This is a genomic window from Rothia nasimurium (assembly GCF_049068285.1).
Classification (GTDB): Bacteria; Actinomycetota; Actinomycetes; order Actinomycetales; family Micrococcaceae; genus Rothia; species Rothia nasimurium_I.
Genome location: NZ_JBLKPV010000006.1, coordinates 1 through 186,376 on the forward strand (window position 1 = coordinate 1; position 186,376 = coordinate 186,376).

A 186,376-nucleotide genomic window follows, 5' to 3' on the forward strand; every position below is an offset into this window, starting at 1 on the left:
GGTTGGTGTTTTTGGCTGCGGGTGGGACTTTTGAATAAGCCTCTATGTTTAAGAAAGTAACCACCTCATTGATGATAATCGGTTGCTTGTGCCTGGTTGCTTGTGGAAACACGGGCAACCAGGCTTCACAAGAACCCGAGTCTAGCAACCTAGCTTCTACTCTAGATATCCCAGAGGTAGATAGAAACGCCTATCAAAATATTCACGCCATATTTGATGAGCAGAAACAAATTGTAGAAACTCCCCTCAACCGTTATGTTCATTCTGAGGACGAATTTACAATGATTGTCACTGCAAACTTTTTCCCTTTTAAACAATGCGTGAATAATGCTGGGTATGAAACCAGCCGTCACACCTACCAAACTGAGTACAGGCCACATATTCCCTTTGCTGTCTGGTCATATCCCTTTGCTGAAAAATATGGATATGAAATCAACCCGGTACAAGGCAAGGTTTACCTTGACCAGGGTGAAACTGATGAAAATCCTGATCGAGATAAAGTGCAAACAGATTGCCTAGAAAAGCCCCAAGGAAATGAAATCCCCGTTATCATGGGTGGCGTTTCTGCAAGGCCAGTCGGAGACATGGTTATTTTGAGCGAGGTAGGTAGCCAGGTCCAGACCCTGATATCTCAAGACCAGGATGTACAAGCTGCAATCCAGGAGTGGATTCAGTGCCTAGAGGGACAGGGCATCTCAATGGATACCAACTATGAGCAGCCCATACCGGTTATTCCAGAAGAAAAGGAAGCGAACATCAAGCAGGCCCTGGTTGATGTCCAGTGCAAAAAAGACGTGCGGCTCATGGAACGCTACTATGACGCTCAAGCCCAGTACGAGCAGGCCCTCATTGAAAAGAACCAGGCAGCCTTTAACACCCTCGCCGAGCGCAAGGAAGAATATATTACTCAGGCCAAGCAAGTTCTCCTTCAGAACGGAATCACCCCGTGAACCCAACCCGCAGGGTGGCTAACCCCCGCCTTGTCCTCGGCTTTGTGCTCGCCTGCCTGCTGGTAGCAGTTACCAGCTTTATCATCGCCACTCCTGGATGCAGCACCCTGCCGGCGTTGAAATGATCGACGGACGCCCCGTCATGACCGATGTCCTCGCCGTGCTCACCAACAACACCTCCCTGGGTCAGGGGTTGGGTTCTGGGAACGGGGGAGTGAACCACCTCTATGGCGGTTCCTTCTGATGGTTCCTACGACATCGTTCAGGGGCAGGAACCTGGGGGCTTTGCCCACCAGCGCATTGAACGCTCAGTTTTTGAGTTAGCAGAAGAACGCCAGGCCGTGGCAAGCCTTGGCCTGTTAGGTAAGCGATAGGGAAAAAAGTTCTTGACATGAGGGGCCTGGAAAGCCTAGTGTGATTTATATCAACCTTTGTTGATTTCCCCCGGGAGAACAAAAAGCCTCCCCTCACAGAAAGGAGAAGGCAATGAAGCCTTCGAAGATTACTGCTCTACTTGCGAGTTTTGCAATTGGATCATGTCTATTGGTTCCTGCCACTGCGGCTGAGGCGCTGGGGGATTCTTCTTGCCCGAATAATCGGGTTTGCGTGTGGGATTATCGCAATTTTGAAACCAGCTATCTGGGTGTTTTTAGCCAGAAGGGAATTCATCATTATAGGACCCCATATGTTGGGCCCCGCTTGAATGATAAGATCTCGTCATATTCCATTGGGCATTCGACTGGGCCTTATAAGTATGTAATGTTCTATGAACATGCCTATAATCCTGCGGCTAAGACCGGGACGGGGAACGCATTCTATGATAAAAATGGGAACAGGTATGCAGAGATGCATCGCTTGTCGCATCCTGATGGGCATAGGAACGGATGGGAGGATAAGGTTTCATCTTTTGATGAAGCTAACTGAGTTTCATGTCTAATAAAGCAGCGCCCGTCTTTCTTGTTGTTGCTTGTCTAACTTTGGCCGCCTGTGGAAACATGGGCGGCCAAGGGGTGGCAGTTGATTCTGAAGGTGAGCCAGGCAATACATCTGTAGCGGCACCCACTGTTGATAGGGATTCCTACTCTAACGTTCATGCAGTCCTTAATCCTGAAAAACAAACAATAGATACCCCTCTGAATAAGTATGTTCATGACGCAGATGAACACATGACTATTGCTAGGGCTAATTATATTAATCTCAAGAAATGTGCTACAGGCAAAGGCTACGAATTACCTCATCATTTTTACCAGACTGAATATCGGATAGAAGCCCCTTTTGGCGTTTGGTCCACTAGCTTTGCAGAAAAATATGGTTATGAAATAAATCATACCCTAGGTAAGGTTTATGTGGATGAGGGGTATAAGGGAGAGGATGTTCCTTCTGAAATACAGCAGACCTTTGAAACTTGTTTGGCTGAAATAGCTGACCAGGAGATACCTTACTTCATCAAAGGAGTAGCTGTGTCTGCCACAGCAGAAACAGCAGTGCTGAGCGAAGTGAGTGGCCAGGTTACCTATCTGGTGGAAGAAGATTCTGATGTGAAAGCAGCTATTCAAGAATGGATCCAGTGCCTGAATGACCAGGGGATACAAATAGACCCCCAGTATGAAGAGCCATTCCCGATCATTCCAGAAGAAAAGGAAGCCAACATCAAGCAGGCCCTGGTTGATGTCCAGTGCAAGCAAGAAGTGCGGCTCATGGAACGCTACTATGACGCCCAAGCCCAATACGAACAGGCCCTCATCGAAAAGAACCAGGCCGCCTTCAATACCCTAGCTGAACGCAAAGAAGCCTACCTGAACCAAGCTAAGGAAGTCCTCCAGCAGAACGGAATCACCCCGTGAACCCAACCCGCAGAGTGGCTAACCCCCGCCTCGTCCTCGGCTTCGTGCTAGCCTGCCTGCTGGTAGCAGTTACCAGCTTCATCATCGGCAAAAACAGCTCCAGCAGCCAGGACGAGGCGCTCGCCTCCGCCCAAACAACTCTCGCCGTCCACGCCCCTGCAGAACGCCGCACCCTGGGCACCACCGCCACCTACCAGGGCAGCGTCCAAGTACCCCCGTCCCAAGACATCACCTATAAGGGCACCGGAATCGTCACCACTGTCGCCGTCAAACCCGGCGACACCGTACGCCCCGGAACCCTCGTCGCCACCGTAGACAGCAACCCCGTCATCGCAGTCACCGTTTCCAACAAACCCATCTACCGCGACGTCCACCCAGGGGACGCAGGCTACGATATCGAAGCAATCCAAGAAATCCTCAACCAACTCGGCTACCCGCTCACCATCACTGGAAAATTCGACGAACCCACAGAAAAAGCCGCAGAAAGACTCTTCGCCAACATCGGCTACACCAGCCCCTGCGGCGAAAAAATCTGCTTCCACACCGGCACCTTCCTCCCTATCCCCGCAGACCTACCCCCGGTCAGTACCGTCACCACACCCGGCACCAACACCGCAGAAAACGCCGTACTCTTCCAAACCAACAGCGGCACCCGCAACATCACCGCCCGCATAGGCGTCGCCCAAAAAACTGACTTCGACGAACAGCCCGAAGTCACCGTCACCGGCCCCAACGGCGAAATCACCCGCACCACCGACTACAGCTTCAGCGACTTCAAAGAAGGCGCCGACAGCCTCCTACCCGGCTACGACCTCACCGTCAACCTTCCCCCAGACCTGCCAACAATCCCCGACAACAAAACCATCGTCACCCTCAGCCTCAACGCCTCCACCAAAGAATACCTAGCCGTACCCGCCGTCGCTATCCGCCAAGAAGGAACCACCACCTACGTCCTCACCGAAGACGGCACCCGCATCAACGTCACCGTCCTCACCCAGGTACAAGGCTGGGCCGGAATCGAAGAAACAGACGGCCTCACCGAAGGCACCAGCGTCCGCGTTTCCTAGGAGTAACCCCGTGCAACCACTCATCACACTCCGAGGAATCACCAAGGAATACAAGAACCAAGACATTCCCGCGCTGTCCTCCATAGACCTCGACATACACGCCGGAGAGTTCATCGCCATCACCGGGCTGTCCGGCTCCGGCAAATCCACCCTCCTCAACGTCCTCGGCCTACTCACCAGCGCAGACAGCGGCACCTACACCATCGACGGCGAAAACCTCAAGGACGTCAGCGCCCGCGAACGCGACACCCTCCGCTCCCACTACTTCGGTTTCATCTTCCAAGCCTCCCACGTGCTCGGCTACGAAACCGTCACCAAAAATGCCATGCTTGGGCTCCGCACCCAAAACCGGCCTCTCTCCGACCGCGCGACGGGAGCCGCCACCTGGATCAACAAAACAGGGCTCAACCACCGCACCAACGCCAAAGGCAACGAACTCTCCGGCGGCGAACGCCAACGCCTGGCGATAGCCCGCGCCATGGCAACCCAACCCAGCGTCCTCCTCGCCGACGAACCCACCGGCAATCTAGACTCCAAAAATGCCCAGCTCGTCTTCAACCACCTCAAAGACATCAACGCCACCGGCACCACCGTCATACTCATCACCCACGACCCCACCCTCGCCAGCCAGGTACCCCGCCAAATCACCCTCCACGACGGAAAAATCATCAAAGACACCGGGGCCACCCACCCCAGACCCGGCACCACCGCACCCAGAACACCAACCCCCAACACCACATCAGAAGGCAACACCCGCCCCTGGGTAGACGACGCCCTCGATGCCCTCAACTACATCTCCATCACCCCCATCAAAGCCCTCACCCTCATCTTCGCCTTCATGCTCGGAGTCGGCGGACTCATAGCCGCCCAAGGACTCTCCGCCACTGCCTCCCAACAAGTCTCCCAAACCCTTGCCACCGCAGCCCTCGACGACGTCAAAGCCACTATCACACCGTCCGACGCCACTACCGCCTACGACGGCAAAACCATCAACACCCTCACCCAAGACATCGCCAGCTACCCCGGCGCGAAAACCGTCACAGCTTCCCGTTACCTCCCAACCCGTGACCTCGCGCCCAGCGCCCTCCCCAACCTTCCCAGCGGATTCAGCGGCACCGCTTACGCCGTAGACTCACAGCACTTCACCTACCTCGACGCAACCGTCAGCCACCCCCACGCCCTCTGGCAACTCGACGGAAGCCACCCTGTAGCCTTCGTCGGAACCAAAGCCGCCGAAGAACTCGGCATAGGCAACCCCAACAGCGGCAACGGAATCATCTGGCTTGCCGGCAAACCTGTCACCGTCCTCGGACTGGTAAAAGATAGCCCCAGGGACGTAACTGCTAGCTCCAACATCTACACCAACTTCAGCTACGGCCTGTCTCCTGAACAGGCAAGCAAGGTGGTAGAAAGCGAGCTCTTCATACGCACAGAACCGGGCTACCCGGCTCCCCTCGCCGAAGCCCTGCCTCTCATCATCAACCCCGTAGCCCCCGAAACCATCAGCGTCAGTACCGTAGCCGACCTGCGCAATATCCAACGCGGTGTATCCTCCAACCTCGCCACCCTCGTCACCGGAATCTCCTGGCTCCTCATTTTCCTCGCCAGCCTCACCAGCGCCACCACCCTCTACACCTCAGTGCAATCCAGACGCACCGAAATAGCTCTGCGCCGCGCCATCGGAGCAAGCAAAGCCTCAATCCTCAGAATCTTCCTGCTCGAAGGAACCTTCGTCGGTCTAGCGGGCGGAATCGCAGGAGCCAGCCTCGGCACCCTCGGCATAGTTATTACCAGCCTCAACCTGGGCTGGACCCCAGTCATGTCTACCGGCTGGATTTGGATCGGCCTCGCCATCGGCGCCCTCACCGGTATGCTCTCCGCCGCCTACCCCGCCTACCTAGCAGCCCAGGCCCAACCTGCTGAAGCGATGAGGGCCTAGATAGGTATCTGCCCTCATTACCCTGGGTAGTATTCGCTTGCCAGATAGGGTTAGTCCACCCATTGGATATGAGATTATTCACGGTCAGGAACACGCCGATTTTGCCCAAGAGCGAATCACCGTCTCCGTCGCCGAACTGGCAGACGAGCGGCAAGCCGTAGCTGGCCTCAGCCTACTGGGCCCCAGAAACCTGCTCTGACAAGACACAGTGTCGCTAAAAGCCTCCCGCCCACCCCGGGCGGCCCAGGCCCCACCTGCCCCACCATGCAGCAGGTGGGGCCTTAGCGTTTAAATGACCCAAAGATAAAGGTCAAATCAGGCCCCTATTAGGTCAAAGGCACCCTAAGAAGCCTCCCATTATCCGGCGCTATCCTGGTACGGAACACCCGCGCGTGGAACCACACACCTGCTCTCAGCACCCAACGCGCTACGGAAAACACTCACACGATCCCAAGGACAGCAATGGATCCTCTCGAACTAGCACGGTGGCAATTCGGCATCACCACCGTCTACCACTTCATGATGGTGCCCCTCACCCTCGGCCTCGGCGCCGTCGTGACCGGCTTCTACATCGCCTACGTCCGCACCAACAAACACGAATACAAGCGCCTCACCAAATTCTGGGGCAAGCTCTACCTCATCAACTTCATCATGGGCGTGGCCACCGGCCTCGTCCAGGAATTCCAGTTCGGCATGGCCTGGAGCGAATACTCCCGCTTCGTCGGCGACGTCTTCGGCGCCCCCCTGGCCATGGAAGGTCTGCTCGCCTTCTTCGTCGAATCAACCTTCCTCGGCCTCTTCATCTTCGGCTGGGACAAACTCAAGCCCAAGGTCCACGCAGCCTGCCTCTTCCTCGCAGTTGCCGCTTCCTGGCTCTCTGCCTACTTCATCATCGTCGCCAACTCCTGGATGCAGCACCCCGTCGGCGTTGAAATGATTGACGGCCGCCCCGTCATGACCGACGTCCTCGCCGTCCTCACCAACAACACCGCCCTGGTCGCCTACCCCCACGCCATCTTTGGTGCCCTGCAGGTTGCCGGTGGCTTCCTCGTCGGTATCGCCTGGTACAAGCTCTGGAAGCGCCGCCGCGACGGAATCGACACCATTGGCGACAACGGCAAGGTCATCGTCGGCGAAACCACCGAAGGTGCCCGCGACAAGACCGACTTCACCGTCTGGTTTAAGTCCCTCCGCATTGGCGCTATCGTCGGCCTGCTGGCTTTCGTTGGCACCGCCTTCACCGGCCACCACCAGGCCCAGCTCATGATCGAGCAGCAGCCCATGAAGATGGCTGCCGCAGAAGCAGCCTGCCACGACGGCACCGGCTTCTCTGTCCTTTCTCTCTCATCACCTGGCGCCCAGAACTGTGACGAGGTTCAGGCAGTGATTGAAATTCCCGGCCTGCTCTCCTTCCTGGCCTACAACAACTTCACCACCGACGTCCCCGGCATCACCACCCTGCTGCCCCAGTACGAAGAAACCTACGGCAGCACCATCCCGAATAACCCTGAGCTCTACGGTGAACGTTCCGGTACCGAAGTCAACTACCTGCCCCTCATGGAAGTCACCTACTACGGCTTCCGCGGCATGATCACCTTCGGCGGCATCAGCGCCCTCTCCTTCCTCTACGTCCTGTGGGTAACCCGCAAGAAGGGGGAGGGGACCGTCCCCGAAGCCAAGTGGATCTCCAACCTGGCGATTCTCGGCATCCTGGCCCCCTTCGGCGCCAACGCCACCGGCTGGATCTTCACCGAAATGGGCCGCCAGCCCTTCGTCGTAGCCCCCAACCCCGACGGCAACCCCGCCATCATGATGTTCACCGCCGCCGCCGTCTCACCCGGCGTCTCCGGCTACGAAATCCTCTTCTCCCTCGTATCCCTGGGCCTGGTCTACGGCGTGCTCATGATCGTTGAGGTCTACCTGCTGGCCAAGTACGTCAAGGCCGGTGTAGCAGCAGCCATGCCCGAACTGGTTGAAGACCCCCACTCAGACAACTCCGACAACGACCGCGACGTCCTCGCGTTCGCCTACTAAAGAAGGGATTGAACCGTGTTTGACCTTTTCGCAGATCAGCCCCTTCTGCCCACCCTCTGGTTCGCCGTCATCGGCTTCTTCTGGGTTGGCTACATCATTCTGGACGGCTTCGACCTCGGCGTAGGCATGCTCATGAGCCGCTTCTTCGCCAAGAACGAGAAAGAACGCCGCCTCCTACTCAACACCATCGGCCCGGTCTGGGACGGCAATGAGGTATGGGTTGTGACCGGCGGTGCTGCTACGTTCGCAGCCTTCCCCCTCTGGTACGCCTCCCTCTTCTCAGCCCTCTACATCCCGCTGACCCTGGCCCTGCTGGCCCTCATCTTCCGCGCGGTTGCTATCGAGTACCGCGGGAAGAAAGACTCCGAACGCTGGATCGCTGGCTGGACTCTGGCTATCTCCCTGGGCTCCTTCCTGATCGCCTTCCTCGTCGGTGCCCTGCTGGCCCTGACCTCCACCGGCCTGCCCATCAACGCTAACGGCGACCGCGTCGGTGGTGCCTTTGCCTGGCTGACCCCCGCCGTCTTCATGGGCGGCCTGTCCATGGTGGGCCTGGCCCTGCTCATGGGCCTGACCTTCGTGGCCCTCAAGACCGACGGCGACGTCCGCCACCGCGCCTCAGACGCCCTGGTTAAGTTCACCCCCCTGTTGGTGCTCCCCGCCGTCATCTGGGTGCTCTACATGCAGATCACCACCGGTAACGGTATCTCCTACGCCCTGACCGTCCTGGCCGTTATCGCCCTGGCCATTGCCTGGGTCTTTGCCCGTCAGCGCAGCGAGGGTAAGGCCTTCGCCGGGTACGCAGTCTTTATCGCCTTCGGCGTGCTGGCCATCTTCCTGGCCCTCTACCCCAACGTGCTGCCCTCAACCCTCGACGAAGCCTACAACCTGACCATCAGCAACACCTCAAGCTCTGAGTACACCCTGAAGGTCATGAGCTGGGTCGCCCTCTTCGGCGTCCCGATCCTGCTGGTCTACCAGGGCTGGACCTACTGGGTCTTCCGCAAGCGCCTCCACGTTGACCACATCCCGGCCGCCCACGACGCAGCCGACCTGGCCACTCTGCCCACCCGCGCAAAAGCCCACAACGCCTAAGCGCCAGCCCCCGGTGCCGCCCGGCACCCACCCACGCAAGGACGCAGGGAACTCACGTTCCCTGCGTCCTTTCACCACCAGGAGCCCCCGGCTCCAAAAACTGTGCTGATACCCACCAGCAATCCTCAAGTAGGAGCCCACAGCTCCCTGACTAACCCACTAGAATGGTGAACAAACTGTTCGCGGCCTCAAGGACGATTCACTCACATCATGGCAACCGTTGAAAGCAAACGGCCCCCGCTTGGGCCTAACGCCAAACGAAACCTCGCTATTTTCGCAGTGCTAACGGCGATCAAAACCCTTGCACTGATCGTCTTTGCTGCCGTACTGGGAACCGCAATCACCCTGCTGGCCCGCATGACCTACGCCGTCATGTACGAAGGCAAAAGCTACGAAAGCGCCCACGCAGAACAGCTCGCAGTCTTCGCCGGGAATGGTCAGGCCCAGCTGGACGGTATCTTCTTCGCCGCCCCCTTCATGGACCTGTCCCTACTCTCGCTCACCGTCACCGGCGTCATTGCGCTCATGATCCGGGCCGCAGCCGACTGGTCCCTTGCCTTCTACGCCCAAAAAGCTGCAACCGGCGCTAAGACCACCATCCGCCGCCAGCTCATTCGACGGGTCCTTGCCACCGGCGGAATTGACACCCCCGACGGCACCGGGGCCACCGCCGTCCTACTCTCCCGTGGCCTAGGAGCCCTGGACGATTACTACACCAAGACCCTCACCGCCTTCGTCTCCACAGCGGTGATTCCCACCCTGCTCCTCATCTTTATTGCCTTCTACGACTGGGTATCGGCACTCATCATTGTGCTCACCCTGCCCCTGATCCCCCTCTTCATGGTGCTGATTGGACGGACCACAGCAGAAGATACAGCCCGCGCCCAGCGCAACCTGCTGCGCCTCTCAGACCACATCGTTGAACTGGTCAAGGGCCTGCCTGTGCTGGTCGGCCTAGGCCGCGCCCGCGCCCAGTCCAAGGCCCTCGGCGACCTCGGGGAACGCTACCGCAAGGCAACCATGTACACCCTGCGGTCAGCCTTCCTGTCCTCCCTGGCCCTGGAACTCATCACCACCATCTCCGTTGCCCTGGTAGCCGTCTTCATCGGCCTGCGTCTAGTTGACGGGGAACTCGGCCTCGACGTCGCCCTCTTCGCCCTGCTTCTAGCCCCCGAATGCTACCAGCCCCTGCGCGACGTCGGCACCGCCTACCACCAGTCAGAAGACGGGGTTGCCGCCCTACGCCGGGCCCAGGCCATCATCGACCAGCCCATCCCGCACCCCACCGTCGCCCCCGGCGGCGACCGCATTTCCGTGCGCCAGCTCTCCGTATCCTACCCTGGCCGGGATCGTACCCTCATTGGGGTCAGCTTCACCCTGCGTCACGGCACCACCACCGCCATCACCGGCCCCTCCGGCTGCGGAAAAACCACCCTGCTCTCCGTCCTGGGCGGTGCCCTCCGCAACGACCTAGTACCGACAGGAACCAGCGCCCCCATACACGTCTCCGGCCTCGTCTCCGGCACCGGAGAAACCGTCTGGATCAGCCAGTCCCCAACCTTCATCGCCCCCACCGCCCTGGCAGAAGTCGCCCTCTACGCCACCGTCACCAAGGGCGAAGGCGCCCTGGACGGCATCACCTACGCCTCCGGCCTACTCGAAACCACCCCGCGTTTCATCAGCGAAGACCGCGAATACTTCGGGCAGTTCCTCACCGCAGTTGGCCTTGGCGAACTAGCAGACCTTCCCCCCGAATCCCTCTCCGCCGGCCAGATGCGCCGCCTGGCCATCGCCCGCGCCCTGGCTAGGGTCGCAACCCTCCAAGCCCAGGCAGACCACGTCACCGTCCTCATCGACGAACCGACCGCCCACCTAGACCCCATCTCAGCGGCCAAGGTTAACGTCGCCCTCGCTGCCCTCCAGGAAACCGGCGCCACCCTCATCATCGTCACCCACGACACCAAACTAGCCGCCGCCACCAACAACGTGCTGACGGCAGTCCCGAAACCACACGGCATCGACTGGGAGCTCACCAGCCAGAACACAGTCGGCCTGGGCGCCTATGCCCTGGGCACCCTGTCCGACGCCGTAGCAACCGGCGAAATGGAAGACAGCCGCCCCGTCGCCGCCCAGGATCAGCAGCCCACCCGACGAACCCGCACCCGCCACCGCAGTATTTTTGCCACACTCCGCAATACGGGCATGCTCACCGGCATTCGACTGCGCGACGCAGTCCTGCCCGTGATGCTCTCCGTTTTGACTGTCTGCTTTGCCGTGAGCCTCACCGCCCTCTCCGGCTGGCTGATTGTGCGAGCTGCCGAGCAACCAGCCATGATGTACCTACTCGTTGCCGTGACTGGCGTCCGCTTCTTTGGGCTGGGCCGGGCCACTGCCCGGTACGCTGAGCGCCTCCGCACCCACGACGTCGTCCTCCGCGCTGCAAATACTTTACGTATTAGGGCCTGGGACGCTGCCGGACGCACTGTTCTGTCAGTCCGCTCCCTCCTGCGCGGTGACAAAATCCTCGACCGTCTCATTGGCGACATTGACGAACTTCGCGACGCAATTCCCCGCGTCATCCTGCCGGTAGCCTCCCACCTCATTGTTATGCTCCTGGTCCTGGTCGTCACCGCCGTCGCAACCCCCACAGCACTCCTACCGGTGAGTGCCGCTGTACTCGTTGCAACTGTTCTTATTCCCGCCCTAGTGCGAGTATCAGACCGACGGGCAGACGCCATCGCCCGGTACGAAACGGCAGCCATGCTGCGCCTGGGCGTTTCAGCCCTGGACTCAGCAACTGACCTTCACAACAACGGGCTAGACCAGACCGTAGCCCTTGCTATTTCCCGTCAGGACGGCGCCGCCAGCAAGTCCAAGCTGCGCAGCTCCCGGGCCATCGGCATCGGCCAGGCGCTGATGATTCTTACCTGGTGGGGGGCCGCCCTCGGCGTTATTGCAGCCGTCTGGCCTTCCGTCCAGGCCGGTGACATTTCTGCCCCCACCGCAGCCATCGTCGTACTGATGCTCACTGGCCTCTTTGAGACCACCGCAGCCCACGTTGAAGCAGTACGGGGCTGGCCTGCCTTCGCAGCCCTAGTTGAGCGCACCCGCGACCACCTGGACACCTTTGACCGGGAAGGACGCGAAACTGAGGGAGAAGTTGAAGAAGGAATCCGGGATATCCTGGGTGACCCCGGCATCGGCAGCAAGAAACGGGCCGCGCACAACTCGATTACCCTGGAACTAGAGTCCCTGGCTGCCCGTTGGCCCGACATGAACGAACACGTCTTTACAGGGCTGTCGGCCTCAGTTTCTTCGGGCCAGTGGCTGGGTATCACCGGCCCTTCTGGCTCCGGTAAGACCACGGCCCTGGCAACCCTGCTGGGCTTCCTGCCTGCTGAACGCGGTAATATCCGGGTCAACGGGAAGGTCTTTGATGCCAATAGCCTGCGCGGTTACGCCGCCTGGTGCCCCCAGTCTGCCTACATTTTTGAGTCCACGATTGCCAACAACCTGGCCATCGCCCGCCCGGCGGACGAACGCCCCAGCGAGGAGGAAATGTTTGAGGTTCTCGACCGGGTAGGCCTCGGTGATTTCGTGCGCTCCCTGCCGCTGGGCCTCAACACCCTGGTGGGGGCGGGTGGCTCCTATGTATCTGGCGGGCAGCGTCAGCGTATCGCTATTGCCCGAACTCTCCTGGTTGATTCGCCCCTGCTGCTCATGGATGAGCCAACCGCCCACCTGGACGCCCCTGCAGCAATCGCCCTCATCAGTGAGGTTGCCCGGGGCACCAAGCGGGGGGCCAGTGAGGCCTCTGACGGCAAGACCAAACTGCCCGCCGTCGTCCTGGTTTCCCACCGTGCCGAAGACATTGCCGCCTGCGATACCGTGGTGAAACTTCGATAGGCTTCACACAAAGACCCGCCCAGGGCGCTTCTGATAGGAAGGTGCTGGGCGGGTTCTTTGTATCGTGTCAACAGGTCTAGGTCAGGGGCTTTGCTCCATGTGTAGCTTTTCGGTCTTCGTCAAGGGTAAAACCATGGCGGTCTATTTCTTGCTGATCAAGGTCATCGCGGATTTTTTGACCGTGGACTGAGCCCAGAGTGACACAGACCCCGCCTACCAGGGCAGCTCCCAGGTGCCAGAGTTCTAGCGTGGCCCACCCGAAGAAGAGGGAAAGTGCAGCTGAAACTCCCAAAAGGGCGAGAGCAGTAAGGAGCGAATAGATAATAAACTCAGATCTGTTCTCAGGGGTCAGTTTGCGTTCGGTACGGGCCCAGGCTTTATGACCCTCCGCCTTTCGGCTGGCTTTCTCGGCAGGGAACGAAAAATCTTGCTTCGGCATGGGGGACCTCCTTGTCTTGTCTGGAATTTTACCACGGGGGGGTAAAGTGTGTTCTAGATAATATCTTCCTGAAATCTCATCAAGACACATCAGTAAGGACACCCATGCCTACCCACCATGAGCACAGCTACCTTTCGCCCCTGACCAAGAACTTCAAGTTCTTCCTCTGCGGGGTCATAGTTTTTGTACTGCTGAGCGTCACCCTGCCCATCATGATTTTTGGCCCCGTTGACAAGGACGGCAGCAGCCAGGGGCTTCTTATTTCAGTGTTTGTGGGGGCTGCCGTAGCCCTGATCATTATTCCGATCATCTTCAGCAGTACCCGCATTGACCTGCTCAAAACCTCCATCAAAATCACCACCATGAAGTTCTTCTCGAAAGAACTACCCTACAGCGAGATCGAGCAGGCGGAGGTGGGGCCAGTGACCGGGCTTGTGATGGGTGCTGGCCTGCGAATCATGGGCGGGGGCCACACCGGCTACCTAACCGGCGGCCCCTCCGTCACCTTCACCCTGACCAACGGCAGCCGGGTGACGGCGTCCGCCACCAACCCCGAGCAGGTTGTTGCTGAGGTGAACTCCCGGCTACGTTCAGCAGCGTAGCGGAAGGCAGCGTAGAGGAAGAAAGTAGCGGGTGTTCCCGTAACCGACTGGCTAGGGCTGGCATGAACTGAGCGTGAGCTCTAGCGAACCCGCAAGAAGGTTAGTCGGTTAGGGTGCGCCCGCTACTTTAGTATTTTCAGGTCAGGGTCGGCAGGCACACCAACGCTCCCGACCCCTGTTGCTATTTAGGCAAAGGTTCGCCCGTTACTTTCTCATGATTAGAAAAGAGCGTCTTCTTCTACTTCTACCGGCGCTTCAGCTTCAACCTGAACTTCAGCCTGGTCGGCGGGTTCTTCTGTCACCGCTGATACAGGGGCGGGGGATGTCAGCGCCTGGTAGTTGGGGCCGATAGCGTCGATGCCCTGGGCAAGCAGGACGCCGGAGCCGTCGCGGGGGCCGAACTCGGTGGGTAGGGTGCGGGCGACACCGGCTGATGAGACAGCCTTGGCTGGGCCGACACCCACCCAGGCCAGGGCGAGGGCGGTTTCGCCCTTGAGGAAGCGGTGGGCTCGGACGCCACCGGTGGCCCGACCCTTTTGGGGGAACTCGGTGAGTTCGGTGACCTTGGCCGTGGCCCCTTCCTCTCCGCCGTCGGTAATGGTGACGACTTGGGCGTCCGCGCCGGGGGCGGTGACGCCGAAGGCAAGAAGTTTATCGTCGTCTGCTACCTTCATACCGGCCATGCCACCACCGGTACGGCCCTGGGGACGCACCTTGGCGGCGTCAAAGGTGAGGAGTTTTGCTTGTTCGGTGACAAAGGTCAGCAACAGATCATCGGTGGGGCACACAGCAACAGCAACCACAGCGTCCTTGGGCTTGAGCTTCATAATCTCAAACTCGGTGGCGTTCAGCGGGTAGTCGGGATTGACGCGCTTGACGACACCCCGCTCTGTTGCCAGAGCCAAAATAGAGTTCAGCGGAACCAAACCCACCAGCTTTTCACCGCGAGCTAGGGCGATAGCGTCGGCAGCCTTGACCCCGCTGGCCAGCTGGGGGGTACCTGATGCTTCATCTAGGACCGGGATATCAATCACCGGAACCCGCACCAGGCGACCTGCTGAAGTAACAGCCCCAATTTCACCTCGGGCAGTAGTGGGCACAATGGAGAGGTAGGCGTCGTGCTTGATGCGCTTGCCCGGATCAATCAGGGTAGGCCGCTGCCCCCTGACCCCCTTGGTGCGTCCAAACTGGCCGCTAGTGGATAGCAGAACCCAGCAGGGGTCGTCCGCAATTTCCAGGGACAGCCCGGCTTCTTTCTTAGCCTTGGAGGCGGACGCCGACAGGGCAGCAACAGCGTCTGCCAGCTCGTCCTTGGTCACGATCTTGGTGCGGCGGTCGGTGCCGTACTCGTCGGCAACCTGCTGCAGTTCTTCGGAGACCAGGGCGCGGAGCTTCATATCGGAACCCAGAATTTCTTCCAGGGAAGCAATTTCTGCTAGCAGGTCGTCGCGTTCGGCCTCAAGCTCAATGCGGGAGTACTTGGTCAGCTGGCGCAGGCGCAGCTCCAGAATGTGGTTGGCCTGCACCTCGCTCAGATCGTAAATCTGCATGAGGCGTTCGCGGGCCTGGGCAGTTTCGTCTGAAGAACGAATAATCTGAATGACCTCGTCAATATCGACAATGGCCACCAGCAGACCCTCAACCAGGTGCAGGCGGTCGCGGCGCTTGCCCAGGCGGTGGTTAGTGCGGCGGCGTACGACGTCCAGGCGGTGGTCAACGTAGACATGGAGCAGGTCGAGCAGGCCTAGGGTCTGGGGCTGGCCGTCCACCAGGGCGACGTTGTTGATACCGAAGGAATCTTCCAGCGGGGTGTGCTTGTAGAGGGCAGCGAGCACCGCCTTCGGGTTGAAGCCGTTCTTGATTTCAATGACCATGCGCAGGCCGTTTTTGCGGTCGGTCAGATCAACAACGTCAGAGATGCCCTGGAGCTTCTTGGAGTTGACGCCGTCCTTGATTTTTTCGATGACCTTTTCGGGCCCAACCAGGTAGGGCAGTTCGGTAACCACTATGCCCTGCTTGCGGGCGGTGACCTGCTCGATAGACACCTTGGCGCGGGTCTTGAAGATACCGCGGCCCTTTTCATAGGCGTCCTTAATGCCGGCGGTGCCCACGATCGTGCCACCGGAGGGCAGGTCGGGGCCGGGCACGAACTTCATGATGTCTTTGAGGGTGGCCTCGGGGTGATCGAGCAGGTGGCGGGCTGCGGCAATGACCTCGCGCAGGTTGTGGGGGGCCATGTTGGTGGCCATGCCGACCGCGATGCCGGCTGAGCCGTTAACCAGCAGGTTGGGGTAGGCGGCGGGCAGGACGGCCGGCTGCATGAACTGGTTATCGTAGTTGGGTACGAAGTCCACGACGTCTTCGTCCAGGTTGGCGGTCATGGCCAGGGCTGCCGGGGCCATGCGGACTTCGGTGTAGCGGGAGGCTGCCGGGCCGTCATCCAGGGAGCCAAAGTTACCGTGGCCATCGACCACGGGCAGGCGCATGGAGAAGGGCTGGGCCAGGCGCACCATAGCGTCGTAAATTGCGCCGTCGCCGTGGGGGTGCAGCTTACCCATGACTTCACCGATCACACGGGCGCTCTTGACGTGCCCCTTGTCGGGGCGCAGACCCATTTGCTGCATCATGTAGAGGATGCGGCGCTGGACGGGCTTGAGGCCGTCGCGGGCGTCGGGCAGGGCACGGGAGTAGATGACCGAGTAGGAGTATTCCAGGAAGCTGGTTTCCATCTCGCTGGTCACGTCGATATCGACGATATTTTCGACGACGTCGGTGGGGTAGTCATCGTGCGCGGTGGTGCGGCGAGCCATCGAGACCTCTTCCTGGGGATTCGAACATAGGTTCGTTTATTCTACCGCGAAAGGGACCCGCTGGCAGGTTGGCTACTGGCGCTAACGGGCGCGGGCGGGCACAAAGAGCCCGTAGACGCCCAGGACGCCGAGGGCTAGGACGGCCACGCCGAATGGAATAGCTGTGGGGGAGCGGTCAGCACCGCTGGTCATAAAGGTATCAGCCAGTCCCATACCCATATGCCAGCCCCACCCCAAATAGAGTAGGAAGGACGCGGCTGCTACCACCAGGGCGCAGAAGCCCACAGCCCGCAGGGGAGTATAGGAGGGTATGACACTCAACCACTCATGCACCCAGGGGAGGGCAAGGAGTGGCAGGGCAACGGTAAGCCCCCACCCCACCACTGTGACGAGGCTAAATTCTCCGGCTTCAGCCAGTTGGCCATACACCTCCGTGAGAGTATAGCCCGGGGCCACAGCCAGCGGGTTCCACCAAAAAACATGCAGACCGTAGTAGATAGCCAGCAGAAAACCAAGCCCACTCAACGCAAGGGGCAAGCGGACGCCCGGTGCCCGCCTACCCTGCCCGGACGGGGCCTGACGGGTTGGCGTGGACGGTGCCAGCACAATTGCGGTTACCCCAATACCCACCAGGGCAAGGAGGGCAGTAAGAAAGGACAGGCCAGCTACCCAGACCACGGCAGATAGAAGAGGAAGAGGAGCCGTGGACGGCAGGAGATGATTAACGGAAGTAGCCAGCGCAAAAACCGTGGCACACCCAATGAGTAACCAGCGAAAAGCCACGTTGAGGGAAGCGGCTACCTGGTTGGTCTGCGCCTTTACAGGAGAAGAAAAAGAAGCTGTCATGACCCTATTCTGGCAGGGGACGCAATATATTAACGGCACATTTTCCTTGCCAAAGCCGAAAAGTCGCGCCTGGGGAGGTGGAATCGTCCCCACCTGTGGGCCGAAGGATGAAACATTTACTTACGGGTCGTCTTCAAAATATGTGAACAAAGTGATACCGGGTACACTATGTACCAGTGGCCCCATGCCCACCAGCTCTCCATGAGAGCGTCACACACCCACCGCACAGTAGCAGTGGCCCAGGTGAGGCCAAGGCCAATCACATGACAGTGTCGAGAGGAGTCCCACACATATGAGCACTGTGGACAGCTTCGGTTCAAAGGGCGTTCTCAACGTCAACGGAACCGACTACGAAATTTACCGACTCAAGGCAGTCGAAGGCTCACAGAAGCTGCCTTACTCACTCAAGGTCCTGCTTGAGAACCTGTTGCGCACCGAAGACGGCGCCAACATCACTGAAGGTCACATTAAGGCCCTCGCCAACTGGGATCCCACCGCAGAGCCCGATACCGAAATCCAGTTCACCCCCGCCCGCGTCATCATGCAGGACTTCACCGGCGTCCCCTGCGTCGTCGACCTTGCCACCATGCGCGAGGCCGTGAAGGAACTGGGCGGCGACCCCTCCAAGATCAACCCCCTGGCACCAGCCGAACTGGTCATCGACCACTCCGTTCAGATTGATACCTTCGGCACCGCCGACGCTATCACCCGCAACATGGACATCGAATACCAGCGCAACGGCGAACGCTACAAGTTCCTGCGCTGGGGCCAGACCGCCTTCGACGACTTCAAGGTCGTACCCCCCGGCATGGGCATCGTCCACCAGGTCAACATCGAATACCTGGCCCGCACCATCATGGCCCGCGAAGTCGACGGCGTCCTCCGCGCCTACCCCGACACCGTCGTAGGTACCGACTCCCACACCACCATGGTCAACGGCCTGGGCGTCCTCGGCTGGGGCGTCGGCGGTATCGAAGCTGAAGCAGCAATGCTCGGCCAGCCCGTCTCCATGCTGATCCCCCGCGTCGTCGGCTTCAAGCTCACCGGCTCCATCCCCTCCGGCGCCACCGCAACCGACGTCGTTCTGACCATCACCGAAATGCTGCGCGAACACGGCGTCGTCGGCAAGTTCGTTGAATTCTACGGCGAAGGCGTAGGCCAGGTGCCCCTGGCCAACCGTGCAACCATCGGCAACATGAGCCCCGAGTTCGGATCCACCGCCGCCATGTTCCCCATCGACGAGAAGACCCTCGAATACCTGCGCCTGACCGGTCGCAGCGAAGAGCAGGTCGCCCTGGTCGAGGCCTACACCAAGGAACAGGGCCTCTGGCACGATCCTTCCGTCGACGTCGAATACTCCGAGTACCTGGAACTGGACCTCTCCACCGTGGTCCCCTCCATCGCAGGCCCCAAGCGTCCCCAGGACCGCATCCTGCTCTCAGAGTCCAAGAGCCAGTTTGCCTCCGACATCAAGAACTACGCCAAGGACGGCGAAACCGACAAGTCCGCCAAGGTCTCCATGGCAGACGGCCGCGAGTTCGAGCTCAAGAACGGTGCAGTGTCCATCGCCTCGATTACCTCCTGCACCAACACCTCAAACCCCTCGGTCATGATGGCTGCAGGCGTGTTGGCCCGCAACGCCGCCGCCAAGGGCCTGACCGCCAAGCCCTGGGTCAAGACCTCCATCGCCCCCGGCTCAAAGGTCGTCACCGACTACTACGAGAAGGCAGGTCTGCTGCCTGACCTCGAGAAGCTCGGCTTCTACGTCGTTGGCTACGGTTGCGCCACCTGTATCGGTAACTCCGGCCCCCTGGAGCCCGAAATCTCAGAGGCCATCCAGAGCGAAGACCTCTCCGTCACCGCCGTCCTCTCAGGTAACCGTAACTTCGAAGGCCGTATCTCACCGGACGTCAAGATGAACTACCTGGCCTCCCCGCCGCTGGTCATCGCCTACGCCCTGGCCGGTACCATGGACTTCGACTTCGAGAAGGACTCCCTGGGCACCGACGCCGACGGCAACGAGGTCTACCTCAAGGACATCTGGCCCGACCCCGAAGAAGTCCAGAAGATCATCGACGAGTCACTCGACACCGAGATGTACAACAAGGAATACGGCACCATCTTCGACGGTGACGAGCGTTGGCAGTCCCTGGAGACCCCCACCGGCTCCACCTTCGAGTGGGACGACAAGTCCACCTATGTGCGTAAGCCCCCGTACTTCGAGGGTATGACCATGGAAACCAGCCCCGTTGAGGACATCAAGGGCGCCCGCGTCCTGCTCAAGCTGGGCGACTCTGTCACCACCGACCACATCTCACCTGCAGGTTCCTTCAAGGCTGACACCCCCGCAGGTAAGTACCTGATCGAAAACGGTGTAGAGCGCAAGGACTTCAACTCCTACGGCTCCCGCCGTGGTAACCACGAGGTCATGATTCGCGGTACCTTCGCCAACATCCGTATCAAGAACCAGCTTCTGGACGGCGTTGAAGGCGGCTTCACCCGCGACTTCACCAAGGACGGCGAACAGTCCACCGTCTACGAGGCCTCCATGAACTACCAGGCTGCCGGCATCCCGCTGGTTGTTCTGGGCGGTAAGGAATACGGCACCGGTTCATCCCGTGACTGGGCTGCTAAGGGCACCACCCTGCTGGGCGTCAAGGCAGTTATCGCTGAGTCCTTCGAGCGTATCCACCGTTCAAACCTGATTGGTATGGGCGTTGTACCCCTGCAGTTCCCTGCCGGTGAATCCCACGAATCACTCGGCCTGACCGGTACCGAAACCTTCGATATCACCGGCCTGACCGAACTGAACGAGGGCACCACCCCCAAGACCCTCAAGGTCACCGCCACCGCTGAAGACGGCAAGGTCACCGAGTTCGACGCTGTAGTTCGCATCGACACCCCCGGTGAAGCCGACTACTACCGCAACGGCGGCATCCTGCAGTACGTTCTGCGTAACCTGGTTCGTGGCTCCTAAATAGTCCTGACCAGCGGTTCGTAAAGCCTGTGGCCCTTGCTCCCCAGGGAGTAAGGGCCACAGGCTTTTTTGATGTCCCAAAGTTGCGGGGATTTTCTCTGGAATCAGCCAGGGATCGGATAGGGGGGGGAACTGACTCCAAACTGGCCTTAGCTTCAGGCCCCTGCGTCCAACCCGTACTTGACCTCGCTGCTTCGCCGGGAGGGCCACAGGGAGCCCTGGGAGGGGTAGGGGGATAGGACGCAACAAGAAGCTCCCCCTCACCGAGGCTGGGCTGGTGAGGGGGAGCTGAGATAAATTACCGGGGTAGTTCTACTTTGTGTCGACAGCTGGGATTGCGCCGGTCTTCACGTCGTAGTAAGTCTCCCAGAAATCTGCATTCTTGATACCGAGGGGGCGGGGATCGAACATGGGATCAAGACCCTGCTTCTTCTGCTGCTCGTAGTCCTTGAGAACCTGCAGGGCGGGCTTCTGGATAACCAGAATACCTACAATGTTCAGCCAGGCCATCAGGCCTACACCGATGTCGCCGAGGGTCCAGGCGTCGCCTGCAGTGGAGACACAACCAACAACCGTAGCAACCAGAATCAGAAGCTGGAGCAGGCGCAGCAGGACGTTTGAGGCCAGCTCGCTCTTGAAGTTGCGGGTCAGGTAGCGCAGGTTGGTTTCAGCCATGTAGTAGTAGGCCACGATGGTGGTGAAGGCGAAGAAGCCCAGGGAGACGGCGATGAAGATGGGGCCAGCGCCGGGGATGAAAGTATCAAAGGCTGACTGGGCGAAAGCCGGGCCCACCGTGACAGACTCGGCCAGGCCTCCGTGACCCTCGGAGAGGACGGGGGTGTCGGCAGTGCCGCCCTCGTAGACCCGGTACATGCCGGTGGACAGAATCAGGAAGGCGGTGGCGGAGCAGACGAAGAGGGTGTCGATGTAGACAGCCATAGCCTGGACGAAGCCCTGGGCAGCGGGGTGCTTGACCTCAGCGGCCGCAGCTGCGTGGGGGCCGGTGCCCTGGCCAGCCTCGTTGGAGTAGATGCCGCGCTTGACGCCCCACTCAACAGCAGAACCGATGATCGCGCCGAAGGTGGCGTGCAGGCCAAAGGCGGAGGAGAAGATCAGGTTGATGACATCGCCCAGCATGTTGATGTTGATGAAGGCAACGACCATGGCCAGAACAATGTAGATGATTGCCATGAAGGGCACTACAACGGAGGCGAAGGTTGCGATACGCTTGACGCCGCCGACGACGATGAAGGCCAGCAGGATGGTGATACCGGTGGCGGTCATCCAGGGGTGGACCTCTGGGAAGGCTCCCTGCATGGAGGAGGCAATACCGTTAGCCTGAACGCCGGGCAGGAAGAAGCCACAGGCAAGGACGGTAGCGAAAGCAAAAATGGAGGCATAGACCTTGAAAAGGCCGGAGTACTGGGTGTGGCGGTAGGCCTTCTCGAAGTAGTAGGCCGGGCCACCACGGTATTCACCGGTAACCTTGTCGCGCTCCTTGTAAATCTGGCCCAGGGTGGACTCAATAAAGGAGGTCGAAGAACCCAAGAAAGCGACAGTCCACATCCAGAACACGGCACCGGGACCACCGAAAGCAATAGCGGTTGCAACACCTGCGATGTTACCGGTACCCACGCGACCTGCAAGTGACATTGCAAGAGCCTGGAAGGACGAGACGCCGTCCTTGGAAGACTCGCCCTTGAAGGTTGCGCGAATCATGGTGGGAATCTGGCGGATCTGTAGCATGCGGGTGCGGATGGTGAAGTACACACCAACAGCCAGGCAGAGGTACACCAGAACAGGGGACCAAATAATATTGTTGACCCAGTTGATGACTTCGGACATTTCAACATTCCATTCGTGTGTGAGCTGGCGGGGGAGGCCAGCAGCGTGATGAATGAGCTTCGCTGTGAACCAGATCTATGTCCTGGTGCACAGTGTGAGCTGTTGAACAAAGATAATAAACTCCCCTGTAGGTGTTTCGAATCAGCCACGCCCACGTTTACATGTAAGAAACACAGAAACCGTCCCGCCCTCTCACACTGTGAATCGTCAAACTCCTACCCGACCGGGTAAAGTAGCTTAATTGCAGGACATCTCACCTGCAGTGCAACTCGATCCGCACCGGGAAACCCAAGGCCCTACGTCCGCAGATATTAGGGTGGGGGAGCGGCCCGGCAACAAGGGAGAAACCGTGGGACTGCTTGAAACGATCCAAGAACCGGGCGACCTCAAAGCCCTGAGCGACGCTCAGCTGGCAGAACTTGCCCAGGAGATCCGCACCTTCCTCGTCAGCAACGTCTCCCGCACCGGCGGCCACCTGGGCCCCAACCTGGGCGTCGTTGAACTAACCCTGGGAATCCACCGCGTCTTTAACTCACCCACCGACTCCATTATCTTCGATACCGGCCACCAGTCCTACGTCCATAAGCTGGTTACCGGCCGCCAGGATTTTGCGACCCTACGCCAGAAGGGCGGAATCGCCGGCTACCCAGAACGCGCCGAATCAGAGCACGATATCGTTGAGTCCTCCCACGCCTCCTCCTCAATTTCCTGGGCGGACGGTATCTCCCGCGCCTACAAACTCACCGGCCAGACGGACCGCTACACCATTGCCGTCATTGGCGACGGCGCCCTCACTGGCGGCATGGCCTGGGAGGCAGTCAACAACATCGCAGCAGACCGGGACCGCAAGGTCATCATCGTGGTCAACGACAACGGCCGCTCCTACGCCCCCACCGTCGGAGGCTTCGCCAACCACCTAGCCGCCCTCAAACACGAGGTGCAAAACAAGCTCGACCAGGTACGGCTAGACTCCCGCTATGAACGGGCTCTCGACTTCGGCCGAACCAAACTCCAAAAGGGTGGCCCGGTTGGCCAAATGATTTACCGGGGCCTGCACGGCATGAAAGCCGGCATTAAGGACGTTATGGTCCCCGGCGGTATCTTCGAAGACCTGGGTATGAAGTACGTCGGCCCCATTGACGGCCACGACCAAGAGGCCGTCGAAACCGCCCTCCTGCAGGCCAAAAACTTCGGCGGGCCCGTCATCGTCCACGCAATCACCGAAAAAGGCCACGGCTACGCCCCGGCAGTCAGCGACCAGGACGACATGTTCCACGCCGTTGGCGTCATCGACCCCGATACCGGCGAAGCGCTCGCTAAGTCGTCTGGAAAATCCTGGACCAGCGTATTTGCCCAGGAAATCAAAGACATTGCCGACGAACGCGACGATATTGTGGGCGTCACCGGCGCTATGCTGATCCCTGTTGGCCTCAAGCCCATGGCTGCTGCCCACCCCGACCGCGTCATAGACGTGGGTATTGCTGAACAGCACGCTATCGCCATGAGCGCCGGGTTAGCCTACGGCGGCCAGCACCCGGTTGTTGCCCTCTACGCCACCTTCCTCAACCGGGGCTTTGACCAGCTCCTCATGGACGTTGCCCTGCACCAGGCAGGTGTCACCATCGTCCTGGACCGCTCAGGTGTTACCGGGCCGGACGGGGCCTCCCACCACGGCATGTGGGACCTTGCCCTGCTGCAGTTCATCCCCGGCCTGCATATGGCTGCCCCCCGCGATGCTGTGACCCTGCGCGAAGAGCTCCGCGAGGCTGTTGCCATCAACAATGCCCCCACTGTGGTGCGCTACCCCAAGGGCTCTGTCGGGGCTGATATTCCTGCCCTTGAACGCCTTGCTGACGGGGTGGACGTCCTGGCCCGCACAGGTGAGCCAAACCCCGAATCTGGCCAGCGGGACGTCCTCTTGATCGGCGTGGGTGCCTTTGCCCGCCTGGCTTTAGATACCGCTGCCCTGCTTGAAACCCAGGGGGTTTCTGTGACCGTCATTGATCCCCGCTGGGTCATGCCCGTTCCCGGCTCAGTTCTTGACCTAGCCGGCGACCACCGCATTGTGGTCTCCCTTGAGGACGGCGTGCGGGCTGGGGGCGTTGGCTCCCGCATCCGCCAGGAAATGCGGGCAGCTGGCATTGACACGGCCCTCAACGAACTGGGCCTGCCCGCCGAGTTCATCAAGCACGCAGAACGCCACGAGATCCTTGAAGAGGTTGGCCTGACCCCTGAGAAAATCTCAGCTGATATCCTGGCACAGCTAGCCGGTGACATGGTGCCCTACGCCCGCACCGCAGGAGAAAAGCCCAAGCACACCCACTAGGGGAGAGAACCCTCCCCACCAGGTTGAGTCTGCACCCAGAAAAAATCGCCCTGACCTGCAAACCAGGTCAGGGCGATTTTTCGTGGTCAAAGCTAGGAGACCCAGATACGGCCGTCCTTGACCTCAACCGTGAACTCGGGCAGGGGAAGTTCTGCCGGGCCGCCCTGGACAGCACCGGTGGTCAGATCAAAGACCGAGGCGTGGCAGGGGCAGCTCATGGATTTATCTTTGAGGGCGTTCAGCTGGCAGCCCTGGTGGGTGCAGACCGAAGAGAAGGCGTGGAACTCGCCCTCAGCAGGCTGGCTAATCATGGCCGAGAAACCACCTGCGGTAGCCTTGATGACGCCACCAACAGGGACGTCTGCCGCAGCGGCCATATCAGTGGCCTGGGTGGGGCGGCCGTCCTCGGCGGTCAGGGGCTCGGAAGACCCAGATGAGCTACAGGCAGAGAGGGCAAGAGCCCCAGCGCCAGCAGCCAGGGTTCCGGCAACAGCCCGGCGACGGGTCAGGCCTGCTGCCTGCTGGTCGGTTTGGTCTTTGGTTTGCTCCTGGCAACCGCAGGAAGTGCACATGAACTTCACCTTTCAATCATTGAGAAAAACTTAGGAACTGGCCTGGGCAAAAATACCCGCTAGGGGGGCGGCGACAAGTTCAATCTGCCAGGGCCGGGCCTCAAGAGCGGCCAGGGCAGAGGAAATGGTCTCAACCGTCGGCTTAGCTGGCGGATCCCAGCAGAGGCGGCGCAGGACGTCCGGAGTCAGCAGGTTCTCCTGCGGCATAGCCAGATCCTCAGCAATCTCAAGAATGAGTGGCTTAGCCAGAGCAATGAGTTCTGCTGATGCGGGCCGCTTGACCTCCCAGGCCTTCAGCGGCGGCGGGCCAGAAGCTGGAAGGGTGAAGGGAACCAGGTCGTCCGTATTTTTAGCCTCGGCAATAGCCTTGAGCCAGCGGGGGGCCTCGCGTTTGAGGGCCCGGGTCTGGAAGCCGGGAATCTGTAGAATCGCCGGGACGGTTCTGGGCATGAGTCGGGCTGCAGAAATCAGGGCCGAATCCGGGAGCAGGCGTTTAGGGGCGACGTCCTTAGCCTGGGCCAGGTGCTCCCGCTGGTACCAGAGGTTGCGAAGGGCAGTGAGCTGGCGGCGGGTTTTGACGTCCCGAATCCCCTTGGTTTTGCGCCAGGGATCAGGCTTGACTTCACCCAGGGGGTGGTCAATGACGTAGCGGAACTCCTCGTGGGCGTAGGCCAGTTTGTTCTGGGCCCTTAGCTCTTCTTCTACAGCGTCGCGCAGATCAAGCAGGATATCGACGTCCAGGGCAGCATAGTTGAGCCAGGCCGCGGGCAGGGGGCGGTGGGACCAGTCCACAGCCGAATGTTCTTTAGCCAGCTTGTAGCCCAGCAGGTGCTCGACCATGTAACCCAGCCCGACCCGTTCAAAACCAGCCAGGCGGCCACCGAGTTCGGTATCAAAGAGGGCGTCAGGGTACATGCCTAAGTCGGCAAGGCAGGGGAGGTCTTGGGTGGCAGCGTGCAGGACCCACTCAACACCGGCCAGGGCCTCGTTGATGGGGGAGAGGTCATCGAAACACTCAGGATCAATGAGGATAACACCAGAATCGCCGCGCTTGAGCTGCACCAGAAAGGCCCTCTGGCCGTAACGGATACCCGAGGCACGTTCTGTATCGACGGCCACGGGGCCGCTTTGGCTAGCCAGCAACTCAGCTACCCGGTGGAGGCCACGTTCGGTATTGATGACGGACGGGGTGCCGCCCTCAGGCTCATCCAGGGGAACCAAATCAGGGATACTCAGACCCTCCGGCAGATCCCAGCCTGCACCGGACCGGTCACAGCTGGGTTTTTCAGTGGACTGCCCCACAGCAAGACTCCCCCTTCAGATCAACATTCATACCTATTATGCCAGGTAGGGTAAGGACGCGGTGGGGTGGCGCATATCGCAACAACGCCCCAGGACGCCCCCGCCCCGGCCTTGGACCTACCTAGCTGGGCGGGAACGTCCTGCCCCCAAAAAATAAGGGCGAACTGCCTAGCTGAGGGGCTTTTCTTCAAGCGTCAGACACACAGAATTAATGCAATAGCGCAGGTCAGTGGGGGTATCGTAGCCTTCACCCTCAAAGACATGGCCAAGGTGGGAATCACAGGCAGCGCACCGCACCTCAACACGAACCATGCCCAGGGACCGGTCTTCGATATAGCGAACCCTGTCCGCAGCTAGCGGCTCGAAGAAAGACGGCCAGCCACAGTGACTATCAAACTTCTCACTGGAGCGGAACAACTCCGTGCCACAGGCCCGGCAAGAATAAACACCCTCCGTGGTGGTATTCCAATACTCACCGGTGAAAGGGCGTTCAGTACCGCCCTGCCGCAACACCTGGTACTCCAAAGGATTGAGAACAGACTTCCAATCCTTCACAACCTGACCCACACCGGGCAGATGCTCACTCATGCTTCCAACCTTTCAACAACTCACCTGACCAAGGCCAGGTCCTTACTCCTACCAACCCTACCGGCCCCTGAATTATTCCGGCACCTACCGTACACTTAACCCCATGGCCCCAGAGAATCCCTCCATCCACTCCACGACCCCACCTCGCGCAATCACCCTGGCAACCGTCGCAGGGTTCGCCGGGGCAACAGCCGCTGCCGCCGGCCTCGTCACCGGCCTGGGATCAGCGGGCCTAGCCACCTACTTCGCCCGAAAAATCTTGATACCCCCCAAGGCGCCGACGGAGGACGTCCAGGTTCTCTCCCTGGGATACAGCACCACAGACGTCCAAGGGCAAACCCCCACCACCATCCGCCTAGAAGCCACCGAAAAAACCCTGGCCAAGGGTACATACGGCTTCTATTTCTCCGGCGGGGCTGGCTTTGCAGTCCTAGGCGACGTATTGAGCTACTCCCCGGACGACAAGTCAGTAGTTAGGCCCATCGAATCTATAGAACGGGGTGACATCACCGGCATTAAACGAGGCCGAATCAGCGGCGTCGTCGCTACCGACCCCGGCATGGCTGGCTACCGCTACCGCGATATTGAACTGAACCTACCTGTCGGCCCCGCCCCCGCCTGGCTCGTCCACCCGGAAGCCTCCCTTGCCACCGAAGAACCTGCCCACCAGGACGGCACCGGGGCAGCCCCCAGCACCACCTGGGCCATCATGGTTCACGGCATGGGGGCAACCCGGGCAGAAACCCTCAGAGCCCTCGAAACAACCCAGGCCCTCGGCCTCACCAGCTTGCACATGAGCTACCGCAACGACCGCGAAGCCCCCTCCAGCGAAGACGGCCGCTACGGACTCGGATTCACCGAATGGCACGACGTCGACGTCGCCATCGACTACGCCCTAGCCCACGGGGCCCAGGATGTCGTGCTCTTTGGCTGGTCCATGGGTGGGGCTATCAGCCTCCAAACCGTCGACCAAGCCCGCAACCGCCACGCTATCAAAGCCCTCGTCCTCGACGGCCCCGCCATTGACTGGATCGAACTCATCCAGTACCACACCCACATCAACAAACTGCCCCTCACCATCGGCCAGCTGGGCCTCAAAATCATGAGCCACCCGGCCCTCACCGCCGTCACCGGCCTCAAAGAACCCATCAAATTCGACCGACTCTCCTGGCCCACCCGGGCCAACGACCTCACCTGCCCCACCCTCATCATCCACTCCGTCGACGACCTCTACGTTCCCTACCAGCCTTCAGAAGCGCTCGCCCGCCTATCCCCCCACGTTGACTTCGTCCCCTTCCACGGAGCCCCCCACACCCGCGAATGGAACGTCGACCCAGAGCTCTGGGCCACCACCGTCACCACCTGGTTACAGCCCAAGCTCTAAACCCGCGCCTCACCAACACAAAAGGACGCACCCGCCCCGGGCGGATGCGTCCTTTCGGCTCAACAAAAAATTAAGGCGCCGCGATGTCGGCGTAAGAGCCCGAGGTCAATTTAACGAGATCATCAGCAGCCAACTCAATATCCAAACCCCGGCGGCCACCAGAAACAAGCACAGTATCAAAGAGCTGGGCAGTCTCATCCACCAGCGTGGGGTGGGCAGTCTTCTGGCCTAGCGGTGAAATACCACCCACCACATAGCCAGTGCGTTTCTCAGCCACATCGGGAGCCGCCAGCTTGGCCGACTTCCAGCCCAGGGCAGCCGCAGCAGCCTTCACATTGAGCTTGCCACCCACCGGCACCACGCAGACCGCAAAATCTTTTTCGTGCGTAATCATCAGGGTCTTAAAGACCTGCTCAGGGGAGCGGCCTAGCTTCTCAGCAGCCTCCAGGCCAAAGTTAGTCTCTCCCTCAACATGCTCATACTCCCGCATTTCAAAGGAAGTACCGGTTTCAAGCAAGAGGGCAATCGCAGCAGTAGCAGCAGAGGCCTTCTTCTTAGCCTTAGCCATAACAACACCTTTCACAGTCGAACACTACCTACCAGCCTAGAAGAAAAGAAGCCGCCCACCAGCGTCCATACCCACAACCGGCCCGAAGTGTGAAAAAACCAACCCACTTCAGGTCAAGCCCGCCCAAACCGCAACATTCGGTAACGGCGCCCCCACCAACTACACTGGGAATGTAAGGAACCGCCGCGCACCGAAGCGCCCGAAGAAAGACCGCCTTGGCCACCTATACCCAGCTCACCGACCGCACCCCCCAGGTATCAGCAGACGAACTCCTAGCTGGTTTCAGACCCTCAGAACGATTCGGCGAAGTCTCCTTCGACACCTACCGACCCGACCCCAACCAGCCCTCCCAACAGGCAGCCGTCGACGCCCTACGCGCCTTCGGAGAAAGCATCAACCGCGGCGGTTCAACCAGCGGGGGCGGCTTCTTCGGCCGCCTCTTCGGCGGCGGCAAAAAGAAGGACGCCACCAAAGCCGGCCTCTACCTCGACGGCGGCTTCGGCGTCGGCAAAACCCACCTGCTGGCCTCCCTTTGGCACTCAGTCGACGGCCCCAAGGCCTTCGGTACCTTCGTCGAATACACCAACCTGGTCGGCGCCCTTACCTTCCGCAAAACCGTCGAAGCCCTCTCCAGCTACAAGCTAGTCTGCATCGACGAATTCGAACTCGACGACCCCGGCGACACCGTCCTCATGTCCCGCCTCATGCGCGAACTAGCAGAAGCCGGCGTCAAACTCGTCGCCACCTCCAACACCCTCCCCGGCGCCCTCGGTGAAGGTCGCTTCGCCGCCGCCGACTTCAAACGCGAAATCCAAGTACTCGCCGACCAGTTCGACGTCCTGCGCGTCGACGGTGAAGACTTCCGCCACCGCGGCCTACCCGCCGCCCCCGCGCCCGTAGCAGACACTGAATTCGACGCCCTGGTTGAAAACCGCTTCGGTGGGCTCGAAACCATCGCCATCGACGACTTCGAAACCCTCATCGACCACCTCTCCCGCGTCCACCCCTCCCGCTACCGCCAATTCATCGACGGCCTCGACGCCATCGCCTGGCGCAACGTCACCACCATCACCCAACAGGCCGTCGCCCTCCGCTTCGTCGTCCTCGCCGACCGCCTCTACGACAAAGACCTCCCCATCATCGTCTCCGGCGTCCCCTTCGACCGGGTCTTCACCGAAGAAATGATGACCGGCGGCTACCAGAAAAAGTACTTCCGTGCGGTTTCACGCCTGACCGCATTAGCACGTGAGGGTATGTTGGACGAAACGGAGGTGTGAAACCACTCCGTCTCGCCTGACCGCCCTAGCGCGTGAGGGTATGTTGGACGAAACGGAGGCGTGAACCCAGGACGCCGGGGCGCACCTACCTGCCTGCAGCAGATAAGTGCGCCCCGGCGTCCTTGCGTAAAAACCGCCCTAGCCGGGGAAGCCCAACTCGGCCCAACGCTCTCGCGTCAGCTCAGCGGCGCGCATATCAAGCAGGGGAGTGGAGCCGTCCTCAAGCGGACGACCCGGCTCGCTATTCGCCAACGTACGGAAATTGGTAAACCCAACCCGGCGGGCCACCCGCTCCGATGCCACATTGTCAGCCAACGCCTTCCACGTCACCAGATCAAGGCCAAGTCCCTGGGGGTCCAGGGCAAAACCCACCATCATGCCCAGGGCTTCTGTCAGAAAGCCCTGCCCCCGGCAAACTGGGGATAACCAGTAGCCGACCTCAGCCGAAGAATCTGTGATGTTAAAGAGACTCACCACACCGGCAAACACACCACTGGCGTCAATACCCCACACCATTTCATGCCCGCTTTCGCCTGCCTGATGGGTGTAGGCAATGAAATCACGGGCAACATCCGGCGTATAGTTCAGAGGAACCGAAAGGCAAAAACGAATAATATCCGGGTCTTGGCAGGCTTGAGCCATCGCCTCCGCATCGGTAACGCGCAGCGGGCGAAGAGTAAAACGCTCGGCCAGAAGTTGGGGGTGCATGCAAACTCCTTATGTCAAGGGTCAGTTCGTAACCAGTCTACGCACCCAAAGATGTGGCGGAAGGCATAAAAGAAAAATTTTGGGTCTAGCACGGGGGATAGGGTGAAAACCGCGAAAAGACGCGGTAAAAAAGGGTTTGCGGGAAGGTGCGTATCGATTTGGCATGAAGCAGAAAAGTGTGTAAAGTATTTACTCGTTGGTTCGGTTCCCTCAAGGAATTGAAACACAATGCGGTTGTAGCTCAGTTGGTAGAGCACCACCTTGCCAAGGTGGATGTCGCGAGTTCAAGTCTCGTCAACCGCTCGCAGCACTCCTTGCGAGTGTCTAGCGCGATTGGCGCAGCGGTAGCGCACTTCCTTGACATGGAAGGGGTCACTGGTTCGATCCCAGTATCGCGCACAAGACTATAAGGTCTATGCGGTTGTAGCTCAGTTGGTAGAGCACCACCTTGCCAAGGTGGATGTCGCGAGTTCAAGTCTCGTCAACCGCTCCAGGTAAGCCCCGGTTCAATGAACCGGGGCTTTTGCATCGTTATCTACCACTTGATAGAGTGTTCACCATGTATTTCGCAGCAGCTATCGCTAAGCCCTGGACCCGCCGCTAAAGGCGGCTTACACCTAGGGTTCAATCTCTTCAGCCGCCGTTCCATCACCCCAGATGAACGGGTACATAGTCGTACCCTCAACGGACTAGAGAGAATATGCGAAACAACAAACGTCACCCCGAAGAACCTCAAACATTAGGCTTCGTTACTCACCAGAGCGGAACATCCGCCACCGCACACATCAAGGCAGAAAATATCTCCGCCACTAGAGGCGGAAAATTACTGTTCTCTGATTTAAACCTGACAATATCGGCACACACCAAGATAGCGGTCGTTGGAGAGAACGGTACAGGGAAAAGTACCCTGCTCAAAATACTGTCAGGCCTAGAAAACCCTGACCTGGGTGAAGTGGCTTCTCAGGGGGCAATCGCTTTTGTTGGGCAGGATATGGCATTGAGCGACCATCAAACTGTAGGTGACCTCATCAAACTATCCACTCAGCATGCACACACAGCACTTGCAGACCTCGACAGAGCATCAGAATTACTCGCGCTTGGACATGAGGGTGCAGAGGCTGCCTACGCTAAAGCGCTAGAAAAAGCTAGTGCACTGGAAGCATGGGATATTGACAGAAAAATCGATCAAGCGCTCCACGGACTAAAAGCGTGTACAGACCGATCCCGAAACCTTAGCACCCTGTCGGTGGGCCAGAGGTACAGGGTGAGGCTTGCTGTGCTTCTCGGCGCAGGGGCAGATGTACTTCTACTCGATGAACCAACCAATCATTTAGATAGAGAGTCGATTGAATTCCTGACTCAGTCCCTACAGGAGCTAAAGAGCGGATTTGCGGTAGTCAGCCATGATCGGCAACTCCTGATTGACGTTGCGCAGACTTTCTGCGATCTTGACCCGTCATTACAAGGGGTGCCCCAGGTCTACTCTGGTGGCTACAAAGGGTGGCAGAAGGGAAAGCGAAAAGACCGTATTGCGTGGGAGAAAACCTACCAAGACCACGTCAACCGCACAGAAGAACTGAAACAGGCGGTTGAAGAGGCAGGGGCTAGGTTGCACACAGGGTGGCGGCCGCCCAAGGGGACGGGGAAGCATCAGCGAGCTACACGAGCTGCTAGCCATGTCAAAGCGTTCAAGCAACGTCTCAACGAGCTGGAAAGCTATCGCATTGAAGTTCCTGAACCCCCGAGTATTCTGCAGTACCCAGAGGTGCGAATTGAGAAAGAAAAGCTATTGCTTGAAGCTAGCGATATCGCATATCTGGGGCGCAGTGTCCATGGCGTTAGCTTATCGCTAAGGACCGGGCAAAAAATCGTGGTGACCGGAGGAAACGGGACCGGTAAATCAACCTTGATTTCCATGCTGGCAGGGGAGCTAATCCCCACAAGCGGAAGTGTGACCGTAGCTCCTGAGATGAAGATAGCCCAGTTGTCGCAAGAGGTACCCCGGTGGAACCCAGAGCTAACCCCAGAAGATGTGTATCGGCAGAGCCTCATTCAAACAGGTACCTACGCGGAGTATCCGGACACACCGACTCTAGAAAGCCTGGGTTTACTGGCCACCGAAGCGCGTACCACCCGTGTTGGGCAGCTTTCCGCTGGCCAGCAAAGGAGACTCCACTTGGCAGTCACTATAGCTCAACGTCCTCACGTCCTGCTGCTCGATGAGCCGACCAACCACCTATCAATGACCCTGCTCGACCAACTTATACCCCATCTCAGGGGAACCCCGTCGAGTGTTGTTGTCGCAACTCATGACCGGTACCTTCTTTCCAAGTTAAGTGACTGGCAAGAAGTGCATCTGCAATAGTTTCGTCAGGTTGAAAGACCACCTACACTTGTGTATAGTTATTCGAGTTGCGGTTGTAGCTCAGTTGGTAGAGCACCACCTTGCCAAGGTGGATGTCGCGAGTTCAAGTCTCGTCAACCGCTCTCTCGAAAACACAGTTTTCGCAACTCAGGCCACGGTCTGAGCGTGTGGTGGGGTGGTCGAGTGGTTAGGCAACGGTCTGCAAAACCGTGTACGCGGGTTCGAATCCCGTCCTCACCTCCACGCGCGATTGGCGCAGCGGTAGCGCACTTCCTTGACATGGAAGGGGTCACTGGTTCGATCCCAGTATCGCGCACAGAAAAAAGGCTCCCTAGCTTCGGCTAGGGGCCTTTTGTTTTCAGGAGACACCATTTGCCCCTGGCCCGTTATTTGCCTCGGGCTGGCCCGTTGGCTGCCTCGGCCTGGACTGTTGCCTGCCACTGTTTGGCCCGTTACCTGCTCCGTCTCACCCCGTTGCCATCCTCGGCCTGGCCCGTTACCTGCCTCGTCCCGGCTACCAGCCTCACCTACTCTTCGCTCAGCCGCCCCCCGGATATTGGACCAGTAACTACTCAGCTTTCACATGTTTGGACCATTTTCGGGCCAAAATTCAACGATTATTTGCCCTTTTTTGACTTTGAGGTGGTCCAAATATAGGTTTGCTGACTTTTTTATGGTCCAAACATGGGCAGGACGGGTTTGGGCTGGGCTTGGGCTGGTCCAATGGTAGGATCCGGTGGGCTTGGGACGGTCCATATGTGGGCAAGATGCACCCGGGCTGGTCCAAACACTGGCAGGACGGGCTTGGGGTGGACTTGGGCTGGTCCAACTGTGGGCAGGAAGCGCCCGGGTTGGTCCGAAGGTAGGAGAAGCTGGGCTTGGGCTGGTCCAAAGGTGGGCAGGAGGCGCCTGAGATGGTCCAAAGGCGGTCAGAAGCGCCTGAGATGGTCCAAAGGTGGGGGATGGGGTGTGTAACACTAGAACCATGCACCTTACCGTCACCCACTTCGGATTTAGCCCCCTCAAAGGCGCCCGCCACCAGGTCCAAGAATACGCCGACATCACGCCGTCCGGAATAACTACCAACCGCCGCTGGGCCCTCACCCAACCCAGCAACAAGACTGTCCTCCGCACCGTCGCCCACCCTCAGCTCATGGCAGTTACCACCCGCCTCACCCAGGACGGGCCCACCACCCACCTCACCCTCAACATTCCCGGCCACGGGACCCACACCGTCCCCGCCCTCGAAGAAACGCCCACCAGCAGCTACACCTCCTGGGGAAGCCCCAAAGAACTCGCCCCCTACACCCACGAGGTCAACGACGCCCTCAGCACCTACCTGGGCACAGAAGTTCAGCTAGCCTACGCCCCGAAAACCAGCCTCATCTACTCCGGTGCCCTGTCCCTCATCGGTACCGCGACCCTGGCCGACATCGCCCACCGGGCCCAAGCCGCCGGCCAAAACTTCACCCCAGACCAGGCAGCTAGGTTCCGTTGCAACCTCATCGTCGAAACCGACACCCCCTACATCGAAGAGAGCTGGCAGGGCAGAACTGTCACCCTCCACCCCGGGCAAGAAACCCCAGACCAGCTCAAAGGCCTCACCCTCGCCCTGGGCAAGGGAATAGGCCGCTGCGCCGTCATTGACGCCCACCCTACCACCGGCCAGAGGGACACTAAGTTGCTGAAGCTGCTCTCTACCTACCGGCCCCGCAACCACCGGGGCGAACCTATCGCTGGTATCTACGCCGAACCTCTCACCTCCTCGACCCGCCCCTGAACAAGGCAAAAACCCCTACACCCTGTTGGTTCAAGGCCTCATTTGGCGGATAATAAAGGCAACAACCCTCAAGGAAGAAGGTTCTGGCATGTTAATTAACCGGTCGTCCCTAGCAGGTATTTTCGCGGTATCCGCACTGGCCCTAGCCGCCTGCGGCAACCCCAACGTACCCCAGGCACAGAATACAGGCACAACAACCATCGAACAGATGGTGGCCGTACAGGCCCCTACAGGCAAACCGGCTGTTGAGTTTGAATGGGCGGACGGCCCCACAGCCGCTGAAGACCGCCCGATAGCGCCCATAGAGTGGGCCAAGGACGACAAAATTATCATGGCCCACCTTGACCTTGGGAACGTAAGCGTCGGCGACTTTAGCCTGCCTGTCCGGGGAACCCTGGCCTCCCCAAACGATCAGTCAGGCCCTAAACCCCTGATCATCGTGAGCCACCTCCGCGCACCAGGCTGTACCGGTGAAAACTATGCCTACCCCTGCCCGGGCGGAACCGAAGAAATCCGGTACGACCGGGGCATGAATTACCTGGCAGCTGATCTAGCCGCCCAGGGGTACTCCGTCCTGATTCCTGATCTGGCCCCGGCTTTTATCGGGGTGGACGCCACCACCCCCTACAGCCAGGCCGAGGCCTGGACCAAGGTCGTGCAGACCCTACTAGAATCAGACAGCACAGCCAGCCACCTGCCCCAAATTGATTCCGACCAGGTCGGCTTGCTACTGCACTCACGATCGGCCGGTTTGATAACAGCGGCCTCCGAACTCCTCGGTGACAAGCTCAAAGGAGTCATGGCGTTTGGCCCCTACTTCACCACCGAAACAGCTGACGAATTTGCCCAGCCCCTACCCGATGTGCCCTACCTGGCCCTCACCGGTGAACTCGATAGCGACGTCAAGAGCGCAGGAAACCGATACCTGACCCGCTACCTGGGCCAGGAACGGACCGCCCCCGCCTATGAGGGACGTGTTGAAGGGCTGGGGCACATGTACATCAACAGGACCATGTCGGTTGCCGGCACGGACGACCGCATTGGCTGTGATGTGCTGGATTGCCGGGACGCCGCCACCCACGAGCAAGCCCTCACCGAGACCGCCCTCGGATGGTTCGGCCAGATCATGCCAACTGCAGGAACCCAGGCTCGCACCAAGAGCTCCAACGACGTCTCAACCTTGGTGACGGAGAGCTCCGCAACCCCACCGATACTTTTCCCCGAACAGGTCGCTGGCTTGGACGTCCGCTGGTTGGCTGCTACGCCAGGTTTCTCGGTGACCCGCCTAGCGGCAACAGATCTTGAGGCAACCGGCGGGCAGGTGTGCGTCCTGGCCGAAAACGTGGTGGCAACAAAAGCCGAAACCTGCACCGAACCTGACATCGGGGTTGCCGAATCAACCGTGCCTGTCCTGGCATTCACAGAAACGAGCATCAGCGGCACCTGGCCAGCTACGGACGGGCTGGCCCTCCACATCCTGCCCCACGGTACGCCACCCACGGAGCAAGGACTCACCGTCACCCTGGCCACCGACCGAGGGGACCATACCACCACCATCAGCGGGACGCACCCAGCCCTAAAAAGCCACCAGGACGCCTATACCGATGGCATCTACATGCCCTCAACCGTCCGTCTGGCCCTGCCCCAGAACATGCGTGGGGCAACCCTCACCGGCATCACCCTGCAGGGTGAAGACACCACCTTTGCCCTAGCCGGCGTGGATATCTGGTAATAAACTGTGTTCCCGGTTACGAAGCGGTAAGCTAGGGGCAATTGTTGTTCCGTCGAAAGAGGACCTGTGTCGCGTAAGCTCCTTTCCCTCCTTGCCCTGTCTACCCTGGCCCTGACCGCTTGCGGCCAGGGGGCTTCTGAATCCCAGGACGTCGCAGCCTCGGCTTCTAGCTCCACGGCAGCGGGGGAGACGGCAAACCAGGCTGAAACCAGTGGCCAGGCAGGGCAACTGACTGCTTCAGCCGCTGGCGGTGCCTGCGGTGAGGGCGGCGACTGCGTTTCTCTACTTTTTGCCGGTGACTTCCTCATGCACAATATGCTCTGGGCCCAGGCCGAAGCTGATGCTATCTCCCTGGGGAAGACTGGCCTAGATTTCGGCCCCCTCATCGAGGAACAGAAACCCTACCTGGACCGGGCTGACCTGGGCGTCTGCCAGATGGAAACCGCCGTCGCTGACCCAGCTGGCCCCTACCAGGGCTACCCCAACTTCAACGTCCCCCCGCAGATTCTGGACGCCGCAGCGGCAACCGGCTGGGACGTCTGCATGACGGCTTCAAACCACTCCATCGACCACAAAACAGCCGGGCTGGAACGGACCTACCGGGCTGTTCAAGCAGCTGGCATGGGGGTCACCGGCACTAACCTAACCGAAGAAGAAGCAACCCAGCCCGACCTGTTCACCACTGCCAACGGGGCCACCGTAGCGATTATCACCGGCACCTACGGTCTCAACGGCAACGTCCCAGAATACCCCTGGCAGGTGGATATGCTGGATGCCGAAGCCATGATCGCCAAAGCCAAGGCAGCCCGAGAACAAGGGGCTGACCTGGTCGTTGCCAACATGCATGCTGGTGACGAGTACGTCCACGAACCCAACGCCCAGCAGGTTGAGACCGCCCATGCCCTCGTCGACTCTGGCGAATTCGATCTGATCGTCGGCCAGCACGCCCACGCCGTCCAGCCCATCGAAAAATATAAGGACACCTGGATCGTCTACGGGATGGGCAACAACCTCACCGAACTCTCACCCACCTACGTTGCCAACAATGAAAGCATTATGGTGAACCCGATTTTCAAGAAGGGGGAGGACGGCAGCTGGGCAGTCCATGATTTGCGGTGGGTTTCGTCCACCATGGTCGATAGTCCGGGCTACAAGTTCTGCATTACTTCACCCAGCCGCCCTGCCTCTGACTGCCTCGATGAAGCCTATGCGGCTGAGTCTAATGCCCGGGTCAAGGAGATTGTGGAATCTATGGGGGCTGCTGAGGCTGGCGCCCGCGAGTGGAGCTAAGGTAGCAGACCTAACCCACCTGCCCCCTCGTCCTGGTGGGGGCAGGCGCGTATAATCGATAGGGCGCCCCCAGCGAAAGGGGCGCCCGATTTCTTACCCCCGCCCCACCACGCTAGGACCTTCCCCTGTGACTACTCCCATGCTCGCGCAGGCCACCGACTTTGGCCGCATGTACGCGCGTACCGTGGGTGGGGAGCTCCTTGTCCCCTCCATCACCACCGTGATTGGCCAGCAGGCCCATGATCTTTCGGGCTGGCATGGCTACATGGCCGCCAAGGCCGCCCTCGAAGACCAGCGCTCCTACCGGGCCACCAGTTCCCCGGGCCTCAAATTTGCGGTGATTCGGGACGCCGCAGCCGCCTCGGAACGCTACCGGGACGCCGCCGCTGCCCGGGGGGATCGCGTCCACAACTACGCAGAACAGGTGGCCCTGCGGGCCATGGGCCTACCCCACGAGGTAGAGGGCTACCGGGAGAACCTCATAGCCCACGGGGAACAGGCCTACGCAGACCGCTTTGACGAATGGTGGGAGCTCTACCGGCCTCAGCCCCTGGCCACCGAGGTGACTATCTGGAACGAAACTGTCGGCTACGCCGGCACCCTCGATCTCGTGGCAGAAATAGCCGGGCATACCTGCATCATCGACTATAAGACCAAGGGCACAGACCGCAAGGGACGGGTCAAACCCCTGGACGACAAGGTCGTGATGCAACTGGTAGCCGGGGTCAAGGCAGAAGAAGCCCTCATCGATGCTGAAAACGGGGAATGGGAGCCCTGGCAGCACGGGGGAGCCGGCATCCTCATGGGCGTAGCTCTCGGGGAAACCCAGGTTGTACCCCAGCAAGCCAACCCCCAGGTGTTAGAGAGAAACTGGTACAAATTCTGCGCCCTCAAACGGGTCTGGGACCTCAACCGCCAGCTCACCGAAACCCCAGAAGACGCCCTCATGCCGGTGGTACCCCCACCCCCACCCGGAATGACCAGCCTGGCTCCTGAAGCCGGGGCGGCAGCGTCCTAACCCTCAGTTTTACCCCCAAGCCCAAGCCACAGAAGTGAGAGACTATGACCATTTTGACTATTAGAACCGTGGGCGATCCCGTCCTGCGCACCGAGTGCGACCCCATCACTGTTTTCGACGCTGAACTAGAAAAACTGGTAGCTGACATGCTCGAAACCATGTATGAGGTTGAGGGCGTCGGCCTGGCTGGCCCGCAGGTAGGAATCTCCAAACAGATTTTCACTTTTGGCAACATTGAGGGCTTCGACGAAGGCCACATCATCAACCCCGTTCTTGAAGTGGGCGACGAACCCCAGGAAGGCGGCGAAGGCTGCCTGTCTGTTCCGGGCCTGTCAGCGGCTACCCCGCGCAAGAACTGGGCTCGCGTGACCGGCGTGAACTGCAAGGGCGAACCGGTGGTGTACGAGGGTGAAGGCCTCTTTGCCCGGATGCTCCAGCACGAAACCGACCACCTGCACGGCACTATGTATATCGACCGGGTTGAGGGTGAAGATAAGAAGAACATTTGGCGGGCTATCCGGCAGGCCAACTACAACCAGGTTGCTGCCGCTGTGCAGGGGGATCGGGCCGCTGCAACCTCATCAAGTTTTGGTGCCCTGGGTGGTTCTTTTGGCGCAGGCACAGCAACTGGCCAGAAACCCGGCAGCTTCGGATTCTAGAGGAGAAAGACAATGAAGTTACTCTATGCTGGTACACCCGAGGTTGCCGTAGCCCCTCTCAACGGCCTGCTGGAGGCAGGGTACGAGGTGGTGGGGGTTCTCACCCGCGAGGACGCCCCCGTCGGCCGGAAGAAGATTCTCACCCCCTCGCCGGTAGCTGCCAGAGCTGAAGAATTGGGGTTGCCCATTATTAAGGCCAACCGCTGGTCCGATGAGGTTGCGGACGCCGTCGCGCAGCTGGGTGCCGAGGCAGCGGCTGTGGTGGCCTTTGGCGTCCTGCTGCCGCAAAGCGCCCTGGACCTGCTTCCCCAAGGTTGGATCAACCTGCACTTCTCGCAATTGCCTGCCTGGCGCGGGGCTGCCCCCGTGCAGCGGGCCCTGATGGCCGGGGAGACAGAAATTCATTCCTCAACCTTCCGCATTGATGCAGGGTTGGATACCGGAAATGTCTTCCGTACTGAATCAACCCGGGTGGAAGAGATGGATACAGCCGGGGATATTCTGAACCGCCTGGCTTCAACCGGCGGGGCCCTGCTGGCTGCTACCTTTGACGATATTGCCGCCGGAGCCACCGGCACCCCGCAGGCCGGGGAGGCCACCCACGCCGCCAAGCTCACGATCGCCGACGGTAAGGTAGATTTTTCCCGTTCTTGCGCTGACATTATTGCCCAGCTGCGCGGGGTAACCCCCGAACCCGGGGCCTGGGCAGAACTCGACGGGGCCCGCTTCAAACTCGGCATGGCCAAGACCAGCCAGGCCCAGCCCGTGGGGGAGCCCGGCACCCTCTTCTGGGCCGGTAAAAAGGTGGCCGTCACCTGCGCCGACGGCGCCCTGGAACTGACCCAGGTGCAACCTGCAGGCAAGAAAATGATGAACGCCTCCGACTGGGCGCGTGGGCAGGGCTCGGCCCTGGCAGAAGGAAAGGTTGTGCTGGTATGAGCATGAATGCAGGCGGACACTCTCACGGCGGTAAGGGCCGGGCGGGGGCTAACCGTTCCGGTGCTAACCGGGCTGGCCAGGGCCGAAGCGGGGCCCGCAAGCGCGACGACCGCACCCAGCAGGGCCAAGCCGGCGGCACCCCCAACCCCCGAGGTACTCGCGGCAACCGCTCCAGCGGGGCCGGTGCGTCCTCCCACCAGAACAAGCAAGGCTCACAAGCCCCCCGGGGCCAGAGGTTCCGGGGCGAAGAGCCTCAGACCAAACAGGGCGGTGGGGGAGAAACCCGCCGGAATGCCAAGGGCCATGAGCGTAACCGCAAGGCGGTCAAAGACCGGGCTTTCTCGGCTTCTGCCCCCTCCCAGCGCAGCCGGACGGCTGATTCCTCCCGGGCTGTAGCCCTGCAGGTGCTTTCAGCTGTTGCCCTGGAAGACTCCTACGCTAACCTGGTGCTGCCCAAGGCTATTCGGGCTGCCCGCCTGGATGCCCGGGACGCTGGCTTTGCCACCGAACTGACCTACGGGACCCTGCGCAACCAGGGCACCTATGACGCGGTTCTGGCCCACTGCGTTGACCGCCCGGTGGAGAAAATCGGCACCAAGATCCTGCTGGTGCTGCGCCTGGGCGTCCACCAGCTCCTGGCCATGCGGGTGCCCGACCACGCCGCCCTCAACCAGACGGTTGCCCTGGCCCGCGCCGAGATTGGCAGCGGCCCGGCTAACTTCGTCAATGCTGTGCTGCGCCGCGTCTCTGAGCGCACCCCGGAGGACTGGTACGCCCTGATTGCCGAAGAAGCCCCCGATGAGCTGACCCGGCTGGCCCTGGAAAAGTCCCATCCGGCCTGGGTTGTGCGGTCCTTCCGTCAGGCGCTTGCAGTCCACGGCCGGAAGCCTGATGAGGTAGAGGCCCTGCTGGATGCTGATAACGCCTCACCCGTGGTCAACCTGGTGGCCCTGCCCGGCCTGGGAGATTTGGACGAGGCTCGCGCAGCAGGTGCTGAAGAGGGCCCCCTGGTGGAGGGCTCGGCCCTCTATTCTGCCGGCGACCTGGCCCGGCTTGAATCGGTGCGGGAGGGCGTCGTCCGTGCCCAGGACGCCGGTTCCCAGCTGGTAGCCCGGGCCCTAGCTGATGCCCCGCTTGAGGGCAACGACAGCAACTGGCTTGATCTTTGCGCTGGCCCCGGCGGTAAGGCCGCCCTCCTGGGTGCTCTTGCCGCCCAGCGGGGTGCCCGCCTCCTGGCCAATGAAGCTGCCGACCACCGGGCTGAATTGGTGCGCCGCTCCCTGGCCCCGCTGCCGTCCGGAACCTACTCGGTGGTAGCCGGGGACGGCCGTCAGATTGCCCGCACAGTCACTGAAGGTAAGAACCTGCCTGCGGGCATGCCTGCCGGTGTGCTCTTTGACCGCGTCATGGTCGATGTGCCCTGCTCCGGTCTGGGCGCCCTGCGCCGCCGCCCCGAAGCCCGCTGGCGTAAGAGCCCGCGCGACATTGCTGACCTGCTGCCCCTGCAGCTCGAACTGTTTACCGCAGCTGCCTCAGTGACCCGCCCCGGCGGCCTGATCGCCTATGTGACCTGCTCACCCCACACGGCTGAAACCCAGAGTATCGTGCACGATATTCTGCGCAAGGTCGATGTGACCCTGCTGGATTCCGGAGCGGCCCTTCGCGCCGTTGCCCGGACGGACGAGGGGGGCAACTCCGTCCTGGCCGGTGAACTTGACCCGGCCTTCACCCCTCAGGCACCCAAGGGAGCAACCCTAGCAGAAGGGGCCACCACCGCCCAGCTCTGGCCGCACATCCACGGCACCGACGCCATGTTCTTCGCCCTCTTCCGCAAGAACTAGCCCCCTGATCTCTGCTGCCCCGATAGAACCGAGGGGATGAGAGAAGCAACAAAGGACCGCATACTTCCACGTGAAGTATGCGGTCCTTTGGCGTTACTGGGTTTCCCCGTGAGGCGTTAGAGCACCATCGCAGCTACCCAGCCTGCAACCAGCAGGGGAATGTTGTAGTGGATGAAGGTGGGAATGACCGAGTCGCGGATGTGGTCGTGCTGGCCGTCCGCGTTCAGACCGGCGGTGGGGCCTAGCGTGGAGTCTGAGGCCGGGGAACCCGCGTCGCCCAGGGCACCTGCGGTACCGATCAGGGCCACGGTTGCCAGGGGAGAGAAGCCCAGGGCCAGGCAGAGGGGCACATAGATGGTGGTGATAATGGGCAGGGTGGAGAAGGACGAGCCGATACCCATGGTCACAATCAGACCAACTACCAGCATAGCGAAGGCGGCAGCGGCCTGGTTCCCGGCGAACATATCAGCAACGACGGTAACCAGTGGATCGACATCACCGGTGGCGTCCATGACAGCAGCAAAACCCTGGGCTGAAATCATGATGAAGCCAATCAAGGCCATCATGCGCATACCAGCGGTGAAGACGTCGTCCGCTTCCTTCCATTTAACTGCACCGGTGACCATGAAGATGGTCAGACCCACCAAGGCACCCACCAGCAGGGAGTTAGCCTCGGTACCTAGGGACTGCATGACGACCTGCACAGCGAAGGTTGCAATAATCGCGATAATGGCAACGACCACGTTGAACTTCTTGATCTCGGTGGTACCAGTTTCAGTAGGTGCCAGCTCAACAGTCTGGTAGGTACGGGGCTTGCGGTAGCTAACGAAAATCGCAACGAGCAGGCCAACCACCATGCCCAGGGCCGGGATAGCCATGGCGTTCATGACATTGATGCCGCTGGTATCCATACCGGCCAACTCGATGTTGCCCAGCAGAATATCGTTGAGGAAGATAGCGCCGAAGCCAACGGGCACATACATGTAGGTGGTGACTAGGCCGAAGGTGAGCACACAGGCCAGAAGGCGGCGGTCGAGCTTCAGACGGTTAAAGACGGCCAGCAGGGGCGGAATAATCAGCGGAATGAAGGCAATATGGACGGGAATCAGGTTCTGCGACATGACGGACATGGCCAGAATACCGGCCAGCAGCAGCCACTTGACGGTGAACTCCACCCGGTTTTTGCCGTCGGCGCTTTCAACCCCGACCTTGGCAATAATGCCGTTGGCCAGCAGCTGGGGCAGGCCCGAGCTGGAGACAGCCATGGCGAAGGCGCCGAGTAGGGCGTAGGAGAGGGCGAGCATGGCGCCGCCGGAGAGGCCCTCCTGGTAGGCGACCATGGTGCCGTCCAGCCCCAGACCACCGGTGAGACCGCCCACGAGGGCGCCGATGAAGAGGGCCAGGACGACGTGGACGCGGGCAGCTGACAGGGCCAGCATGACCAGGACCGCGAGCAGAACTGAGTTCATGAGATCCAAAACCTTTGAATAAGTATGTAAAAGACTGTATAAAGTGTAGTCTTTGGCGGTGTGCCATTAGTCCTTGAAACCACTAGATGGACTGTGATGGGTCTTGCTTTTCGCCACCGGTAGCTGGTCGGCACTACGATGGGTACAAAGCCCCTGATGAAAGGACGCCCATGACCTGCCTGATTAACCCCTCTATTTTGAGTGCTGATTTCTCCCGGCTGGGGGAGGAGCTCGCCGCTATTTCGACCGCCGACGCCGCCCACATTGACGTCATGGATGGCCACTTTGTTCCCAACCTGACATGGGGGCTGCCCGTGGTGAAGCGCCTCAAGGAGGTCTCGCCCATTCCTTTTGATGTTCACCTGATGATTGAGGACGCCGACCGGTGGGCCCCTGCCTACGCTGAGGTGGGGTGCGAGTCGGTGACCTTCCACGCTGAGGCCGCTATTGCTCCCATCAAGCTGGCCCGTACCCTGCGTGAGGGCGGGGCTAGGGCGGGCATGGCCCTGCGCCCGGCCACCGGCGTCGAGCCCTACCTGGATATGCTCAGCGAACTCGACATGCTCCTGATTATGACCGTTGAACCGGGCTTCGGCGGCCAGGCCTTTCTGGACGTCACCCTCCCTAAAATCAAGCGGGCGGCTGCTGCCATTGAAGGCTCAGGGGCTGAGGTGATCCTGCAGGTGGACGGCGGTATCACCGAAGAAACAATCGTTCGTGCCGCAGAGGCCGGGGCCACCTGCTTTGTTGCCGGGTCCTCCGTCTATGGGGCGGACGACCTGGAAGCCGCTATTGCGGGCCTGCGCCGGGCTGCCGCGTCCGCCCACACCCACTAGGATGCCATGACCCAGAACCTAACTCCCCTTGAAGAAGCTGACCGTGAGCTGGCCCGTGCCCAGGAGCTCATTGCTGCCGGGCAACTCCCAGATGCCCTACCTGCCCTGCAGGCCGCCGCCGGTGGTTTTGAGAGCGCTGGTGAAGTCTTTGGGCAGATTCTTGCCTTGAAAATTTTGAGCGAGGTCAACCGCGACCTGGGGAATCTCACGCTAGCTCTTACCGAAGTTACACGCGCCCATGCCCTGCTGGCTGAGGTCAAACCTGATGCCGAGCAGCTGCCCGATTTTGCCACCGAGGTTGGTTCCTTGCACGCTGAGCTGGGCGATTTTGAGCGCTCCAAGACCTGGTATAACCAGGGTTTGCGTGGCTATGAGGCCCAGGGGAATGCGGAGGGTCAGGCCCACAATCTGGTGGCTCTGGCGGGGCTTGCCCGGCAGGACCAGGACGAGACCCGGGCCCAGAGTTATCTGGCCCAGGCTTATGAGTTGTATGCGGCGGGCAAGCACAGGGTTCAGCTGATGCATGTGCGTAACGCCCAGGCTCAGGGGCTGTTGGCGGTGGGGGATACGGACGCTGCCCGCCCCCTGCTTTCTGAGGCGCTTGACCTCGCCCTGGAACTTGATGATCATGCTTTTCTTGCAGAGACCTACCAGTTGCTGGCCTTGGTCACAGCTCAGGGAGGGGATGCGGACACCGCCCAGGGCTACCTGGTGAGCTCAGCGCAGCACTATGCTGCCGCTGGGGATGCCGATAACGAGGCCTTTGTGAAAGAGCTACTAACTAGCCTCACTAGAAGAGGCTAAGAGCTGGGGGCAGGGGAGCCACCTGGGCCGTGAGAGGCTCCCTCCCCTGTCGGTTTCTCACCATGCAAAAAGTTGAGTGACTCCTATCACCAATGCGGGAATGTGGTGTATATATTTATACCGAACCGTATAAATACATTGGATAGGGATAGGACATGTCTCGTCATACATCGGCAGCCAGGCTAGTCAACCTAAAACGGCAACTACCTGCCCCCGACGTGCTCAAAGATTTACTAAAATTTCAAGCACCAGCAATAGACCGCCGCAAGGCTCGCCTCGACGCAGCAAAAGATCTATGGGACCTCAGAACAATAGCCAAACGCAGGACCCCCAAAGGCCCCTTCGACTACGTAGATGGTGCAGCAGAAAAAGAACTCTCACTCCAAAGAGCTCGTGAAGCCTACGATAATCTCGCCTTCAACCCCCAGGTACTCAAAAATGTGCGCGATGTAGATTTGTCTACCCAACTTGCCGGAGCGCCGTCAGCTTACCCTCTCGCAATCGCTCCCACAGGCTTCACCCGCATGATGCATGCAGAAGGGGAGCTGGGCGGTATTGCGGCCGCCCACCGTTTCAACATCCCTTTCACCCTATCCACAATGGGTACAGAAACCATCGAGGACGTCGCCGCTGCAGGGCCTGACGGACGCAAATGGTTCCAGCTCTACCTCTGGCAGAAGAACCGTTCTAAAGCCTCTGAGCTCATTGAACGAGCCGCCCAGGCTGGGTATGACACCCTGATGGTTACCGTCGATACCCCGGTTGCAGGCGCTCGCCACAGGGACGCCCGTAACGGCATGACCTTCCCGCCCAAGCTGACCCCCTCAACCGTCCTTAACGCCAGCTACAGGCCGGAGTGGTGGTTTAACTTTCTGACTACCCGGCCACTGGGGTTTACGAACTTCGGTGAAGGCACACAGAGTATCCAGCAGATTGGGTCTATGTTTGACCCAACACTCACCTATGAGGACTTGAGTTGGTTGAGGGCGCAGTGGCCGGGTCAGCTTCTGGTCAAGGGTGTGCAAACAGCTCAGGATGCTCTGCTCTCAGTTGAAGCCGGTGCGGACGGCGTGGTGCTGTCGAACCACGGAGGACGGCAGCTTGATCGGGCCCCTGTACCTCTGTACACCCTTCCTGCAGTGCGGGAAGCTATCGGCAATGAACCCACGGTTCTCATTGATACCGGAATTATGTCTGGTGCTGATGTGATTGCAGCGGTAGCTCTCGGTGCGGACGGCGCGATGATTGGGCGAGCCTACCTGTACGGTCTCATGGCAGGCGGTGCAGAGGGCGTGGTGCGGGCACTAGAAATCTTTACCCAGGAAATGACGCGCACCGCGCAGCTACTTGGCGTCAGCAAACTCTCAGATCTAAATTCACAGCATGTTTCTCTTGATTGGAGGGTTCAATGAGTGCAATCTCAACGATTCGTGGGGATCTGAAACCGGGGGCATCGCGAGCTTTGCTAGCAGCAATGCTAGGCACCTTGGTGGAATGGTACGACTACGCGCTCTATGGTGCTGCGGCCAGCCTTATCATTGGCCCCTTGTTCTTCTCCCAGATGGACAGTGGCGCAACTATTGCTGCTTTCGCGACCTTTGCGGTGGGTTTTGTGGCCAGGCCCCTGGGTGGTTTGCTGATTGCCTGGCTGGGTGATAAGCGCGGTCGTAAGCCGGCCATGATGCTGACGATTATCATCATGGGTGTTTCAACAGTGGGTATCGGCCTCTTGCCTACTGCTGAATTCTTAGGTGCCTGGGCTGTTTTCTTGCTGGTCTTCCTGCGTCTTTTGCAGGGCCTGGGAGCTGGTGCGGAGCTGACGGGTGCCCTCACCCTGGTTGCGGAATATACACCTGTGCAGCGTCGTGGGTTCTGGACCTCCCTTGTACTGTCTATGCCTCCTGCAGGTTCTTTGCTCGCAACCCTTTCATTTATGCTGGTGTCGACCCTACCTGAGGAAACCTTTATGGGTATCGGTTGGCGTATTCCCTTCTTGGCTTCTGTTGTTCTGTTTGCCGTTGCAATTTTCATTCGGAATAAGCTCGAAGAGTCACCTGAGTATCAGGCTGCCATGGCTTCCCGTGATGAGAAGCAGCAGAAGTCTTCTGTTCCGCTTGCTCAGGTAGTCCGTGAGAACTTCAAACAGGTTGTGATCGGGTTTATGGCCGTTACCGGTCATAATGCCAATAACTACATCATTTCGATTGTGTCGATTACGGTGATGACTACCTACGGTAACCTTGACCGCACCACAGCTCTGACTGCCGTGATGCTGGCGACGCTTTTCGGTATCGTGCTCTCACCGGTGGGCGGTGCCCTGGGCGACAAGATTGGTGCGGGTAAGACCATGATGATCGGTGCAACCATCGGCCTTCTCTTTGCTTTCCCCCTGTTTATGTCTCTGACCTCGGGGAGCTTCCTCATGAGCTTTGCAGCCCTGGCTATCTCATTTGGTGTAGTGCTGTCTACAACCTCTGGCCCTCAGGGAGCCTTCCTGGTTAACCTGTTCCCCATTAAGACCCGATTTACCGGTGTTGCTTTGGCCCGTGAAACGAACGGTGTCATCATCGCTGGCTTTACGCCCATGATTGTGGCTTGGCTCTTTACAGCGGGCGAGGGGAGCATTGTGCTCCCGGCAGCCTACATGATGCTGTGTTTTGCCGTTACCATCATTGCAACTGTGTGGGCTAAGGAGAGCGGTAATAACTCAGCCGCCCAGGTTGTGTAAGTAGGTAAACCAGGCTCTTGAGTGCTGGTCTCACGAAAAATAAGAAGGCGATGGATGCTCTCCATCGCCTTCTTCTTGTATGTAGGTTAGGCCAGGTTCTGCTCGGCCCGCTGGGCGGCCTGCTCGTTGCCCATGGCCCGGTGGATGGTGGCCAGCATGGTGTAGTAGGCGGTGGCGTCCTCAGACCCGGCAACCAGGACGGGCTTGGCTAGGGTCAGGACGTTCAGGGCCTGCTTGCCCTGGCCCTCGTCCAGCACCTTTTGTGCCCCCTTGATAGCGCGGGCAACAGCCTGGTCGGGCTTGCGCTTGACCAGGTGAGATACCGCCCCGTGTTCCTGCTTGAAGGTGGTGTCGCGTTTTTGGACGTTTGCGGGCTTGGCTTCGCTCATGGTTTCCTCTCGTGGCCGGTGGGTAAAACTCCTGCTTACCTATCTTAGGCCAGCTGCCGGTTTTTCGTTTCGGGCAGTAGGAGGGTGGCGAGTGAGGCAATAGTGAAGGCGACGGCGAAGACGATGAAGAGGCCGGTGACTCCAACGATGCCGAGCAGGAGGGGGACGAGGAGCGGGGCTGCAATGGAGGCCAGCCGTCCGAACCCTGCGGCGGCTCCGGTGCCCCGGCCCCTGAGGTGGACGGGGTAGAGTTCTGGGCCGACGGCGTAGAGGGCACCCCAGGCTCCGAGGTTGAAGAAGGAGAGTAGGCAGCCGAAGGTGATGATCCAGGGGATGTCGGTTGCTGAGCCGTAGCCGATGGCTGAGGCTGCTGAGCCGAGGAGGAAGGTGGCGAGGGTGGCGCGTCGTCCCCAGACTTCAATGAGCCAGGCGCTGACGGCGTAGCCGGGCAGCTGGGCGAGGGTCATGATGAGGGTGAAGGTGAAGGAGGTGACGAGGCTGAATCCCTGCTGGACGAGGAGGGAGGGGATCCAGATGAAGGCCCCGTAGTAGGCCAGGTTGACGCAGAACCAGACGACCCAGAGGGCGGCGGTGCGGCGGCGGAGTTCTTGCCCCCAGATTCCTCTGGCGGTGGCGGCCTGGTCGGTGCCCTTGGCTTGTTTGGGGGCGGGGTGGCTCGGGGTGTCGGTCTGCGGGGTTGTCCGTTTGAAGAGGCGGGGGGATTCTTCAAGTTCCCGCACAATGTTTTCTGCTGTGTGGTGGTCGCCGCGGGCGAGCAGGTAGCGGACGGATTCGGGTAGGCCCAGGCGGACGATGATGGCGTACAGGGCTGGGATGCAACCGAGGGCCAGGCCCCAGCGCCAGCCGTCGGGGGAGCTGGCGACGATGAAGGTGCCGATGACGGCGGCGAGGATCCAGCCGATGGCCCAGAAGGCTTCGAGGATGACCACCATGCGGCCGCGGAGGCGCTGGGGGGAGAATTCTGAGATGTAGGTGGAGGCGACGGGTAGTTCTGCGCCGAGGCCGAGTCCGACGATGAAACGGAGGGCCAGCAGGACGGTGAAGGTGGTGGCGAGGGCGGAGAGGCCGGTGGCTGCCCCGTAGATCAGGAGGGTGAGGGCGAAGAGGGCGCGGCGGCCGAAGCGGTCAGCCAGGCGGCCGCCGGCGATGGCGCCAAGGGCCATGCCGAGAAAGCCGATGGACCCCAAGAGGGAGGCCTGGCCTGGGGTGATGCCCCAGTGGGCGATCAGGGCAGCCATGACGAAGGAGATGAGGCCGATGTCCATGGCGTCCAGGGCCCAGCCGATTCCGGTGATGCCGAGGATTTTTCCGTGGCGGCGGGTTAGGGGCAGGGCGTCGAGTCGGTGGTCGAGGCCGGACGCGGACGCTTGCGGCTGCGGGGGAGCAGTCTGGATGGTGGGTGGGGCGGTGGTTTTCATGGGGAATAACTTCACAGTATTAGGGTCAAAGTGACTTTATCAACTGTAGGGGCAAACCCATCCGAAAGGAAGGAGGCCGTCTCAAAAAGACACAATATGACGCACAGAAACCCCAGGTGTGCTATACCTTGAAGTGCAAATATAAATCGTGCTCCGGGACCTGGTGAAAATCCGAACCTGCGGTGACAGCCCGCTAATTGACGGCACAAGTCATGTGCCTGATACCTGCAAGGTGAAATTCCTTGGCAGACAGTACAGTCTGGATGGAAGGTAGCACGAGCAAACCGTTGAGTACCCCACACCCGGGGTACCTGCCCCACCCGCCTACCCGGCCCACCGGCGTCCTGACCGACGCCCCATGGCTGGCACACGCGGGTGCCCTTCGATTTGTTCTCCCGGAGCCACTAGCTTTGGGAGTTTTTTATGGATCTCTTGCGGTGGCTCTTCGACGCTCAGATTGCGATTGGTGATAACCAGTCCCTGCTAGTGCGCGAAGTCCTCGGTAATGTTTTTGGCCTGCTTTCAGCCTTCGGCGGTATGCGCCGTAAGGTCTGGGCCTGGCCTGTCGGCATTCTTGGCAATCTGCTTCTGCTCACCGTTTTCTTGGGCACCGTGTTTGGTTCAACCTACGGTACCGCTAACCTGCTCGGCCAGGCAGGCCGTCAGGTCATGTTCATTGCTGTGTCCGTGTGGGGCTGGTACCGCTGGAACCAGACCCGCAAGACCGGCGAGGCCGGCCAGGCTGCGGTGGTTCCCCAGTGGGCCAGCTGGAAGGAACGCGCTTTCATGATCGCTTTCATGCTGATCGGCACCGGCGTGCTGACCCCGATTTTCCGCGCCCTGGGCTCCTATGAGCCGGTCTGGTCTGACGCCTGGATCTTCACCGGCTCCCTGCTGGCCACCTTTGGTATGGCTAAGGGCTGGGTGGAGTTCTGGCTGGTCTGGGTTGCTGTGGACGTCGTCGGCGTGCCCCTGCTCTGGTCAGCAGGCTACTACGCCAGCGCCTTCATGTACCTCTTCTACGGGGGCTTCACCCTGGTTGGTTTCTTCGTCTGGTGGCGCACCCGCAACCAGGAGGCCGCCAAGGTTGAGGTCGAAACCGCCTTCCCCGACCCCACCGTGGACGTGCGCTAGGCGGTAGCGTCCGTTAGTGACAGTGGCCCCTGGGCGGCTGAAGATGAACCTTCAGCTGCTCATGGGCCCTTTTGTGTCTAGGAACTGACTGTCGATTGTCATAGACAGGTAATTTTTAGCAGACAGGCATGTTTTTTCCTAAGCTTGATTGAGTCTTCTACGACCACAAATCATGCAGTTCAATGGAGAAAAAGCATATGCCCCAAAGACTCTTCCGTGCCCTGGGCACAGCCCTGCTAGCCACCTTGGCCCTTACCTCCTGCGGGGGCGGGGACACCGCTACCGTTAAGAGGGTTATCGACGGCGATACTATTGAGGTTGAATACCAGGGTAAGGACGCCACCGTGCGCCTACTCAACATCGACACCCCAGAAACTAAACATCCCAATCAGAATGTAGAATGCCTAGGGCCTGAAGCAAGCCAATTTCTGACCAACATGTTGCCCGAGGGAACACAAGTCACCCTTGAGTTTGATAAAGAAAAAACTGATAAATACGACCGTCTGCTCGCTGGAGTGTATAAAGAAGACGGAACCTTCGTCAACGAAACAATAGCCAAAAACGGTTTTGCCTTAGCCATCAAAATCGCACCAAACGAGAAGTTCTACCCCCAAATCCTCAAAGCACAAGAAGAAGCCTTGGAATACAATCGGGGAATTTTCGATCCCGCTAGTTCATGTGCACTGCCAGGAATGCTCAGAGAAGCTACCCAGGCTGTAGAAGAAGCTACAAGTCCTGAAGACCTCATAACAGCTGTTGAAGCAGCACTAAAAATACTTACAACGCTTGAAGAAATCAGTGCTGATGGATCGGAAGAGTATCTGAAGAACCTCCTCCAGACCGAAACCGTGTCTTCTCTTATTGGCTCACTCAAGTCTGCACTTGAATCAAGGAACCGTGACTATCTGAGGGCTGTGCAAACTGTTGAAAGTGAAGCGGCTGAGAAGGAAGAAGCCCAGCGCCAGGCAGCTGAAGCAGAACGTAAGGCTGAAGAAGAACGCAAGGCTGCAGAAGCTGCTGAAGCTCAGAGGCTAGAAGCTGAACGAGCTGCTCAAGCTGAAGCTGAGCGAATCGCTGCTGAACAGGCAGCTGCAGCTCAGGCTGAAGCAGACCGGATTGCTGCTGAACAGGCAGCTGAGGCTGAACGTCAACGTCAAGCCCAGCTAAACCAGCCGCCTGCACCTGCCCCAGCTCCTGTACCTGCCCCTGCGCCCGTCCCTAATCCGGCACCTGGCCAGAACCAGCCTGCCCCACCGCCTGCTCCGGCCCCTGCGCCTGCACCTGAGCCGGAACCCAACCCCTACCCTGGTTACACTGGACCCCGGTGTTACGCTCCCGGTGGGAAGAGCTGGACTCCCTGCCCTAACCGATAAGTAGCACCTCGGCAGAAAACCGACGCCCGCCCTCCTGCCCTGGCTTGGGGCAGGAGGGCTATTCTTTGTCTTCACCTATGCAATAGAACATATTTGTAGTACTCTGGTGGTATGCAAGGGTGGACGGTTGAAGTAAGTTTAGTTCAAGACTGGCTCATGGAACTGCCTAGCCAGGAATATCTTCATGTGCTTGCAGCTCTTGAATATCTTGGGACTGTAGGGCCTCATGGTGGCAGGCCCTTTATTGATCGCATTACCGGTTCGTCTCTACACAACCTCAAAGAATTGAGGCCCCGAGGACATGCAAAAAATATTAGAATTCTATTTATCTTTGACCCAGAACAACAAGCAATTCTGTTGGTAGCTGGTGACAAAACCAGCCAATGGACCAAATGGTACAAACAGAACATCCCCCTTGCTGAGAAACGTTACGAAGAATACCTAAGGAAGCGCCGTGACAACGCTTGAAGAACTGAAACAAATGCGACCGGTAGATTCTCAAGAATTACAAGGCCTGGTTGATGACATGCATGCTGAAGCCCATGTATACCAACTGCAAAAACTGCGTAAAGATCTAGGAATGACGCAGACCGATCTGGCTGAAAAAATCGGTGTCTCCCAAAAAAGAATTTCCCAAATGGAAAAGGGAGACATTGGGAGCGTGAGTCTCAAAACCCTCCATAAATACATCACAGCACTCGGAGCAGAACTTACTGTTTCGGCTAGTTTTCCGGTGGGTACGAGCCACACAATCTACAGCGCCCGGTAAGTAGGCCCCGACGCCCGCCCTCCTGCCCTGGCTTGGGGTAGGAGGGCGGGCGCGTCCTTACCGGGAAATGCAGGGCACATGACCGAAAGATGAAATCTCCACCTGCCCGGTAACGCCGCAGCTTCAAAGAGCGGTACTCTAGAAACCGTGAAGAACTTTGAAACCCTATTCGCAGAACTGGCCGAAAAGGCCGAAACCCGCCCCGAGGGCTCCGGAACCGTCGCTGAACTCGACAAGGGCGTCCACTTCATCGGCAAAAAAATCGTCGAAGAAGCAGCCGAAGTGTGGATGGCCGCCGAATTCCAGTCAGATGCCGAATTCGCAGAAGAGGCTTCACAACTGATTTACCATTTGCAGTGCATGATGATCGCCAAGGGACTGACTCCCGAAGATATCTACAAGTACCTCTAAACCCCACTGCAAAGGAAAAATACTTATGCTGCGTGTTGCAGTCCCCAATAAGGGCATGCTGTCTCAGGCTGCCGTCACCATGCTCACCGAAGCAGGTTACCTCCAGCGCCGCGACTCCCGCGAACTTGTGCTCGTCGACCAGGAAAACGAGGTGGAGTTCTTCTACCTGCGCCCGCGTGATATTGCCGTCTACGTCGGCGAAGGAACCCTGGACGTCGGTATCACCGGCCGGGACCTGTTGCTAGACGCTGGAACCCACGCCGAAGAAGCTCTTTCCCTTGATTTTGCCCGCTCCACCTTCCGTCTGGCTGGCCCGGCGGGTGTCTTCACTGACCCGTCCGAGCTTGAAGGTAAGCGTATTGCTACCAGCTACAAGCGCCTGTTGACCGACTACCTGGAACGCTCCGGTATTAAGGCTTCGGTAGTGCGCCTGGATGGGGCGATTGAGTCCTCCATTCGCCTGGGCGTTGCCGACGCTATTGCCGACGTGGTAGAAACCGGCAACACGATGCGCGCTGCTGGTCTGGAACCCTTTGGCGACCCGATTATGCGCTCTGAGGCCCTGCTCATTAAGCGCCCCGGCGTTGAGGACCACGCCGGTCTTGAGCGCCTGCAGCGCCGCCTGCAGGGTGTGCTGATTGCCCGCCAGTACGTCATGATTGATTACAACATTGCCGAAGCTAACCTGGACGCGGCTAAGGAACTGACCCCCGGCCTGGAGGCCCCCACCATTTCACCGCTCTCGCGCGAGGGCTGGGTGGCTGTGCGTTCTATGGTGCCGCGTAAGGCTGCTAATAAGGTCATGGATTCCCTCTATGACATTGGGGGTCGCGGTATTCTTGTGACCGCAATTCAGGCTGCCCGCCTGTAGTCTTGCCCGGCGGCGTCCTTGCCCCTGATATGGGAGGACGCCGCCGCTTTAGTTTTTGATTCAAGGAAAGGGGGAGCGCCCGTGGGTGTTGCCATTCGTGTTATTCCGTGTCTTGATGTGGATGCCGGCCGCGTGGTCAAGGGCGTCAAGTTTGAGGGCCTGCGCGACGCCGGGGATCCGGTGGAACTGGCTAAGCGCTACAACGCTGAGGGCGCTGACGAGCTGACTTTTCTTGACGTGACGGCTTCGTCCTCTGACCGCCAGACTACTTTTGATGTTGTCTCTTCCACCGCCGAGCAGGTCTTTATTCCGCTGACCGTGGGCGGGGGAGTGCGCAACCCTGAGGACGTTGACCGTCTGCTGCGCACCGGGGCTGATAAGGCTTCAATCAACACTGCCGCGATTGCCCGGCCTGAGGTCATCAACGAGATTACCGAGCGCTTTGGATCCCAGGTTTTGGTGCTCTCTGCCGACGCCAAGAAGTCGGATGCTACTCCTTCAGGCTATGAGGTGACCACCCACGGCGGGCGCAAATCCACCGGCCTTGACCTGCTGGAATGGGTCGCTGAAGCCCAGGAGCGCGGGGTGGGCGAGATCCTGCTTAACTCCATTGACGCCGACGGCACCAAGGCCGGTTTTGACCTGCCCATGATTCGGGCGGTGCGCTCGGTTGTCTCTGTGCCCCTGATTGCTTCGGGTGGCGCGGGCGCTGCCGAGCACTTCCCGCCCGCCATCGAAGCAGGCGCGGACGCCGTGCTGGCAGCTTCTATCTTCCACTTCGGCGAGGTCAGCATTGGGGAGGTCAAGGACGCAATCCGGGCGGCTGGGTACGAGGTGCGGTAGGAAAGCATCTTGATGATGACTAATGAGGTGAACTAGTTAATCCACCCAGCACTTTTAACAACTTGTACATTCGATGTACAAAATTTTGTACATCGAATGTACAATTTGACCTATGACCTTATATCCCAGATTCCTTGAGCCCAAGATACTTGACTTAATTGCTGTTGCGCCTGTCGTGATTATCGAAGGCGCTCGTGCAGTGGGGAAGACAAGCTTGGTGAACAAGCTGGCTCATGAGGGGCATCTGAAGGCTGTTTATTCGATGGCTGATGCCGGTCTGCGAGCAGTGGTTGAGGCTGATACAGTGGGTTGGCTCCGTGGTTTAGAGTGGCCCTGCGCAATCGACGAAGCTCAGCTGGTTCCTGAGCTGCCGGTTGCTGTGAAACAGGTTCTAGATGAGAGCCAGGACTCAATCCGTCTGGTTCTTACCGGGTCTTCAAGCATCGGGCAAAGTGGCTTTGGTGGCACTGACCCTCTGGCACGCAGGGCTTTACGAGTGTCATTAGAGCCTTTGAGTGAGGCAGAAATCAGCTCTCCCCATCAGCAGCCGTGGTCTGTAATAGATGCTCTATTTGATGCACATCCGGTGACAGGTGAACACGCACAACCTCTGGATATTGAATCTGATGCGATTGTTCTAGGAGGTATGCCCCAGTATCGTCGGTTTGCTGGTTATTCAGTGACCTCTACTTTATGGCTGGCTATTGACGAGGGTATAAGAAGCATCTTAACTCAGCGGGTAAAGCCAGGTGAGTCGTTTGATCAGGTGCGTGCACACGAGATTTTGGCATATGTTTTAAGGCACCCTGCTTCAGAGCTAAATATCTCTGAAATGGGCAGAGAACTCTCAATGGACCGTCGAACAGTTGATTCTTATCTTGACGCTCTCGAAAAACGTTTCTTAATCTATGAGGTTCCTAACCTACATCGGGCTTCAAAGAGGTCTCTGCGGTCTTCAGCTAAGTTTTTCCCCGCAGATGTGGCTTTATCCACCCGGTCTTTGGTAAGTACGAGTGATGCACAGTTAGTTGATGCAGATGTACGAGGGCACTTGGTTGAGGCGCTGGTCATGCAGCAGGTACGCGCTCATGCTGGATGGGCTGAGCGTAGTGTGGAGATATTCCATTGGCGGCAGCGGATTAAGAACAAGGACGTTGAGGTCGATGTTGTCTTGCGTGATTCTGCTGGTTCTCTCGTTGCTGTGGAAGTTAAAGCTTCTGCGCGTGTAAAACCTGAATTCTTGAAGGGGCTAAAGGCTTTTAAAGAATTGTATGGTGCCAGGGTAGCTCGGGGTGTCGTCGTTTGTAATGTGGCTCAGCCTGTGCCTTTAGGTGAGAACATATGGGCACTTCCATTGGCCGCCTTGTGGGATGCTAGTTTGTGGCAGGGGCTGATGAACAGAGGGCCCGCAACTGCGATTGATCCACGGGCAGAGCTTGAGCTCTCTAAGAACACTGGCGATGTTGACTTGCGTATCATTGCTAGTTTCGCTGCGGCTGATAGGGGCTCTGCGTTAGCAGGGAATATTCGTGGCTTTGCTGAAGATGTTGCTGATGCCGTTGAGGGCCTGTCTGGATTGAATGTTGACCTCATCTTTGATGATGATTTGACAGGTCTGGCCGATACCTTTGGGGCGGACGCTGACGAGCAGCTTCCTCACGTTGGCTTGGCTTTGGTGACGCCTCGCTGGGTAAAGCAAGTAAGTGACTTGTCTGTGTTAGACAGCAAGAATGTTGTGCCGGTTCTGTGGATTGCTAACTCTAGGATTCCAGAGGAACAGAGTAGGGCTGCCCTTGATTTAACAGATGTGCGTCGTGTAGATCGTGATTCCGCACAGTACCGCCTGGGCGTGGAGCAGGTGGCGGAGAGCTTGCTCTCTAAGATGTCCCACACAATCTAGTGGCTCAGCTCCTCCACCTTCTCGCCCCGCAGCAGCTCGTACAAACCCATCTCTAGCATGAACTCCACGAACTTCGCCGGGGGTAGTTTTTGCGCACATGGTCAATGAGGTCAGCCGTGTCTGAGCTGTAGTCCCAGAGCTTATTGGCCAGGCCGAGGCGCACGTTCTTCGAACGGTAGAAGTCCACCTTGGTGTTGGCCATGGCGCTTTGTTTGAGCCCGGCGTCCTTATCAGCTTCTATCTTCCACTTCGTCGAAGTGAGCATTGGGGATATGAAGGACGCAATCCGGGCGGCTGGGTACGAGGTGCGGTAGGGACTGCTAAATCTGGCCCGAAAAAGGTACCTGATAAATGAAGGTCTGGATTTCTTCGCGGCTTGTAGTTACAGACCCAGCCAAGCTGAACCCAAATGCATGGAGTGCAGATATTGATGCTTTATTACGGGAATCAACCTCACAGTAGAACCTAATGGCGTTGTTGTTCTGCGACACTATGTCTGAGAAATAGGTACTCTGAACTGCACTTCCACAAGCATCGAGCAAATGCTGTGATAAACCGTATCCTTGGTGGTCGATACGAACTGACAAGTAGGCAATATGAAACGCCTTACGGGAAGAACTGTAATCAATGTAGGCAACTGCAAGAAGCTGACCTTCAGTAACTAGCCCAACGAGTATTTCATGAGGAGTTCTAGCTACCTTTGAAATACGGGTAGTCCTGATGAGGGACTGTACTGCCAGCTCCCAAGGTGCGGGATGGAATCTGCCTCTGCCCGGCATATAAGCCTGTTTTTCTGGCTGGGTGCAGACCCATTCTTCTATCTGCTGCTGATAGCTAGAAGGCAGAGGGAACTCTACCGTAGTCATAGCTTCCCTCACTGAGATAGACGGGCGAAAGCTTTTTCTAGGTCTTCTGCAGGCAGACTATTGTGGATTGATTTTGCCCGTTGGGCATAGACAGCACGCTCATCGTCTGTCAGACCATCTGTGCCACGCATAGGCTCAGCAGATAGGCGACGAGCTATAGTCTTACCACTGGTTTTTGATACCCTTCTACCAGTCTTTATTGATTGAAGCCTTACAAAGCTAGCGGTGCTAGTGGTCATTTCCTATCCTCCCATCCTAGGCATGACGTAACTGTTCTCTGATGTACAGCCTATCGCTCCTATTCTTTTCTGTGAAGAGGAAGGGGAGAACACCACAGCCGTTAGCCTTATTCTGTCTTCCTAGAAAATACGAATCTAGTGGCTCAGCTCCTCCACCTTCTCGCCCCGCAGCAGTTCGTAGAGGCCCATTTCTAGCATGAACTCCACGAACTTCTCCGGGGGTAGTTTGCGCACGTGGTCAATGAGGTCAGCTGTGTCTGAGCTGTAGTCCCAGAGCTTATTGGCCAGGCCAACGCGCACATTCTTTGAGTGGTAGAAGTCCACCTTGGTGTTGGCCATGGCGCTTTGCTTGGGCCCTGCGTCCTTGGCCGCCTCAGCCACAAAGGTGGTCGCAAAGCCCACCTGGTGCTCGTCACTCAGATCAAGGCCGTGAAAGTACTGATTAATTTTCTCAATGGTAGAAGAGGCAAAGGAATAAGCACTTTGCTTCGCCAAATTCTTGGCGAGCCCCAGTCCGAATTATCCTTTACGCTTAGGACGGTGAATTAGTTATGAACTGTGTTGCGGTGCCCTCAAAAGTTTATTATTTCTTTGAGGGCAGCAAAATAGTCATACTCGTCATATTTTTTTTGAACTTTTACCTTGGTATCTGGTCCCAGGCAGTAAAGATAATTATGGATGAAATGAATAACCCCCACAGCAGAAAAGGAAGAAAAGCGGCAGCTAGGATGACTTTGAAAGATCGATAGAAAATGAGAATCTTCCTTGATTTTACTGGAGCTTCTCCCTCTGTGCTTTCCCATAAAGATAAGCAAAACATTACCACCGCTATTGCCCAGAAGCTCAATCCGTATATCTGAAGGTAGAAAAAACGAGCGGCCTCCAGGCTTGTTCCCTCGTAAGCAAAAATGACAGGTACTGGGAGCCATGCAAAAAGTTTGTAGAAGGCATCTTGGTAGAAAAATCCAAAAACGGCAGGTGACAACAGGAAAGTTCCTATCCACCAGATGACCTGACGAATCCAGTACCCCGTTATCTTTCTAGACGCTGTCAAATTATCCTCTTCGAACTGGCCGTTTCTTCCATCTTACCCAACAATCACGGGAGAGAACCATGGCTAAAGATGGTACCAATCGAGGAAGTCGACGCGTCCGTGCCGGTAGAAACAAGACCCCCTCAATGAAAAACTCGCATAAGGTCGCCGAGCCACTAGACTCAACCCACTACAACCAGTAGACCTAGATTTTTACGACTTCACCAGCGATTACATCGGCGACGGCGTATAACTCACCGGTACAGTCATGTCACCATCCTCGGACTACCTCTCGTCAGAGCAGTGCGACGGAAAACTTTGTCTACAAGTTGTCCAGATTGAAAAGGCCGCTCACCAACTTGAGAACTTGATTGCTCGAAATGCTCGCGTGGCACAGGGCCAGGATGAGTACCAGCGTGCTTTTGATGTTGCGCATCAAAATCATCAGAGTCTGCTGGAGAGTCATGGCGTCTTGCACGTGCAGATTCAGGATAAGAAGCATCGGCTTGCTGCTTACAGTTATTTCAAGCAGAGTTAGAAGACCTTGACGGAGCGCCGTTGGAATTTACTCCCTAATCTACGGGGTGCCATGCTTGAAACTGGAAAGGTGGCTACCGGAGGGGAGACCATGTTCGGATTTAGGGACGGTAGTTCTACTGAAGTACTGTTTCAGACCCTGATGTTAGCCATTAGAAGTTAGGTATCCTGCAATCTTCACAATATCGTTCATTGGATCTTGAGCACCAGCATGAACAAATAATTCAAAATAGCGTTGATGCTCAATATCTAAAGGTTGCAGAGGGTGTTCACGGATTCGAACCACTGTGAATCCTTCGTTCAATAGGTCAAGGCTCTTTTCGCGATCAACATGGCTTTTATCCCGGTGCCAATAAGCCCCGTCGTATTCGATGACTACGTCTTGTCCTGAAGGTAGGGTAGCTAGAATGTCAGCTGTCCATGAGGCATGATTCTTGAAATTTGCCGATTGGATACGGTGCCCTGAATTTACATTCTTCCATTGAACTTTAGCGGCAGCTAAATATTCGAGCTCAATAAGAGATTTCCCAGTAACCCTGCAGTTGGGGCACTGGCCGCCATGCACCCGAGAACTAGGCATTGCTTTCCAGACATGCGTCGGATCATTTTTGCACTCCCACAGAGGAGGCTCCGCCAACAACGTAGTGTTGGGACGAATCGACCAAGGGGAAATTTGATTCTTACCTGACCACTCCTGTGCTATTTCGGGGTAGTGGTATGCCAACGAATCAAGTACTGTCTGGCACACGGGGCAACGCCAACGTTCGTATTTATCTCGTTCCCTTGGCGTAGCTTGAAATTCATGACCACACACTGGGTCATACCACCAAACTACTTTCCGTGAGTTCGGAGAAATATCAGACAGCATGAGGTTTCCGTTCTTGGAAGGATGCCACTGGCTGCTTATCTCTGGAGAAAGGCGGCTGAATGCAGGGTCTGATGATGCTTTTTCAGCGTTTTCTTTCCGAGTCTCATTTGCTTTGCACGCTGAGCAACCACCGAAAAGGTAACTCATAGGGTGGCGCGTATTGCGGTGGCCCAAAGGGCAACGAAATTTATAGCCTGACCCCCAGTGATTCTTTTCAACCAGAACGCTTTCGGGAGAGATACCAGATTCATCCCATGCTGCTAGGAGTTCCGGAACATCGGCGATAGTTTTTCCTTTTAGGGCAGCTCTCTTTCTTTCCCATTCAGCACTTCTGAGTTCTTGGCAGCGTGGGCATTCATGATAATCACTGGTTGCATCAAGCACTTTGGCTTCATAGGAGTGTCCTTGGGGGCAACGCCACCATGCCTCAAAACGCGATTTCAGCTTCGCTTTGTCCCAAAGGGCTTCATCATTTTTCTCGTGGTCCCACCAAGCGACTGCTCGATGTGTTGAATTCTTCAGCAAGTTTGTACCCGAGGACTTTTTCGTACCTGCTGTTGCAGTTTTGGTGTTACGAATACAGGTACAAGCCCATCCGATATCGCCTGGGCGTTGTGCACTCTTTCTACCGCAGCGAGTACATCGAATCGCATGGGGGTCACCGTCGAGAATTGGGTTGGTCAGAGGACCTAAGTATTCATAACCATTTTCTTCAGCGTGAAGTTTTATCTCTTGGGGATCTAGGACAGCAGACGGCATACCTGACATTTGCCTTGCCATCAGCGCCCAGGCCTTCCAGTAACAGGCACGGCATACATTCTCACTGTGCCTGTTGCGGTCGAGAACGTACTGGAATCTGTAGTGGCCTTCGAATCCGCACTGTCGACATTTGGTTAGGAGGTAGTCTGATGGTTTGGTGAATTCTTCTAGAAGTTCGAGTCTGCCCTGCCTGTAAATATCTTTGATATGTTCACGGCACCAGGTCGGTTTGGTTCGGGTTGAGAATGCTCCGGGCTTTTCGCAACCTGCAATAGCGCAAATCTTCATTGGCTGCCTCCAGGGAAAAGGGTGTTTCCTTGATTATGAACCAATTAAGCGGCTCAAACGTGGTTCACTAGCGTTTGTATCAATTGTGGCGTGAAAGTTTCATAGACCGGCCGGTATTCGCCCAGTGGCTCGCCCGCGAGAACAGGGTTGCCGGAACCTACACCGCACGCCAGGGCACCTGCCTGCACCGCGACGGCAGACTCACCATCACGGTAGGGCAGGACGCCGGCCCCACCAGATCACCCGACATTTGGGTTGGCGGAAGAACCCACACCCTCATCAGGGGAGAGGTTAGTCTTTAGGTCTTTAATCCATCTGTTGGCTTGTGCTGCCCCGCCAAGCCGGGGCGGGCGTCCGTCCGCTCATTGAATGTAATCGAAAATGCCATCTGCGCGGTCAAAGAACACGCAGATGGCATTTTCGGTTACATTCGGGAGCGACTGTGATATAAAGGTGTGAGGCGTCACCCACCGCCCAGCGCTTTGCCCCTGTGACTCTAGCAAGCAGGCCATCAGCGCGAAGGGAAGAGAATTCTCGGGTTGCACCGGCCTTCCAAGACCGGGGTAGGCACCACCGAACCGTCGATTGATACCGCAGCTAGAGTGCGAAGAAAGTCGATACCCGTGACTGCCCAATCAAACTTCAAAAAGCTCGTGCGCGCCCGCATGGAAGAAACCGGTGAGAACTACACCACCGCCCGAGCAGCCCTCCTCGAGACCAGGCCGTCGACCGACGTCCTGAACGATCCCCGTGAACAAGCCTACGCAGAGCACCGCACAGTCGTTGACCGTTTTCTGCAGGGCGGACGCTTGACTTCCTGGCCCTCCAAGCGCCGCACCCGCGCCCACCTGCTGCTGCACCTGGTGACCTATTTTGAGCCGGGTCGCACCTACACCGAGAAACAGGTCAACGAGATTCTGGCCGCCCTCTGGCAGGACTATGCCTTTATGCGTCGGGAGATGGTCGAGTACGGTTACCTGGTGCGAACAGCTGACGCATCCTCCTATCGCCTGGCGACCCGGGCTCCTGACCGGGCAGGTACCGTGCTGGCTGCCGAGGCACCGGCCTGGGAAGCGATGTGGCTGCCGGGTTACCTGGCCGCAGAGAATATTTAGCAACTAGGGACCAGATTCCTCCCGAAATCCTTGTGGTGCACACAAACTATTGGGAGTTTTCTGGTCCCTAGTCTGAGGGCAAGGGCTCTTACTGCTTGCAACTGGATGACCCCGTCTATCTACCCGACGTGACTTCTATGAACCCTAAGGACCGGTAGAGCGCATAGGCTGGCTAATTATCGCTCTCAACACGCAAGCCCACCGGCCTGTGCTCGGGAAGAGCAGCTAGAGCAGCTTGCATGAGAGCTCTCCCTACACCGGCGCTCCGTGCACTGGGATGAACGAACACATCAATGATGAAGAGCAGGTCGTTCACATCGTCCCAGGGCGGTGAATCAACCGCCATCACATAGCCCAAAATCTGCCCATCGACCACATACACCAGATTGGCTTGCGGCAGAAAGGTTCCGTAATCTCCCCGAAGGGCAGCAGAAATATCGGCTTCAGCTTCAGCTACGTCTTCCACCGTACCTTGCGGGTAGCTCTCAAAGTAGAGCTGAGCCAGCGCAGACACTTTGGCTGTGGTGAAAGGGCGTATCTGCCCTGGCAGAGCATGGTCTGAGATTGGCTGAGAGCCCTCAAAAATCATAGTTAGTTGCAAGGCAAAATCCTTAATGCATAAAACATTATTAAGAAGAAATTATATTAATCAGTTAATTTGAAAGAGATAAGTGAGGTGTAAGATATCCAAAGTTGAATTGCTGATAGTGTTATTGCGTCTCTGATATCACCTTTTGCTATGTATTCTGGTATTTTTGATCGGGGAATCCAAATGCTCCCAACTGTTTCCCCATCAGCAATTTCTTTATGTTGAAATTTATCATCGTATTCTGCTACTATTACCGCAATGCTCGCTGCTTGAATGCCTGAATCTGGAAATATATTGCCTAAATTGATTCCATTCTTAATACGATAGCCAGTTTCCTCTAGTGTTTCCCTGAATGCAACTTGAACAAAATCTATGTCTTCTGTTTCTGCTTTCCCTCGGGGCAGTTCGAGCAGCTTAACACCTGGGGCTGGTCTGTGTTGGCGGACAAAAAGAACTGAATTGTCTGACTTTCGAACTGTCAGACAAACCGCACCATCAGGTTTATTTCCATCGAGCTTGCTAATGTTCTGTTTAAAGCGAAAGTTCTTTCTCGACCATCCTCCATCAGTTCTAATTGCTTCCTCAATTTGCCAGGATGAGCTGTCAGGGTCTATAAAGATTGTTTGCCAATCTAGCTGTATTGATCTTGGAGATCCTTGGCTCCACTTGGGATTCATTATTATTACAGCCCCTCGAAAAGTTCGATTGAAATGCTACCCGAATTTAAATCTTTATGAGTGGATCGGATGGTGTTCCACTCATTGAATGGTAGCGAAAGCAAAAATGATAGGAAAGCTCCGATAAATAGAATAGACACCTTCAATTCTTTATTTACAATACTTTCACTATCTATAAGTATATCGTCGCTGAATAGTGCAATGAAGAACAAGAGTGTGGCAAAAAAAGTTTTCTGAATCGATGCTAACAGCAAACCTTTCATATCCTTGGAGGCGGAAGAAAAATTTGGATATAGCTTATTTGTATTATATTTTAAATCTCTAATTCTTTTTGAGATAATCTTGAATCTAAAATCCTGATTCTTTTTTAGATTTTCAAGATGTCCGTCTTGCTCCACTTTAGAATTCATTGGCTGATTGGAAATTGGGCGTGGGGTGTCTGAGTTGTATAAAAATCTATATGAATCCGGCCCGATATTTCTAAGCTGATCTATTAAGCCTCCGGGTATCGCAATGGATTTGTTTGCTGACCTGTTGTAACCCTCCTTTTTTGAGACAGGTGATTTAGGTACTGAACTATACTGTTTTTGGTTGCAGAATAAACAATTTTGATGGCTGGAGGATAAATCTCTATTAAATTTTGGTTCAGCAGGTGATGGAAAAGTTAGTAGGACGGCTTGATCCTTCCATGCAAGTGCTTGTGCGTAAGCTTTAGACCATAAAGTTTGAACATAGTATTTGCAGCGAGGGCAAGAGATAAATGTATGATGTGTTAAGTACTCTGTAATTGTTTTTCTAGCAGTTGTTGTTGGTAGAGAGTGTAGTTCCTTGGCTAGTAAATCATTGCTGGATCGCGGAATAATATTTTCGAGGGCTTGCTTGATTGCTCTGGCCTCATTTTTTTCATTGTTATTTTCTGGGGTTTCAGAGAGTTCTCCCCAAGATCTAAAAGCTTGGGCATCTACTTTCCCTTTGTAGATTGCAGTGGCCCATTTTTCTCGAGAATCTCTAATTAGATTTTTTATTACTTCCGCACCGTCGACAGTCAGATTTTTATGTGTAAAACCAGATCCTGGAAATACTTTTGTAAAATCTTCACCTATCATCCAAGAACTGCTATTTTCTGTTTCGTTGAGTGCCCCGAGTGAAGCATATAGCGCAGAAGAAGATTTCCAATATTTAATACTATCAGTTTCATCGAGTTGCTGATTTATGGAAATAGGTCTGAGTTGTAGGGAAATGTTGCTATTGAAAGAATTTGGTAATGCTTTTTCTCTGGGAATGACTCTTTGTGAATCCTTTGCATATTTATCCCATTTGTTATTATTTATGGGGAATCCCATAATGAGTAAAGGTAGTTTTTCATAATTAGGAACTCCCAGAACTTCGGCTATGCCTTCAGGTCCTAGTGAAAGAAAATAAATCCCATCAAGTAAATCATTTCTGTCGAGTACAACTTGCTCGCCGATAAGAACTGCAGTTCTTAGATAGCCGTTTAGAGTTTTTATGGCTTCTTCTGGGCCTAGTGAAACCCACAACTTAGCTTGTTCTACCGGATCAAAGTTAAAAATTCGAACTCGCCCGTTTGAGTTGTCTGACATCAATATCCTCAAGATTTTCTTGTTAAGTCATAGAAAATACAATTAATACATTAACTAATTACTAATACCAGCCCGGGCCGCAGCCTCGCGCCCGAAGAGGTGGAGCACAAGTTCGCCCGGCTCGCCGGTCAGCACAGTTGCCACCCGGCCAGCAGGCGGAGCAAGCACAGCGTGAACGGCGGGGGAGTAGCCCGGCGCTTCCAACACCAGCCCGTCAGGGTACTTCTTCCCGGCCATCATGCGGGCCCGCGCCCGCAGCACCTGCCACATCTTCTCCTGCACGCCTTCGGCCAGGACGCGCGGGGCCAGCTCCTCACCGCCAGCCGGGGAGGCGCGGCGGACGTCCTCGGTATGCACAAAATACTCAATCAGGTTCATGGCCTCATCCAGGCTGGGAAAGTGCGAGCGCATGTGCAGGTAGCCCGGCAGGGCCTCAAAGTCGCCCAGGGCCTTCTCGTAGCGGCGCTGGCCAGTCAGCTCATCGGCCAGCTGGTTTGTGGCGCGCTCGGTGCGGGCTCCTAGCGGGCCGCCCATGACCCCGGCTGCCAGGGTGGGCTTAGACTCGCGCAGCAGCAGGTGGGCTGCCAGGTGGCGGGTTTCCCAGCCCTCACAGAGGGTAGGGGCGGACGGACCCGCAGCGGCAAGAGCCTGCACGAGAGCGGTGCGTTCGGAGGTAACAAGGGCTGAAGAGGTCATAGCTCCCAGTCTAGTCCTGTTGAAAGGCCCGGGAGCAGGTGCTGCCAGCACCGACCAGCAGGGAGTGGTCAGCCCCAAGATTTTTGTCCCCCCTCGACGGCTGCCCCAGCACATAGCCAGATGGTGAGACTACCGCCCCCAGCCCCCGGGTCACCATCAGCTAGGATGGAAAGGTGACTACACCAGCCTCAGCCGCCACCGAAGGCGCAACCCTGCCTGCCGATCTTGCCGCCCGTCTCAAGCGCGATGAAAACGGCCTCTTTGCCGCCATCATCCAGCAGTACGACACCCGAGATGTGCTCATGCTCGGCTGGATGAACGACGAAGCCCTGCGCCGCACCCTCACCGAAGGGCGGGTCACCTTCTGGTCCCGCTCCCGCCAGGAATACTGGCGCAAGGGAGACACCAGCGGCCACTACCAGTACGTCAAAAGCGTCAGCATGGACTGCGACGGCGACGCCCTCCTGCTGGAAGTAGACCAGGTCGGAGCGGCCTGCCACACCGGCACCACCACCTGTTTCCAGGCCGGAGGTCAACTACCAGCCCAGGTAGGAACCCGCCCCGGCTCCTAGCCGGAAGAGCCCCAGACCCAGCCGCCCGGCCGTCCTCACCCAACCAGCCAGCCCCGCCCACCGAACCCAGCCCCCCCACCCACCAGAGGAAACCAATGCAGGACCTAGGAATTATCGAGCCCACCCTTGAGGAGTTCCGCCAGCTCGCCACCACCGACCGGGTCATTCCCGTGCGCGTCAAAGTGCTTGCCGACGCCATGACCCCCATCGGTATCTACCGATCCCTGGTCTGCGCCGACGGGGCACCAGCCCCCGGCACCTTCCTGCTGGAATCAGCCAATGAGCAAAAGCAGTGGTCCCGCTACTCCTTTATTGGAGCCTCCAGCCGCTCAACCCTCACCACCAAGGACGGCAATCTCATCTGGCAGGGCCTCACCCCGGCCGGTGCCCCCACCGAGGGCGACCCCGTTGAAGCTATCCGGGAAACTCTCGAAATGCTTCACACCAAGCCCCTGGCAGGCCTGCCCCCGCTCACCAGCGGCCTGGTTGGCTACATGGGCTGGGACGTCGTGCGCCACTGGGAGAAGCTGCCCGGCAGCCCGGCGGACGACGTCAACCTCCCCGAATTTGCCCTGAATATCGTCTCTGACATGGCAGTGCATGACAACGCCGACGGCACCGTCACCCTCATTGCCAACGCCATCAACTTCAACGGCACCGACGACAACGTGGACGCCGCCTACGCCGACGCCCTCTCCCGCGTCTACGCCATGATGGACAAGCTGGCCCAGCCCGCCCCCGACTCCGTCTCAACCCTCACCGGAACCGGCGACATCGACCAAAAAATTAAGGAAGTTCAGCACACCTGGGACGAACAGGGCTTCCTGGACGCAATCGACAAGTCCAAGAAAAACATTCTCGACGGCGATGTCTTCCAGATCGTGCTCTCCCGCCGCTTCGAAGCTGAAAACCGGGCCAGTGCCCTGGATGTCTACCGGGTGCTGCGCCAGTCAAATCCCTCGCCCTACATGTACCTCTTCAACTTTGAATCTACCGAAGACGGAGAACCCTTCCACATCGTAGGGTCATCGCCCGAAGCCCTGGTGACCCTCAAGGACGGCACCGCCACCACCCACCCGATCGCAGGCTCCCGTCCGCGCGGGGCCACCCGCGATGAAGACCTGGCTCTGGCTGAAGAACTCCTAGCTGACGAGAAGGAACGCTCCGAGCACCTCATGCTCATCGACCTGGCCCGCAACGACCTCTCCCGCATCGCGGTGCCCGGCTCCGTCAGCGTCACCCAGTTCATGGAAATCGAACGCTTCAGCCACATCATGCACATCTCCTCAGAGGTCACCGCCCAGCTGGCTGAGGGCATGAACGCCTACGACGTGCTGCGCGTGGCCTTCCCCGCAGGCACCCTCTCGGGTGCCCCAAAGCCCCGCGCCATGCAGCTACTGGATGAATATGAGGTCAGCGCTCGCGGTATCTACGGCGGGGTCTGCGGTTACTTCGACTTTGCGGGCAACATGGATATGGCCATTGCCATCCGCACCGCCGTGCTCAAGAGCGGACGGGCCTATGTGCAGGCGGGGGCCGGTATCGTTATGGATTCTGTGCCCGCTTCTGAAGCTCAGGAAACCGTGAATAAGGCGGCAGCCCCCCTGCGGGCGGTGCTCACCGCCTCGGGCCTGGCCCCTCTCTCAACCGAGGTGATCGACTAAATGGGCGAGAATCAGGCCTTACCTGCCGAAGCTGCCAAGGACCGTCCGGTGCCGGGCTGGGCTCAACCTGCCCGCGTCATGCTGGGCTCCCTGGCCGTTTCTGCGGCAGCCTTTTTCACCACCCTGCCTGTGTGGATCCGGGCTGAGGTGACTACCGTTGTTTCCACCTCGACCCTCGATATTTCTGGGGCGGACGCAGCCCCGGCCGTTTCTGCCTTGGCCCTGGTGGCCATGGTGGCCTCGGTAGCGGTGCGTATTGCAGGCCCGAAGCTGCGGAAGATCCTGGCCCTGCTGCTGGCTGGCGCTGGCTTAGGGCTTGCGGTTGCGGCCTTTGGTGTGAATGCTGACCCGCAGGCTGCTTCTATAGCCCAGGTCAGTGCTATCACCGGCACTAATGCCCCGGCCCAGGCCTATGAACTGACAGCCTTGCCCCTGCTGGCGGCAGCTGCTGGTGTGCTGGTTGCCCTGGCAGGTGGATGGGCTTTTGCGGCGACCTCCTACTGGAAGACCGGGCGTAAGTACGATCGGTCAGCTGCCCGCGCCGCCCGCCTGGCTACAACCGAAGAGGCAGACGAGATTGACGCCTGGGACGCCCTGAGCGAAGGCAAGGATCCTACCGCCTAGGCCCTAGCGGCCCAAGGATGTACCGGAGAAACCCCCTCGATGTATCGAGGGGGTTTCTTAGACTCAAGGAGCCTACCTAGTGGAGGGTGAAACTTCCCTCAAGCCGGCTACTTGAACCAGGGTGGAGCAACCTCACCTGGCTCACCAAACTATCGCCAGACCAGGTGCTTCTTTGCAGCCGGAGACAGGGTTCAGCAGGGGAAACGCCGAGGAGGGCTGATTCCTGGGTGGTGGGCAGGACCGCCTCAACAGTGTGGGTACCCCGAGTAATGGGGGCGCAGGAGTTGAGGTAGGCGTTGGGGGTAATCCGGGTGAAATCCTGGTGCAGGTAGTTCCGTGCTGCCGCCAGATTGACGTACCGGTCTTCAAGTTGAATGGGGGTGCCATCGTCATAGTGGACGATGAGGCTGTGGCCAATGTCAGCCCCCAGCTCCTGGCTGACCCAGGCGGGGACGTCCGACGGAGCAAGCAGGCCAAGGGCCTGCACCCTACTGGTGTGGGAGCTGCCACGTTCGGTAATTTCGTCAGCAATGTTGCGGACTTCAAGGAGGGCCGATGTTCTCTTTCTTTCGGCCACGAAGGTGCCGACCCCGCGCGTCCGGGTGAGGAGCCCGTCCTGGGAGAGCTCGCGGACGGCCCGGTTGACGGTCATGCGCGAGAGGGAAAGAGCAGAGGCAAGCTCGTTCTCGGAGGGGACGGACTCGCCCGGCAGCCAGATACCGGCATTGATGAAGTCGACGAGGGCCCCTTTGAGCTTGAGGTAGGCTGGCCGCTCAGGGGCCTGATCCCTCAAGTATTGAGCTGTCAGTTCTTCTAATTTTGACACGCCAACTCCATTGACAAGTGGTTGTATATACAAGATGATGGGGATGTGACTCTCTTCATCTTTCCACTCTACCGCCCCTAGCGGTCGGTCAGAAACAAGAGTGACGAAGAGCCCCCGGCAGATTTTCATGCACAAAGGAGTAGACATGATCCCCAGCGGCCCCCGCCCCGTCCGCGCCCCTCGCGGCCCTGAACTCAATACCCTCGGCTGGCAGCAGGAAGGTGCCCTGCGCATGCTCATGAACAACCTCGACCCCGAGGTTGCCGAGCACCCCGATAACCTGGTGGTCTACGGCGGCACCGGCCGCGCCGCCCGCTCCTGGGAAGCCTTCGACGCCATCGTCGCCACCCTTAAGACCCTCAAGGACGATGAAACCATGCTGGTGCAGTCCGGCAAGCCCGTGGGCGTCTTCCGCACCAACGAGTGGGCCCCGCGTGTGTTGCTGGCCAACTCCAACCTGGTGGGGGACTGGGCCAATTGGGAGCACTTCCGCAAGCTCGAAGCTGAAGGCCTGATGATGTACGGCCAGATGACCGCTGGCTCCTGGATCTACATCGGCACCCAGGGCATTCTGCAGGGCACCTACGAGACCTTCGGCGCGGTTGCCCGCAAGCGTTTTGGCGGCACCCTGGCTGGCACCATTACCCTCACTGCAGGTCTGGGTGGCATGGGCGGTGCCCAGCCCCTGGCCGTGACCATGAACGAGGGCGTCGCAATCTGCGTGGACGTGGACGAGTCCCGCGTTGACCGCCGCATCGACCACAAGTACCTGGACGTCAAGGCCCGCGACCTCGACCACGCCCTAGAGTTGGCCATCGAGGCCCGCGACGCCAAGAAGCCCCTGTCTATCGGTGTGGTGGGTAATGCCGCCGAGATTTTCCCCGAGCTGCTGCGCCGCAAGGCCCCCATCGACATCGTCACCGACCAGACCAGCGCCCACGATCCTCTGAGCTACCTGCCTACCGAGGTCACCTTCGAAAACTGGAAGGCAGAAGCCGCCCGCGACCCCGAGCTCTTCACCAAGCGCTCCCGCCAGTCTATGGCAGCCCACGTCGAGGCCATGGTGGGCTTTATGGACGCCGGTGCTGAGGTCTTCGACTACGGCAACTCTATTCGCGACGAGGCCCGCAAGGCAGGCTACCAGCGAGCCTTCGACTTCCCCGGCTTCGTGCCCGCCTACATCCGCCCCCTCTTCGAAGAGGGTCTGGGTCCCTTCCGCTGGTGTGCCCTCTCCGGCGACCCCGAGGACATCAAGAAGACCGATCAGGCTATTCTCGAGCTCTTCCCCGAGAACGAGCACCTCAAACGCTGGATTACCATGGCCGGTGAAAAGGTTGCCTACGAGGGCCTACCCGCCCGCATCTGCTGGCTGGGCTACGGCGAGCGCCACAAGGCAGGCCTCAAGTTCAACGAAATGGTGGCAAGCGGTGAGCTCTCTGCCCCCATTGCCATTGGCCGGGACCACCTGGATTCCGGTTCGGTAGCCTCCCCCTACCGCGAAACCGAGGGTATGAAGGACGGTACCGACGCGGTTGCTGACTGGCCCCTGCTCAACGCCCTGGTGAACACCTCGTCGGGTGCTTCTTGGGTGTCGATTCACCACGGTGGTGGTGTGGGTATGGGCCGCTCTATCCACGCGGGCCAGGTCTGCATTGCTGACGGTTCTGAGCTGGCTGCTGCCAAGCTGGAGCGGGTGCTGACCAACGACCCCGGCATGGGCGTGATCCGTCACGCGGACGCCGGCTACGAGTACGCCCAGCAGGTTGCCGCTGAGCGCGGAGTCCGTATTCCCATGCAGGAAAACCGCTAGCCATGAGTAGCCGTCTCTTTACCAATATCGGGTCGCTGGTGACCAATGACCCCACACTGGATCGTAAGCCCCTGGGCGTGCTCGAAAACGCCGCCTTAGTGGTGGAGCAGGGCCGGATCGCCTGGGTTGGCCCTGCCAGCCAGGCACCGGCGTCCGACCGCTGCGTTGATCTGGGCGGACGGGCCGTGCTGCCGGGCTTTGTGGAATCCCACTCCCACCTGGTTTTTGCCGGGGACCGCTCCCACGAGTTTGCTGCCCGCATGGAGGGCAAACCGTATGAGGCCGGTGGAATCCGCACCACCATCGAGGCCACCCGGGCAGCTAGTGCTGAGCAGCTGGAGCGCAATACCCGCTCGCTCATGCAGGAATACGCCCGGGCCGGGGCGACCACGATTGAGGTGAAGACCGGCTACGGCCAGTCGGCCGAGTCTGAGCTGAAGTCGGTGCAGGTCGCCGCTGCCTGCACCGACGAGGTCACCCTGCTAGCTGCCCATGTGGCTCCGCCGGAGTACCGGGATAAGCAGGACGAATACGTTCAGATGGTGGTAGACACCATGATTCCCCAGTGCGTCCCCTACGCCTCCTGGATTGACGTGTTCTGTGAGCGCGGGGCCTTTAGCGAGGACGAGTCGCGGGCAGTTTTGAAGGCAGGAATCGCTGCCGGTTTGAAGGCCCGCGTGCACGGCAACCAGCTGACCTACGGGGCCGGTGTGCAGCTGGCAGTGGAGCTGGGGGCTACCAGCGTGGATCATGTGGTCTATCTGACGGACGCGGACGTTGACGCCCTAGCCAACAGCTCTACGGTGGCCACCGTGCTGCCCGGGGCTGACTTTTCGACCCGGGGTGACTACCCCAATGCCCGCCGCCTGTTGGACGCCGGGGTGACGGTGGCCCTGGGAGCAGACTGCAACCCCGGTACCTCCTTCACCACCTCTATTCCCTTCTGCATCGCCCTGGCCGTGCGCGATCTGCACATGAGCCCGGACGAGGCCGTCTGGGCGGCAACCGCCGGGGGAGCAGCAGCCCTGGGCCGCACCGACATCGGGGCCCTGACCGTGGGAGCCCGCGCCGACGTCCTGGCCCTGAACGCCCCCAACCACCTGCACCTGGCCTACCGCCCCGGCGTGCCCCTCATCGCCGGGGTCTGGAAGGACGGGCAGGCGGTTATCCCCTGTGGAGAGGAAGGCTCATCATGCAACTAGAAACAGACCGCCCCGCCCCCACCTGGGAGGGCAGATACGACGGGGACGGCCCGGAGCACCGCCGCATCTTCCAGGTAGTGCGCCCCCTGCACGAAGCTGAGGGGCTGGTGCCGGACGCCGTCTTTCTGGGGTTCGCCTCAGACGCCGGGGTCGCCCGAAACCAGGGGAGAGTAGGGGCAGCCCAAGGCCCTGCTGCCCTCCGCAAGGCCCTGGGCACCCTTGCCCTGGCCCGGGCCTTTGGAAGCGACCGGCGGCAAGAATTAATCCTGGCCGACGGGGGAGACATCCGGGTCGAGGACGACCAGCTCGAAGCTGGCCAAGAGCGACTTGGCCAGGCGGTTGCGGCCGTCCTCGACTCAGGCAGCCTACCCATAGTGCTCGGGGGCGGCCACGAAGTCGCCTACGGAACCTACCTGGGGGCAGCCACCTCAGCCCTGCGCCAGCAGGCCGGATCCGGGGCCCACCTAGGAATCCTCAACCTAGATGCCCACTTTGACCTGCGCTCAGCTGAGCAGGCCACCAGCGGCACCCCCTTCAGCCAGGCCCTGGCCCGGGAAACTGAAAAGGGAGGGAACCTGACCTACACGGTTATCGGCATATCAGAGGCAGCCAACACCCAGGTGCTCTTCGATACAGCCGATACCCAGGGGGTTGCCTACCTGGTCGATGAAGAAGTGACCTGGGGAAACACCGCAGTCCTGGACGAGTTCCTCGCAAGCTTCCTGGCCAGCGTCGATCTGGTCTACCTCACCCTGGACCTGGACGTCCTACCGGCCGCCGTCGCTCCCGGCGTCAGCGCCCCAGCAGCCCTTGGTGTCGACCCAGCCCTCATCAACCGAATCATCGGGCAGGTAGCAGCCTCCGGCAAGCTCGCCGTCTTTGACGTCGCCGAACTCAACCCCTCCCTCGACATCGACGGCCGCACCGCCAAAACCGCCGCCCGCCTCATCCACACCGTCCTGACCCGCCACAAGCCTTTTCCGGAGTAAAACTCTATAGGTTCTGCAGGCTCGCGCTCGCTGCCGACCCTCTCGCTGGTTCGCTGACGCTCACAAGCGATTCACGCCAGCCGCCGAGCCAGCAGCTTCGCTGCGAGCCTGCCTCACCTCGTACACTTTCAAAGGAGAAAACCATGACCACCACCGTCACCGTTGGCATCGGGCCCGTGAGCTTCGATGACCTCATCGCCGTTGCCCGCCACGGCGCAGCCGTCACCCTCAGCGACGAAGCCCTGGCAGAAATCGAAAAGTCCAGCCAGCGAATCCGCGATCTAGCCAACCAGGACCGACCCGTCTACGGGGTGTCCACCGGCTTCGGTGCCCTGGCCAACAAGCACATTCCGGTGGAGATGCGTCAGGCCCTGCAACGCGGCCTGGTGCGCTCGCACGCAGCAGGATCTGGCCCCGAGGTTGAAACAGAGGTCATCCGCGCCCTGATGCTGTTGCGCCTCTCCACCCTGGCAACCGGCCGCACAGGCGTCCGCCCGGTCGTCGCCCAGGCCTACGCAGATATGCTGTCAGCCGGTCTGACCCCGGTAGTGCGGGAGTACGGTTCCCTGGGATGCTCAGGCGATCTGGCTCCCCTGTCCCACTGCGCCCTGGCCATTATGGGCGAGGGCCAGGTTCGGGACGCTAGCGGCCAGCTCTACGAGACGGCTGAAGCCTTTGAGAAGTTTGGGCTGGCCCCGGTTGAACTGGCTGAAAAAGAGGGCCTGGCCCTTATCAACGGTACTGACGGCATGTTGGGTATGTTGGTGCTGGCCCTGACCGACCTGGACGCCCTGGTTAAACTGGCCGATATCGCCGCAGCCATGAGCGTTGAGGGTCTTGCCGGTACCGACCGGGTCTTTGCCCCCGAGCTGCACCAGCTGCGTCCCCACCCCGGCCAGGGAGCCGCTGCTGCCAACATGAAGAAGGTGCTGGAGAGCTCCGGCATTATCCAGCACCATGCCGAGAACGTCACCACCTATGTGCAGGACGCCTACTCCCTGCGCTGTGCCCCCCAGGTCGCTGGGGCTGTGCGCGACACCATTGAACACGCCCGCACCGTTGCCCTGCGCGAGCTGGCTTCGGCCGTCGATAACCCCGTGGTGACCCTGGACGGCCGGGTGGAGTCCAACGGTAACTTCCACGGCGCCCCGGTAGCCTATGTGCTGGACTTCCTGGCGATTGCCGTAGCCGATGCCGCCTCTATCTCCGAGCGCCGTACCGACCGCTTCCTGGACGTTGCCCGCAACCGCGGCCTGCCGCCCTTCCTGGCCGATGACCCCGGTGTGGATTCAGGCCACATGATTGCCCAGTACACCCAGGCCGCAATCGTTTCTGAGCTCAAGCGCCTGGCCGTGCCCGCCTCGGTAGATTCCATTCCTTCATCTGCCATGCAGGAGGACCACGTCTCTATGGGCTGGTCGGCTGCCCGCAAGCTGCGTAAGGCCGTGGACGGGCTCACCCGCGTCCTCGCCATTGAGATTTTGACTGCCTCCCGCGGGATTGACCTGCGCACCCCGCAGACCCCCGCCCCGGCAACGGCAGCAGTGATTGAGCGACTGCGTCAGGACGTTGCTGGCCCCGGCCCCGACCGCTTCCTCTCACCCGAAATTGAGCGCACCGTCGAGCTGGTGGCTAATGGTGAGCTGCTGGCCGCAGCTGAGAGCGTCACCGGGCCCCTCAACTAACAGGTAAGGGGGCAGGGGAAAAACCCTGCCCCCTAACTACTGGAATAACATTGGGGAGGCACTAGAAAGTGCATCCCCTAAACAGTTATCTAACTTGGAAACTATTTTCACTGACGATAAAACCTGAGTAAGCTTCACCGGCGCATTCAACAGATTGCCCATGATTAATGCATGCTACTGAGCCTTCACTAATCGTTTCATTGACACCCAGGTATTTGCCCTGTTCTGTGATAGACGCGGACTGTGCAGGACGAATCTGCGGCGCATTTCGTACAAAACTATCATCTGAACGTGAAATATAAGTATCGCTGAACACTGCTTCACTAGGCTGCCCCTGGTAGTTGAGAGAACAGCTGACATGGCTGGCAGTGCCAGACCAAATTCGACATGACATAGTATCGGTTTTAAAGACGATATCTTCTGGTGTTGTTCGGTAAGCAGCGGGAGTCTGCACTGGAATTCCGCCAAGCGGATAATATGTCATAGCTTCAAGCCTCGTACCACCTTGGGTACAAGTGACGGAGCGTGCGTCATCCGAAACATCCTTCTGGGACCTGGTGTGGCAGGTGAAGCCCTGAATCTGGTAGTTGGAGGTATCGCCGCTGGTAAAGGTGGCGTTGAACTCTGCAAAGATGGACTGCACCTGGTCGCAAGTGACCTCTGTTCCGTTGGCAGCCACCACCAGGGTAGAAGCCCCCGTGGAGGACGGCCCGCAGGAGGTTCCCGGGGCTGCCTCGGCTGGATTCACCACAGGAGGCTGAATAGCCTGCACCGGCGTTTCCGCAGCCGGTGAAGCCACCTCAGCCGAGGTTTCCGAAACACTAGGTAAAGTGCCTTCGCTTGTTTCTGAGGCAGCAGCTGTCTCAGAAGCAACCGGGCTAGACGAAGCAATTGCCGAGGACGCAGTAGGGGAGCCTGCTACAGAGGGTGAAGCTGAGGCAAAAGAAGTAGAAGCTGAAGAACTTTGAGCATCATTACCAGCAGCGTCCTTACCCGCCGAACACCCAGACACCAGCAAAACTGCCCCAGCAGCAACAGCCAAAACCGGACGAAAAGACCTTTTAGCCCCAGACATAAAACCCCCAAAAATAATCGGAAAGACACCCTCAGTATAGGACTAAACCACCACCCACTGAGGCGCACCCCACAAAGGCCACACAACACCGTCCTAAATATTTCAGACTTTCACTCCCCATCTCCTAAGATAGAAATCAAGCACCCGTGCGCCTAGGCCCATACACCAGCGCACCCCACACACCACAAGGAGACTCACATGGCTCACCAGACCGTTGAGATGGTTCCCGACCTGCCCTACCCCAACCACGGCAACACCACCGCCTCCTGGGCCATGGTCATCATCATGACCCTCGGCTCTATCATCGGCGCCGTCGGCTTCTGCCTGTCTAACACCCCCATTTTCATCGTCGGTATGGCCGTGCTGGCCATCGGCATCGTCGCCGGTATCGTCCTCCGTTCAGCAGGCTACGGCCAGGGTGGCAAGCACACCAAGTACACCCACCACTAAGACTCAACCAGAGTTACACTCCGGGGCACCCAGCACACAGCCGGGTGCCCCGCCCTGTATCCACCAGGACCAAAAATTCTCAGCCGGTGAACCCACCTGGCACACCAGCTACCACCTGCGAGATACTAGAAGACACCAGACAGCCACCACCAGACCCAAAGGGGCACCCATGACCGTACTCGACGACATTATCGTTGGCGTCCGCGAAGACATGGCAGCACGCCAGGCCATCATTCCGCTTGAGACCATGAAGGCCCGAGCCTTAGAGGCAGCCCCAGCACTCGACGCCTACGCAGCCCTGCTCGGGGCAGATGAGGGCAGCGTTGAGATCATCTCCGAAGTCAAACGATCCTCCCCCTCCAAGGGAGCCCTTTCAGACATTCCCGACCCCGCTGAACTGGCCGCCGCCTACCAGGCCGGGGGAGCGGCAGCAATTTCGGTGCTCACCGAAGAGCGCCGCTTCAAGGGCACCCTGGCTGATTTGGACGCCGTCCGTGCCGCCGTCAGTATCCCGGTTCTGCGCAAGGACTTTACCGTGGACGAATACCAAATCTACGAAGCCCGCGCCCACGGGGCTGACCTGGTGCTGCTGATCGTTGCAGCCCTGGACGACGCCACCCTCCGCCGCTTCCTCGACCTCACCCATGAACTCGGAATGAACGCCCTGGTCGAAACCCACACCCCCGAAGAAATCGAACGGGCTGTTGCTGTGGGGGCCCGCATTGTGGGGGTCAATGTGCGCAACCTCAAGACCCTAGAGGTCGATAACGCCAACTTCAGCAAGCTAGCCCCCCTGCTGCCTGAGGACGCCGTCATCGTGGCTGAGTCGGGCGTTGCCAGCCCCCAGGACGTCGCCGACTACGCCGCCCACGGGGCTAAGGCTGTGCTGGTGGGCGAGGCCCTGGTCAAATCTGGCACCCCCACCGAAACCCTGCGGGACTTCCGCGCCGCCGGTAGCCAGGCCCGTCAAGCCTGGCTGGGTTCTGCCTCAGCCTAACCCCGAGCGTCCTTGCCACTTGTGAGGAAAGGCGGGCACAGCCGTCCGCCCCTCACCCACAAACTTTAAGACCAGCCCACCGAAGGGAAACCCCATGACCGAAACCCTGGCAGAACAATTCCTGGCAGCAGGCCAGAGCCTCAAAAACGCCCCCGGCCCCTACTTCGGGCAGTACGGTGGGCGCTACATGGCAGAATCCCTGATTGCTGCCATGGACGAGCTCGAAGAAACCTTTGAAAAGGCCAAGCTCGACCCCGACTTCATCGATGAATTCCGCCGCCTTTCAGCCGAATACTCCAACCGCCCCTCCCTGCTGACCGAGGTGCCCCGCCTCTCGGCAGAAGCCGGGGGAGTGCGCTTCTTCCTCAAGCGGGAAGATCTCAACCACACCGGATCCCACAAGATCAACAATGTCATCGGCCAGGCCCTACTGGCTAAACGCATGGGCAAGACCCGCCTGATTGCCGAAACCGGCGCAGGCCAGCACGGCGTAGCCACCGCCACCGCAGCTGCCCTCTTCGGCATGGAATGTGTGGTCTACATGGGCGAAGAGGACACCGAACGTCAGGCCCTCAACGTCGCCCGTATGCAGCTGCTGGGCGCCACCGTCATTGCCGTGCAGACCGGCTCCCGCACCCTTAAAGACGCTATCAATGAGGCCCTGCGCGACTGGGTCTCCAACGTAGACACCACCCACTACCTGCTGGGAACCGCAGCCGGTGCCCACCCCTTCCCCGCCATGGTGCGCTACTTCCACGACGCTATCGGCACCGAAGCCCGCGAACAGTTCCTTGAAGCAACAGGTACCCTGCCCACCGGCATTGCCGCCTGCGTCGGTGGCGGCTCCAACGCTATCGGCCTCTTCCATGCCTTCCTGGACGACGCTGACGTTAAGATTTTCGGCTTCGAAGCAGGCGGCGACGGAATCGACACCGACCGCCACGCCGCCACCATCTCCCTGGGCCGTCCCGGTATGCTCCACGGGGCCATCACCTACCTCATGCAGGACGACGACGGCCAAACTATCGAGTCCCACTCAATTTCTGCAGGCCTTGACTACCCCGGTGTCGGCCCCGAACATGCCTACCTCTCAGACATCGGCCGCGTCGACTACCAGGCCGTTACCGACACCGAAGCCATGGACGCCCTGCGCCTGCTCTGCCGCACCGAAGGCATCATCCCCGCCATCGAGTCCTCCCACGCCCTGGCCGGAGCCCTGCGCGTTGCCCGCCAGTGGGCGGCAGAAGACCCTGCCACCGCGCACGAAAAGTCCATGATTGTCTGCCTCTCGGGTCGAGGGGATAAGGACATGGAAACCGCTCTCAAGTGGTTCGGCCTGGGCAAGGCCATTCCCTCCACCAGCCTGAACGTGGGCAACAAGGAAGCGGCGGCAGAGACCACCGAACAGAACGAAAGCAAGGGTGCCTAATGAGCCACATCGATTTTCAGGACGAAGCCCGTTACTCGGTACGCAAGGGCACCTTCCCTGCCCCCAACCCCAACTCCAAGCTGGCTGCCCGACTCGCCGAGTGTAAGGCTGAGGGCCGTGCTGCCCTGATCGGCTACCTGCCTGTGGGCTACCCCAGTGTGGACGAGTCGATTGAGGCTGCCATTGAGATGGGCAAGAACGGGGTCGATATTATCGAACTCGGCCTGCCCTACTCGGACCCGGTCATGGACGGCCCCGTAATTCAGCGGGCCACCGTTGAGGCAATTGAGAAGGGCTTCCGCACCGACGACCTCTTCCGGGCCGTACGCGAGATTACCGCCGCCACCGACGCTGTCGTTCTGGTCATGACCTACTGGAACCCCGTGCTGCGTCGCGGTGTTGATCGTTTTGCTGAGGAGCTAGCTGCTGCCGGTGGTGCCGGTCTGATTACCCCCGACCTGGTACCCGATGAAGCCGCTGACTGGTTTGAAGCCTCAGAAAAGCACGGCCTGGACCGTATCTTCCTGGCAGCTATCTCATCTAGCCCCGAGCGTCTAGCCATGATTTCGAAAGCGTCAAGCGGCTTTGTCTACGCTGTCTCGGTCATGGGTGTCACCGGTGCCCGGGCCTCGGTCAATACTGCCGCCGAGACCCTGGTTGCTGACCTGCGGGCCGCCGGTGCTCCCGCTGCCTGCGTGGGCCTGGGCGTGTCCAAGCGCGAACACGTGGAAGAAATCGGTGCCTACGCAGACGGCGTCATTGTGGGTACCGCCCTGGTGAAGGCCCTGGCTGAGGGCGGGCCGTCCGCTGTTGGTGCCCTAACCCGCCAGCTGGCTGGCCGCGAGTAGGGGAGACGCCCATGACAGCTACCGTCCTTGCCTCTATTCCTTCGCCGTCCATCTCAACCATTGAGTTGGGCCCCCTGACCATCCACTTCTATGCCCTCTGCATACTGGCGGGCATTGTGGTCTGCATGTGGCTGACCGGCCGCCGCTGGGCTGCCTGGGGTGAAGACCCCGAACGCGTCTGGGACGTTGCCGTGTGGGCCATTCCCTCGGGCATTATCGGCGCCCGCCTCTACCATGTGCTCATTACCGACCCCGGCTCCTACTTTGGTGCAGGCACCAACCCGCTTGATGTCTTCAAGATTTGGGAGGGCGGTATCGGTATTATGGGCGCGATTTCGGTCGGTGGCCTGGGTGCCTGGTACGCCTGCCGCCGCTACGGTATTTCGCTGGCTAAGTTCGCGGACGCCGCCGCCCCCGGCATCATGATTGCTCAGGCTATGGGCCGCTGGGGTAACTGGTTTAACCAGGAGCTCTTTGGCAAGCCCACCACCCTGCCCTGGGGCCTGGAGATTTCGGCGTCCTCACCTAACTTCCCCGACCAGTACCCGGCAGGTACCCTCTTTCACCCGACTTTCCTGTATGAGTCGCTGTGGAATCTTCTTGGTGCCGCGCTTCTGATTGCCCTGGGCCGCCGCGGTATCTTCCAGCTGGGCCAGATCTTCTGGGCTTATGTTGTCTGGTATGGTTTCGGCCGCCTGATGATCGAGACCTTCCTGCGGATCGATACCGCTGAAATGCTGCTGGGGGTTCGTATCCATGTATGGACTTCTGGCCTGATCATGCTGCTGGGCATCGTCATGTTCGCCGTTATGGGGTTGCGTGCCCGCAGACGCGGGGAGCTGCCGGGCGCCTATATGGAAGGTGCTAGCGAGTCTAACGTGGACGAGCCTTCCCCGGCGTCCGTCCGCTCCTCCGGCAACTAGCGCACAAGCATAGAAACTAATCCGCATTTATTCTGAAAAGTCCGCAACTAGTTGCGGGTGCATCAGAATAAGTGCGGATTACTGTTTGCTCTGGGTCGGTGCAAGATTGATATGTCTACTTACTAAATGGTAGGGTGGATGTAGTCAGCTTCACAGAGGAGGTAATCATGAAGTATTCATCTTTCCCAAATCTCACAACGGTTCCGGCGTATCTGCTGTCTTCTACCATATGGGCGCTGGCAAGTTACGGGCTGCTTGTCTCATTAGGAACAGTATTTTCTTCGCGATTTTTCCAGCCCGGGCTAACGATTTTGTTCGGAGCCTGGGGTGGCGTCGCGCTGGTGTTCTTGGCTCCACATCACCAGGTAAAAGCTGAGCGTGAACAAGCAGATGGTGCAAAGCGCCGTGGATATTTCGACTCCTGGCTGCCGGGTAACCCTGTTGAAGCTGTGGCGGCACTGCTTATCTATGGTTGTGCTGTCAATGGTGCTGTATATGTCATTGCGTCAATGGCCGGAGTAGATTTCACCTGGGTCATGGCGCTCATGGGGCTGGTGGCAGCGCTTCCGGTTGCCGGTGCTGGTTTTAACCGAAACCTGGCTCGCGGTGGTAACCCCTAACCAGGGCGCCTAATCCGCATTTATTCTGAAAAGTCCGCAACTAGTTGCGGGTACATCAGAATAAGTGCGGATTACTTTTCGTCCCGGGCCAGTCTGGTCAGCAGGGCGGACGCGCGGTGGGCCCGCATATTCACCAGAGACGCGTTGGTCGATTCGCTGGGCTTCTGCATCGAAGCGTACAGATAGTAGCCCGCTAGCGCGACGACATTGGCCTTCAAAAACTCAAGCGGAGGGCGCCCGGACGTCGGAATCAGCTCCCTCACCTCGGTGAGGCTCAGGCTAGGGTCGGCAATCAGGGCGTCCGTCGCTACAGAAGCGACGTCAAAGTGGGGATTGCCCACCGTTACCCAGGGCCAGTCAATCAAAACTGCTTCACCAGTGGGGCGAATCAGAATGTTGTCGCCCCGCAGGTCCGTATGTACATAGGAGATTCCTGCCAAGTGGGCAACCAGGTGCTCATCGACAAAGGCAGCAAACTTGGCAGCCTTCTGGTTGACAAAGGGCAGCAGGCCCACCAGCTCCTGGTAGGAGTCGGTACCCCGAATGTAGGCCAGCTGCTCTAGGGTCACACCCTGGGTGAGCCTGTGCCAAAAAACGAGTTCTTCGGTTAGGTCCGCTTCAGTGGTCGGCAGGTTGAGATCCGCATTCACGGGAACCCGGCTCATGCCGTCCAGGGCTCGAAAAACGGCGGCCAGTTCCTCTCTTCGCCAGGGGTCTTCTGGGTGCCGCCCCTCGATATCTTCCAGAAGCAGGGCAACCCAGGCTGTGCCGTCCGCCCCTGAAAAATCACGGGTAGCGAGGACGGCCGGGGTCGGGGTGGTGCTGGGGAAGGACGCGGTGATGCGGCCCTCCTGCCGGTGCAGGTCAGCTGTTTGTGGGTGCAGGTTGGCGTCAACAGCCTTAAGGAAAGCCCTGCGCCCTGTGCGGGTGACCAGGCGGTCTGCGGTGCCCAGGCTAAACCCACCGCTTTGCGACTCGGCCCCGACTACGGCGTCACCGAGCACTTCTTCAACCCAGGCCTGCACAGTTCGGGGCAAATCTGCCCAGCTGGCACGCTGGGTACGAGGCTCTGGGGAAGGTATCTGGTCACTCATGGCTCTAACTTAGCTTATTTTTTTTTGGAGGTGTTGTCGGTACAGGGCCCTTAGGAGTAAAAGCGCCGTAACAGAAGAAAAAAATACAAAAACCCCTGGCCAGAAAACACCTGTCAGGCTAATCTTTAAGTGAGCCACACCACCAGACATAATGAACTCTCCTAGGAGATAAACCATGGCAACCATGAAAGCAGTTGTAGTCTCTGAACGTCTCGATGGCACCGTCGACATCGTAGATGTACCCGTCCCCGAAGTAGGCCACGGTCAGGTTCTGGCCAAGATTGAATACTCAGGCATCTGCCACACCGACCTTCACGTCGCTGCCAGCGACTTTGGCGAAAAGCCCGGCCGAATTCTTGGCCACGAAGGTGTCGGCGTCATTACCGAGGTTGGGCCCGGCGTTGACCACCTCAAGGTGGGCGACCGCGTCTGCGTTCCCTGGTTCTTCAAGGGCTGCGGCTACTGCGAATACTGCACTAGCGGCCGTGAAACTTTCTGCCGCTCCGTCGTCAACGCAGGCTACACTGCAGACGGTGGCATGAGCGAATACACCCTGCTCTACGCTGACTACACCGTCAAGGTTCCCGATGCACTTGATCCGGTAGAGGCTACCTCTATCACCTGTGCCGGTGTCACCACCTACAAGGCTGTGAAGGAATCAGGTGTCCGCCCCGGCCAGTGGATTGTTTGCTTCGGTGCAGGCGGCCTGGGTAACCTCTCCGTCCAGTACGCAAAGAATGTCTTCGGCGCCCAGGTTATCGCCGTTGACCTCAATGAAGACAAGCTGGTTCTGGCTAAGGACAGCGGCGCTGATGTCGTCATCAACGCAGCAAACGTTGACGATGTAGTCGCTGAGATTAAGAACGTCACCGATGGCGTTGGTGCCCACGTTGCTGTGGTCACTGCGGTAGCCAAGGCCGCCTTCAATCAGGCTGTCGATTCCGTCCGCGCCGGTGGCACCGTGGTTGCTGTTGGCCTGCCTACCGAGTCAATGGACCTGAACATCCCCCGCCTGGTGCTGGACGGCATTAGGGTCCAGGGCTCCCTGGTGGGTACCCGTCAGGACCTGGCTGAGGCCTTTGAATTCGGTGCCCAGGGTCGCGTCAAGCCCGTGGTGCAGCTCCGCCCGGTTGAAGATGCCCAGGCTATCTTCGATGAAATGCACGCTGGCCTGATTAACGGCCGTATGGTGCTCGACTTTACCGGGGCAACCAAGTAAACCCGTACGTCCTCAACTTTCCCTTCTAGGGTAAAGAGGGAGGGGCCCTGCACACCTGTGCAGGGCCCTTTCGTTTGCCCTAACATCTCACAATGAAACACAAAATTCCATATTCTGAAACATTTTGTTGCTTTTGTGTTTCACCCAAGGGTCCAAATAACCTTTGAATCAATGAATAATTACGACATTGCTTTTTTGCCTAATTGAAACCTGTCTGCTTGCAACAGTTTCAAAAATCCTTGAAAAACCGGGGCAATATCCCGCATCTTCTTCACCTGTCTAAAGATTGCCCGGGGGTAACCTGTTGAAAACTTACTCTCAGGTGCGTATAAATTTACACAGACGTAACTCGCAACGAACAGAATGGGTACCGTGTTCACCGCCCCAACTCCCGGCAGGTTGAACACGGTGAATCATCAGCCCCACCACGGGCAAAGATTAGCTCACGCGAACTCCACCGAGTCAGTGAAGTATCCACCGACCACTCGTGCTGCAACGGAGCGGCTAAACCAGGCGCCAAGCCCTGCTTGCTTCTCCGCCTCAACGTTTAGCCCCCTGGCACATTAGAACGTAAGTAGGAATGGCCACTATGAGTCACACACCGATCGGCGGTGCAGCACACGCTGCAGGGACCTTTGCCCAGGATTCCCACACCCTTGGGCACGCACCCTCACCTTTCGCAACTTTCGCAGCAATCCCAGAGGCCCAGGGCCTCTACAACCCCGATAACGAGAAGGACGCCTGTGGTCTGGCGATGATTGCCACCTTGCGGGGTACTCCCGGGCACGACATCGTTGACCACGCCCTAACCGCCCTGCGCCGCCTGGAGCACCGCGGTGCGGTGGGCGCAGATGAAGGAACCGGCGACGGTGCCGGTATTCTCCTGCAGATCCCCGATGCCTTCTTGCGTGAGGTTGTTGATTTTGACCTACCCGAACTGGGTAAATACGCCGTAGGTACCGCCTACCTGCCCACCGGCGGCGAGAATGCAGATGAACTCAAGGAGGGGCTAACCCAGATTGCCCAGCGCGAGGGCCTGCGGGTGCTCGGCTGGCGTGAGGTGCCCGTCAAGGCTGATATCGTGGGTAAGGCTGCCCGCGAGGTCATGCCCTACTTCGTGCAGATGTTTATTGCAGAGGCCTCAGGCGATGATCTGGATGCCGTCAACGCCCCCTTTACCGGCCACATCCCCGTCGTCAACCTGGACGAAGATTCAGAGCGCCGCCAGCTGGACCAGAAGGCCTTCCGGGTGCGCAAGAGGGCCCAGCACAAGCTCGGCGTCTACTTCCCGTCCTTCTCCTCGCGCACCATCGTCTACAAGGGCATGCTGACCACCGCCCAGCTGGAACCCTTCTACCCGGATCTTTCCGACCCCCGTTTTGCCACCAAGCTGGCGATCGTCCACTCGCGTTTCTCCACCAACACCTTCCCCTCCTGGCCCCTGGCCCAACCCTTCCGCACCATTGCCCACAACGGTGAAATCAACACGGTCAAGGGCAACCGCAATTGGATGCGGGCTCGCCAGTCCCAGCTCAAGTCCCCGGTACTGGGCCGCAACCCCGAAGAGCTCTTCCCGATTTGCTCTGTGGGCGCTTCTGACTCCCAGAGCTTCGACGAGGTCGCTGAACTACTGATGCTCTCGGGACGCTCGGCTGCCCAGGTGCTCATGATGATGGTTCCCGAGGCCTGGGAAAACCACGAGACCATGGACGAAGACCGCCGCGCCTTCTACCGCTACCACTCCTCCCTCATGGAGCCCTGGGACGGCCCTGCCGCCATTGCCTTTACGGACGGCGATAACGTCGGTTCTGTGCTGGACCGCAACGGCCTGCGCCCCGGCCGCTACTGGGTCACCGACGAGGGCCTGGTCATTCTGGCTTCTGAGGTCGGCGTGGTCGATATGCCCGAAGAAAAGATTGTTGAGAAGGGCCGCGTTTCACCCGGCAAGATGTTCTTCGTTGATACCAAGGCAGGACGCCTGGTGCCCGACGAAGAGGTCAAGGCAGCGGTTGCCGCCGAGCAGCCCTGGAAGCAGTGGGCCGACGAGAACATCGTTGACCTGGCTGATCTGCCCGAGCGCGAGCACATCCGTGCCTCCCGCAAGTCGATTCTCAAGCGTCAGCAGACCTTCGGCTACACCGAAGAAGAGCTACGGAAGATCCTGGCCCCCATGGCCAAGACCGGCGCTGAGCCCATCTACGCCATGGGCACCGACACCCCCATTGCGGTGCTGTCTACCCGCCACCGCCTGCTCTTTGACTACTTCGTGCAGTCCTTTGCCCAGGTGACCAACCCGCCGCTGGACTCCATCCGTGAAGAGCTGGTAACCAGCCTAAAGACCTCTATCGGCGCCGACGGCAACCTGCTGCGCAACGGCCGCGTCAAGGTACAGCACGTGGGGCTCAACTTCCCCGTCATCAACAACGACGAACTCGATAAGATCGCCCACATCGAGGACGAGGACGGCATGCCCGCCGCCCTCAAGGTCAGCGGCCTCTACCCGGCTCATGGGGGAGAGGAGGCCCTGCGGGCCCGCCTGGCTGAAATCTGTGAAAAGGTTTCTGCCGCGGTGGAACGCGGCGTGCAGTTCCTGATCCTCTCTGACCGTAACTCCAACGGCGCCTGGGCACCCATCCCGTCCTTGCTGCTGACCAGTGCCGTCCACCACCACCTGCTGCGCTCAGCTACCCGCACCAAGGTCGCCCTGATCGTTGAGGCCGGCGACGTCCGCGAGGTCCACCATGTCGCCACCCTGATTGGCTACGGTGCCTCAGCCGTCAACCCCTACCTGGCCATGGAATCAGTAGAAGAGCTGGTCGCCCAGGGTGAAATCACCGGCGTGACCGAGTCCGAGGCCGTCTACAACCTGATCAAGGCCCTGGGCAAGGGCCTGCAGAAGATCATGTCCAAGATGGGTATCTCCACCGTCTCCTCCTACTGCGGTGCCCAGACTTTTGAGGCCCTGGGCCTCTCCCAGACCCTGGTTGACCAGTACTTCACCGGCACCCACTCCCAGATGGACGGCGTCGGCCTGGACGTCATTGAAGCTGAGGTCCGCAAGCGCCACCACGACGCCTACCCCGACGATGGTGTTGCCGTACCCCACCGCGCTCTTGAAACAGGCGGCGAGTACGACTGGCGCCGCGAGGGCCCGCCCCACCTCTTCAACCCCGAGACGATCTTCCGTCTGCAGCACTCCACCAAGACCCGTCGCTACGACATCTTCAAGTCCTACACCAAGCTGGTCGACGACCAGGCCAAGGACCTGATGACCCTGCGCGGCCTCTTCACCTTCACCGAAGACCGCACCCCCATCTCCATTGACGAGGTTGAGCCTGTCAGCGAGATCGTCAAGCGGTTCTCCACCGGTGCTATGAGCTACGGCTCTATCTCCAAGGAAGCCCACGAGACTCTGGCCATTGCCATGAATCGCCTGGGTGCCAAGTCCAACACCGGTGAGGGAGGCGAGGACGTCGAGCGCCTGCTCGACCCCGAACGTCGCTCAGCCATCAAGCAGGTAGCCTCCGGCCGTTTCGGCGTCACATCCCTCTACCTGACCAACGCCGACGACATCCAGATCAAGATGGCCCAGGGTGCCAAGCCCGGCGAGGGCGGCCAGCTCATGGCCCAGAAGGTCTACCCCTGGGTAGCCAAGACCCGCCACTCCACCCCCGGCGTCTCCCTGATTTCGCCCCCGCCCCACCACGATATCTACTCCATCGAGGACCTCGCCCAGCTCATCTACGACTGCAAGCGGGCTAACCCCTCCGCCCGAATCCACGTCAAGCTGGTGTCTGAAATCGGTATCGGCACCGTGGCCGCAGGCGTCACCAAGGCTAAGGCCGACGTCGTGCTCATCTCGGGCCACGACGGCGGCACCGGCGCAGCCCCGCTCAACTCCCTCAAGCACGCAGGTGCCCCCTGGGAGCTCGGCCTGGCCGAAGCCCAGCAGACCCTCATGATCAACGGCCTGCGCGACCGCGTCGTCGTCCAGGCGGACGGCCAGCTCAAGACCGGCCGCGACGTCATCATCGCCGCCCTGCTGGGTGCCGAAGAATACGGCTTCGCCACCGCGCCTCTGGTCGTCGAGGGCTGCATCATGATGCGTAAGTGCCACCTGGACACCTGCCCCGTGGGCGTCGCCACCCAGAACCCCGACCTGCGGGCCCGCTTCACCGGCCAGGCCGACCATGTGGTCAACTTCTTCGAGTTCATCGCCGAAGAGGTACGCGAATACCTGGCCCAGCTGGGCTTCCGCACCCTGGACGAAGCCATCGGCCACGCCGAGGTCCTGGATATGTCCCAGGCCATCGAGCACTGGAAGGCTGACGGCCTCGACCTGTCCAAGGTACTGACCTCCACCGCCGTCGAATACGCCGGTGAGGGAATCCGCCACCTCAAGGACCAGGACCACGAACTGGATCAGCATATCGACAACACCTTCATTGCAGCCGCCCAGGCCACCCTGAGCGACCGCACCCCCGTCGCCATCGACTCACCGGTGGTCAACACCGACCGCTCGATCGGCACCATGCTGGGCCACACCGTCACCAAGACCTTCGGTATTGAGGTGCTGGACCACGACTCCATCACCCTCAACCTGACCGGCCACGCAGGCCAGTCCCTGGGTGCCTTCCTGCCGCAGGGTATCACCATCCGCCTGACCGGCGACTCCAACGACTACGTCGGCAAGGGCCTCTCCGGTGGCCGGATTATCGTGGCTCCGGACGCCGCCGCCCCCCTGGTTGCCGAAGAGAACGTGGTTGCCGGTAACGTCATCGGCTACGGCGCCACCAGCGGTGAAATGTTCATCCGCGGTATCGTCGGTGAGCGCTTCCTGGTACGTAACTCCGGTGCAACCGCTGTGGTTGAAGGCATTGGCGACCACGGCTGCGAATACATGACTGGCGGCAAGACCCTGATCCTGGGCTCAACCGGACGCAACTTCGGTGCCGGCATGAGCGGCGGTATCGCCTACGTCCTGGACCTCGACATGGCCAAGGTCAACAAGCAGTCCCGCGAGTCCGGGGAACTCACCTTCCTCGACCTCACCGAGGACGACCGCGCCGAGGTAGCCCTGCTGCTGACCCGCCACCACACCGAAACTGGCTCCACCCTGGCAGCCAGCCTGCTCGAAGACCTTGACGCCACCATTGGTCGAATCACCAAGGTGCTCCCGCGCGACTTCGCAGCCGTTCAAGAAATCCGTGCCGAGGCTGTAGCCGCCGGCGAAGACCCCGAATCCATGCAGGTTTGGAACAAGATTTTGGAGGTGACCGCTCGTGGCTGATCCCCGCGGTTTTCTGAAAGTAACCACCCGTCAAGACCGACCCAAGCGCCCCGTACCCGTCCGTATCCTGGACTGGAAAGAAGTGCAGGTCGCCCAGAACTCGGCCGTCCTCAAAACCCAGGCCTCCCGCTGCATGGACTGCGGTGTTCCCTTCTGCCACGTCGGCTGCCCCCTGGGCAACCTGATCCCCGAATGGAACGACCTGACCTGGCGCGAACAGACTGAGAAGGCCGTAGAGCGTCTACACGCCACCAACAACTTCCCCGAGTTCACCGGACGCGTCTGCCCGGCTCCCTGCGAAACCTCCTGCGTGCTGGGTATCAACCAGCCTGCAGTGACCATTAAGCAGATTGAATACACCATCGCTGAGCAGGCCTTCGAGGGCGGCTACATCGAGCCCATTATGCCCGACCGGATGCTCGATAAGACCGTGGCCGTCGTCGGTTCAGGCCCCGCCGGTCTGGCCGCTGCCCAGCAGCTCACCCAGGCAGGTTTCACCGTCGCTGTCTTCGAACGCGACGACAAGGTCGGCGGCCTGCTGCGCTATGGCATCCCCGACTTCAAACTCGAAAAAGATATCGTGGACCGCCGTATCGAGGTCATGAAAGCCGAGGGCACCCGCTTCCGCACCGGCGTAGAAATCGGCAAAGACATCACCTGGGACGACCTCAAGCGCCGCTACGACGCCGTCATTGTGGCCACCGGCGCCACCGCCCCCCGCGCCCTGCCCATCCCCGGGGCCGACCTGGACGGCGTCCACTACGCCATGCCCTACCTAACCGAAGCCAACCGCGTGGTTGCAGGCGACCTGGCCGCCCCCACCATCGACGCCGCCGGTAAGCACGTCATCGTGCTCGGCGGTGGCGACACCGGCTCAGACTGCATTGGTACCGCCGTCCGCCAGGGAGCTGCCTCCATCACCACCCTGGCCATCGGCAAGAAGCCCAGCACCGAGCGTCCTGAGAACGAGCCCTGGCCCATGTTTCCCAAGGTCTTCGAAGTCTCCTCCTCCCACGAAGAGGGCGGCGAACGCAAGTACCTGGCCTCCACCGTCGAATTCGTGGGCGAGAACGGTAAACTCACCGGCCTCAAGGTCGCTGAAACCGAATACCTGCCCGATGGCCGCCGCGTGCCCAAGGCTGGCACCGAACACGTCATCCCGGCTGACCTGGTCTTCCTGGCCCTGGGCTTCACCGGCCAGGAGAACGACTCCATCACCAGCCAGATCGGCGCTGAACTCGACAGCCGCACCAACGTTGCCCGCGACGAAAACTACATGACCAACGTCCCCGGCGTCTTCTCCTGTGGCGACGCCGGCCGTGGCCAGTCCCTGGTCGTCTGGGCTATCGCAGAAGGACGCGCCTGCGCCGCCGCCGTCGAAAAGCACCTGACCGGCTCAACCCTGCTGCCGGCCCCCGTCGCCCCCAGCGACCGGGCAATCGACCTCAGCGTCTAACCCCACCACACGAAACAGGCCCTGAACCTCACAAGGAGGTTCAGGGCCTGAACAATATCCAGTATCAAAGACTTACTTCAAAGCCTTCTTCACAGCCTCAACCAGGGGCAGAATCTGCTCCCGGGATGAATAATCAACAGTTTTCGCAGCAAAGCTATCGAGCATCTGCTGGTTAGCCACCGACTTCTTAGGCAGGGCAGCAATAGCCGAGCGAATACCCACCATCACCGTCTTATGCTTCAAAGACAGGCGGGTATGGTCAAGGCCGCCGCGAACGTGGAAGGTCGCCTGGGCGTCCTCAACCAGGGCAGAACCAAGGTTCTTTACCAGCACCCCATCAAGCTTCTCAGCGCTCGCCCCCTCCAGACCGCTAAAAGAGACGGTAAACAAGAAGAGCGGACGAACCCGAAGCTCCGGGGCACACCGCTTGATATCAGGGGATCCGGTCAAAAAGCCGCCGTAATCACCCATGCCGACCACAACGGCATCCGCATCAGCGATGAGGCGTTCAGTCAGTTCCTGGGCCGGAACCGTCACAGGAGCATAGGTGCCTTCAAGCTCTTCTGCGATCCACCGGGCGTACTGCTCGGTGTAGCCGTACTGGCTACCGTGAATAATAAGAACTGACTTCATGGTTTCCTTTTGGTGCGGTAGATGAGCGACGGGCGGGGCCTAGGCAATCTCACCCAGGTAGCTGACAACCTGCTCCACCAGGGGCTTGATGAAATCGCGGTCCATATGGTCAGCCCCGCCGTTTTCAAAGGCCTCAATCAGCTGCTTGTCGTACTCGTTCTGCTTGGGCTTGAGCTTGTAGGCGGTCTTGACGCCGGTGAGGGCAGTGCGGTGGAGCTTGGACATCTCATCCATCTTCAGGCCCCCGCGGAAGTGGTAGGCAGGTCGGCCATCAGCAATCTCTGCCTTGTAGGATTTCAGGACGCGGTCGTCCAGGTAGGAGCGGGGGTAGACAGCGGTGCCGTTGAAGGAGACGGTGTAGAAGAGGCGGTAGGGAACCTTGGCCATTGCCTCCCGGCGCTTACGCAGGGTGGGAGCACCGGTGAGGAAGCCACCCAGGTAGCTGGCCCCAATAATGAGGATATCTGCCTGCTCAATCATGTCGTCAGTGGCTTCAGTGACGGGGGAGAGGACGATCTCAGGGGCCACTTCCGTAGCTCGCAGATCCTCTGCAATCCAGTGGGCGTAGCGTTCAGTGTGGCCGTAGGTTGAGCCGAAGAGAATGAGGACTGAAGGGCGGGTCATGGAAACCTCTTATGTTTTCTGCGATTGTAGATCAAAGTTCAGGATACGCCCCTGCTAGATACCTGTTCAACATTTCTGGTGCGTGCCGCCAGGTGACCTACGACTTCTGACCGGTTATGTGTGTTTTTGTGGGGTTTGTGGGTGATTGTTAGAAAAAAGTGCCGGAGACCTCAGGTAAAACCTCATAAAACAACGTATAATGGAGCTTGGACATGCAGGATGACCGGAATCCATTTGTGAATACGTTGGTTTTAGCTAGTCATAATCGGTTCCCGGCACCTCACCCGGTTCTCAGCCCCCTATAGACCTAAGGTTGATTGATGAGACGCGCAAAGATTGTTTGTACTATTGGCCCTGCAATTTCCGCACCGGAAAAGATCGCAGCAGCTATCGAAGCGGGTATGAATGTTGCCCGCCTGAACATGAGCCATGGTGACCACGAGGTTCACACCAACTCATACAACACCATCCGCGAGCAGGCTGAGAAGCTGGGCAAGAACGTCGCAATCCTCGCCGACCTCCAGGGCCCCAAGATTCGCCTGGAAACCTTCAAGAACGGTGCCGAAGTTCTCGAACCCGGCGACACCTTCAAGATCACTATCGAAGACGTCGAAGGCACCAAAGAAATCTGCGGCACCACCTTCAAGGGCCTGCCCGGCGATGTCAAGCCCGGCGACACCCTGCTGATTGACGACGGCAAGATCCGCCTCGAAGCCATTGAAGTTGACGAAACCACCGTCACCACCCGCGTCATCGTCGGCGGCCCCATCTCCAACAACAAGGGTATTAACCTGCCCGGCGTTGCAGTCTCTATTCCTGCCCTGACCGAGAAGGACGAACGCGACCTGCGTTTCGCCCTGAACATGGGTGTGGACATCATCGCCCTTTCCTTCGTCCGCTCCGGCGACGACATCACCCGCGTCCACGAAATCATGGCTGAAGAAGGCCGTAAGATCGCCGTCATTGCAAAGGTCGAAAAGCCCCAGGCTGTTGAAAACCTGCAGGACATCGTCGATAAGTTTGACGGCATCATGGTCGCCCGTGGTGACCTGGGTGTCGAATTCCCCCTCGAAGAGGTACCCCTGGTTCAGAAGCGGGCCATCGAACTGGCCCGCCGCTGGGCAAAGCCCGTCATTGTGGCTACCCAGGTGCTGGAAACTATGATCCAGAACCCCACCCCCACCCGTGCAGAGGCCTCCGACTGCGCTAACGCCATCCTCGACGGTGCTGACGCGGTCATGCTCTCCGGTGAAACATCCGTGGGTAAGTACCCGATCATCACCATTCAGACCATGGCCCGTATCATCAAGTCCACCGAAGAACGCGGCCTCTTCCGGGTTCCCGAACTGGGCACTTCACCCAAGACTCGCGGCGGCGCTATCACCCGCGCAGCTGTCAACATCGCTGACCAGCTGGACGTCAAGTACATCGCAGCCTTCACCCAGTCCGGTGACACTGCCCGCCGTCTGGCCCGCCTGCGTCCGGCCAAGCCCGTTCTGGCCCTGACCCCCGAGCCCTCCGTCCGCGCCTTCCTCTCCCTCCTGTGGGGTGTTGAAGCAGCTGTCTCACCCGCGGCTAAGGACACCGACGAGATGACCGCCGTTGTTGACCGCTACATGCTGGCCAACGGCCTGGCCAACGCTAACGACATGATTGTTATGGCCGCCGGTTCACCTCCCGGTGTTGCAGGCTCCACCAACACCGTCAAGGTCCACCGCGTTGGTGACCTCGACGACGCTGGTGCGGTTCTGCCTGAGGCCCGCGAACAGGTTGGCCCCTACACCGACTAAAACCATGAGGTAAGGGTAAGGTTCTTGCCCTGGTATAGAAAAACCCCGGCTCCACCTTTTGCTGAGGTGGAGCCGGGGTTTTTCTGTGTGATTAAGGGTACGAAAGGACGCGGCGGTTTGGGCGGACGCGGGGCCGTAAACTGTCCTGTATGACTGAAACTTTTCTCACTCGCACTATCCTTATTAAGGCCCCGGCAGACCGGGTCCGCTCCCTCATTGAAGACCTGCACGCCTGGGAAAGCTGGTCCCCCTGGCAGGCCCTTGACCCTGCCATGAAGCAAACCTACTCAGGGGCTGACCGTGGAGTTGGCGCCCGCATGGAGTGGGAGGGTAACAAGCAGGCAGGTTCTGGCCGGATGCATGTGGTGACCGTTGAGCCTGAACTGGTTGAGGTTGACCTGGAGTTCATCAAGCCCTGGAAGGCAACTAACCGGAGCCACTTCAAACTGCAAGAAACCGGTGAAGGGACTGTGGTGGCCTGGTCCATGAGCGGGGAGCAAACCCTGCTGATGAAGGTAATGTTTAAGGTCTTTAATATGCAGAAGAAGATTGGGGCAGATTTTGATCGGGGTCTGCAGAGCCTCAAAGCAGTTGCAGAATCTGCAGAATAAATCCCTACATCTTAAGTAACCTGTCTATAATTTCTGTCTAGCAGGTGTAGACTGAATATGGTGATTCAAGGCCAGATGATGTGGTTTTGAATCGAACCACCGTAGGAACCACAAGATCAGAACCACTTCTGGTCTTGGAATCCTCACCAGCTCGCCCACCCCAGATATGGGGTGGGCGAGTTTTTTTATCCATCAAACATAAGGTCTGAAGTGCTCTATCGCTGGGTCAGCTTCACTACTTGTCGCAGGCTATTCCGTCACCATCACGGTCAAGCTTGGAACTATAGGCGGGGTGACCTGCTGGGATATGCGAGTAACCAGCAGCTTTTGCTTCCGCACAAGAGCCAAAACTCAGGTTGGCAGCTGGCGCTTCAACAGGTGCAGGTGCGGGTGCAGGTGCTTCGACCGGTTGAGCCGGTGCTTCAACGGGGGCAGGAGGAGCCTGGAAGAACTGTGCTTGCTGGGTTTGCTCTACAGGGGCTGGTTCCTGAACTGAATCCTGTGCTGGGGCTTCTGCAACTTCTGGGGCAGGGCTTTCCTGCTGTTCTTCAGGGGCTGCTGCTGAGCTTGTAGTTTCAGGGGTGGGCTCCGGAGTGGGCGACGGGGTAGGAGTGGGGGTGGGCGACGGCGTGGGAGAAGGTGAGGGCGAAGGGGTTGCCGTTGCACTAGTTGAGGGTGAAGCTGGGCTTTCCTCTTTGTCTGAGGCCGGTGAAAGCATTGCCCCAATCAGTGAGATTACAAGGAGCGCAACAAATAGAATCCCCAAGCAACCGAGGCATCCTAGACAACCAAAAAGGCCTTTTTTCTGGCGGAGGTTTTCTGGCATAGCTTGGAAGGCTGCACCTGCTGCTGCAGAGGAATTATTTTGCTGAGAGAAATGGCCTTGGGGGAAGGTGCCTGCCACGGACTCAGCGTTTTGATATGGGTTCCCAGACTCAATCTTGGCGCCGTATGCACCAACCGTGTATTCAGATTTCTTTGTAAAGTCTCCCTTGCTGAACTCTCCAGATAGGGGAGGCTGGTTTGTAGAAGCTGGATTAATCTTAGATGTAGCAGCATTCAGGGCATCGGTGCCTTTTTTAATCTGTTCTACACCCGCGGGGATAATATCTTGTTTTAACCTATCGATGAAGGGCTTACCTGAGTTCGTCATCTTATCTGCAATCTCCTTACATGTGTGTTCGGTGACATTTTACGCCTGCACAAGATATTCCCTAAATTTTTGAATCCTCTCTCAGAAATAATCTGTCTCAATCGTCTGGACAAGGGTAGGCAGTTGAGCCTTAACAATGCTTGCTTGTTAAGCTAGTGGCAGTTATTTCTTCGTCACCAAGACTTTAGGAGTTGAGTTGGTAGATTCGTCCCTTGCAGCGGTATTGTCATGGACTCTCGTTGCTGAATGTCCGATTCCTCAAGATATTTCTACCGTCCTAGCAGATGGAGAAGTCGCACACGTTGCCTTCAGCACCCTGCGTGATGCTGCTGTCTTTACCAACAAGAGACTCATCATCCGTGATGCCCAGGGCATCACCGGGAAAAAAGTTGAGATGTACTCAATTCCTTATTCTTCAATCAACATGTGGTCCAGCGAGAATGCCGGTCGATTAATGGACATGAACGCAGAGCTGGAACTATGGACAAAGTCAGGCCGTCTTAAGCTGAACATCGGTAAAAACCTCGATGTCAGGGCAATTGATCGTCTTATCAGCAACTGTGTTTTAGGCGCATGATCCTAGATATCTCCTGGCGTACAAAACGTATTTAGAGAGACCCGCCCACCCCGGTATGGGGTGGGCGAGTTTTTGTGGGACCTATTTTGATTCGCAGGCTATGCCGTCGCCGTCGCCGTCCATCTTGGCCTGATAAGCAGGGTGCCCAACGGGGATATTGACATAACCAGCTGCCCGGGCCTCACTGCAATTCTTGAACACCAGGTTTTCCACCGGGGCTTCTACTGCCGGAGGCGGGGGAGCTACAAACTGCTGGACCGGCGCAGGCTCAGCCGGAGCAACGGGCGCCACCTGTTCTGCCGGGTGCATCTCTTCTGCCGGGGCCATCTGCTCAGCGGGAGGCATGACCTCAGCAGGCGCAGCGGCACAGCCTGGGGAAGAAAGAACCGTCACCATAGCCTGTTTTTCGGCTTCGGTCACCCACAGGCCGTACTTAGCCTTCACATCAATCTGCCGGGCAACGTAGTTGCAACGAAACTCCTTGGCCGGAGGTAGCCAACTTGCAGCGTCCGAATCGCCCTTTTGCTGGTTGGTAGGGCCGTCTACTGCCAAAAGATTGAGGGGATCATTAGCGAAGGCAGTGCGTTGCTCGAAGCTCAGCCCCTGGGCCCCCTTCTGCCAAGCGTCCGACAGGGCGACAACATGGTCAATCTGCACCGTATCTGAGGTGTCCTGCCCCCGGTGGAAGGCAATGACCTTACCGGTATAGGGGTCATTGAGGGTGCCGGTGAGAATGACGCAGCCCCGGCCCTTAGCCTGAATATCAATGAGATCACGGCGCAGAATATCATTGCGGGTATCGCAGCCATTGCGGTCTACATCCGCCCACCGGTCCCCAAAATTTGTCCTAGCGTACCCGGTCTTAGGCGCCCGTCCCTTGACCTCTAAGGTATTGAGCAGGTCAATGCTGGCATGGGCACTGGTTGCGGTGAATTCTTCAACTGCACCTTCGACGGGGGCTACCTCAAAGGCCTGATCTTCTTCAGCGGCTTCCTCTTCAGCGGGGGTGTCGCTGGTGGGATCTGGAGCCGGCTCAGAGCTGCTCGGTGCTGGGGCGGCAGGGCTGGGGGTTACAGAGACGGAATGGGACGGTGGGGCAATGGGGGACTCGGAGCTGGTTGCGGAAGTAGAACCCCCGCTGAGCAAGGAGACGAGGGCACCGAGCATGGACACCAGAAGGAAGATGACGAGGCCAATTCCCAGACAGCCAAGGCACCCCCAGAGGGCGGTGCGGGGTGCCGGTTTTTGTGCTGGTGCTGCCATACTTTCCCCCTAGGCCTGAGCGAGTGATGCAGACTTATTGTATCGTGGTGTCCCCTCACAGAGCCACGATAACTCAGTAAAAATCAGACAGGCTAGTGGAATTCGGCTGGCCTGAAGATACAAAAACCCCGCCCGGGAAAAACCCAGGCGGGGCAAGAACCTTTACAGAATATTACTGAACCTGTTTGACGATGGTTTCAGCAACCTCCCGCATGGACAGGCGGCGGTCCATTGAGGTTTTCTGAATCCAGCGGAAAGCCTCGGGCTCGCTCAAACCCATCTTGGTCATCAGCAGGGACTTGGCGCGATCAACCAGTTTGCGGGTCTCAAACTGATCCTTGATATTGGCAACCTCGTCCTGAAGGGCCCGAATCTGCTCGTAGCGACTCATGGCAACCTCAATGGCGGGAATCAGGTCATTGGGGGTGAAGGGCTTGACCACATAGGCCATGGCGCCGGCTTCGGTTGCACGGTCAACCAGTTCCTTCTGGCTAAAAGCAGTCAGCAGGACGACGGGGGCCAGCTGCTTCTCACTGATGAGGCCAGCAGCTTCGATGCCGTCCATGATGGGCATATTCACATCCATGAGAACCAGGTCAGGCTGGTGCTCTTCGGCTAGCTCTACGGCTTTTTTGCCGTTGTCAGTTTCAGCGATGACCTTGTAGCCCTGATCCTTGAGGATTTCAACGATATCGAGGCGGATGAGGGCTTCATCTTCGGCGACAATGACAGTGCGAGCTGCTTGCTCTTCGTGGTTCTCGGGAACCTGGGTAGTCTGCTCTGACATCCCTTTGCTCCTTGGTAGTAATGTCTGCGAACTTTTAAGTTAATCTGCTATGAATCATTGTGTCATGGGTTGGGCCTATGTGGGTGCTTTTGGGCAGGTGATTATGAAAACTCCTGTCTGTTCAATTGGCTTTTTCACAGGTGGGCGTGTATTGTAGAAGAGCTTTCGCACTTGCCCAAGTGGCGGAATTGGCAGACGCGCCGCACTCAAAATGCGGTTCTTCGGAGTGTGGGTTCGAGTCCCACCTTGGGCACCATAAAACGCTTAATCAGAGCGCAACAAACCCTCTCCCGTTGACGGGAGAGGGTTTTTTGTTGCCCCCTTTAGGGGGAGTTGGGATGTTTGCCCTGGGTGCCGATTCCCCAGAGGGTGATTGCTGCGCAGACAGCCACGGCAGCCCACCACAGGCCGCCTTGCGTCAGGGCGGTGACGGTAACTAGCAGGGTCATGACCAGGAAAATATTTCCGATGAGTTTACGACGGGCAGGGGGCACAGTCATCCTTTCACGGCAGGTAGGTTTCTTGCCTCAACTCTACCGGCCACCGAAGGTGCCGGGGTAAACAAAGGGGCCGCGAGGTCGTCCTGACATAAAGGACGGCCGCACGGCCCCCTGCTTGCCAAGGGTTGGTTGGTGGGGCTTAAGCCTGAGGGGCTACTGCCTCGGCTGAATCGGGTAGGTCGCTTTCGTCCGCACCGAACTTCTTAGCCAGTCGCTCGGTGAGGGAGGCGATAGCAGCGTCGCCGGTAACGTTGGTGGCGGTGCCGAAGGAATCCTGGGCCAGGTAGAGGGCGATCATCAGGGCAATCATGGACTCGTCGAAACCCAGCATGGACTGCAAGAGGCCGATTGCGGTCATCACCGCACCACCGGGAACACCGGGGGCGGCAACCATCATGACACCCAGAACCAGCACGACCGGAATCATCGCGGTGAAGCTCAGGGAGCCGCTGGTCATATATACAACGGCAACCGCGCAAGAGGTAATGGTAATCATGGAGCCAGACAGGTGGATGGTTGCACAGAGGGGAATTGCAAAGTCGACGATTTTTCCCTTGATACCCACGTTCTTAGCAGAGGCCACGGTGACGGGAATCGTTGCGGCTGACGACTGGGTGCCGATAGCGGTGAAGTAGGCAGGGAGCATACCGCGCAGCATGGTGATGGGATTGCGCTTGGTGGCAGCGCCGGCAACGGTGTATTGGATCGCCAGCATGACCCAGTGCAGGAGGATCACCATGATGAAGACCTTACCGAAGACAGCAAGAATCTGGCCCACCTGGCCAGCTAGGGTCATGTTGGCAAAGACGCCAACAATGTGGACGGGTAGCAGGGGGATAATGACGTAGCTGAGGAGCTTTTCAATGATTGTCTGGAAGTCCTGGAAGAGGCCCAGCATGGTCTTGGTGTTCAGGCCAGAGATGCCCAGACCCAGGATGAAGGCCAGAATGAGGGCGCTCATGACCGACATGATGGGGTCGAGGGTGAAGGAGAGGTAACCGGCTGAGAGGGACTCTTCGGGGTTTTCAAAGGCGGTGAGTTTTTGGCCCTTGAGGATCACCGGGTAGATGAAGTGGGCGACGGTGACGGCTAGGAAGCCGGCTGCGATGGAGGAGAGGTAGGCTAGGCCGACCGTGGTTCCCAGCAGTTTACCTGCGCCCTGGGCGAGGGATCCGATGCCTGGCACGATGAAGCCGATGATAATCAGCGGGATTGCGAAGCTCAGGAAGGCGCTGAAGAGGGTTGAGAAAGAAACGAAGAGCTGGACGACCAGGTCGGTAGGGACGCTGGTGCCGAGGGCGCCGTTGATACCTGATATGAGGCCTGGGGTGAAGGAGCCAATGAGGATACCGCCAAGGATTGCGACGATAATCCACACGAGCAGAGGAATCTTCTTCATGGGGTTCCTTGTGGGTTTGTGTGGGTTGATGTGCAAATGCACCAGACTGCTAGTTTATGCAATCTGGTGCATTTATATGTGGTCGCGGGGCGGAAAACCGGGCAAGTATGCCCTGAATCACTGAATAAAAAGGTTAGGGTGAGGTGGGCTTGGCGATGATGTTATTGGTGATGCGGGCGGTGGCCGCCAGTTTGCCGTCCTCGGTAGTGATATCAACGGTGTGGACGCAGACCGTCCGGCCCAGCTTCACAGCCCGGCAGGTTGCGGTGACGGTGCCACCGGTGACAGGCCTGATATGGGTGATATTGAGGTCAACACCGACGGCGACTTTACCCTGGTCGTAGACACTCAGGTAAGAGGCGATAGACCCCAGGGTTTCAGCCAGGGCTGCTGAGGCACCGCCGTGTAAGAGGCCAACCGGCTGGGTATTGCCTTCAACCGGCATGGTTGCCACCATGAGCTGGGGAGAGGCCTCCAGAATGGTAATCCCCAGTTTCTGGGAGAGGCCGCCGGCACCGATAGTTTCTAGGAGCGCAAGGTAGTCGGTGGGGGAGTTCTGTGCTGTCATAGCCGTCCTTTCGGTTGTGCGGTGGGGGCTACAGGGAGAGTTAGCTTGCTCTGACGGGGTCTGGGGCCTGGGGTTAGAAGCGGGCGGGCGGTAGGATAGTGGATGTGACTACTACTCCTGAAACTTCTGCGTCCCAGCCCGGCAAGCTCATGCTGATCGACGGCCATTCTTTGGCCTTCAGGTCCTTCTATGGTACCCCCGTCGATGTCTTTGTGAATAAGGAAGGCCAGCACACCAATGCGGTCCACGGCTTTCTCTCTACCCTGATTTCCCTCATTAAATCTGAATCCCCAACCCACATCATTGTGGCCTTTGACCTTCCAGGCGGCACCTTCCGCACTGAGGAATACGGGGAGTACAAGGGTGGCCGCAATGAAACCCCCGAGGAATTCCACGGCCAGATTGAGCTGATTCAAAAGGCCTTGGCAGCCCTGCAGATTCCGGCTGTCACCAAGGACCAGTACGAAGCTGACGATATCGTAGCCACCTACACCCGCCAGGGACGGGAGGCTGGTTATGAGGTGAGAATCGTTTCAGGCGACCGCGACGCCTTCCAGCTGGTCACTGATACCGTGACCCTTCTGTACCCGGTGACTACCGGCCCCACCAAGGGGATCCGCTATATGACCCCTGCGGCTGTTGAGGAAAAGTATAAGGTAGCCCCCCACCTTTATCCTGATCTGGCTGCCCTCACCGGAGAGCAGGCGGATAATCTACCCGGTGTGCCGGGTGTCGGCCCGGGTTTCGCTGCCAAGTGGATTAACGAGTACGGTGATCTGGCGGGGGTCCTAGAAAATGCAGAGAAAATTAAGGGCAAGAAGGGGGAGGCCCTGCGGGAGAATGTTGAGAACGTCCTGCGAAACCGCCGCCTCAACCGCCTGGTCGATGACCTTGATCTTGAAGTTAAACTGGAAGACGCCCAGGGTTTCGGTCCCGTGGAGCCGGATTTGGGAGAGCTGTTTGACTACCTGGATTTCACCACGATTCGGAAGCGGGTGGCTGAAGTCTTTGCAGGGATGACTCAGGTTGCCCCGGCCGTCCCGGTTGAAATTGAATCTGTAGTTGAGATTAAGGACGCCGCCGCCCTGGCCGACTTCTTAGCTTCAGTTCCCGATGCGATAGCTTCGGTTGAGCGTCCCCATGATGTGCCCGAACGCCTGGCTTCAGCTGTGACCCTCTTGCCGGTTGTGGACGACCAGGCTGGGGAAACCAGCCCGGGTCACGGCCGGCCCCTCTTGGGTTTGATTCTGCTGGCCGGGGCCAAGGCGGCTTATCTGGGCCTGCAGGGCGGGGGCCAGGACGTCCGGGCTGCCCTGGCTGAATGGCTGGGGGATACGGCAGCCCCCAAAATTACCTTCGATGTAAAGCAGAACTTTAAATCCCTGGCTGCCATCAACCTACCCTTAGCCGGTGTGGTTGAAGACCCGGTTCTCTCATCCTACGTCTGCGGCCACATACCGACAGCCCGTCGTCGGGGATTCCAAGAAATGATGGAAGATTTGGTCCGGGACTACCTGGGGCAGGCTTTCCCGGCCCCCGAAGAAACTGCTGACCAGGGCGAACTCTTCTCCCTTGAGCCTCAAGTAGACCTTGAATTCCAGGGTCTTCTAGCCCGCTACATTCAGGAACTGGCCCTAGCCCTCCACCGTGACCTGGAGGCAAAAAACCAGCTAGCACTCTACTCTGACATTGAGTTACCCAGCGCCACCGTCCTGGCCCGCATGGAAATAGCCGGTGTCGCCATTGACGGTTCCGCAATCACCGAGCTCAAAAAATACTACGGGGAGCACGTCACCCAAGCCACCGAGGCGGCCTATGAAATAATCGGCCACGAAGTCAACCTCTCCTCGCCCAAGCAGCTCCAGACCGTCCTTTTTGACGACATGAAGTTGCCCACCACCCGCAAACTCAAGTCAGGTTACTCAACGGACGCTGATTCCCTCGCCGGTATTCTGGCCCAGATTGAACCTGAGAGCCAGGGGGCCCGCTTCTTGGGTGAGCTCCAAACCTACCGGGACTACACCAAGCTCAAGCAAACCGTCGAAGGTCTTGGCAAGGCAACCGCAGCCAACGGCCGAATCCACACCACCTACCAGCAAAACGTTGCCGCTACCGGGCGACTGTCCTCCACCGACCCCAACCTGCAAAACATTCCAATCCGCACCGAAGAAGGCCGCAAAATTCGCGACGCCTTTGTCGTGGCGCCCCAGGAGGTCAACGGGGTTGAGTATACGAGCCTGCTCACCGCCGACTACTCCCAGATTGAAATGCGAATCATGGTCCACCTCTCGGGAGATGCCGACCTCATCAAGGCCTACGAAGACGGCGAAGATTTGCACCGCTACGTCGGCTCTGAGGTCTTTGGGGTTGCACCTGAGGATGTCACTCCCGATATGCGCTCTAAGGTAAAGGCCATGAGCTACGGCCTGGCCTACGGTCTTTCCCCCTTCGGTCTGTCCAAGCAGCTAGGAATTAGCGTTGAGGAAGCAACCACCTTGCGGACCAACTATTTTGGCCGGTTTGGTAAGGTCGGCCGTTTCCTGCGTTCCATTGTCAAGGACGCCCATAAGGCCGGCTATACCGAAACCATGTTCGGCCGCCGCCGTGCCCTTCCTGATTTGGCCAGCTCCAACCGTCAGCGGCGAGAAGCAGCAGAACGGGCCGCCCTCAACTCACCCATCCAGGGCACTGCAGCTGACATCATCAAGATCGCAATGATCAACATTGATGCCCGCCTGCGCCGGGAAAACCTAGCTACCCGCCTGCTCCTGCAGGTCCATGACGAACTGATCCTCGAAGTTGCCGCCGGGGAAGAGAAGATGGCTGAGCAGATCCTAGTTGAAGAGATGAGTGGGGCCGCCACCCTGCGCGTCCCCCTGGACGTCCAGGTCGGCTGGGGTCGCTCCTGGCACGAAGCGGGCCACTAGGGCCCGGGCCGGCCAGGTAAGACCAACATCACCTTACTTTCCTGTAAACACGCGGTGAAAACGGCCACTAAACCATTGACCGGCCCGGGTGTGAACCCTAGACTTGAACCTGTGCGTGTACTCTGCCCTCGGCAGCTCGCACACATCATTTGTCCGTATCAACGCTCATGTTTGACGCAATAGGCAGAAGATCTACCTCGGGGCAGGGGGCAACCTCTCTCCCAAGATTCGGTTTTCAGCTGTCAAATATGACCTAGAAACTATCCACATTGGAGCCCTACTCTCTATGAGCACCAACGTTCCCCAGGTTGCAATCAACGACATCGGCAACGAAGAAGCATTCCTCGCAGCAGTCGACGCAACCATCAAGTACTTCAACGACGGCGATCTCGTTTCAGGCGAAGTTGTCAAGGTTGACCACGATGAGGTCCTGCTCGACATCGGTTACAAGACCGAAGGCGTCATTCCCTCTCGTGAACTGTCCATCAAGCACGACGTAGATCCCGACGAAGTTGTTTCTGTTGGTGACACCGTTGAAGCACTTGTCCTCACCAAGGAAGACAAGGAAGGCCGCCTGATTCTCTCCAAGAAGCGCGCACAGTACGAGCGCGCCTGGGGCGACATCGAGAAGGTCAAGGAAGAAGACGGCGTCGTTACCGGTACCGTCATCGAGGTTGTCAAGGGTGGTCTTATCCTCGACATCGGCCTCCGTGGCTTCCTCCCCGCTTCACTCGTCGAAATGCGCCGCGTCCGCGACCTCGCACCCTACATCGGCCAGGAAATCGAAGCCAAGATCATCGAGCTCGACAAGAACCGCAACAACGTTGTTCTGTCCCGCCGTGCATGGCTTGAGCAGACCCAGTCTGAGGTCCGCTCCACCTTCCTCAACCAGCTCGAAAAGGGCCAGGTTCGCTCCGGCGTCGTATCCTCCATCGTTAACTTCGGTGCCTTCGTTGACCTCGGTGGCGTTGACGGTCTCGTCCACGTCTCAGAGCTCTCCTGGAAGCACATCGACCACCCCTCAGAGGTTGTCGAAGTTGGCGACGAAGTCACCGTTGAGGTTCTCGAAGTTGACCTCGACCGTGAGCGCGTCTCACTGTCACTGAAGGCCACCCAGGAAGATCCCTGGCAGGCATTCGCCCGCACCCACGCCCTCGGCCAGGTTGTACCCGGTAAGGTCACCAAGCTCGTTCCCTTCGGCGCATTCGTTCGCGTTGAAGACGGCATCGAAGGCCTCGTCCACATCTCCGAACTCGCCGTTCGCCACGTGGACCTGGCAGAGCAGGTTGTCTCCGTTGGTGACGAACTGTTCGTCAAGGTCATCGACATCGACCTCGACCGCCGCCGTATCTCCCTGTCACTGAAGCAGGCCAACGAAGGTGTAGACCCCGAGTCCACCGAGTTCGACCCCGCTCTCTACGGCATGGCTGCAGAGTACGACGAAGAAGGCAACTACAAGTACCCCGAGGGCTTCGACCCCGAGACCAACGAATGGCTCGAAGGCTTCGAAACTCAGCGTGCAGCATGGGAGCAGCAGTACGCTGACGCCCAGGCTCGCTGGGAAGCCCACAAGGTACAGGTTGCAAAGGCTCTCGAAGCCGACGCAGAAGCTGCAGCAGCTGCACCCGCAGCTGAAGCAGAAGAAGCTGCACCCACCTCTTACTCATCCGAGAAGCCTGCCGAAACCGGCACCCTGGCTTCCGATGAGGCTCTTGCCGAATTGCGCAAGAAGCTGACCGGCAACTAGTAGGTGAAGGAAGCGGAGTTCCGATTCCAGCGAAGATTTATTTCCTCGCGCGCTCGGAATCTTCGCTTCCATCCCCGCAAGAAGCTGACCGGCAACTAATAGCAACTCTTATCAGTAGCTGCTAGCCACTGAGAATCTCCCCGAGTAAGTTCTCGGGGAGATTCTTGTTTTAAGTCATCTGACGCCGCCTTTTGGTGCGGTCACGGTCACCCCCATAATTCATACACACGCCAGGGTGAGTTAACCTTCCGTTAACCTTTTCCACAGACTATTAACAGGGCCCGAATTGGGTCTTACGTCAGCTTGAACAAAAAACATTAAGGGGTACTCGTGAACTCGAGTTCAAATCTCGCAACCCCCGCACTTCAGCGAGATACCACCGACAAATGGTGGCACCTAGCCTTCGGCGGCCTCATGGCTGTCTCTCTCACCATCTTCACCATCTGGTCCATCAACTATGTCGACCAGGCCAATCACTCAGTAGTCCTGATTGCAGCCGTCCTGCTAGGCCTCTTCATGGCCTTCAATATCGGCGGTAACGACGTCGCTAACTCCTTCGGCACCTCCGTCGGTGCAGGCACCCTGACTATCAAGCAGGCCCTGCTGATTGCGGCTGTCTTCGAAGTTGCAGGTGCCGTCATCGCCGGTGGTTCTGTCACCTCGACCGTCCGCTCAGGCATTGTGGATCTTGAGGCAATTGACCTCGATCCCATGCAGTTTGTTTACATTATGATGGCAGCCCTCCTGGGCGCCGCCATCTGGCTTTTGGTAGCAACCCGCATGGGCTGGCCTGTGTCCACCACCCACTCCATCATCGGCGGTATTGTGGGCGCAGCCCTCACCACCGGTTTCACCACCGGCACCGGTGGCCTGGATATGGTCCAATGGGACAAGATCGGCCAGATTGCTATCTCCTGGGTGCTCTCACCCGTCCTCGGTGGCCTCTTTGCCTACGCCCTCTTTGGCTTCATCAAGAAGAAAATCCTGGGCTACAACGAGAAGGTCGATAAGGCCATGCTCGAAATCAAGAAGTCCGTCGAAGAGGAACGCGCTGTCGCAACCCCCCACAACGGTTTCCAGCGAGTCACCGATCTGCAGCAGGACGCCTACGCCAATGCCATGCTGCAGAAGAAGAAGTTCAAGCTCAAGAAGCTGGATCCGGACGCCCCTGAGAGCGAGTACTACCGCCAGGTCCACAAGCTCGACCAGAAGGCAAAGCGCTCCGACTCCCACCGGGCCCTTGAAGTTTACGTTCCCGTACTCGCTGCTGTCGGCGCTGCCCTGATCTCAGCCATGCTCCTTTTCAAGGGTCTGGACAACCTCAACCTGGGCATTTCAGCCGTGGGTAACACCATGATTATTGTGATGGTCTCAGCCATCGCCTGGGTCAGCGTTTCCGTCTTCGCTCGAAGCCTGCAGAAGCAGGAGCTCTCCCGGGCAACCTTCACTATCTTCGCCTGGCTCCAGGTCTTCACTGCAGCAGCCTTCGCCTTCTCCCACGGTGCCAACGACATTGCCAACGCAATCGGCCCCTTCGTTGCAATTCTGGACGTCCTGAAAACCGACGCTATCGGCGATAAGGCCGTGGTGCCCATGCCGGCTCTGGTTACCTTCGGTATTGCCCTGATCGTTGGCCTCTGGTTTGTTGGCCGTAGGGTTATTGCAACCGTCGGTCACGGCCTGACCAAGATGCACCCCTCATCAGGTTTCGCTGCAGAACTTGCAGCAGCTGGTGTTGTGATGGCAGCTTCCGTCCTGGGTCTGCCCGTCTCATCAACCCACATTCTGATTGGTGCTGTTTTGGGTGTTGGCCTGGTCAACCGGTCAGCGAACTGGAAACTGATGAAGCCGATTGCCCTGGCCTGGATCATTACCCTGCCGATTTCTGCAACTATCGGTGCGGTAGGCGTCCTAGCGATTTCAGCGATCTTCTAAACTGCATCAACCCATTCGGTTGAACCCCAGGAAATGTGCCCTGCGCCGGCTGTGAGCTCGGCCAGGGCCTTTTCTGTATCAGCAAGGGTTTCAGGTGCGTCAAAAACTCCGAGGGTGATCTCTGCACCGCTTGCCGTGTAGTCGGTGCCAATCACGGTGTAGCCCAGGGCCCGGAGGTCGTTTTCAAACCGGCCAGCCTCGGCATGGGAGGCGGTGACGGTGCCCAGACGCAGGCGTTCGCGGGCAACCAGGGGAGCAGCATCCAGGGTTTCAACGACGGCGTCCGTGTAGGCCCGCACCAGGCCGCCAGCGCCGAGTTTGATACCGCCAAAATAGCGTACGACCACGGCGCAGATATCTGATAGGTCCGTGCTTTGGCCCTGGCGCCCTTCGGTGCGGCGGGCAAGCAGGGCCTGGAGCATGGGGATACCGGCTGTGCCAGCTGGCTCGCCGTCGTCGTTGGAGCGCTGAATTTCCCGGTCGGCCCCGATGACAAAAGCGGAGCAGACATGGCGGGCGTCGTGGTATTGCTTGCGGATGCTGTCGATAAAAGCCCGGGCCTCAGATTCTGACTCGACGCGGAGCAGATAACCGATGAACTCGCTGCGTTTGATCTCCAAAAGGTGGCTAACCGGCTCCTGGGTAGCTAAAACGGTGTAACGGTTGGCACGGGTTTCATCAGTCATGCACCCTATTCTAGTGGGAGGCTGATAGCTGGCGTAGGCTGGTGGGTAGGTAGCTTACGAAGAAAGGACGGCAGGTATGAAGTCTATTGGTTTGACCGGCGGGATCGGGTCTGGGAAATCAACAGTAGCGCAGATGTTTCTTGAGCTGGGTGCTGTTCTGATAGATGCCGATGCCATTGCCCGGCGGTTAATGGATCCTGGGTCTCCGGTGCTGGAGGCAACGGTTGAAACCTTTGGTGACGGCGTCCTGAACCCTGACGGCACCCTCAACCGGGCGGCCCTAGCTCATCTAGTTTTCTCTGATGAAACCCAGCGGCAGAAGCTCAATGCCATTGTTCACCCTGCCGTGCGGCAAGAGGCTGCCCGCCTAAGGGAGCAGGCGGCAGAAGAACTGGGGGAGGGTGGCGTTTTGATCGAGGATATCCCCCTGCTGGCTGAGACCGGCCAGGCTGATCGATTTGAGGGGGTTGTCGTGGTGGAAGTTGACCGGCAGGAGCGCCTGCGCAGGCTGATTGATTTGCGGGGTATGAACCGTCAGGACGCCCTGGCTCGCATGGATTCCCAGGCCAGTGATGAGGAGCGCCGGGCTATAGCTACCTGGGTCATTGATAATTCAGGTTCCCTGGAAGAAACCCGGGGCCAGGTGCGAGCAATTTTTGCTGAGATGACGGGGGCCTAGAGCTCGGGGCGTAATCTTAATTTCTTCAGGGGATTCGATTATCCCCCATTTATTTAGTCTGGCTAGGATAAATAGCCTAGAACAAGTAATGGGTGGGGAATCAAGTACCCTGGTTGCGTCCTAGAAAAATTCAAGAAGCTGGCTTAGTATAGGGGTGCCCGGCAAACCGGGCCGGCCCCGGTACGTCAGGTGGATGAAAATGATGCCGGGTGCAGACAGCAGATTCCACCGGGATAGTTTCGTGCTGAATAAGCTACATGACGCGCTGGGGCTTCGCACCAGCCCAGCCATTTTCTTTACCTCTGCCCTCTTCATTATCGGCTTCACCCTGCTCATGATTGCCTTCCCGCAGGTCATGTCAGACAGCATCGGGGTCGTCTCCGATTTCATCATCACCTACCTGGGCTGGATCTACACCGCAGGTATCGCCGCCTTCTTCGTCTTCCTGATCTACATGGCATCCAGCCGCTTTGGTCGAATCAAGATTGGCGACGATGACGCTGAACCCGAACACTCAGGAATCGCCTGGTTCGGTATGCTTTTTGCAGCTGGCGTCGGTGCCGTCCTACTCTTCTGGGGTGCAGCTGAGCCCATCACGCACTACGCCCGCCCACCCTATGCCGGGGTTGAGCCCGAATCAGACCAGGCAGCCCTTGAAGCCCTAGCTATTGCTAACTGGCATATCGGCCTGGGCGTGTGGATTATTCTGACCGTCCCTGCCCTTGCCTTCGGGTACTTCACCTACAAGCGCAAGTTGCCCCCGCGTGTATCGTCCATCTTCCAGCCCCTTCTGGGTGAACGCATTCACGGGCCGATCGGTAAGACCATCGACTCCATCGCAATCATCTCCACTGTCTTCGGTATTGCGGTTTCGGTGGGCTTGGGTGCCCTCCAGATTAACTCTGGTCTCGGCATTATGTACGGGGTTCCGCTGGGCGGTTACATCCAGGCTGCTATCGTTGCGGTGATTACCGCAGCCGGTATCACCTCCGTCCTGATGGGCATGGATAAAGGCGTGAAGCGGCTGTCCTACATCAATATCCTGCTGACCATCGCCCTGCTCCTCTTTATTCTTATGACCGGCGCTACCCGCTTTGTCACCCTGGGCACCCTTGAATCAGCTGGCTACTTCGTGCAGAAGCTGCCCGTTATGATGCTCTTCAACGACGCCTTTGCAGACACCGGCTGGATCGGCTCCTGGACCGTCTTCTACTGGGCATGGACAGTGACCTGGGCTCCCTTCGTCGGCCTCTTTATCGCAAAAATTTCCCAGGGTCGCACTATCCGCCAGTTCGTGATCGGTGTTCTAGCAGCCCCCACCACCTTCACCCTGATCTGGGTGGGTGTCTTCGGCATGAGCGCCTTCAATATTGAGCGGAATGAATCTGGCACCCTGGTGCAGACGGTGGTTGAGGACGGCGACATCCCAGCGGCCCTCTTCGAGTTCCTGAGCCACTTCCCCCTCTATCAGGTGGTTGCGGCGGTAACTCTAATCGTCATCACCATCTTCTTCATCACCTCCATCGACTCAGCGGCCCTGGTCATGGACGCTATCGCCAACGGCCATGAGGATCCTGCCCCTAAGCGTCAGGGTATTTTCTGGGCCTCTTCCATTGGCCTGGTTTCTGCCTCCATCCTGGTGGCTGCCGGTGATAACGGGCTAACAGCCTTGCAGAACGTCATTATCGTCATCGGCTTCCCGGTCTGGCTCATTGGCTTCATGCAGATGTGGATGCTGGTTCGGGCCCTGCGGGAGGACGCCGGTGAGCTGCCTCCCATGAAAACCCGCCAGTGGAAGCAGGTGCTTCCTATGGAGGAGTACCACCGCCGGGCCCAGGAAGACTTCTCATCCATTGAAGAAGTGACGATCCGACCCGAGTACGAGCTAGGCACAGAGCCCGAGTTTGAGGGCCTGGTTCCCAACACCGGCCAGATGCCCATCGTTACCGCTGAAGATATAGCCGAGGACGCCGCCGCCAAGAAGGCTGCCTCTGCACCGGCTGAAGAGCAGGGCACCCATACAGCTGTCGTGACCGGTGACCTGCCCGCTACCGAGATCGACCCCAAGAAGTAGTAGAGTAGCTGGCTACTCTTTAGCCCCCGCCAAAACTAGTACATATGTTCTAGTATTGGCGGGGGTTTTTCGGTAGGGTAGGGGTATGAGTCTTGCCCAGGAAATCAACCGCGTTGTCGCCCCCTTTGAAGTTATCTCTGAATACCAACCAGCTGGCGACCAGCCCAAGGCTATCGCTGAGCTGACCGAGCGCGTCCAGAACGGTGAAAAAGACATTGTGCTCATGGGGGCCACCGGTACCGGTAAATCCGCAACCTCTGCCTGGCTGATTGAGGCCGTCCAGCGGCCCACCCTCGTCCTGGTGCAAAATAAGACCCTGGCAGCCCAGCTTGCCAACGAACTGCGCCAGCTCTTACCCAATAATGCCGTGGAGTATTTCGTCTCCTACTACGACTACTACCAGCCCGAAGCCTATGTGCCGCAGACCGATACCTTCATCGAAAAAGACTCCTCTATTAATGAGGAGGTGGAGCGGCTCCGCCACTCTGCTACCAACTCCCTGCTGACCCGCCGCGACGTCGTCGTGGTCGCCACCGTTTCTTGTATCTACGGCCTGGGTACCCCCGAGGAGTACGTCGCCCAGATGGTCACCCTGCGCCAGGGCGAGGAAATTGACCGGGACGAACTGCTGCGCCGCTTTGTCTCTATGCAGTACGCCCGCAACGACCTAGACTTCCACCGCGGCACCTTCCGGGTGCGGGGCGATACCGTCGAAATCATCCCCATGTACGAAGAAAATGCGATCCGCATTGAATTCTTTGGCGATGAAATCGAAGCCATTTACACCCTGCACCCGCTCACCGGCGATGTCATCCGCGAAGAAACCGAAATGTACGTCTTCCCGGCCTCCCACTACGTTGCCGGTGCCGAACGAATGGCCCGGGCTATTACCTCCATTGAGGACGAGCTTCGCGACCGCCTGCAAGAACTCGAATCCCAGAACAAGCTCGTTGAAGCCCAACGCCTGCGCATGCGGACCCAGTACGATCTGGAAATGATGGAGCAGATGGGCTTCTGCAACGGCATCGAGAACTACTCCAGCCACATTGACGGCCGGGCCCGCGGCACCGCTCCGCACTGTCTACTGGACTACTTCCCTGACGACTTTCTTCTCATTGTTGATGAGTCGCATGTGACCATTCCCCAAATTGGGGCCATGTTTGAGGGCGATATGAGCCGCAAGCGCACCCTGGTTGAGCACGGCTTCCGCCTGCCCTCAGCCATGGATAACCGCCCCCTCAAATGGGAAGAGTTCCTCGACCGCATCGGCCAGACCGTTTACCTGTCAGCTACCCCCGGTAAGTACGAACTGGCCCAGGCAGACGGGGTAGTGGAGCAGATTATCCGTCCCACCGGCCTGGTCGACCCTGAAATCGTGGTCAAACCAACCCAGGGGCAAATTGATGATCTCCTAGAAGAAATCCGCCTGCGGGTTGAGCGCGACGAACGCGTCCTGGTCACCACCCTGACCAAGCGCATGGCCGAGGACCTCACCGACTACCTGCTAGAGCACGGGGTCAAGGTTCAATACCTCCATTCCGACGTCGATACTCTCCGCCGCGTGGAACTGCTGAGCGAACTACGCCAGGGCGTCTTTGATGTACTGGTGGGTATTAACCTGCTGCGCGAGGGCCTGGACCTTCCCGAGGTTTCCCTGGTTGCCATTCTGGACGCCGATAAGCAGGGCTTCTTGCGTTCCACCACCTCCCTGATTCAGACCATCGGCCGAGCTGCCCGTAACGTGGGCGGGCAGGTGCATATGTACGCTGATAAAATCACCGACTCCATGCGTACTGCCATCGACGAAACCAACCGCCGCCGTGAGATTCAGCAGGCCTACAACCGTGAGCACGGCATTGACCCGCAGCCCCTGCGCAAGAAGATCGCCGACATCACCGACGCCCTGGCCCGCGAATCAGAAGACACCGCCGAACTCCTTGCCGCCCGCAAGGGGGCATCGGGCAAGTTGGCCCCGGCTAAGAAGGGCACCAAGTACGCTGCAACCAGCCCTGAAGCCGAAGAACTCTTCAAAAAGGCAGAAGCTAGGGTGCGTCAGGACGGCCTCGCGGCAGCTCCTGCCGAAGACCTACTGGGGCTCATTGAAGAAATGCACGCCCAAATGATGCAGGCAGCTGAAGAGCTCAAATTCGAGCTGGCAGGGCGTTTGCGCGACGAAATAGCCGACCTCAAAAAGGAACTGCGAGCCATGCAGGAAGCAGGCCACGCCTAGGAAACTAGAAGAAAACCAGGGGAGTGGGGCGTCCCCAGCCGCCGTAGTGTAGACTGGTGCAGTTTGTGTCAACACCACCCCCGGAGGTCCCATGAGCCAGACAGCTTCGCGCCCCAGCGTCGCCCGCATGCCGGGTATGCCCCAAATTCTGCTCACCTTCGGGCTGACCATCTGTAGCCTATCCATCCTCCTGCCCGCCTCGCCTGCCTGGGCGCTCGCTGGCGGGGCAGGCTCTTTAGGTGCAGGAGCTACCAATGCAGTCCTCATGGCGGTGACCGTGGCGACTCAGTTCAGTGTCCCCGCCCTGACCCGCCGTTTCTCCTGGGCCCTCGTTTTGCCGGTGGGCACCCTCTTTATGGGTCTGCCCTCCCTGATTCAGGCATTCAGCCCCGACCTGATCAACGTTCTTCTCACTTCTGGGCTGCGCGGAATCGGGTTCGGTATCGTGACCGTCTGCTGCTCATCTGCCATGTCCTACCTGATCCCGGTTGAATACCGGGGCCGGGCCGTCGGCCTCTATGGGTTGGCAGCTGCTGGCTCCCAGATGTTTTTTACCCCCGTTGCCCCCTGGGCTCTCGATACTTTCGGGTACCAAACAGTTATTTCTGCAGGTGCCATTGCGGCCTTGGCCGCCCCCTTTGCCCTCCAGTTAGGCCGCCTGGTCGACCATTTCATGGCTGAACAAAGAGTCAAAGAGCAGGGGAGTGATACCGTTCCTGCAACGTCTACTGCAACCATTCTTGCCCGCATCTGGCCTGCCCTGCTCACCTTGACCCTGGTCACCAGCGTCGGTGGTGCCTTCATGACTTTTTCCACCGAAATCGCACCCACCGCAACCTTGGCAACCGGTGCCCTGCTTCTGCTCTGCGCCCTGGCAACCCCCACCCGCTTATACGGGGGTTCACTGACCGACCGGTACGGAACCCGCCTGCTCATGGCACCCGTTCTGGCTCTTAGTGCTCTCGGCGTGGCCCTGGTTGGCTGGGTCAATGGTGCGAGTCTGCTTTCTATCTTCTTCCTCTTGGCCGGGGCGACCCTTATCGGTTTCGGCTATGGCTTCCTGCAGTCGGTGACTATGGTGCGTGCCCTGACGGACGCCGGTGGGCCGGACGCCACCCAGCGGGCCTCCGTTGCCTGGAACTCCCACTTTGATATTGGTACTGGCCTTGGCTCCCTGGCTATTGGAGCTGCCGTGCAGGCAACTAGTTTCATCGCGGCTTGGACGGGCGCGGCCGTCCTGCTTTTGGCCTGTGCCCTGGTGCTCGGCCTGAGGGACGCCCGCGGTCGGTAGCCCACGGCCTCACGGGGTCACCTGCCCCCACGCCTTGTTTGTCGTACTGCTGCCCTCCTTTGCCAGGGAGGTTGGCGATATCGACGTTTGCAGGTAGCGGACGTCGGCGGAATTGTTGGGGTCATCGCACCCGGTGCGCCGCGCCGCGCAACCGTTCTTTCTCCTCGCGCGGGGCGCTCGTCGAAATTCATCGCCAGGCCCGATCCACGCGCTGGCCACGGCGCACCGTCGTGCTCCTTTGCCTGTTCATTTGCTGGGTAATCGGTTATAGTTGAAGACCTAGCAAGGGAGATGAGCCCCACATTTTCGCCCCCAGGCGGAAGAAAAATGTGGGCGAATCGCCGAGCATAGCGTAGCGGCGAGGCGGGGAACTTGTGAGTGGAGCGAACTCCTTGTCCTGTTCATTTGCTGGGTAATCGGTTATAGTTGTAGACCGAGCAAGGGAGTATCCCACTAATTCCTGCATCGTCAGCACGTTGATCGAAGGCGCCCAACCGGGGCAGGAAACCACCCTCAGAGGTGGTGGGAGAGACTTGTGGAATTTGGCAAACCCAACCACAAGAAAGGCTCCCAATGCATATCACTGGGTTGCAGTGGGGTGTTACGATTGCGTTCATCCTGGTACTGCTTGCTTATGACTTCTTCTTCCATGTGCGTAAGGCGCATGAACCCACCATTAAAGAGGCCGCTGTTTGGTCGGCTGTGTATGTTGGTTTAGCTTTGGCTTTTGGCCTGGTCATCCTCTTCTGGGACGGCCCCCAGTTCGCGGCCGAATACTACGGTGGTTACATCACCGAAAAGGCTTTGAGTGTTGATAACCTCTTCGTCTTCCTGATCATCATGGCCTCCTTCAAGGTGCCGCGCGAAGACCAGCAGAAGGTTCTACTCTTCGGTATTATCTTCGCCATGATTGCCCGCACCGCCTTCATTCTGGTAGGTGCTGCCGCTATTGAGCGCTGGAGCTGGGTCTTCTACCTCTTCGGCCTGGTCCTGATTTACACCGCCGGTAACCTCATCAAGGGTGAAGTCACCGACAAGGAAGAAGAGGACGAAGCCAACAACTTCGTCGTCCGCCTGGCCAAGAAGATGTTCAACACCGTTGACTATTACGACGGCGACAAGCTCTTCACCATCGAAAACGGCAAGAAGGTCATGACCCCCATGCTGCTGGTCATGGTAGCTATCGGTGGTACCGACATCCTCTTCGCCCTGGACTCTATCCCCGCAATCTTCGGTCTGACCCAGGAAGCCTACATTGTCTTCACGGCAACCGCCTTCTCCCTGATGGGTCTGCGTCAGCTCTACTTCCTGATTGACGGCCTGCTGGACCGCCTGATCTACCTCTCATGGGGCCTGTCTATCATCCTGGCCTTCATCGGTGTGAAGCTGCTGCTGCACGCTCTGCATTCCAACACGCTGCCGTTTGTTAACGATGGCCAGCCGGTTCACGTTGTTGAAGTTGGAATTGAGCTCTCACTTGCTGTTATTGTGGGCGTTCTGATTATCACTGTTCTGGCTTCTCTTTACAGCCCGAAGGGTCGTGCTCTGGCTACTATCCAGCGTGTTCAGACCCTGTCTGAGAAGTACCTGAACCTGCCTGCTGATGCTTCTGAGGCTGAGCGTGCTGAGATTCAGAGCAAGCTTGATGCTGAGGTGGCTAAGTCCCGCGAGATTCCGCAGAAGTACCGCGATGAACTGATTGAGTCTGAGAACGAGTACCAGGATCTAGTTCGCCGGGCCCGCACCGCTCACGCCGAGCGCAGCGCCTAACCGGCAGTAGGCGTCCGCCCTCATGCGTGGAGGTTAGGACGCCCGCCCCGGCTTCACGACCGCTGGCCCCATCCCGAGAGGGAAGGGGCCAGCGGTCTTTCTGTTACTGAGTCTGTACGTGGGGGAGGGACGTCATAAAAGCCAGAACCCTAGAGGTAGACATCCAGTTCGAGTAGAATTGACCTTAACACCATCGCCTGAACCTGCAAAGGAGCACCTATGTCTGCCGCTGAGTCCCTACCCCTGGTCTTCAGCCTCCTGCTCCTGGGCGGGCTCTTTCTAGCCCTAGCCCGCATGGGTGCAGCCGGCACTCTGAGCCGTAACGGACTGGTGGGAATCCGCACCACAGCAACCATGCAGTCAGACGCCGCCTGGTATGCGGCCCACAAGGCGATTGCTCCTACCCTGCGGGCCTGTGCCTGGGCCCAGTTTGCCGGGGCGGCGGTCGTCCTTGCCCTGGGGCTGGCTGCCCAGACCACCCTGACTATCCCGACCGGCCTAGCCTTTCTCATTCTTCCCACCCTCGCCATGGTGGTAGCTGCCATGACGCGAGGAACCTCCGCAGCTAACGATGCCCACCGGGCCTGGGAACAGGGCCAGCACACCTCATAACTCACTGCTGAAGATACAAAAGACCGAGGTAGGCACCTGCCCCCTCGGTCTTTTTGGTGTGGTTAAACTCCCTTAGCGCATATCGGCCAGCAGATTCTTCAGGTGGCCCAAAATCAGGGGGCCGTCTGCGCCTAGACCGTCATGGTGGTGGGTCTTTGACGTCCACACACGGGTGTTACCCACGAACTCGGCGGTCTTCATTGAGTGGGCGTAATCCACGTACACATCGGGCACGTAGGCCGCTGCAACCAGGGGCACCTCGTTGCGGGCCAGCTGGTCGTGGTCGTAGAGACGACCCCAGTCCTTCTTCTCAGCCAGCAGCTGGGCAACTTCAGCTAACGGACGCAGGGCCGGGTCCTCCTCGTAATACCAGGGGAAGATATGCTCACCGGTCAGCAGCAGGGGAGAGGCGTCCTCTGCAAAGTCCGGGCGCTCAGCGTACATGCGGGCCGCAGACCAGTTCGTCGGTGAAGCGGATGGCGAGGTGCCACCCAGCTCTTGGGCGGGGCCGTCCGCATAAATCGTCTCGTGCAGCAGGCCGTAGAGGGGGCCAGCCTGGAAGCTGACCTGGGCGCCGACCTCCGCTAGGAACTGGTCAGAGAGCCAGCTCTCCGATTCAGCGAAAGCCGATTCCAGAACATAGTGCAGACCCCTGGCCCGGCCGTTACCTCCCAAAATATTGCCCAGCATCTGGAAGCGGTGCGGGGTAAGGCGCTCGCCGGTGGGTAGGTATTCCTCGTTCTTGGCCAGGTGCTCACTGATCCGGACGGCCAGCTCCCTGTCTTCGGGGTACCAGCTGTAGTATTCCTCGGTGCGCTCCTTCATGCGGTCTAGGGTGGAGCGGTAGACGTCGTCCACGTGGGAGCGAATGGGGGCCAGCCCTGCGGTCATGCGGGAGTCCTTGATGGACTCGGGGGCGAAGGAGAAGTAGGAGAGGGTGAGGAAGCCACCGAAGCTCTGGCCCATGGTCGACCAGCGCTTGTCTGTGCGGTCTGCCAGCAGGAATTCGCGGACGACCTCGGCGTCGGCAATGATGGAGTCGGCGCGGAAGAGCTCGCAGAACTCAGCCTGTACCTCGGGGCTGCCTTGGGCGGTGATGACGCGGGCAGAGAGCGGGGTGGAATTGCCGGTGCCGCGCTGGTCCAGCAGGATCAGGCGGTGGGTCTTGGCGAGTTCCTGCACCCAGCCGCCTTCAGAGATAGGGCGGGGGCTCTTGCCGCCGGGGCCGCCCTGCAGGTAGACCATGTAGGGGCGCTCATCGACGGGGGTAGTCAGGGCGTCAGAAGTGTCAATGACTTCGCGGGCAAAGACGGTGATGGTCTGGTTAGCAAAGCGGGATTCCAAGGCTGCCGCTTCACCCTTGCCGTAAATCAACCCGTGGGTCATGGGCACGGTGAACCAGTGGTCAATGAGCTTGAGGGAGTCAATGGTGTGGGTGACGCCGACGCGGTGGGTCGGCTGGGGCAGGCGGGGGTGGGTAGGCATGGGGCTCCTTTGCACGCAAGGTAAGGTCTTTCTTCTACCGATAGGCTACCCTAGCTGCCCGATCTTGGCTGTGAGGGCTTACCTAAGATGTTCTAATGTGACCCTGTGAGGGGAGGTAACGGATACCCCCGGCCCACCTACCCGTCGCCAAAACCGGCCTATTCGCTCACACCGAACTACACCCCGTCCGCCCCAACTACATACCGTATGACATGTATTTCGGGCACAAGAGATGAAAATGTACATCAGCCACCTGGAAGCCCTCGCGTGCAGTAACCTATTGTGTATGACACACAATCCCCTGCTCACAGAATCTTCCCTGCCCTACCAGCTACCCGACTTCGCGGCGATCACCACCGACCACTTCCTGCCAGCTATCGAAACCGGCCTGGCTGAAGCCCGCGCAAACTACACCCGAATCGCAGAGCTCACCGACGAGCCCACCTTCGAGAACGTGGTTGCCCTCCTTGAACGCCCCAGCGACACCCTCGAACGGGCCACCAAAATCTTCCATAACCTGGTGTGGGCGGACGGCACCCCCGACCGCCTGGAACTCGAAACCACAATCACCGAAAAACTCACCCAGCTTGAGAACGACCTCTACCTGAACCCCGCTATCTACTCCAAGCTCGACGCCGTCTACCGCGGCCGCCACCAGGCGGGGCTGACCGACGAACAGATTCGCCTCACCGAAAAACTCCACCAAAACTTCACCCTGGCCGGTGCCGCCCTCACCGAGGCTGACCGGGAGGAACTCGCCCGCCTCAACCTGGCGATCGCCCAGGCCCAAACCGCCTACAGCCAGCAGGTCACCCGGGACCTGAACGCGGCGGCCGTCCTGATCACCGACGAGGCCGACCTGGCTGGCCTTCCGGCCTCCAGTAAGGACGCCGCCCGCGCGGCTGCCAGCGCGGCAGGGCACGATTCAGGGTGGCTGCTCACCCTCGAACTCTTTACCCAGCAGCCGCCCCTTGCCAACCTGAGCAACCGGGAAACCCGTCAGCGCCTCTACACAGCCAGCGTCGAGCGGGGCCAAGCAACCTGGGGCATGGCAGCTGAGATTGCGGCCCTCCGCGCCCAGAAAGCCGCCCTGCTCGGCTTCGACTCCTACGCCGCCCTGGCCGTCGCCGACCGCACAGCAGGCACCCCCGAGGCCGTCGAACACCTCTTTGCCCAAACCATTGAACCCGCTATGCAGAATGCTGACCGGGAGGCCCAAATACTGGCTGACCTGGCAGCAGAGGATGGCATTGACAAGCTCGAACCCTGGGACTGGGCCTACTACTCAGAAAAAGCCAAGGCCAGGCAGTTCTCCCTTGATCTTGAGGCCCTCCAACCCTATTTTGAGCTCAACCGGGTGCTCGTTGACGGGGTTTTCTACGCCGCCCACCGGGTTTACGGGCTGAGCTTCACCGAACGTCCTGACCTTGTTGGCTACCATGAGCAGGTGCGAATCTGGGAGGTTTTCGACGCCGACGGCAGCCCCTTAGGCCTCTTCCTGGGGGATTTCTTTACTCGTGATACTAAGCGCGGCGGGGCCTGGATGAACACCCTGGTGGACCAGTCCAGGGCTGAGGGTACCCGCCCGGTGGTGGTCAATAATTTGAACATTCCGGCCCCGGCTGAGGGTCAGCCTGCTTTTGTTACCTTTGATGAGGTTAATACCCTCTTCCACGAGTTCGGGCATGCCCTGCACGGCCTGCTCTCTGACACCCAGTACCGGTCGCTGTCTGGGACCAATGTGGAACGGGACATCGTGGAGTACCCCAGCCAGGTCAATGAGATGTGGATGTTGCACCCGGAGATTCTGCCCCATTATGCGGTGCATTATCAGACGGGGGAGCCGGTGCCTGCCCACCTGATTGAGGCTGTGCAAAACGCTGACCAGTGGGGGCAGGGGCAGGCTACGGTGGAGTACCTGCGTGCTGCCGCCCTGGACTGGGCCTGGCATAAGCTACCTGCCCAGCGGGACGCTGCCCCGGTGCAGGATCCGAGGGCTTTTGAGGAGCAGGCCCTGCGGCAGATGGGGCTTTGGCATGAGTTAGTGGAGTCCCGCTACCGCACGAGCTACCTGAACCATACCTTTAGTGGCGGGTACGCGGCGGGCTACTACTCCTACCTGTGGGCGGAGGTGTTCGACGCGGATACGGTGGCCTGGTATGAGGCTAATGGTGGGTTGACGAGGGAGAATGGGGACGCCTTCCGCCGCCATATTCTGGCGGTCGGCGGCACCCAGCCCATCCCCGAGAGCTTCAAAGCCATGACCGGACGTACAGCTGATACGGCCCCGCTGTTGAAGCGGCGGGGGCTTGCCTAGGAGGAATGAAGCAAAAAAGATAACACTATGCTGTTATATCCTCAGATATAACAGCATAGTGTTATATCTGTTTGTTATGACGATTGATCAGTGCGATTCAACTTCTTCAGTCGTTGATCTGATTCGGCCGCTAGAAGCAAAGCTGGGCGCGTTCGGCGCCTTGCGCGATTTTCAGAGAACTGCGGGCGACGAGGCCCAGGCCGAATTTGATGATACGAAGAGCCTTCTGGATTCAACCCTCATATTGGCGCGTCAGGGTACCTGGCACATTGGAATTGGTGCTGGCCAGGTCGATGAGCCTCTGCCCAACAGCGCACAAGAAGGCAACGGGGTAGCCTACAGGAACGCAAGACGTGCTATTGAACGGGCAAAGAAGTCGTCGGGGAACATTGCCTATGAGAGTGGGACGCACCTGAGCTGCTTGGTTGAAGCAAATTTGCAGCTGGTGATGGGACTGGAACAAGAGCGAAGTGAATCTTGGCAGATGATGGGGGAGCTGTATAGTTAGGGGTTTACACGGCAGGAAATAGCCCAGCATTTGGTGACCTATCAATCAGCAGTTAGCCGGGCCTTGAAACAGGGTCGATGGCAGGAAACCCGCAAGCTCCTCAAAGGACTTGAAGGCGTTATGGAACGGGAGTAAAAATTATACCTGGGTTATTTGCCCTGCTCGGTGTACTATTCCTGACATCGTGTGTCTGGTATACAACAAAAACACCCTCCTTGCTTAAAGCCAGGGTACTTCTTGAAATTTATTGAAAAGGGTAGGTGGTGTAGGCTCACAGCTAAACTGCTTACCCATCGAGAGGTAAGCTAACCGGTCGTGGGGATTCTAAAATATGGATATTGAATTCTCTGAAGATAGTTTTTACTAGCCGGGTTAGACCTGGATATATTTACTGCTATTGTAGTTATTTAAATCTAAGATGTTTAGCTAAAAATGTTGAAGTATTTAATGACCTCATAAGGAAATTAATTTCGAGGTTTAGCAGGAGGTAGATCTTTAAATGCATCACCAACTGTAACTGTAGGGTGTAGCAGAAGGTCGCCTTGCAATCCAGGCCTACTATGAGTAGGATTTGGTGCACCTATGGCAGAGAAATTTTCGTTCGGTTGACCAATAATAAATAGTCTTTTTCGTGATTGGGGGACACCATAATCTGTTGCGTTTAAAATAAAGTATTCACATGTGTACCCAATTTTTTGTGATTCATCAATAATAAATTTTAAAGCTCCTCCCTTGGCGTTTGTGAGTAGTCCCGGTACATTTTCAAGAACGAAGGCTCGCGGTTTTAATTCGGAAACTGCTCGCAAAAATTCAGTAACCAGAGATCCGCGTGGATCTGAAATGCCTTTTTGCTTTCCTGCGTAGCTGAAGGGCTGGCATGGGGGGCCACCAAAGACTAGATCTACATTATTTAATTTGTCATCTACCGCAAAATTAATTTCTGAAATATCACCATTTATCACGGTTACATTTTTAAAATTTCTGGCTAGTGTATTGCTTGCATGCTTATCTATTTCAACTGCAATTTCAATATGAAAAAATTTTGAAAATCCAAGATCCATACCTCCAGCCCCAGAAAATAATGAAACAGCTTTATTTTTTGAATGACTAAATTCACTAATGGAAGTGTGAATATGTCCGGCTACTGCCTCAGCAAGGCCAACTGGAACTGCGTTGCCAATTTGTAATTGGATACTTGTAATTGGCCCCTGGAAAATATGTGAATCAGGAAATTGTTGTAATCTTGCGGCTTCGCGAGGGGTAATATATCTATCTTCAAAAGGGTGCGCAAATTTATTGAAAATAAATGCGGTTACTGTATTTGATGGAAGATTTGGGTCAAGTCTGAGCAGGCGCAAATTTGGTCCACCTGTTTTTTTATCACCCACTCTGATATATGATTTATGCCAGAGGTGCTCAGGAATATCTTTCATTCTTCCGCCTATAGGGAGATGACGTATTCTTTCGGTAACTAACGGTGAGTTATTGCTGTAGGTATGCAATCGATCATTTTCCAATTTTAAGAATATCCTTTACAAACTCATCTTTAAAATGCGGTTCGGTGAAATTTATTATACCATCAAATAAATTATAAACTAAATGCCGATTAAAGGTGATGCTTTCGTCTGATATCGTAGGAATGTTCTCTTTTGTATTTGCCCAAACGATGTCTTCTAAATTGGAAATGTAATCAGAATGATGCCTGACTGCATGTATATTAGATAGCAAGGCTGCGTAAATATTTTGTGAATCTTTTGACTTGTAGTTAGTTGAAATTTTTAGTACCTGGTAAATTCCCTTTTTAAGGTCGTCAGTTCGATCCATTCCTACCGCGTTTTTTCCGTCGCTAATTGATAGGAATCCACTTGTGGCTCGAGCAGGCCAATCGTCTGGCCTAGGATGCGGCACTCCGCAGCCATTAGTTAGCCAGTGGTATTTAGTTCTTTTTGATTTATCAATGTATCCTACATAGAGACTCTGCCAGAAATGTAAATAATTTCTACAATTATCTATATTGGAAAACCATTCAAGTATTTTTCCAAAATGATCTCCATTTTTCAATTTCCCAAAGTTTCCTAGGTTTATTTTCAGTGAATCACCAAAAACAAGGAACACATCAACATTTGATGGCATGTAGTGTTTTTCGTGGTTTGTCTCAGCAATATCCTCACCGATTTCGTTTGTCCTATAGAGTGGGTCAGACTTCGCGATCATTGGAAATGATATTAGAGGTGATGATTTTATTTCAAACAAAATTGTCTTATCGTCTACAGTGAGTGCGGCATCAACTACTGCACTACCTGGAATTAAATAAAATTTGCAATCTTTATTATTTTTGAGTGAAATCTGGTGATAAAGGGCAACAAGAGCTTCGCTTGTGCTTTTCCCGATGATTGCAGATTGTGGCTTATTTGATTCAATATAAAAAATTGTTCCTTTATTGAGGCATGCTGGGCAGCAACTTACAAAAGGGTAAACCGCAGTTTTTCCTTCCTCAAAATTTGAGTTAGGGCAGTATTTCCAATTTCCGTTTTTTGAATTCTGAATATAGCTTGCAGAAATTATCAAATCAAATATAGCTGCTAATGCCATCGGGTTATTTGAAAACCCAAAAGTTTCTAATTGTTGGAATAGTTGTTTTGAAAACTTGGGAATTGGTTTGCTGTAATCTATTTCGGACGAGGATGTTAACATGTGTTTAACCTGTTTATTCATTAAAATCACCAACTTTTAGAATTATTATTACGGGCGCGCCTTCCTCGTCAGAGGCAGCAAGGTCGACCCGGGCGACAATCCCGAAATCGTGGTTGTCGTCGGGGTCGGCAAAGACCTGACGGACCTTCCACACCCCGGGGTGGGCAGCCGTGTCGTCGTCAATCTCAATCAGGCGCGGGGAGCGGGCCTCGGCGTCCGTATAGATATCCTCATACTCCTCAAAGTAGTCATCCATGGCCTCAGCCCAGCGGTCGGCGTCCCAACCCGAACGCTCACCGTCCAGCTCGCCCAGCAGACGGTCGCGCTCGTCCGCAAAGAGCTCCACCCGGCGGAAGAGAGCATTGCGCACCATCACCTTAAAGGCGCGGACGTTGCTCGTCACCTTGGGGGCAGACTCAGCAACGAGCTCTTCGAGTGAGTCCTGAACGGGGGTGCCTTCTTCACCGGCAGCTAGGCGTTCCCACTCGTCCACCAGTGAGGAGTCGGTCTGGCGGATAACCTCGCCCAGCCACTCGATCACGTCGGTGAGCTCATCGGTCAGGGCAGATAGGGGCACGGTCTGGCGCAGGGCCTTATAAGCGTCCGACAGGTAGCGCAGTAGGATACCCTCGGATCGCTCCAGCCCGTAAAACTGCACATAGTCACCAAAGCCCATGGCCCGCTCGTACATATCGCGCACCACGCTCTTGGGCTCAACCTCAAACTCCTTCATGAAAGGAGCACCCGCCGAGTAGGTCTCAAAAGCCTGTTCTAGCAGGTCAGCGAGGGGCTGGGGGTAGGTGATTTTGTCGAGCTCAGCCATGCGCTCGTTGTAGTCCATCCCCTCAGCCTTCATCTCAGCCAGGGCCTCACTCTTGGCCTTCTTCTCTTGACCAATCAGCACCTGGCGGGGCTTTTCCAGGGTGGACTCGATCACCGACACTGCATCGAGGGCATAGGATTCTGACTCCATATCCAACAGGGACAGGGAAGCCAGCGCAAAGGGGGAGAGCGGCTGGTTCAGGGCAAAGTTCTCTTGCAGCGAGACGGTCAGTCGCACGGTGCGGCCGAACTCGTCGGGCTCTGGCAGGCGCTCCACCACACCCCCGTTGAGCAGCTCCCGGTAGATACCAATGGCCTTACGCTTCAAGGCCCGCTGCTTGACGGGCGTCTCATGGTTGGCCGTCAAAAAGAGCATGACCGTCTCAAAGGGGTCAGCCTCCCGCTGCAGCATATTCAACATCATGGAGTGGGTCAGCTGGAAGGACGAGGTCAGCGGCTCAGGCTCTGCGGCAATGATCTGCTCAAAGGTCTTCTCACTCCAGGCCACAAACCCCTCGGGGGCCTTTTTCTTTTTGCCGCGTAGGGACTGGGCCATCTTCTTCTCGTCCCCATTGAACTTCTCCCGGGCCTTGGCCTCAAGCCGGTCGTTCTCAATCTCGTGTTCGGGGGCCTGAACCACCACATACCCGGCCGTGTCAAAGCCCGCCCGGCCTGCGCGTCCTGCAATCTGGTGGAACTCACGGGACTTGAGGCGACGAGTGCGCTGCCCGTCAAACTTTGACAGGGCAGTAATCAGGACGGTACGAATGGGCACGTTAATGCCGACGCCCAAGGTATCGGTACCGCAGATCACCTTGAGCAGGCCCGCCTGGGCCAGCTGCTCGACCAGGCGGCGGTACTTGGGCAGCATACCGGCGTGGTGAATACCGATCCCGTTCTTGATGTACTTCTGCAGCTGCTTACCAAAGCCCGCCGAGTAGCGGAAGCCAGCCGTCAGCTCGTTGATACGCTCCTTCTCCTCCTTAGAGGCAATAGCCAGGCTCATGAGGGAAGCGGCTGTATCAATGGCCTGAAGCTGGGAGAAATGCACAATGTAGACCGGGGCCTGGTGGGTGGACACCAGTTCGTCCACCTTCTCAACCAGGGGCTCGCGGGAGTAGGAATAGTTGAGCGGAATGGGCCGGGTTTCGCTGGTGACAAGGACGGTCGCGCGGCCGGTGAGTTCCGTCAGTTCCTTTTCGAAGCGGCTGGTATCGCCCAGGGTCGCGCTCATGAGCAGGAACTGGGCCTGCGGCAGATCAAGTAGGGGAGCCTGCCAGGCCCACCCGCGCTGGGGGTCAGAATAGAAATGGAACTCGTCCATGACTACCTGGGTCAGGTCAGCGCCCTCACCCTCCCGTAAGACCACATTGGCCAGAATCTCGGCAGTACAGCAGACAATAGGGGCGTCAGCGTTAATGGACGAATCGCCGGTCACCATCCCCACATTCTCAGCCCCAAAAATCTCACAGAGATCAAAGAACTTCTCAGACACCAGGGCTTTGATGGGGGCGGTGTAGTAGGAGCGCTGCCCGCTTGCCAGGCCCATAAAGTGGGCAGCCACCGCAACGGTAGACTTACCCGACCCGGTGGGGGTGGCCAGAATGACGTTGTTGCCGGCGGCCAGCTCAAGGACGGCCTCGTCCTGGGCAGGGTAGAGCTCCATGCCACGGCTGGCAATCCAGTCAGTAAACGCTTCGTAGGCTTCGTCGCCGGTGAGCGGGTTTGAGGCAAAATCACCGCGGAAATAGCGTTTGGTGGAGTCGGCAAGTGAGGGGGAGAGGTGCTGAAGAATCTTCATGATGTTATCTAGTTTAGTAGACCCGTCAACCATAAATCTGATGTGACGCTTGTCAAACCTGCTGTCCATAGTTTACAGTTGTGCACAGACTTAACCGCATAACTAACTCACGAAAGGAGGCCTTGAATTGAATAATCAAACTATTCCCTTCACCAGCCTCCCCGTGGGTAGCAAGGCCTAAGGTGCGCTCATCTCTTATCGCTTGACCAGCATGATGGGTTTCTGCTCCTGACCTATTTCAAACCTACTGGGACTGATTGGGCCCGGTAGGTATTTTTATGCCTTGCGGGTTTACCCACCTCAAGATTTCACACACGCATACACGTTGAGAGAGTAGCCGCATGGCTGAGATAACTGACGAGAAAAAGACGAAACCGCCGAAAGAAAAAGTTAAGTTCCGTATCGCCCCGCCGGGTTTCCGCTGGCGGCCCCTCTTCTTTCTGCCCTTTCCCCTCGATATTCTGACCTCCCTCGCCCTGGTCTTCCTGCCGGTTCTGGTGGGCACGATTATTGACCTGCATACCTCCGGTGATGAGGCAGCTGCCTGGCGGCTGGTCTGGCTGTTAGTGGGCGTAGTGGTCTACCTGTCGATCGTTGAATTTGTGGGCTGGGGCATCACCTTTAGGGTAGTAGCCCGCATCGAGAGGGACTGGAGGCTCTACATCGCCCACCTAATCTCCCGCAGCCCCAACCGCGATACCGGTGCCCTCATTGCGATTTTGAATAAGGACGCCCGGGCAATGGCCCAAATGTGGCAGCCCATGATTCTGGCATTTTCTGCCGTGGGGGTGACGGCCCTGGGCACCTGGCAGCTCTGGCGTATCAGCCCGGCGATTGCGGTGGTAGCCCTGGGAGGGCTGATTCTCACCATGCTGACCCTCACCTGGATTTCTAAACTCCTGGAAAAACACGCAGACGTTTTCCGTGACAAGGTGGGTGTCTCTACCTCCCGCGCCTCTGATATTGCCTCGTCTATTCGCACTATTTTGGGCTTGGGTGCCCAGCGCCGCATGATGGACCGCTACGGGGCAACAGCCCAGGACGTCTACACCTCCCAGATTCGTCTGGAGAGCGTGCAGACCTGGTCCTATGCTGTGCGCAATCTGCTGGTGGGAACCGTGACCTGGGTAGTTATCGCCCTGGCCCTGCGTGGGGCTGCCCCTGAGGGCACTTGGATAACTGAGGTACCCGCCGGTCAGCTGGTCACGGTGGTCGGTCTGATTAACACCCTAACCGGCCCCATCTGGTCGGTGGAGATGCTGCTCTTCTCCTGGCGTAACGCCCGTATCGCCCTCAAACGCGTAGATAGACTTGCAGCTGAGGTTGAGGCTAACTCTCAGGTAGAAGATAAGGACGCCCCCGCCCCGGTTCCAAGGACACAAGCAGGGCAGGCGCTGATTGAGATTCCCCGGGCCAGCACTCCGGTTCACTACATCAACCCGCGCGAAGCCGGGTTGCCTGCCCAGGACTACGCCGAAGCTCTGACCGAAGCCCTGCGCCAAGCACAACCTGCCCCGGGCGGGGAACAGGCGGCAGGCGTCCTCACCGGGGGCGAGCGCGTCCTGCTCTCAGAACCCAACCCCATGATCTTTGCAGGCTCCCTGGCTGAGCACCTGCAGATGGGCACGGAGGGGCTGAGTCGGGAGCACATGATTGAACTCTTGAAGATCACCGACTCCGAAGAAATTGCCTTCCGCCTGGGCGGCCGTGATCCCGAGAGCTACCTGGCCAGTACCCTGGCCTCCGAAGGGACCAACCTATCGGGGGGCCAGCGGCAACGCCTGGCCCTGGCCCGGGCCCTGGCCCAGCCGGCGTCCGTCCTGGTGCTCACCGAGCCCCTGAACTCGGTGGATGAACCCAGCCAGAAGTTCATCCTCAACCAGCTCGAAGCGCTGACGGGCAAACCCGGCCCCCTCGAACACATCCGCCAGATCTACCTGGTCTCAACCACCATGGAGGTTGAGCGACGACTGAAAGCAGGTGAGGCCCGTGGCTAACCTCCTCCCCATTACCGACGGTAAGACCACCTGGCGGCTGCTGGCCAGGTCCATTTTCAAGACCCCCTGGCAGCTGGTTCTGCTGGTGCTTCTGTTCGTGGCTAGTTCCGTGGCAACCCTGATTACCCCAATTATGGTGGGTCAGCTCATTGACCGGGCTACGACCGGGCAGCTGACCGGCTACCCCTGGGCAGAGCTGGCGGTTATCGGTGCTGCTGTACTGGCCGGTGCCCTGCTGGCCCGTGCCTGGACCTTCCAGGGCCAGAAAATGGGTGTGCGGCTCAACCGCGATTTGGGTATTGACCTGGTTGGGGCTTCCCTACATCTGGACGCCCAGACCGTTGAGGACGCGGGCTCTGGCGACCTGGTAGCCCGTCTGACGGACGACGTCGATAGCGTCCGCCAGGTGCTGGCCACAGGCCTGCCTGAATTTGCCCATATCAGCATCTATATGCTGATAACTGCGGTCACGATTTTTACCGTCAACCCGGCTATCGGCCTGGTGACAGTTCCCCTGTTCATCGTCATGACTATCATGCTGAGAATTTTCTTACCCCGTATCGCTCAGCTCACCCGGGAAAAGACCGAGGCAGTCAGTGATTTGACCGTGGTAGCCACCGAGAACATTCGCGGGGCTGCCACAGTGAGCGAACTGGGAATCGGTGAAGCCCGCTCTAAAGTTCAGCAGGATCGTATCTGGCGCACTTTTGAGGTGAGCGACCGCATGGTCGTGGTGCGCTCCGTCTTTTGGGCGGTGGATGCCTTCAATTCCTTCCTGCCCCTGGTGCTCTCCATGGTTTGGGGCGCCTACTGTGTTGAGCAGGGCTGGGCGACCTGGGGCGATGTCGCAACCGCCTCAATCATGCTCTTTACCATGCGGGTGAACTCAGATATCTTCACTTTCTGGCTGGACCGCCTGCGCGAAATGACCGTGACCATGGGCCGCGTCTTCGGCGTCATTGACCTCTCCCACCAGCAGCAGGCCCGCCGGGCCGCAGGGCAAAAAGCTGCCCAGGTAGACCAGACTGTGCGGGGTGCGTCCGCCCCGGTCATCGACCTACAGGGCGTGACCTACGGGTATGACCCGTCCGCCCCCGTCATTAAGGGAGTGGATTTGCAGCTGGTGGCGGGGGAGAGCCTTGCCCTGGTAGGACGCTCCGGCTCGGGTAAGACCACCCTAGCCCGCCTGATTGCCGGGTCCCTGACTGCCGATAGGGGCACTGTGCAGGTGGGGGATCATCTGGTGGGTAACGGGCTCTACCCCACTCAGCCCGATGCCAGCGGCCGCCCCGCCCTACTCATTTGCACCCAGGAGGCCCACGTTTTTGTCGGCACCCTGGCAGAAAACATGCGGGTGGCTGCCCCCGATGCAGGTGACGAGCAGGTTCTAGCCGCCCTCCGCTCGGTGGGTGCCACCTGGGTCGATGACCTGCCAGAAGGCCTAGAGAGCCAGGTGGGAGGTGGCTCCACAGAGCTCACCCGCGACCAGATTCAGCAGCTGGGCCTGGCCCGTATCGTGGTGGCTAACCCCCACGCTGTCATTCTGGATGAGTCTACCACCCAGTTGGAACTGGCCGATGCCCGCCAGTCCCTGGCCGCTGTCATGCGGGGGCGGGCCGTCATTATCATCTCCCACGATGCCCGTATCGCTTCCCTGGCTGATAGGGCTGTGCTGCTTGAGGACGGCGAGCTGGTAGCTGAAGGTAAACCGGAGCACATCTTTGCACGAGCCTAAACTGAGGTACATCATCAGCACCCCACGCATAGACTGGGTGGGGTGCTCGTTGCTAGTCTAGACTCGTGAGTTCAACTAAGACCCCAGCAGATTCCGACCAGTTACGCCGAGCAGTCCTCGTCGTTGCCGGTCTCAACCTGGCCTATTTCTTCGTTGAAGGGGCCATCGCTCTGGCAATCGGCTCAGTGAGCCTCCTGGCAGACAGCGTGGATTTTTTTGAAGACTTCGCCGTCAATTCCCTCATTGCTATCGCTCTGGGCTGGTCGCTGACCTGGCAGGCGCGGGCGGGCAAGGCGTCCGCTGTGATTATTCTTCTGCCCGCTGTAGCTGCTGTTTGGCAAATCGCAACGAAATTCCCGGATCCGGACGCCCCCGATGCGTTCACCCTGTTCGTTACCGCAGGCGGCGCTGTGGTGGTTAACCTGATCTGCACTCTAATTCTGGCTCGATTCCGCACCGGTGCGGGGTCGCTCACTCAGGCTGCCTTTCTTGCCGCCCGCAACGACGTTGCCATTAACCTAGCCATTATTCTCATGGCTGGGGTAACTGCCCTTGTTGGCACCGGCTGGCCCGATCTGGTGCTCGGTGCCCTGATTCTCGTACTCAATCTGGGCGCTGCCAAAGAGGTCTGGGAAACTGCCCACGAAGAAGCCCTGGCAGCTAAGGCATTAGCCGGGGATTTTGACGACGACTAAAGCTCTGCGACGAGATGCGCAGGAAGCTACCAGGGCAGGGGTTTGTCTCTAACTAAAGAGCGCCAGGGAGCGAACGACTGTCTGAGCTAGACCGTAGAACAGGCCTCCTGTGACCAGGATAGTCAGCACCCAGGCTGCCGCAGTGTGGAGAGGGCCGCCGGCATTAACCTTAATGGTTTGGTTATCGGTTCCAGTCTTGCCGTGCCCCGCTAGCATGGCCATATCTTCCTCTGAAGCATGGTGCTTTGCAGCTACCGGCTTGACGAGAAGATTAGCGATGAAACCGACAGTAAGAACACCCACCATGATGAAGAGGGAGGGCTGGTAGAGCTCAGCGCCAGCGGCATCGGGGTTGCCTGACCGTACGGTGTCCTGAACCAGGTTGACGATCAGAGGGCCAGCAATACCGGCAGCTGACCAGGCCGTGAGTAGACGGCCGTGAATAGCCCCGACCTGTAGGGTTCCAAACATATCGCGAAGGTAGGCCGGGATAGTGGCGAAGCCGCCCCCATAGAAGGAGATGATTATGAAGGCGGTAGCGATAAAGAGAACCAGGCTGACGTTACCAAAGAGGGCCCAGATGATGTAGAGGGCAAGGCCTAGCCCCAGGTACATGACGTAGATGTTCTTGCGGCCGATAATATCTGAGGTCGATGACCAGACGAAGCGGCCACCCATGTTGGCCAGGGAGAGCAGGCCGACGAAGCCGGCTGCCGCTGCTGCGGAGATGGGGAAGTAGGACTGAATCATGGGTGAAGCTGATTCCAGCAGGCCAATACCGGCGGTGACGTTGGTGAAGAGCACCGTCCATAGGAGCCAGAACTGGGGAGTGCGGATAGCCTGGGCGGCAGTAACGTTCTGGTTGGTGCGCATGGTGTTGGGCTTCTGCTGGGTCGGGTCAAAGCCGCTGGGCTTCCAGTCGGGGTGGGGGACCCTGATGACGAAGGCGCCTAACAGAATAATCAAGGTGTAGGAGGCAGCCAAGACCAGGAAGGAGGGGACGAGGGCTGAAGTCTGTTCGGTCTTTTCAGCAGAGCCTGAAAAGAGTTCCATGAGCTGGGCTGATACGGGGGAGGCAATCAGCGCACCGCCACCAAAGCCCATAATGGCCAGGCCTGTTGCCATTCCCGGCCGGTCAGGGAACCACTTCATAAGGGTTGATACCGGTGAAATATAGCCCAGACCCAGCCCAATACCACCGAGGGCACCGTAGCCCAGGAAGACGAGCCACAGCTGATTTGTGGTGACCCCGATAGAGGCAATCAGAAACCCAAGGACCCAGCAGGTTCCCGCGGTCAGCATGGACTTTCGGGGGCCAACCCGTTCAACCCAGGTGCCACCCACGGCTGCTGAAATACCCAACATGGCGATAGCGAGGGAGAAAACCCAGCCCACTGCGGTCTCGGTTGAACCGAAATGGGTGACCAGCTGGGTTTTAAATACTGACCAGGCATAGACCTGGCCGATACAAAGGTGGATTGCAAGGGCGGCCGGTGCCATAAACCAGCGGTTAAAAGTGATGGGGGCTATGATGGCCGACCTATCAAGAACTGACATGAAGTATTCCCCTGTGCGTTGTGTAGGCAAATGTACTGATGAGCTTTTAAACCACATTGTCCCACATCACCCCACAGAATGTGCTTCCTGTCATATGGTAAAACTGATTGTGAAGCTCAGGCCCCCTCTGGGCTGCCCCGGCCTCAAACCCCTCAAGCTGGCGGCGGACGTCCTGACTTATCCTTCAAAAACTGAAATATTCCCTCGCTCCCACGGCGTTCCCTGCACCACATAGTATGGCCTAGAGCACTAAACTATGAATCAGCAGTACCCGCTAACAACCAAGGAAGTTCACCCTATGAGCAAGCCCTTCCCCTCCGATCTTGAAATCGCCCAGGCAGCAACCCTGCAACCGATTACCGAGATCGCCGCAGCGTCAGGCATCAATGGAGACCGCCTGGAACCCTACGGCAAGTACGTTGCCAAGGTGCAGTTAACCGATGACACCACCGCCGAAAAGGCCCTGGCCCGCGGCTCAAAATACATCGTGGTAACAGCTGTTACCCCCACCCCGCTCGGTGAAGGTAAGACCGCAACCTCCGTTTCCCTGGCCCAGGGCATGGCTGCCACCGGCCGCAAGGCCATGCTGACCCTGCGTCAGCCCTCCATGGGCCCCACCTTCGGTATCAAGGGCGGCGCTGCGGGCGGCGGCTACTCCCAGATCGTCCCCATGGAGAAGCTCAACCTGCATCTGACCGGCGACTTCCACGCCGTTACGGCAGCCCACAACCTGCTTGCGGCCATGATCGACAACCACCTGCACCACGGCAACGAACTGCGTATCGACACCCGCGCCATCACCTGGCGCCGCGTCATCGACATGAACGACCGCGCCCTGCGCAACATCGTGGTTGGCCTGGGCGAGCGCATGGACGGCGTCCCCCGTGAAACCGGCTTCGACATCACCTCAGCCAGTGAAATCATGGTGATCCTCTCCCTTTCCACCAGCTTCGCCGACCTGCAGGAGCGCCTGGCTAAAATCGTGATTGGCCTCAACGTTGATGGCGACCCCGTCACCGCTGCTGACCTCAAGGCGGACGGGGCCATGGCCGTCATTCTGGCGGACGCCATCAACCCCAACCTCCTGCAGACCCTGGAAAAGACCCCCGCCCTGATTCATGCTGGCCCCTTCGGCAATATCGCCACCGGCAACTCCTCGGTTGTGGCTGACTATGTAGGCTTGGAGCACGCTGACTACGTCATCACCGAGGCCGGCTTCGGTGCTGATATGGGTGCGGAGCGCTTCTTCAACGTTAAGTGCCGCGTCTCCGGTCTGAAGCCGGACGCCGCCGTCCTGGTGGTCACCGTCCGCTCCCTCAAGTCCCACTCGGGCCGCTACAAGATCGTGCCCGGCAAGCCCCTGCCCGAGGGCCTGCTGGCCGAGAACACCGAGGACGTGGAGGCAGGCGCTGCCAACCTGCTCAAGCACATTGAGATTGTGCGCTCCTTCGGCGTGCAGCCCGTTGTTGCTATCAACGCCTTCCCGACTGATTTCGAGTCAGAGCACGAGACAATCCGTCGTATCGCCGAGGAGGCAGGCGCCCGAGTTGCTATTCACCGTGGCGTTGCCGAGGGCGGCAAGGGCGTGACCGAGCTGGCGGACGCCGTCGCCGCGGCCTGCGATGACGTCAGCGAGCTGACCTACACCTACGAGGACGAGGATAGCCTGACCACCAAGATCGAGAAGGTCGCAACTAAGGTCTACGGGGCCGACGGCATCGAGGTCGCTCCGGCAGCTGCCAAGCAGCTGGCCCGCTACGAGGAGCTGGGCTACGGTAATCTGCCGGTCGTCATTGCCAAGACCCACCTGTCGATTTCGGCTGACGCGTCGCTCAAGGGAGCTCCGACCGGCTGGACCCTGCCCGTGCGCGAGGTACGCCTGGCAGCTGGTGCTGGCTACGTCTACGCGATTTGCGGCACCATGCGTACCATGCCGGGCCTGGCTAAGTCCCCGGCTGCCGAGCGGATCGGTTTTGACGAGAACGGCACCATGGTCGGCCTCTTCTAAATCGGCCTTAAAGAGGTAGGTACCATCTAAATCGGTTATACCCACCTAGTTCGTGGGTATAACCGATTTAGATGGTACCTTTCCTGTAAGAGGGCTCTATTTACTCTTGGTCAGAACCTTCAGCCCCCAACTCATCGGGCTGGCACACTGTCCCGTCCTTGGGCACGGTTCCCTCCACCAGGTAGGCGGCTGCCAGCTCATCGACGCAGGTAGAGCGGCCCGAGAAGGACGCCCCGTGCCCAGCTCCCTCAAGCGTTACAAAGGAAGCCTTACCCAGCTGACGGGCCAGCTCCTGGCCGTGCTGGTAGGGAGTGGCATGGTCCCCGGTAATACCAATGACCAGAAGGTCGGTTGACACCTTGGACGCATCAAAAGAGGTCGTGATATCAGTGCCGGTTGCGGGCAAAACCGGGCAGTCAAACTCGGTAAACTCAGCCAGAACCTCATCGGTAATCTCAGGGCCACCGATGAACTCGGGTACACCCACCTCCTTCATGTGGGCGAGCAGGGCCTCCACATCGGGGGTCTTTGGCTTAGAAGGGCAGACCACCAGCTGACCCGCTGTATCAATCTCAGCGCTGTTGCTCGCAATAGCCTGGGCTAGCTCGTCCACAGCGCCCTGATCCCCAGCCTTAGCCTTCCCCAGCAGGTCCAGGCCGTCCCCCTGCATTGCGTCCGGCCCGTAGAGCTGGCTGGTCAGGTAGTCCCGCAGCTCAGAACCGGTAATCTCGGTGCCGTCACTGGCCACCAGGGGCTTATCAGCCAGGGACTTTTGATAGTCCAGCATCTGGCGCTCGCTGGTGAAGGGGCAGGTCACCGCACCGCCTTCCGAGGTGGTGAGTTCAGAGCAGCGGTCTGCCAGGGCCCCAACTGCTTTAGATACGGCCACCATTTGATCGAAGTTATGGGTGAGAGCTCCCCACTGGGCGTTTTCAGCCGAGTCGAGCACCATACGTCCTGCCTTCTCAGGGAAGAGGGTGGCGTAGGTTGCCCCCAACATGGTGCCGTATGAATAGCCCAGGTAATCCAGGCGCTCGCCGCCGGCCAAGGAACGCAGAAGTTCCATGTCACGGGCTACCTGAGAGGTGCCCATGTAGTTGGCAACCTCTGAGCTGGCAGCGCACTCGGCTAGCTGCACAGCAGCCACCTCAGAATCAGACTCGCAGGTAACGGGGGACGAGGCTCCGATTCCGCGCGGGTCAAAACCCCAGAGCTGGTGACTTTCCAGCACGGGGGCAAAGGAGGGGTCGCTGGCCAGCGACATGGCGTGCTGAATTCCGCCGATACCGGGCCCACCGGGGTTGGTAAAGAGGGGCACCTGCTCCTTACCCCCGGTCGATACAGTACGACTGACGGCCAGCTCGACGGTGCGGTTGTCCTCCGGGTCGCCCCAGTTCAGCGGAGCGGTGACGGTTCCGCACTCGTAGTTTGCATAGTCAAAGCCGGTTTCCTTCAAGATTTCTTCGTTCTCGGGTGAGAAGCCGCTGTGCTCGGCTGTGCATTCACCCCAGCTGATGGTCTGGTCGTAGAAGTTCTCAAAGTTCTCCCGCTGCCAGCTGGCCCCGTTCGCCCGGTCAGCGGCAGGAGCAAGCGCCTGATCTGAGGGCTGCTGGTTTGAGGGGATACTGAGGCTGCAGCCTGCTAGCGCCAGGGCGCTGGCACTCAGGACGGCGGTGGTCAACAAGGTGGCGCGGCGGTGGGCGGGTTGTGGACGGAACAGGAACACGGTCACTTCTTTCATAGCTGGCCCCAAGCACCTCGCCAAGGGGTATGCCCAGAGCCAGCTGGATATGGGAATGGGTGGTATCACTTGATACCACCCACTCTATGCTCCTGACTGCTTCTTGTAATCAGCCGTCAGGGTGAACCTACCCCCGCCTCTAGGCGGAATCAGCCTGCTAGGCCCAATTCTTCTTGGGGGAGGTCCCGCCAATTCCCGCGTTGAAGGTGTTGGTAGGATCCATTTCCTTGAAGTGGGCGACCATTTCCTCAGGCATGTGGTAGAGACGGCCGTAGTTGTGTTCTGCCGGCAGCTTGGCCCCTCGGGCCTCGAGCAGCTCCTGGATATCGTCGTGCAGCTTGTGGGGGTCAACGCCCTTCTTGGCGACGTAGTCCTGGTGCATGACGTGGCAGAAGAAATGGCCGTAGTAGGCTGCCGTATCGAGCTGGTCAGCGATGTGCTGGGGCAGGACTTCCAGCCAATCCCAGTCGTCCCGGCGCAGGGCAACGTCAATGGGGATCAGCTCGCCCAGTTCCTTACGCTTCATGGCTGCATAGCGGTTAGCTGCGCTTGCTGCCCCGAAACGGTTGAGGGTAGCGCTCTTGGCCTCGTCCGCGGTGCAGATAAAGAAATCGCCGCTATTGCCTTCTTCAGCAAAGAAGGCCTTGAGCATAGCTTCGCTTTCTGCAGCCTGGGCCGCACTGACGGTGAGCTGGAGGTGGTGTTCAAAGCGCTGGCGGTAGTCAAGCAGACGCTGGGGGAGCTGGCTGGGGATTAGGTCGAAGGCCTTCTGGGAGACAGTATCGGCAAAGGTCGGGCCAATGCCGGGAACCTTGCTGAAGAGATTGTTAGCCCAGGACTTGAAAGCAAAGAGCTTGGTCTGGACGGCGGGGCTCAGGTGCTTGAGGAAGACGTAGGTGTCCTTGCCGTACTTTTCCGCCAGGTCAAAGGCGGTGCGGCCCATGTATTCGGCGGCGATCGGCAGGGGCATGTCAGCGCTCAGGAAGAGGCGGCGGATTCCTTCAAGTTCCTGCGGGGTATGGGTGCCGATGTAGAAGGTGGTGGGGTTCTTCTCCAGCGGGTAGGTGCGGGTTCGGACCGCAAAAATGAGGATCTTGCCCGCTGAGCCGGAGGCTTCGAAAAGGTATTTGGGGTTTGAGTTGTACCGGGCCGGGGTTGGCTCAATCTTGCGCAGGTGCTCAGCGTATTCGGTTTCGCTGGTATCTTCGGGGGCGGGGGTAACGTCCGCCGGGGACCAGTCACCGCGCTGCAGCTTATCCAGGGCTACCTCCGGGTCATCGCCCAGGGAAATGCCCAGATGGTTGACCAGCTCAACCTTTCCTTCGTCGGTGACCCGGGCAAAGATAGCTTCGCGGGTAAAGGCCGGGCCCTTACGGATCTGGCTGCCACCGGAGTTGTTGGCGATACCGCCGATGACCGATGCGCCGATAGAGGTCGAACCAATCACGGAGTGGGGCTCCCGGCCGCGCGGGGTTAGGGCGTCCGTGAGCTGAATCAGGGTGGTGCCTGCCAGGGAAATTGCCTCATGGGCGTCGTTAATCAGGTGGACCTGGTTGATGAGGTGGGTGGACATCAGGACGATGGGGCGATCGTAATCCTGGAAGCCGGGGCCGGAGCCGCCGGTCAGACCGGTGTTGGAGGCCTGGGGAATGACCATAAGGTTGTGGTCAACGCAGACCTGCAGGGCCTTCCACATCTGGACGAGGGTGGTAGGCTTCAGCACCGCAAACAGGGGGCCGCCACCGAACCGGTAGCCCTTGCTATAGGGCATAGTAGCGTTCTCGGCGGTGAGGACGTTGTCATTGCCCAAAATTGCTGTGAGGGCGTCGAGGGCCTGCTGCTGGGAGCCTGATGCCGCTTGAGAGGAAGTCATCTCATGTCTTTCTATTGCTTGTTGTCCCGGTCAGCGGCAGTGGTGCCGACCGCCGGGAGAGGGTGCCGAAGGTCTCGGTAGGGTCACTTTTATCTTCCGGCGGTGGCTAGGGCACTGTCAAGCAGGTCAGGGGCGGCGGTGGCTTTGGTCGAAAAAGTTAAGCTCGTGGTGGGCAGCCTGTTGGTAGGCTTCTGCTGCCAGGGACCGTAGCCGGGGGCTGGCACCAGCTAGGGCCTCCTCAACGTAGGCGATAGCCTTGCCCACAGAGTCCTTGAACTCTTCTGACCCGTACATACTCAGCCAGGCAGTGTAGGGGTGATTGGGAGCATTAGCTTCTGCCAGCACTTCCCCTACCTCTGCATAGAGCCAGTAGCAGGGTAGGACGGCTGCGGCCGCCACGGGGTAGTCCTGGGTCCCGGCGGCGGCAGTGAGAAAGTCCGTGTAGGCCCGGGTGACAGGGGACAGGCCGGCAGAAAGGTAGTCGGCGCCCAGCCATTCCCCGTGCAGGAGGGACTCTACTGTGATACATTCTGTTGCCCCTCGGGCCCAGAAGACTTGCTGGTCAGAGGTAGGAGCCTTAGAGCTGAGAAGAGCCAGGGCCCGTGAGTACTCTCGCAGGTAGAGGGCATCCTGGTCCTGGTAGAAGGTGAAATCCTCAGCCGGGAGGCTACCGTCGGCTAACTGGCGGATGAAGGGCAGGTCCAGGATCTGCTTCCAAAGCCCACCGGTCAGCGACCAGAGGGCTGCCGTGTGCGGCCCGGCGGCCGGTATCCGGGGAGCTGGGGCGGCGTCGTCCTGAAAATCTCCGAGACGGACGGGGGCGGCCTCAGCCGCCTCAGCCTGCTTCCACAAGCGCCAGAAGTGATTGATTGGCCCGTGACCGGAACCGACCTCAAGTAGGTGGCCGGTGGCAATAGCCCCGTGGAGCCAGTTGGTCACCCAAGTCAGGGCATCAGGCAGGCTGTCGCCTGCCCCCAGCCGGGTTGCGAGCGCCGCGGAGAGGGAACAGCCCGTCCCGTGCGTAGCGGTGGTGGCAAGTCGGGGCTTCCTGATAACAGCCTGAACCCCAGCAGCAGTAACGAGGGCGTTGCCCGCTTCCTGATCAGCCAGGTGGCCACTTTTGACAATCACTGCAGCGTCATAAGTTTGGGCGACTTTCTGTGCTAACGTGCAGGCTTCCTCCCAGCAGGTTGGCTCTGCTTCCTGGGCCAAAATTGCTAGTTCAGGGGTGTTTGGGGTGAGGACGGTGGCTCGGTGGGCAAGGGTACGCAGGGCCTCTTCAGCGTCAGCTTCAAGCAGGCAATCACCGCTGGTGGCAACCATTACCGGGTCAAGGACGAGCACCCGGTGGGGGTGGGCATCCAGCCAGGAGGAGACGGCGTCAATATTCGGCCGAGAACCCACCATGCCAATTTTGATAGCGTCAATCTGCACATCGTCGCTGACAGCTTCAAGCTGGGCCAGCAAAAAAGCGGGGGTCGGCGCCTCGATGGACCGTACTCCCCGAGTGTTCTGGGCGGTTAGGGCGGTGACGACGTTCATGCCGTACCCGCCAGCTGCTGCTATGGACTTGAGATCAGCTGCGGCTCCTGCCCCGCCGCTGGGGTCAGTGCCGGCAATGGAGAGAATTCTGGGAACTGGGTAGGTAGTCATGTACTTTTTCCTTCAAAGAGGTTTCGTAGCTGCCGGGCGGCCTGGGCTGGGGTGGGGGAGCCCATGAGGGCTGAGACGACGCAGATTCCGTCCACCCCGGTAGATGCTAGGTGGGCTGCATTGCTGGCCTGGATACCTCCGATGGCAACACTGGCGATACCGGCTGCTGAGGCTAGGTTGGCAAGTTCGGTGATTCCTTCTAGCCCCAGGGCCGGGGCGGCGTCCGGCTTGGTGGGGGTAGCTGCCAAAGGGCCTAGCCCGAGGACGTCCGGGGGACGGACCCCAGCCTGACGGCAGGTCACTAGGCAGGAGTCGAGATGGCTTCGGTGGTTAATGGAGAGGCCAATCATCTGTTCATCGGGAAGGAGCTGGCGGGCCTGAATGTAGGGCATATCGTCCTGCCCGATGTGAAGGTGCAGACCCAGTCTGAGAGCCAGGTCTACCCGGTCGTTGATGAAGAGGGGTACCTGCTCAGGTAGGGCTTGTTGGAGGGCTAGGGCCTGCGGTTCTAGTTCCCGATCACTGGCTTGTTTATCTCGTAACTGAACGACGCTCACCCCACCCTCAACAGCTTTCAGGACGTGTCCCACTACGTCTTCCGCGGGCAAAAATCCCGGGTCTGTGACCAGGTAGAGGGACCAATCAACCGGGTGTGGGCAGGGAAGCTTCATGCCTGGCCGTCCTTGCCAGCTGGGTGCAGGGTGACCAGCTCTAGAATCTGCTCGGGGGTCAGTTCAGCCAGGGCGTCTAGCCAAGCCACCGCAAAAGAACCGGGCCGGGTGGGGTGGAGTTGGCCGGCAACTACCCCGGCGGCCTTGGTATGGGCGTGGGCGGCGACGACGGCAGCGTGCAGATCGAGCCCCTGGGCCTTAGCTGCCCCGGCGTAGGCGGCCACTAGGGCTCCGAGGAAGCAACCGGTACCAATCACCTGGGCCATTGTCGGGTGCCCGCCTTTGACAGCCGTGATTCGCTCACCGGTAACGACGTAGTCGGTGGCCCCACTAATGGCCACCGTGGCCCCGGTGCTGCTACTGAGGTGCCGGGCCGGGGCGAGCACGTCCTCGGGCCGGTCGGTGGCATCCACCCCGCGTCCACCAGCGCTGGCACCTCCTAAGACCCCAATTTCTGAGGCATTTCCGCGAATCACGGCGGGGGAAAGGGGGAGAACCTCGCGGTAGAAGTTGGTTCGGGTGGTCAGGGCCCCGGCAGCTACCGGGTCAAGGACCCAGGGGGTGCCAGCCTGCCGGGCTCCGGCAATTGCCTGCCGCATGCCCTCGTACTGTTCGGGGTTAGGGGTTCCACCGTTGATGAGTACCCCAGAGGCCAGCTGGGCAAAGTCAAAGGATTCATCCGGGGTATCGCACATGGCCGGGGCAGCCCCTGCCGCGAGTAAGGCATTGGCGGTGATGTTACTGACGACGGCATTGGTCAGGCACTGCACCAGCGGCGCAGCTTTCCGCATGGCTTTGATTGCCTCAAGGACGTCGGTAGTTAAGGACGGTGAAGGCACAGATGGGTGCGCGGAAGTAGAGTCATGCCCGTGCATGGGTTTCCCTTCGCTAGTTCTAACTAGAGCAGGTTCAGTGGGTATAATCTCAGCCCCTGACCTGACCCTTGGAGAAGGGCTAGCCGGGAGCACCCCAAACCAGTTGTTGGATTTACACTAACAAGTTAATTGAAGGGAAGCAAGAAAAAAATTAAATAAAAACTTGTATTTACTGGGGGAGTTCTTCGCCATTCCACCTTCCCCAGCGTAACAATTCCCAGTGAACGTCCACTCAAGGCCTAGGGCACTAACATGGTTCTTACCCCCATTGCACTCACACCAAGGAAAAAGCCATGAAAGCTACGACCACCACACAAGCTCTTGGACTCAGCGCCACCCTGCTCCTAGCTGGCGGGGCCCTGGTTCCCGCTATTGCGCAAGATTCAGCGCCAGTAGCCAGCTCAACCCCAGCCTCCAGCCCGACCGTCCTTGCCACCCCCACCCCGACTGGTGAGCCCTCCACAGTGGTAGCTGTGGAAGGCGTTGATTTCATCTTCATCGGCCAGCGGTACAACCTGGAAGCTGGCAAAAAGTACCAGTACACCCCTGAGCTGTGGACCTTCGGCATAACCGGCGAGAAAATCGAATTCGGTGAGGGAACGGTTTTTGCTCTGACCGGGGTCACTGGGGAAAACTTCTCAGCAACCATTGACCCGGCAACCGGCATCGTCACCGCTGAATGGGCCCAGGGCGCTACCCAAGGGGCTAACGGGGAATTTGAGGTGACTGTTACCCTCCCCGGCGGGGCAACTATCCCCACCACAGTCAACCTAACCCTGGGGCAAGCTGAATTCCCCACCGAGGCCAGCGCCTACGACATTAGCTACTTTGGCGACAACATCTTTACAACCCTTGAAACAGGTCGCGACTTCGGTCTTTCACCCACCTACACCAACCTGAAAGACCCTAAAGTAGAAACTGAAGGCCTACCCGCAGGTGCAAGGGCCCAGCTCATCGAGTCCCCCACTGAGCCCGGCATGGTTATCAATCCAGAGAATGGATTCATCGCCTTCCTCTTTAACGAGCTGCCCACCGGGTACTCCGAGTATCCCTTCACCGTTCGGGTCACCTTCTCAGACGGTTCAAGCAAGGATATCGAGGGTGTAGTTGTCTATGACCCTAAAGAAGATAGGTTCCAAACCACTCCTTACAATGAACGCTACCAATACCTCTTGTCAGGCGACTCCATAGTTGGTTCTGAAGCTACTGGCGTCCTTAAAGCCTTCTTCCTTGATACCGTGGACGCCACCGAGGTAGTCCAGCCCAGCGGCACCACCTTTGAAGTGCTCAACGCTCCTGCTGGTATAACCCTGACGGTCAATAATGAAGGTGACATCACCTACGCCATCGATACCAAGACTGCTGTAGCTGGTGAGAACCGGTACCCCTTTGACCTGAAGATTAACTATTCAGACGGTACAAGTGAAACCGCGTCTATCGTTATCGTCTACACCGGCCAGGGCCCAACTACCGCAAAGCCTGAACCCATTCAAACTCCAGCTCCTGTTGAATCACCTGCTCCGGTAGCCACCACCGACCCGGCTGCACTTCCCTCTGTAGCGCCTGAGAGCCAGGTAGCCCAGGGTAGTGTGCAGGGTGCAACTACTGCCGGTTCCACAAAGGCAGCGGCACCTGCTCCCGTCGCCCAGCCGAAGCCCCAGAGGGCTGAGCTGGCCCGTACTGGCGCAGATTCAATTGCGCTGGTCGTCGCTACTGGCCTGGTCACCCTAGCGGCAGGTGCTGCCCTAATTGCCCGCCGCACCAAGGCATAAAAGCACCCACCTTCTGTCGATAAAACAAAAAGCTGAGCCTGTCTACCAGTAACCGGTTGTACTGTTAGGTAGGCTCAGCTCTTTTGTATCCGTTGAAAATCTGCAGTTAGGGATCAAGCCTGACCAGGCTGAATTCACTGTTCAGTCCTGAGGCCTCCGTACTTTCTGGTGTAAACCATTACCAGCCCCGGGCCTCCCACTCAGGCAGATGGGGACGTTCCTTGCCCAAAGTTGTGGATGCACCGTGGCCCGGCAGTACCAAGGTGTCGTCACTAAAACGGTCAAAAATTCGCTCTGAAACATCAGCAAAGAGCTGTTTGAAATCTTCAGGTGACCAGGTTTTTCCTACCCCGCCCGGGAAGAGCGAATCCCCGGTGAAAAGCAGGACCTTCTCACCGGTGTCCGCCCCAGAACCTGCAGGTAACCGCAGCACCAGGGTAATAGAACCTGGGGTGTGACCGCGCAGGGAGATCACCTCAAGGTCGATTCCTGCAAGGGTGAGGTGCTCGCCGCCGACCAGTCGGTGCTCAATGTCTACTCCTTCTTGCTCTGATATGGAATCAGCGTCTGGAGCCCCGCAGTAGGTTGTTGGAGCCCACGCTGCAACGGCAGCTGGAAGGGCCCTGATATGGTCCCAGTGGGAATGGGTGGTAATGATGGCGCGGACGGCGGCACCCTCGTCGGCAGGCTCGGCAGCCGGGCTTTCGTCCACGAACTTATCTACCTGGTGGGCCTCGGCGGCGAAGGCCTTGATTGCCTCAAAGTCATCAGCTGCGTCAATCAGAACCTGATCCCCGGTTGCCCGGTTGGTGAGCAGGTAGACATTATTGCTCATCTCTGACACCGCTATTGAGCGGACTGTGACTGTTGGTGATTCAAAAATAAGGGTGGTGCTCAGGTCCTTCATGCTTTCCAGTCTAAGTCTGGTTATCAAGTTTGGACCAGGTGTGGGTCAAAAATGCCCCAAATTTAGGCTGAAATTGAGCTGGACCTGGTCCAAAGGCTGTGGGGCAGGTGTCAGTCCCACATTGGACCAGGTGGGGGTCAAAAATGCCCCAAATTTAGGCCTAAATTGAGCCGGACCTGGTCCAAACAGCACAGGGAAGGGCTCTACCCCCACTTTGGACCAGGTGGGGGGCAAAAATGCCCTCATAATGGGCCGAAATTGAGCAGAATCTGGTCCAAACAGCGCAGGGAAGGTCTCTACCCCAACTTTGGACCAGGTGGGGGGCAAAAATGCCCTCAAAATGGGCCGAATTTGAGCTGGACTTGGTCCAAAGGGTGTGGGGTGGGCGTCCTTTTCATCAGGACCCAAAAAGCATAGAATATATCTTCGAAACATTCTCTTAGATAGGTGACTCATGGCAGGCTCAGCCACCCAGCCCCTCGGCAACGACCTTACCCACATCCGCGTCCAGGGCGCCCGCGAAAATAACCTCAAAAACGTCAACCTGGACATCCCCCGCGACGCCATGGTCGTCTTTACCGGCCTCTCCGGCTCCGGCAAATCCTCCCTGGCCTTCGACACCATCTTCGCCGAAGGCCAGCGCCGCTACGTCGAATCCCTCTCCTCCTACGCCCGCATGTTCCTGGGCCAGGTCGATAAGCCCGACGTCGACTTCATCGAAGGCCTATCACCGGCCGTCTCCATCGACCAGAAATCAACCTCAAAAAACCCGCGCTCAACCGTCGGCACCATCACCGAAATCTACGACTACATGCGCCTGCTCTGGGCCCGAGTAGGTCACCCCCACTGCCCCGAATGTGGCGAAGAAATCTCCAAGCAGTCCCCCCAGCAAATCGTCGATACGCTCATGGACTACCCCGAGAAAACCCGCCTGCAGGTGCTTGCCCCCGTCGTCTCAGCCCGCAAGGGCGAATTCGTTGACCTCTTCAAAGAACTCTCCACCGCAGGTTACGCCCGTGCCCGCGTGGACGGCGAGGTCATCCAGCTGACCGACCCGCCCAAACTGGAAAAGCAGTACAAGCACACCATCGAGGTCGTTGTTGACCGCATTGCCATTAAGGAAAGCGTCCACCAGCGCCTGACCGACTCCGTCGAAACCGCCCTGGGGCTCGCCGAGGGTAAGGTGCTCATCGACTTTGTGGACGAGGACGCCGACGCCCCGGGCCGCACCCGCTCCTTCAGCGAAAACCTGGCCTGCCCCAACAACCACCCCCTGGCTGTTACCGAGGTTGAACCCCGAGCCTTCTCCTTCAACTCACCCTTCGGTGCCTGCGCAGCCTGCGACGGTATCGGCTCCACCCTCGAAGTGGACACCGACCTCATCGTCCCCAACCCCGACCTCTCCCTAGCCGAAGGCGCCGTTGCCCCCTGGGCCACCGGTAAGGCCACCAGTGAATACTGGCTCCGCCTGCTAGCAGGCCTGGCCGAAGAACTAGACTTTGACCTGGCCACCCCCTTCAAGGACCTTTCCGCCAAGGTCAAAAAAGCCATCCTCAACGGCAAGGACTATAAGGTCACCGTCGCCTACAAAAACCGCTTCGGTCGCGAACGCCGCTACACCTCCGGCTTCGAAGGCGCTAGCGCCTACATCAAGCGCAAGTACGAAGAAACCGAATCAGACTGGTCCAAAGACCGCTACGAACAGTACATGCGCAAGGTCGCCTGCACCTCCTGTAAGGGCTCCCGCCTCAATCCCACCATCCTGGCCGTTACCGTCGGCGGCAAATCGATTGCCGACGTCACCGAGATGCCCATGAGGGAGGCCCTCACCTTCATGCGCTCGCTGACCCTGAGCGAGCGCGAGGCCAAGATCGCTGATTTGGTCCTCAAGGAGATTGACGCCCGTCTCCAGTTCCTGCTGGATGTGGGCCTGGACTACCTGAACTTGGCCCGTTCAGCTGGCACTCTTTCAGGTGGTGAAGCCCAGCGTATCCGCCTGGCAACCCAGATTGGCTCCGGCCTGGTGGGTGTGCTCTATGTTCTTGATGAACCCTCCATTGGTCTGCACCAGCGCGATAACCGCCGCCTGATTGAAACCCTCACCAAGCTGCGCGACATGGGCAATACCCTGATTGTGGTGGAGCACGATGAGGACACCATGAAAGAGGCAGACTGGATTGTGGACGTTGGCCCCGGCGCGGGCGAGCACGGCGGCCAGATCGTGCACTCGGGTACCTACGCTGAGCTGCTTGAAAATACAGAGTCAGTGACCGGTGACTACATGGCAGGACGTCGCGCTATTACGGTTCCTGCCACCCGCCGTCCGATCGACCCGCAGCGCACCATTAAGGTCATTGGGGCCCGCGAAAACAACCTTAAGAATGTTGACGTGGAATTCCCCCTGGGTGTTCTCACTGCCGTGACAGGTGTTTCCGGCTCGGGTAAGTCCACCCTGGTCAACGATATTCTCTACACCGCCTTGGCCAATAAACTCAACGGGGCTAAGCAAGTTCCGGGGCGCCATAAAACCATTACCGGCCTGGACCACCTGGATAAGATCATCCACGTAGACCAGTCACCCATTGGCCGCACCCCGCGATCCAACCCGGCCACCTACACCGGCGTCTTCGACCACATTCGCAAACTCTTTGCCGAAACCACTGAAGCCAAGATGCGCGGCTACCAGCCCGGCCGCTTCTCCTTTAACGTCAAGGGTGGGCGTTGCGAAGCCTGCTCGGGTGACGGCACCCTGAAGATTGAGATGAACTTCCTGCCCGACGTCTATGTTCCCTGCGAGGTCTGCAAGGGCAAGCGGTACAACCGTGAGACTCTTGAGGTTCATTACAAGGGCAAGACTATTGCGGACGTCCTCGACATGCCCGTCTCGGAAGCCGCCGAGTTCTTCTCGGCCTTCACCAAGATTTCCCGCTACCTCGATACCCTGGTGGAGGTTGGCCTGGGCTATGTGAGGTTGGGGCAGTCTGCCACCACCCTCTCCGGCGGTGAGGCCCAGCGAGTCAAACTAGCTACTGAACTGCAACGCCGCTCCAATGGCCGCTCCATCTATGTTCTGGACGAACCCACTACAGGCCTGCACTTTGAGGATATTCGTAAGCTCCTGGGCGTGGTGCAGGGCCTGGTCGATAAGGGCAACACTGTCATTACGATCGAGCACAATCTGGACGTTATCAAGAGTGCCGACTGGCTCATTGATATGGGGCCAGAAGGCGGCGACGGCGGCGGCACCGTGCTGGCCACCGGCACCCCTGAATACTTAGCCACCGTCCCCGAGTCACATACCGGCCGTTTCCTGGCAGAAATGCTCTAAGGAGCTCAGCGCCGGGGTATGCTACTTAGGGAAGCCGACCTTGGAAAAAATTCACTAAAAATGCAAATACGCAGGTTGGTTTGCCAGCTAGCACCAGCGACCAGAAGACAGGAGCCTCCATGTCCCTGAAGTACAAGGCCACCCAGAAAACAGTCGAAGCGGTTCTCCGCACCGTTTTCCGTGCCCGCGTTACCGGCCTTGAAAACTTCCCGGCAGAAGGGCCTGTGATTGTGGCCTCCAACCACCTGGCCTTCCTGGATTCCGTCATCATCTCTGCCCTCATGCCCCGGCGGGTAGCCTTTTTGGCCAAGAGCGAGTATGTCAATTCGCCCGGCCTCAAGGGTAAGGCTATGAAAACCCTCTTCCAGGTCATCGACATTATTCCCGTCAACCGCACCGATAAGAAAGAGTCCATGAAAGCCCTGGACCAGGCCCTGGCTCGTCTCCAGGAGGGCAAGGTCTTTGGGATCTATCCCGAGGGCACCCGCTCCCGGGACGGCTACCTCTATAAGGGGAAGATCGGGGTGGCCTGGCTGGCCCATATGACGGGGGCGACGGTCGTCCCCATTGGCCTGATTGGTACAGATAAAATTCAGAAGCCTGGCTCTAACATGATCTACCCCAAGCGCTTCACTGTGCGGGTTGGGCAGCCCATGACCTTTGAAAAGCTGGGGGAGGCCATGAGCGGAAAGCAGCGCCGTCAGACCACCGACCAGATTATGGACGCCATCGCCCAGCTCTCTGGCCAGCCCCGCAAGAACGAGTACAACGTCTCTCCTTCAGCTGAGCGGGATGGCGGGTAGACACTGACCGGGAGGCGGCTCGTCCGGCTTCTAGCCCAGCTCTGGAATTCCCCGCCCCTCACCTGCCTTATCCCACCCTCCACGAAACGGAAAGACTACCTTGGCTGACCCCGCAAACTACCGCCCTGCCCCCGGTGAGATCCCTACCCAGCCAGGGGTCTACCGATTCCGGGACGAGGTTGGCCGTATCATCTATGTGGGCAAGGCTAAAAACCTGCGGAACCGGCTGAACTCCTACTTTGCCAGGGTCGATTCCCTTAGCCCAAAAACCTACGCTATGGTGCACACCGCAGCCTCGGTGGAGTGGACGGTTGTTGGGAGCGAGCTGGAATCCCTGCAGCTGGAATACACCTGGATTAAGGAATACAAGCCCCGCTTTAATATCGCCTTCCGCGATGATAAGTCCTACCCCTATCTGGCAGTCACCCTGAAAGATCGCTTCCCCCGGGCCCAGGTCATGCGAGGGGAGAAGAAGAAGGGGGTGCGCTATTTCGGCCCCTACTCCCAGGCCTGGGCGATTCGGGAGACCCTTGACGCCCTCCTGCGGGTCTTCCCGGTGCGCACCTGCTCTACGGGTGTTTTCAAGCGGGCCCAGGCGTCCGACCGTCCCTGTCTGTTGGGCTACATCGATAAATGTGCCGCCCCCTGCGTCGGCAGGATCAGCAGGGAAGAGCACCAGAAAATTGCTGAAGACCTCTGCTCCTTTATGGCAGGTGGTGCCGAAAAGTTTATTGCTGACCTCACCGCCCAGATGAAGGCCGCTGCTGCTGACTTTGAGTTTGAAAAGGCTGCCCGCCTGCGTGATGATCTAGAGGCCCTTACCAAGGCCTTTGAGCGCAACGCCGTGGTGCTGGCAGACTCCGTCAATGCAGATATCTTCAACTATGTTGAAGATGATTTAGAGGCAGCCGTCCAGGTTTTCTATGTGCGGGGCGGACGCATCCGCGGCCAGCGGGGCTGGATTGTTGAGAAGGTTGAAGACTCAAGTCCTCAAGCCCTGATGGATCACCTACTGGTGCAGGTCTATGGCGAATCTGTTGCCGTCATGGCCGCTGGGACCACAGACGAAGAAATCAGCCATAATCTTCACGAGATTCCCCGCACCGTCAACGCCCCTGTGCTTCCGGAAAACCATGAAAAACTTGAAGAGTGGCTATCTGGGGTGCGCGGGGCTAAAGTCAGTATCAGCGTGCCCCAGCGGGGGGACCGGGTCGAATTGATGAAAACGGTGGGGGAGAACGCCCGCCAGGCTTTGACCCTCCATAAGACCCGCCGGGCGGGGGATCTCACCACCCGATCAGCCTCTCTCGTGGAGCTCCAGGAAACCCTGGAACTGCCCGAGGCCCTGATGCGCATCGAGTGCTACGACATCTCCCATGTGCAGGGCACCAACGTGGTGGCCTCTATGGTGGTTTTTGAGGACGGCCTGCCCAAGAAAAGCGACTACCGCAAGTTCTCGATTACCGGGGACGCTGCCCGTGACGATACCGCCAGCATGTACGACGTGATCTACCGCCGCTTCCGGCGTTACCTGGCCGAAGAAGCTCCCGGGGCCCAGGACCTTTCCTCCGGGCAAATCAGCGAAGATGACCTTCATACCAAGGAGCCGGCCAAGTTTGCCTACCCGCCCAACCTCGTCGTCGTCGACGGCGGCCAGCCCCAGGTTGCTGCTGCTACCCGTGCCCTCGAAGACTTGGGAATCACCGATATCTATGTGGTGGGCATTGCCAAGCGCCTAGAAGAGCTGTGGCTACCGGATGATGACTTCCCCGTCATCCTGCCCAGAACCTCTAATGCCCTCTACCTGATTCAGCGCATCCGCGACGAGGCCCACCGTTTTGCCATTACCTTCCACCGCAGCAAACGGGGCAAGGACATGGTCAAGTCAGCCTTAGATTCTGTTCCCGGGCTTGGTCCAGCCAAGAGAGAAGCCCTCATCAAACACTTCGGCTCCCTCAAACAGCTGACGGAAGCTAGCGAGGAGCAACTCCAAGAAGTTCCGGGCATCGGCCCGGCCATGGCGTCCACCCTACGGCAACATTTTTCCTCCCCCTAGCCCCTGTGCGCTAGGCTATATACAGTGACCCCCGTCAACATGCCAGTTGAGAGAAGCCCCATGACTCTATCTGCCGATAAAGCGACCAAACCCCAGATCCTCGTCATTACCGGCATCTCAGGTGCCGGCCGAAGCACTGCAGCGAATACCCTCGAAGATGAGGGCTGGTACGTCGTTGATAATATTCCCCCGCAAATGCTCAACCAGCTTGCCCAGTTGGTGATTGATTCCCCAGCCACCATGCCCAAGGTCGCGGTAGGGATTGACGTCCGCGCCCGCCGCCTGTTCAAGGACCTCAACGAGGCCATTAACCGCCTGCGGGCTACGGCAACTGACATTGATTTTTCAATCCTCTTTATGGATGCCGCTGATCAAGACATTATTGCCCGGTTTGAGGCCCAGCGGAGGCCCCACCCCCTCCAGCGGGGCGGGTTGGTAGCTGAAGCTATCGCTGAGGAACGTAAGCTCTTCGCCGACCTGCAGGAATCAGCTGACTTCATTATCGATACCACCGGTATGAACGTCCACCAGTTAGCGAAAAAGGTGCGGGAAACCTATGCCCCGGGCCGGGAGCGGATGGTCAATATTACGGTGATGAGCTTCGGCTTTAAGTACGGCACCCCCTCGGACGTACACTACATGGCTGATATGCGCTTTATCCCAAACCCCCACTGGGTGCCTGAGCTGAGGTCCCAGACCGGTAAGGACGCTCCCGTCTCCGACTTTGTCTTTGCCAACCCCGGAACGACCGAATTTGTTGATTCCTACATTGAGGCCCTCAAGCCCGTCATTGCCGGCTACCGCCGGGAAGGCAAGCTGTATGCGACCTTCGCCATTGGGTGTACCGGCGGCAAACACCGCTCGGTTGCTGTGACCGAAGAGGTGGCCCGGCGTCTCAAAGAGCTGGACGATGTCAATATCTCTATCCACCACCGTGACATGGGGCGGGAATAATGTCTGAGGCAACTCGTATGACCCGGTTCCCTGAAACCGGCCTGCTCCCCATTACTGTGCAGGGCCATGAGACTCCGGTTCGGGTTACAGCCCTGGGCGGTGGCCACGGCCTTTATGGCTCCCTATCTGCCCTGAAACTGGTGACTTCTGCCCTGACAGCAGTTGTCACGGTGGCTGATGACGGAGGTTCGTCGGGGCAGCTCCGCAGGGAGATGGACGTTCTTCCCCCCGGGGATTTGAGAATGGCCCTGTCAGCTCTCTGCGACGATACCGACTGGGGGCGCACCTGGCGGGACGTCATGCAGCACCGGTTCACTTCCCGCTCGGAGGACCGGCCTACCACCTTAGAAAACCACGCCTTGGGCAACCTTCTGATTGTGACCCTCTGGGAGCTTCTGGACGACTGCGTGGCTGGCCTTGACTGGGCCGGGGCCCTGCTCAATGCCCGAGGCCGGGTCCTGCCCATGTCCACCACCCCCCTGGTCATCGAAGGCGATATCGTCTCAACAAATGAACACGGCGTGACCTTTCGGGATACCGTCCAGGGGCAAGCCACCCTGGCCAAGGCGGGAACAGTTGAAAACATCCACCTGCTGCCTAAGGACGCCCCCGCCTGTGAGGACGCAATCCGGGCTGTCCACGACTCAGACTGGGTAGTGTTGGGGCCCGGCTCCTTCTATACCTCGGTCTTACCCCACCTGCTTCTTCCGGGCTTACGGGACGCTGTTCTGACCACGAGCGCCAAAATTTGCCTGGTGATGAACCTGGAACTTGACGGTAACGAAACCCGGGGCATGAGTGCTGCCGACCACCTTCTCGTTTTGCGTCAATACGTTCCAGAACTTAGGGTTAATACAGTTATTGCTGACCCACAGGCAGTGGGGGAGCAAAGCGCCTTTGAAGACGTCGCTGCAACCCTCGGTGCAACCGTGCATTGGGCTTCGGTTTCAGAGACCGGCCAGCCGGGGGTCCATGACCCCCTTAAACTGGCTGCAGCCTACAAAGAAGTATTCAAACACTGAACCCGGTACGACTGAACCCTTGTCAGTACACACCTTGGAGGAATTACCGCATGGCCCTGACGGCATCGGTCAAAGAAGAGCTGGCCCAATACGAGGTTACCCGCTCGTCTGTGCGCAAGGCTGAAGTAGCCACGATCCTGCGCTTCACCAATGGCCTGCACCTGGTGCAGGGCAAGATTGTGGTCGAGGCTGAGGTTGATCTTGAGGCTACCGCGGAGCGACTCCGCTATAACATCGGGGACATGTACGGCCACGAAGCAACTATCTTGTCTGTTTCAGGCGGTGGCTTGCGCCGGGGGGCCCGGTACATGGTGCGGGTGGATCAGGGCGGTGAGGCTCTAGCCCGCCAGACCGGTTTGCTGGACGGACGCGGCCGCCCCGTCCGGGGTCTACCTCCTGCTGTGGTGAACGGTTCTTTGTACGATGCAGAAGCTGTGATGCGGGGGGCCTTCTTGGCCCACGGTTCCTTGACGGAGCCGGGCCGGTCGTCCGCCCTTGAATTTACCTGCCCTGGCCCCGAGGCTGCCCTGGCCCTGGTGGGGGCTGCCCGCCGCCTGGACGTCATTGCTAAGGCCCGCGAAGTGCGCGGGGTTGACCGGGTGGTTGTGCGGGATGGGGAAACGATTTCCCTTCTGCTGGAGCGGATGGGGGCCGTGGACGCCCTCGATAACTGGCGGGAGCGTCGGGCGCGGAAGGAAGTTCGGGCTACTGCGAACCGGCTAGCTAATTTTGATGATGCCAACCTGCGTCGTTCTGCCCAGGCTGCCGTGGCAGCTGGTGCCCGGGTGGAGCGGGCCCTGGAAATTCTGGGGGATAAGGTTCCCGATCACCTGCGCTATGCAGGGGAGTTGCGCGTTGCCCATAAGCAGGCCTCCTTGGATGAACTGGGCCGCCTGGCTGATCCTCCCATGACTAAGGATGCCATTGCTGGCCGGATCCGCCGTCTCATTGCTATGGCTGATAAGCGGGCTGCAGAGCGGGGTATTCCCGGCACTGAGTCCGGGGTTGTTCCCCATAATTTACCCACTCTCTAGGTTTTTGAGTCCCTATTGATACGGTGGCGCCGTCCTGAAGCTCATCAGGACGGCGCCACCTTCGTCTGCAGGGTGAAGTAGTGGAGTAGGACGGGGTGTTGGGCGGCAAACTTTGAAGGTGTGGGTTTGTTTGGTTTTGGTCAGTCAGGGTGGCTCTGACTATGGATTCTAGCGGGATAAACCACATCTGATGGTGAAAAGCGGGCAGAAATCAGGGAAAACACACTTAAATCCACTCCAAAAAACGACAGAAACACACCAAAACACACATAAAAGTAGTATGATTGAGAGTGAACCGGACGAGAGCTCGCCACCGAGCTAAGGAACCAACAGGTTCCCGCAGTTCGGCAGGCAAACGCCATACCGGCGTCTCGTCTCACAACGTCACTAACTGTATCTAGGAGTTTGATTTCAGTGACTGTACGCGTAGCTATCAACGGCTTCGGCCGCATTGGTCGTACCTTCTTCCGCGCAGCTGCCCAGCACGGCGAAGGCTTCGAGATCGTTGCTATCAACGACCTGACCGACGTCAAGACCCTCGCCCACCTGCTCAAGTACGACTCCATCATGGGTCGTTTCGACGGTGAGGTAGCTGTTTCTGAAAACGGCCTGGTCGTCAACGGCAAGGAAATCAAGGTCCTGGCAGAGCGCAACCCCGCTGACCTGCCCTGGTCAGACCTCGGCGTCGACGTTGTCCTCGAATCCACCGGTTTCTTCACCGACGGCGAGAAGGCTAAGGCTCACCTCGAAGCTGGCGCAAAGAAGGTTATCCTCTCTGCTCCCGGTAAGAACATCGACGGCACCTTCGTCATGGGCGTCAACGACGACCAGTACGATTCAGCCACCATGAACATCGTTTCAAACGCATCCTGCACCACCAACTGCCTGGCTCCCATGGCTAAGGTACTGAACGACAAGTTCGGTATCGAAAAGGGTCTGATGACCACCATCCACGCCTACACCGCTGACCAGCGCCTGCAGGACGCCCCCCACTCAGACCTGCGCCGCGCCCGCGCAGCAGCCCTGAACATGGTTCCCACCTCAACCGGTGCAGCAGCAGCTGTTGGCCTGGTTCTGCCCGAACTGAAGGGCAAGCTGGACGGCTTCGCTGTTCGCGTCCCCACCCCCACCGGCTCCATCACCGACCTGACCTTCACCGCTTCACGCGAAGTTACCGTTGAAGAAGTCAACGCAGCCGTCAAGGAAGCAGCAGAGGGTGCCATGAAGGGCATCATCACCTACTCCGAGGAGCCCATCGTCTCCAAGGACATCGAAGGTGAGCCCGTCTCCACCGTCTTCGACGCCCCCCTGACCAAGGTCATCGGCAACCAGGTCAAGGTTATCGCCTGGTACGACAACGAATACGGCTACGTTTCACGTCTGGTCATGTTCACCAACAAGGTTGTAGCAGCTCTCTAAAGCTGGTTCAAAACCACCCGTCTCCATGAGACACCACATAAAATAGGGTTAGCGAATCGTCGCGCAGGCGCGCGATTCGCTAACCCTCACCCTTACCCGGGCCCCCCAACCGGGGGAGCTCTGCCCCCAACATGTTACGGAGATGAATACTCCCATGGCTAAGACTCTCGCTGAGCTCATTGAAGGTGGCGTTGCCGGCCGCCGCGTCCTCGTCCGCTCTGACCTGAACGTCCCCCTCAAGGACGGCGTCGTGACTGACGACGGTCGCGTCCGCGCCTCCCTTCCGGTGCTGAAGAAGCTCACCGACGCAGGCGCCCGCGTCATTGTTACCGCCCACCTGGGCCGTCCCAAGGGTCAGGTAGATCCTCAGTACTCCATCAAGCCTGCCGCTGAGCGCCTGGCTGAACTGGCAGACTTCCCCGTTGTTATTGCCACTGACCTGGTCGGTGAGGACGCCCGCGCCAAGGCTGAGGCCCTCAAGGACGGCGAACTGCTGGTTGTGGAGAACGTCCGCTACGACGCCCGTGAAACCTCCAAGGACGACGCCGAGCGTGCCGAGTTCGCAGCTGAACTGGCCGCCCTAACCGGTGAGAACGGAGCCTACGTCAACGACGCTTTCGGTGCCGTCCACCGCAAGCACGCCTCTGTCTACGACATTGCAATGGCTCTGCCCGCCTACCTGGGCGACCTGGTCAAGACCGAGGTAGACGTCCTGCAGAAGGTCACCAAGAACCCCGACCGCCCCTTCGTCGTTGTCATGGGTGGTGCCAAGGTCTCAGACAAGCTGGCTGTCATCGACAACCTGATCGGCAAGGCTGATACCCTGCTGATCGGCGGCGGCATGGGCTACACCTTCGCCAAGGCCCTGGGTTACGAGGTCGGCCAGTCCCTGCTGGAAGAAGACCAGATCGAAAACTGCAAGCGTTACATGGAAGAAGCCCCCAAGAAGGGCACCGAGCTGATCATCGCCTCTGACATCATCTGGGCAGATGACTTCTCCAACGACGCTAACCAGGAAATCCGCCCTGTTGAAGACCTCACCGGAGGCAAGCTGGGCGCCAAGGCAGAAGGCCTGGACATCGGCCCCGAAACCCGTGAACTCTTCGCCCAGAAGATCAAGGAAGCCAAGCTGGTCTTCTGGAACGGCCCTGTTGGCGTATTCGAAATCCCCGCTTTTGCTGAAGGCTCCCGCGCAGTTGCCCAGGCCCTGGTTGAAACCGAGGCTTTCACCATCATCGGTGGTGGCGACTCAGCATCTGCAGTCCGTAACCTGGGCTTCTCCGACGACCAGTTCGGCCACATCTCCACCGGCGGCGGTGCCTCCCTGGAATACATCGAAGGCAAGACCCTGCCCGGCCTCGAAGCCCTCGGCGCCTAAGCCACCTCCCGGTTTCAAACCGGACGGCGGGGTAACCCGCCAGGGGCAGGAGGCCGCAACTGCCGCGTCCTGCCCCACCTCACCCAAGATTTCGCGAAAGGACGAGCCATGACTCGCAAGCCCCTCATCGCAGGCAACTGGAAGATGAACATGGACCACACCGAAGGTGTGACCCTGCTCCAGAAACTGGCCTGGACCCTGGACGACACCAACTTCAACTTCGATGCAGCTGAAGTTGCCGTCTTCCCTCCCTTCACCGATATTCGCTCCGTCCAGACCCTGGTTGACGGCGATAAGCTCAAGGTTGTCTACGGCGGCCAGGACCTCTCAGACCAGGATTCCGGCGCCTACACCGGCGACATCTCCGGCGCCTTCCTCAAGAAGCTGGGAGCAACCTACGTTCTGGTTGGCCACTCTGAGCGCCGCACCATCCACGGTGAAACCGATGCCATCTGCGCCGCCAAGGTTCAGGCCGCCTACCGTCACGAACTGACCCCCGTCCTCTGTGTCGGTGAAGGCCTGGACAAGCGTGAAGCCGGTGAGCACGTTGAATTCACCCTGGAACAGCTGCGCGGCTCCATCGAGGGTCTAACCGCAGACCAGGCTGAAACCCTGGTTGTCGCCTACGAGCCCGTCTGGGCTATCGGCACCGGCAAGGTTGCAACTGCAGCTGACGCCCAGGAAATGAGCAAGGCTATCCGTGAAGAACTGACCAAGCTCTACTCAGCTGAGGTCGCCGATAAGGTCCGCGTCCTCTACGGTGGTTCTGTCAAGGCAGCTTCTGCCCCCGAAATCATGGCTGAAGAGGACGTCGACGGCGTCCTGGTCGGCGGCGCCTCCCTGGACGCCACCGAGTTCGCTAACATCGCCCGCTACCAGGCGTAAGCTAGAGCGGAATATGTTTGGGCCCCGCGTCCTGCCCCCAGGGCAGGGGCGGGGCCCAGCGTGTGCAAGCTCCCTGCCCATCAACTGATGAAATAGGTGCTTTTACGCTCTAAACCGCGTATAGTTTTCCAAGGAAGGCGATAGGTCGCGCCTTCAAACAATAGATTCGAAAGGTTCTCTGTGGAAGCCATTAAGATTGCCCTGATGGTCATCATTGCCATCGCAAGCATCCTCACCGTTCTGCTGGTTCTGCTGAACCGCGGTAAGGGTGGCGGCCTGTCCGATATGTTCGGCGGCGGTATGACCACCTCCTTGAACTCTTCAGGCATGGCTTCAAAGAACTTGATTCGCCTGACCGTCACTGTCATTCTGATTTGGGTTTTCGCTATTATCGGCTACGCCCTGGTCCTTCGCTTTAGCGAAACCGCAGTGATCTAAGTTTTTGAGCATACAAAACCCCGCCTGCTTCCTTAAGAGAAGCAGGCGGGGTTTTTCTGTGTCCTGGCACTAGCCGTCGAGGGTAAACACGACTAACTATCGGTAAGGGCGTCCTCGGTCACCAGAATCAGGGTTTCAAGGAGGCCTCGGGCACCGGCTGCAGGGGTTTCGGTCAGAATCTGTGCAGTCAACTTCTGCTCTGCCACTAAGGACGCTGCCTTGAGCCTGCTCGTTGCCTCAGCCTTGTCGCTGCCTGCGATCAGGAACCAGATCCTCTCTGAGTAGTTGATCACCGGCAGGGTGAGGCTCACCCGGGTGGGCGGGGGCTTGGGCGAGTCATGGATAGCGATGGCAATGCCATCAGCATCCAGGATTTCTTCCCGGTTAGGGAAGAGGGAGGCGATGTGGCCGTCCGGCCCCATACCCAGGAGGGTGAGGGCAAAGAGGGGGCTAGTTTCAGCCTCAGGAGCATAACGGGCCAGTTCAGCTGTGTAGGCTCGCGCAGCGGCCTCTGGGGTCTCGAAGGTATCTGAGGCCCCCATGATGTGTAGGTTCTCAGCGGGCATATCCAGCTGGGACAGCAGGGCGTCCTTTGCCTGCTGTTCGTTGCGGTCGGCGTGGCCGGTTTCTACGAAGCGCTCGTCTGACCACCAGAAATGGACTTTAGTCCAGTCAACGGTGGATCGAAGAGGACTCTCGGCAATCCCTGCAAGAACTGCGATACCCATGGTGCCCCCGGTGAGGCTGATGTGGGCAATCCCGTGGGTAGCTACTGAAGTTGCAGCCACGTTGATAATGCGGGTCGCCCCAGCCAGCTGGAGGGCAGCCTTGTCAGCATGGGGAACGACGATTGGATTAGGCATCGTAAACCTCCGTGTAGTCAGCATCAGAGTCTGCGGTATCTTCAGCATTGACATCAACCACGATGTTCCCGCTGTCTACCACAGATTTCAGCACTTCACCGTAGACCTCATCAGGATCCAGACGGCGCAGCTCTTCTGCCAGGCAGTCAGCCAGGGACCGAACGGGCAGGGAAATCTGCTGGTCAGGCACCCCGGGGGAGGAAATGGTGGCAATGTTGCGGCCGGGTCGGTGGACGATAATGGAGCCGTCGGCACGTTCCAGCTCCACCTTGTAAAGGCCCCGCTGGACGTCGGTGGTCCGGAGATGAACCTCAGCGCCCAGGCGGTCGCCCAGCCAGGCACCGAGCAGGACGACGGAGGGGCTCATGGAGGAGCCTGAAACAGTCACCTTGGTCACGGGAGCAGGGTTAATCTGGTCAAAGACTGCAGCGATTTGAATGCGCCAGAGGGTCAGGCGGATCCAGGCCAGGTCGGTGTCGCCGTCCTTGTAGCTGGCCGCTAGCTTCTCTAGCACGCCCAGCGGGTCGTAGGCGCGGGCTGAATCGGTGATCCGGCGCTGGGCAATTTTGCCGATGGAATGCTCAGCCGGGTTTTCGGGTACTGAGTGGGGCCACCAGGCAACGATGGGGGAGTCCGGCAGCAGAAGCCCTGAAATCAGGGATTCGGTAGCAACCGAGGCTGATCCGTAGCCGCGCAGGATGATGAGTTCTGAGGCCCCTGCGTCGCCGCCAACGTAAATGCGGGCGTCCAGCCGGTCGGCCTCGTCCTGCCCGTACCCCACATGGACGATGATACGGGAGGGGTGCTCGTAGGAGGCCTTGAGGGCAGCCTCAACGGCAGTCTTGGAATGGCCCTTTTCTGCCAGGATCACCAGGGTCAGGACGCGGGAGGAGGTGGTTGCCCCCTCTTCGCTTCGCAGGCGGGAGAGCTCTTTAGCGACTTCGCCGACGGTGGTGTCTTTTAGTTTCTTCATCATGGGCGCCTCCAAGCACGGCCGTCGCGTTCCAGCATTTCGTGGGCTGAGGCCGGGCCCCAAGAACCGGGGGCGTAGGCTTCAGGTTTGATCTTGTGCTCTTCCCAGTATTCTTCGAAGGGGTCGAGAATCTTCCAGGAGAGTTCAACTTCTTCGTGGCGGGGGAAGAGCGGGGGTTCGCCCAGAAGGACGTCGAGAATAAGGCGTTCGTAGGCCTCGGGGGATTCTTCGGTGAAGGAGTGGGAGTAGCCAAAGTCCATGTTGACGTCGCGGATTTCCATCTGGGTGCCGGGCACCTTAGAAGCAAAGCGCAGGGTCATACCCTCATCGGGCTGGACCCGGATGACGATAGCGTTTTGACCGGCCTGGTCAGAGCTGCCGCCGAAGAGCAGGTTGGGTGACTTCTTGAAGACCACAGCGATTTCGGTGACGCGGCGGCCCAGGCGCTTGCCGGCCCGCAAGTAGAAGGGGACCCCGCCCCAGCGGCGGGTGTTGATTTCCAGTTTCAGGGCAGCAAAGGTTTCGGTGCGGGAGTCTGCAGGAATGTCGTTTTCGTCGAAGAAGCCATTGACTTCTTCCCCGCCCTGGTTGCCTGCGGAGTACTGGCCGATAGCAAATGCCTTGGAGATATCTTCGGGGACGCGCACGGCCTCCAGTACCTTGGCCTTTTCGGCGCGAAGGTGGTCGGCATTGAAGCTGATGGGCTCTTCCATGGCGGTCAGGGCCAAGAGCTGCAGCAGGTGGTTCTGGATGATGTCGCGGGCTGCACCAACGCCGTCATAGTAGCCTGCGCGGGTGCCGATGCCGATATCTTCGGCCATGGTGATCTGGACGTGATCGACGTTGTTGGCGTTCCAGAGGGGTTCAAACATCTGGTTGGCAAATCGCATGGCCAGAATGTTCTGGACGGTTTCTTTACCGAGGTAGTGGTCAATACGGAAGACCGAGTCGGCGGGGAAGACCCGTTCAACAATTGCGTTGAGTTCGCGGGCTGATTCCAGGTTGTGGCCGAAGGGCTTTTCAATGACGACGCGGCGCCAGCCCTCGTGCTGGTTGTGATTGGCCAGGTCGTGGTCAGCTAGTTTCTGCAGGACCTGGTCGAAGTCCTTGGGGGGAATGGAGAGGTAAAAGGCGTGATTGCCACGGGTGCCCCGGGTCTCGTCCAGCTCGGCCAGGGTTGCCTTGAGCTTTTCGAAGGACGCGTCGGAGTCGAAGGTGCCGGTGACGAAGCGGATACCGGCTGCAAACTGGTTCCACACGTCCTCACGGAAGGGGGTGCGGGCGTGGGCTTCAACGTGGCCGCGGACCTCCTTCTGGAAGTCTTCGTGGCTCCATTCGCGGCGGCCGAAGCCCACCAGGCCGAAGCTGGGCGGAAGCAGGCCGCGGTTGACGAGGTCATAAACTGCAGGCAGGAGCTTTTTACGCGCAAGATCGCCGGTGACGCCGAAGAAGACCAGGGAGGACGGGCCTGCCACACGGGTGAGTCTGCGGTCGCGGGGGTCGCGCAAAGGGTTGGTGTCGTGGGTGTTTGTCACCGCCGGAAAATCCTTCACTGTGGGGTGTCGGCACAGGTCACCCCTGGTTGGGGGGCGTCGGTGCTTGGGTTCATATCTAGTGTACCTGTGCCAACGCCCGGCCGGTGGGGTTATTCCACCTACCGGGCGTTGGCACAGGGGGCATTTCAGGCTGGTTTACTTGCCTGCTGCAAGGGCTGCTTCTACGGTTTCGAGTAGTTCCTTCCAGGAAATCTCGAACTTTTCGATGCCCTCAGTTTCGAGCTTTTCGACGACATCCGTGTAGGAGATGCCGACGCCTTCCAGGGCGTTGAGGATCTCGTTGGATTCCTGGTAGGTGCCTGCGATGGTGTCCCCTGAGACGGGGGCGTGGTCGAAGGTTGCGTTCAGGGTCGCTTCGGGCATGGTGTTGACGGTGCCAGCTGCCGCGATCTCGGTGACGTAGAGGGTGTCGGGGTAGGCGGGGTTCTTGACGCCGGTGGAGGCCCAGAGGGGACGCTGGCGGTTGGCGCCAGCTGCTTCCAAGCGGGCCCAGCGCTCGGAGGAGAAGGCCTGCTCGTAGACCTCGAAGGCCAGGCGGGCGTTGGCAACACCGGCCTTGCCGCGCAGGGCCAGGGCCTCATCGGTGCCGATAGCCTCCAGGCGGGCGTCGATTTCGGTATCGACGCGGGAGACGAAGAAGGAGGCTACGGAGTGGATCTTGGAGAGGTCCTTGCCGTTTTCCAGGGCCTTTTCCAGACCGACCATGTAGGCGTTGATGACCTCCCGGTAGCGTTCCAGGGAGAAGATGAGGGTGACGTTGACGGAGATACCCTCGGCCAGGGTCTCGGCGATGGGCTCCAGGCCTTCGACGGTGGCGGGGATCTTGATCATGACGTTGTCGCGGCCAACTGCTGAGTAGAGTTCCTTGGCCTGGGCCAGGGTTTCATCTGCCTTGCGGGCCAGCAGGGGGGAGACCTCGATAGAGACGCGGCCGTCAAAGCCCTGGGTGGATTCGAAGATGGGGGCGAAGACGTCGCAGCCGTCGCGGACGTCGTCAATCATGGCAGCAAAGCCAGCTGCCTCAGCAGGGGTACCGGCTGCAGCCAGTTCCTTCATCTGCTCTGCGTAGGCGGCGCCGTTGGAGAGAGCGGCAGCGAAGATGGAGGGGTTGGTGGTCACACCGACGACGTTTTTGGTGTCGATGAGTTCCTGCAGGTTGCCGCTGGTCAGGCGTTCACGGGAGAGGTCATCGAGCCAGATGGAGACGCCTGCGTCTGAGAGCTTCTGGGTGGGGGTGGTCATTCTTTAGTCCTTTACTGGGTGAGGGGCAGGACGGGCGGGGTGGGCCCGTCCTGCCCCGGGTCGGCCGGGTTCCCGGCAGGTTAGGGATATTACTTGGCTGCTGCGATGGATTCGCGGGCCTTGGCTGCGACGTTTTCGGCGGTGAAGCCGTAGTCGGCGAAGAGCTCTTCAGCTGAGGCAGAGGCACCGTAGTGTTCCAGGGAGACGGCGCGGCCGGCTTCACCCAGGATGTCGAGCCAGGGCATGGCCAGACCGGCTTCTACGGTCACGCGGGCCTTGACGGCTGCGGGAATCACAGATTCACGGTATTCGGCTGATTCGGCGGCAAACCACTCGCGGCAGGGCATGGAAACAACCCGGGCTGCAATGCCTTCTTCAGCCAGCTGGGTGCGGGCTGCCAGGGCAACCTCAACCTCGGAACCGGTTGCAATCAGGATGACGTCGGGGGTTCCCTCGGTGTCGGCCAGGACGTAGCCGCCGCGGGCAGCGCCCTGGGCTGAGGCAAACTTCTCGCCCTCAGCGTCCGCGTGCAGGTCTTCACGAGCCACGTTGGTGAGGTTCTGACGGGAGAGCACCAGGCCGGCGGGGCGGTCCTTGATGTCCAGGATCTTGCGCCAGGCGACGGCGGTTTCGTTGCCGTCAGCGGGGCGGATAACGTCCAGGTTGGGGATGGCCCGCATAGCGGTCAGGTGCTCGACGGGCTGGTGGGTGGGGCCGTCCTCACCCAGACCGATGGAGTCGTGGGTCCAGACGAAGATGTTGGGTACACCCATCAGGGCTGCCAGGCGGACGGCCGGGCGCTGGTAGTCGGTGAAGACAAAGAAGGTGCCAGAGAAAGGACGGGTGGGTGAGGACAGCGCGATACCGTTGGTAATAGCGGCAGCTGCGTGTTCCCGGATACCGAAGTGCAGGACTCGGCCGTAGGGGTGGCCAGTCCAGCTCTTGGTGGTGCGGGATTCGGGGTTGAAGGACTTTTCGGTATCAATGGTGGTGTTGTTGGAACCTGCCAGGTCAGCAGAACCGCCCCAGAGCTCGGGCAGCAGGGGCGCAATGGCGTTGATGACCTTGCCGGACGCTGCACGGGTAGCAATGGTGGTGCCAGCATCGAAGGTGGGCAGGGCTGAGTCCAGTTCTGCAGGGAGTTCACCGGTGACCAGGCGCTCATAGAGCTTGGACTGCTCGGGGTTAGCTGCTGCCCAGGCGTCGAAGGACTTCTGCCATTCGGCGCGTTCAGCAGCACCACGCTCAACCAGGGCACGGGTGTGCTCAAGAATTTCAGGTTCAACGACAAAGTGCTGGTCGGGGTCAAAGCCCAGAACCTTCTTGGTGGCTGCTACTTCTTCAGCACCCAGCTTTGAACCGTGGATACCACCGGTGTTCTGCTTGGTGGGAGCCGGGTAGCCGATAATGGTGCGCAGTTCAATGAAGGAAGGCTTGTCGGTGACCTTGGTGGCAGCAACAATGGCGTCGTAGAGGGCTTCGATGTCCTCGACGTACTCGCCGGTGACAGTCCAGTCGATCTTGGTGACGTCCCAGCCGTAGGCCTCGTAGCGGGCGGCGACGTCCTCGGTGAAGGCGACGTCGGTATCGTCCTCAATGGAGATGTGGTTGCGGTCGTAAATCACAACCAGGTTGCCCAGCTGCTGGTGGCCTGCCAGGGCACAGGCTTCAGCGGTGACACCTTCCTGGACGTCACCCTCGGAGGCAATGGTGAAGATAGTGTGGTCGAAGGGGGAGGTACCGGGGGCAGCTTCGGGGTCGAAGAGGCCGCGCATACGACGCTGGGCGTAGGCAAAGCCAACAGCGGAGGCAAGACCCTGACCCAGGGGGCCGGTGGTGATTTCAACGCCCTTGGTGTGGCCGAACTCGGGGTGGCCAGCAGTCTTGGCACCGGCGGTACGCAGGGACTTAATGTCGTCTAGCTCCAGTCCAAAACCGCCCAGGAAAAGCTGGTTGTAAAGGGTCATGGAAGTATGGCCGGGGGAGAGGATGAAACGGTCACGGCCAGCCCAGCGGTCATCGGAGGGGTCATGGCGCATGACTTTCTGGAAGAGCAGGTAGGCAACCGGGGCCAGGGACATAGCAGTACCGGGGTGGCCACTGCCCACCTTCTCTACAGCGTCCGCAGCCAGCACACGGGCAGTATCAACCGCGCGCTGATCCTTGTCAGTCCATTCAAGCTTTTGATTCAGGTTAGGCATAAGCCGTCCTCTCTCAATCTGGCTGGCCAGAGTATTCATAACTGTGTTTATCTACCCACTCCCAAACGCCCAGCCGGGCGGGGTGGGTAGACCCTGTTACCAGGATAGTTCACCAGGGCTAAGTGCAGAGAGTCTATCTCAGAGAACGGTTGCCTCAACCTTGCGGACGTCATAGTTTAGGTAGCGGCTTGACGGCCGTTATAAGATGTAATTTGACCAAAAGCTCTTTTGGCGCGCGCTCAAACGGGTGCCACCGGCAAGAAAGTGATGGGCGCCACCGGGCTGCGGTGGTGCTACGGCAGGCCAGTAGAGCCAGCCCCTCCATTCAGCTCAACACGCCGGTAGTCACTCTTGTCCCACATAGTGATGTGGGGTTGGACGACGTCAGTTGGGCAGCACACACACCAGTCAAGGGAAGTTGGCATTCGTGAAGGGCCATGGCATGAACTCCGTCATCGAGCGCGATGTTGCGCAGGGGCAAGAACCTGCCGCAGCCGCGTCCGGAAAAATCCCCCTAGGCCGAAAAATTAGGGCCTATATTCACTTGACCAAGCCTCAAATCATTGAGTTGCTCCTGGTCACTACCGCCCCCACCATGATCTTTGCAGCCGGTGGCTTTCCAAACTTCTGGCTGGTACTTCACACCATGATTGGTGGCTCCCTAGCTGCCGGTGCCTCCTGCGCCTTTAACTGCTACATCGACCGCGAAGCAGACCGGCTGATGAAGCGCACCGAAAAGCGGCCTTTGGTCACCGGGGAGCTGACTGACCGGGAAGCCCTGGTTTTTGCCTGGGTGCTGTCGGTGATTTCTATCGTCTACCTTTACTTCCTGGTCAACCCCCTGGCGGCTGGTCTCGGCGTTGTAGCGATTTTCCTCTACGTTGTTTTCTATTCCCTGTGGCTGAAGAAGCGCACCAAGCAGAACATCGTCTGGGGCGGCCTGGCCGGGTGTATGCCCGTTTTTATCGCCTGGGCTGCTGTTGAGAACACGATTTCTTGGGCCGCAGTGGTGCTCTTTATGGTTATCTTCCTCTGGACGCCCCCGCACTACTGGCCCCTATCCATGAAGTACGCCGAGGACTACCGGGCTGCCGGTATTCCCATGCTGGGGGCTACCGACTCCGCCAAGAGCGTGTCCGTTCAGGTGGTCCTGTACGGCTGGGCTATGGTCATGTGCTCCCTCCTGCTGGTTCCCCTGGGTGGGGCGGGCTGGGTGTACACTGCGACTGCGCTGGCAGTGGGTGCCTGGTTCCTCTACCACTGCCATAAGTTGCACCGCCTGGCCCTGGCCGAGCAGGCCACCAGCCGTACCGCGATGGTGGTCTTCCACGGTTCGATTACTTACCTGACCGTCCTCTTCATTGCTCTGGCTGTTGATCCGTTTGTGGGCGGCCCCGTCCTCGCCCTCTAGACCCCTCACTAGGTAGGTACCGTTTAAATAAGAAATACCCACGAACTAGGTGGGTATTTCTTATTTAAACGGTACCTATCGGGTGGGCTAGGGGGTTAGGACGCGCTGGGTCGCCAGGGCGCGGGCGGCAGGTGATGAGAGGGTTAGCTGCCGTTCAAAGAGGGAAGAAGCCGCCAGGGCGAAGAGTCCAGAGCCCAGCAGGTGGAGCTCAACCAACCAGATAGGCAGGCCCGTAAAGTACTGGGTGTAACCGACCAGGGCCTGGTAGGCCAGAACGGCCAGAACCAAACCTAGAGATTTTCCGAAAGCAGGGGCCCATACATTCTTCTTCCACAGGAACCAGAAGGCCAGAACTGAAGCACAGTAGATCCAGACCAGGGAGCCGTGGAGGCGGGTGACCCAAATGGGGTTGAAGGCGTGGCGGTGGGTTTCAGGGTCACCTGCGTGGGGGCCGGTGCCAGTCACCACGGTGCCGGCAAACATGAGGCCAACAACGAGGATAACCCCAGTCCAGCCCAGAACCCGCATGAGGGTCGCTGAGGCGGGGAAAGCGTCCTCCGGCTGGCCATTGAGAACCGGCTGCTTAGTTTGAGATGCAACCAGGCCTTCTTTGGCGGCAGTGCCCTCAAAATAGCGGTAGATGCGGTTGAGATAGATGCCAGCCAGCATAATCATGAGGGCTGAGAGCATGTAGTGGGCGGTAATCATCCAGGGGTTGAGCCGCTGCCACACCGAGATGCCACCAACAACGGCCTGTACCGGAATGCCCCAGAGCAGGAGCAGGACGAGGTTGAAGAGGTCAGCGTAGCGGGATTCGTGGGCCCGGGCTCCCACCAGGAGCTTCTTGATAAAGAACCTGGCAGAAACCCGTTCGGGGAAGACCAGGCCCAATACCGCCAAGAAGGCCAGGACCGTGACAATAACCAGGGCAAAGGTGAGCATTCGGTTGCCGAACTCTACGATTCCGTGGAAGCCCATTTCGGGGGTGGTGGTCCAGGAGTCAGCCGTACATCGGGGCCAGTTGTCGCACCCTAGCCCTGACCCGGAAAGACGGACAATGCCGCCTGAAATCACCAGGAAGATGTTAGCGATGGCCAGGGCCCAGGCGGTTTTTTTGACCCAGCTGGTGTAGGTGGGTGGGACGATTTTTTCACCGAGGCTGCGAGCCTGGGCGGGGCGGACGGTCGGCATACTGCCTTCTTTCGCGGTTGGGAGGTGGATGGGGTTTAGGCTGACCATTTGAAGAATTTGACGGCAAGTCCGCCAAAGACGGTGGCGCTCAGGATCAAAATCAGGTGGGGGATGAGCAATAGCTCATGTTGGGTGAAGTCTCCGCGCAGGGCGTTGCCCAGGGCTGCTGAGGGGAGGAAGTCGATGAGTCCGCCGAGCCAGCTGGGGTAACGGTCGGTGGGTAAGAGAATTCCACCGGCTGCTGCGAGGATCACCCAGGCCATGTTAACAATGGCTAGGGTAGCTTCGGCCCGGACGGTGCCAGCGATGAGCAGACCCAGGGATGTGAAACAGGCGGCTCCCAGAAGCAGGGTGGGTAGGGAGAGCAGGACGGCAGGGACCGTGGCCGTCCATCCCAGGAGCTGGCCTAGTCCACCGACCAGGAAGTACTGAATCAGCAGAACACTCAGCACAGCAATGACTTTACCGGCAATCAAGCCACCCTTGCCCAGGGGGGTTGTTGAGATAAAGCGAAGTACCCCGTAGCGGCGGTCAAAGCCAGTGGCTATGCCCTGGCCGGTGAGGGCAGTGGAGAGGACGCACAGGGCTAGCACGCCGGGAATAGCTATATCAATCCGGCTCATCCCGTATTTTTCGGCCCAGGGGTCAAGGAAGGCTGTGTAATTGAGGGCGACGATGGCCATGAGGGGAAAGGCCAGGGTCATCATGAGCTGCTCGCCGTTTTTGAGCATGGCGAGTGTTTCGTACTTTCCTTGGGCTAGGACGCGGCGGCTCAGGCTGGCTGCCCGGGCTGGCAGGACGTGGCGGTGTTCGGCGTGCTGGTTCATCGGATGTGTTTTCCTGAGTGTTCGAGGAAGATATCTTCCAGGGACCGGCTAGCAAGATTCAGTTCCCCGGGCAAGATGTCGTGGGTGTCCCAGTAGGCAGTAAGTTGGGCTAGGTGGTGGGGACGCAGGGGGCCGGTAATCCGGTAGGTTCCGGCGGGGGATTCGGTGAGCGTGAGGCCGGCGGCGTCCTCGTGGCTCAAGATGTAGTCGAGGTTGAAGCCCTGGGGGGCGGTGAAGGTCAGGCAGCGTTCGCCTTCTTTACCGGCGGCAAGAACCTCATCCATGCTCCCGGCCAGGACGATGGCCCCGGCTTCGATCATGTAGACATAGTCGGCGATGCGCTGGGCGTCATCGAGCAGGTGGGTGGTGAGGACGACGGCCACCCCGGCGTCCCTTTGTTCTCGGATGATGTCAAAGACAACGGCCCGGGATTGGGGGTCAAGCCCTGCGGTGGGTTCATCTAGGAAGAGGATCTCGGGCTGGCCAATGATGGAAGCTGCCAGGGCAACTCGCTGTTTCTGGCCGCCTGATAGGCGCCTTATGGTGGTGCCGTTAAAGGCGTCAATCCCTAGCCGGGTAGCCAGCTCATCAACGTCGAGGGGGTTGGCATACATGGAGGCTATGTGGCGCAGCAGCGGAATCGGCCGAGCTGAGGGTGGGAGGCCGCCGTCCTGCAGCATAATGCCGACCCTGGCCCGTAACTCAGGATCAGCCCCCCAAGCCTGGTGGCCCAGGAGGGTGACGGATCCAGCATCGGGTTTCAGCAGCCCCTGGGCACAGGCGAGGGTCGTGGTTTTCCCGGCTCCGTTCGCCCCCAGCAGGACGGTTACCCGCCCCCGGTCAATTTCCAGGGAGAGGTGGTTGACGGCCCGCTTGAGGCCTTCAGCGGTGAGGGCCTCTGGGTGTTTGCGGGCAAAATCTTTGGTGGGTTTGAAATCTTTGACCAGGTTGTCAATAATCAGCGCGGCAACCGGGGTCTGGGCTGCTGCGCTGGAGGTCAGGTGGGTGCTGCTGGGCTGGGTAGTCACCCGTCTATTCTAGACCTTTTGATAGGTGTGTGACTAAGTTAGAGTGGAGAAATAGGTTGTCCTTACTAGCTTCACCCGCAACAATTACGACATACTTTATTTGTGTATTCGGCAGAGAAAGGCAGCACTGTGTCCCACAAGACCGAGCGCCCTGCAGAAACAGAGGAACGCACCCGCGATCGGGTGCTTCAAGGAGTGCTCACTCACGGCCCTGTTTCTGCGGCCAAACTGGGGGAGCTTCTCAACCTCACCCCCGCGGCAGTCCGCCGCCACTTGGACGTCCTTGAGAAAGACCGCCTGATTGAGGTGGCCAGCCACCGCCAACACGGCGCCGGCGCTGGACGTCCTGCCCGCCGCTACGTCATCGCCCCCAAGGGCCATACTGAGCTGGGCAACGACTACCTGGATATTGCCCGGGACGCCCTGACCATGCTCCAGAAGGCTGTTGGGGAAGAAGCCCTCCACCAGTTCGCCAGCGCCCGCGCTCACGAAATGGCTGAGCGCTACCGGCCGGTCGTGGAGGCAGCGGGTCCGGACGTCGCAGCCCGGGCTGAGGCCCTGGCTGAGGCAATGACGCGGGATGGCTTTGTCGCCACCGCCCAGGAGATGGCACCGACCGTTGGTAACCGGGTCCGGCTCCCGGATCACCTGCTGGCGTCAATCCAGCTGTGCCAGGGGCACTGCCCCGTCCGCGACCTGGCCGCTGACTTCACCGTCTTCTGTGACCAGGAAACCGAGATCATCTCCGACCTGCTCGGGGTGGACGTCCGCCGTCTTTCCACGATGGCAGGTGGCGCCCACGTCTGTACCACCCATATCCCCCTCGGACGAACAGGTATCAGCCAGGAGAGGGATCCAGTGGGCACCCCAGAAGACTCCTAAACCATAAGATTTCCCGCCTAACCCGGCCACCGGCAGGGGAGGGCGAGGCAAGAATTCACCGCAAGACACCCGTCGGGCAGTGAAAACCAACCCACCAAGAAAGGCCGTAATGACTGAACAGGTTGAGCGCACCGCCAACAACACCGTCATTTCAGAAATTCTGGAGGCAAACCCCGAACTTGAAGGTATCGGTACCTACGAGTACGGTTGGGCTGACTCCGATGAAGCAGGCCAGGCTGCAAAGCGTGGTCTTGACGAAGATGTCGTACGCGACATTTCAGCCAAGAAGAACGAACCCGAATGGATGCTGGACCTTCGCCTGAAGGCCCTGAAGTTCTTCGACCGCAAGCCCATGCCTGCCTGGGGTGCTGACCTCTCTGGCATTGACTTCGATAACATCAAGTACTTCGTCCGCTCCACCGAGCGCCAGGCTGAAACCTGGGAAGATCTGCCCGAGGACATCCGCAACACCTACGAGAAGCTGGGTATCCCCGAAGCTGAACGCAACCGCCTGGTTGCCGGTGTTGCCGCCCAGTACGAGTCTGAGGTTGTCTACCACCAGATCCGTGAAGACCTCGAAGCCCAGGGCGTCATCTTCCTGGACACCGACACCGCCCTCAAGGAACACCCCGAGTTCTTCGAAGAATACTTCGGCTCCGTCATTCCTGCCGGTGACAACAAGTTCGCTGCCCTGAACACCGCTGTGTGGTCAGGTGGCTCCTTCGTGTACGTCCCGCCGGGAGTCCACGTTGAAATCCCCCTGCAGGCCTACTTCCGCATTAACACCGAGAACATGGGCCAGTTCGAACGTACCCTCATCATCGCTGATGAAGGCTCCTACGTTCACTACATTGAGGGTTGCACCGCCCCCATCTACAAGACTGACTCCCTGCACTCTGCAGTTGTTGAGATCATCGTGAAGAAGAACGCCCGCGTTCGCTACACCACCATTCAGAACTGGTCCAACAACGTCTACAACCTGGTGACCAAGCGGGCTATCGCCCACGAGGGCGCAACCATGGAATGGATCGACGGCAACATCGGCTCCAAGGTCACCCAGAAGTACCCGGCCGTCTACATGGTCGGTGAGCACGCCAAGGGCGAGACCCTCTCCATCGCTTTCGCAGGTGAGGGCCAGCACCAGGACACCGGTTCCAAGATGGTACACATCGCCCCCAACACCTCATCTACCGTTGTCTCAAAGTCTGTTGCCCGTAACGGCGGCCGGTCAGCCTACCGCGGTCTGATTCAGGTGCGCGAGGGTGCCTCCCACGCCAAGAGCTCCGTCGTCTGTGACGCACTGCTGGTGGATACTATCTCCCGCTCTGATACCTACCCCTATGTCGATATCCGCGAGGACGACGTCACCATGGGCCACGAGGCAACCGTCTCCCGCGTGTCAGAAGAGCAGCTCTTCTACCTCCAGCAGCGCGGCCTGCCCGAGGACGAAGCGATGGCCATGATCGTCCGTGGCTTCGTGGAGCCCATTGCCCGCGAGCTGCCCATGGAATACGCTCTTGAACTCAACCGCCTGATCGAACTCCAGATGGAAGGATCCGTAGGCTAAATTATGGCTAACGCAGAAAACCAGGGTCACAACAACCCCGCGATTCCCGGTATGGACCAGGAAGGTGAAAAGCTCGCGTCTGAGCTGGCCACCGACGACACCATCCGCGTCTCCAAGCACAACACCGACAAGGTCGAAATCGACGGCTCCCGCGCCGAGCGCAAGACCTCCTACAAGGTCGAAGACTTCGCGCCCCTGACCGGCCGCGAGGAAGACTGGCGCTTCACCCCGCTCAAGCGCCTGGGTGGCCTGCACACCGATGAACTCACCGGTGCAGCACCTGCTGTTGAGGTCAACGCCCCGGCAGGCGTCCAGGTAGAAACCATCTCCCGCGACGACGCCCGCATCGGCACCGCCGGTATTCCCGAAGACCGCGTGGCAGCCAACGCCTGGAGCCACTTCACCGAAGCGACCGCCATCACCGTGGCTGCTGAAGCTGAACTTGAAGCCAATATTGAGGTCACCATCAACGGCACCTCAAATCAGGCAGCTGCCCAGCACATCTTCGTTGAAACCAAGCCCTTCTCCAAGGCCGTGCTCGTGCTGCGCCACACCGGCTCTGCTACCCTGGCCCAGAACGTCGAGTTCAAGGTAGGCGACTCCTCAGAGCTGACCGTTATCACCGTTCAGCAGTGGGAGAAGGACGCTATCCACCTGTCAGCCCAGTACGCCTCCCTGGGCCGGGACGCCAAGTTCAAGCACGTCAACATCTCCCTCGGTGGCGACATGGTCCGCCTGACCCCCTCCACCCAGTTCACCGCCCCCGGCGCTGAAACCGAGATGTACGGCCTCTACTTCGTGGACGCAGGCCAGCACATTGAGAACCGCCTCTTTGTGGCCCACACCGTGCCCAACTGCAAGTCCCGCGTCACCTACAAGGGTGCCCTGCAGGGCAAGGCAGCCCACTCCGTGTGGGTGGGCGACGTCCTGATCGGTAAGGAAGCCGAAGGTACCGACACCTACGAGCTCAACCGCAACCTGATCCTCGAAGACGGCCCCCGCGCTGACTCCGTCCCCAACCTCGAAATCGAAACTGGCCTGATTGAAGGCGCCGGCCACGCCTCCACCACCGGCCAGCTCGACGAGCAGCACCTCTGGTACCTGCAGGCCCGCGGTATCCCCGAGGCTGAAGCCCGCCGCCTGGTCGTCCGTGGCTTCCTCAACGAGATCATTCAGCAGATCCGCATCCCTGAGCTTGAAGAACAGCTCACCGAAGCGCTCGAAGCTGAACTCGCGATTTCCAACAACTAAGCTTTACCTTTTACAGGAGAAATAAACTATGGCAACCCTTGAAATCAAGGACCTCCACGTCTCCGTTATCCTGGACGACGAAAACACCAAGCCCATCCTCAAGGGCGTCAACATCACCATCAACTCCGGTGAAATCCACGCCATCATGGGCCCCAACGGCTCCGGCAAGTCAACCCTGGCAGCAACCATTGCTGGCCACCCCAAGTACCAGGTAGACTCCGGCCAGATCCTGCTCGACGGTGAAGACGTCACCGAAATGTCCGTCGACGAGCGTGCCCGCGCCGGCCTCTTCTTGGCCATGCAGTACCCCGTTGAAATCCCCGGCGTGACCATGAGCAACTTCCTGCGCTCAGCCAAGACCGCTGTGGACGGCGAAGCCCCCGCCCTGCGTACCTGGACCAAGGACGTCAAGGCAGCTATGGAGAATCTCTCCATCGACCCCGCCTTCATCTCTCGTAACGTCAACGAGGGCTTCTCCGGCGGTGAGAAGAAGCGCCACGAAATCCTGCAGCTGGAACTGCTCAAGCCCAAGTTCGGTATCCTCGATGAGACCGACTCCGGCCTGGACGTCGACGCCCTCAAGGTTGTTTCTGAAGGCGTTAACCGCGCCCACCAGGCCAACGACATGGGCGTCATGCTGATTACCCACTACACCCGCATCCTGCGCTACATCAAGCCCGAATTCGTTCACGTCTTCGTGGACGGCAAGATGGTAGACCAGGGTGGCCCCGAGCTCGCAGACCGTCTTGAAGAAGAAGGCTACGAGAGCTACCTGGCAGCCAAGTAAGGCCTGCTACTCCTTTAGAAAGGAAGGTGCATCATGGCAGAAGCACCCGCTGGTGCCCCCAGCCAAGAGGCCATTGAAGAAGCCCTGATGAACGTCATCGACCCCGAACTGGGTGTCAATATCGTTGATCTTGGCCTGCTCTACGGTATGCGGTGGAATGACGAGGGCGCTCTCGTGCTTGACATGACCCTGACCACCGCCGCCTGCCCCCTGCAGGACGTCATCGAGGAACAGGTTCAGCAGAACCTGGAAAGCATGATTGACGAATGGCATGTGAACTGGGTTTGGATGCCCCCGTGGGGCCCTGAACGCATTACCGAAGACGGCCGCGACCAAATGCGAGCGCTGGGCTTCAATATCTAACTCAGGTAGTTAGGTCAGGACGCCGCCTACCCGCTTTCCTGCCTCCGGGCAGATGGCCGGGTGGGCGGCGTCCTGCGTCATAAAAGGTTGAAACGTACCCTTAAGGTGCTTACAACCACAAGGAATTGCAGGCTGGGATTATTCTATTAATAGCCTGCTTGTTTTAGACTAGTTAGGATCACTCATCAGGGGGTCAGGTACCTCTGCCTGCTCCAATCGCACACATTTGAGGAATATATGAATAAGGAAAATCCTTCGGCTGGGGAGTCGAAGCAGTCAACCGCGCGTCATTTCTTGGCAGCGGTGGGCTCTCAGTTTAAGCAGCCCTTCTCCTGGCGTAAGCCCAATACCGTCACCAAGGTGGGTGTCGGTGCTCTGGCTCTTGCTACCGCTGTAGCTGTTCTGCCCGGCGCAACGGCCTCAGGCGAGTACGTTCCTGACGGTCTGACCAGCCAGACGGCAGCTGCTTCCTGCTACGAAATTAAGCTTAATGATCCTGCCTCTAAGTCTGGCACTTACTGGCTGTGGACCCCTGAGATGGACGCACCTGCCCAGTTCTACTGCGACCAGGAAACCCACGAGGGTGGCTGGGTGCTCATTGGCCGTGGCCGTGAAGGCTGGACCGAAGACTACGCGGGCAAGGGTAACCCTGCGGAGCTGGCCCAGAACCCTGACGGTACCGATGCTTTCAGCCCTGTTCAGTTGCCCGCCAAGACCGTCGATGCTCTCATGGGTCACCTCAACCTGCAGACCATGCAGGAGGGCACCATGGTCCGACGAGCTGGGGATAACTCGGGTAGCTCTATGCAGAACGTTTACCTGCGGGCTTCTAAGGTTCAGGACTGGACCTGGGCCCTGTCTGCTACCCTCAAGTACGACTTTGTTTCTTATGACAACCCGTCCAACGGTTCTATGGGCGCTGATGCCAACCAGAACGGGGTAGATGGCCGAATCAATAGCCTGGATAACCGCTACAACAACATCAACTTTGTTGGCACCAAGAACCAGGCCTGGAAGATTGGCTTCTCCTACGGTTCAGGGGTTACCGGCAGCAACTCACCGACCAGTTACCTCTGGTCTGCTACCAACGGTGGCAGCAATGCCCTGCCCTTCTCCCAGGTCTTGATTAAGCCCCGACTGACCCAGGATGATTTCAAGCTGGAGGACATCGCCGATAGTGGCCTGCCCGGCTCCACCCAGCGGGCTCTGCCTGCTAGCTTCTCCTCGCGCGTCACCTGGCGCACCGCTGCCCAGACCGCAACCGGTAAGACCGGCGAGCTGAACACCTTTGTTCAGGCCATTACCCAGGTCGGCAACACCGTCTTCACCGGTGGTGACTTCGCCTGGGTTGAAAACGCCCAGACCGGTGAAAAGGTTGAGCAGAAGTTCCTGGCTGGTTACGATGTGAACTCCGGCGAACTCGTCCGCTCCTTCATGCCTACCTTCAACGGCCAGATTAAGGCCCTGGCGGAACTGCCCGGCGGCCTGCTGGGCGTTGGCGGCGAATTCTCCGAGGTCAACGGTGAAAAGGTCAATGGCTTTGTCGTCCTGAACCCCGCAACCGGCCAGATTGATAAGTCTCTGGGCTGGGACGTTGTCAACCGCAACTCAGGCGGCGTTCCTGTCGTCAAGACCATCGCAGTAGATGGCGATTATGTCTACATCGGTGGCTCCTTCACCCACGTCAAGGGCAAGACCTCCGCAACCTATGCCTACTCCAAGAACGCAGCCCGCTTCCTGATCTCTAACAAGTCAGTGGACTGGAAGTGGCGGCCCATCACCAACGGCACCGTCAACGGTATTTCCCCGTCAGACAACGGTGTTGCTCTTGGTGGCTACTTCACCACCGTCACCGATAATAAGCGAGCCTGGAAGCTGGCCTACCTAAACACCACCGACGGTAAGGTTGCCCAGGACTGGACCTGGAAGCTCTCCTACCGTGACTGGGCCCCGCAGCAGAGCGACGGCTTCCAGTTCGATGTTCAGACCACCAATTCATCCGTGTGGGCAGGCGGTGCTGAGCACATGGTTGCCCAGTACGATAAGAACAACGTCAGCCGTCGTCTGACCTCCACCCTGACTCATGGTGGCGGTGACTACCAGGATCTGCAGCTGAACAACGGCGTGCTCTACGCTGCCTGCCACTGTGGCGACTGGGCCTACAACGGGGCACAGAACTACGTTGGCTCCTGGAACGACTCTACCTTCACTGACGTCCAGGCTGTCCGCCTGCTCATGGCTTATGACGCAGAAACCGGCCAGTTCCTCAAGGACTTCAGCCCTAACCTGCGCGGTGCCCGTGGCCACGGTGTCTGGGCCTCCTTCGTCGATTCAACCGGAACCCTCTGGGCCGGTGGCGACATCACTTCATCACTGGGCTACAACGGGGTGCAGAAGACCGTAGGCTTTGCCCGCTTTGCTCCGCGTGACGTCACCGCCCCGGCAACTGCTTCGAACCTGGCCGTCACCACCGACGGTAAGACTGATACCCTTTCTTGGACCGGCGTGTCTGAACGCGGTGTCACCTACCAGATCCTGCGGAACAACCGGGTTATCGCTTCAACAGCTAGCACCACCCTGACCCTGCCCTCAACCGAGGACGCCCGCTACTTCGTGCGCGTCGCTGACGCCAACGGCAACTACTCAGCAACCACCCCGGTTGCCACTGCCCCCAAGGTCAGCGAACCTGCCCCTGAAGAACCGGTAGAAGAGGCCCCTGTAGAAGAGGCCCCGGTAGAGGCTCCCGTTGAGGAAGCCCCCGTAGAGCAGCCCCAGCCGGACACCCCGGTAGAGGCCCCTGCTGAGGGCGAACCTGCTGACCAGGCTAACGAACCTGCTGCTCCTGTCGAAGACCAGCCTGCTGACCCTGCCCCGGCGGAGGAAGCCCCGGTTGAGATCGTTGACCAGGAAGAAGCAGCTGAGGTAGCAGCAGTACCTGTCGAGCAGAAAATCGCTGATAACCCGGCAAACGGCGTAGCCTTCATGAACCCTGCCCCGATTGCCCCGATTGCCCAGCCGGCACCCGGTGCCCAGCAGGTTATCTTCTCTGGGGACGCCTGGAACATTGCTTTTGGCCTTGACCCCTGGAAGGGCCTGGATCGCACCTGGCGTCAGACCGACTACAAGTACAACACTGCCACCTGGTACAAGACCTACTCTTCTGTAGGTTGGGGTCAGCCTGAGCTGCAGACCTCCTACCAGTTCAATGCCCGCAACCAGCCCAAGTCTATGATGCTGCGCAAGGAACTGGACCTGTCCCTGGCTCCTGGTCAGAACCTCGTCCTGACCACCTATGTGGATGACGGCATGATGCTCTGGGTCAATGGTAAGCAGTACACCCGTCAGAACCTCCTGCTGGGGGCCACCCCCGCCTACACCGCAACCCGCGCTGTAGACTTCGGTGTTGCCCGTAAGACCCCTCTGGTCATTTCGATTCCCGCGCATGAACTGCGTCAGGGTAAGAACTCCATTGCGGTCATGGTGAACTCCAACTACGCAGGAGCCCCCACCAGCTTCGATATGATTGGTGAAATCCGCTAAACCTAGCACTGAAAACTCCCCGGTAACAGATGGGCCTCATCTGCTGCCGGGGAGTTTTTCTGTGCAGGAAAAATACTGGTATTGGGCGCTGGCCTGCAGGACTAGGGCGTTGTTACGGAAATGGAAGTAGGTTCGCTGCTACGTTAGAGCGCAGCGGAGCCTACCGCCGCCATAGCCGCCCCCACCCGCGCGAGCGGGCTTCAGCGTCCTGAATCTGCCGGGTCAACAAAGCAACCCGCTCAGCCTCTAACTCCAACCTCAGCTCGGCCTTCTCCCGCTCAGACCTCTCCCGCTGCGCTTCGAGCAGGGCGAGGGTGTGCTCGCTCTTGGTCACCACATTGAGCGGGCTGCGCTCGCGGTAGCCGGCTAGCAGGGGCTCGCCCAGATAGGCGTCGGTGCGCTCGATGTTCAGCGTGATGGCCTTAGGGGTTGCCTCTAAAACGCAGTCGGCGGGCAGAATAGAGCGAAATTCAATCATCTCTTCTTTCTGGGTCTTGTTAAAGGTGCCGGTTGCCTCCCAGGCAGAGCGCAGGACGGACGCTACCTCGGGGCTGTGCGCGCTGAAGGCTAGGGCGTCCTTGGCGTGGGCCTGGTGGATGGTGTCTGTGATGATGCCACGGGCGATTTCGTCGCGGTAGCTGTATGGGGTGAACATTTTGGCGGGAAAGGCCGTTTCTAGCCCAAAGCGGGCCAGGGTTTCTTGCAGAATCTCGGCGGTGAGCCAGACCCAGTTGCGTGAAAAACGCTGAATCTCGTGGGCGGTCAGGTGGTCGAGCCGCTGGCTGAGGGTGTAGACCACGTGGCGGTAGAGGTTGTTGTTGACCGACCCCGCCAGGGAGGTGAAATTATAGACCTGCTGGTCAGTGGGCTTGTAGTCGCTGGTAATAGAAATGTACCAGACGCGTTTTTTGATGGCTTCTTGCAGCACAGCCCCGTCGGCGTTTGAGGTCAGAATGATGGTTCCCTGCGGGCCCTCAAACCCGTTGGAGCGCAGGTTGGCCCAGTGCTTGATTTTGCCCTGCACCGTTGCCCCGTTCAGGAACTGGGTACCCACCTCGTCGATGATGAGGGGCGAGACTTCGCCCGATTCCATGTAGCTGTTCATATAGTTGATGGACCCGGTTTTAGAGCCGTAGGTGGTTTTGAGCAGTTCTTCAGCCAGTAGGGGAGAGCAGTCACCGATGAAGGGCTTGAGGTAGTCGTCAACCATGGTGGTTTTACCCGATGACCCAGACCCCAAGATAGCCAGGAGAACGGGGATTTTGTCGGGATTTTCGCCGGTTTCCATAACCAGGTGGCGGATGCGCCAGAGCACCGGGGCCGTCATGGCAAAGAGGAAGGCACTCAGGGCCTGGTGGGATTCATCGCGCATCTTGTTGTCCCGATAGGAGAGCACGATATCGACGAAGGTTGAGGCGTCGCGGGCTGTTACCTCTGCATCGGTGAGCGGGGTAAGTTCCTTCCCCTCGTGGTTGATGAGCAGGGTGCCGTCGTCGGTGGCAACCCAGCGGGGTTGCGCACCCGTGATAGGGCTGGCGTCCGCCGGGGCGACCTGCCTTTGTCTGAGGTGCACGGTCTGCAGGGCCTTGGTCGCGGCGGCAGGGGTGCGCGTTTTACCGGCGGGGGTGTAAGTGGCTTTGAGAGTGTGCAGGACGACGGGGTCACCCAGCTGGTAAGTTGTGGTCACACTTTCGGGGGTAGCTGTATCAGATTTTTCCTCGCGCAGGAGCTGGCCGATGGTTTCGCGGTGTTCGGTGGGTAGGAGTTTGGCGTCCTTGATGATGCGGGTATCGATGATGCTGGTGCGCTGCTCAGCGGTGCCGGCCTGACGGAATTCCTGCACGGTGCTGCGGTCGAGATAGTCGGTGGCTTCGACCTCGAAGTTTTGGGTGAAGAGTTCGGTGTATTCGCGCAGGTAGGCGGTGTCGTCGGAGCTGTCGAAGCGACCCCGGTAGAGGGTGTTGTGCTCGTGATTCTGGGTCATGGCTGCCCGGGTGAGGTTCATGGACCCGGTGAAAATCGCAAACTCGTCGGCCGATGTGAGGATGAAGTACTTGGAGTGAAAGAGCTTATCGGCGTTGTATTTGAGGTGCACGCGGCCGCTTTCGAGGGCGTCGAGCAGGGGCTCGCTAGCGGTTTCTAGTTCGCGGACGCGCCGGGTTGGGTCGAAGATTTGCCGCAGCAGGCTGCCGGTTTTGGCTTCTTCAAGACCCAGAATCAGCTTGACCTGCTCGAACCTCTGGCTGAGCTGGTCAATCGTAGTGAAGGAGGAGACGAAGCTGACCCCGTGAAACTCTGTGTAACCTGCCGTGAGCTCCCAGAAGTCCGGCTCGTAAAGCATGGTGCGGGTGTTGAGATCGAAGACGGTGAGCATGAGTATGCCTTTCAGCTAGTGGGCGGGGTGTGTGGTTTACCCAGTAGCATGACAGGCTATTTTGAACAGGGTGCAAATGGCGGCAAGATGGCGAGAAGATGTCTGGTAAATGAATAATGAAAACTTTTAGTCGCCGGTTTTCTGCACATTGCGGCGAAATCAAGCGAGCGTGCGTCATATCGCTGAGTGTGCGCATGGCCTGTGCACGCTCAACGATATGACGCACGCTCGGTTAGGGAAGAGGCGGTTGTTAGTCCCAGCTGGGGTTGGCCAGGTCTACTCCGGCACGTTCAGCCTCTGCCTCGATAGCGTCGGCCAGCCACTGGGCTAGGCCCGGCTGCTGGGACTCGTAGTAGCTAGTAAACCGCTCATCGGTAATATAACCGCGTGAGATGAGGTAATGCTTGGCGGGGGTGACGGGGAAGAACTCGCTCAGCAGCTGACGGTGGGCGTGGACGAGTTCTCCCGCCTCGGCGCTGTCCGTCGGCAGGTTGCGGCGCACGGCGTCCGCTAGTTTGCTGTCGATGTCTGCGAAGCGTTCCTTGCTGGCAACCCAATCGGCCTGGCTCCAGCCTGCGGTGCGCTGCTGGCTGATAGCCCAGTCGTCCGTGCCGGCGTAGCGTTCCTCAGCTTCTGCCTGGTAATTGGCGAAGTAAGCATCGCCGAGAACTTCGCCAATGTCAGTGAGGGAGAGTTTCTGGTGGGCCATAGAGTTTTCCATAAAAGTGTCTTATTCCTTCAATCAGCCAAAATAGTTATTGGTTGGTATAGCGAGCTGGATGAGTCCGTTTTCTATTTTTTATAGACTTCTCGCCGGTGACCGATTGTTAGAACCAAGATAATGAGCCGGCCTTCTTCGACAGCGTAGATTACCCTGTAGTTGCCAACTCTAAGCCTGAGTTCGCCATCTCCTCCAACTATTTTCTTGATCCCTGGCGGGTATGGGTTTGAGGCAAGCTCTTGGATTTTCTTGGCAATGCGGGTCTGATCGTTTTTATTGATTTTGCGCAGTTCTTTTGCTGCAGAAGGTTTGAAGGTAACTGAGTAGTTAGCTGTCATGAGAACTTAATGCCGAGCTCATCCATGAGCTGGTCAAAGGGGATTTCGTCTTCTTCTTGGCGGGCTTGACGGGCTTTAGCAGCATCAAGTTTGTCTTCGAGTGCTTCGAGTGCTTGATCGAAAAAGACGGGGGAGACAAGGACGGCTCGGCGGCGGCCTCTGCTTTCGATAGCAACGGGCTCTCGCTGCACTTCATCAAAGTAGTGGCCGAGGTTCTGGCGAAATTCTGCTGTTCCAGTGGTTGTAGTCATGTACTAAATGTACATTACGTACAGGGTAAGGGCTATAGTTGAGCAGATTATTTCTCGACCCTTGATTGTAGCCCTACCTAGGGTTTGGGTTATTAGGGTATTTCTTCGACATTTCCAGGTCGCCCGCCCCCAGCTTGCGGTGAGCTGCTGGCTGATGGCCCAGTCATCTGTGCCGGTGTAGCATTCCTCAGCCACAGTATGTCTTGATGTAGCAAGAGACTAGAAGAGTGAGGGATGAGGTTATTCCTATCGCATAACTTCGGGTTTTGTGCAATAATTTGAGGAGTCAATATCTTACCGATAGGAGCGGTGTCTTGTCTCTGAACGCGTTTGCCCCTAAGCCAACTGTAATTATTGAGCCTAGTGAAGCTCCTGAATTTTTGGCCAAGTTTGGCATTGATATTGCTGATATTCAGGAAGGCTTAGAAGCTGGGGAGCAGGCGGCAGGTAATACCCGGTCATCGGCTCCTGTAACAGCGGCAGGAACCCGCCGGTGGTTTGACACGACAGAGGTAATCCGCGATCACCTCATGGTGAAGAGTGGTTGGAAGCTTGCTAACCCAAAGGGACGCCCGCTTTCCATTCATCCATTAGGAAAGCATACTCTAGGCATTCTTGGCGGTGACGTTAACACCGGTATTCTTGACCCTGATGTGGTTCCGAAAGCTAATCGGAAGAAGGGGCCCGCTACGGGTGAGTCGGTGAACGCTAACCAGCCTGCATTGTTTTATCTCGATGGACCTTCTGACGAAACGGTTCGAGAAGCTGTTGCTGGAGTTCCTTCGGAGGGGCATTGGTTCTTGCTCTATTATCGGGACGTAGAGGAAATTCGTTGCGAGATTTCCCTGCCTTACCCTGAATTCGACGGTGGTCAGTTCCATAGGTGGCAGTACCGGGTTATTCTTCCTGCGATAGATAAATCTGCTATTGACCGTAGCAAAATTCCTGATATTGGTGGCGGAGACGTTGAGTTCCAGATTGCATAGCAGTTACCCTGAGCGTGTTGCCCTCGCCCGTAAACGGCGGGGGCATACCCGTGTGTCTTTGGCACAGGAGCTAGGAGTGACTGACCGTACTACTCAAAAATATGAAAAAGAGGGCGCCCCTGATTCTGCGGTCAGTCAGTTGGCTCATGTTCTTGGGTACCCGGTTGAGTACTTTGCACGCCAGCCACAGGTAGCGCTTGAGGTTGACGGTGTAAATTTTAGGGCTGGTCGTGCGGCTACTCGCAGTGCGCGTGACTCTGCCATTGCAGCTGGCGTTACCGGTATTGAGGTCATGCAGTGGGTGGAAGATAAGTTCACCCTACCTTCAATTGTCATGCCTTCATTTGAGGGGATAGCCCCAAGGGTAGCTGCTCAGTTGCTTCGTGAAGAGTGGGGGCTAGGTACTAAGCCCCTACCGAATTTGGTGCAGTTGTGCGAGTCGCGGGGTATTAGTGTGATGGTGCTTCCAGACGCTGCCATGCAGGTTGATGCTTTCTCGCTCTGGTATGAGGGTAAGCCCTTTATTTTTATTGCTCGGCAGAAGACGCCTGAGCGTGCCAGGTTCGATATTGCTCATGAGCTGGGCCATCTTGTGCTGCACCGGTTTGCTCCTGTTGATGATTCTTCGGCTGTGCAGGAGCGCGAGGCGGATGAGTTCGCGTCTGCTCTATTAATGCCTGAGTCGCTGTTGGCTGAGTATCTTCCTCAGAATGCTTCGGTGGACGACCTTGTAGAAGCTAAGTACATTTTTCAGGTATCTGCCTTTGCCTTAGCAACTTCTTTACATAAGTGTGGGCGGATGACTGATTGGATTTACCGCAAGGTGTGTATTGAGCTAACACGCCGGGGGTATAGGGACGGTGAGCCTGAGGGCATGGGAGTCTTTGAACAGTCCAGGCTTTTCCCGCAGGTCTTCGCTGCTGATAAGGGCGGTGCTGTGACGGCTGAGCGTATTGCTGTTGATCTTGCGGTGCCGGTTGACGATGTGCTGACTTTGACGTTTAGTACTCGTCTGCGACTTGTGCAGGGGGAAGGCAAGGTCGAAAAACATGGTGAGAGCGGACGCCCGGCCCTGCGGGTAGTACGATGAGCCGTAACCACAAACTTGTCAGATTATTGCCGCTACAACACTTGAGGGTGGTTCGCTGGCTGAGCCTATGGCCACTGTTTTCCCTGGATACTAGCGCTCAATGTTGAGGACCGTGAACTGATAGATGCGGCCCGGGCTACTTTTGCTACCAACCAGCCGAAACTTTGTTGGTAGAAGCAAAGTGCTGGTTTAAATTCACATTTAGAAAATTTGAAGCACGGACAGCTATTTAGGGTATTTAAATTTTGATAATTGCCTTACTATGCTAATTGAAGATAAGCTATTCTGTTTGCTTGGTATTAGAGGTTGTCTATCTAAAAATTATATGCATTTCAGACTTGCCGTATCTATGCGAATATCTAAATTTTTTAACAATCCAGATTGGTTCTTGCGACGATGGACTAAACCGGTGAATTTGCGGCGGTTTAAAATATAAATGCCAACATGGCACCAAAGACTAGTCTTCACTTTTCCTGTCAAATATTTCATAAGTATTTAGGAGCTGAGTTAGTGATATGGTGAAAAGGCAGAATATTTTTGAAAAAATAAATACTATTACAGAAATAAATACAGCGGATATTATAAGTAAAATTGACTCAGGCCAGTTAAAGCTTTCGAATATTTGGAAAATTGTAACCTTATTGTCGCTTGTAGGAATAAATTTGAGTATGACGGAAAAAGTTACACCCGATAGAGAGAGGAAAGAGCAATATAAAATATGATGAACTACCTCATCTGCCATGCTAATGTATAGTGTATGCCTTGGGTTAAAGTTACTAAGTGTTGCTCGCCAGCCGGAAACAGTCCCAAAAACAGCGAGGAGGGAAGTTGCTAGCAGTGTAAATATCATGATGAACGAATCCTCAACTGGCGGCCTGCCGAATAATAACACCAATAAGCAGCTCATCACACTAGAAATTAATGATATTATTTTAATGCATTTTATTGTTCTCTCGTCGGGCTTATTTTGATAAATATCTTTTTTATTTTTCCTTATTATTATTCTTTGACTGCTGGATTTGGAAATTCTTGTGAAATCTAGTCTAGGATTTTTTATCATTTTGCGCATCCGTCAAATTGTTGGTAAGGTGACTAATTTCTGGGATAGAAAAAGGATCTCGCAATTCATCAATAAACTGATTCATTTTCGGAATAATTACATCGTACCAGTGGTTTATACTTGGATGTTTGGTGGATATGTCGTAACTGAATGATTGCCCAAGTAATTCTTCGACGGTAAAAACTTTTTGATTAATTAGAAACCTAACTTCGTCAATATCATTAAGCACTTCTGTTGAAGAAAAGATGTCGCTTCCAAACGAAAAGAACGCCATGTCTTGTAGCGGGTCAGATTCCTCATCGCGCCACCTAGAAATTTTTTCCCAGAATGACTGTTTCGTTTCCTGATCAAAATTAACCGAAAGCTGAAGATTGATAAATTTTGGATCCAAAGTACCGTCAGTCTGAGGACTGTTCCCCCTGAATTCTACTTTTAGGTTTTTTGAATCTTCTATAAAGCTTTTTATATATTCAGTATCAACAACTTGTTTAAGTATGAAATTAATTTTTTTCCCGTTACTTGTGAATTCAGGAGAGTAAGTTTCAAAATAGTCTAATAGTCTTTTTCGTGCATCAACATTTCCATCTGCCTCAAAAATGAAGAAAAGTTGATTAGAATCAGAATTTGGTAGAATTATTGAAACGTACCTATCGGATTCTGCAGACTTGTCAGATAATTTGTCGTCTTCACCGCTCACTCCTCGCGCATGGGAATACTTCCCGAAGGAGCCTACCCCGCATTCGATGTGAATTAAATCATTGATGATATCAGTCCTGAGTAGGGTCATTGTTTTCTTATCGTAGTTATCTCTCAGGTATAGATCATCATTTAGTCCTAAATTTTCAGTGTTTTCATCCAAAATACAGAGGGTTTTTAGCATTCCCTTCAAAGTTTTCATTATTTCATGCCTGGCATTAGAGGTTGGGCTCAGGTTTATTTTATGATTATCCTCAGGCTTTCCATAAAAAGCAAGTGCTTCAAAGATTTTAAATTTTATCATTTAGAAACTCCTAAAATAATTTTTGTAAAATTCTGTTGACTGATTATCGTTGGAACTGGAATTTTTAGGTTATTAAGTGTTTTTTGTGAAAGTTCTTTGAATGTAGCTCCTACCCCTAAATTATGCAGAATCTTTGTGTTAAGCTTAAGCCAGAAATAGAGGTAAAGTGGTTCAATCTCAGGGCTGGGAATGAGACTTTTGAAACCCTGGTTAGTCGCCATTGGTACTGTATTGATAGCGACGAGTCCGATAGGGGCTCGTGACGATAGTAAGACGCTCCCAGCAGGGAGAATTTGAGCTGAGCAAGAAGCAAGTCCCGCCTCAGTCAAAGTCCTCTCGGTTTTCCCGATATAAATTCCATCAAGTTTGCTTAGTTCGGCAGGAGTAACCCAGTTAACCTTGCCACCCCAGAACCCTTCATTTGAGGTTTTTGGTGTAGCACCAGACACGACCGTTGCGACCTCGCCTAAAAGCTTCGTAGGCCAATCTTTACCTGTAAACATCTCGTGAAACAGCGCAACCTGAAACTCATCAAAAAGCTCCTGCTGGCGCTCACGCTTCTGAGCAATCATTGACTGAAGGTCGCGAATCTCAACCTGCTTTACCTGCTCTTCCAGGGGAGGAAGGTCGAGCTTAATATTCTCCACTGTCTTTTTGGATAGCTCCTTGAACGTCGCACCTACTCCAAGAGATTGTAGATACTCTTTATGGTCCATAAGCCAGTAATACAAAAATTTTGGCAAGATCTGGTCACCAGGAATCAGGCTTTTAAAACCCTGGTTAGTTGCCATCGGAACAGTATTGATAGCAATGTGACCGATGGGGGCTCTTGAACTCAATAACACAGAGTTCTCTGGAAGCAAGTTTGTAGCACAGCTAT

148 protein-coding genes, 7 tRNA genes, 1 pseudogene and 1 riboswitch are annotated in these 186,376 nt (G+C 58.4%); of the genes and pseudogenes, 98 read left to right on the plus strand and 58 right to left on the minus strand.

All coding sequences use genetic code 11. The features are described 5' to 3' along the window. Window positions 1-44 precede the first annotated feature (44 nt). The 10 genes and pseudogenes from ACMXX3_RS06395 to cydC all read left to right on the plus strand — a co-directional run bounded on the left by ACMXX3_RS06395 (window position 45) and on the right by cydC (window position 12,835). The gene (locus ACMXX3_RS06395; protein WP_421083911.1) at window positions 45-950 is read left to right on the plus strand and encodes a hypothetical protein; all 906 of its coding nucleotides are present in this window, start codon (window positions 45-47) and stop codon (window positions 948-950) included. A 52-nt stretch (window positions 951-1,002) separates the two neighbouring features. Beyond that, window positions 1,003-1,134: pseudogene (locus tag ACMXX3_RS06400) on the plus strand (cytochrome ubiquinol oxidase subunit I); the annotation flags it as partial. A gap of 43 nt (window positions 1,135-1,177) precedes the next feature. Beyond that, complete coding sequence (locus tag ACMXX3_RS06405) at window positions 1,178-1,324, plus strand: hypothetical protein (RefSeq protein ID WP_237201004.1); 147 nt, start codon at window positions 1,178-1,180, stop codon at window positions 1,322-1,324. 555 nt (window positions 1,325-1,879) lie between these two features. Then, window positions 1,880-2,794, plus strand: a complete 915-nt coding sequence (locus ACMXX3_RS06410; protein WP_421083912.1) for a hypothetical protein — start codon at window positions 1,880-1,882, stop codon at window positions 2,792-2,794. 14 nt (window positions 2,795-2,808) lie between these two features. Further along, complete coding sequence (locus ACMXX3_RS06415; protein WP_421083913.1) at window positions 2,809-3,861, plus strand: hypothetical protein; 1,053 nt, start codon at window positions 2,809-2,811, stop codon at window positions 3,859-3,861. A 10-nt stretch (window positions 3,862-3,871) separates the two neighbouring features. Next, window positions 3,872-5,800 (plus strand): ATP-binding cassette domain-containing protein, encoded by a 1,929-nt coding sequence (locus ACMXX3_RS06420; RefSeq protein WP_421083914.1) that lies wholly within the window; start codon window positions 3,872-3,874, stop codon window positions 5,798-5,800. Between the two features lie 37 nt (window positions 5,801-5,837). Beyond that, a complete protein-coding gene (locus ACMXX3_RS06425; protein ID WP_421083915.1) occupies window positions 5,838-5,999 on the plus strand; it encodes a hypothetical protein in 162 nt (53 codons plus the stop codon). 263 nt (window positions 6,000-6,262) lie between these two features. Then, window positions 6,263-7,834 (plus strand): cytochrome ubiquinol oxidase subunit I, encoded by a 1,572-nt coding sequence (locus tag ACMXX3_RS06430; protein ID WP_421083916.1) that lies wholly within the window; start codon window positions 6,263-6,265, stop codon window positions 7,832-7,834. Window positions 7,835-7,849: 15 nt separating this feature from the next. Beyond that, window positions 7,850-8,929 (plus strand): cytochrome d ubiquinol oxidase subunit II, encoded by a 1,080-nt coding sequence (cydB, locus tag ACMXX3_RS06435; protein WP_237189303.1) that lies wholly within the window; start codon window positions 7,850-7,852, stop codon window positions 8,927-8,929. Window positions 8,930-9,139: 210 nt separating this feature from the next. Continuing rightward, the gene (gene cydC / locus ACMXX3_RS06440) at window positions 9,140-12,835 is read left to right on the plus strand and encodes a thiol reductant ABC exporter subunit CydC (protein ID WP_421083917.1); all 3,696 of its coding nucleotides are present in this window, start codon (window positions 9,140-9,142) and stop codon (window positions 12,833-12,835) included. Between the two features lie 76 nt (window positions 12,836-12,911). On the opposite strand, the gene ACMXX3_RS06445 is transcribed toward cydC, so the two are convergent. Further along, the gene (locus ACMXX3_RS06445; protein ID WP_421083918.1) at window positions 12,912-13,274 is read right to left on the minus strand and encodes a hypothetical protein; all 363 of its coding nucleotides are present in this window, start codon (window positions 13,272-13,274) and stop codon (window positions 12,912-12,914) included. A 104-nt stretch (window positions 13,275-13,378) separates the two neighbouring features. Between ACMXX3_RS06445 and ACMXX3_RS06450 the strand changes: the two genes are divergently transcribed. Continuing rightward, window positions 13,379-13,876 carry a hypothetical protein gene (locus ACMXX3_RS06450; RefSeq protein ID WP_421083919.1) on the plus strand — a complete coding sequence of 166 codons (498 nt, stop codon included), beginning with the start codon at window positions 13,379-13,381 and terminating at the stop codon, window positions 13,874-13,876. 218 nt (window positions 13,877-14,094) lie between these two features. Here ACMXX3_RS06450 and ACMXX3_RS06455 read toward each other — a convergent pair whose 3' ends face one another. Next, window positions 14,095-16,686, minus strand: a complete 2,592-nt coding sequence (locus ACMXX3_RS06455) for a DNA gyrase/topoisomerase IV subunit A (RefSeq protein ID WP_421083920.1) — start codon at window positions 16,684-16,686, stop codon at window positions 14,095-14,097. An 81-nt stretch (window positions 16,687-16,767) separates the two neighbouring features. Beyond that, window positions 16,768-17,532 (minus strand): hypothetical protein, encoded by a 765-nt coding sequence (locus ACMXX3_RS06460; RefSeq protein WP_421083921.1) that lies wholly within the window; start codon window positions 17,530-17,532, stop codon window positions 16,768-16,770. A 292-nt stretch (window positions 17,533-17,824) separates the two neighbouring features. Here ACMXX3_RS06460 and acnA point away from each other — a divergent pair, with 292 nt between their 5' ends. Further along, the gene (gene acnA / locus ACMXX3_RS06465; RefSeq protein WP_421083922.1) at window positions 17,825-20,509 is read left to right on the plus strand and encodes an aconitate hydratase AcnA; all 2,685 of its coding nucleotides are present in this window, start codon (window positions 17,825-17,827) and stop codon (window positions 20,507-20,509) included. A gap of 312 nt (window positions 20,510-20,821) precedes the next feature. Here the strand turns inward: acnA and ACMXX3_RS06470 are convergent, their stop codons facing one another. Next, the gene (locus tag ACMXX3_RS06470; RefSeq protein ID WP_421083923.1) at window positions 20,822-22,354 is read right to left on the minus strand and encodes an alanine/glycine:cation symporter family protein; all 1,533 of its coding nucleotides are present in this window, start codon (window positions 22,352-22,354) and stop codon (window positions 20,822-20,824) included. A 349-nt stretch (window positions 22,355-22,703) separates the two neighbouring features. Here ACMXX3_RS06470 and dxs point away from each other — a divergent pair, with 349 nt between their 5' ends. After that, the gene (dxs, locus tag ACMXX3_RS06475; protein WP_421083924.1) at window positions 22,704-24,680 is read left to right on the plus strand and encodes a 1-deoxy-D-xylulose-5-phosphate synthase; all 1,977 of its coding nucleotides are present in this window, start codon (window positions 22,704-22,706) and stop codon (window positions 24,678-24,680) included. 92 nt (window positions 24,681-24,772) lie between these two features. Here dxs and ACMXX3_RS06480 read toward each other — a convergent pair whose 3' ends face one another. The 3 genes from ACMXX3_RS06480 to msrB form a co-directional block, all read right to left on the minus strand. Then, window positions 24,773-25,252 carry a Rieske (2Fe-2S) protein gene (locus ACMXX3_RS06480; RefSeq protein ID WP_421083925.1) on the minus strand — a complete coding sequence of 160 codons (480 nt, stop codon included), beginning with the start codon at window positions 25,250-25,252 and terminating at the stop codon, window positions 24,773-24,775. A gap of 30 nt (window positions 25,253-25,282) precedes the next feature. Then, a complete protein-coding gene (locus tag ACMXX3_RS06485) occupies window positions 25,283-26,554 on the minus strand; it encodes an HRDC domain-containing protein (RefSeq protein ID WP_421083926.1) in 1,272 nt (423 codons plus the stop codon). Window positions 26,555-26,722: 168 nt separating this feature from the next. Continuing rightward, a complete protein-coding gene (gene msrB / locus ACMXX3_RS06490) occupies window positions 26,723-27,142 on the minus strand; it encodes a peptide-methionine (R)-S-oxide reductase MsrB (RefSeq protein ID WP_421083927.1) in 420 nt (139 codons plus the stop codon). A 103-nt stretch (window positions 27,143-27,245) separates the two neighbouring features. Here msrB and ACMXX3_RS06495 point away from each other — a divergent pair, with 103 nt between their 5' ends. After that, window positions 27,246-28,526, plus strand: coding sequence for an alpha/beta hydrolase family protein (locus tag ACMXX3_RS06495; protein WP_421083928.1), 1,281 nt, complete (start codon window positions 27,246-27,248; stop codon window positions 28,524-28,526). 70 nt (window positions 28,527-28,596) lie between these two features. Here the strand turns inward: ACMXX3_RS06495 and ybaK are convergent, their stop codons facing one another. Then, entirely contained in the window at window positions 28,597-29,094 is a 498-nt protein-coding gene (gene ybaK / locus ACMXX3_RS06500; RefSeq protein ID WP_421083929.1) for a Cys-tRNA(Pro) deacylase, read from the minus strand. Between the two features lie 215 nt (window positions 29,095-29,309). Here ybaK and zapE point away from each other — a divergent pair, with 215 nt between their 5' ends. Continuing rightward, complete coding sequence (gene zapE / locus ACMXX3_RS06505; RefSeq protein ID WP_421083930.1) at window positions 29,310-30,371, plus strand: cell division protein ZapE; 1,062 nt, start codon at window positions 29,310-29,312, stop codon at window positions 30,369-30,371. Between the two features lie 138 nt (window positions 30,372-30,509). Here zapE and ACMXX3_RS06510 read toward each other — a convergent pair whose 3' ends face one another. After that, window positions 30,510-31,079 carry a GNAT family N-acetyltransferase gene (locus ACMXX3_RS06510; protein WP_421083931.1) on the minus strand — a complete coding sequence of 190 codons (570 nt, stop codon included), beginning with the start codon at window positions 31,077-31,079 and terminating at the stop codon, window positions 30,510-30,512. A 230-nt stretch (window positions 31,080-31,309) separates the two neighbouring features. On the opposite strand from ACMXX3_RS06510, the gene ACMXX3_RS06515 reads away from it, so the two are divergent. The 14 genes from ACMXX3_RS06515 to ACMXX3_RS06580 all read left to right on the plus strand — a co-directional run bounded on the left by ACMXX3_RS06515 (window position 31,310) and on the right by ACMXX3_RS06580 (window position 42,703). Continuing rightward, window positions 31,310-31,382, plus strand: a tRNA-Gly gene (locus tag ACMXX3_RS06515). A 24-nt stretch (window positions 31,383-31,406) separates the two neighbouring features. Next, window positions 31,407-31,478 (plus strand) — tRNA-Val (locus ACMXX3_RS06520). 18 nt (window positions 31,479-31,496) lie between these two features. Continuing rightward, window positions 31,497-31,572: transfer RNA gene (locus ACMXX3_RS06525), tRNA-Gly, on the plus strand. A gap of 207 nt (window positions 31,573-31,779) precedes the next feature. Further along, entirely contained in the window at window positions 31,780-33,444 is a 1,665-nt protein-coding gene (locus ACMXX3_RS06530) for an ABC-F family ATP-binding cassette domain-containing protein (protein ID WP_421083932.1), read from the plus strand. Window positions 33,445-33,493: 49 nt separating this feature from the next. Then, window positions 33,494-33,566: transfer RNA gene (locus ACMXX3_RS06535), tRNA-Gly, on the plus strand. 47 nt (window positions 33,567-33,613) lie between these two features. After that, window positions 33,614-33,687: transfer RNA gene (locus ACMXX3_RS06540), tRNA-Cys, on the plus strand. A gap of 1 nt (window position 33,688) precedes the next feature. Continuing rightward, window positions 33,689-33,760, plus strand: a tRNA-Val gene (locus ACMXX3_RS06545). A gap of 669 nt (window positions 33,761-34,429) precedes the next feature. After that, window positions 34,430-35,224 carry an MOSC N-terminal beta barrel domain-containing protein gene (locus tag ACMXX3_RS06550; protein ID WP_421083933.1) on the plus strand — a complete coding sequence of 265 codons (795 nt, stop codon included), beginning with the start codon at window positions 34,430-34,432 and terminating at the stop codon, window positions 35,222-35,224. Between the two features lie 88 nt (window positions 35,225-35,312). Then, window positions 35,313-36,956 carry a hypothetical protein gene (locus tag ACMXX3_RS06555; RefSeq protein ID WP_421083934.1) on the plus strand — a complete coding sequence of 548 codons (1,644 nt, stop codon included), beginning with the start codon at window positions 35,313-35,315 and terminating at the stop codon, window positions 36,954-36,956. A gap of 66 nt (window positions 36,957-37,022) precedes the next feature. Continuing rightward, on the plus strand, window positions 37,023-38,246 hold the full coding sequence (locus tag ACMXX3_RS06560) for a CapA family protein (RefSeq protein WP_421083935.1): 1,224 nt from the start codon (window positions 37,023-37,025) through the stop codon (window positions 38,244-38,246). A gap of 127 nt (window positions 38,247-38,373) precedes the next feature. Continuing rightward, complete coding sequence (locus ACMXX3_RS06565; RefSeq protein ID WP_421083936.1) at window positions 38,374-39,264, plus strand: cytochrome; 891 nt, start codon at window positions 38,374-38,376, stop codon at window positions 39,262-39,264. Between the two features lie 44 nt (window positions 39,265-39,308). Next, window positions 39,309-39,923, plus strand: a complete 615-nt coding sequence (gene def, locus ACMXX3_RS06570; RefSeq protein WP_421083937.1) for a peptide deformylase — start codon at window positions 39,309-39,311, stop codon at window positions 39,921-39,923. Window positions 39,924-39,935: 12 nt separating this feature from the next. After that, the gene (gene fmt, locus ACMXX3_RS06575) at window positions 39,936-40,862 is read left to right on the plus strand and encodes a methionyl-tRNA formyltransferase (protein WP_421083938.1); all 927 of its coding nucleotides are present in this window, start codon (window positions 39,936-39,938) and stop codon (window positions 40,860-40,862) included. Then, complete coding sequence (locus tag ACMXX3_RS06580) at window positions 40,859-42,703, plus strand: transcription antitermination factor NusB (protein ID WP_421083939.1); 1,845 nt, start codon at window positions 40,859-40,861, stop codon at window positions 42,701-42,703. Before fmt ends, ACMXX3_RS06580 begins: the two co-directional genes overlap by 4 nt. Window positions 42,704-42,819: 116 nt before the next feature. Here the strand turns inward: ACMXX3_RS06580 and ACMXX3_RS06585 are convergent, their stop codons facing one another. Beyond that, window positions 42,820-44,172, minus strand: a complete 1,353-nt coding sequence (locus ACMXX3_RS06585; RefSeq protein WP_421083940.1) for a Na+/H+ antiporter family protein — start codon at window positions 44,170-44,172, stop codon at window positions 42,820-42,822. Between the two features lie 170 nt (window positions 44,173-44,342). Between ACMXX3_RS06585 and rpe the strand changes: the two genes are divergently transcribed. The 4 genes from rpe to ACMXX3_RS06605 all read left to right on the plus strand — a co-directional run bounded on the left by rpe (window position 44,343) and on the right by ACMXX3_RS06605 (window position 48,540). Next, window positions 44,343-45,008, plus strand: a complete 666-nt coding sequence (gene rpe, locus ACMXX3_RS06590) for a ribulose-phosphate 3-epimerase (RefSeq protein WP_237187609.1) — start codon at window positions 44,343-44,345, stop codon at window positions 45,006-45,008. A gap of 6 nt (window positions 45,009-45,014) precedes the next feature. After that, on the plus strand, window positions 45,015-45,812 hold the full coding sequence (locus ACMXX3_RS06595) for a hypothetical protein (protein WP_421083941.1): 798 nt from the start codon (window positions 45,015-45,017) through the stop codon (window positions 45,810-45,812). 155 nt (window positions 45,813-45,967) lie between these two features. Further along, window positions 45,968-47,224 carry an alpha-hydroxy acid oxidase gene (locus tag ACMXX3_RS06600; protein WP_421083942.1) on the plus strand — a complete coding sequence of 419 codons (1,257 nt, stop codon included), beginning with the start codon at window positions 45,968-45,970 and terminating at the stop codon, window positions 47,222-47,224. Between the two features lie 62 nt (window positions 47,225-47,286). After that, the gene (locus ACMXX3_RS06605; protein ID WP_421083943.1) at window positions 47,287-48,540 is read left to right on the plus strand and encodes an MFS transporter; all 1,254 of its coding nucleotides are present in this window, start codon (window positions 47,287-47,289) and stop codon (window positions 48,538-48,540) included. A gap of 86 nt (window positions 48,541-48,626) precedes the next feature. Here ACMXX3_RS06605 and ACMXX3_RS06610 read toward each other — a convergent pair whose 3' ends face one another. Both ACMXX3_RS06610 and ACMXX3_RS06615 read right to left on the minus strand, forming a co-directional pair. Next, on the minus strand, window positions 48,627-48,929 hold the full coding sequence (locus ACMXX3_RS06610) for a hypothetical protein (RefSeq protein WP_237201036.1): 303 nt from the start codon (window positions 48,927-48,929) through the stop codon (window positions 48,627-48,629). A gap of 44 nt (window positions 48,930-48,973) precedes the next feature. Continuing rightward, window positions 48,974-50,368: an MFS transporter gene (locus ACMXX3_RS06615; protein WP_421083944.1), complete on the minus strand. Its 1,395-nt coding sequence runs from the start codon at window positions 50,366-50,368 to the stop codon at window positions 48,974-48,976. A gap of 423 nt (window positions 50,369-50,791) precedes the next feature. Between ACMXX3_RS06615 and pnuC the strand changes: the two genes are divergently transcribed. The 8 genes from pnuC (at window position 50,792) to ACMXX3_RS06655 (ending at window position 57,669) form a co-directional block, all read left to right on the plus strand. Beyond that, entirely contained in the window at window positions 50,792-51,502 is a 711-nt protein-coding gene (gene pnuC / locus ACMXX3_RS06620) for a nicotinamide riboside transporter PnuC (RefSeq protein ID WP_421083945.1), read from the plus strand. Between the two features lie 197 nt (window positions 51,503-51,699). Beyond that, window positions 51,700-52,875, plus strand: coding sequence for a thermonuclease family protein (locus ACMXX3_RS06625; RefSeq protein WP_421083946.1), 1,176 nt, complete (start codon window positions 51,700-51,702; stop codon window positions 52,873-52,875). Between the two features lie 156 nt (window positions 52,876-53,031). Then, window positions 53,032-53,343: a type II toxin-antitoxin system RelE/ParE family toxin gene (locus tag ACMXX3_RS06630; protein WP_421083947.1), complete on the plus strand. Its 312-nt coding sequence runs from the start codon at window positions 53,032-53,034 to the stop codon at window positions 53,341-53,343. Beyond that, the gene (locus tag ACMXX3_RS06635) at window positions 53,330-53,644 is read left to right on the plus strand and encodes a helix-turn-helix domain-containing protein (RefSeq protein WP_421083948.1); all 315 of its coding nucleotides are present in this window, start codon (window positions 53,330-53,332) and stop codon (window positions 53,642-53,644) included. The genes ACMXX3_RS06630 and ACMXX3_RS06635 overlap by 14 nt, the downstream gene beginning before the upstream one ends. Window positions 53,645-53,791: 147 nt before the next feature. Further along, on the plus strand, window positions 53,792-54,055 hold the full coding sequence (locus ACMXX3_RS06640) for a phosphoribosyl-ATP diphosphatase (RefSeq protein WP_135012131.1): 264 nt from the start codon (window positions 53,792-53,794) through the stop codon (window positions 54,053-54,055). A 25-nt stretch (window positions 54,056-54,080) separates the two neighbouring features. After that, window positions 54,081-54,926: an ATP phosphoribosyltransferase gene (gene hisG / locus ACMXX3_RS06645; RefSeq protein ID WP_421083949.1), complete on the plus strand. Its 846-nt coding sequence runs from the start codon at window positions 54,081-54,083 to the stop codon at window positions 54,924-54,926. An 81-nt stretch (window positions 54,927-55,007) separates the two neighbouring features. After that, entirely contained in the window at window positions 55,008-55,769 is a 762-nt protein-coding gene (hisF, locus tag ACMXX3_RS06650) for an imidazole glycerol phosphate synthase subunit HisF (protein ID WP_421083950.1), read from the plus strand. Between the two features lie 112 nt (window positions 55,770-55,881). Further along, window positions 55,882-57,669, plus strand: coding sequence for an ATP-binding protein (locus tag ACMXX3_RS06655; protein WP_421083951.1), 1,788 nt, complete (start codon window positions 55,882-55,884; stop codon window positions 57,667-57,669). Between the two features lie 52 nt (window positions 57,670-57,721). On the opposite strand, the gene ACMXX3_RS06660 is transcribed toward ACMXX3_RS06655, so the two are convergent. From ACMXX3_RS06660 to ACMXX3_RS06680, 5 genes are all read right to left on the minus strand, one after another. Further along, window positions 57,722-57,934: a hypothetical protein gene (locus ACMXX3_RS06660; RefSeq protein ID WP_421083952.1), complete on the minus strand. Its 213-nt coding sequence runs from the start codon at window positions 57,932-57,934 to the stop codon at window positions 57,722-57,724. A gap of 55 nt (window positions 57,935-57,989) precedes the next feature. Further along, window positions 57,990-58,535 carry a GNAT family N-acetyltransferase gene (locus tag ACMXX3_RS06665; protein WP_421083953.1) on the minus strand — a complete coding sequence of 182 codons (546 nt, stop codon included), beginning with the start codon at window positions 58,533-58,535 and terminating at the stop codon, window positions 57,990-57,992. Window positions 58,536-58,909: 374 nt separating this feature from the next. After that, the gene (locus tag ACMXX3_RS06670) at window positions 58,910-59,269 is read right to left on the minus strand and encodes a hypothetical protein (protein WP_421083954.1); all 360 of its coding nucleotides are present in this window, start codon (window positions 59,267-59,269) and stop codon (window positions 58,910-58,912) included. An 860-nt stretch (window positions 59,270-60,129) separates the two neighbouring features. Then, a complete protein-coding gene (locus ACMXX3_RS06675; RefSeq protein WP_421083955.1) occupies window positions 60,130-60,273 on the minus strand; it encodes a hypothetical protein in 144 nt (47 codons plus the stop codon). A gap of 216 nt (window positions 60,274-60,489) precedes the next feature. Further along, complete coding sequence (locus ACMXX3_RS06680; protein ID WP_421083956.1) at window positions 60,490-61,980, minus strand: zinc-ribbon domain-containing protein; 1,491 nt, start codon at window positions 61,978-61,980, stop codon at window positions 60,490-60,492. Between the two features lie 902 nt (window positions 61,981-62,882). Here ACMXX3_RS06680 and ACMXX3_RS06685 point away from each other — a divergent pair. Beyond that, the gene (locus tag ACMXX3_RS06685) at window positions 62,883-63,374 is read left to right on the plus strand and encodes a DUF2087 domain-containing protein (RefSeq protein ID WP_421083957.1); all 492 of its coding nucleotides are present in this window, start codon (window positions 62,883-62,885) and stop codon (window positions 63,372-63,374) included. A gap of 172 nt (window positions 63,375-63,546) precedes the next feature. Here the strand turns inward: ACMXX3_RS06685 and ACMXX3_RS06690 are convergent, their stop codons facing one another. The 4 genes from ACMXX3_RS06690 to ACMXX3_RS06705 are packed head-to-tail and all read right to left on the minus strand — an operon-like array spanning window position 63,547 to window position 66,937. Continuing rightward, window positions 63,547-63,975 (minus strand): GNAT family N-acetyltransferase, encoded by a 429-nt coding sequence (locus ACMXX3_RS06690; protein ID WP_421083958.1) that lies wholly within the window; start codon window positions 63,973-63,975, stop codon window positions 63,547-63,549. A 44-nt stretch (window positions 63,976-64,019) separates the two neighbouring features. Further along, window positions 64,020-64,640 (minus strand): NUDIX hydrolase, encoded by a 621-nt coding sequence (locus tag ACMXX3_RS06695; RefSeq protein WP_421083959.1) that lies wholly within the window; start codon window positions 64,638-64,640, stop codon window positions 64,020-64,022. Window positions 64,641-64,645: 5 nt separating this feature from the next. Then, window positions 64,646-66,241 (minus strand): hypothetical protein, encoded by a 1,596-nt coding sequence (locus tag ACMXX3_RS06700; protein ID WP_421083960.1) that lies wholly within the window; start codon window positions 66,239-66,241, stop codon window positions 64,646-64,648. A 54-nt stretch (window positions 66,242-66,295) separates the two neighbouring features. Beyond that, window positions 66,296-66,937 carry a TIGR03085 family metal-binding protein gene (locus ACMXX3_RS06705; RefSeq protein WP_421083961.1) on the minus strand — a complete coding sequence of 214 codons (642 nt, stop codon included), beginning with the start codon at window positions 66,935-66,937 and terminating at the stop codon, window positions 66,296-66,298. Between the two features lie 173 nt (window positions 66,938-67,110). On the opposite strand from ACMXX3_RS06705, the gene hisI reads away from it, so the two are divergent. The 3 genes from hisI to ACMXX3_RS06720 all read left to right on the plus strand — a co-directional run bounded on the left by hisI (window position 67,111) and on the right by ACMXX3_RS06720 (window position 69,797). Next, window positions 67,111-67,509 (plus strand): phosphoribosyl-AMP cyclohydrolase, encoded by a 399-nt coding sequence (gene hisI / locus ACMXX3_RS06710; RefSeq protein ID WP_421083962.1) that lies wholly within the window; start codon window positions 67,111-67,113, stop codon window positions 67,507-67,509. 95 nt (window positions 67,510-67,604) lie between these two features. Further along, the gene (locus ACMXX3_RS06715; RefSeq protein WP_421083963.1) at window positions 67,605-69,173 is read left to right on the plus strand and encodes an anthranilate synthase component I; all 1,569 of its coding nucleotides are present in this window, start codon (window positions 67,605-67,607) and stop codon (window positions 69,171-69,173) included. After that, window positions 69,174-69,797: a Trp biosynthesis-associated membrane protein gene (locus tag ACMXX3_RS06720; protein WP_421083964.1), complete on the plus strand. Its 624-nt coding sequence runs from the start codon at window positions 69,174-69,176 to the stop codon at window positions 69,795-69,797. It begins immediately after the preceding gene. A 76-nt stretch (window positions 69,798-69,873) separates the two neighbouring features. On the opposite strand, the gene hutC is transcribed toward ACMXX3_RS06720, so the two are convergent. After that, complete coding sequence (gene hutC / locus ACMXX3_RS06725; RefSeq protein WP_421083965.1) at window positions 69,874-70,623, minus strand: histidine utilization repressor; 750 nt, start codon at window positions 70,621-70,623, stop codon at window positions 69,874-69,876. Between the two features lie 145 nt (window positions 70,624-70,768). On the opposite strand from hutC, the gene hutU reads away from it, so the two are divergent. The 4 genes from hutU (at window position 70,769) to hutH (ending at window position 76,309) form a co-directional block, all read left to right on the plus strand. Further along, window positions 70,769-72,433, plus strand: a complete 1,665-nt coding sequence (hutU, locus tag ACMXX3_RS06730; protein ID WP_421083966.1) for a urocanate hydratase — start codon at window positions 70,769-70,771, stop codon at window positions 72,431-72,433. Window positions 72,434-72,435: 2 nt separating this feature from the next. Next, window positions 72,436-73,635: an imidazolonepropionase gene (gene hutI, locus ACMXX3_RS06735; protein WP_421083967.1), complete on the plus strand. Its 1,200-nt coding sequence runs from the start codon at window positions 72,436-72,438 to the stop codon at window positions 73,633-73,635. After that, complete coding sequence (hutG, locus tag ACMXX3_RS06740) at window positions 73,626-74,624, plus strand: formimidoylglutamase (protein WP_421083968.1); 999 nt, start codon at window positions 73,626-73,628, stop codon at window positions 74,622-74,624. Before hutI ends, hutG begins: the two co-directional genes overlap by 10 nt. Window positions 74,625-74,767: 143 nt before the next feature. Next, window positions 74,768-76,309 (plus strand): histidine ammonia-lyase, encoded by a 1,542-nt coding sequence (gene hutH / locus ACMXX3_RS06745; protein WP_421083969.1) that lies wholly within the window; start codon window positions 74,768-74,770, stop codon window positions 76,307-76,309. An 85-nt stretch (window positions 76,310-76,394) separates the two neighbouring features. Here hutH and ACMXX3_RS06750 read toward each other — a convergent pair whose 3' ends face one another. After that, a complete protein-coding gene (locus ACMXX3_RS06750; RefSeq protein WP_421083970.1) occupies window positions 76,395-77,108 on the minus strand; it encodes a hypothetical protein in 714 nt (237 codons plus the stop codon). Window positions 77,109-77,139: 31 nt separating this feature from the next. Between ACMXX3_RS06750 and ACMXX3_RS06755 the strand changes: the two genes are divergently transcribed. The 7 genes from ACMXX3_RS06755 (at window position 77,140) to ACMXX3_RS06785 (ending at window position 82,651) form a co-directional block, all read left to right on the plus strand. Then, complete coding sequence (locus ACMXX3_RS06755; RefSeq protein WP_421083971.1) at window positions 77,140-77,277, plus strand: hypothetical protein; 138 nt, start codon at window positions 77,140-77,142, stop codon at window positions 77,275-77,277. Between the two features lie 305 nt (window positions 77,278-77,582). Next, window positions 77,583-77,834 (plus strand): HGxxPAAW family protein, encoded by a 252-nt coding sequence (locus ACMXX3_RS06760; RefSeq protein WP_421083972.1) that lies wholly within the window; start codon window positions 77,583-77,585, stop codon window positions 77,832-77,834. Window positions 77,835-78,003: 169 nt separating this feature from the next. Continuing rightward, window positions 78,004-78,831: an indole-3-glycerol phosphate synthase TrpC gene (gene trpC, locus ACMXX3_RS06765; RefSeq protein ID WP_421083973.1), complete on the plus strand. Its 828-nt coding sequence runs from the start codon at window positions 78,004-78,006 to the stop codon at window positions 78,829-78,831. A 94-nt stretch (window positions 78,832-78,925) separates the two neighbouring features. Further along, window positions 78,926-80,260 (plus strand): tryptophan synthase subunit beta, encoded by a 1,335-nt coding sequence (gene trpB / locus ACMXX3_RS06770; protein ID WP_421083974.1) that lies wholly within the window; start codon window positions 78,926-78,928, stop codon window positions 80,258-80,260. Beyond that, the gene (gene trpA, locus ACMXX3_RS06775) at window positions 80,260-81,108 is read left to right on the plus strand and encodes a tryptophan synthase subunit alpha (protein WP_421083975.1); all 849 of its coding nucleotides are present in this window, start codon (window positions 80,260-80,262) and stop codon (window positions 81,106-81,108) included. Before trpB ends, trpA begins: the two co-directional genes overlap by 1 nt. An 11-nt stretch (window positions 81,109-81,119) precedes the next feature. Next, window positions 81,120-82,031: a prolipoprotein diacylglyceryl transferase gene (gene lgt, locus ACMXX3_RS06780; protein ID WP_421083976.1), complete on the plus strand. Its 912-nt coding sequence runs from the start codon at window positions 81,120-81,122 to the stop codon at window positions 82,029-82,031. Window positions 82,032-82,198: 167 nt separating this feature from the next. Next, a complete protein-coding gene (locus ACMXX3_RS06785; protein WP_421083977.1) occupies window positions 82,199-82,651 on the plus strand; it encodes a hypothetical protein in 453 nt (150 codons plus the stop codon). A 71-nt stretch (window positions 82,652-82,722) separates the two neighbouring features. Here the strand turns inward: ACMXX3_RS06785 and ACMXX3_RS06790 are convergent, their stop codons facing one another. Beyond that, the gene (locus ACMXX3_RS06790) at window positions 82,723-83,745 is read right to left on the minus strand and encodes an aminoglycoside phosphotransferase family protein (protein ID WP_421083978.1); all 1,023 of its coding nucleotides are present in this window, start codon (window positions 83,743-83,745) and stop codon (window positions 82,723-82,725) included. A gap of 175 nt (window positions 83,746-83,920) precedes the next feature. Between ACMXX3_RS06790 and adhP the strand changes: the two genes are divergently transcribed. From adhP to ACMXX3_RS06805, 3 genes are all read left to right on the plus strand, one after another. Continuing rightward, window positions 83,921-84,964: an alcohol dehydrogenase AdhP gene (gene adhP / locus ACMXX3_RS06795; RefSeq protein ID WP_237200747.1), complete on the plus strand. Its 1,044-nt coding sequence runs from the start codon at window positions 83,921-83,923 to the stop codon at window positions 84,962-84,964. A gap of 589 nt (window positions 84,965-85,553) precedes the next feature. After that, the gene (gene gltB, locus ACMXX3_RS06800; protein WP_421083979.1) at window positions 85,554-90,254 is read left to right on the plus strand and encodes a glutamate synthase large subunit; all 4,701 of its coding nucleotides are present in this window, start codon (window positions 85,554-85,556) and stop codon (window positions 90,252-90,254) included. Further along, window positions 90,247-91,710 carry a glutamate synthase subunit beta gene (locus ACMXX3_RS06805; protein WP_421083980.1) on the plus strand — a complete coding sequence of 488 codons (1,464 nt, stop codon included), beginning with the start codon at window positions 90,247-90,249 and terminating at the stop codon, window positions 91,708-91,710. Before gltB ends, ACMXX3_RS06805 begins: the two co-directional genes overlap by 8 nt. A 72-nt stretch (window positions 91,711-91,782) precedes the next feature. Here ACMXX3_RS06805 and ACMXX3_RS06810 read toward each other — a convergent pair whose 3' ends face one another. Together ACMXX3_RS06810 and ACMXX3_RS06815 are read right to left on the minus strand one after the other, a co-directional pair. Beyond that, window positions 91,783-92,343 carry a flavodoxin domain-containing protein gene (locus ACMXX3_RS06810; protein WP_421083981.1) on the minus strand — a complete coding sequence of 187 codons (561 nt, stop codon included), beginning with the start codon at window positions 92,341-92,343 and terminating at the stop codon, window positions 91,783-91,785. Window positions 92,344-92,382: 39 nt separating this feature from the next. Then, window positions 92,383-92,967, minus strand: a complete 585-nt coding sequence (locus ACMXX3_RS06815; protein ID WP_421083982.1) for a flavodoxin domain-containing protein — start codon at window positions 92,965-92,967, stop codon at window positions 92,383-92,385. Window positions 92,968-93,287: 320 nt separating this feature from the next. Here ACMXX3_RS06815 and pyk point away from each other — a divergent pair, with 320 nt between their 5' ends. Beyond that, window positions 93,288-94,757: a pyruvate kinase gene (gene pyk / locus ACMXX3_RS06820; protein WP_421083983.1), complete on the plus strand. Its 1,470-nt coding sequence runs from the start codon at window positions 93,288-93,290 to the stop codon at window positions 94,755-94,757. A gap of 149 nt (window positions 94,758-94,906) precedes the next feature. Continuing rightward, on the plus strand, window positions 94,907-95,368 hold the full coding sequence (locus tag ACMXX3_RS06825) for an SRPBCC family protein (protein WP_421083984.1): 462 nt from the start codon (window positions 94,907-94,909) through the stop codon (window positions 95,366-95,368). Window positions 95,369-95,603: 235 nt separating this feature from the next. On the opposite strand, the gene ACMXX3_RS06830 is transcribed toward ACMXX3_RS06825, so the two are convergent. After that, entirely contained in the window at window positions 95,604-96,086 is a 483-nt protein-coding gene (locus ACMXX3_RS06830; RefSeq protein ID WP_421083985.1) for an excalibur calcium-binding domain-containing protein, read from the minus strand. A gap of 631 nt (window positions 96,087-96,717) precedes the next feature. Here ACMXX3_RS06830 and ACMXX3_RS06835 point away from each other — a divergent pair. Further along, complete coding sequence (locus ACMXX3_RS06835) at window positions 96,718-97,098, plus strand: PH domain-containing protein (RefSeq protein WP_421083986.1); 381 nt, start codon at window positions 96,718-96,720, stop codon at window positions 97,096-97,098. 81 nt (window positions 97,099-97,179) lie between these two features. On the opposite strand, the gene ACMXX3_RS06840 is transcribed toward ACMXX3_RS06835, so the two are convergent. Further along, window positions 97,180-98,361 (minus strand): GmrSD restriction endonuclease domain-containing protein, encoded by a 1,182-nt coding sequence (locus tag ACMXX3_RS06840; protein WP_421083987.1) that lies wholly within the window; start codon window positions 98,359-98,361, stop codon window positions 97,180-97,182. 172 nt (window positions 98,362-98,533) lie between these two features. Then, window positions 98,534-99,148 carry an ANTAR domain-containing response regulator gene (locus tag ACMXX3_RS06845; protein WP_421083988.1) on the minus strand — a complete coding sequence of 205 codons (615 nt, stop codon included), beginning with the start codon at window positions 99,146-99,148 and terminating at the stop codon, window positions 98,534-98,536. Window positions 99,149-99,321: 173 nt separating this feature from the next. On the opposite strand from ACMXX3_RS06845, the gene ACMXX3_RS06850 reads away from it, so the two are divergent. Beyond that, window positions 99,322-99,404 (plus strand) — tRNA-Leu (locus ACMXX3_RS06850). A gap of 67 nt (window positions 99,405-99,471) precedes the next feature. On the opposite strand, the gene ACMXX3_RS06855 is transcribed toward ACMXX3_RS06850, so the two are convergent. The 3 genes from ACMXX3_RS06855 to ACMXX3_RS06865 form a co-directional block, all read right to left on the minus strand. Next, window positions 99,472-99,648, minus strand: a complete 177-nt coding sequence (locus ACMXX3_RS06855; RefSeq protein WP_421083989.1) for a hypothetical protein — start codon at window positions 99,646-99,648, stop codon at window positions 99,472-99,474. A 139-nt stretch (window positions 99,649-99,787) separates the two neighbouring features. Next, window positions 99,788-101,047, minus strand: coding sequence for a dicarboxylate/amino acid:cation symporter (locus ACMXX3_RS06860; protein ID WP_421083990.1), 1,260 nt, complete (start codon window positions 101,045-101,047; stop codon window positions 99,788-99,790). 133 nt (window positions 101,048-101,180) lie between these two features. Continuing rightward, window positions 101,181-101,615, minus strand: a complete 435-nt coding sequence (locus tag ACMXX3_RS06865; protein ID WP_421083991.1) for a PaaI family thioesterase — start codon at window positions 101,613-101,615, stop codon at window positions 101,181-101,183. 149 nt (window positions 101,616-101,764) lie between these two features. Here ACMXX3_RS06865 and polA point away from each other — a divergent pair, with 149 nt between their 5' ends. From polA to ACMXX3_RS06880, 3 genes are all read left to right on the plus strand, one after another. Next, entirely contained in the window at window positions 101,765-104,542 is a 2,778-nt protein-coding gene (gene polA, locus ACMXX3_RS06870; protein WP_421084047.1) for a DNA polymerase I, read from the plus strand. A gap of 286 nt (window positions 104,543-104,828) precedes the next feature. Beyond that, the gene (gene rpsA / locus ACMXX3_RS06875) at window positions 104,829-106,289 is read left to right on the plus strand and encodes a 30S ribosomal protein S1 (protein WP_421083992.1); all 1,461 of its coding nucleotides are present in this window, start codon (window positions 104,829-104,831) and stop codon (window positions 106,287-106,289) included. Window positions 106,290-106,619: 330 nt separating this feature from the next. Further along, the gene (locus ACMXX3_RS06880; RefSeq protein ID WP_421083993.1) at window positions 106,620-108,224 is read left to right on the plus strand and encodes an inorganic phosphate transporter; all 1,605 of its coding nucleotides are present in this window, start codon (window positions 106,620-106,622) and stop codon (window positions 108,222-108,224) included. On the opposite strand, the gene ACMXX3_RS06885 is transcribed toward ACMXX3_RS06880, so the two are convergent. Then, entirely contained in the window at window positions 108,221-108,910 is a 690-nt protein-coding gene (locus tag ACMXX3_RS06885) for an IMPACT family protein (protein WP_421083994.1), read from the minus strand. The genes ACMXX3_RS06880 and ACMXX3_RS06885 overlap by 4 nt on opposite strands. A gap of 76 nt (window positions 108,911-108,986) precedes the next feature. On the opposite strand from ACMXX3_RS06885, the gene coaE reads away from it, so the two are divergent. The 6 genes from coaE (at window position 108,987) to ACMXX3_RS06915 (ending at window position 117,566) form a co-directional block, all read left to right on the plus strand. After that, window positions 108,987-109,589 carry a dephospho-CoA kinase gene (coaE, locus tag ACMXX3_RS06890; protein WP_421083995.1) on the plus strand — a complete coding sequence of 201 codons (603 nt, stop codon included), beginning with the start codon at window positions 108,987-108,989 and terminating at the stop codon, window positions 109,587-109,589. Between the two features lie 241 nt (window positions 109,590-109,830). Then, window positions 109,831-111,663 carry a BCCT family transporter gene (locus tag ACMXX3_RS06895; RefSeq protein WP_421083996.1) on the plus strand — a complete coding sequence of 611 codons (1,833 nt, stop codon included), beginning with the start codon at window positions 109,831-109,833 and terminating at the stop codon, window positions 111,661-111,663. An 85-nt stretch (window positions 111,664-111,748) separates the two neighbouring features. Beyond that, window positions 111,749-113,893 (plus strand): excinuclease ABC subunit UvrB, encoded by a 2,145-nt coding sequence (uvrB, locus tag ACMXX3_RS06900; RefSeq protein WP_421083997.1) that lies wholly within the window; start codon window positions 111,749-111,751, stop codon window positions 113,891-113,893. A gap of 91 nt (window positions 113,894-113,984) precedes the next feature. Then, window positions 113,985-115,184 (plus strand): MFS transporter, encoded by a 1,200-nt coding sequence (locus tag ACMXX3_RS06905; RefSeq protein WP_421083998.1) that lies wholly within the window; start codon window positions 113,985-113,987, stop codon window positions 115,182-115,184. A 573-nt stretch (window positions 115,185-115,757) separates the two neighbouring features. Continuing rightward, entirely contained in the window at window positions 115,758-116,954 is a 1,197-nt protein-coding gene (locus tag ACMXX3_RS06910) for a TerC family protein (RefSeq protein ID WP_421083999.1), read from the plus strand. Between the two features lie 219 nt (window positions 116,955-117,173). After that, window positions 117,174-117,566 carry an SdpI family protein gene (locus tag ACMXX3_RS06915; protein WP_421084000.1) on the plus strand — a complete coding sequence of 131 codons (393 nt, stop codon included), beginning with the start codon at window positions 117,174-117,176 and terminating at the stop codon, window positions 117,564-117,566. Between the two features lie 72 nt (window positions 117,567-117,638). On the opposite strand, the gene ACMXX3_RS06920 is transcribed toward ACMXX3_RS06915, so the two are convergent. Continuing rightward, window positions 117,639-119,051 (minus strand): alpha/beta fold hydrolase, encoded by a 1,413-nt coding sequence (locus tag ACMXX3_RS06920; RefSeq protein WP_421084001.1) that lies wholly within the window; start codon window positions 119,049-119,051, stop codon window positions 117,639-117,641. A gap of 286 nt (window positions 119,052-119,337) precedes the next feature. Between ACMXX3_RS06920 and ACMXX3_RS06925 the strand changes: the two genes are divergently transcribed. Continuing rightward, entirely contained in the window at window positions 119,338-121,368 is a 2,031-nt protein-coding gene (locus ACMXX3_RS06925) for a M3 family metallopeptidase (RefSeq protein ID WP_421084002.1), read from the plus strand. A gap of 76 nt (window positions 121,369-121,444) precedes the next feature. Further along, on the plus strand, window positions 121,445-121,876 hold the full coding sequence (locus tag ACMXX3_RS06930; RefSeq protein ID WP_421084003.1) for a hypothetical protein: 432 nt from the start codon (window positions 121,445-121,447) through the stop codon (window positions 121,874-121,876). Between the two features lie 464 nt (window positions 121,877-122,340). Here ACMXX3_RS06930 and dcm read toward each other — a convergent pair whose 3' ends face one another. From dcm to ACMXX3_RS06945, 3 genes are all read right to left on the minus strand, one after another. Continuing rightward, entirely contained in the window at window positions 122,341-123,309 is a 969-nt protein-coding gene (gene dcm / locus ACMXX3_RS06935; protein ID WP_421084004.1) for a DNA (cytosine-5-)-methyltransferase, read from the minus strand. A gap of 73 nt (window positions 123,310-123,382) precedes the next feature. Further along, complete coding sequence (locus ACMXX3_RS06940) at window positions 123,383-124,591, minus strand: hypothetical protein (RefSeq protein ID WP_421084005.1); 1,209 nt, start codon at window positions 124,589-124,591, stop codon at window positions 123,383-123,385. After that, entirely contained in the window at window positions 124,584-127,193 is a 2,610-nt protein-coding gene (locus tag ACMXX3_RS06945) for a DEAD/DEAH box helicase (RefSeq protein ID WP_421084006.1), read from the minus strand. The genes ACMXX3_RS06940 and ACMXX3_RS06945 overlap by 8 nt, the downstream gene beginning before the upstream one ends. A gap of 341 nt (window positions 127,194-127,534) precedes the next feature. Between ACMXX3_RS06945 and ACMXX3_RS06950 the strand changes: the two genes are divergently transcribed. From ACMXX3_RS06950 to ACMXX3_RS06960, 3 genes are all read left to right on the plus strand, one after another. After that, on the plus strand, window positions 127,535-129,190 hold the full coding sequence (locus tag ACMXX3_RS06950) for an ABC transporter transmembrane domain-containing protein (RefSeq protein ID WP_421084007.1): 1,656 nt from the start codon (window positions 127,535-127,537) through the stop codon (window positions 129,188-129,190). Beyond that, complete coding sequence (locus ACMXX3_RS06955; RefSeq protein WP_421084008.1) at window positions 129,183-130,925, plus strand: ABC transporter ATP-binding protein; 1,743 nt, start codon at window positions 129,183-129,185, stop codon at window positions 130,923-130,925. Before ACMXX3_RS06950 ends, ACMXX3_RS06955 begins: the two co-directional genes overlap by 8 nt. A 65-nt stretch (window positions 130,926-130,990) precedes the next feature. Next, entirely contained in the window at window positions 130,991-131,620 is a 630-nt protein-coding gene (locus ACMXX3_RS06960) for a cation transporter (protein WP_421084009.1), read from the plus strand. A 48-nt stretch (window positions 131,621-131,668) separates the two neighbouring features. Here the strand turns inward: ACMXX3_RS06960 and ACMXX3_RS06965 are convergent, their stop codons facing one another. Continuing rightward, window positions 131,669-133,177 (minus strand): OFA family MFS transporter, encoded by a 1,509-nt coding sequence (locus ACMXX3_RS06965; protein WP_421084010.1) that lies wholly within the window; start codon window positions 133,175-133,177, stop codon window positions 131,669-131,671. Between the two features lie 298 nt (window positions 133,178-133,475). On the opposite strand from ACMXX3_RS06965, the gene ACMXX3_RS06970 reads away from it, so the two are divergent. Continuing rightward, window positions 133,476-135,185: a formate--tetrahydrofolate ligase gene (locus ACMXX3_RS06970; RefSeq protein WP_421084011.1), complete on the plus strand. Its 1,710-nt coding sequence runs from the start codon at window positions 133,476-133,478 to the stop codon at window positions 135,183-135,185. A gap of 100 nt (window positions 135,186-135,285) precedes the next feature. Here ACMXX3_RS06970 and ACMXX3_RS06975 read toward each other — a convergent pair whose 3' ends face one another. The 5 genes from ACMXX3_RS06975 to thiM form a co-directional block, all read right to left on the minus strand. After that, window positions 135,286-136,911 (minus strand): alpha/beta hydrolase, encoded by a 1,626-nt coding sequence (locus ACMXX3_RS06975; protein WP_421084012.1) that lies wholly within the window; start codon window positions 136,909-136,911, stop codon window positions 135,286-135,288. Between the two features lie 172 nt (window positions 136,912-137,083). Further along, window positions 137,084-138,799, minus strand: a complete 1,716-nt coding sequence (dld, locus tag ACMXX3_RS06980) for a D-lactate dehydrogenase (protein WP_421084013.1) — start codon at window positions 138,797-138,799, stop codon at window positions 137,084-137,086. A gap of 126 nt (window positions 138,800-138,925) precedes the next feature. Continuing rightward, window positions 138,926-140,452: a bifunctional hydroxymethylpyrimidine kinase/phosphomethylpyrimidine kinase gene (locus ACMXX3_RS06985; RefSeq protein ID WP_421084014.1), complete on the minus strand. Its 1,527-nt coding sequence runs from the start codon at window positions 140,450-140,452 to the stop codon at window positions 138,926-138,928. Next, complete coding sequence (gene thiE / locus ACMXX3_RS06990; RefSeq protein WP_421084015.1) at window positions 140,449-141,123, minus strand: thiamine phosphate synthase; 675 nt, start codon at window positions 141,121-141,123, stop codon at window positions 140,449-140,451. The genes ACMXX3_RS06985 and thiE overlap by 4 nt, the downstream gene beginning before the upstream one ends. Continuing rightward, window positions 141,120-141,998, minus strand: coding sequence for a hydroxyethylthiazole kinase (thiM, locus tag ACMXX3_RS06995; RefSeq protein WP_421084016.1), 879 nt, complete (start codon window positions 141,996-141,998; stop codon window positions 141,120-141,122). Before thiM ends, thiE begins: the two co-directional genes overlap by 4 nt. Further along, window positions 141,987-142,105: riboswitch (TPP riboswitch) on the minus strand. (Overlaps the previous gene by 12 nt.) A 186-nt stretch (window positions 142,106-142,291) precedes the next feature. Here thiM and ACMXX3_RS07000 point away from each other — a divergent pair. Continuing rightward, window positions 142,292-143,770 (plus strand): hypothetical protein, encoded by a 1,479-nt coding sequence (locus ACMXX3_RS07000; RefSeq protein ID WP_421084017.1) that lies wholly within the window; start codon window positions 142,292-142,294, stop codon window positions 143,768-143,770. Window positions 143,771-143,948: 178 nt separating this feature from the next. Here the strand turns inward: ACMXX3_RS07000 and ACMXX3_RS07005 are convergent, their stop codons facing one another. Continuing rightward, window positions 143,949-144,605: an MBL fold metallo-hydrolase gene (locus ACMXX3_RS07005; RefSeq protein ID WP_421084018.1), complete on the minus strand. Its 657-nt coding sequence runs from the start codon at window positions 144,603-144,605 to the stop codon at window positions 143,949-143,951. Window positions 144,606-145,131: 526 nt separating this feature from the next. Here ACMXX3_RS07005 and uvrA point away from each other — a divergent pair. The 10 genes from uvrA to secG all read left to right on the plus strand — a co-directional run bounded on the left by uvrA (window position 145,132) and on the right by secG (window position 157,994). Continuing rightward, complete coding sequence (gene uvrA / locus ACMXX3_RS07010; protein ID WP_421084019.1) at window positions 145,132-148,005, plus strand: excinuclease ABC subunit UvrA; 2,874 nt, start codon at window positions 145,132-145,134, stop codon at window positions 148,003-148,005. A gap of 119 nt (window positions 148,006-148,124) precedes the next feature. Then, window positions 148,125-148,808: a lysophospholipid acyltransferase family protein gene (locus tag ACMXX3_RS07015; RefSeq protein ID WP_421084020.1), complete on the plus strand. Its 684-nt coding sequence runs from the start codon at window positions 148,125-148,127 to the stop codon at window positions 148,806-148,808. A 100-nt stretch (window positions 148,809-148,908) separates the two neighbouring features. Further along, window positions 148,909-150,864: an excinuclease ABC subunit UvrC gene (gene uvrC, locus ACMXX3_RS07020; RefSeq protein WP_421084021.1), complete on the plus strand. Its 1,956-nt coding sequence runs from the start codon at window positions 148,909-148,911 to the stop codon at window positions 150,862-150,864. Between the two features lie 39 nt (window positions 150,865-150,903). Beyond that, a complete protein-coding gene (gene rapZ, locus ACMXX3_RS07025) occupies window positions 150,904-151,818 on the plus strand; it encodes an RNase adapter RapZ (protein WP_421084048.1) in 915 nt (304 codons plus the stop codon). Next, window positions 151,818-152,840, plus strand: a complete 1,023-nt coding sequence (locus ACMXX3_RS07030; RefSeq protein WP_421084022.1) for a gluconeogenesis factor YvcK family protein — start codon at window positions 151,818-151,820, stop codon at window positions 152,838-152,840. Before rapZ ends, ACMXX3_RS07030 begins: the two co-directional genes overlap by 1 nt. 50 nt (window positions 152,841-152,890) lie before the next feature. Then, on the plus strand, window positions 152,891-153,874 hold the full coding sequence (gene whiA, locus ACMXX3_RS07035; protein ID WP_421084023.1) for a DNA-binding protein WhiA: 984 nt from the start codon (window positions 152,891-152,893) through the stop codon (window positions 153,872-153,874). 414 nt (window positions 153,875-154,288) lie between these two features. Continuing rightward, window positions 154,289-155,293 carry a type I glyceraldehyde-3-phosphate dehydrogenase gene (gene gap, locus ACMXX3_RS07040; RefSeq protein ID WP_237221433.1) on the plus strand — a complete coding sequence of 335 codons (1,005 nt, stop codon included), beginning with the start codon at window positions 154,289-154,291 and terminating at the stop codon, window positions 155,291-155,293. A gap of 154 nt (window positions 155,294-155,447) precedes the next feature. Continuing rightward, window positions 155,448-156,671: a phosphoglycerate kinase gene (locus ACMXX3_RS07045; protein WP_421084024.1), complete on the plus strand. Its 1,224-nt coding sequence runs from the start codon at window positions 155,448-155,450 to the stop codon at window positions 156,669-156,671. 108 nt (window positions 156,672-156,779) lie between these two features. Beyond that, window positions 156,780-157,556 (plus strand): triose-phosphate isomerase, encoded by a 777-nt coding sequence (tpiA, locus tag ACMXX3_RS07050; protein ID WP_421084025.1) that lies wholly within the window; start codon window positions 156,780-156,782, stop codon window positions 157,554-157,556. Window positions 157,557-157,760: 204 nt separating this feature from the next. Then, window positions 157,761-157,994, plus strand: coding sequence for a preprotein translocase subunit SecG (secG, locus tag ACMXX3_RS07055; RefSeq protein ID WP_421084049.1), 234 nt, complete (start codon window positions 157,761-157,763; stop codon window positions 157,992-157,994). A 92-nt stretch (window positions 157,995-158,086) separates the two neighbouring features. Here secG and pgl read toward each other — a convergent pair whose 3' ends face one another. The 5 genes from pgl to tkt form a co-directional block, all read right to left on the minus strand. Further along, a complete protein-coding gene (gene pgl / locus ACMXX3_RS07060; protein ID WP_421084026.1) occupies window positions 158,087-158,857 on the minus strand; it encodes a 6-phosphogluconolactonase in 771 nt (256 codons plus the stop codon). Beyond that, window positions 158,850-159,833, minus strand: a complete 984-nt coding sequence (locus ACMXX3_RS07065; protein WP_421084027.1) for a glucose-6-phosphate dehydrogenase assembly protein OpcA — start codon at window positions 159,831-159,833, stop codon at window positions 158,850-158,852. The genes pgl and ACMXX3_RS07065 overlap by 8 nt, the downstream gene beginning before the upstream one ends. After that, window positions 159,830-161,365, minus strand: a complete 1,536-nt coding sequence (gene zwf / locus ACMXX3_RS07070) for a glucose-6-phosphate dehydrogenase (protein WP_421084028.1) — start codon at window positions 161,363-161,365, stop codon at window positions 159,830-159,832. Before zwf ends, ACMXX3_RS07065 begins: the two co-directional genes overlap by 4 nt. 156 nt (window positions 161,366-161,521) lie before the next feature. Then, window positions 161,522-162,628: a transaldolase gene (tal, locus tag ACMXX3_RS07075; RefSeq protein WP_421084029.1), complete on the minus strand. Its 1,107-nt coding sequence runs from the start codon at window positions 162,626-162,628 to the stop codon at window positions 161,522-161,524. 89 nt (window positions 162,629-162,717) lie between these two features. After that, the gene (gene tkt / locus ACMXX3_RS07080; protein ID WP_421084030.1) at window positions 162,718-164,829 is read right to left on the minus strand and encodes a transketolase; all 2,112 of its coding nucleotides are present in this window, start codon (window positions 164,827-164,829) and stop codon (window positions 162,718-162,720) included. 442 nt (window positions 164,830-165,271) lie between these two features. On the opposite strand from tkt, the gene ACMXX3_RS07085 reads away from it, so the two are divergent. Beyond that, entirely contained in the window at window positions 165,272-166,240 is a 969-nt protein-coding gene (locus ACMXX3_RS07085; RefSeq protein ID WP_421084050.1) for a heme o synthase, read from the plus strand. Between the two features lie 87 nt (window positions 166,241-166,327). On the opposite strand, the gene ACMXX3_RS07090 is transcribed toward ACMXX3_RS07085, so the two are convergent. From ACMXX3_RS07090 to ACMXX3_RS07100, 3 genes are read right to left on the minus strand one after another with little or no spacing between them, the layout of a single operon-like run. Then, the gene (locus tag ACMXX3_RS07090; protein WP_421084031.1) at window positions 166,328-167,431 is read right to left on the minus strand and encodes a COX15/CtaA family protein; all 1,104 of its coding nucleotides are present in this window, start codon (window positions 167,429-167,431) and stop codon (window positions 166,328-166,330) included. A 35-nt stretch (window positions 167,432-167,466) separates the two neighbouring features. Then, window positions 167,467-168,258, minus strand: coding sequence for an ABC transporter permease (locus ACMXX3_RS07095; protein WP_421084032.1), 792 nt, complete (start codon window positions 168,256-168,258; stop codon window positions 167,467-167,469). Next, window positions 168,255-169,286 (minus strand): ABC transporter ATP-binding protein, encoded by a 1,032-nt coding sequence (locus tag ACMXX3_RS07100; protein WP_421084033.1) that lies wholly within the window; start codon window positions 169,284-169,286, stop codon window positions 168,255-168,257. Before ACMXX3_RS07100 ends, ACMXX3_RS07095 begins: the two co-directional genes overlap by 4 nt. Before the next feature lie 129 nt (window positions 169,287-169,415). Between ACMXX3_RS07100 and ACMXX3_RS07105 the strand changes: the two genes are divergently transcribed. From ACMXX3_RS07105 to ACMXX3_RS07130, 6 genes are all read left to right on the plus strand, one after another. Beyond that, on the plus strand, window positions 169,416-170,168 hold the full coding sequence (locus ACMXX3_RS07105; RefSeq protein ID WP_421084034.1) for a helix-turn-helix transcriptional regulator: 753 nt from the start codon (window positions 169,416-169,418) through the stop codon (window positions 170,166-170,168). Window positions 170,169-170,277: 109 nt separating this feature from the next. Beyond that, complete coding sequence (gene sufB / locus ACMXX3_RS07110; protein WP_421084035.1) at window positions 170,278-171,735, plus strand: Fe-S cluster assembly protein SufB; 1,458 nt, start codon at window positions 170,278-170,280, stop codon at window positions 171,733-171,735. A 3-nt stretch (window positions 171,736-171,738) separates the two neighbouring features. After that, complete coding sequence (gene sufD, locus ACMXX3_RS07115; RefSeq protein WP_421084036.1) at window positions 171,739-172,986, plus strand: Fe-S cluster assembly protein SufD; 1,248 nt, start codon at window positions 171,739-171,741, stop codon at window positions 172,984-172,986. A 28-nt stretch (window positions 172,987-173,014) separates the two neighbouring features. Beyond that, window positions 173,015-173,773, plus strand: a complete 759-nt coding sequence (sufC, locus tag ACMXX3_RS07120) for a Fe-S cluster assembly ATPase SufC (protein WP_421084037.1) — start codon at window positions 173,015-173,017, stop codon at window positions 173,771-173,773. A 33-nt stretch (window positions 173,774-173,806) separates the two neighbouring features. Next, on the plus strand, window positions 173,807-174,136 hold the full coding sequence (locus ACMXX3_RS07125) for a metal-sulfur cluster assembly factor (protein ID WP_421084038.1): 330 nt from the start codon (window positions 173,807-173,809) through the stop codon (window positions 174,134-174,136). 237 nt (window positions 174,137-174,373) lie between these two features. After that, on the plus strand, window positions 174,374-177,676 hold the full coding sequence (locus ACMXX3_RS07130; protein WP_421084039.1) for a fibrinogen-like YCDxxxxGGGW domain-containing protein: 3,303 nt from the start codon (window positions 174,374-174,376) through the stop codon (window positions 177,674-177,676). Between the two features lie 160 nt (window positions 177,677-177,836). Here the strand turns inward: ACMXX3_RS07130 and ACMXX3_RS07135 are convergent, their stop codons facing one another. From ACMXX3_RS07135 to ACMXX3_RS07150, 4 genes are all read right to left on the minus strand, one after another. Then, a complete protein-coding gene (locus ACMXX3_RS07135; RefSeq protein WP_421084040.1) occupies window positions 177,837-180,050 on the minus strand; it encodes a phospholipase D-like domain-containing protein in 2,214 nt (737 codons plus the stop codon). A 250-nt stretch (window positions 180,051-180,300) separates the two neighbouring features. Continuing rightward, on the minus strand, window positions 180,301-180,771 hold the full coding sequence (locus ACMXX3_RS07140; RefSeq protein WP_421084041.1) for a TipAS antibiotic-recognition domain-containing protein: 471 nt from the start codon (window positions 180,769-180,771) through the stop codon (window positions 180,301-180,303). Window positions 180,772-180,842: 71 nt separating this feature from the next. Next, entirely contained in the window at window positions 180,843-181,109 is a 267-nt protein-coding gene (locus ACMXX3_RS07145; RefSeq protein ID WP_237185622.1) for a type II toxin-antitoxin system RelE family toxin, read from the minus strand. Then, entirely contained in the window at window positions 181,106-181,360 is a 255-nt protein-coding gene (locus tag ACMXX3_RS07150; RefSeq protein ID WP_421084042.1) for a type II toxin-antitoxin system Phd/YefM family antitoxin, read from the minus strand. The genes ACMXX3_RS07145 and ACMXX3_RS07150 overlap by 4 nt, the downstream gene beginning before the upstream one ends. Before the next feature lie 314 nt (window positions 181,361-181,674). Between ACMXX3_RS07150 and ACMXX3_RS07155 the strand changes: the two genes are divergently transcribed. Both ACMXX3_RS07155 and ACMXX3_RS07160 read left to right on the plus strand, forming a co-directional pair. Next, window positions 181,675-182,346, plus strand: a complete 672-nt coding sequence (locus ACMXX3_RS07155; protein ID WP_421084043.1) for a hypothetical protein — start codon at window positions 181,675-181,677, stop codon at window positions 182,344-182,346. A 76-nt stretch (window positions 182,347-182,422) separates the two neighbouring features. Next, window positions 182,423-183,436 carry an ImmA/IrrE family metallo-endopeptidase gene (locus tag ACMXX3_RS07160; RefSeq protein WP_421084044.1) on the plus strand — a complete coding sequence of 338 codons (1,014 nt, stop codon included), beginning with the start codon at window positions 182,423-182,425 and terminating at the stop codon, window positions 183,434-183,436. 1,043 nt (window positions 183,437-184,479) lie between these two features. On the opposite strand, the gene ACMXX3_RS07165 is transcribed toward ACMXX3_RS07160, so the two are convergent. Both ACMXX3_RS07165 and ACMXX3_RS07170 read right to left on the minus strand, forming a co-directional pair. Then, complete coding sequence (locus ACMXX3_RS07165; RefSeq protein WP_421084045.1) at window positions 184,480-185,496, minus strand: hypothetical protein; 1,017 nt, start codon at window positions 185,494-185,496, stop codon at window positions 184,480-184,482. Next, window positions 185,493-186,376, minus strand: an 884-nt coding sequence (locus ACMXX3_RS07170; protein ID WP_421084046.1) for a restriction endonuclease subunit S, incomplete at its 5' end; no start/stop codon positions are given. The genes ACMXX3_RS07170 and ACMXX3_RS07165, both read right to left, overlap by 4 nt.

Excerpts from the sequence above, each read along its gene's own strand:
- gltB (WP_421083979.1), top strand. The coding sequence starts at position 85,554 with ATGAGTCACACACCGATCGGCGGTGCAGCACACGCTGCAGGGACCTTT.
- whiA (WP_421084023.1), top strand. The coding sequence starts at position 152,891 with ATGGCCCTGACGGCATCGGTCAAAGAAGAGCTGGCCCAATACGAGGTT.
- tpiA (WP_421084025.1), top strand. The coding sequence starts at position 156,780 with ATGACTCGCAAGCCCCTCATCGCAGGCAACTGGAAGATGAACATGGAC.
- ACMXX3_RS07045 (WP_421084024.1), top strand. The coding sequence starts at position 155,448 with ATGGCTAAGACTCTCGCTGAGCTCATTGAAGGTGGCGTTGCCGGCCGC.
- coaE (WP_421083995.1), top strand. The coding sequence starts at position 108,987 with ATGAAGTCTATTGGTTTGACCGGCGGGATCGGGTCTGGGAAATCAACA.
- ACMXX3_RS06550 (WP_421083933.1), top strand. The coding sequence starts at position 34,430 with ATGCACCTTACCGTCACCCACTTCGGATTTAGCCCCCTCAAAGGCGCC.
- ACMXX3_RS06510 (WP_421083931.1), bottom strand. The coding sequence starts at position 31,079 with ATGCACCCCCAACTTCTGGCCGAGCGTTTTACTCTTCGCCCGCTGCGC.
- ACMXX3_RS06715 (WP_421083963.1), top strand. The coding sequence starts at position 67,605 with ATGCAGGACCTAGGAATTATCGAGCCCACCCTTGAGGAGTTCCGCCAG.
- ACMXX3_RS06470 (WP_421083923.1), bottom strand. The coding sequence starts at position 22,354 with ATGTCCGAAGTCATCAACTGGGTCAACAATATTATTTGGTCCCCTGTT.
- ACMXX3_RS06445 (WP_421083918.1), bottom strand. The coding sequence starts at position 13,274 with ATGCCGAAGCAAGATTTTTCGTTCCCTGCCGAGAAAGCCAGCCGAAAG.
- ACMXX3_RS06925 (WP_421084002.1), top strand. The coding sequence starts at position 119,338 with ATGACACACAATCCCCTGCTCACAGAATCTTCCCTGCCCTACCAGCTA.
- ACMXX3_RS06675 (WP_421083955.1), bottom strand. The coding sequence starts at position 60,273 with ATGACTCTCCAGCAGACTCTGATGATTTTGATGCGCAACATCAAAAGC.
- ACMXX3_RS06680 (WP_421083956.1), bottom strand. The coding sequence starts at position 61,980 with ATGTCAGGTATGCCGTCTGCTGTCCTAGATCCCCAAGAGATAAAACTT.
- secG (WP_421084049.1), top strand. The coding sequence starts at position 157,761 with ATGGTCATCATTGCCATCGCAAGCATCCTCACCGTTCTGCTGGTTCTG.
- sufC (WP_421084037.1), top strand. The coding sequence starts at position 173,015 with ATGGCAACCCTTGAAATCAAGGACCTCCACGTCTCCGTTATCCTGGAC.
- uvrB (WP_421083997.1), top strand. The coding sequence starts at position 111,749 with ATGAGTCTTGCCCAGGAAATCAACCGCGTTGTCGCCCCCTTTGAAGTT.
- dcm (WP_421084004.1), bottom strand. The coding sequence starts at position 123,309 with ATGAAAGATATTCCTGAGCACCTCTGGCATAAATCATATATCAGAGTG.
- sufB (WP_421084035.1), top strand. The coding sequence starts at position 170,278 with ATGACTGAACAGGTTGAGCGCACCGCCAACAACACCGTCATTTCAGAA.
- msrB (WP_421083927.1), bottom strand. The coding sequence starts at position 27,142 with ATGAGTGAGCATCTGCCCGGTGTGGGTCAGGTTGTGAAGGATTGGAAG.
- ACMXX3_RS07135 (WP_421084040.1), bottom strand. The coding sequence starts at position 180,050 with ATGCTCACCGTCTTCGATCTCAACACCCGCACCATGCTTTACGAGCCG.
- ACMXX3_RS07125 (WP_421084038.1), top strand. The coding sequence starts at position 173,807 with ATGGCAGAAGCACCCGCTGGTGCCCCCAGCCAAGAGGCCATTGAAGAA.
- ACMXX3_RS06580 (WP_421083939.1), top strand. The coding sequence starts at position 40,859 with ATGAGCATGAATGCAGGCGGACACTCTCACGGCGGTAAGGGCCGGGCG.
- trpC (WP_421083973.1), top strand. The coding sequence starts at position 78,004 with ATGACCGTACTCGACGACATTATCGTTGGCGTCCGCGAAGACATGGCA.
- ACMXX3_RS06855 (WP_421083989.1), bottom strand. The coding sequence starts at position 99,648 with ATGACTGTGCCCCCTGCCCGTCGTAAACTCATCGGAAATATTTTCCTG.
- ACMXX3_RS07150 (WP_421084042.1), bottom strand. The coding sequence starts at position 181,360 with ATGACTACAACCACTGGAACAGCAGAATTTCGCCAGAACCTCGGCCAC.
- ACMXX3_RS07145 (WP_237185622.1), bottom strand. The coding sequence starts at position 181,109 with ATGACAGCTAACTACTCAGTTACCTTCAAACCTTCTGCAGCAAAAGAA.
- lgt (WP_421083976.1), top strand. The coding sequence starts at position 81,120 with ATGACAGCTACCGTCCTTGCCTCTATTCCTTCGCCGTCCATCTCAACC.
- ACMXX3_RS06825 (WP_421083984.1), top strand. The coding sequence starts at position 94,907 with ATGACTGAAACTTTTCTCACTCGCACTATCCTTATTAAGGCCCCGGCA.
- ACMXX3_RS06605 (WP_421083943.1), top strand. The coding sequence starts at position 47,287 with ATGCTAGGCACCTTGGTGGAATGGTACGACTACGCGCTCTATGGTGCT.
- hutH (WP_421083969.1), top strand. The coding sequence starts at position 74,768 with ATGACCACCACCGTCACCGTTGGCATCGGGCCCGTGAGCTTCGATGAC.
- ACMXX3_RS06555 (WP_421083934.1), top strand. The coding sequence starts at position 35,313 with ATGTTAATTAACCGGTCGTCCCTAGCAGGTATTTTCGCGGTATCCGCA.
- ACMXX3_RS07000 (WP_421084017.1), top strand. The coding sequence starts at position 142,292 with ATGAAAGCTACGACCACCACACAAGCTCTTGGACTCAGCGCCACCCTG.
- ACMXX3_RS06790 (WP_421083978.1), bottom strand. The coding sequence starts at position 83,745 with ATGAGTGACCAGATACCTTCCCCAGAGCCTCGTACCCAGCGTGCCAGC.
- ACMXX3_RS06655 (WP_421083951.1), top strand. The coding sequence starts at position 55,882 with ATGACCTTATATCCCAGATTCCTTGAGCCCAAGATACTTGACTTAATT.
- ACMXX3_RS06885 (WP_421083994.1), bottom strand. The coding sequence starts at position 108,910 with ATGACTGATGAAACCCGTGCCAACCGTTACACCGTTTTAGCTACCCAG.
- ACMXX3_RS07030 (WP_421084022.1), top strand. The coding sequence starts at position 151,818 with ATGTCTGAGGCAACTCGTATGACCCGGTTCCCTGAAACCGGCCTGCTC.
- thiM (WP_421084016.1), bottom strand. The coding sequence starts at position 141,998 with ATGCACGGGCATGACTCTACTTCCGCGCACCCATCTGTGCCTTCACCG.
- ACMXX3_RS06785 (WP_421083977.1), top strand. The coding sequence starts at position 82,199 with ATGAAGTATTCATCTTTCCCAAATCTCACAACGGTTCCGGCGTATCTG.
- ACMXX3_RS07095 (WP_421084032.1), bottom strand. The coding sequence starts at position 168,258 with ATGAACCAGCACGCCGAACACCGCCACGTCCTGCCAGCCCGGGCAGCC.
- hutG (WP_421083968.1), top strand. The coding sequence starts at position 73,626 with ATGCAACTAGAAACAGACCGCCCCGCCCCCACCTGGGAGGGCAGATAC.
- ACMXX3_RS06930 (WP_421084003.1), top strand. The coding sequence starts at position 121,445 with ATGACGATTGATCAGTGCGATTCAACTTCTTCAGTCGTTGATCTGATT.
- ACMXX3_RS06595 (WP_421083941.1), top strand. The coding sequence starts at position 45,015 with ATGACCCAGAACCTAACTCCCCTTGAAGAAGCTGACCGTGAGCTGGCC.
- pnuC (WP_421083945.1), top strand. The coding sequence starts at position 50,792 with ATGGATCTCTTGCGGTGGCTCTTCGACGCTCAGATTGCGATTGGTGAT.
- ACMXX3_RS06625 (WP_421083946.1), top strand. The coding sequence starts at position 51,700 with ATGCCCCAAAGACTCTTCCGTGCCCTGGGCACAGCCCTGCTAGCCACC.
- tal (WP_421084029.1), bottom strand. The coding sequence starts at position 162,628 with ATGACCACCCCCACCCAGAAGCTCTCAGACGCAGGCGTCTCCATCTGG.
- ACMXX3_RS06720 (WP_421083964.1), top strand. The coding sequence starts at position 69,174 with ATGGGCGAGAATCAGGCCTTACCTGCCGAAGCTGCCAAGGACCGTCCG.
- ACMXX3_RS06395 (WP_421083911.1), top strand. The coding sequence starts at position 45 with ATGTTTAAGAAAGTAACCACCTCATTGATGATAATCGGTTGCTTGTGC.
- ACMXX3_RS06815 (WP_421083982.1), bottom strand. The coding sequence starts at position 92,967 with ATGACCCGCCCTTCAGTCCTCATTCTCTTCGGCTCAACCTACGGCCAC.
- ACMXX3_RS06905 (WP_421083998.1), top strand. The coding sequence starts at position 113,985 with ATGAGCCAGACAGCTTCGCGCCCCAGCGTCGCCCGCATGCCGGGTATG.
- ACMXX3_RS06705 (WP_421083961.1), bottom strand. The coding sequence starts at position 66,937 with ATGACCTCTTCAGCCCTTGTTACCTCCGAACGCACCGCTCTCGTGCAG.
- ACMXX3_RS06430 (WP_421083916.1), top strand. The coding sequence starts at position 6,263 with ATGGATCCTCTCGAACTAGCACGGTGGCAATTCGGCATCACCACCGTC.
- ACMXX3_RS07065 (WP_421084027.1), bottom strand. The coding sequence starts at position 159,833 with ATGATGAAGAAACTAAAAGACACCACCGTCGGCGAAGTCGCTAAAGAG.
- ACMXX3_RS06940 (WP_421084005.1), bottom strand. The coding sequence starts at position 124,591 with ATGAATAAACAGGTTAAACACATGTTAACATCCTCGTCCGAAATAGAT.
- ACMXX3_RS06480 (WP_421083925.1), bottom strand. The coding sequence starts at position 25,252 with ATGTGCACTTCCTGCGGTTGCCAGGAGCAAACCAAAGACCAAACCGAC.
- ACMXX3_RS06615 (WP_421083944.1), bottom strand. The coding sequence starts at position 50,368 with ATGAAAACCACCGCCCCACCCACCATCCAGACTGCTCCCCCGCAGCCG.
- ACMXX3_RS06630 (WP_421083947.1), top strand. The coding sequence starts at position 53,032 with ATGGAACTGCCTAGCCAGGAATATCTTCATGTGCTTGCAGCTCTTGAA.
- sufD (WP_421084036.1), top strand. The coding sequence starts at position 171,739 with ATGGCTAACGCAGAAAACCAGGGTCACAACAACCCCGCGATTCCCGGT.
- ACMXX3_RS06845 (WP_421083988.1), bottom strand. The coding sequence starts at position 99,148 with ATGTCAGAGCAGACTACCCAGGTTCCCGAGAACCACGAAGAGCAAGCA.
- trpB (WP_421083974.1), top strand. The coding sequence starts at position 78,926 with ATGACCGAAACCCTGGCAGAACAATTCCTGGCAGCAGGCCAGAGCCTC.
- ACMXX3_RS06860 (WP_421083990.1), bottom strand. The coding sequence starts at position 101,047 with ATGAAGAAGATTCCTCTGCTCGTGTGGATTATCGTCGCAATCCTTGGC.
- ACMXX3_RS06460 (WP_421083921.1), bottom strand. The coding sequence starts at position 17,532 with ATGACAGCTTCTTTTTCTTCTCCTGTAAAGGCGCAGACCAACCAGGTA.
- ACMXX3_RS07005 (WP_421084018.1), bottom strand. The coding sequence starts at position 144,605 with ATGAGCAATAATGTCTACCTGCTCACCAACCGGGCAACCGGGGATCAG.
- ACMXX3_RS06865 (WP_421083991.1), bottom strand. The coding sequence starts at position 101,615 with ATGACAGCACAGAACTCCCCCACCGACTACCTTGCGCTCCTAGAAACT.
- ACMXX3_RS06810 (WP_421083981.1), bottom strand. The coding sequence starts at position 92,343 with ATGAAGTCAGTTCTTATTATTCACGGTAGCCAGTACGGCTACACCGAG.
- ACMXX3_RS06660 (WP_421083952.1), bottom strand. The coding sequence starts at position 57,934 with ATGCTCACTTCGACGAAGTGGAAGATAGAAGCTGATAAGGACGCCGGG.
- ACMXX3_RS06920 (WP_421084001.1), bottom strand. The coding sequence starts at position 119,051 with ATGCCTACCCACCCCCGCCTGCCCCAGCCGACCCACCGCGTCGGCGTC.
- ACMXX3_RS06450 (WP_421083919.1), top strand. The coding sequence starts at position 13,379 with ATGCCTACCCACCATGAGCACAGCTACCTTTCGCCCCTGACCAAGAAC.
- trpA (WP_421083975.1), top strand. The coding sequence starts at position 80,260 with ATGAGCCACATCGATTTTCAGGACGAAGCCCGTTACTCGGTACGCAAG.
- rpe (WP_237187609.1), top strand. The coding sequence starts at position 44,343 with ATGACCTGCCTGATTAACCCCTCTATTTTGAGTGCTGATTTCTCCCGG.
- pgl (WP_421084026.1), bottom strand. The coding sequence starts at position 158,857 with ATGCCTAATCCAATCGTCGTTCCCCATGCTGACAAGGCTGCCCTCCAG.
- tkt (WP_421084030.1), bottom strand. The coding sequence starts at position 164,829 with ATGCCTAACCTGAATCAAAAGCTTGAATGGACTGACAAGGATCAGCGC.
- ACMXX3_RS06455 (WP_421083920.1), bottom strand. The coding sequence starts at position 16,686 with ATGGCTCGCCGCACCACCGCGCACGATGACTACCCCACCGACGTCGTC.
- pyk (WP_421083983.1), top strand. The coding sequence starts at position 93,288 with ATGAGACGCGCAAAGATTGTTTGTACTATTGGCCCTGCAATTTCCGCA.
- hisG (WP_421083949.1), top strand. The coding sequence starts at position 54,081 with ATGCTGCGTGTTGCAGTCCCCAATAAGGGCATGCTGTCTCAGGCTGCC.
- acnA (WP_421083922.1), top strand. The coding sequence starts at position 17,825 with ATGAGCACTGTGGACAGCTTCGGTTCAAAGGGCGTTCTCAACGTCAAC.
- ACMXX3_RS06985 (WP_421084014.1), bottom strand. The coding sequence starts at position 140,452 with ATGACTACCTACCCAGTTCCCAGAATTCTCTCCATTGCCGGCACTGAC.
- thiE (WP_421084015.1), bottom strand. The coding sequence starts at position 141,123 with ATGAAGCTTCCCTGCCCACACCCGGTTGATTGGTCCCTCTACCTGGTC.
- dld (WP_421084013.1), bottom strand. The coding sequence starts at position 138,799 with ATGACTTCCTCTCAAGCGGCATCAGGCTCCCAGCAGCAGGCCCTCGAC.
- ACMXX3_RS06530 (WP_421083932.1), top strand. The coding sequence starts at position 31,780 with ATGCGAAACAACAAACGTCACCCCGAAGAACCTCAAACATTAGGCTTC.
- ACMXX3_RS06410 (WP_421083912.1), top strand. The coding sequence starts at position 1,880 with ATGTCTAATAAAGCAGCGCCCGTCTTTCTTGTTGTTGCTTGTCTAACT.
- ACMXX3_RS06760 (WP_421083972.1), top strand. The coding sequence starts at position 77,583 with ATGGCTCACCAGACCGTTGAGATGGTTCCCGACCTGCCCTACCCCAAC.
- adhP (WP_237200747.1), top strand. The coding sequence starts at position 83,921 with ATGGCAACCATGAAAGCAGTTGTAGTCTCTGAACGTCTCGATGGCACC.
- ACMXX3_RS06695 (WP_421083959.1), bottom strand. The coding sequence starts at position 64,640 with ATGAATCCCAAGTGGAGCCAAGGATCTCCAAGATCAATACAGCTAGAT.
- ACMXX3_RS07015 (WP_421084020.1), top strand. The coding sequence starts at position 148,125 with ATGTCCCTGAAGTACAAGGCCACCCAGAAAACAGTCGAAGCGGTTCTC.
- ACMXX3_RS06665 (WP_421083953.1), bottom strand. The coding sequence starts at position 58,535 with ATGACTACGGTAGAGTTCCCTCTGCCTTCTAGCTATCAGCAGCAGATA.
- rpsA (WP_421083992.1), top strand. The coding sequence starts at position 104,829 with ATGAGCACCAACGTTCCCCAGGTTGCAATCAACGACATCGGCAACGAA.
- ACMXX3_RS06915 (WP_421084000.1), top strand. The coding sequence starts at position 117,174 with ATGTCTGCCGCTGAGTCCCTACCCCTGGTCTTCAGCCTCCTGCTCCTG.
- ACMXX3_RS07140 (WP_421084041.1), bottom strand. The coding sequence starts at position 180,771 with ATGGAAAACTCTATGGCCCACCAGAAACTCTCCCTCACTGACATTGGC.
- ACMXX3_RS06405 (WP_237201004.1), top strand. The coding sequence starts at position 1,178 with ATGGCGGTTCCTTCTGATGGTTCCTACGACATCGTTCAGGGGCAGGAA.
- ACMXX3_RS06700 (WP_421083960.1), bottom strand. The coding sequence starts at position 66,241 with ATGTCAGACAACTCAAACGGGCGAGTTCGAATTTTTAACTTTGATCCG.
- ACMXX3_RS07165 (WP_421084045.1), bottom strand. The coding sequence starts at position 185,496 with ATGATAAAATTTAAAATCTTTGAAGCACTTGCTTTTTATGGAAAGCCT.
- ACMXX3_RS06950 (WP_421084007.1), top strand. The coding sequence starts at position 127,535 with ATGGCTGAGATAACTGACGAGAAAAAGACGAAACCGCCGAAAGAAAAA.
- ACMXX3_RS06910 (WP_421083999.1), top strand. The coding sequence starts at position 115,758 with ATGCATATCACTGGGTTGCAGTGGGGTGTTACGATTGCGTTCATCCTG.
- hutI (WP_421083967.1), top strand. The coding sequence starts at position 72,436 with ATGAGTAGCCGTCTCTTTACCAATATCGGGTCGCTGGTGACCAATGAC.
- ACMXX3_RS06495 (WP_421083928.1), top strand. The coding sequence starts at position 27,246 with ATGGCCCCAGAGAATCCCTCCATCCACTCCACGACCCCACCTCGCGCA.
- ACMXX3_RS06970 (WP_421084011.1), top strand. The coding sequence starts at position 133,476 with ATGAGCAAGCCCTTCCCCTCCGATCTTGAAATCGCCCAGGCAGCAACC.
- polA (WP_421084047.1), top strand. The coding sequence starts at position 101,765 with ATGCTGATCGACGGCCATTCTTTGGCCTTCAGGTCCTTCTATGGTACC.
- fmt (WP_421083938.1), top strand. The coding sequence starts at position 39,936 with ATGAAGTTACTCTATGCTGGTACACCCGAGGTTGCCGTAGCCCCTCTC.
- ACMXX3_RS06585 (WP_421083940.1), bottom strand. The coding sequence starts at position 44,172 with ATGAACTCAGTTCTGCTCGCGGTCCTGGTCATGCTGGCCCTGTCAGCT.
- ACMXX3_RS07090 (WP_421084031.1), bottom strand. The coding sequence starts at position 167,431 with ATGCCGACCGTCCGCCCCGCCCAGGCTCGCAGCCTCGGTGAAAAAATC.
- cydC (WP_421083917.1), top strand. The coding sequence starts at position 9,140 with ATGGCAACCGTTGAAAGCAAACGGCCCCCGCTTGGGCCTAACGCCAAA.
- ACMXX3_RS06610 (WP_237201036.1), bottom strand. The coding sequence starts at position 48,929 with ATGAGCGAAGCCAAGCCCGCAAACGTCCAAAAACGCGACACCACCTTC.
- ACMXX3_RS07085 (WP_421084050.1), top strand. The coding sequence starts at position 165,272 with ATGAACTCCGTCATCGAGCGCGATGTTGCGCAGGGGCAAGAACCTGCC.
- ACMXX3_RS06945 (WP_421084006.1), bottom strand. The coding sequence starts at position 127,193 with ATGAAGATTCTTCAGCACCTCTCCCCCTCACTTGCCGACTCCACCAAA.
- hutU (WP_421083966.1), top strand. The coding sequence starts at position 70,769 with ATGATCCCCAGCGGCCCCCGCCCCGTCCGCGCCCCTCGCGGCCCTGAA.
- ybaK (WP_421083929.1), bottom strand. The coding sequence starts at position 29,094 with ATGGCTAAGGCTAAGAAGAAGGCCTCTGCTGCTACTGCTGCGATTGCC.
- ACMXX3_RS06840 (WP_421083987.1), bottom strand. The coding sequence starts at position 98,361 with ATGGCAGCACCAGCACAAAAACCGGCACCCCGCACCGCCCTCTGGGGG.
- uvrA (WP_421084019.1), top strand. The coding sequence starts at position 145,132 with ATGGCAGGCTCAGCCACCCAGCCCCTCGGCAACGACCTTACCCACATC.
- ACMXX3_RS07130 (WP_421084039.1), top strand. The coding sequence starts at position 174,374 with ATGAATAAGGAAAATCCTTCGGCTGGGGAGTCGAAGCAGTCAACCGCG.
- rapZ (WP_421084048.1), top strand. The coding sequence starts at position 150,904 with ATGCCAGTTGAGAGAAGCCCCATGACTCTATCTGCCGATAAAGCGACC.
- def (WP_421083937.1), top strand. The coding sequence starts at position 39,309 with ATGACCATTTTGACTATTAGAACCGTGGGCGATCCCGTCCTGCGCACC.
- ACMXX3_RS06600 (WP_421083942.1), top strand. The coding sequence starts at position 45,968 with ATGTCTCGTCATACATCGGCAGCCAGGCTAGTCAACCTAAAACGGCAA.
- ACMXX3_RS06830 (WP_421083985.1), bottom strand. The coding sequence starts at position 96,086 with ATGCTTTCACCGGCCTCAGACAAAGAGGAAAGCCCAGCTTCACCCTCA.
- ACMXX3_RS06965 (WP_421084010.1), bottom strand. The coding sequence starts at position 133,177 with ATGTCAGTTCTTGATAGGTCGGCCATCATAGCCCCCATCACTTTTAAC.